Origin of the sequence: Enterococcus sp. DIV1279b, from assembly GCF_050531515.1 — a bacterium.
Classification (GTDB): Bacteria; Bacillota; Bacilli; order Lactobacillales; family Enterococcaceae; genus Enterococcus_D; species Enterococcus_D casseliflavus.
Window position 1 is genome coordinate 2,572,082 of sequence record NZ_CP172891.1, and the last position, 230,686, is coordinate 2,802,767.

Here is a 230,686-nt window from a genome sequence, read left to right on the forward strand (position 1 = left end):
CAGCGCTGCAGGTGTGTTGATTTTCGGTCCTTATCTAGGATTCGTTTATAACTATGTAGGAATCAGTATTGGTTCTGTCATTATTTTCCTGCTAGGCCGACGATACGGTAAACCATTCATTTTAAGTATGATCAGTGACAAAACTTACGATAAATATATTGGCTGGTTAGATAACCAAAGCCGATTTGAAAAACTTTTCGCCCTTGCAATCTTTCTACCAGTCGCCCCAGATGATGCCCTTTGTCTAATGGCTGGCTTGACCAACATGACAGTGAAGAAATTTACGCTGATTATTTTGTTGGCAAAACCTGCTTCAATTTTCTTGTACAGCATGGCTTTGATTTATGGTGGAACATTCTTAACTGGTTTGTTAGGCGGATAAGAAAAATAGGTAAGAAAAACGATCAATTCATTGAGCCGAACATGAAGGAGCTGCTTTTCATACAGGGATCTATACCTGTGGCGAATGTGCTTCTGAAACTGTTCGACTCTTTTTTTCCGCCTTTTTAGAATAAATAGGAACCAAAATACTTACTTTTGTTAGGATGACGACAATGAATTATTTAAAAAACAGCTTAGTCAACACTTGGGATTTTTTGAAAGACAGCAATGCCTACTTCCGTGATGTGTTACTGATGCACGGTGCTTTGTTGTTCTTAGTGATCCCAATCTTATCGGCTTCCACCAAGTTCGTCTTAAAACGTGGGGGCTTGCCTTACCTTTCTTTTGATAATATTGGCAGTATCTTTACCGACCACCCAGTCGTGCTGCTCTCATTAACACTGATTTTACTTTTGATTTTATTAGCCGTCTTTTTTGAGTTTACTTTTTTGCTGCTAAGTGTCTATTTTATTAAAAAGAAACAGCCGATCAGCTTGCGGCAATTGTTACGGATGACTGTTTTGCAGTTGCGTAAATTACGGCCGATGACCTTTTTATTTTTCCTGTTTTACTTCTTACTGATTTTACCGATCGGTGGGTTGAGTTTTAATTCTGATTTACTCGCAAAAATCAAAATTCCCGCATTTATCATGGATTTCATTTTTGCCAACCGTGTCTTGATCATCGGGGCAGTGCTGTTGGTTTATGTTTTGTTGATTTACTTGGGGATTCGCGTGATCTTTGCCTTGCCAGAAATGATATTACGTGATCTGCCCTTTCGAAAAGCGATCAAAGAAAGCCTCCAAGTAACAAAACGCCGTTTTTTTGCCATCGTTGGACAATTTGTCTTTATCGGTGGCAGCATCTTGTTGATTTCGACACTGGGCTTCACTTTGCTGATTACCATTCAGGCGGTGATTGAAGTTATTACACCGAACTATGCGTTGTATAGTGCTGTTTTTATTATGACTTTCTTGCAGTTTATCTTGTTACTGAATGTCATTTTATCGACGGTAGCCATTTTTTACATCATCGTTGATTTCATGGATGATGAAGGCTTTTTACCAGAGATTCCTTCATGGTTCCACCAAGAACCATTGAACCAGCGTCACTTCTTAGGTCTAAAAAGTTCGTTGTTTACCTTGGTAACGGTGCTTTTCGGTGTCGGTGTTAGTCTATATAATATGAACTATCTGACTTCAGCTGCTTCGATCCATCCGGTAACGATCTCCCATCGAGGGGTCAGCGACGGACAAGGGGTCCAAAATTCTCTTGAAGCACTACGCTTTACTAGCGAGAAGTACCAACCGGATTATGTTGAAATGGACGTCCAGCAAACCAGTGATGGTCATTTTATTGTTTATCATGATTTTTCTTACCGTCCGTTGACAGGTGGTCATGGCAAACCAGAGCAATTGCCTTTGAGTTACGCCGAATCACTGACAGTTTCGGAAAACAATCAGACAGCGCGTATTCCAACCTTTGATGAGTACTTGGCACTTGCCAACCAATTGGACCAAAAACTGCTGGTGGAGATCAAAACGCAGCGAAAAGATACCGCGGAACTTGTAAATGCCTTTTTAGCAAGATATCAAGAGGACCTCCTTGCAAATGGTCATATTATGCAAAGTCTCTCCTATACAGTTGTTGAGGAATTAAAGGCTCAGGCGCCTCAATTGATTTCAGGTTACATCATGCCCTTCAATGTCGTGGGGCCACCACTGACCAGTGCTGATTTTCTGACGATGGAATACAGTACGATCAACCGCAACTTCATCGCTTCTGCCCGAACCGATGGCAAGGAAGTGTTCGTTTGGACCCCGAATGATGCGGATACTATCAGCCGGATGCGTTTTTACGGGGTGGACGGGATCATTACTGACCAGATGGAGATCTTAAATGAAGAGTTGAGTGTGACGGAAGAAGATATGACTTATTCAGACAAACTATTGAATTTTGTGATCGGCGTTGGCTGATCTCACACGAAGAAAAATGCTGCTCACGGTGTTCCGTTGAGCAGCATTTTTTGCTAGTTGGTTAGGCAACGTTCGTTTGCGTACAAATTTTATTGAAACTGACGATCATCCGACGATTACAAGCTTCTACTTGTACTTGATCTTCTTCTTCATAACTTGAAACGACGATCAACGCCGTATTTACGTATAGTTTTTCCACCACACCAATCAGAGGCTTGCTGGCCCCGACAGGTTGGCAGACATATTTTTCACCGATCGTAATATTCTCCATATCCTCACCTCAACCGTTTTCTTTCTTAAAGATATAATAACAAAAAAGCATCAAATTGAAAACGTTTTATTTCAATTCATCACGCATTTGTCACCAAGAAATGACAGTTTCGTTCGTTGAAACACACTGGTTTGTTCGTGCCACTTCTTAAAAAGCATTTTATACTAAAGGAAATCAAAAGGAGATGAGCCAAATGCCAATTATTCAAACCTGTATCTTTGGACTATTGTCTGCTGCGTTGCTTTGGGGATTAAAAGAAGACCGCTGATTTATTGGCCCAACGAACTAGTAACACAACAAATACGAAAATAAAACAACGCCTTGAGCCAATCAGACTGGCTCAAGGCGTTTCTTTATCGAATTATAGACGTTCGTTCAATTCTTTTGCAAGATCTTCAAAACCTGGTTTGCCAAGTAAGGCGAACATGTTTTTCTTGTACGCTTCAACCCCTGGTTGGTCAAATGGGTTCACGCCATTTAAGTAGCCAGAGATACCCACAGCGATCTCAAAGAAGTACATGGTGTAACCTAACGTGTATGCATCCATTGTAGGAATTTTTACTAACAGATTTGGTACATCCCCATCTGTATGTGCAAGTAATGTTCCTTCAAAGGCTTTCGTATTAACAAAATCAACTTCTTTTCCTTCTAAGTAGCCAAGACCATCAAGATCTGCTTCTTGTGTAGGGATCGCAATTGATTTGCGTGGTTTTTCAACTTTAACAACTGTTTCAAAGATATTGCGACGGCCTTCTTGGATGTATTGCCCAAGAGAATGCAAATCTGTTGAGAAGTTTGCACTTGAAGGATAGATCCCTTTTTGGTCTTTTCCTTCAGACTCGCCGAATAATTGTTTCCACCATTCTGAGAAGTATTGCATGCCTGGTTCGTAGTTGATCAGCAATTCGGTTACTTTGCCTTTACGATAAAGGATGTTACGCATTGCTGCATATTGATACGCTTCATTTTTTTCAAGGTCGTCACTTGCGTAAGCATCGCTAGCATCTGCAGCCCCTTGCATCAAGGCATCGATATCCGCTCCGCTGGCAGCTATTGGTAATAAACCAACAGCAGTCAATACAGAGAAACGGCCGCCGACGTCATCTGGAATCACAAAGGTTTCCCAGTTTTCAGCATCTGCTTCAACTTTTACTGCACCTTTCGCTTTATCCGTTGTTGCGTAGATCCGTTTGTTGGCTTCTTCTTTGCCGTATTTTTCAATCAAACGTTCTTTGAAAACACGAAAAGCGATCGCTGGCTCAGTAGTTGTTCCTGATTTTGAGATCACATTCACAGAGAAGTCACGGTCACCGATGATTTCGATCAAATCTGCTAAGTATGTTGAAGAAATCGAATTACCTGCAAAAAAGATTTGTGGTGCTTTGCGTTCTTCATTTGGTAGCAAGTTAAAGAAAGAGTGATTTAAGAAATCAATCGCTGCTTTCGCTCCTAAATAAGATCCGCCGATCCCGATCACGACTAATACTTCAGAATCAGATTGAATTTTTTCAGCCGCTTTTTTGATACGCGCAAATTCATCTTTGTCATAGTTTTTAGGAAGGTCGATCCAACCTAAAAAGTCGCTACCAGCACCTGTTCCTTCGCGTAATTGTTTGTCTGCTGCTGTAACTTGACTTTGCATGTAGCTCAATTCGTATTCGTTCACGAATGGTGCTACTTTCGAATAGTCAAACTTGATGTGTGACATGATTTGTCCTCCTTGAAAAAATAGTTTTTCATACACTACCTACTTTACGTTTTTTTTCAACTTTTTTCAAGTAATTCCTGATAGGTAGCCTGTTGGGTGATTTTAGACAAGTCCTTGAGCAAACATTGCTTTAGCAACTTTTTCAAAGCCTGCGACGTTCGCACCTAACATAAAATTATTTTTTTGATCGAAGGTTTCAGCAGTATCACGGCATGCTTCATAGATCGACTTCATGATATCGTCCAATTTGGCATCGACTTCAGCTTTTTCCCATTGCAGTCGTTGGGAGTTTTGACTCATTTCTAACGCAGAAACGGCTACGCCGCCAGCATTGGCTGCTTTTCCTGGGCAGTAGAAAATTCCTTCTTCAATAAAATATTCTGCTGCTTCTAATGAGCTAGGCATATTCGCGCCTTCAGAAACGACCCGGACACCATTGGCTTTTGCACGTTTGGCTTGTGAGAGATCAATCTCGTTTTGGGTCGCGCAAGGAAAGGCTAATTCCGCTGGTGTATCAAAATCCCAGACAGATGCCCCTTCATGATATTCGGCTGATGGACGTTCCTTGGCGTAAGCCGTCAACCGTTCACGCTTCACTTCTTTGATCTCTTTTAACAAGGCCAGATCAATGCCGTCTTTGTCATAGATAAAACCAGAGGAATCAGAACACGTGACAGGGATCGCACCTAATTCTTGCAATTTCTCAATTGCATAGATCGCAACATTGCCGCTTCCAGAAACGATCGCTTTTTTGCCTGCAAAGGTTTCACCTAGGTCTGTCAATAAATGCTTAACGAAATACACGGCGCCATAACCCGTTGCTTCTGTGCGGTTTTTACTGCCCCAGAAGTCTAATGGCTTACCAGTTAAAATACCAGCATCGTATTGTTTCAATCGTTTGTAGGCACCAAACAAATAGCCGATTTCTCGGCCTCCGACACCAATGTCGCCAGCAGGAACATCTAAGTCAGGTCCGATATGTTTTGACAGCTCCGTCATAAAGCTTTGGCAAAAACGCATCACTTCGGCATCGGATTTGCCTTTTGGATCAAAATCACTTCCGCCTTTGCCGCCGCCGATCGGCAGACCTGTCAAGCTGTTTTTGAAGATTTGCTCAAACGCCAAAAACTTCAAGATACTCAAGTTTACACTTGGGTGAAAACGCAAGCCGCCTTTGTAAGGCCCCATTGCCGAGTTGAATTGAATCCGATAGCCACGGTTTACTTGCCAGTTGCCTTGATCATCTTGCCACGGGACTCTGAATTGGATAAAACGTTCTGGTTCAGTTAAGAGTGCAAGGATATTTGATTCAATATATTCTGGATGCTCCTCTAAAAAGGGAACGATCGTAGGCAAAAATTCATCAATTGCTTGAAGAAATTCCGGTTGGTGTTGGTCTTTCTCATGAATCTTCGCTTGAATTTCTTTCACGTAAGCTGAAGCTTTGGTCATAGTGCATTACCTCCTTTAAGATATTTTCTATTTTAAAGAAATTTTCTGAAATTGCACGCTTTTTTTTAGAATTGTCAGAATTTTTTATTATTCGAAAAAAATCGACCAATCCTTTCAGCACTCATAGCCGATGTGTTACAATCCCAAAGAGGTGAAAAGAATGGAAAAAACCTATGATGTCATTGTTGTTGGTGCAGGTACGAGCGGCATGATGGCTGCGATCACTGCTGCCAAACAAGGTGCGCGGGTGTTATTAATCGAAAAAAACAAAAAAATCGGCAAGAAATTATTGATGACTGGCGGCGGACGCTGCAATGTAACCAATAATCGGCCGGTAGATGATTTAGTTGCTCATATTCCAGGAAACGGCAAGTTTTTGTATAGCACGTTTTCTCAATTCAATAATTATGATGTAATGGCGTTTTTCGCAGACTTAGGTGTCGTCTTAAAAGAAGAAGACCACGGACGGATGTTCCCTGTGACGAACAAATCAAAAACCATCGTCGAAGCGTTGCTTCAAGCAATCAACGATCATCACGTCACCCTATTGACGAACACAGTCGTCACAAAGCTGATCCATGACGGCAGTCAAATTCGCGGCGTGCGAACCGAAACCGATGAGTTCTCTGCCCCTAGTGTGATTTTGACGACAGGTGGCCGCACCTATCCTTCCACGGGCGCAACGGGGGACGGCTATAAGATGGCAAAAAAAGTCGGCCATACCATTACGCCACTTTATCCAACCGAATCGCCGCTTGTTTCAGAAGACTCCTTTATTCAAGAGCGGACGTTGCAAGGCATTTCCTTGCAAGACATCACGTTGAGTGTCTTGGATCAAAAAGGAAAGCCCATCGTCGCCCATACCATGGATCTTTTGTTTACCCACTTTGGGTTATCTGGTCCAGCTGCTTTACGCTGTTCCTCTTTTGTGAACCAAGAATTGAAAAAGCAACAACCCGTGACGGTTGTTCTGGATTGTCTGCCAGCAAAATCCCATGAAGCCTTGACCCAGGAATTGATTCAGTCTGCGGCTTCGAAGAAACAATTGCCGAATGCTTTAGCTGGCTTTTTGCCTGAGCGCTTGATGACCTTCTTTTTGCAGCAGCTAGACCTGCATGAGCTGGTTGCTGAAAAAGCCTCACCAGAACAGTTGGCTGCGCTCGATTCCTTGATCAAAGGCTTTTCAGTCACTATCGTTCGCACGTTCCCGTTAGAAAAGTCTTTCGTGACTGGTGGCGGGGTCCATCTGAAAGAAATCAATCCAAAAACCATGGAGAGCAAGAAAATCAACGGCTTGTATTTTGCTGGTGAATTATTGGATATCAATGGGTATACAGGTGGTTTCAACATTACAGCAGCGTTTTGTACTGGACATGTTTCAGGGAAAAACGCAGCAGAAACAGCTAGTTATTTCAGTTATTGATCGATGACCCAGGTGTTGGCAGCAATATCCTTGCCGTTGCTACCAACACCTGGGTCTCCTCTCTTTTTGCTTATTAGTTGGGTTTTTCTCAAAGTAGGCGTAGACTAAAGATAGCAAGATCGAGGGAGGTTTTTTTAATGAAACGAATTTCAAGAGGTAAATTTGAACGAATGCAAAAACTTTCAAATGAGGATGGTGTGATTGCCGCACTAGCGATCGACCAACGTGGTTCCATGAAAAAAATGATGAAGGCGGCAACTGGACCGGATGACTTTACGATGGAACACATTTATGAATTCAAGCAGTTGGTTTCCCAAGAATTGACCAAATATGTCAGCAGTATTTTGTTAGACGAGGAATATGGCTTCTTAGGGATCGAGGCAAAGAATCCCAACGCTGGCTTGATCCTTTCCTATGAAAAAACAGGGTATGATGTCAATACGCAGGGTCGTTTGCCAGAAATTCTACCCAATGAATCGCTGCAGCGCTTAGTGAAAAAAGGGGCAGATGCTGCGAAAGTCTTGGTTTATTATAATCCAGATGAACCGCAAGAGATTTTAGATACCAAACATGCGTTTTTAGAACGTTTAGGTACGGAGGCACAAGCGGCCGATATTCCGTTATTTGTAGAGCCAATCGTTTACGACGATGAGATCACAGATGACAAATCACCTGCTTTTGCCAAGATCAAACCGAGCAAGGTCATCCGAACCATTCAGGAACTGACGAAAGATCACTACCATATCGATATTTTGAAAGTCGAAGTACCGGTTCAGTTCGACTTAGTTGAAGGTTTCCAAAAAGAAGGCTTAGAGGCCGTCTATACGCAAGAAGAAGCCGCCAATTACTTCAAAGAAGCTAGTGACGCTGCGACGCGACCATTTATCTATTTGAGTGCGGGTGTCCCAGCGAATGTCTTTCGCGATGAATTGACCTTTGCTGGTCAACATGGTGCTAAATTCTCAGGAATCTTAGGTGGACGAGCAACTTGGCGCGATAGTGTGGAAATCTATGGGAAGCAAGGCGCCAAAGCATTACTGGAATGGCTGGACACCCAAGGGAAAGAAAATGTTGAAGAATTAAACGCCATTCTAAAACAATATGCCACTCCATGGTTTGACTTTTATGGTGGTTTAGAAAATATTGAGGTTTTCGATATTGAAGTAATGGAATAAAATAGTACAAAATAATCCCCGTGAACGGCATTTCAAGATGGTTCACGGGGATTTTTTATTCGTGTTCAGGTGCCAACAAATCGGCAAAGACCGCCCTAGTCAATTGTTGCAACGCTTGTGGGGCAAGCCCCATCTGCAACCCGCGCTTTCCTGCAGAAACCACGATTTCTTCCAGTGTCTCTGCCTTATGATCAATATAAGTAGGAAAGAGCTTTTTCATCCCGATCGGCGAACAGCCGCCGCGAATATAGCCAGTCGTTTCTTCTAAATCTCTCAGATGCAGCATCTCTACTTTTTTGTTTCCACTGACTTTGGCTAACTTTTTCAGATCCACTTCTCTGTTTCCAGGAATCACAGCCACCAGCGGACCTGTTTTGTTGCCCACTGCCACCAGCGTTTTGTAGATGGCTTGCGGGCGTGCTAGTTGCACAGCGACGGATTGCGCATCGAGATGGTCTTCCGACCACTCATAGGTGTATTCGTTATAAGCGATTTTCTGTTGTTCTACTTGACGGATCGCATTGGTTTTTTGTTTCTTCTTCGCCATTTTATCCCTCTTTTGTTTTGGTTTCTTTTAAGAGAAGGCCTTGGCTGGTCTTACTCATTGAGTGAAAATTCTTGTAAGTAGTTGGTCATTCGTTCGATCGGTATTTGTCCAGGTGCTGAAGCACCTTGCAACGAAGCAAAAGTAAAGACCGAACCAGTCAATGCCCCACTAACCCGGCTGATTTTCCCCAGCTCCCCCATCGACATGATCGCCAACGGCAGTTGGTTGAAGCCACGCGCTTTAGTAATGATCCCCATCAAACGTAAAACATCTTGGACTTGCTTGGGCATCATCGCTAACTTGCCAACATCGGCACCAAATTGATTCATTACGCCGATCTTTAAAATCAACACAGCATCTTCTGGCGTTTTCTCAAAATCATGATTGCTCAATATCAGCTTTACCTGTGCCTTTTTGATTTCTTGAATAAAGGCTCGACCTAAAAATTCAGCTTTCTCTAATTCGACATCGATCCAATCGATCAAGCCTGAATCAGCAGCAGCTAAACACAATTCTTTGTACTGGGTCAATGTGAACGCTCGCTCGCCTCCTTCTTCCAAGGTTCGAAAAGTGAAGAGCAGCTCTTTGTGCTTTAATGTCGTGCGAATATGTGATAACGCATCTAAGACCGCTTGCTGGTCTTCGACATGTTTGTAATGATCAACACGCCATTCGACGATCTGTGCCTCTGATTCCTCAGCAGCAATGGCTTGTTTCAAGATCTCTTCATTGGTTTTCCCAATCAATGGCACACAAATCAACGGTGTTTTCCCGTCTAACGTTACTGGTTTTGATCGGCTCATCTACTTCACTCCTTTTTCATTTGATAAAAGAATACTTTCAGATAGTTCCCTTCGGAAAAATGCTTATCTACCGCAAAATCAGCTGGTAGACGATAACTTTGAATACATTCATAAGCAACGTGTGCTTTCTCTAAGGATGCTTCGATCATTTCTTGAAACTTCCTCGGTGAAAGATTGGCCGCATTCGTTGAGGCGATCAACAAGCCATCAGGCGCTAAAATCGCCAAACTATCAGTGACTAAGTCGCCATAATTTTTCGCAACCGAGAAGACCTTTTTCTTGTTGCGGGCAAAACTCGGCGGATCTAAAACGATCACATCAAAGCGCAAGTCTTTTTTGCTGGCATAATTGAAGTAATTGAAAACATCCATGACATGGATACGCTGGGTATCTGGATCAATGCCGTTGACTGCAAATTGTTCGCGGGTCTTTTCTAGACTGCGTTTTGCCAAATCGACGCTCGTTGTTTGAGCAGCGCCACCGACAGCAGCAGCGACAGAAAACGCCCCCGTATAACTGAACATATTTAAAACCGTCTTGCCAGCTGCCAAGCCATCAACAAGTTGCCCACGAACTTCTTTTTGATCCAAAAAGATGCCCGTCATTAGTCCTTCGTTCAAATACGTCGCATACGTGACGCCATTTTCCTTCACCAGTAAGGGTTCAGGTGCCGTTTTTCCATAGACCCATGCTGATTCAGGCAGTTCAGACGTAAAGCGGATTTTTTCATAAGCCCCTTTGATCTCGGGAAATATTTGACGAAAAGCCGCCACGATCGCTTTTTTATGTTGATAAAGGGTGGCATTGTACCAAGAAAAAACGACATACTCGCCATACAAATCTACGGTAAGTCCCCCCAATTGATCCCCCTCGCCATTAAACAGACGAAAGGCATCTGTCAGGTCATCTTGATAGTAAGCAATGCGTTTGCCTTTTGCTTTCGCAAAGCGTTGCGCAAAGAATGCTTGGTCGATCACTGTTTCTTCAAAGGATACGACCCATCCGATCCCTTTATTTTGTTCCCCAAGATAGCCGACACCTAAGAAATGGTTGGCCTGATCAATAAAGGTGACCCACTCCTTCGTCTCGATTGCTTGTTGAAGATCTTCTCGTTGGATCAACGGATTCTTTTTGCGAAGCTTCGCTGATCCTTGCTTCGTTAGTTTTATTTTCATGTTCATCTGCTCCATTCATTCTCCTTTTTAGTATAGCAAAAAGCGACTGTATTGTCTGTATCCTTGAAAGTAAAGAAATACTTAATTCCGCGTCATGACAAGGAATTCATTTGACACGTCTTTCACAGCCTAGTAAAATGTACTGTGATGTAAAATCGTAATTTACCGGTTATACTGGAAAAAGAGAGGACGATTCCTTTGAAAAAAAATAAAGTATCCACCTTTGTGAATACAAGAATGGGCTTTTTTTTCCTATTAGCCCTATTATTTTGGCTAAAAAATATCTTTGCCTATATGGTGGACTTCCACCTAGGTATTGAAAGCAGCATTCAGTACTTCATCTTATTCATCAATCCGATCGCAACGACTTTGTTGCTGCTGTCGATCGCATTGTACGTAAGAAGAACCAAAGCAGCTTATATCACGATGCTTGTGATCTATTTCTTGATGACTCTGCTGTTGTTCTCTAATGTTTCGTACTATCGAGAATTCACTGACTTTATCACCATCAACACGATGCTCGGTGTAGGAAAAGTAGCAAGTGGTCTAGGAGAAAGCGCAATTCGCTTGTTCCGTCCCTACGATGTGTTGTACTTCATTGACTTTATCGTGCTGATTGCAGCCTTTTCAATGAAAAAAATCAAAATGGACACTCGTCCTGTGCGGGCACGGATGGCTTTTGCGATCTCAACCTTAGCTGTCATGGTCTTTTCTGCCAATCTTTTCTTAGCAGAAGCGGATCGTCCTGAACTGCTTACTCGAACGTTTTCTCGTGACTATTTAGTGAAATACCTTGGGATCAACGCCTTTACGGTTTATGATGGCGTGCAAACCTATCAAGCTTCGCAAGTACGTGCCGAAGCAAGTCCCAACGACATGAACGAAGTAGAAAGCTATGTCAGAGAACATTACGCGGAACCGAATGATGATCTGTTCGGTATCGCAAAAGGCAAGAACGTCATTTATATTCACTTAGAAAGTGTTCAGCAATTCTTGATCGATTATAAATTAAAAGATGAAAATGGTGTTGAACATGAAGTCATGCCATTTATCAATAGTTTGTATCATAGCGATAGTACCTTTAGTTTCGATAACTTCTTCCATCAAGTAAAAGCTGGGAAGACCAGTGATGCGGAAACGTTATTCGAAAATTCCTTGTTCGGATTGAATCAGGGGGCATTATTCACTCAACTGGGTGGGAAAAATACCTTTGAGGCAGCGCCAGATATTTTAGGTCAAACCCAAGGCTATACCAGTGCGGTTTTCCACGGAAATACGGGTACCTTCTGGAACCGAAATGAAACCTACAAACGGTTTGGCTATGATTATTTCTTCGACGCATCGTATTATGATGTCAATGATGAAAATTCATTCCAATACGGTTTACATGACAAACCGTTCTTTGAACAATCGGTACAATACTTAGAACGTCTGCAACAACCGTTCTATTCAAAATTCATTGCAGTTTCTAACCACTACCCATATTCTGAATTTACCAATGAAGAAGGCGGCTTCCCGCTAGCGAACACTTCGGATCAAACGATCAATGGGTATTTCGCAACCGCGAATTATTTAGATAAAGCCGTAGAAGAGTTCTTTAATTACTTGAAAGAAAGCGGCTTGTACGAAAACTCAGTCATCGTTTTATATGGTGACCATTACGGAATTTCCAATTCTCGGAACCGCAACTTAGCAGAATTGCTTGGAAAAACAAGTTCGACTTGGACAAACTTTGACAATGCTTCATTGCAACGTGTCCCTTATATGATCCATATTCCAGGACAATCAAACGGCGGCATCAATCATACGTATGGTGGCCAAGTTGATGCATTGCCAACCCTCTTGCACTTACTCGGTGTAGATACATCGAACTATATTCAATTGGGACAAGATTTATTCTCTGATCAAAATGAACAACTGGTTGCCTTCCGCGATGGCGACTTTGTGACACCAGACTACACTTACTATAGCAGTACATTGTATGACAATCGTACCGGCATGCCGATCAACGATCCATCCGATGAACTGCAAGCGAAAGTCGATGAGTGGAAAGCCAAAGTTGACAAACAGCTGTCGGTTTCTGATCAGATCAACAATGGTGATCTCTTACGTTTCTATGCGAAGAGCGGTTTAGAAGAAGTCGATCCTTCGACCTATAATTACAAAGACGCCCTTCAGCAAATGATGGATATCGAAAAGAATCTAGGCAGTGATTCAACCAGCGCCTTTTCTCAAAACGGCAATCAATCGACCGTCGATCTGTACCAAACAAAAACCTTCCAAGAATACCAGCAGATGACGGAACAAGATAGCGGAGAATAACCTATAAGTACTACAAGATCGATCCAGCAAGGCGGATGCTTTGCTGGATTTTTTTCGGCTGTTTTGTTCGTAAAAACCCGATTTTTTCTATTGCTTTTTTAGCTTCGATATTTTACTACAAGAACTTCATACTTTATTCAAACTCCCCTTTTATACTATGAAATAGGATGAGGTGAACTAGATGAAAACTATACATTTTGCGATTGCCAGCATATTTTATCATAAAAAAGCCATGGTGCTTTATACGCTTGTATCCTTCTTTGCCGTGATTGGCTTGATCGTGACCTTCGCTTTGATCTACTCAATGGATCAAGTAATCGCTCAAACCAGAGATCTCTTAACAACAGAAGATTTGCAAACGAAAGTAGCGGAAGAGATCCAACCAGTCACGACGATCTATCATCAACTGTTCTATTTGATTTTTAGCGCCTTTACACTGGTCTTTATCGGCTTTCAAGTTTATTACCAATTATCGAAACGCTCAGAATACACTGCCTGGTTAGCAAGTGGTGCCACCACCAGACAATGGGTGGCGATGCAGTTGCTTGAAATGCTCTTGCCGCTTTTAGCAGCTGCCGTGATCGCCTTTGTGTTGTTGCTGCTCTTCCAGCCTTATTTCCAGCGAGAATTGCTTAGCGGGCATATCATCGCTCTTGATCGTGAGCGTGCTTCGGATCACTTTTGGGAGGCTGTTCAAAGTCTTCCCGGTCAAGAATTCGCCATTACGATCCCACAAAACAGTCAAATTCTTGTCCAAAATGTTGACTTGAACAGCACCACCTGGCTGGCTATTTTATTTGAAAGTACGCGCCACACACTTATCGTATTGATTGCCGCGGTTACCAGCTTTACTGGTCTGATTGCTAGCGGACATAGTCTGTATTGGAGGAAAAAACAATGGAAAAACCAACTCAGCTAACGAAATCAATTGGTTTCTTTTATGTTGCGAAAGACAATGAAACAAAAACATCTGAATTAAGTTTGCTGCTTTCACAAAAAAAAGCAATCTTGATTCGCGCACAGTGGCCCTCCGTCCCCTTTTTATCGGTCATGGACAATGTATCTCTTGCAAATAAAAAGGGGGGCGATTTAGAGGATGTGCTGCCTTATGTACAGCTTCCCTTATCGGCTTTGAAAAAAAATCGAACAGAGTTAACGCCCTTTGAGGAGCTCAAAATTCAACTGCTCTTAGCTTTACTTTCAGAAAGAGAAACCCTTTTAATCGAAAATGTCTTGAGCACATTAACAACGAACGAGGTTCAAACCCTGCTGCCCTTGTGTCAAGAAATCGCCGAACAATTTGCTGTTGCCATCTATTTGATTCATGAAGACGAATGCTTTGCCCATACCCCTTATACTACTTATCTGTAGTTTACATAGCCCCCGAACAAGAAGGCTTGCTTGCAAAAGCAGGTCTTTTTGTTTGGACTGCTGCCAATGAACCGCAAAAAAATCGACCGGCTAAGCGAATTGCTGCCGGTCGATTGCTATTCTTCATTTAAGTCGATATCAGGAAAAGAGATTTTAAACGTCGTGCCTTTGCCAAGTTCACTTTCTACACTGATCTTTCCTTTGTGCAGGCGTACGAGCTGTTCAACGATCGATAGGCCCAAACCTGATTCACCAAATTGACGGTTTTTACGGGAAGGATCGACTTTGTAATAACGATCCCAAATATTCTTGACTTGTTCTTCAGACATGCCGATTCCCGTATCACTGATTTCGATGATCGTTTCCAAGTAGCCTTTTTCGATTCGAACCCGAATTTCTCCATCTTCCGTAAACTGGATCGCATTTTGTAAAATATTGACTATGATTTGGACGAAACGATCGTAGTCGGCATAGACGTCAATTGGCTCTGTTGTTTCTAAAATCAACACATCTTTGGCGATTTCTGCCTTGCTCTCAAGTTGCGTCAGCAGATTTTTAATGGTTTGCGTTGCATCGAATTTTTTGATGACCATCGAGATTTGATTGGTTCGGATTTTTTCGTAGTCAAGGTTTTCGTTGACTAATCGAATCAAGCGATTGGTTTCATTTTTCATCAAACGGATCGCATTGTCCTTTTGATTTTCAGGAATCGCGTTGTACTCCAACCCTTCCAATAAGCCATTGATGGTCGTCAAAGGCGTACGCATCTCATGCGAAGCGTCTGCCATAAATTGTCGACGACGTTCTTCTTGTCGTTCAATTTCCTCTTGCGACTCTTTTAAGGATTTCGTCATTAAATTAAAATCTTCGGCTAACTCATCAAATTCATCCCGATTATGCACTGGCAAGAAGATATCAAAATTGCCATTGGTGATCTCCTTGGTTGCTCGTTTCATGCGATTGATCCGCCTTACTTGGAACGTAGCAAATAGGTAACTGATCAATAAGGAAACGACGATCGAGATCAAACATACTTTAAACAAGTTTTGGTTAAAAGCACTGACAAGATTCAAGATGCTGCTTGCCGATTGCGAAACCACCATCACCCCGTAAAAATCCGTTCGGTTGACAGAAAAAGGAATCAAAACATAGGAAGTCAGTTCTTTTCCCCCATATAGATTCGTAGGCGACGTCAGTTGCAGACGCGCCCCGTTTTCTAAGGATTGCCAGTCTTTTTCAGAAATTGGAAAATCTACCGCACGAGTCGTATCTAATGGATAAATGATGTCATCGGGGCTTTTAAAGAAAGCAAAAGAAATGTCTTGGTTGCTCAAAATATTTTCAGCCAAATGCAGAGAATATTGCAGATAGCCATCTCGCGTCATATTTTGCTGCAAATATTCTGAATCGCTGATTTGCGAAATCGTCGCGACCGACGAAGCATACCCCATTAACTGCTCATAATTTCGTTCTTGTAATGTTTGGCGCGTCATTTGTGTAAACGCAATACCAATCGTCATCAAAATCACGAAGATCACAACAAAAAACGCAATCAGCTGTTGATACAAGTAGCGCATTAAGCAGCACCTGCATCGTCAAATTTATACCCCACACCCCAGACGGTTTGAATGATCTGAGGTCCCACTTTTTCTATTTTTTGTCTTAGTTTTTTGATGTGCGCATCAACCGTCCGTTCATCACCAAAATATTGGTAATCCCAAACTAGTTCTAACAATTGCTCTCGTGAAAAGACTTGCCGCGGTTTTTTCGCTAACGTATAAAGCAAATCAAATTCCTTCGGCGTCAACCCATCGATGGGTTTGCCATTTAAATAGGCTTCCCGTGTTTTTGTGTTCATTTTGAAATGATCGGTCACAACATCAAAAGTTGCATCGGAAGCTTCAGGCGTTGTTTTTTCAACCAACTCACTGCGGCGGTGTAAGGCTTTGATCCGCGCGATCAAGGTCAGTGGACTAAAAGGTTTCGTCACATAGTCATCTGCCCCCATCTCCAACCCGATGACTTGATCGCTTTCTGAATCACGGGCCGTCAACATAATAATAGGTACTGTACTGGAGATTTTGCGAATTTCGCGCGCCACCATCATGCCATCCATGGAAGGAAGGTTCAAGTCAAGGGTGATCATGTCCCATTTGTCTGGTTCAGCAGCAAAGGCTTCCAGTCCTTCTTTGCCGTCGTACTTAAAAGCCGCTTCCCATCCTTCATTCAAGAAAAACATTTGCATCATTTCAGAAACAGATTCGTTGTCTTCAATCATTAATATATTCATTTTCTTCACCTCTATGTTCTTTATCAAATCGTTGCAGATTCTCTTCGATCAGGCCAAAGATCGGCACGATGAACCAAGGGATCGCGATCATTTCAACTAGGAAAAAATTGGTCCATTCTTGCCATTTCAAGACAAACCCAATGACCGCCATGATTCCGCCAAAAAGCAGAAAATAACGGGCGCATAGTTTCTGAGCATGCCGCCAGTTGCGTTCATTTTGTTTTGCTAAATAGGAACGGTAGCCATAAATAAGGTTCATTTTTTTTGATGGAAAAAGAAAAAAAGTGAGACCAATCAAGAAAAAAATGATGCCAATTACTAAAAAAATCATCGTTTCACTCCATTCTTCCTATAGTATACTCGAATTTCTTTCTTCTACCAACAACTTCACCGATTATTCATAAAGGTTTGCCTTTTTTTCAATCTTTGATAAGATTGTGAGTGGACTATGACTATAAACCTTAGGAGTAAGATACATGACCTATAAAGCATTAACTTTTTTTGATCTTGACGGTACGCTTTTAGATGAACACTCGCAAATCACATCCGAAATCGCTGAAGCGATGGCGATGTTGCGAAAAAACCAAGTACTGCCGATCATTGCAACAGGAAGAACCGAACCTGAAGTTACCGCCATTCGTGAAGCAGCTGGGATCACCTCGAACATCGTCATGAACGGCGCCTTTATCCGTATTGACGGCAAAGAAGTTTTTTCCGATACCCTTGAACCTGAACTTTGCGCACGGATGTTCCAAGCAGTCAAAGACAATGGCGATGAACTGTGCTATTACAATGAGAAAGGCTATTGGGCGACTGGACATACCGCGGAAATGATTGGTGCGTACAACTATGTCCGCAGCCCTTTACCAGAAATCGATCCTCTGCATTATGAAACAGATCGGACCAATATGTTGTTGGTTTTAGGTGTCGGCAACGATGCTTATTATCATGAGCGTTTTCCAGAATTAACTTTTTATCGTAATACCCCCTTTTCCATCGATGTCGTAAAATCTGGCACCTCTAAAGGGACGGGCGTAAAAACCTTGGTAGAATTGTTGGGTCTAGAAGATGTACCTACCTTCGGCTTTGGTGACGGCAGCAACGACTTCGCTCTTTTAGAAGCCTGCGACCACAAAATTGCAATGGGAAATGGAATTCAAGAGTTGAAAGAGTTGGCAGACTTCGTGACCCTGAAAAATACCGAAGGCGGGATCGTGCACGCCCTGAAACACTTTGACTTAATCTGATTCTTTGCATACAGGTAAAACTATGGTATACTAATGAATGGTAGCGATACCCCTTTTATCAAGGGGATGTTACGGATTCGACAGGCATAGTTGAGCCTGAATTGCGCTTCGTAGGTTACGTCTACGTTAAAACGTTACAGTTAAATATAACTGCTAAAAACGAAAACTCTTACGCTTTAGCTGCCTAAAAACAGTTAGCGTAGATCCTCTCGGCATCGCCCATGTGCTCGAGTAAGGGTCCTATTCTAAGTGGGATACGTTTTATCTTTCCGTCTGTAAGATAAAAAAGAGAGCATCAGACTAGCGATACAGACTGCCTGTCACTCGGCAAGCTGTAAAGCGAACCTTCAAATGAGTTGACTATGAGCGTAGATTTTTAGGTAGCAATATGTTTGGACGCGGGTTCGACTCCCGCCATCTCCATAAAGAAAAATCGATTAGATTTTTGTAGTTTTTCCTAAGTGTTCAAAGCCTTGATTTAAAGAGGTTTTGAACACTTTTTTTGTATTTTCAGTTCCACAATGTTTTTCGTAGTTTTCTTGTTTGGTAGTCAAATGGTGGTTAATTATCAGCTTTAAACCGATGTGCTATTCCTCGCTTTTCTTAGATTGTATTTCTTATACCGATTGAACCTACATTAATTGTTCAAGTGAAGTCAGATGCTTTTTTTAAGCAATCAATGCTCTTCAATGGCGTACCTTTTCACCAAATTGTATACGAATCTCTTTTTTGCGAGTTTTTCTTGGGCTGATTTTTTTACTCTATGTTTGATTTAAGGCTTTTTACTCCTTAGTATCTTTAGACACACTTTTTTTCACTCCTGTTTTGCGTTATCAACGGCTTTCTTTGCTTCTACAATAGTTATTTTCCCTGCCTCATCGCATGAAATTTTTTGAAGATGTTTCTTATCATCAAAGCTTGATGTAAGTTTCATAATCTGCTTGATCATCAACAATCTATGATAGTTCGTTGCTGGCTTGATCTGACTCTGCCTCAGCAAAAAAAGTGCTAATTAAAGTGTTTTCGATTTCTCTACAATTTCCTTTACTCGTTCACAAAAACTATCTGGATTCATTCCAGGTTCCATTTTCTCAGCCTCATCAGGAAGTAAATCATTCAGGTACAATGTAGCTTCTTTGTTTTCGGTATACATTTCCTCGTAGTGATCGACTAAATAATGTTCCAAATCTATGGAAAACATAAAAAAATTAATTTCTTCGGAAAGTCCTTTTTCAATAAAGTTGAAAAATTTATCCATTTATCACACCTCCTTGACTAAAGTTTATCAAAATATTACAGAGCGTTCTTTACCTTCTCCTTGAATCTTGTAAGGTCTTCGTAAAATTTAGCATGTTCCTTCTTCTCTTTATGATCCTCAGTATCAATTTTTCTTCCAATCAAACAATTAGTGATTTATATTCCATTCCTCTGTCCACCATAATTTTATGTACAATAATAGTACTCAACCATTGATTTATGATTGAGTGCTATTTATCTTCTATTAACTCGATTGATTTCAAATCTGATTCAGCATAGATTGCGGATCCAATTGATATTTCTTCTTCTCCAGAAACAGAGGTATACCCATCAGTTTTAACCGCTTATTTTCTTCTGTATAGAATCTACCCGTCTGTTACGTCTCGCAGAAAGGACACAACGCTTAGAATCGTACGTGATCAAATGATAATCGCCTTCCCTTCTTTCTTATCCTTTGATATGATGATTGCATCAAACGAAGGACGTGATTAAATGAAACTGACCTTATTGGCACCCTCTTTTTCTGTCATCCAAGTAGAGCGTATTGATCCTTCGATACTGAAGATCGTTCCTCTATTTTTTGCCCATACGTCAGAAGAACTTTCTTTGGTGTTACCAACGGCAAAGGTTCCAGCTGAAACACTAAACAGAGAAGATGGATGGAAAGCGATGAAAATAATTGGTGTGCTGGATTTTAGCTTAATTGGCATTATTGCAAAAATCTCTTCCCTTCTAGCCGAGGAGTCAATCAGTATTTTTGCTGTTTCTACCTTCAATACTGATTATATTTTAATCAAGGAACATCAGGTAGAACAAGCTCGTACTGTTTTAACCGCCAATGATTATTCCTTTGTCAATTGAGAAAAACTTGTTCTTCCTTACGATAAGTTACTCTCGCTCGCTTTATGAAATACAAAAGAACGACTGAACCAAAGAAGTTCAGTCGTTCTTTTGTATTTCACTTGTCGTTTAACAAAGATAAGAGTACTGGGTATCCCAAATAAAAGACTTCCCCAAGCTTTCATTTGCCCCAGTACTCTTCATTGCTCGTTGTTAAGATAATCATAATACAAAAATGATTTTTATTCAATAACTATGCTTTAAAAATAAACAAAATGCTATTTTGTGACAATTTATAGGGGTTTCACTTCGTTTCTAGCTAATATTCCCTATATCTGTTTATATTCTAAATGGTTCCATGAAGCATCAGTTGATGAGATGCGATCCCTTCGATAGCGATCCTCCTTCTTTTAAAGTTTTGAATTTGAGGAAATTCAGCCTTGTCAATCTCGCCTTCCCATGCTACCATGGTTATGCAAACGTTAACATTAAAATGCACACGTGAACATTAATTTGAGGAGGATTTTTAATGGCAAAAATTACAGATGTACAAACAGCGTATTATCGGATACCTCTTCCAGAAATCATGGAAGATGCGAAGCACGGCTTACACACCCACTTTGAAGTGCCTATCGTCAAGATCGTTACTGATGATGGACGCGAAGGGGTCGGCTATACGTATACTGGTGGCTTCGGTGGCGAATCGATCGCCAAACTGATCGATAAAGAACTAAAAGCGATCCTTTCAGGGAAAGATCCAGCATGTGTGGAAGCCTTGTGGGATCAGATGAACTGGGGAATCCACTATGTTGCCAGAGGCGGTTTAGCAAGTTTCGCCATTGCGGCTTGTGATATCGCCTTGTGGGACTTACGTGCGAAAAAAGCACAAGAACCCCTCTACAAACTTTTAGGCGGCGCAAGCAACAAAGTCAAATGCTATGGTGGTGCGATTGATCTAAACTTTCCTCTTGAAAAACTCTTAGCCAATAATCAAAAATATTTAGACATGGGATTAAAAGCGGTCAAAATCAAATTGGGACAAAAAACACTTGCCGAAGATATTGCTCGAATAAAAGCGGTCAGAGAATTGATTGGTCCCGATGTTGTCTTTATGGTGGATGCCAACATGAGCTGGTCTGTTGAAAAAGCGATCAAAGCCGCCAAACTGATGGCGCCTTATGACATTTTGTTCCTTGAAGAACCAACGATCCCCGAAGATTACGAAGGCTACGCTCGTATCGCTAAAGAAGGACAAATTGCGGTTGCAGGCGGAGAAAACTTGCGCACCCCTATCGAATTTGCTCATATGATCAAATATGGCAATGTCGATTTTCCGCAACCCGACGCTTCCAATTGCGGTGGGATCACCGGCTGGTTGAAAATTGCTGCCTTAACACAAACAAGTAACTTATCTGTTTCTACACATGGCATGCAAGAATTGCACGTTAGTCTACTGGCAGCGATGCCTAATGCTGGGTATCTCGAAATGCACAGTTTCCCAATCGATCAATACACCACGAGACCGTTAGTGATCGATCCATCCGATGGCTGTGCGATTGCCCCAGAAGAACCAGGGATTGGCGTCACCTTTGACTGGGAGAAACTTGCTCCTCATAAACAACCCTTTTAACTGAAAACCCACGCTGATTTCCTTTAGGATGAGGAAATCAGCGTGGGTTTTTATTACAGAATCAATGGTTTTTCTTCAAATGGAAGCCACCGTTCATCAATCAGGGAACGATACCAAGCGGCTGATTTTTTTAATGACCGAGTCCGTTCTTCATTTAGCTCGATTCGTACGAGACCATAGCGGTTTTTGAACGCATTCATAGGTGAAACGCAATCGGTAAATGCCCAAAGCATATAGCCTTCGCAGTTGGCGCCTTCCTCGACGGCTTTTAGCAGCCAGTAAAGATGTTCGGTAATAAACTGAATCCGATAATCATCTTGGACTTGACCTGTGGCATCCAAATACTGTTCTTCATTTTCCCGCCCCATACCATTTTCAGTGATCAGCCATGGAATATTGCCATAATTTTCTTTAAGATAATTAGCCATATCGTACATGACCTTCGGATAGATTTCCCAGCCACGGGAGTTATTCATTTGTTTTCCTGGCAAATCAAAGGTCTCATAAAACATTTCTGGATGAAATGGTGTATCCGAATGCCATTGATATCGTGGTGCCCGCACGCGTTTCGGGTAGTACTGATTGACCCCTAAGAAATCCACCGTATGGGTGCGGATCGTTTCCAAATCTTCTTCTGTCGGATCAAAGTAGATGTCATAGGTTTGGCAAAGTGTGATAAGTTCATTTGGATAATGCCCCTTGACCATTGGATCAAAAAAGATTCGGTTGAAAAAAAGATCGTACATTTTTTGTGCGTTTTGATCCTCCGGTGAGGAAGAGCGTGCGTAAACCATTTCTGGATTCAGTACACAACCGATGCGCCCCTCGTAGCCTTTTTCATGATAGACAGCCACCGCTTGGGCGGATGCCAATACTTTGTGATAGTTCCAAAGCATCCATTTTTTTGTGTTTTGCTCATGGGGCCAACGTATCGCATCGAGATAGCAACGAGTCTGAATAACGATCGGCTCATTGAAGGTGAACCACTGTTTGACTCGATCACCGTAACGCTCGAAGGCGATTTCGGCATAACGAGTATATAGATCGACCACTTTACGCGAGCTCCAGCCATCATAGGCATCCATCAAACTAGCTGGCAGTTCATAATGTTCCAAACAAAGCATCGGTTCGACCCCAGCCGCAAGCAATTGGTCGATAAGCTGATCGATATGAGCAGCATAATCCTCATCAACGATCAGCTGTTCATGGTCGGTAAAGAAGCGCGCCCAGTTGATCGATGTTCGGTAATGGGTCAAATGAACCTCCTGCATCAGTTCAACATCCTCTGAAAACTTTTCCATAAAATTCGTTGCAACAGCCGGCCCGTAGCCATTATGCCAGACAAAGCGTTCTTCTTTGTACCAGCGGTCGAGATACGAATCTTGCCCTTCTTTCTTTCCTTGCCAGCCTTCTGTCTGCCAAGCAGACGAAGCAGCCCCTAAAATAAATGTTTCAGGTATTTTTACCATTTTTCAAAACTCCTTTATGCAACTTCATTGGTCGTACGATTCATTACCAAAACAAAAGGTAGATAGATCAAAATCGCCACGACAATACAGATAACTTGCGTGATCACAGCCCCGATATCCCCAGCAGTAGCTAGATAAGCATTGACGATCGGTGGCATCGGCCATGGGACCATTACCACCGCTTTAGCGGCAAAGCCTAGACTTGTCGCCACGTACCCAATCGTTCCTGTTACTAACGGTGTCAGGATAAAGGGAATCGCCAAAATGGGATTCAGCATAATTGGCATGCCGAAGATCACTGGCTCATTGATATTGAAAATCCCAGGTGCTAATGACAATTTAGTGATTTGGCGCATGTCCTCTCGTTTACCGACGATCAAAATCGCAATCAGCAAACCAATCGTCACGCCAGAGCCACCCATACTCATATACATATCCCAAAACGGCATCGTAATGATATTGGGTACTTCTTTTCCAGCTTCAAAAGCTTCCGTGTTGACGGCGATCGCTGCCAGCAACAATGGTTCTCGAATGGGTTTGACCATCTGGTTCCCATGAATCCCGATGACCCAAAAGACTTGTGCGATAAACATCAACAACAAGATGCCTGGTAAGCCTTGGACGATTCCTTCCAGTGGTCGTTGGACGACATTGTAGATGATATCGTAGGCATACATCCCTGTGAGTGCTTTGATAGCAAAACCAGCGGTGGCGATGATGGTCACGGTGAAAATCGTTGGAAACAATGCCGAAAAACTTGCCGAAACATTCCCTGGAACACTATCAGGCATCGTGATCTGCAGCCGTTTTTGTCTTCCTAACCACGCATAAAGCTCGATGGAAACGATCGCAACGAACATGCCTAAAAATAGGCCTTTCGTGTCAGTATATTGCTTAGCCAGCACGTTTTCGGCAACCACCGTCGCATCTTCGTGCAAAAATTCAAAGATCATTGGATTAACAGAAAGATAAGACATCACTGCGATGATTCCTGGAAAGACCCCAGAAATCTTATTTAATTTTGCTAGCTCAATCCCAATCAGAAACACTGCATAGATCGTTAAGAAACTCAACGTCACATAACTGACCGCAGATGAGATCGGTTTTAAACTTTCTAAAAAGCGCAGTGCCTCGATTTGTGCCAATCCATTTTCAGCATCAAAAACCATTGCTGAAAATAATGTACCAAACGCCCCTGTAATGATTACTGGAATCAAAGCAGCAAAAGCATTTTTAATGACCATGATGTAGCGTAAATTGTTGATCCTATTGGCAAACTTTCCTAAAACGTCAGCGAGTCGATCCATAAATCCTTGCATAAAACTCCCTCCTATACCCCTATTCTTCAATTGTTAGAAAACGATTACATTACAAATGTAATTCATTTCCTGAAGAATGTAAACGCAGGAAAAGCCTTCAAAACAGGGTATGTAAAGCTCCAAGTTTACATACTTCGTTTTATCACTTATTATTATTTTGAGGTGAAGCAAATGGCGAACTACCATGACATCGCTGCCGATTTACGGAGCAAAATCAATCACGGGTTTTACGAAGAAGAGAAAAAATTGCCGAAGCAATCCGAACTGGCTGCGGATTATCAAACGAGCCGCGTGACGATTCAAAAAGCATTGAATATTTTACAAATGGAAGGCATTATTTACGGTAAAAAAGGCACGGGTACGTTTATCAGTGATTCCTATTCAACCTTCGATTACAACGCCAAGATCAATCGTGGGCTGACCAAGCGCCTTGGAGAGACAGGAAAAATCACCAGCAAGATCATTTCTTTTGCCATTCTTTTTCCCGATGAGAAAGAACAAGAAAAACTAAAAATTCGCAGTGACCAGCAAATTTATGATATCGTTCGTCTGCGTCTATTTGACGATATACCCGTGGTTTTAGAATATACCATCATGCCGCTTCATGTCATTCCTGGCATTACCGAAGAAGTCTTATCCTCTTCCGTCTATAGCTACATCACGAACCAACTCCACTCCTCGATTGGAACATCTGTCCGTCGTATCAAAGCGGATCGTGCAGACACCTATGACCAGCAATACTTAGCTTGTGCTGCCACCGATCCCATTTTAGAAGTTGAGCAAACGGTTTACCTCGGCGATGGGACGCCTTTTGAATTTTCCCAATCACGGCACCGCTATGATATGGGGGATTTTATTGTTGTAAATAATTAATACGCTGCGGATCGAGTGCCTCTGAGTGAGGATCGATACGCAGCGCATTTTACTTAAAAATATTGCTGATAAACTGTTTGACCAATTTCTCTTAGCCAACTGATCCCTTGACCACTACCGGTTTTATCATAGGAAAACGCCGCAATGATGACCGTCGTTTCATTGGCTTGTAAATACGCTACATCGTGTTCGATGCGGTCAAGACGGCCTGTCTTATTAAAAATGCGGCAAGCAGGCTGCGCAGTTTCCGCAAAATTTCCCGCTAATCCTTCTTGAAATTGCTGCTGATTTAAAGGTGAAAATCCTAGTGCAGCTTCTTCTCGTTTAACACACCTTAGTAGTAGTTTGGCAGCCGCCGAGGGGGTCAAGCGGTTCTCTTTGTCTTTGATCGGTCGCATCATATACCGTTCAAATTGAATCTCTGGCTCCTGAATCCAGGCCTGAAGCGTGGGCAACCCTACTAAGTCCAATAGTACATTGGTCGCAGTATTATCAGATACGGCGATCATCGCCGTGAGAAGCTCACTGATGGTCCAACCTTTCTTCTGAGGAAAAAGACGGATCACCCCAGCACCCCCTGTCAGATCAACGGCGTTCACACCGATCAGCTGTTGCGGATCGATTTTTTCTTCGATAATCTGTTCAAGATAATAGGCATACAAAACAAGCTTACTGATACTCGCTGCCGAAAACGACTTTTGACTCTGATAGTCAATGAGACATTCCGTTGGCGTACCGATCCATAAACCCATTTCCAAGGTTGTCTGATAGTTTTTTAGAATAGGCTTAATTGCTACACGCAAGTCATCTTTTCCCATCAAATGCCCCTTTCCTTACGTTCATGAAAAGAATGTTCATGAGCATTCCTGTGATTCATTCGGCTGGTTTTGCCAATAACGCGCCACAACTGCGAGCTCTGGTTCATAATTAGAGCCAGTGATTTTGGTTTTCATGACCCGCGATCCGGGTGTTCTTGAATGAATCATTTCATCATCTCCCAAGTACAGCCCAACATGATGGACTTCGCCTTTTCCTTCTTCATAAGCAAACAGCAGCAGGTCCCCTGGTTGTGCCTGACTGTAAGGTACGGTGTTTGCTTGTTGTGCTTGCTCGATCGTATCACGGGGGATCAAAATACCATGAAGTCGATGCAGCGAATACATGAATCCAGAACAATCAAAGCCACTGCCGCTAATGCCTGCCCAGACATAGGGCTGGTTTATAAATTGTTCGGCTAAAGCAACCATTTTTTCTGGGAGCTTTGCCCATGTATCCGATAGGTCGTGTGCAAAAGCTTTAGCAATCGTTGCTAGTCCATTAGGCGTAGCCACTTGATAGGAATCTGCGGTTTCCCCAACAAGTGGTAAAACTGTTCCAAAAGAAACGAGTCGTGTGGTCGAGTCAAAAACAAGCACGGCTTCTTTTGCAATCACACCAATCCTTCTTTTAGCTGTTGCATAATCTGGTGGCAATGGCTTCAATACCTCGTTCGGCAGATAACCGGGATACCCGAGTGGGTGTTTATTGCTTATTTGATCCAAGACGATCACATGTGACCAACCATCCGTTTGGGCGATGACTTCTACTATCGTCCCATATAATACTTCGGAGTCCACTAAGCTTTCCTGGTAAAGCCGCATCGTATCTTCATCAGTCAAAAAAGTGTGCAGCGCTTCTAAAGGAAATGCTTTGATTTTTGCTAGTACTTTGTTTTCTTTGGGTTCCTTCCATAAGAAGGAAGAGCCAGCCTGAACAATTTGTTTCATCTTTGCTCCTCTCATAACTGTTTATTCGTTGATTCCTAGCCCGATGCGTTCGGTGACGCTCAAGCTTCCTGGACGCTGAAGAATCCCTTGTGTTTCAGGGGAAGTCGTTTGGGTCTCCCACATAAAAGGAACATCCAGATCATAAAATTGGACATCAGACATCCCCAAAGCAAAATGGGCGGCTGCCGCCATTCCCCCATACCCTTCAATCATCGAACCGACCATCACCGGCACTTGATGCTCTTTTGCCAAGTGATAAATTTTTTGTCCCTCTTTGATCCCGCCGCTTTTCATCAATTTAATGTTCAAATAATTGCAGCAGTTTTCAGCAATCAAACGCTTGGCATCCTCATAGGAAAAAAGACTTTCATCGGCCATGATTGGAATCGTCGTACGAGCAGTCACATAGCTGAGTCCAGCAAAATCATGGGCTTTTACTGGCTGTTCAACAAACTCGATCGGAATGTCTTGCCATTGGTCTAAAATCTGCACCGCTTCTTCTTTGGTCCAGCCTTGATTCGCATCGATTCGAAAGGGGATCTTTCCTGCCAAGCGTTCATTGATGCGGCGAATTTTCGCAACTTCCTCTTCGATCGTTCCTGCCCCTAGTTTGATTTTCAAGGAGCGAAATCCCGCCTGGACTTTCGCTTGGGCATCATGCAGCATCTGCTCCTGTGAGCCAACACTGATCGTATAGTCGGTTGTCAGTGTATTGGCAGAACCACCTAAATAGCGATAAAGAGGCAAGTTTGCCGCTTTTGCCAGTGCATCATGCATCGCGATATCAATCGCCGCTTTTGGGCTCGTATGATGCTGGATCAACGCATGAAGCTCATCCATTACTAGCAATTGGGCATCTACCTTTTTGCCTAACAGGAACGGGGCAAAGACCGTTTCGATATCTTTTAAAATACTTTCTTTTGTATCACCGGTGATCACTTCGGTAGGTGCTGCTTCTCCGATGCCAACGATCCCATTATCAAAAAAAAGCAGCACTCGAATCACTTCGACGGCGTGCACCTCTCTGAGGGCCGTTTTAAACGGTGCATTCAGCTGGATCGGAATTCGTTTGGTTTCAACTGCTGTGATTTTCATTGGTGTTCCTCCCAAAAAGAAAAACAGTTCTTATCTAGCTAAAATGAATACGTCATTGTTCGCTGCTAGAAAAAGAACTGCTTTATTCCTTGTTATCAAGTTGCTAAACATTCTAGTAACGTTTTTCTCGTCTGCTGCCCTCTTTGGCGAAGTCAGACAATGAATAGACAAAAGGAGCTTTTTTCTCCTTATTCTTCGACAAAGACATTTTTATAATCATAGGCCGCGCCAACACTATGAACGATGAGGCCTTTGATTTTTGGCGACCGTAGATGTGCTTCAGCACTTTGGAAGAGTGGAATAACGCCTAAGTCGTCGTTTAAGATTTTTTCTGCTGCTACCATATTTTCCCAACGAGCTTCTGGATTGTTAGCATTTTCATTGGAGGCTTGTTCGATCAATTGATTGTAGTCATCATTTAGCCACTTTCCACGATTATAGGAACTGTCTTTTTTGAACAATTCCAAAAAGTTGATTGGATCTGCATAATCCCCGATCCAGTTGTTCATGACCATCTCAAAATCGCCGCTATTTGAACGATCCAAGCGCACAGAAAATGGAACGTTTGTGACTTCGACAGTCAGCCCATCCAGTGTTTGCTGCAAGGTGCCTTGAATGTATTCCGCCATTTTTTTCGATTGGTCGGTATCTGATGTCAATAGTTCAAAAGACAATGTATCGATACCCAGTTCAGCTTTTGCCTTTTCCCAATATTCTTGGGCTTTTTCTTCGTCAAAGGCTAACCTGGTTGCCGCATCCTCGACAAAATCAGCCTTTGTCTCTGGATTGAACGCTAGGTCAGAAGGAACAAAGCCGACAGCTGGTAAGGAGCCGTTGCCTAAAATATTGTCAACGATTTGTTGTCGATTCATACTATACGAAATTGCTTGGCGCAGATTCGCATTTCGAAAAGGCGAATCTTCTGGTGCTTGATTCATTTCTAAATACTGAGTGGTTGCACTAGGCTGAACAATGTAATCAGGATGATTCACATTCTGCATCGCCAATTCACCGCTTAAAATAATGTCATCGGCTTGTCCGCTTTCGTACAAGTTATAAGCGGTCGATGAGTCTTTCACGACATCAAAGTTAATTGTTTCAAGTTTGACCGAATCGGCATCCCAATAATCGGGATTTTTCGCCAATGTCCATTGGATGTCGGTGCCTGGTCCAGCATAATTGGTCAATAGGAATGGTCCATTGTACGCCGCGTTTTCACTGGTTAAGGCATATTGATCACCAAACTCTTCCACGACACGCTCGTTCTGCGGGAAGAAGGTTGGAAAAGCCAGTAAAGATAAAAAGTAAGGCGTCGGTTTTTCTAACGTGATTTTCAATTGATAATCATTGACTGCTTCGATCCCTAACTCGCTTTTATCTAGCGTCCCATCTGAAATAGCGGCAGCGTTTTTAACGGGTGCCAGCATATAAGCATAATTGGAAGCAGTGGCTGGATCAACGGTTCGCTGCCAGCTAAAAACATAATCAGCTGCAGTAACTGGATCGCCATTGGACCATTTTGCCTCTTCTCGCAGTGAAATGGTGTAAGAAAGCCCATCTTCACTAACTTCAGCGTCTTCACTTGCACCAGCGATCACAGGAACATTGTTTTCATCTAAGCGATAAAGACCTTCATAGGCGTTGTTTAACGTGATAAAGCTGTAAGAGTCGGTTGCTAAAGAAATATCTGCACTGCCCATCTCTGCCGAAAATTGCACATTGATCACTTGCTCTGCAGAAGAAGCTGCTGATGAATCCGTCTCGTTATCTTGATTGCCATTTTGACAAGCTGCTAAAAATAAGCTGCCTAGTAACACAAGCGATACTGCATATTTGCTACGTTTCCCCATTTCTACTCATCCCCTTCTAACATTCAGATAATTCAAAAAATTCTGTTTGTTGTACCGAGTTTACCGCATGTTTATGCAGCCTGTCAATTTAACACGACCAAAAAATGTAAGAGGTTACACGGTTGTGTCAGAAACGCTCTTCTGAATGTAAAAAGTAGAAAAGAGCGACTTTATGCTGAATATCGTTGAAAGGAGTCATGCCAAGAAAGCATACAAAAAAGTCCTGATCTTCTAGTAATCAGAACTTTTGATACTTTCTTATACATCATTTCGCAGGTAAAATGGATAAAAAAACTTTCTTAATTTTCCTTTCCTTTCACACAAAAAAAGAAGACATAAATTTCGTCTTCATAGCGCTTTCTCAGAACCTTCCCACTTTTTTGCCTTTCAACTCAAGGAGTAAAAGAAATCTCCTCAGAAAGTAAAAAAAACGTATCTATTTTAAAATGGGAGTGGTACACTAAACAAACGAAGAGTATTGCACGTGAGAAAAGAAAGACTTCCCCAAGTATCCATTTTCTCCAATACTCTTCGGACTCTTCAGTACGTATATTAATTATACGTACTTTTTTCATTTGTTCAAGGCTTTTGAAAGATTTAATCAAAAAGTGAAAATCGATAAAAAAGTAAAAATCCCCACGCTAATTGACAATGATTCTCAATTAGCGCTATACTAAATGAAATCACTCACAGTCAAAGGAGGAATTTCATGTATATCCGTACCGTCGCATTTGAAGTCATTCCAGAAGGCAAAGACATCTTTCTTGCTAAAATGAAAAAAGATACCGCCTCAATGAAAACATTCGCTGGGTGTCACTCTGCTGAAGCTTGGTTTTCAGAATCAAAAGACAGCCTCGTTTTCCAGTTGGTGTCAAAATGGACTGAGAAAAAAGCATTTCAAGCTTGGTTAAAACGCCCTGAACATCTGCAAAAGCACCGAGAGGCGTATCGAGCAGAAAAGGAAGGAACTGCAAAACCGAGCCTTGTTTTGTCCAAAACAGGTCAAGAATTTGTCTTGATCGATGAAGAGCCTACTCCTAGTTAAACGATACGAGCGATCCACCAAAGCTGATTCCGTTCGCTTTGGTGGATCGCTTTCTTGTTCAGTATCTCTCTTTTCTATTCCACCGTTCGCTCGTTCAGGGTTCTTCCTTGCTGATCTTTTAATTGAAGCCAGCCATTGGTCCCCCCATAGTAAAGAAACATGCCGACCTCATTGACACTTTTTAATACGACGTCTTCAATCGTTCGTCCCTCTTTGATCGCTGATTGATTCTCTTGCCGTATCTTTTCTGCTAATCGAGCTGAAAAGCCCACCGAGCCGTCTTTGTTCAAAGGGACCTCTTGACGCAAGGTAGCGCCTTTTTCAATTCGAACCTCGTTGCGTTTCTGCCAATAGACCGTTGCTGTACTTCCTTGATAATCCACCATAAAGGGTTCATCTTGTAATTCTTTTGACCAATTATGACGAGGCTTGCCCCCTTTTTTCACCGCTTTCGTTTCCTTTTTACTGGTGGATACATACCCCAGAAAATCGATCAAGCAATCAAATGATTCCGCACAAACAGCGACCCCTTGTTGCAGTTCCTGTGGAATCACGATAGGTGCGTTGGAAGCATTGGACAAATGATATTTCTCTTGGTAATAGGCTGCTAAGTATGGCGCCATGATCTCCCAAGGTGGTGTAAGGATCATTAAGCGATCATATTCTTGCTTGTCATCAAATGATTTCTCATCTGCTACTGATAGTAATTGGCCTTCTTTTATGGCTAAGAGGACGGTATTGTCTTTTGTTTCAATAAGTTTTCCTTTAACAATTTGCAGTTGCCCTGCTTCCTTCGGCAATTCAAAAAGCATCTGTTTGTCATCAATGACCGTTTTTTCTAATTCCATTTCGCTCCCTGCTTTCTGCTAGTTTCTCGCCCATTATAGCATGCATTTTTCTACGCAGCGGTGTCCAAGAATCAAAAAAAGAGGCTGCTTCCAAGAAACAGCCCCTTTGTTAAGGGAATTGGTTTACGTGCATGGCTTCGTTTGATTGGGATTAACCCTTAGCTAGAAAAGCATTCAACCAATGCTGGTTGATAGATCTCGTTGTATTTTGCCACAACTCGTCCACAACGTTCTTCAAGCTCGTCATGATCGGTCTCTTCATAACGGATCACATGCAAAACGGCACAACGTTCCATTTTTCTGACCACTTCTCCGATAACGCGGCTTTCTAAGCCAACTGGTTTACATTCATATGCTTTACCTAATACAATTGTTTCTGCTTCCATAATGCGCTCCTTACTACTCATTTCTCTAATTGTATTATCATCTTATCATCTAATTCTAATAAAATAAAGCGATATGCATGTCCATTTAAAACAAAAATGAAAAAAGTGCCCATTATTCAATGAACACTTACTTTTTAAACATTATATTGTTTTTTACTAATTATTAAGAAATAACGATTTACTTACGACTCGCTACTAGGATCGCCGCAAATTCTTCCAGATATTTCTGATCGATCTCATCATAGCTGTTCGTTTTGCCACTATCGATATCCAACACACCAATCAATTGATCATCAGCTATCATGGGAACAACGATTTCAGACATAGCTGCCGAGTCACAAGAGATATAGTTCTCATGTTCTTTGACATTCGGGACGATCAATGTCGTTTGTTTTGCCGCTGACTCTCCACAAACCCCTTTGCCCATAGTGATTCTGGTGCAAGATACTCTTCCTTGGAACGGGCCTAAGATCAGTTCGCCTTCTTCAAACAAATAGTAGCCGGCAAACACCGTATCTTCCAATGTTTCATTTAATAAAGCAGAAGAGTTTGCTAGATTAGCGATCCAATTACTCTCTGCTTCTAATAATCCTTTTAATTGCAGAAGCATCAATTCATACGCTTCGATTTTTTTATTCATTTTCTCACCTCTGTCCTTGATTATAAGCAAAGACAGAGGATTTGTCTTGTCTAAATTACTGAGTATGGGAAACAATAATGTGAAAAAAGAACTGTTGCCTAAAATAGCCTATCCATCCACTCGTACCAATAGTCAACGCTACTCATAGCATTTCCTTCTCAGTCGTCTTTGAAAACTTACTAGGCATCAATCACAGTAAAGCGAGTGTTTTCATGTTGTACTGTTTCGATCTCATCGATAATTGCCTTAGCTAACGTACCGCTAGATGTCACCGATTCCTTTTGTTCGTTGAATAGTAAGTGATCTTTCCCTAAAATCGCTGGTTTAGCTGGTCCTTCTTGAAAGACATTCCCAGGAGAAATCCCCACCCAAGGGACATTTTTGACTGTTTCTAAAAAGAGATATTCGTCTAGCTGATTTTCTGGAATCGCAATCCAACTTTCGCTTCCTGGTGCTTTTTTCAACTCAGAGAGATTACGTTCCCCCGCTTCATTGAATAAACTGCCGGCTCCTAAGATGAAGAACAAACGAGTGTTTTTTTCTCGAAACAGGTGCACTAATTTTGCTGCCATATCCACATGCAAGTAAGCTTTGTCAGGACTTGTCGCAAACGCGTCAACAAGCACATCAAAGTCACTGAGCTCTTCTTCTGTGAGAGAAAAAGCATCCTTTGTAAGTGTTTTGACCGTTTCACCAAGTTGTTCTTTGGCCTTCGCTTCATTTCTCACGATAGCAGTCACTTCGTGTCCTCTCTGTACTGTTTCTTGATAAATTGCTGAACCTGCATTCCCTGTTGCGCCAATAATACCGATTTTCATAATGATCATCCTTCCTACTTTTGTTTTTTTCAAAATAAGTTGTTACTAATCAAGTTACAACTAGAGTATAAAAGAAACTTTCTTCCCTGTCAAGAATTTGCCTAGCAGGTGAAAGTTCTTTTTTACAGCCTTCCATGTGACTCTTTTAATGATTGGCTTCTACTTGAATGCCGTCAATGATGGATTGCAGCGAGATAGCGCTCATTTCCTGCTCAATTTTCTTTTGCAGCACATCGTAAGTTTCCTCTAATACCGTTTGGATATTCCCCCCAATCAAGCAATTGGGATTGGTCTTTTTGTCCGCATGTAAAAGATGCTGATCTTTTTCAACACTCGCATAGATGTCCAACAAAGAAATCTCATATGGTTCCTTCGTTAGTTTAGGGTTTGGTTTTCCTCTTTGGCTTTCGATCAATCCTGAAATACGCAGATCACTCATAATCCGGCGAACATAAGCAGGATTCGTTTCAACACTCTGGGCGATCCGATCACTTGATAGATCAGTTCCTTTAAAGAGGTGGATGTAAGCGAGGATGTGAATGGCGTCGCTGTATTTCGTTGAATATTTCACTTCGTCTCCACTCCTTTTTCTTGTATCATACCTCTTTTTTCAAATTTAGACAAAGGGTACTGACCAATCTTACAAAACTCGAGGATCCCGTCAAGAAAAAGCAGCCCTCAAAAAGTTAGCACAAAAGCCTAACTTCTTGAGGGAACTGCATACTGAACCATTTTTTTCCTTTTATTTAAACGAGCACTTTACTAATAGCCTTTCATCCAAGCAGACTCAATCTGATTGCCGTCAGGATCAACGATTTCATAGCCGACCATCATGTCCTCTGGAATCCCCATATCAACTTGGAACGACTGTCCACCATTTTCTTCAGCAATTTTCGCAAAATTCTTTGCTTCTTCTGGTGTGTCAAAACTAAACGCGATCAATGCGCCACTCGTCTTCTTTGTATCTGCAATACTTCTACCATTTAGAAATTGTTGGTAAAACGCATGTTCTAATAGCATTAACCAAATCGATTCACTCCAAACCATTCCACTGCTGGTCTCGTTTGAGAACTCTTCATTTTTTACAAACCCCAGCGCTTCATAAAAGGATGTTGCACGTTTGATATCAGTGACAGGCAAGTTAATAAACACCATTTTGTTCGCCATTTTCTTGCTTCCTTTCTTTGGTAAGCTGCACTGCTGAATCCGTTCTCATTATAGCACCTATCGGTTCATTCACAAAAACATCAGTCTTTGTCCTCTGCTGCTAGTCTGAAAAACCTGATCCAAAATTTTTTTCAAGTAAAAAAGACCTTGCACGCATAGGCCTTTTAGCTTTTCTCATCTATGAAAAAGTAACTTGATAAGCATTAGCAAAGAATCATGTTTTCGCTAATACAATCAGCCCAAACTACTTTATTTAATACTCAAAGCTCAAGTCTTGAGTCGATCACGGTTACTTTCCCACGATAAATTTTTCGATACTCTTTGGGCGTATAAGAAGTTGCTTTTTTAAATTTCTTACTAAAATAATTTGGATCATTGAATCCTACTCTAACAGAAATTTCACTGATTGATCGATCACTTGTTGAGAGTTCTTTTTTGGCAACTTCAATACGATAAATCATCAAGTATAATGAAAAGGTCATTCCTAATGTATTCTTGATCAAACGGCTGGTGTGATACCGACTTAAATGCAGATGATCTGCTAAAGTGTCTAACGTAATATGTTCTCTATAATTTTCATGAATATAGCGCAATATCTTATGTCTTAAAGAAAGCGAAGGAGAAGCTTCATTGTTTTTCTCGACGTGCAGCAAGGAAATCTGATTGATGGATTGAATCCCTCGGTCCAATGCATAAACAAAATCATTGGTGATCGGTTCGACCAAATAATCGATCAAGTCGTAACGCAACGCTTTTTGAGCGATAGCAAAGCTTTCTACTACAGAATACAAAATTGCTTTTGCATTCGGGTAAAAAGAAAGCAATTCTTTGTATAATTCAAAACAGTCTTCTTCGCCATCCGCATTGATCACTGCAATGTCAACCATCTGCTCAAGACAGGTACGCTGAAGTGCTTTTTTCGAATCAACCATTGGAAGCAAGATGACATTTGGGAAATGACGATCAATCAAACGAATCATCTCGCTAACTGCTCTTCGCTCTTCGCTGTCAATGATCAATAAATTACACACGAAATTTTCTCCTTCGCTAAAAATTCATAGTTGATTTCTCTATTTTCGTTTATTTTTCTTGAAAATCAATGACCATCCGTCCTTTGATTTTTCCAGAAAGCATTTCATCAAAAATATCGTTAATCTCTTCTAACTGACGCATGACAACTTTAGGAACAACTTTTCCTTCCGCTGCAAATTGGAAAGCTTCTGCTAAATCAGTTCGTGTTCCAACAAGGGAACCGACAATCTTAATCCCATCCAATACAAGTCGAGGTATGTTCAAGTCCATGCTTTCTGGTGGGAGACCGACCGCTACAATCGTACCGCCCGCACGAACAGCATCAACAGCAGAATTGAAGGCTGCTTTTGAAACAGCTGTTACTACGGCTGCATGTGCGCCTCCGGTTGCTTCTTGAATGATTTTTGCCGCATCTTCTTTCGCAGGATTGATTACAAGATCAGCGCCATGATCTTTTGCGAAGTCCAACTGTTTGTCGTTGATGTCGATTCCAATCACTTTTGCATTAAAGACATTTTTAGCATATTGTAAGGCTAGGTTTCCTAGTCCCCCTAAACCATAGATGGCGATCCATTGACCTGGTTTAATGTCAGAAACTTTTACCGCTTTATATGTGGTTACACCTGCACAAGTAATGCTGCTGGCTTCAGCAGAACCTAAGTCCTCTGGAACTTTCACTGCATAGTCAGCTACAACGATACATTCTTCAGCCATACCACCATCTACAGAATAGCCGGCATTTCTAACCGAACGGCATAATGATTCATTCCCGTTCACACAGTATTCGCATGATCCACAGCTTTCATACAACCAAGCGACACTTGCACGGTCACCGATCGCTAGAGAAGTAACATCATCACCGATTGCAACCACTTTACCGATTCCCTCGTGTCCGAGTACGATCCCAGATGCATCTCCAAAGTCGCCATCTTTTACATGCAAGTCAGTATGGCAGACACCGCAACACTCCATTTTCAATAATGCTTCATTCGGACGAAGCGCTCTTAATTCTTTTTCCTCGATTTTTACAACCTTATCTTTAGATACTACAGCTGCTTTCACAAAGACACCTCTTTCAATTCGATTAAATAAAGAACTTTCTTTTATTTGTGAAGTAATTAACTAACGCATAGAGGTCAGCAATAGCTAGATAAAAGAAAGTTCTCTATCGAGAAGATTACCATAGAAATCATCAAAAAAAGGGGAATTTATTGCTTTTTTTCTGTAATCATTTATTAGAAAACAATAATGAAATCATTCAAAATTTTTTCTTTATTTCCAGATTACATAAAATTAAAAAGATAGAGATAATTCATCTATATAAATAACAATCGTTTCAATAAAAAACACCAAGACGATCTGATAGAAGACTGTAGGATGATTTGTACTCACTGTTCTTCTATTCTTCTATTTTTATCCCTTCGATGACTTGCGATTTATTTTCTTTCAGGCGCTGAATGTCATATTGGTATTTAGCAAGATGTCCCTCGTCAATGTTTTTCTGAAAATTTCCATTCCCTTCTTCTCCTTTTCTACTCATAAAAGCAACTAGTGCACAAAGGCGGTCGATCAAACAATCGACAATCTGTACTCTGTCATTATTGGACAGCCGATAAGTATCCACAAAAAGTTTCAATCGATGGCATTGTGTTTCACTCAGACGACTGTTCCCATCAAAATACAAGGGTACCCAGCGGTACGCAGCATAAGAAACATCCCATAACCTGCTTCCTGGCCTTACTGTGTCAAAATCAAAAAGCCCAAAAGGCTCCCCATCCACGATCGTCATATTATACGGAGCAAAATCATTGTGGCACATCACCTCTGTCGGACCAGAGTATTCCAGCATCCACTGTTCCTCACCAGTTAGCCTTTCCAGAAAACCAACACTTCGATCATGAAAATCTCTTAATCGTTCAGCTACCAAACAAAGAACCTCATCAGTATAAAGTTCATCCGGCAATGGCTGATCATATACCTCCCCTGGAACAAAAGAAACTAACTCATGTTCTTCCTGATCAAACCCTAATGGTTTCGGCACATAATTTATCTGCTGATCTTGCAAAAAACGTAAAAAGCGTTGGACGTCCTTCGACCATGGAACCTTTGGCCGTCTGACGAACTCCTTTTCGATGATTATTTCTTCTCGTCCAAGATTGTTATTTCTTTCATTCAATAAAACCCCTCCTATTTGTATAGTCGTTTCTTCATTTTATCACAACGAATAGAAAGTTTTTTCCATCTCAGACAAAAGAAAAAAGCCCTTGAAATCAAGGGCTTTTGCTTCATCTGATAATAAATGATTAACGACGAATTTCTTTGATACGAGCTGCTTTTCCGTGTAATGCACGCAAGTAGTACAATTTTGCACGACGTACTTTACCGTAACGAACAACTTCGATTTGTGCAACACGTGGTGTGTGCAATGGGAAGGTACGTTCAACACCTACACCGTTTGATACTTTACGAACTGTATAAGTTTCGCTGATACCAGCACCGCGGCGTTTGATGACAACACCTTCAAATAACTGGATACGTTCGCGAGTTCCTTCGACAACTTTCGCGTGAACGCGAACAGTGTCCCCAGGACGGAAAGCTGGGATGTCAGTACGTAATTGTTCTTGAGTTAGTTCTTGAATCAATGGATTCATGTTTATCATTCTCCTTATTCCCAAACATTCTTAAAGCATGAAAGCTCCAGCGGAACATCGTAATAGTTGAGTTTACACTCACTGAAATATCTTACCACAGTCGACCATAGGCTGTAAAGAGAATTTTCTTGTCATGGCACAGAATATCAAAAAAACTGGCACTATTTTACTTGCCAGTCTTCGCTTCGTCTTCAATTTCTTTTAAAAGCTTCTGCATTTCAGCGGTCAGCGGATAAGTTTCCAGCATATCTGGACGTCGCTGATACGTTCGGCGCAATGATTCTTTTAATTGCCACTGCTCGATCAATTTATGATTGCCATTCATCAAAACTTCCGGCACTTTCATGCCTTTGAACTCTGCCGGGCGTGTATATTGCGGATGCTCTAATAAACCAGTGGAATGAGAATCAGTTTGTGCGGAGGTTTGATTGCCCAAAACTTCTGGTAATAGCCTGACCGTCGCATCGATCATGACCATTGCCCCCAATTCGCCGCCAGTCAAGACGTAATCGCCCAGTGACACTTCATCAGTGACCAATGAACGGATTCGTTCATCATAGCCTTCATAGTGACCGCAAATAAAAACAAGGTGCTCTTCAGTAGAGAATTCTTCCGCCATCTTTTGATCAAAGGGTTTTCCCGCTGGGTCTAATAGGATCACACGCTTTTTCGTTTCTGGTGTCGCTTCTTCGATCGCTTTGATATTGTCATAGACAGGTTGGACTTTTAATAACATTCCTGCTCCGCCACCATAAGGATAGTCATCCACTGTTTGATGCTTGTTGTCGGAATAGTCACGGAAATTAGAGACGTTGATTTCTAACAGTTCCTTTTCCCGTGCTTTACCGATGATCGATTCTCCAAGAGGCCCTTCAAACATTCGTGGAAATAGTGTCAGCACATCAATTCTCATCGTCTAACAACCCTTCTGGGATCTCAACGATGACCTGACCATTTTCAAGATCGATGGTATGAACAACAGATTCGATATAAGGAATCAAGGCATCCTTCTTTCCTTTTCGCTGTACCACCCAAACATCATTGGCGCCTGGTGAAAGGATCTCTTTGACATTACCAATGACTGTGCCATCCTCTTCGACGACTTCCAGACCAATAATTTCATGGTAGTAAAACTCATTTTCTGCTAGATCCACCAAATCATCCTTGGTAACTTTTAAAATGCCGTTACGAAACGGTTCAACGTCGTTGATGTTGGGATAGCCCTCAAACGTTAACAAATCAAAATTTTTATGTTTGCGATGACCTGAAACAATCAATGGTAATGGCTCTTTATTTTCACGAAAAAGTGTCAATTCAGCCCCTTTACGGTAGCGTTCTTCTGGAAAATCCGTTTGTGATATCACTCGTACTTCTCCACGGATCCCATGTGTATTGACGATTTTCCCTACGTTTAAATATTCTGTCACGTTCGTTCCCCATTTCTTCTAACTTCTGTTCTATTTTAGCATAGCAAAGTAGCGAATTCTAGCCGTTTCCTAGCGCCCTCTGTTTTCCTCAAAATCATCGCGCGAAAAACACCCCTTCGACGCTTGATCAAAGGGGCAATGTCCTAATCTGAAACTTATTGATTCATTGAAACGGCCATTTCCAATGCTGAACGTGCATCTTGATGTTGTACCGTTCGAAGGATCGTTTCTTGTTGCCAGACCACGGTAGTTGCTGTATGGTCATTTTTTCCCATATCGATAGTGATTTGACCGACCTCAGGTGCTGGAAGCATGGCTTCTTCTAGATACGCTACCACTTCTTTAGCAACCGGCACAGGATCTTGTTCCTCTTGGTTGACTGCTCGAACAGTCAATGACCAATTTCCTTCTTGCCAACTTAAATAACTGGAGCCAGCAGCTCCTTGCATATGCCCAGTAATGCCATATCCGAGATCAACGGCTTGTCCGCCATCATCCGCTGTTACATTGACCGCTGCAGCAGCTTCATCCGCTGATTGATACTCTTTTGATTGAAAAGCAGCAAGCGGTGTTTCTTCGTTCAAAGCCTTGTCATTGAGAGACAATTGCTGATCAAGTCCATAATAAAGAATCGAGGCATCGGATTGACTGCCAGCTGTGGCAGCATTCAACACTTTACCCGAAGCAAGCGGAACGTCCTTTGGCAAGACAAGATCAGGGAATACCGCTTGTATTTGGCTATAGATGTCTGTGGTGCTACTCGTATTTGAAGAATCCTCAGAAACCGCCTGACTAGTCGATGCAGTTGATTGACTGGTTTCTGATTGACTACTTTTTTGTGTTTGGGTACTTTCCACCATAGTCGTTGCTGTTGTTTCAGCTGTACTGGCTTGACTGGTTTCTTGGTCTTTTTGATTATTACAGCCAGCCAAGGTTCCAATCGTTAGCAGCGTAACAAATAATCCTAGTTCTTTTTTCATGATGTTCCCCTCCTTATACAAAGGATACCCCTCAATAAAAAAAATGACAAACAAGTCAGATTGTCTGTCATTTTTTTGTTGATTTTTTAAAGATTTGTCACCCAATTTTGCAGTGATTGAAAGCCATCCTTGATCCATTGCCAAACTTGATTGGCGATCGTCGATAGGTCGCCCCAACGAAAGTTTTGTGTCCATTGGTTCAATTGCGTCATGATCTCCTCACGATAGACCCAAATCAAAAAAAGTAGTAGCAAGATCCCTAGCGTTCGCCAAAGAAAAGAACCGATTTTATAAATAAAGACGAGAATCAAAAGAACAACGATCCATGCGATTAGTTGAGACATACAAGCACCTCCTCATTTTTGATTATCTCAAAACCACCTTTTTTTGTCCTCCATCTTAAGCATGAATTTTACAAAAAAAGCATTCCTCAAAGAGAAATGCTTTTCATTCTTGCTTATTTACCATCAATGATATTCAAACGAACTTTCTTTGGTCCATTTGTCCGTACACTGTAAACGATCGTTCGAATTGCTTTGGCAACCCGCCCCTGTTTACCGATGATACGACCAATATCTTCTGGTGCCACAGTAAGATTATATTCCAAGAAATCATCTGACTCTACCAGCTCAAGCTTGATATCCTCAGGTTTGGTAACAAGTGGTGAAACGATCGTTAAGACTAATTCTTGCAAATCTTTCATCCAAAGTCACCTTATTTCTTAGTGAATTTTGCTTCGTGGTGTTTTTTCATAACGCCTTCTTTAGAAAGGATGTTACGAACTGTATCTGAAGGTTGCGCACCTTTAGATAACCAATCAAGAACTAGATCTTCTTTGATTGTTACTTCAGCTGGGTCTAGTAAAGGATTGTAAGTACCAACTGTTTCGATGAAACGTCCGTCACGAGGAGAACGTGAATCTGCTACGACGATACGGTAAAAAGGTTTCTTTTTAGAACCCATGCGTTTTAAACGAATTTTTACTGCCATTATTTACACCTCCATTGATTTAATCACAAGAGCTAGTTTAACAGGTTTTTCTGATGGTGTAAAGAGTTTTTTCTTTACAGCTGAAAAAAGTTTTTCTTTCCTGTTTTTTCGGCATGGTTATCTTTTGCCAGAATGAATCTGGACGCGTATCATGAATACTAGAGAAACCTTTTTAAGAACAAATCGTTTTATTTGCACCATTCACTTACTTTTGGTAAGCTAAATGAGTAGAAAACAACAAGGAGGAATTTTACATGACAAAAAAAATTGGTTTTATCGTCGGCAGCTTGCGGGAAGGTTCTTACAATAAACTCGTAGCGAAAAAATTCGCATCATTATTACCAGAAGGTTTTGAAGCATCTTTCATCGAAATCGGCAACTTGCCTTTTTACAATGAAGATTTGGAAGTTGAAGGAAAAGTTCCTGCTGAATGGACAGCATTTCGGGAAGCATTAAGCGCCGTTGATGGTGTCTTCTTCTTTACACCAGAATACAACCGCTCTGTTCCAGCAGCCTTGAAAAATGCTTTAGACGTTGGTTCTCGTCCTTACGGTGCGAGCAGTTGGGGTGGCAAACCAGCATTAGTCGTCAGCGTTTCTCCAGGAGCGATCGCTGGATTTGGTGCGAACCATCACTTGCGTCAATCATTAGTCTTTTTGGATATGCCTACTCTACAACAACCAGAAGCCTACATTGGCGGTATCACAAACTTGATCGATGAAAACAATGAGATCAACCCAGATACAGTAAGCTTCTTCGAAACGATCCTTGCAAAATATATTGAATTCTTTCAACGATTCAACTAATGAAGAATCCATACAAAAAGACCAAGAAACTCGTCACTGTGCTGGGCTCCCCGTCAAGTGGACAATGAAATAGAATAAAATTATTTTGACGACTGTCTACCGAAATTCGGTAGGCAGTTTTTATGTTTTTTACTTTGTTTAACCTCAACTTTGCTCGACTGGCCTCCTTCTTGGTTAAGCGGATTTATTCTATTCGCTTGTCCAAGAGGGGGAGTGATTAAGCTGCCATTAATAATTCTTGATGAACTTGGCTCGGTGTTTTGCTCTTCAAACATCGTTGATAGCGACCATTGTTGTAATAGTTCATGTATTTCTCGATCATTTCAACGAGACTTTCTCTACTGATAAACTTTCGCCGATAATATTTTTCTCGCTTAAGCATTCCCCAGAAGCCTTCCATTGGACCATTATCGGTACAACGGGCGACACGAGACATACTCTGCTTCATTTTCGCTTTCTTTAGCTTTGTGCAAAAAACTTTACTTGTATATTGAAATCCGCGATCGCTATGAAATAGCGGATGAGCGGTTGGTTCGGCGGCGACTGCTTGATCGAAGGTATCAAAGACTAATTTATTATCATTTTTGTCGCTGATGACAAATGAAACAATGCGACGATCGGCGAGATCGAGAATAGCGCTCAAATAGATTTTCTTCACTTCGGCCCCTTCATAATACTTGAATTCACTCACATCTGTTAGCCATTTTTGATTCGGTTGATCCGCATAGAACTTTCGATTCAAATAATTTTTCGCAATATGATACGGAGTCTTGGATGCCTTAGTGATACTATTGCCTGAATGCTTGATGGTTGATTGGATTTGAAGTTTGCGACAGATTCGAAGAATACGCTTGTCATTCACTTGAAAGCCATAATCATTCACGAGATCTTCACAGATTCTGCGATATCCTTTATCGTTGTCTGCTTCATAAATATAACGAACAAGGTCTGCCAACTGTTCATTCAATACCACTTCAGGCAGTTTGGGATTTTTTAACCAACGATAATAGGCCGATCTTGTGACATGGAGCAGGGTACACATGGTGTTAATTGGATAGCTTTTTGTCTCGTGCAGCTCTTTGATCGATTGGTATTCAAACGTATGACGAACTAATTCAAATCCCGCCTCCTTTCTAACTCGCTGACTTTTTTTAACAGGTCATTTTCCATTTCAAGCAACTTGATCCGTCGTTCTTGTTGAGCCAGTTTATCGCGCATTTCTTCTTCGGGTGTTCTGGCTGGTTTACTTCCCGCTCGTTGCCCTCGACGGTCTTCTAAGCCTTTTTCTCCCATCTCGTCGTATTTCAACACCCAGTTCCGAACTTGTTGGTAAGAGACTTGGTACTGAATCGCGGTTTTCCCATAGTCTCGACCGTTGATAATACAGTCATGCACAATTTTAATTCGTTCATTCAATGTTGTTTTTCTGGATTTACTCATTCTACTTCCACCACTTTCTGATTTGAAGTTTCTATGAGTATTATATATCTTTAACCAGTCTTCTAATTGTTTTTTGTTACGAAGCCCGTATTTCTTGGCGACAGCTCTTAAGCTACCATATGTTCCAGCTAAATAATCATGGACCGCATTCAGTTTCAACTCTGTTGAGTATGATTGATTCCTTTTTGTAGGGAGTAAACCTGTGGGTCCTTCATTCTCATAAAGAGTGATCCACCTTTCTATCGTACTGAAACTTACTTGTGCTTCTTTGGCCAGGCTGTTTATGCTAGCTTCATTTTTTAAAGCTCTTTCTACAAAAGCTAGCCGTTCTTCTGAACTTAATTTCATTTTTCCTCTAGACATACAAACTCCCCCTATATAAGCCACTTTATATTTCAGTGTCCTATATAGGGGGAGCATATCAACTGAGCTTCTTGGTCTTTTTTCACTGTAAAGAATAATCGTTTGCGCTTTTTACTCGCTGCCTGACACAGACTTTCGGACAAAATGAAGCTCTGTCAGTTCCCCCATCTGTTTTGTTTCAACAAACGTCAAGCGTCTCGAATATTCCCCCGGTTCAAACAGTCGCTTGCCTTCTCCTAAAAACACCGGCGCGATTTGAATAAACCATTCATCGATCAAATCAGCTTCCAGCAATGGTTTTAATAGGGAACCCCCACCCACTACCCATACGTTTTTCTCTTGTTTCAATGCTGAAACAAATGCAACTGGATCCGATGCCACTAGGATTGCATCCGGCAGCGGTTCTTTTCGGGTATGGGAAAAAACATAATTTGTCGTTTCAGGATACAACGGTCCCTCATCCATCAGTTTTTTCGCTTCTTGATAGGTTTTTCTTCCCATCACGGTCGTGTCGATAGTCGCAAAAAATGCTTCATAGGTCGTGGCGACACCGGTATCGGTTTGAAACAGCCAGTCCAGTTGATCCTTCAGACCTGCTAAATAGCCATCGAGGCTGATCGCACCATAGAATATCACTTTTCCCATTATGCTCGCTCCTTTATTCTTTGTTTGCTGCTGATGTTCGACAAACACAAGTGACTAAATGGTCGTTGACCATGCCGACAGCTTCCATAAAGGCGTAAATAATGGTCGTTCCGACAAATTTAAACCCTCGCTTTTTCAAATCTTTCGCTAGCTGATCAGAGATTTCCGAATGGGTCGGTACATCGGATTGCTGCTCAAATTCATTAATGATCGGCTGATGATCGACATATCGCCACAAGAATGTGGAGAAACTACCATATTCTTGCTGGATTTTTAAAACTTCTTGGGCATTGCTGATCGCCGCTTCAATCTTTCGCCGATTGCGGATGATGCCTGGATTCATCATCAGTTCTTCCACTTTTTCTTCCGTATAGTTCGCTACTTTGGTGATTTCAAACTGATCATACGCCGCATCAAAATTCGCCATTTTATTTAAAATCGTTTGCCAGCTCAACCCTGCTTGATTCATATCTAACACCAATTTTCGAAACAACTGCTGATCCTCATACTCAGGTTTCCCCCAGATTGTATCATGATACTCCTGCATTGCTGGTGTACTGTTGGCCCACTCACATCGTTCCATTGTCCTCATCAGCTCCTTTTTGTTTATTTTATCATAAAAGACTTTACTTCCACTATTGTACTACGTATACTAGTACACATAAATGAAAGGAGCTGATTTTGTGGTTCGCATTAACAAAGCCAGCAGCAAACCTTACTATGAGCAATTGGTTTTAAGTATCAAAGAAGATATTCTGAACGGTGTTCTAACCGCTGGAGACCAAGTACCTTCGGTTCGTGAAATGGCCAAGCACCTGTTGATGAATCCAAATACCGTCAGCAAAGCCTACAAAGTATTGGAAAATGAGCAAGTGCTTGTCACCATCAAAGGAAAAGGCACCTTTGTGAAAGTTACTGAGGATCTGCCACGCGATGAGATTCGGATCTTACAAGTGAAAGAACGTTTGAAAGAATTGGTGATCGAAGCACGCCATTTACAGATCAGCATGCGTGAGCTGAGCGATTGGATGAATGGCTTTGAACAAGAGTTAGGAGGCGATCCACAGTGAAGATCGAACATGTGACCAAGAAAATGGAACAAACAATTATCTTAGAAAACGTGAACTTCTCTTTGGAAAAAGGAGAACTCGTAGGATTGATCGGCCGCAATGGTTCTGGGAAAACCACGTTGTTTCGGACGGTCGCTGGACATTATTTACTAGATGATGGCGAGATTTCGATCGATAACCAACGCCTGGATCAGCACCCGGAATTAAAAGAACAGCTTTTTTATATCGATGAAAAAGAAAACTTTCTGGCTGCCTACTCGTTAAAAAAAATCAATCAATTTTATCGGCTTGCTTATCCAAATTTTGATCAAAATCTTTATTTAGAATTGATGCAAAGCCATGGTCTGCCGCTAACGCTTTCTTACCGGCGAATGTCAAAAGGAATGCAAGGTCTTTATAAGATGATTCTAGCGATCGCTTCAAATGCGACGTTCTTACTGTTAGACGAACCTTTTGATGGGCTTGATGTGATCGTCCGTAAAAAAGTGATCGGACTATTGCTGGAAAGCCTCAGCGAGTCGAATCGTACCGCATTGATCGCTTCCCATAATCTAAATGAATTAGAGCATATTATTGATCGTGCCTTGTTGATCAAAGGGAAAACGATTGAAGGAGACTACCGTTTGGAAACGATTCGCGAACAATCTCGCAAACTTCAACTCGTCTTTCGCAGCAAGCAGATTCCTCCCCTTATCAAGCAGCGCTCCAAGCTGATTCAAAAACAAGGTCGAGTCTTGACCGCTTTGTTTGACAATTACACAAAAGAGCTGGCGGCTGAGATCCAGCAGCTTGACCCTTTGGTTTTCGAAGAATTGCCCTTGACCTTGGAAGATCTGTTTGAAGCAAATTTACGACAAGAGGCATTAGTGGAAGGATAGAGGTGGAAAACGATGTTAAGCAATATATTTAAAGAACGCTACGGCAAGCTGCTGATCGGCTTTTGTTTTGTCTTACTCTTAATGTATCTTGGTGATGGCTGGCAATCACAAAAAGCCTGGCATCAGCAAGAACGCTATTTGACATCTGAAGAATTTATCAAAGATTTCAACGAAAATCGAGAGTACTATGTCAAAAACTACAAGGGTGAAACCCCGGTTTACTTTGATTCGGCAACAGAATACCGCGATGCGGTATTGACGATCAGCAATGAGTCCCCTGATGAGATTTATTACAATCGCCCTTATATGACCACCATGAATCAATTTGTGATTGTCTTCCTGTTTATTTGGGGCTTCTTATCCTTTTTTGTCGATGGCCGCACCAATTTCAATCGCTTTTTATTTGCCTTACCCTTTAGCAGAAAGCACGTCTTTCACAAGAAACTGCTTTTTATCGGCTTACCCTTGACCGCTTGTTTAGTGTTGGGGCTGTTAGGTCATATCCTGATCGAATACACGATGATCCCAGCTCGCTATCTCGCTGTGCCGCTTCAAGACGTGCTGCTTTCTGCCCTTAGTACCTTGTCAACGAATCTGCTAGTATTTGCTGCAGGTCTCTTGTTAGGCGTTTTGCTGGGGAATCTGTTTACTGGCGTGCTCTCGGTCTTCTTCACTATTTCGCTAGGATCAATGGGGTATAGCTTTTTCCAATGTACCCGCGAGTTTTTTAGTTTTGTGTTTCTTGGTCATGGGGATTTTCTGATTCCTTTTCAAACCTGGATCGATTGGCCGCAAGGATATGTCTACCCTTGGTGGCTGCTGCTCCTTTACCTCGGCTTGAGCGGCTTACTGATTCTTGCTGCCGAAAAAGTGTTCTCGAAAATCTCTTTAGAAAATGACGGTGATTATATAACGATCCCTAAATTGCGCGCACCAGTTTATTGGCTGCTTTCTTTGGGAACTTGGTTCTATTTATCCATGATTTCTTATTACCCACTAGAAATTTTTTACCGTAATCTCTATGAGGGGTATGATGTCAGTCTTTGGAACATCGCCCTTCGGCTCGGTTTATTACTGGTTGCCTGCTTATTCATCAGTTTGCTGCTTGTCTATCCTAAAGCGCTGATGAATTGGTGGTACAAACGAAAAAACAAACAAATCAGTGGAATATAAAAAAGCATCCCTGCAACATTTTCTTGTTGCAGGGATGCTTTTAAGTTTAATGTCTAGGTTTGTCGTCGTCTTTTTTGTCAAAGAAGTCATTTACTTTACGAGAAACATCATCCGCAAAATCTTCAACCTTATCTTTGGCTTTCCCATATTTATTTTGGGTTTTGCCTTTTAATTCTTCGGAGTCATCTCCTGTAAGTTTCCCTTTTGTTTCGGTTACTTTTCCTTCAATGCGATCTTTGTTTGTCATCGTAAAAAACTCCTTTCATACTTGCTATAAATTAATAGTAGCACCATTTAACAGAAAGCACGAATGTTCTGCTTCTATCCTATTCTTAGAGTTGTCCGCAACGATAGTTGATCGCTATTTTTGACTCTTGGACGATTTGAGATATTCGGTAGAAAGCTGGCTTTCTCTATAAAAAGGGATGTTCTTTAGATGTTCAATTTGATGTTCTTTGAAGAAGTTCATTTAAAGAGGAAGCTGTGAGCATAAAAAAACCATGACCTGAAGAAGGCAATCTGAGGAGCTGCAACTGCTAGAATCAGCAGGTACAGCTTCTCGATTTGGTGCCTTTTCAGATCATGTTTTTAATTACACGAAGATAAGGTTCAGTTCTCAGTTCCTATCAGTGTGAAACGATTATTTGCGTTTTTTCTTTTTCTTCTTTTGTTTCTTGACCATGCGGTTCATGGCCATTTTTCCAAGTTTCCCTTTGACCCCACCGCCAAACATTTGATCCATGCCAGGAATGTTCATATTCCCTTTACTCATTTGCTGCATCATTTTGCGAGATTCTTTGAATTGTTTGATCATACGGTTGACTTCGACGACGCTGTTTCCAGAACCAGCAGCAATACGGCGGCGACGGCTTGGATTCAACAAATCAGGATTTTCCCGTTCAGCTGGTGTCATAGAATAAACCATGGCTTTTTGACGGGCAATTTGTTTTGGATCAACTTTGACGTTCTCGATGCCAGGCATTTGGCTCATTCCCGGAATCATTTTCAAAAGATCTTCAATTGGGCCCATGCCCATGACTTGATCGATCTGTTCAACAAAGTCATTGAAGTCGAAGGAGTTTTCCTTCATTTTTTGAGCAAGTTCTTCTGCTTTTTTCTCGTCGTAATCTTGCTGTGCTTTTTCGATCAAAGTCAGCATATCACCCATACCGAGAATCCGACTAGACATCCGATCTGGATGGAATACTTCAAGGTCGGTCAATTTTTCACCGGTACCAGTGAACTTGATTGGAGCGCCCGTAACTTGACGAATCGACAATGCCGCCCCGCCACGAGTATCGCCATCTAGCTTGGTGATGACTACCCCTGTGATCCCCAGTTGTTGATTGAAGCTTTCCGCCACGTTGACAGCATCTTGTCCTGTCATCGCATCCACTACCAGTAAAATTTCATTTGGCTGTGCCAAGTCCTTGATTTGTTTTAGCTCTTCCATCAAGTTTTCGTCGATATGCAAACGACCCGCCGTATCGATCAAAACGTAGTCATTTTTCTTTTCCCGAGCCAAAGCCAATCCTTGGCGGACGATTTCAACTGGACTGACATCAGTTCCCATATCAAAAACAGGTACATCCAATTGTTGCCCTAATACTTTCAACTGGTCGATCGCAGCTGGTCGGTACACGTCACCAGCGATCATTAATGGACGTGCGTTTTCGGTTTTGATCAAATGGTTGGCTAATTTCCCAGCAAAGGTGGTTTTCCCTGCCCCTTGCAAACCAGCCATCATGATGATCGTTGGGATCTTCGGTGATTTTTCGATCCCAACTGTTTCTGATCCTAATGTTTTGGTTAATTCTTCATCAACGATCTTAACGATTTGTTGCGCTGGAGATAGGCTTTCTAATACTTCTACCCCCACTGCCCGTTCACGGACATTTTTGGTAAACTCTTTTACAACTTGCAGATTGACGTCGGCTTCTAATAAAGCTAGACGAATCTCACGCATCATTTCTTTTACATCTGCTTCAGATACTTTTCCTTTTCTGCGCAGTTTGCTCATTGCCTGCTGGAGGCGTTCAGTTAAACTTTCAAATGCCATTTTTTTTTCATTCCTTTATTCTTCAATTTCTTGGAGCTGTTGAATAAACCCCTGTAAGGTTTCGTCTTTTGGATAGTGGGTTTTCGTATACTCGCTTAGCTGATCCAGCAAGTCTTCCCGCATGATATAATCCGAAAACATATGTAGTTTTTTTTCATAGTCTTCTAAAATACGTTCGGTGCGTTTGATGTTGTCATAGACTGCTTGACGGCTAACTTGATACTCTTCAGCGATTTCTCCTAGAGAAAAATCATCTGCGTAATACAATTCCATGTAATTCATCTGTTTTTCCGTCAATAACGTGGAATAAAACTCAAACAACGCATTCATGCGATTGGTCTTTTCAATTTCCATTTGCTTCCTCCTGTTTTGCAAGCCATTCGACATCGGACAAAACAGTCATGCCTTTTTGTCGAAAATAGGCACAAGCGACACCGACCCCTGTTTTTTTGATTCCAGAAAAATTGCCATCATAAATCGTCTGACTGCCACAAGAGGGACTTTTCTCTTTTAGGATCAGTTGGGTGATGCCTTGCTCTTGCAATTTTTGATAAGCAATTTTCGCGCCTTTAGTAAATTGTTCCGTCACGTCTTCTCCTGAAATGGTGACGACCTTCGCTCGTTGCGCCCAAACATCCACCCCATCGCCACCGACGATTTCGGCCGGTTCACGTGGAATCGGCAAGCCGCCAAGAACTTCTGGACAGACCATCATGGCTTGACCCGCACGAACAAGTTCGATCAATTGTGGTACTGCTTGATGTTTTCCATCGTAGCGGCAAAGGGCACCGCCTAGACACGCACTGATTCCAATCATTTAGCACCCTCAGCTTTCCTATGAAATCGTCCTTTATTATAGCATTTATTTAGTGGTTGCAATAGTACCAATTGTCTATTCATGCTAAAATAGGACTTGTTCGTTGAAATTTAATCGTTTCTTGAAAAAAAGAAACGAAAGGAGTCTATCATGAAAAAAATACTCGTTGTCGATGATGAACCTTCAATCGTCACACTTTTAACCTTTAATTTAGAAAAAGAGGGCTACCAAGTCGTTTCCGCCTCAGATGGTCAAAAAGCCTTCGACTTGGCGTTGTCAAAACCTTTTGACTTTATCATCTTGGATGTCATGCTGCCGAATTTGGACGGTATCGAAATCACAAAGAAATTACGTCAAGAAAAAATCGAGACACCGATCCTCGTCTTGACCGCAAAAGATGATCCGATCGACCGGATCTTGGGCTTAGAGATCGGGGCTGACGACTACTTGACGAAACCCTTCAGCCCTCGAGAAGTATTGGCTCGAATGAAGGCCATCTTCCGTCGCTTAGAACCTCGTCAACAAGCACGAGAAGAAGATCAACCTGCAGAAATCTTGCAAATCGGCGGAATTCAAGCCGATCTGACCAATTTCCAGGTCAGTGTGGATGGGGAGAAAATCTTCCTGACCCCGAAAGAGTTCGAGCTGCTGGTTTACTTTATGAAACGTAAAGGCCGCGTGATCGATCGCGATACCTTACTCAATCGTATTTGGAATTTTGACTTTGATGGACAAAGTCGCATCGTGGATGTTCACATCAGTCATTTAAGAGAAAAATTGGAAGCTGATCCAAAGCGTCCAGAATACTTGGTGACCGTTCGAGGATTTGGGTATAAATTTCAGGAGCCGCCCCAATGAAAAAACGCTATGGCTATGGTTTATGGTCAATCGGTCTATTGCTGATTTTTTTCCTGTGTTGGCAAGTTCTAAGCAGTTTTTACCGTCAGCAAGTCATCGCCCAGCAAGTGGATTTTCTGCAAGAGAAAGCCGCTGTGTTTTTGAATCTCTCAGATAACCAAACCGCAGCGCTCGAACAATTTGCCGATGCCTATGTTCAAGATAGCAATAGCCGCATCACTTTGTTAGATGATCAAGGCCAAATCATTTTCGATACTTATGATCATACCCTCCATGAAAACCGCTCCGATCGTCCAGAAGTTCAAGCCGTTTTGCGCGGAAGCGCCGTTGGTCAATCGTTGCGGGAAAGCGACACCTTGCATGAAGAATTGCTTTACGTGGCGATTCCTGTCAAAGAAGATGGAAACTTAACTCAAATCTTGCGGATCGCAGAACCGACTGCTGCTTTTTTTGCGAAAAACCAAGGAATCAAGCAATCGATCTTGATTGTCTATCTTGTCTTTTGTTTCTTGATCAGCCTGCTGATTTTTCACACGCTGCGTCAGCGGAATCGTCCAATCCAAACGATTCTGCCCGTCGTAAAAAAAATGATCACCTCGCCCGATCAACAAGCAATCATTATGCAAGAAACCCCTGAACATGACGAGTTGTATCAACTGATCAATCAGCTGAGCGAACAAATGAGCCAGACCTATCGTGCCTATGCGGCATCTGAACAACAGCTGTACGGCTTGCTCAGTGAACTGATGATCGGTGTCTTTATCATTAATGAAGAAAATCAACTGCTGCTGTTGAATCCGACGATGCAAGAACAGTTGGGGATGGAAACTGCGCCAACCTTGCCGCAGCCCTTCACTGAAGTGATTCATGACACACAACTGATCCAATTGATCTATCAATTTAACGACGAGACCCCTATTTTCCATGCGGAAACCACCCTTAGCGGGGAACGCTCAAAAGTCTTGGATGTTACCTTGCGAAGCTTCCAAGAAAACCAGTTGATTGGTATTTCTTATGACTTGACGCGCATCCGACAATTAGAAAAAATGCAAAAAGATTTTGTCGGCAATGTTTCCCATGAATTAAAAACGCCGGTAACTTCCTTGATTGGGTTTACCGAAACACTGCTGGACGGCGCCAAAGAAGACCCAGAAACATTGCAGACCTTTTTAGAGATCATTCAAAAAGATGCTTATCGCTTGAAAAATCTAATACAAGATATCATCCAACTGTCTCAAGACAGTGATTCTTTCCAGTATGTCGACCAACCGATCAACTTTTCTGAGCTGCTGCAACAAGTCGTTCAAACCTATGGTCCCGCAGCTGCTAAGAAGCAATTGACCTTTCAATTTGAAGGACCCGAACCCTTCATTTTATCTACCAAAAAAGAGCTGCTGCAGCCCATCGTAAAAAATCTGGTAGAAAATGCTGTCACCTATTCAAAACCTGGTGGTGTCATCACATTATCCTATTCAGAGCAAGACGACCAGCTGTTATTTCAAGTGCAGGATCAAGGCATCGGCATCGATGAAGAAGATCAGGAACGGATTTTTGAGCGGTTTTATCGGGTGGACAAAGCCCGCGCCCGCAATTCTGGCGGCACTGGACTTGGACTGGCTATCGTTAAAGACTATACCAAATTATTAGGTGGCAGCATCAAGGTTGACAGTTTCCCCAAAATTGGTTCTACCTTTACGGTGACTTTGCCGCTTCATGAAAAAGATGATTATTGATAAAAAACAGCCGATAACAGGTGAATAATTGTTATCGGCTGTTTTTGTAGTTGTTTTTCATTACCAAATGAAGCATCAGTCAATAGCATCTTCTTGATGCTTTAAACACAAAAAAAGAAGGAGCATTCTCCTTCTTCGGTCATTTCACTATTCAACATTCGTTACTTCGCCGTCTACACTGCGTTCTACTTTCATATCAGTGATTGGCAAGTAACCTAATTCGATAACGATTCCTTGTTGGACATCGTCTGTCATGATGTAATCAAGAAAGGCTTTGACGTTTGCATCTGGCTCGCCGTTCGTGTACATATGCTCGTAAGACCAGATTGGCCATTTGTTATCTGCAATATTTTCAGGAGTCGCTTCTACCCCATCAAGAGATAGCGCTTGGATCGAATCGTCCAAATAGGATAAAGCAAGGTAGCTGATTGCTCCTGGTGTTTCAGCAACGATTTTACGGACTGTTCCAGAAGAATCTTGCTCTTGTGTTTGGATCGTCTCTGCACCATCTAAGCCCCATTTTTCAAAGGTCGCTCTCGTACCGCTGCCTGATGCGCGGTTGATTACAGAGATTTCTTGATCTGCTCCGCCTAGTTCAGACCAATTCTTCACTTTGCCTGTAAAGATATCGATCAATTCTTGTTGGCTAAGATCCGTAACGCCTGCGTCTTTATTTACCACTGGTGCCATACCAACTACGGCTACTTTATGGTCAACTAATTTGCTAGCATCCACACCATCTTTTTCATCCGCAAACACATCGGAATTGCCGATCGTCACCGCGCCTGCTTCTACTTGACTTAAGCCAGTTCCGCTGCCGCCACCTTGAACCGTAATTGTATAATTGGGATTGTCTGCTGAGAAGCTTTCACCTGCTGCTTCAACCAAGGGTTGCAATGCCGTTGAGCCCACAGCTAAAATTTCTACATTTTCATTTGATGCGGCACCTGATGAAGATCCGCCTGATGCTTGACTGCTCTCAGTGCTTGCGCCACCGCTCCCACAGCCAGCTAATAATAATCCAGTTGCAAAAAATAAAAGTCCCAATTTTTTCATTTAGTAAATCTCCTTTCGTTATATGCTTAGTTTAGCAAGGCGGTGTAAACCCTTGATGGATTTCATGTAAAGAATCGATAAAGCGATGTAAATATTTTGTAAAGTTCGTCGATTGCCTAAAAAAGCCCCCGCTGCATCCATCAGAGGGGGCTTACTTTATCTAACACTTATGAACTAAAGAAATGTCTGTAGAATCATTTGCTTTGCATATAGCGTGTCAAGCGATCCATCGCTTCCACCAAGTTCTCCATACTTGCCGCATAGCTTAAACGAACATAGCCTTCTGCTTCGGGACCAAAGGCGATCCCTGGAATGATTGCTAATTGATTCTTTTCGGCTAAGTCGACACAAAAAGCCATGGAATCTTGGTTGAAACCTGCTGATATTTTGGCAAAAATGTAGAATGCACCAGATGGCTTCGCCATTTCAAAACCAAGGGCAGTCATCTTTTCAAACAAGTAATCTCGGCGTTCACGGTAATCGGCTTTCATGACTTCTGCATCATTGATGCCTTCGATCAATGCCCGCACTGCGGCTTTTTGAGAAATCGTTGAGGCCGCGGTCACTAAGTATTGGTGGACCTTAATGATCTGAGCAGTCAACGCTGCTGGTGCAAAAATGAAGCCGACGCGCCAACCAGTCATCGCGTGTGATTTCGACAAGCCGTTGATCACGATCGTTTGATCCCGCAAGTATTCAGCAATGGACACATGGGTTTCATCATAAGTCAACTCACTATAAATTTCATCGCTAATAACAAAAACGGGGTATTTTTCTAAAACTTCTGCCAATGCTTTGACTTGTTCTCGGGTATAAACAACCCCTGTTGGATTGCTAGGATAATTTAAAATGACTGCCTTGACTTGCTCCCCATGTTCTTTTAAGGCTGCTTCTAAAACTTCTGGCGCTAAAACAAAGTCATTATCCGTCGTATCAAGATAAATCGGTTTGGCATGAGCTAAATGGATGACTGGTTCATAGCCTGGATAAATTGGTGCTGGTAAAATCACTTTATCACCAGGTTCCAGCGTGGCTAATAAAGAAGCTGAGATTGCTTCCGTTGCACCGATCGTCACTAATACTTCTGATTGAAAGTCGTAATCAAGCTGATATTTATTTTTCAAAAAGAGGCTGGCTGCTTGCCGAACATCTGCTAAGCCTGCCATTCCAGAATAGTGGCTGAAATTTTGTTCGATTGCTTGGACACCCGATTTTTTCACGTGCTCCGGTGTGTTGAAATCCGGCTCGCCTAACGTTAACTTTAAAATATCAGGAATTGAAGAAACCCGTTCATCAAATTTACGAATCAATGAAACAGCTATATTGTACACTTCGTGATTGAAGCGTTGGCTTACGTCTGCCATAGTATCACTCCTTTGAATTAAGCAAATTCATTCGCTATTGTTGTTAATCCTAACACAAAAAGGCGACAATTTTAAGCAACGGATGAAATTAATCTAATAACGATAAATTCGTTTGCTCATTTACAAACGAAATAAATTTATGTTAGTATATATCTAAACAATAAAAGGAGAACCCAAAATGAAACCTTATCAAGAGTTTACCATTTCTGATTATCAGCAAGGATATGTCGCAACACCAACGGAATATTGTTGCGTATTTTGTCAGGAGACCTTCGACAAAGAAGAAATCTATCCCGTTGATGGCGCCTTTTTTACAGCAAAAAAACGAATGATGCAGCATATTACTGACCATCACGGAACCGTTTTGTCCGCATTGTTGGCTTTACCCAAAGAACAAACAGGCTTATCAGAGAGCCAACAGGAGATTTTACAACTGTTTGCCCAAGATGTTAGCGATACTGTGATTGCCCAGCGCTTAGGTATCTCTTCTTCGACTGTCAGGAATCATCGCTTTAAACTAAAAGAAAAACAGCGACAAGCGACTGTTTTTTTAAGTATCATGTCCTTGTTGCAAGATACCCCGTTGCTGCCGCCTCATAAAGGGGCGACGATGCTTGATGATCGCTATGCCATTACGGCTAGTGAAAGAGAAAAGATCATTGCCACTTATTTTGATGAAACGGGGTTTATCAAACAGTTTCCCAGCAAAGAAAAGCGCAAGATTGTTGTCTTGAGTGTACTGGCACAAAAATTTGATCCGAAGAAAAATTATTCAGAAGCTGCTGTCAACGATGTATTAAAACAAGCGATCACCGATTATGTCACTGTCCGACGTTATTTGATCGAATACGGATTTATGCAACGGACGAAAGACGGGAAAACTTACTGGCTGACTTAAAACCTAGTCTGTAACTGGCTGGAACTTTTGTTGGTTGGATGAGCAGTATCTTTCACAGTTAAAAAAAAGTTAATAATCTCCACTTTTTTACAACAAAAAAAGACAAAGTACGAAATCATCCGTACTTTGTCTACCGTCTGAAACGCTGGGACAAGTTCCAGCGTTTATTTTTCTTTTAGAAAGATTTTTTTGATGATCAATTTATCAAATAATTGCGTTTGATTGTCTTGTTCTCCAATGACTTCAGCGGTCACCGATTTACCATCTTGTTTTTTACGTAGCTGGTAAACGATCTTGCCTGTTTCTTTCAATTCGTTCACCATGTCAACGACACCGCCAAAACCAGTTTTACGAGTGATGAACCCTAGCGCCACCATTCGCTCATCTAAATTTTTTGCCGAGATGCTCGCACCGGTGATCAGCGCTTGCCGCATGATTTGTAAGAATTCCTCTAGCCCTGCCACTGGCGGCTGTTCGGGTTCTTCTTCCATCATCGGTCGCTGACGCAAATAATCTAATTCCTGCAATAACGTTTCATACTGCTCTTGTGTCAACATGACCCCCGCCACTTTTTCACGATTGAATACATATACTGCTGTTCCTGCTTCTCGCGCTTGATTAAATACATCCATCGGAGATTTTTTTACTTCAGTAATTGAAGTAGTGGGAACATCCAATTTCTTCAGTTCCATAATCAACGTCCTCCTTGTCTCAACGAACACATTATAGCATAAATCCAGAAGCAGATTATAGAGGTATTTCACTGCTCCTAGGAAAAGAAACAAAAAAGCGGCTAATCGCCGCTTTTTTCGATTGATAAGGTCATTGCATTGATGGCAACGATGATCGTGCTCATAGACATCAAGACAGCTCCGACTGCTGGGTTCAAAATGATCCCGATCGGTGCGAGCACGCCAGCTGCCAAAGGAATGGCAAAAATATTGTATCCTGCGCCCCACCAGAGATTTTGAATCATCTTACGTCTTGTTTTTTTCGCCAACGTCAAGAAGTGCAAGATGTCTTGAGGTTCGCTATTCGTCAAAACGACATCGGCTGAATCGATCGCTACATCGGTACCCGCTCCGATCGCAATCCCGATCGTCGCTCTTGCAAGACTTGGGGCGTCATTGATCCCATCGCCTACCATTACGACGCGCTTGCCCTCTTTGACATAGTCACTGACTAGACGTTCTTTATCGTCTGGCAACATTGCCGCATGGAAGGCTTCGATTCCTAGGTAATCGGCTACGGCTTGCGCCGCTTCTTGGTTGTCTCCAGTAGCCATAACTGGCGTGATGCCTAAGTCTTTCACTTTTTGAATAAATTGACTCGCTTCTGGTTTCACCTTATCCCCTAATGCGACGATACCTTCCACTTTGCCGTCATGAACCAAATAGCTGATGGTATTGCCCTGTTCTTGATAATTTTTCAAGGAGTTCCCTTGATACTGAATGGCTAATTGCTCCAATCCTTTTTGATTGACGATCAACCACTTTTGTCCATCGATCACGCCTTCCAGACCAATCCCTGTCCTTGTTTGAACATCAGTCGCCTTTTTGGCTGTGATGTTTTCCTTTTCAGCTTCGGCTAAAATGCCTTCTGCGATCGGATGATTGGCGGTTTTCTCAAGACCTGCTAGGTAAGCTAGTACTTCTGATGCAGAAAGACTGCCTGTCGCCTCGATGCCAGTTACGGTAAACGTTCCTTCTGTTAACGTACCGGTCTTATCGAGGATCAGATAATCAACATGATGCGCATTCTCCAGTGCGTTGCGATTTTTTAAGAGCAAGCCATTTTTGGCAGCGATCGATGTCGAACGAGCAACTACGAGGGGAATCGCTAGCCCTAACGCATGGGGACAGGCAATGACGAATACCGTGACCATTCGATCAAGAGCAGTCGGTAGATCAGCAACAAACAGCCATACAGCAAATGCCAAGACACCAGCAACTAACGCAATATAAAACAACCATTTTGCCACTTTGTCCGAAAGTGCTTCTAAGCGGGATTTATCAGCTTGGGCTTTTCGCACCATTTCCATGACTTTCGCTAAGTAGCTGTCTTCCCCAGTTCCTGTGACTTCCATCGTGATGGTACCGTTGCCGTTGACAGATCCTCCAATGACAGTACTGCCGATGGTTTTAGGTACCCGTCTGGATTCACCAGTCACTGCCGACTCATCGATCGTTGTTTCTCCTTCAAGGATCGTTCCGTCTGTAGGAATCTTATCTCCTGAGCGAACGATCAACTGTGTTTTGTTGGTCACTTCTTCTAATGGAATCTGTTCTTCTGATCCATCCGCATTTTTCCGAATCACTTCTTTTGGCAATAGTTCTGCTAATTTCTGTAATGCATTGCCAGCATTAGAAACGGCATTCATCTCGATCCAATGCCCCAACAACATGATCACGATCAGAGTCGCTAGTTCCCAGAAGAAGTCCATTACATGAGGAACAGCAAGAAAATGATTGGCGATAAACGCATATAGACTATAAAAATAAGAAACCGTGATCCCCATAGCAATCAACGTCATCATGGCTGGGCTTTTTTGTTTCAATTCCATTTTCGCACCACTTAAAAACGGCTGCCCTCCATAGAAAAACAGGATCGTTCCTAAAATCAATACGACCCAATCTGATCCGGGAAACGTGAACTGAAAGGGCAATTCGATGCCCATCATTGGTGATAAAATGACGATTGGAATCGCCAAAACCAAGGAAAGCCAAAACTTTTGCTTAAAATTTCCCATATGCATACTATGATCCATGCCACCCATTCCATGATCCATACCAGACATCTCATGATTCATGTGACTATGATTCATGCCAGACATCTCATGATTCATGTGACTATGGTTCATGCCAGACATCTCATGGTCCTTGTGGCCGTGATCCATGCCAGACATCTCATGGTCCTTGTGGCCGTGATCCATGCCAGACATCTCATGGTCCTTGTGGCCGTGATCCATGCCAGATATCTCATGGTCCTTATGGCTATAGTTCATGCTGGACACTTCATGATCCATAGGACCATGGTTACTATCGGAGCTTTCATGCTCCTGCTGTTTTGATGTCGCCCTGTGATGATCCATCCCATTCATCTCATGGCTAGGCTCAGGGACTTCTGCCAGCTGTGATTGCGTATGTTGCTCTTGTCCCTGTGTACCATTATCCCGCTCATTCAAAGCAGGTTCATGCCTATGATGGCTTGACGTCTGACTATTACTTGCGGAAGACGTTTTTTTCTGATTCATCCTAGTATTCCCCTTCCTATTTCACTGAATGTGCGTACAGTCTTGCTCCTTCATACAAAAGCTTCAAGCGGCTGGACACTTTTCATTTGTTTTGATTTTTCATTTTCACTTTAGCAATTCCATTGCTTACTCAAATACCCCTTGATAACCCGCTTCGGTGACCGCATTGACTAAGGCTGTTTCTGTCACTTGCGACTCGTCAAACTTGACTGTTCCGCGAGCTTTTTTCAAGTCCACTTTGGCTTTTTTCACACCCGGTACTTCACTAAGCGCTTTTTCAACTTTTGCGGCACAATGGGCACAATTCATTCCGCTGATTTGCATGTTTTTTTTCATTACGATTCCTCATTTCTTTTAACAGTTCGTTGGCTACTTATTTTGTTGCATGGGTTTTGCATTGGCACTGACCAGGAATACAATTACATGAGATCGCTGCTACTGGCACTTTTTGGTCGACTGCTGCTTGGAGCATCGCCAAATCTTCTGCCGTCAATGCTGCTTCTTGGATCATTTCTGCTAATGTCTGCCCAACTTTTTTGGCACAAATATGAGAAAAAAGATTCTCAGCTGCGCTGCGAACGGTTGCTTCTTCGGAAACAAGCGGCGAATAAACAAATTTTTTCCCTTGGCTTTCTGTTTTCAATACGCCTTTTTTGACGAGTCGTCCTAAAAGCGTCTTGACCGTTGCTGCTTTCCAATTTTTATTTTCGCTCAATAAAGCGGTGATCTCTTTCGCGTCGGATTGTCCTAATGTCCAGATCACACGCATGACTTCCCATTCAGAATCGCTGATTTTGATTGGTTCGACCACAGGTTGCATTTGTCCACTTCCTTTCATAAGTGATTCACATTTTTAAGTTTACATCTGTAATCGTATTTTGTCAAAAAAAAGCATCGCCAAACTTTCTGCGTTTTGACAATGCTTTTTTCTATTTCATTAAAAATGATTTGGTTCCTATGCTTAAAAGTGGACCTGATACGTCGTCACAGAGTGGAAGGGTTCTTCTGGACGCAACACGATCTCACCAAAGTGGGTAAATTTCTCAGAACCAGGAACACCTTGTGTTTCGATCGCCATCCCGCCATGATTGGCAAAAGGACCAGTCTTCATTGATGCACCAGCTTCTCCCTCACCCGTTGTGTAAATAACAACGGCAGGACGGTCAGTAGTTACAGTCAGCTGCACTTTTTGATCGGGACTGGTTACTTTTAGATCCCACTCTTGCGTATGGTCTAATAAGAACGGATCATCCAACATCGTCGTTCCCATCGGGCGTTCTTGTCTAAAATCAAACTTTGTGCCTGCGACAGGCGTTTTTTCACCGGTCGTCGTCACATCGTCATTCGTTTCAGCCACATGTTCGGCATTGATTTGAACCAAGTGGTCATCGATCGGCTGTTGGGTATCACCTGTCAAATTGAAATAACCGTGGTTCGTTGGGTTAAATAAAGTCGCTTTGTCAGTGTTGGCATCATAAGCAAGCAATAGTTCATTGTCATTCGTCAACGTATAGGTGACTTGATAACGAACATTCCCAGGAAACCCGCCATCGCCATCTTGCCGTGTGGTAGTAAAAATCACCCCAGCTTTGTCTGCTTCTTCAAAGGTTTCAGTGATCCATGTATCAGTATCCAGCCCCTTTGAACCGCCATGAAGCGTATTGCCGCCATCATTGTCTTCCGTTTGGTATTCTTGTCCGTCGATCTCAAAGCGAGTACCTGCGATCCTTCCCGCCACAGGGCCGATCGTTGCGCCATAATAACGTGCTTGGCGATGTCCTTCGATCGTGTCATAACCGACCACAATGTCGCGACCTTCTTCTACTGGAACGACCCAATCCAATAAGCGTGCGCCTTCAGGACTTAGCCTTACGATGGTACCGCTATCATTGGAAAGCTCATAAATTGTTCCCATTCTTTCTGACGTCAGTTGTTTCACATTTGGCATTCGTTCATATCCTTCTTTCTTTGATTAGTCTGCTGCTCTTTTTAAGTATAGACGTTTAGGGCTAGATCCGTCAATTCAAGACGGAAGAATTCGACAGGAAACGGCTTTGCTTCTGCCACTTCAAAAAAGCGGCAAGAGCACCCCACTGATTTTTAAGAATCATTGATACGCAGCTGCTCGGCAAAAATCAGGATTCCCGGCCTGATTTTTTACCGTTTGGTTTCTATCAATATCCATTTCATCCGTTGGGTTCTTTTGCCGCAACTGTCATCGTTTATTTTTTGTGTTTTGCTTGGTAATGTTTTCTCTTTCGCCGCTTTTCTTTAGTCTGAGAAACATTAGCAGCCAAATCTTTGTTTTCTTTTTCTTGATCAGCATTTCTTCTTTCAGCACGTTCAGTTAGTACACTTTGTCTGAATCGCCGATTTCCCAGAAACTTTAACGCACACATGAGTGGTTGACGATTTTCACCGACTAATCCAATCAGCTCAATAAACAGCTCAATTCCAAATCCTGTGCTAATGATTAATAAAACAATCGCTGTATTGCTCGCGTAATTCATTAGTAAAGCAATAAAAGAAAAGACTAATGCTAAGGCATAGATCGTTAGCACTGTGCCGCGATGAGAAAACCCTAACGACAACAATCGATGATGCAAGTGCATTTTATCGGCAGAGGAAATCTTCTGTTTATTAAACTTTCTTCGGATCATCGCATAAACGGTATCCGTGATCGGTACACCGAGAATAAACATGGGCGTCAGAACAGAAATAAAAGTTGCGTTTTTCAATCCTTGTAGTGAGAGCACAGAGATCATAAATCCTAAAAACAATGCTCCAGTATCTCCTAGAAAAATGGTTGCTGGATAAAAATTATATGGAAAGAAACCGATGATTGCTGCGATCAAAGTAAAAATGACCATTGGTACTTCCACAAAATTCGGCAGAAAGAAATAGCTGATAATCCCTATCGTCGTCAAACTGATAATAGAGACGCCGCTCGCCAACCCATCGAGACCATCGATTAAGTTCACCGCATTGGTAATTGCCAGTATCCAAATCAAAGTCATAGGCAAGGCAAACCATCCCAGATCAATAAAGCCAAAATAAGGAATCGTGACTGTGCTGATTTTTATTCCAGCAACGAAATAAATTTCCAGCGCTGCGAATGTCAGACCTATTAATTTTTGCATTGGCGACAGTTCAAATATATCATCCAACAATCCTGTAATCACCACTATTGTTGCACCTAAAAGAATCGGCCAAACGAAGTCGAAAGGAATCATTGTTCGAAATTCCCAAAGCAGCGCAAAGGAAAAGGCTAAAAAAATACTTAATCCCCCAGCTGAAGGCATGGTCTTCGTATTGATCCGACGCTCTCCTGGGCGATCAACTGCGCCAATCTTGCAAGATATCAATTTGATGACTGGTGTCAATAATAAAGACACGATCATTGTTATAAATAAGCGCATTACAAATTTGAATGCAAAATCCATCGTTTATTCTCGCTTTCCGTTATTTCTCTTTATTGGTAAATGTATCTTCGATTTTCGAAGAAATCCGCTGAACAGGATCTGTTCGTTCTTTGATCTCTTGTCCCGACACATACTCTTCTACCACTGCGTTGATGATTCCACCCAAGATAATAATCGTCGCAGCAAGATTCAACCAGATCATTAAAACAATAAAACTTCCAATAATTTGATAGCCAATGATTTTCGCAGCAAAGTAACGGGCGTATAAGCCAAACACTTGTGACAGCAACATCCAGCCAATCGTTGCAAAGATCGCCCCTGGCAAAGTCGAACGCAACTTGACCTTTGCATTCGGCACTAACCAATAGATCAGCATCATGATAAATAGCAAAGCAACGATCGTGACTGGCCATTTGACTGTTTGGAACGTATCGATCAGATTGTCTTGAAACTTAAAAATCGGCTGCAAAAAATCAAGAATGATTTTTCCAAGCCCAAATACCATCGTAACACCAACGATCGCAATCATAAAGAGCAGGATGATCACAAATGATACTGCGCGCACCACGATAAAATTGGAACGTTGGTCCACACCGAAGGCTTTGTTCATCGCAATTTGCAAGGCATTGATACTTTGACTCGCAGACCACAACGCAGCCAAGGCGGAAATCGATAACAACCCGCCAGAGCTTGTGGTGAGGAGGTTTTCGATCGCTGGTCCGATAAAGTCATAGATTTGACTAGGGATCAATTCTTGTACATAAGATAAAACCGTGTTCGGATCAATCGATAAATAAGGCAACAGATTTCCCAGCGCAATCATTAACGGGAAAAGTGAAAGCAATAAATAGTAGGCGACGACGACCGATGTGGTCCCCATCTCTGAATCCGTTATTCTATTTTGCGTTGTTTCAATGAAACGCATCAGCTTTTGATTGCTTTTTACTTTATCAACGATTTTCATGTTTCTTCCTCCGCCAGCGAATCATCTGCCTTTTTTTCTTTGTCATACGTAACAATCAGAAGTCTCCTACCGCCAAAATTTAGTAGGTTCCTTCTTCTCCTTGAGAAGTCAAAATGCGTGGCCCTTCTTTGGTGATCGCCAAACTATGTTCGTATTGGCAACTTAAGCCACCATCTAGAGTATAGGCGGTCCAGCCGTTAGGATCCATTTTCATTTTCCACGTCCCTGTATTGATCATAGGTTCGATGGTAATAACCATTCCTTCTTTTAAACGTAACCCTTTGCCGGCTTCTCCGTAGTGAGGAATCATCGGACTTTCATGGATCGTTGGACCAATGCCGTGTCCAACGAAATCGCGCACGACACCGTAGCCTTCTTTTTCCGCATAGGTTTGAATGGCATGACCGATGTCACCGATTCGGTTGCCAACTTGGGCTTGTTCGATTCCTAGATACAACGCTTTTTTGGTTACTTCCATTAAACGATCGATCTCAGGCGTCGAGTTTCCTACCACATAACTCCAGCAAGAATCAGAAATGGCGCCTTTTAAATCAATACACATATCAACTTTGATCAGATCGCCATCTTTCAATGGTTTTTTTCGGGGGAACCCGTGACAAATCTCATCGTTGATACTGCAGCAAGTGGCATATTTGTAATCTTCAAAACCAATTTGGGCGGCAATTCCGCCATGGCTTTCAATATAATCTCTGACAAACACTTCGATATCCCAACTGGTGATACCAGGTTTGATGAAGCTGCGTAATTGTTTGTGGACATCTGCTAACAGCGCGCCGGATTCGGCCATGCGGTCTATTTCTCTGGCAGATTTTAATGTAATCATGTTCTCGTCTCCCTTAATTAAATTCCTCTTATTTTACCATAGAAATCCCTTATTTTACAAAATTCACAGACATTGTAAAGAGTTTTTCAAGTTTTGTTTTCAATCTTTCGTGCATTTGCTATAATCTGTAAGAGAGTTTTCCTTGAGAATAGGAATGAGATTGGAGGAAAAAGCCCATGGCTTTAGCAAAAATCGTCTATGCGAGTATGACGGGGAATACGGAAGAAATTGCAGATATCGTTTCTGAAGCCCTTGAAAATCTTGACATGGAAGTTGAAATGAATGAGTGTACCCAAGTGGATGCCGATGAGTTTGAAGACGCCGATATCTGTATCGTCGCAACCTATACATACGGTGACGGTGAATTGCCTGATGAGATCGTCGATTTTTACGAAGATTTGCAAGAACTTGATTTAAGTGGCAAAATCTTTGGGGTCTGCGGCTCTGGCGATACGTTTTATGATGACTTTTGTAAGTCCGTCGATGACTTTGAAGCCGTCTTTAGTAAGACAGGTGCAACAAAAGGGGCAGATAGCGTCAAGGTCGACTTGGCTGCGGAAGAAGACGATATTCAAAACTTAGAAGCCTTTGCCAAAAAGCTAGCGGAAGCATTTGCAGAATAAAACAAGAAAACCTCTGACAAAATCACTTGATTCTGTCGGAGGTTTTCTTGTTTGCTTAATGATAACTGATATCGATGGGTGTTTCTCTTGCTAAAATATTATCGGTGGTTTCCGTCATCAGCTTAGCAATCTGATCTTCTGTGGGATGAATGATCCCCGAAGACATCAATGCCGCTAAGCCAGTAGCGACGATCCAGACACCAGTATGCAAGGACTGTAATTTCACGTCCGATAGATCTTGATACTTTGGTTCTTTTTTCACTGATTTCACAAAAAGGTCAAATGAAAACTGCTGCATGGAATCCCCACCACCATGCTCTTCTAAGTATAGCGCTCGGTATAATCGTTTTTCTTTATTTGCAAAGCCAATATAATTTAACGTTAAGTCAACGATGACATCTCCCCGTCTTTCAACTGGAAAAACTTCTGTCGCTAAGTAGTCGTAAATCTGATTGATCAATGCATTTTTTAAGTCATCCATATTTTTAAATTCTAAGTAGATCGGTTGCGTTGAACATTTCATCTTCGCTGCGATATTGCGTGCGGTAAAACGTGTAAATCCTTCGGTTGCGACAACTTCATAGGCAGCTTTTAAAATCTGGTCTCTAGTAATAGTTTTCTTTCTTGCCATAATTTTTTAATCTCCTTAATTCTGCTATACATCGCTTTCAGAAATACCTTTTACTTATTGTATCATGTTTTTTTAAGTTTGCAAAAAAACTTTTAAAATTATTGCCCCTAGTGTTTCCAGTTTTTCAATTTGAAGACCTCTGTTTTTTTGCTCTCTTTTTCGTTTGTTTTCAAAAATACTTAGTGCTATCATGAAGACAGTTATAATTTTAGAATAAATGGAGGAATTTTAATGGTTTTACCAAACTTTAATCAGAACCTTGAAAAATATGCCCAACTGATCACAGAAGTTGGTGTAAATGTCCAAAAAGGGCACACCATCGTCATCCAAATCGCCGTGGACCAAGCACCGTTAGCTCGACTATTGACAAAAAAAGCGTATGAGCTAGGCGCTGATGAAGTAATCGTTCAATGGACCGACGATGTGGTTCAAAAAGAATTTCTTGCGCATGCAGCTGAGGATCGTTTGTCTACGATCCCTCAACACAAAATTGATCAGACAGAAGATTGGGTCGAAAAAGGTGCGAGCCGCATCAGTGTCGTTTCTGCCAATCCCGATGCGTTAGCGGGCGTTGACTCAGATCGGGTCGCCGCTTTCCAAGCAGCTTCTGGTAAGGCGATGATGAAACTGCGTCAAGCAACACAAGCCAACAAAGTCAGCTGGACCGTTGTTGCTGCTGCAGGTCAAGATTGGGCACAAAAAGTGTTCCCTGATGCTTCCCCAGAAGAAGCACAAGACAAGCTATGGGATCAAATTTTCAAAACGACGCGTATCTACGAAGAAGATCCTGTTGCTGCTTGGAAAAAACATGATGAAACACTGCAAGTCAAGGCAGAAGAATTGAACAAAGAACAATTCAGCGCATTACACTATACAGCACCGGGTACCGATTTGATCATCGGCCTACCAAAAAATCACTTGTGGGAAGGTGCTGGCAGCTACAACACCCGCAATGAAAAATTCATGGCGAACATGCCGACAGAAGAAGTCTTTACTGCCCCAGATAATCGTCGCATCGATGGCTATATTTCAAGTACGAAACCATTGAGCTACGCAGGTACGATTATTTCTGGCATGAAATTCACCTTCAAAGACGGTAAAGTCGTGGACTTTTCTGCAGAACAAGGCGAAGAAGTGTTAGGCAAATTGCTAGCGATCGATGAAGGAGCGAAATCTTTAGGTGAAGTCGCTTTAGTCCCTGACCCTTCCCCTATCTCACAATCTGGCATCATCTTCTTCAATACGTTGTTTGATGAAAATGCCTCAAACCACTTGGCTTTAGGCTCTGCTTATGCCTTCAGCTTACAAGGCGGCACTGAGATGAGTGAAGAAGAACTGGCAGCGGCTGGTTTAAACCGCAGCCAAACCCACGTAGACTTCATGGTCGGCTCTGACCAAATGTCCATCGATGGCATCAAAGAAGATGGCACCACAGTTCCTGTCTTCCGCAATGGTGATTGGGCTTAATAAAAAAAGGCTGAGGTGGAGTAGCTCCCCTCGGTCTTCTTTTTACATAGAATATTGAGAACCGGCGGCTTTTTTCATAGTAATCAGCTGGCTTTTTTGATAAAATCTACTTTGATAGTCTTTGATAAGAGAGGATGGATCCGATGACACCAAATCGTGAAGATTATTTAAAGCTCATCTTAGAGCTTGGTGGTGACCAAAAGAAGATCAATAACAAACAAATCGTGTCAGGTCTGGACGTCTCAGCAGCTTCAGTAAGTGAAATGATTTCAAAATTATTAAAAGAAGGCTTAGTGGAACATTCACCTTATCAAGGGGTACAGTTGACTGAAACTGGTTTAGCTTCTGCAAGTGCCCTCATTCGTAAGCATCGTTTATGGGAAGTCTTTCTTGTGGAGCACCTGCATTATTCATGGAATGAAGTTCATGATGACGCAGAAGTTTTAGAACATGTCACCTCAGAAACGTTGGCGAGCCGCTTAGAAGCCTACCTTGATCATCCTCGGTATTGCCCACATGGGGGAATGATTCCTGAACAAGGAGAACTCATTCACGAAGGCGAAAAAAACACCATGAGTTCTTATCCGGTAGGAACCAAGATTCGTATCGCCCGTGTCCTTGACGAACGAGAACTGCTGGATTATCTCGTTTCGATCAAATTGAATATTCATGAAGAATACGAGATCATCGATGCGGCAGCATACGAGGGTCCGATTACGATCAAAAATGACACAAAAGAAATTGCTGTCAGCTACAAAGCCGCCAGCACGATTTTTGTCGATAAACTGTAAGGAGTGAAGATGATGGAAAAAAAGGTCCTTTTTACGATTTTTGGCGGTACGGGCGACCTTGCCCAACGCAAACTATATCCTTCTTTGTTTCGGTTGTACAAAAAAGGCGATTTGAAAGAAGATTTTGCAGTCATTGGTACTGCACGCCGTCCTTGGTCGGATGAACACTATCGTGAAGTGGTGATAGGTACAATCAAAGAATTGAGTGACTCACAAGAACAAGCAGAGACATTCGCTTCTCATTTCTACTACCAATCACATGATGTAACAGATACGAGCCATTATGATTCATTAAAGGATTTGGCGGAAACCTTAGATCAGAAATACCATTTAGAAGGCAATCAGATTTTTTACTTAGCAATGTCCCCTAATTTCTTTGGGACGATCGTTTCTCACTTGAAATCCCAAGGAATGCTGGATACTGAGGGCTACCATCGGGTGATCATCGAGAAACCGTTTGGAAGCGACTATAATTCAGCAAAAGAATTGAATGAAGAGATCAATCAAGTCTTTACGGAACAAGAAATCTACCGAATCGATCACTATTTAGGAAAAGAAATGATCCAAAATATTTCTGCGATTCGTTTTGCCAATAACATTTTTGAGTCAATGTGGAACAATCGTTACATTGACAATGTTCAGATCAATATCGCAGAAAACTTAGGCGTAGAAGAACGCGGCGGCTATTATGATAAGAGCGGTGCCTTGAAGGATATGGTCCAAAATCATATTCTGCAGATTCTTTCCTTATTAGCCATGGAACCGCCAGTGGCTTTTTCTGAAAAAGAATTACGGACAGAAAAAATCAAAGCCTTAAATGCGATCCGTATCTACTCCGAAGAAGAAGTGAAACAACACTTCGTTCGTGGTCAATACGATAAGGGACAATTAGAAGACAAGAAATTTGTTGGCTACCGTGAAGAAGCCAATGTGGATGAAGAATCGGCAACGGAAACCTTCGTTGCTGGGAAATTTTTGATCGATAACTTCCGCTGGTCCGGCGTACCATTTTATGTACGCACTGGGAAACGGTTGACGGAAAAAGGCACTCGCATCAACATTGTCTTTAAACAAGTCCCAGTCAATGTCTTTAAGCAAGACCTGAATGAACAAAAGCAAATCGAGAGTTTGGCACCGAATGTGCTGACGATTTACATTCAACCGACGGAAGGCTTCTCTCTTTCCTTGAACGGAAAAGAAATTGGCCAAGGGTTTGAGACATTGCCAGTGAAGCTCGATTACCGAAATAGTACTGAAATCGTCGAAAACACCCCTGAAGCTTACGAAAAACTAATTCTAGATGCCTTGAACGGTGATGGCACTAACTTTACCCACTGGGATGAAGTTGCCCAATCTTGGCGCATCGTTGATGTGATCCGTCACGCTTGGGACCAAGAAACACCTGATTTTCCAAATTATGCCGCAGGAACGATGGGCCCCCAAGCAGCCTATGATCTCTTAGCTGCCGATGGCTTTGAATGGATCTGGCGTCCCGATGAATGGTATCGTGAGCGAGATTTACTAAATGAGAAATAAGCAAATGGTCAATTGGATGAGGAAAAAACATCCAATTGGCCGTTTTTCTTTTTTACCGACTGTTTATAATAGAAAGAAATGAGAAATGAAAGGAGCAGCAGACATGAAACAAGTCTTATCGATCGCCGGTCTCGACAGTTTGGCAGGTGGCGGCATGACGGCTGATTTGAAAACATTTGAGGAATTCGGGGTGTTTGGCCATGCCCTATTAACATGTGTGGTCGCCATCAAGGATGATCTTATGTTCCATGATCTCCCTGAGCCTGTGATCCAAGCACAACTGGATTCACTGCGTTCGGTCGTATCCCTAGATGCAATCAAAATCGGGCTGCTTCATCAAACCGCCATCATTGAATTGCTGCGAGATTTTTTACAAACATTTACCGGACCGATCGTGCTCGATCCCGTTCTCGCCTTCAAAGAAGGAGATACTGCCTTTAACCACTCCTATCAAGCAGGATTGATCTCATTGTTTCCTTACACAGCATTAGTGACACCTAATCTACTCGAAGCACAACACTTATCTGGACAAAGCATTACCTCTTTAGCAGAGATGAAAACGGCGGCAAAAAAAATCCATGCGCTGGGTGCCCCAAATGTTCTGATCAAAGGTGGCAGTCGACTAACTGGGGAAACAGCCTATGATGTTTTGTATCAAGAAGGACAATTTACCGTTTTTGAGGCAGAAAAAAGTACGCGAACCACAACCAACGGTGCTGGCTGTACCCTCTCATCAGCGATTGCCGCAATGCTTGCTAAAGGCACTTCGTTGGAAGCAGCTATCCAAACCGCAAAAGCATTTGTTTGGGCAGGGATTGAAGACGGTCTGCCTTTAGGTACCTCTGGCAACGTCAATCAGCTCGCCTATTTTAAAAAGGAGGAACACCTATGAAAGTAAGAAACCTAACGACGATCGCTATGCTGACGGCACTCACGTGTGCACTTTCTTTGACCTTTATCATTCCTGTTCCGCAAACGAAGGGCTTTGTGACCTTATGTGAAGCAGGGATCTATATCTCGGCCCTGTTGTTCGGACCTAGCGCCGGTGCCTTCGTCGGTGGAATGAGCGGCGGCATCATTGATTTTCTATCAGGTTACCCTGAATGGGCCTTCTTTTCCATCGTGATCCATGGTGTGCAAGGCTGGATCGTAGGTAGAATGAGCCATCGGCCACTAGCAGCCGTCATTGTCGGTAGCTTAATCATGATCGCCGGCTATGCAGCAGCAACGGTTTTGCTATTCGGTTTAGGCGCTGGGATCGCCTCGATCCCAAGTAATTTGATCCAAACGGTCTTTGGCAGCATCGTTGCTTTACCCCTGACGCATGCTTTGCGCCGCACGAAAAAGTTTTCTTTAAATGAAAGGTGATTCTTATGACAGATATCAATCAATTAAAAACGGATTTAACTACGATCGTTGAAGAAGTCATTACGACAGCGAACGTTGGTGAAAATGATCTTTTTGTCCTTGGTTGTTCAACAAGTGAAGTCGTGGGCGGCTTGATTGGCAAAAATTCCAGTCAAGAAGTAGGCATGGTTATCGTTGAAACACTACGAGCGATCTTGCGTCCCCAAAATATTCATTTAGCCGTTCAAGGCTGTGAACATCTCAATCGGGCTTTAGCTGTTGAGCGTGAAACGGCTCGACTATATCAATTAGAAGAAGTCGCAGTAGTGCCCCAGTTGCATGCAGGCGGTGCTTGCTCAGTTGCCGCTTTCCAGCTGTTCGATGAACCTATTGAAGTGGAGCACATAGTAGCAAAAGCTGGCATCGATATTGGCGACACAGCAATCGGCATGCATGTCAAACATGTTCAAATCCCGATCCGTCCCTCTATCAAGTCCCTCGGCGCTGCCCATGTCACAGCTCTGGGATCACGGCCCAAATATATTGGTGGTCCTCGTGCGCATTACGCACAATAAGCAAATCGTATAATAATCGAAAAGCCATCATCAAAAAGAAAAAGCATGCTTCGGCATGCTTTTTTTGTGTCAACGTTCCTGCTATTGCCTCCCCCTTTCTTTCAGAGTGCTCTTTTTTCACTATTTTTTCCATTCCATTTTATGGCAGCTTTTTCTACTTCAAAGGCAAGTTTCTTTCTGGTGTAAAAGGAGCGGCAGCTGTCGCTTTCCTTTTGTCATAAATTCGTCAGAATTTCATCACAAAAAGAAAAGAAAGATACCAGTAAGCCCGCAAATTTCTTTTTTCTTTCCTTGATAGACTGAATGTAGTAAGAATCGAAAAGCGGAAGGAAGAAAAACATGAAAAAAATCGCCATTATTTTTGGAGGCAATTCACCGGAATACACCGTTTCTTTAGCCTCAGCAACTAGCGCAATCGAAGCACTCCAATCATCTCCCTATGACTACGACCTCTCTTTGATCGGGATCGCCCCAGATGCTATGGATTGGTACTTGTATACAGGAGAACTGGAAAACATCCGACAAGACACGTGGTTGTTGGATACGAAACATAAACAGAAAATCCAGCCGCTATTCGAAGGAAACGGCTTTTGGCTAAGTGAAGAGCAGCAAACGTTAGTACCTGATATTTTATTTCCCATTATGCATGGCAAATACGGGGAAGATGGCAGTATCCAAGGATTGTTTGAATTGATGAAACTACCTTATGTAGGTTGCGGGGTGGCAGGTTCTGCCTTATGTATGAACAAATGGCTGCTGCATCAAGCTGCAGCAGCCATTGGCGTACAAAGTGCTCCTACGATTCTCTTGACAAATCAAGCCAACCAGCAAGAACAAATCGAAGCTTTTATCCAGACCCATGGCTTCCCAGTTTTCTTTAAGCCTAATGAAGCGGGCTCTTCAAAAGGGATCACTAAAGTCACCTGCGTTGAAGAAATCGCTTCTGCCTTAAAAAAAGCCTTTACTTATTGTTCCGCAGTGCTCCTACAAAAAAATATTGCCGGTGTTGAGATCGGTTGCGGTATTTTGGGCAACGACTCTTTGACTGTCGGTGCTTGTGACGCCATTTCATTAGTAGACGGCTTTTTCGATTTTGAAGAAAAGTACCAGCTGATCAGCGCCAAAATCACCGTCCCTGCGCCATTGCCTGAAACGATTGAAACCAAGGTCAAAGAACAAGCTCAGCTGCTCTATCGTAGTCTTGGTCTTAAAGGTCTTGCTCGCATCGACTTTTTTGTCACGGATCAAGGAGAACTATACTTGAATGAAATCAATACTATGCCGGGCTTTACGAGTCACTCCCGTTATCCTGCCATGATGGCAGCGGTCGGCTTATCCTATCAAGAACTACTACAAAAACTGCTTGTCTTAGCAAAGGAGGAAGTCAAATGAATCCCTATCTACAGTTAGTTAGCAAAGAATTTCCGTTAGAAAAAAACCAAGAGCCGCCTCATTTAGTCCTTGCTGCCTTCAGCGAAGACGAGATTTACTTGCAGCCAGAAGCAGCCAAACAATGGAAACGGCTCGTCAAATCCTTAAAGCTTGAAGACGAGATCTGCTTGTTAGATGGCTACCGAACCGAAAAGCAGCAACGGTATTTATGGGAATATTCCTTGAAAGAAAATGGGCTAGCCTATACGAAACAATTTGTGGCGTTGCCCGGTTGCAGTGAACATCAGTTAGGCTTAGCGATCGATGTTGGTTTAAAGGGCAGCCAGGATGATTTGATCTGCCCACGATTTCGTGACAGCGCAGCCGCTGATTTATTTACCCAGGAAATGATGAACTATGGGTTTATTTTACGCTATCCCGCAGACAAACAGGAAATTACAGGGATTGGCTATGAACCGTGGCATTTTCGTTATGTTGGTCTGCCTCATAGTCAAATCATCGCCAGTCAACAGTGGACCTTGGAAGAATACCATCAATACCTTGAACAAACTGCGAGGCAGTTCGCATGAAGAAGAATCAAGGAATCGAGCAATTCCGGATGATTTTGGCGATGATGGTGGTGGCGATCCACTGTCTGCCTCTTCACCGCTTATGGCCTGACGGTGATATCCTGATCACGTTGACGCTCTTCAGAATTGCCGTCCCCTTCTTTTTTATGATCAGCGGATATTACGTGTTCAGCGACTTAGCCACCCAAAACAGCTATCCTGCCAGACAGCGTGTCTGGCAGTTTATTAAAAAGCAGCTGCAAGTCTACCTCATAGCCACACTGCTCTTTTTGCCGCTTGCTTGGTACAGCGGCATGCTTGGGTTGAACATGCCGCTGGGCACCTTTATCCAAACATTGTTGGTCACTGGCATTCTTTACCATCTTTGGTATTTTCCTGCGATCATTACCGGCAGTCTACTAGTGATGGGCCTCTTGACACGGCTTTCTTTCAAGCAGGTGTTTTTCATTGCTGTCGGTTTGTATGTGGTTGGTTTAGGTGGGGACAGTTGGTCTGGCCTGGCTGCACAAACACCCATTACGCCAGTCTATTCACTGATTTTTCAACTATTGGATGGAACTCGCAACGGCATTTTTTTTGCTCCTTTGTTTTTGATCTTAGGGGTACTAGCCAGAAGATTTTCCAAGAAACCAGTTTCTCCCCATCGCTATAGTTATCTGCTGATCAGTCTGATTTGCTTGCTTTTGGAAAGTTACCTTTTGCATCACTTTACCACGCCGAAACATGACAGCATGTATGTTTTTTTGCCCTTCGTCCTGTTGTTTTTATTTCCGATCATCCAGCAATGGCAAGCACCCATAATCTGGAAACAAGCGGGTCGACTGTCCCTTTGGCTCTATTTGCTCCATCCTTATACCATTGCAGTGACCCATTTTCTTAGTCAAAAGCTGCCCTTGCTGCAAAACAATCTGATCAATTTCTTCGTGGTCTTAGGACTGACCATTGGGGTGGTGCAAGGTCTCTTTGCTTTGCAAAAGCTGTTCCCGTTTTCGAAAAAAACGCCGCCCAAATTGCAGCGAGCAGCCAAAGAATTTTCCGCCCCCGCTTTGTTGCACAACCTGCAGGAAATCAAGCGATTGATCCCAGCAACAACAAAAGTGATGGCGGTGGTTAAAGCGGATGCTTATGGTTGTGATGCGAAGACGGTCGCCAGTACCCTAGAAAGAGCCGGCGTTGATTTCTTTGCCGTTGCTACCCTTGAAGAAGCCATTGAATTACGGCGAGCTGGCATCAAAAGTCGCTTACTGATTTTAGGGTACACTTCTGCCCAACGTGCCAAAGAGCTGAAACATTATTCCTTGATTCAAACCATTGTTAGTGAGGCCCATGGGCATGCTTTAGCCCAAACAAGAATTCCGATCGAATGCCATTTAGCGGTAGATACTGGTATGCACCGCTTAGGCGTTGCACCTGATCTTGAGACAGTTACTGGACTTTACGCCTTGCCATCTCTCAAGATCACGGGCATTTTTTCCCATCTAGGCTCTTCAGATCAGCTGGATACGGCAAGTATCTTGCGGACACAAGCCCAAATCACTTGTTTTGATGATCTGTTGGCTGGCTTATCAGCTAGAAATATCGCCTATGGACTGACACATCTGCAAAGCAGCTACGGAATATTGAATTACCCAGAGAAACACTATGATTATGTACGTCCAGGTATTCTTCTAACTGGTTCATTGAGCGTCCCGAACGAACCAACGAAGCAGAAGATAAACGTACAGCCGATTTTGACACTCAAAGCCTTACTGGTAGACAAAAAACCAGTTGCCGCTGGTGAAGCGATCGGCTATGGATTAGGCTCTGTTTTTGATCGACCAGCCACGATCGGGATCGTTAGCATCGGCTACTGCGACGGGGTTCCACGTGCCCTATCAAACCAAGGGTTCCAGCTTTCTTATCAAGGTGCTTTACTCCCGCAGATTGGGTTGGTTTGTATGGATATGCTCTTGATCGATTTAACGGACTATCCAGAACTGGCGGTCGAAAGTTCGCTCGAAGTAATCAGCGATTGGACGACTACCGCTGATCAAGCACAAACCATTACCAATGAATTGATCAGCCGCCTAGGTTCCCGCATCACCTCTAGTTCAAAGTAGAAAACGAATGCATTCGCTTACCGATTACGGTATGATGGGTGTAGAGTAAATGGTAGTGTAAATGAAAAATGATCGTAGATAGTTGGAGTGAATCAAGGATGGCAGAAAAAATAATTGTTGTTGATGATGAAAAAGAAATCGCGGAGTTAGTCACGACGTTTCTAAGGAATGAAGGCTTCCAAGTAGAACCTTTTTATGATGGAACGAGCGCTTTGGCTTATCTTGAAAAAGAAACGGTCGATGTGGCGGTTTTAGATGTGATGCTGCCGGATATCGACGGCTTTCAGCTGCTGCAGCAAATTCGTAAGACCCACTTTTTCCCAGTATTGATGCTCACGGCAAAAGGGGAAGACTTGGATAAAATCACCGGTCTAAGCCTTGGGGCAGATGATTATGTGACCAAGCCCTTCAATCCTTTAGAAGTCGTTGCTCGGGTCAAAACGCAGCTGCGGCGATACCAGCGTTACAACCAGTCAGCGAATCCCCAAAAGATTGAAGAATACGAAAAGGAAGGCTTACTGTTGAAAATCAACAGCCACCAATGTTTTCTTTATGGCAAAGAGGTTTTCTTGACCCCCATCGAATTTAAAATCTTGCTTTACTTATTTGAACACCAAGGATCGGTCGTTGCCTCGGAAACCCTTTTTGAAGCAGTTTGGAAAGAAAAGTATTTAGACAACAATAACACAGTGATGGCACATATCGCCCGTTTGCGGGAAAAACTGAACGAACAACCCCGCAAACCGAAATTAATCAAAACCGTATGGGGGGTCGGCTATATCATTGAAAAATAGAAATCCATTGATCCGCAAGCTCTTGACCCAATACTTTATCACCACGGGCATCTTGATGGCGATCTTGATCATCATTCCTTTCGCAGTACGCTTCGTTGCTGGAATGAGGGTCTGGTATGGCTATGAACCCATTTATCAAATTTTACGACTTTTTGCTGACTATTGGCTTCTTTGCTTAGCCATCGGGGCCTTACTGATTTGGGTGAGCACAACGATTTATTATATGAGCAAAGCTATCAGTTATTTGAATGAAACGATCCAAGCCACAAACCAACTGATTGCCGAACCCACGAAGCGAATCGTTCTTTCCAGCAATATGATTGATGTGCAAGAAGAAATGAACCAGTTGCGGGAGAAAAACTTACAGGATCAACGAGCCGCCAAAGAAGCGGAACAACGAAAAAATGATTTGATCGTCTATCTCGCACATGATTTACGAACGCCTTTGACCAGTGTGATCGGCTATTTGACGCTTTTAGAAGAGGAACCGCAGCTTTCTACCGAACTACGCGCACGCTATACGAAGATCGCCTTGCAAAAAGCCCAACGGCTGGAACTATTGATCAGCGAATTTTTCGAAATCACCCGCTTTAATCTTACAACGATCGCCTTACAAACTGAAACCACGGATCTGAGCTTGATGCTGGAACAGTTGACGTTTGAATTTTTGCCGCTGTTAGAAGAAAAAAACCTCCATTGGCAACTTCAGCTACAGAAAAAAGTCTTTGCGACCGTTGATACGGAGAAAATGGAACGCGTTTTTGATAACTTGATCCGCAATGCCATCAATTATAGCTATCCTAACTCCCCTTTGCGATTAGCCATCAGCGAGTCTGATGATATCCTGATTCGTTTGACCAATCAAGGAAAAACGATCCCAGCTGAAAAGATCGGCTTGATTTTTGAGCCTTTCTACCGCATGGATGCTTCCCGAGCAACAGCGACGGGTGGGACGGGTCTTGGTTTGCCGATCGCCAAAGAAATCGTTGAAGCATTAGGTGGAAAGATCTGGGCGGAAAGCCGTGATGAAACCATCGTCTTTTCGATTCGCCTACCAAAGGCAGCAATGGAAAAAAATGAACAGCTGTCTAAGCCCCATCCATCTGAACCAATCGCTTAACAGGCAAACAACCTGAGCATTTCGCTGCTCCCCTTCTAATTCTGAAGGAGGAATAGCTGCTCAGGTTGTTTTTTATTGATTGCTTATTGATACACCAATGATCGTAACGCTTGATCGACTTTTTCTGCCGCTAAGCGTCCTTCACGAATCGCCCAGATAACTAAACTCGGTCCTCGTTTGGCATCTCCTGCGACTAACACTCGTTCATTGTTCGTCGTGTAATCATCGTACACTTCTCGCACACCAAAGGCATCGAAGAGTTGGGTCTCTGCACCAACAAAGCCCATTGCTAACAAGACCAAATCCGCTTTGATCACTTGCTCTGTGCCAGGGATCGGCTGAAACTGTTGATCCACTGAGACTGTTTCGATGGCGATCAACTGGCCGCGTTCGGCGCCGATAAAGGCCGTTGTAGACACCCCATGATACGTCACTTGTGTTTGTAGCACTTCAGCCGCTTCTTCTTGCCCATATCCTGTGCGGGCTGTCATTGGGTATTCTGGCCAAGGATTGCTGTCGGTCCGTGTCAATGGCAGTTGGGGCGTGATCTCCAATTGACGCACAGAAGCGGCTCCTTGCCGAATCGCTGAACCAATACAGTCATTTCCAGTGTCGCCGCCACCAATCACGATAACATGCTTGCCAGCAAGTTTTTTACTTGTTGCCGCTTTGCCATGCTTTAACACATCTTTGGTTGCTTCCGTCAGATAATCGACTGCAAATTGCACCCCAGTCAATTCACGACCTGGAATCTTCAAGTCACGAGGAACACTAGCTCCTGTTGCCAAGATGACCCGATCATACTGAGCGGCCAATTCTTCTGCTGACAAGTCACGACCGATCTCCGTATTAGCGACAAAGGTCACGCCTAGCTCTGCCATCAAGTCAATCCGTCGCTGAACGACGTCTTTATCTAATTTCATATTTGGAATACCGTACATCAGTAAACCGCCAAAGCGATCACTGCGTTCATAGACCGTCACTTGATGCCCTAGTTGATTCAAGCGCCATGCAGCGGATAAACCAGCTGGTCCGCTGCCGACGATGGCAACTTTGAACCCAGTCGCTTCTTGAGGCAATCCCGAGGCTTTGACCCAATCATTTTCAAAAGCAGTATCGATAATAAAGCGTTCATTGTCGTGGATCGTGACACCTGAGCCATTCAGTGCTTCGGTACAGCCTTTTTCACAAGGAGCTGGACAAACACGACCAGTCATTTCAGGTAATGGGTTGGTTTTGGCAAGACGCTCAAAAGCGGCTTGGAAACGCCCTTGATAAACCAAGTCATTCCATTCAGGAATCAGGTTGTCATTGGGACAACCTGAAACCGCTCGTTGCCCCCCGTAAAAAGAACCGGTATGACAAAAAGGAATCCCGCAGTTCATACAGCGTGCTGCTTGCTCTTGACGCTCATTTTCAGGCAATGGCGTCTGTAATTCTTGCCAGTCTTCGATTCGTTCTGCCACTGGTCGGGTAGGATTTTCTACTCTTGGGTACTTTAAAAAACCAAATGGATCTGCCATATTAGTCACGCTCCTTTCCTGGGATGGTCAATTGTGGACCGACGACAGCTTCGAAGGCTTTCGTCACAAGTTCATCTCCGACAAACCCTTGGTCCGCCAAGGTCTCCGTCGCTTGGATCATCTGATGGTATTCTGTCGGATAGACTTTGATGAAATGGTGCTGCTGATTTCCCCAATCTTCTAGGATCTCAGCCGCCTTCAATGAATCTGTATAGGCGAAATGCTGCTGGATCATCTCTTTTAGTTGGTGGTCATCGCCGCTTTCGCCAATCCGATATAAATCAACCATTTCCCGATTGCATTTATCGGCAAAGGTTTGATCGGGGTCGTAAACATACGCCACGCCACCGGACATTCCAGCACCGAAGTTGCGGCCGGTTTTTCCTAATATCACCACGACACCGCCAGTCATGTACTCACAGCCATGATCGCCAACACCTTCGACAACGACATTGGCTCCACTGTTACGAACACAAAAGCGTTCGCCAGCAATGCCTCGGAAATAGCCTTCGCCTCGATTTGCCCCGAAGCACGCTACATTACCAACAATTGGTGAATGCTCTGCGTCATAAGCGGCATCTTCAGGTGGCACAATGATCAAGCGGGCACCGCTTAACCCTTTGGCTACATAATCGTTGGCCTCACCGATCAGTTTCAACTGGATGCCCTGGGTGGCAAAAGCCCCAAAGCTTTGTCCAGCAATACCTCGATACGTAAATTGCAACAGACCTGGGGTAACTTCATAATTGCCAAAACGTTCCGCGATCCAGCCTCCTAAACGCGCGCCGACTGAGCGTTGAACATTATTGATCGTATGATTCGTCACGATTTCTTGATTGTTGTCGATAGCAGCTTGTGCAAAAGCATCTAATTCTGGCCATTGACGTTTCTCAAGGAATGGATCGGTCACTTTGCGTTCGATTGGGATCGTCGTCCCAATCATTTTCGAAAAGTCTAATGACTTTGCTTTGCCTTTAGCAACGAAGCGTGGTGTCAACAATTCCGCATGTCCTACCATCTCATCGATGGTACGAAAGCCTAACTCAGCCATCGTTTCCCGTAGATCTTCTGCTAAAAAGTACATCGTGTTGATGATGTGCTCAGGTTTTCCAGCAAAAAATTTTCGCAACGCTGGGTTCTGTGTAGCAATGCCAACAGGACATGTATTGATACTGCATACCCGCATCATGACACAACCAACCGCAACTAGCGCTAAAGAGGCAAAGCTATATTCTTCTGCTCCTAAAAGAGCAGCAATGGCGATGTCCCGACCCGTCATCAATTTTCCATCTGTCTCTAAGGTCATTCGCTGCCGCAAATGATTCATAGCTAACGTTTGATGGGCTTCTGCAAGCCCCATCTCCCAAGGCAAGCCGGCATCACGGATCGAATTTCTCGGAGAAGCACCAGTCCCACCGTCATAGCCTGAGATCACGACTACGTCTGCGCCAGCTTTGACGACACCGGTAGCGATCGTACCCACGCCCGTACTAGAAACCAATTTGACATTGATCCGTGCATACGGATTGATGGCTTTTAAGTCATAGATCAGCTGGGCTAGATCTTCAATCGAATAAATGTCGTGATGTGGTGGCGGTGAAATCAATCGAACACCAGGCGTAGACCCTCGAATCTCGGCGACCCACGGGAAGACTTTATTGCCTGGTAATTGGCCGCCTTCTCCAGGTTTCGCCCCTTGCGCCATTTTGATCTGAAGTTCATCTGCACTCATTAAATATTCGGCGTTGACACCAAAACGGCCTGAAGCTACTTGTTTGATGCGACTATTATAATTAATGCCCTCTACTGGTTTGAAACGATTTCGGTTTTCGCCACCTTCTCCACTGTTGGATTTTGCCCCGATCGCATTCATTCCTTCAGCAATACAGCGATGCGCTTCTTCACTTAGTGAGCCGTAGGACATCGCCCCGACTTTAAATCGTTTGACGATCGTTTCGACAGGCTCCACCTCAGCTAACGGAATACTGCGTCTTGTGTTCGCAAAGGTCCACATAGACCGTAACGTCGTTGGATTGTCCAATGCCTCTTGATTCATTTCCGCCGCATATTCTTTATAAAGCTCATAACTGCCTGTGCGAACGGCTTTTTGGAACCCATAGATCGTTTTTGGATTAAACAAATGATGCTCCCCATCGGCTTTGTACTGGAAACTACCGCCAGAATCAAGATAATCCATTCGTTTTTCACCATATGCTGCCTCATAACGCGTCAGATATTCTTGCTCGATTTGCGCTAATGAGAGTCCACCGATACGGGTAACCGTGCCGGTAAAATATTCAGCGATGACTTTCTCAGAGATGCCAACCGCTTCAAACAATTGTGCCCCGTGGTAACCGGCGATCGTTGAGATTCCCATTCGTGACATGATTTTGACAATGCCCTTTTCACATGCCTTGCGGTAACTTTCGATCTTCTCTGAAAGCTCAAAATGCGCCAATGTCTGGTAAGCCCCATAAGGATGGACCCCACTTGCTCCGTAGCCGACTAACATGGCATAATGATGGACCTCACAGACTTCCGCTGTATCCGCAACGATCGATGCCAAGGAACGTTTGCCTTTTCGCACCAAATAATTGTGCAGGCCTGATACCGCCAAGAGAATCGGAATCGCCACTTTTCCTTCTTGCGCTTGGATGACTTCCCGATCACTTAAAATGACGATTGTTGCCCCAGCATCGATTTTTTGCTCCGTTTCTTTAAAAAGCGCTTCTAACGCTTGTTGCAAAGCTACCCCGTTTTCTGGTACATAATCATAAAGAATCGACTGTAAAACCGCTTTTTGACCATTTTGATTTAACTGTTTGATCTTTTCATATTCACTCGTTTTTAACACAGGACTAGCAATCTTCAGCTTATTACAATTGATTCGGATGTCCTTTGAAACATCCCCATCTCGACCTAAAAACAGCTCGGTACCGATTACTAATTTTTCGCGAATCGCATCAATGGGTGGATTGGTCACTTGGGCGAATTGTTGCTTGAAGTACGTAAACAAGGATTGGGGACGTTCGCTCAAAATAGCTAAGGGTGAATCAAACCCCATGGAGATCACTGGTTCTTCTCCCGTTTGAGCCATTGGTAAAATCAACGTGCGTATGATCTCATCCGTGTAGCCATTTCGTTTCCAAAGGGTCTGAATCGCATCATCTGCTGTTTCTTCCTGCTTCTCAGTCCCAGGAAGCAGCTCTGGTGTCAATAGGTGTTCCGCTAGCCACTCCTGGTAAGGATGGGCATTCGCATAATGCGCTTTGATTTCTTGATTTCGTAAGATCATCCCTTTTTGGGTATCCACCAAAAACATATTTGCTGGTCCAAGCACCCCTTTTTCAATCACTTCCGACGCTGGCAGATCCACCACGCCTGACTCAGAGGCCACGACAACAAAACCAGCTTTCGTGATTGAGTAGCGAGATGGTCGCAATCCATTACGATCAAGGGCAGCTCCCACCATCTCCCCATCGGTAAAGCATAAAGCTGCTGGTCCATCCCAAGGAGCCATAAAGCTTGCATTGTATTCATTAAAAGCCGTCAGTTCTGGCGTCAAGCCAGCTTCTTTAGACCACGCTTCTGGCACCATCATCAACAGTGCTTGGGGAATGTCTCGACCTTGACGATACAAGTATTCCATACAATTTTCCAGCTTCGCAGAATCGGAGTTTTCGTCATCGTAGACTTCGATCTGATGTCCATGCATCCAATTTTCCGCCCCGCGTAACGTGTTGATTTCGCCATTATGGGCTAAGAAACGAAAAGGTTGCGCCCGACTCCAGCTTGGAAAGGTATTCGTTGAAAAACGAGAATGGGTCAAAGCAATACTCGAAGTCATTTCTGGGCTTTGAAGATCTTTGAAAAACAAGCCAACTTGATAGGCATGCAGCATCCCTTTATAAACAACTGTCTTACTGGACAAGCTGCAAATAGACAGCTCATCGGTATGATATGTTTTTTCCAGTTTACGCCGTAGCCGATAAAGCTGATCTTCAAAGGGACGGCCAGCTGCTACATCGACAGGCTTTTCAATAAAGACTTGCACGAAAGATGGCATGACTTTTTGCGCCCCTGGCCCACACTGATAATAATCATATGGAACGTCGCGCTGCCATAAAACCGTAAAACCCATTTGTTGAATGTCTTTAGTTACTTCTTCTTGGACCTGTGCTGCTCGGAGCTTTTCTTTCGGTAAAAAAAACATCCCAACAGCATAGGCGTCTTTTTCAGGTAATGGGATTCCTGCCTCTTTTGCCCGCTGCTGAAAAAAAGGATCTGGCATCGCCATCAAGATTCCTGCTCCGTCCCCCGTGTCAGGTTCAGCGCCAGTTCCCCCTCGATGATTCATCCGTTCTAACATCGTTAAGGCATTTTGGACGAGCTCTCGGGAATAATGACCATTTTTCTGAGCAATGAACCCCATCCCACAAGCATCTTTTTCAAAAGCGGCATCGTACATCGTTTGGTTCGTTGTTTTCATCATCTCTAAATCACTCATGGAATCACACTTTCTTTCAATTTTCTGAATATTCCGATTTTTAACAGTTTACAACCTGATTTTCTATCTGGCAAGTTTTTTTTACTTGATCCGATCTCGTTGCTTTCTTCCTTCAAGGGTTACTTACATCCATTGAACAAGTAGTTACTTGTAAATCACAGGCAGGAGTCTTCGTCTAATAAGGTTTTTTTATTATACAATAAACTATCGTAAAATTATTGCAAACAAATGAGAATCGTTATCAATTAACGCGGATTTTCTCATTTGGATGTCACAAACAGCTGCTTATGTCCCATTTTCAAGGAACAAGCTTGATTGATTTCAAAAAAAAGATGACCCACAATGGGATCATCTTTTTCCGTTTTTTTATTTTTCAAAGCCTTCTGCAACCGCTTCAGGATAGTTTTCTTTGACAATGGCTGCGCAATGGCCGCAAAGTGTTGGTAGCTGCTCTTCTACACCGACATCCACACGGACTTGACGACAACGTTCGCAGACTTCACCTTCGGCTTTTTCCACTAAGATCGCCACGTCTTCGAATTGATAGGCCGCTTCTGGTGCCGCTTCACCTGCTTCTTTGATCGTTAAGAAGTCCGGTGAAATGATCAGCAACTGAGCGATATCTGAATCAATGGCTTTTAGTAATGCCGCAACCGGTTCGGTTGGATAGACAGTCACTTTTGCTTCAAACGATTTCCCGATCAGTTTTGCATTACGCGCTTCTTCCAATGCTTTTAAGACATTGTCACGGAAATCAAGGAAAGCACGCCATAAATCAAGCAGCTCTTCTTGGTTAGCAAATGTATCATAGCCAGGGAACTCCGCTAATTGGACATATTCCTCTTCTTCTTTCAAATGTGACCAGATTTCTTCTGCCGTATGCGGAATGATCGGCGTTAGTAATTTCGTCAACGCAACCGCTGTTTGATAAAAGACGGTTTGCATAGCGCGACGTTGGAAATCATTTTCAGCTTCGATATAAACGACATCTTTCGCAAAATCCAAATAGAAGGATGACATATCGACTGTCAAGAAGTTGATGACTGTTCGGTAAATATGCAAGAAGTTGTATTTTTCATAACCATCTTCTCGGATCGTTTTGATCGTTTGATTCAAACGAACCATCATGTATTTATCAACAGAACGCAAGTTTTCAAATGGTACGCTGTCTTTTGCTGGATCAAAATCATTCGTGTTAGCCAATAAGAAACGCATGGTATTGCGAATTTTCCGATAGACTTCTGATACTTGATTCAAGATATCCATAGACACTCGAACATCCGCTTCGTAGTCAACACTGCTGACCCAAAGGCGCAAAATATCCGCACCCATTTGGTTGATCACTTTTTCTGGTGCAATGGTATTTCCAAGAGATTTACTCATCTTACGGCCTTCGCCATCTAAGGTGAAGCCTTGAGACAAGACGGCTTTGTATGGTGCGACTTCATTGATCGCCACACTAGTTGTGATACTTGAGTTGAACCACCCGCGATATTGATCAGAACCTTCCAAATACATGTCAGCTGGGAACGTCAATTCTGGACGTTGACGTAACACGGCTTCGTGAGAAGAACCTGAATCAAACCAAACATCCATGATGTCAGTTTCTTTCGAGAATTTACCGTTTGGTGAGCCTGGATGCGTAAAGCCAGCCGGCAGCAATTCTTCGGCTTCTTTTTCAAACCAAATCGTTGAACCATGTTCAGCAAACAAGTTTGCCACATGCTCGATCGTTTCAGGCGTGATGATGGCTTCGCCGTTTTCTGCATAAAAGATTGGCAATGGTACACCCCACGCACGTTGACGAGAGATCACCCAGTCGCCGCGATCGCGAATCATATTGTATAAACGGGTTTTGCCCCATGGAATGATCCAATCTACTTTTTCGATCTCATCCAAAATGTTTTGACGGAACTTATCAATTGAAGCAAACCATTGTGGCGTTGCCCGATAGATGACTGGTTTTTTCGTCCGCCAATCATGTGGATAGCTGTGAGTAAAGAAGTTTAGTTTTAATAGCGCCCCTTTTTCTTCTAAAAGCGCAGTGATCATTGGATTGGCTTTGTCATAAAAGACCCCTTCAAATCCTGGTGCTTCTTCTGTGAAGACCCCACGGCTATCGACTGGCGATAAGACATCTAGCCCATATTTTTTGCTGACGATGTAGTCATCTTCCCCGTGTCCTGGTGCAGTGTGGACCAAACCAGTACCGGCATCCAATGTCACATGATCCCCTAACATCAACAGAGACGTACGGTCATAGAAAGGATGTTGCGCCGTCATTTTTTCTAATTGATCGCCTGCCAATTCTTGCAATACTTCGACAGATTCCCAACCAATCTCATTCGTCACGGTTTCTAATAAATCTTTTGCCACGACAAATTTACGACCATCAGCCAAGATTTGAACATAGGCAAAGGTTGGATTCACAGAGATTCCTAGATTCGCTGGCAAGGTCCATGGCGTCGTCGTCCAGATAACAAAAGATGTATCTGAATCAAGCAAATCTTTGCCATCTGCGACTGGGAAAGCAACATAGATGGATGGTGATTTCACATCTTTGTATTCGATCTCGGCTTCTGCTAGTGATGATTCACTAGATGGTGACCAGTAGATTGGTTTTAATCCTTTGTAGATATAGCCTTTTTCTGCCATTTTTCCGAAAACGCGAATTTCTTCAGCTTCATAATCGGGCGTCAGTGTGATGTATGGGTGCTCCCAGTCACCAGAAACCCCTAAACGTTTGAAGTCAGCTCTTTGTGTATCCACTTGGGTCAAAGCATATTCTTCACATTTTTTGCGGTATTCTGCCAAGCTCATTTCTTTGCGCTTGATTCCTTTATTTGTCAACACTTGCTCGATCGGCAAACCATGGGTATCCCAACCAGGTACATAAGGGGAACGGAAACCTGACATTGATTTGGAACGTACGATAATGTCTTTACTGATTTTGTTCAATGAGTGTCCGATATGGATGTTCCCATTTGCATAAGGAGGACCATCGTGTAAGACAAAGGTTGGCTTGCCTTCATTTAATTCTTGACGGCGTTGATACAATCGATTTTCTTCCCATTCTTTTTGCCAATCCACTTCGCGGTTCGGCAAGTTGCCTCGCATTGGAAAAGCGGTTTTTCCAAGATGCAGTGTTTCTTTCATTTTCATTCTTGTTTCGCTCCTTTTCGTCTCACTACGTTTCCGTATAATTTCTAAATCCATTGACTCGACCAATCAATTGCTTCTATTGAACGTATCAAAATGGATTGGTTGCCATGACTTCCTTGTGTTTAGGTCTCACTGATTTTAAAAATCAATCCTAGTGATTCCTCGTTTGGTTACTACGCTCCCTACGGTCGCCTAGTACTGTTCATCATCTGCTCTGTTCCGCATTGCGGACCAGAGCAGATGATGAACAGCAAAAAACACGTCCGTCCCTGGCAAGGGACGAACGTGTTCGTGGTACCACCCAAATTTTTATTGTCGTTAGACAATTCTTTGATGATCGGTAACGGGATCAGGCGTCGTTCTCTACTTGAGTCTTTGGATAATCGGCTCTTTAAAGAACGCAACTCACAGATGATCTGATTTCTTACAGGGTTTTATTTGGCTTCCACTCTCCCAAACTCGCTTGAAAAATATAAGAAATTTTTCTGTTCTGTGTCTTAGTTGTTATCTGTTTTGTTCAATTCGTCTAATAAGTTTCTCGCATCATCTAATGTTTTCACTTCAGGGCTTTCGCTTACATCAACGATTTTTTCATCTGATTCAACAACGTCCACATCAAATGTGTCCACTGCTTCTGAGTTTACTCCAGAACCATTTTCACTGTCAAGTTCTTTTGATAAAACTTCTCTGATTACTTGATGGGAATCTTGTACGTAGCTTGAAAATGGCGCCAAAATCTCTTCCCACTCGGGGCTCTTCACTTGTTCTAATTGGGTTTGTAACATAACCAATAAGTTGTTGTGGAAGACTCTGGTTTTCTTCTTCAAGTCATTTGTTTCTGTTGCCAATTGACGGGCATTGTCTGTTGCATCCGTCAAAATCTCTTTGGCTTTTTCTTCCGCTGAGGTCATCAAGGCATGGGCATGTTTTTCTGCAGTAGCAACCATTTCATCCGCACGGTTTTGGGCAGACGTAACAATCACTTCTGATTCTTTGCTTGCGCTTGTTTTTACTTTATCCGCGGTATCTTGAGCCACGATGATGGATTGGTTCAAGGCGTCTTTCAGTTCATTGAAATACTCTAGTTTTTCTTCGGCGTGTTTCAATGATTTCTCTAACTCGCGATTGCGTTGAACCGCTTCTTCATAATCGCGGACGATCATATCCAAAAAGTCATCGACTTCGTCTTGGTTGTATCCTCTCATTTTTACTGAAAAGTTTTTATTTTGAATGTCTAATGGAGTTAATGCCATATTCTATACACCTCTTTGATTTATTTACGTAATACACCTAATAACAATCTAACTTTTTCTTTTTTCGTGGTTCCTTCTAACCCCTGTATTTGAATCCGACCAAATCCTCTTACTGAAACGATATCCAGTAAATCCAGAACAAAATCTGGTCGTAGTGCTTCTGTCCAGTTTACTTTTACTTTTCCTGATTCGATCAACTGTTTCGAACGCTGACGTGAGATGTTGTATACGGCAGAGATCACTGTATCAAGACGCAATGAACTAACCGTTTCTCTTTCCTCGGTCCAGCCATCTTTAGGAACGATCAACTCGGTGTATTTTGTTTCTTCCAAGCGCACCGAGACGTTTCCGATTTTATCCACTTGGAGTTGGATAAAATGACTGACTTCAGTAGCAACGAATACTTGCCATATTTCACCATCGGAAAGAATGTCTCCAAAGTATTCCCTCTTGACTCCAGTCCCCATTAACGTGCCTAGAACTTTTCCATGACTCAACACCGTAAATTTTTTCGGGTATTGAATCGTAAACAAAGTCATGTCAAACTCATCGGTGGTGGGCTCATAATAATCGGGATAAATCAAACAACGTCGTCTTTCAGCAGCTTCGTAACCACCAAAAAAGCGGAAGCTTAAATCCGTTGATTGACGAATCAAGCTTTCTAAAATATACGCTTGTCTCGGATCTAAAAAATCAGTTAAGTAAGGCGCATACTGCATTTGCACTTGTTCGATCCATCCTTGAGCGGAATCAATAAAAGGGCGTTCATCGTTTCGAAAATGTTGATAGACATTTGCGTTCACCGATAACCACCCCTTACGTTAAAATAAAATTGATTGTAAGATCAATATCAATGCTTGTGATGCTAGCTGTAAGACGATAATTGCAAACGCAATCGTAAAATCAATACCAGCAAAACTTAATTTCAATCGATCAAATAAACTCAAATACGGTTCACACACTTTTGCTAAGAAACGGCCAAAAGCGGATTGATACCCTCCTGGAAACCAAGACAAAAGTGCATAGATCACTAATAAAATGGTATACAGATAAACAGCATCACTTAGTAATTTAACGAATCTCAAAAATAAAATTGGCGTTCCTCCTCACTTTAGATATCAAAAAAATTGGTATCTGCTAATGTTTGGGCAGTGCCTTCAATTTCCATACCCTTAGGCGTGCAAAGAAAAATTTCATCGCCAACACGCTTGATATCACCATCTTCAGCGTACACTGTTCCTGTTAAAAAATCAACTATTCGACGAGCTTGGTACTCTTCAATTAAATGAAAATTAACAAGTACAGCATCCCCATTGATGACCTGCTTGGCAATCCCCATCGCTTCGGAATAGACGCGTGGCTCTACGATCGTTATTTTACCAGCTGCTTGTGCGGGTGTTTCTTTTGCTTTTGTTTCTTTGACTCTCGTATTGCTTCTTTGTTGTGCCATCGGAACGACTTTTTCTTCCGTCTTCGTCACCGGTCTTACCCGTTCAGCCGCAGCTGAGGCTTGTTGATAGACAGCTGCTTGTGGTTGCTGTCTGTATTGATAGGCTTGATTTTGTGGTTGACTTGTTGTACGTGTTGCCGCTTGGCCAGATGCATACGTATTCGTGGTTGCTCTGGGGGCTGTAAAAGCTCCTCCTTGGTTCACAGCTTGTTTAGACGCTGTGCGTGCCGGTTCTTCCGTGGCAAATGTTTCTTCGTAGTAATCTTCTTCGTCAGTCAATCCAAAAAAATTGGTCAGTTTCTCTTTGAGCGACATCGGTCAACCTCCTTTTTTATTGAAATAATGCTGTTCCTACACGAATAAATGTTGCACCTTCTTGAATCGCAATGGGAAAATCATTACTCATTCCCATACTCGTTTCTAAGCAAGGGGCATGTGTAAGATGCAGGTCAGCGATCTGTTGTTGAATCCTTTTTAATTCTTTAAAAATCTGATGCTGCTCGTCTTTGGAAGCAGTGAGCGGGGCCATCGTCATCAATCCAACAACACGAATTTTGTCGAACGAAGCAAGTGCTTCAATAAAAGCCATTACCTCTTCAACAAAAATCCCTTGTTTCGTTGCTTCCTGCGAAACATTCACTTCCACAAAGCAGTTGATCGGATGCTCTGCTCGTTTTTGAATTTCTTGTGCCAGTTTGATTGAATCTAACGCATGGAAAAAATCAATCTCATTTATAATTGATTTTACCTTTCTGCGTTGCAAATTGCCAATAAAATGCCAACGGACATCTGGATAATCCTTTAGTGCTGCCTTCTTTTCAAGTAGTTTTTCTACTCGATTTTCTGCACAATCCCGCACACCATTTTCTAAAAGGACTCTTGTTGTTTCTGTATCGACGGATTTTGTCACAGCTGTCAAACAGACATCATTGGCATTTCTAGAAACAAGAGCACAGGAATCCTGTATCTCTTGCTGAATCTTGTGCAAGTTCTCAGAAATCATGTGCTCTGCCCCCTAGCGTTTACGACGGAAAAATGGTGGTGTGCTTAATTCGTCGTCATCATTCGAACGTACTTCATCACGGCTGAAGGTATCGAATTCTTTCTTTTCTACATTTTCAAATGTGTTTTCTTCTACTTTAGGTCGTACATTTTGTTCTTTGCGGATATCCCAATCACCAAAGCCATTGCTTTCTTCTGCTTGCGCTGGGCGTGCTTGATCCATATCTAATGTTGGTTTTTGAGGGATAGAATGAATTTGACCTTGGCTTTGTCTGCTAGAGCGAGAACCCCGTTCTTTTTTTGAAGGGTCAATGCCGGTTGCAATGACTGTCACACGGATCTCATCGCCTAAGTCTTCATTGATTGATGTACCTAAGATAATGTTTACGTCGCCTGTTGCCGCATGAGCGACGATATCAGAAGCATCTTGTGCTTCAAATAAAGTCATATCCAATCCGCCAGTGATGTTCAATAGCACTTGTTCTGCGCCATCGATCGACGTTTCTAGTAATGGTGAAGAGATCGCTTTTTTCGTTGCTTCGATCACACGTTCTTCCCCGCTAGCAACACCGATTCCCATCAAGGCTGTGCCTTGATTTTCCATTACTGTTTTCACATCAGCGAAGTCTAAGTTGACATAGCCAGGTGCAGTGATCAAGTCTGAGATCCCTTGAACCCCTTGACGCAAGACATTGTCGGCTTCACGGAATGCTTCAAGCATTGGCGTTTTCTTGTCAACAACTTCTAATAAACGGTTGTTTGAGATGATCAATAAGGTATCGACATTCTCTTTTAATTTAGCGATGCCTTCAGCCGCAAAACGGCCACGTTTTGGTCCTTCAAATGTAAACGGACGAGTAACGACACCGACTGTCAACGCGCCGATTTCTTTAGCGATTTTCGCTACGATCGGTGCAGCACCTGTTCCGGTTCCGCCACCCATACCAGCGGTAATGAAAATCATGTCTGCGCCTTCTAATGATTCGCGAATAGAATCTTCACTTTCTTCCGCTGCTTTTTGACCAACTTCTGGTTGAGAGCCAGCACCAAGTCCGCGGGTATATTTAGGGCCTAATTGAATGACTGTTTCTGCTTTTGAGTTTTTTAACGCTTGAACGTCAGTGTTGGCTGCAATAAATTCTACGCCCTTGACATTTTCTTCGATCATACGATTGACTGCGTTGCCGCCACCGCCACCGACTCCGATGACTTTGATCACAGCGCCGTCATTGATGTTATTATCAATTGAAAATTCCATAATTTATCTTCCTCCTGAGAATCGTTTTAGATTATTCAAAGATATTTGAGAAGAAATCTTTTACTCGGTTTGTGATCGACTCACCTTTTTTCTCTTCTTCTGCTTCTTCATAAGTTTCTTCTGGCGCTTCATATTGTTCGTAATGCACTTCTTGTTGTTGAATAGCAACGGGCTGTTGCGCCACTGTTTTTTCACCAGTGATCGCACTTTTGGCAAGCTGGTACACTTCGCTTAAGTTTGCCGAATAGTCAACGATACTGATCACATTCGTGAAAACAGGATTTCTAAGTCCCATATGATTAGGAACGTAAAGCTTGACGTTTGTTTCGAATACTTCTTGAGCAAGATCTACGACACCAGGAAGACTTGCAGCGCCACCAGTCAAGATCACGCCACCCGGTAAATCAAGCCCATCGATTTCGTCTAGGACTTCTTTTGATTTGGTGAAGATTTGTTCCATACGGGCTTCAATGATTTCTGATAAATAGCGTTCATCGATTTTCACTGGTTCTGATTTCCCGATCACATCAACCGGAAATTCTTCACTGGCTGAAGTGCGTTCAGGATACGCATCCCCATAATTGATCTTCAATGCTTCTGCATTGTTGAAAGAGGTATTTAAAACCGTCGAAATGTCTTTTGTGACAAATTCGCCGCCCTCTTGGTTCACATGGGTGAATTTCAATTGCTTGTCGTGCATCGCTGCTGTGGTTGTTTGGCCGCCACCAATGTCAATGACGATCGTACCAAAATCTTTTTCACCGTCTGATAAAATCGATTCTGTTAGTGCTAATGGCGTAATGACTACTTCATTAACAATCAAACCAGATTTTTCAACACATTTGCGAATGTTGTGAATGATGGTTTTTGGTCCTGTATACACAACACCAAACATTTCTAGGCGAACCCCGATCATGCCACGAGGATCTTTGATTCCTTCAAAACCATCAACGGTAAATTCCTGCGGTAAAATAGCAATGATCTGTCTTTCAGGAGGGGTAGAACGAACGAGTGCTGCGGAGGCAACATTACGCACGTCTTCGTCGGTGATCTCTTTTGATTCACTATTGACAGCGATCATTCCTTGACAATTTTCCACTTCAAGAAGATTGGCTGGTACACCAACACTTACACTGCGAATTTGAATTCCTGCTTTTTCTTCTGCTTGTCTTACTGCTCTTTGAATGGCTTGTACCGTTTTATCGATATCTACAATGATCCCACGGTTGATTCCTTCTGATTTTGCATTACCTACACCAATGATATTCATTTGGCTGTCAACGTATTCGGCTACTACAACTTTTACAGATGTCGTACCGATATCAAGGCCAACATACATTCCCGTTTTTGCCATGGATGGGGTTCCCTCCTACTTAAATTGGATATATAGCGAACCATCACAGTCCGTTTTTAGAGTTCATTCGAATAATTTGTTCACTGTTACCAATTCTACCATATAATGGCGCTTTTTAGAAACAAGTTAATGAAAAAAACTCTTGAATTTTTCCTAAGAATCACTATCAGCTGTTTGATTTTCGTCTGCATCGTCTTCTTGTGTATTTGAAATTGGGTAAGTAAAGATTCCAACTTCCATATCCACAATACTGTCCTCGGTCAAATCTTTGGCAATTTGCGGATAATACTGCATTTGACTCACCATATTCGAAATGTTGACGATCACTTGATTGCCATCATTCATAAAGAGAGTCAGCAGCTCATCATTGCTGTCACGGGGGGTATATTTGATTTGAGAAACGCCATCGCGAATTTCTGAACTTAATTCTTGATAGGCACTAAGTGTTGCTTTGATTTTATCTTCAGCCGAAAAATTTTCTAAAACCGGCAATCCTTCCACTGGCTGCTCACTGATTTCATCTAACACAACGCCATTTTCTAAAACCGGCGCATAGCCACCATCTTGGGCTAGTAAAGCAACTTCTTGAAATTCAGTGACAGTGATATCGAAGCGATTGATACCAGATAGAGAAATTGAGGCATTTTTTATACGTGGCAATTCTTTTTTGATGGCAGACACGCTTTGATTACGTTCGAAAAATTGCGGCCACATCTCTTCATTGACGGTTAGGTCCGAATTTTCGAGAATTGCTTCTGCGGATACTTCATGATTGCCTTTGACGACCACATTCGCCAAACGACTAAGGGGCGAAACGAAATACAAAACAATCAATAAAGGAATCATCAACAATCCAATAATCAAGGCTAAACGGCGAATCAACACTTGGTTGCGGTACGCCTTTAGGTTAGGCAGCCGATCAGCAAAGGAGCGGGCCTTATTTTCTGGCTCTGGCAATGCTTCCTTCTCATCAACGGACTCTTCCATTGCTTCATCTGCTTCAAAAAACGCTTCTTCTTGCTCGTCTTCATGGTCTTTGGACGTATCTTCTGTTTCTTCAGGAGCAGGAGAAGACCAAGCTGGCTGATTGCCTTTTTCTTGCAAATACTTTAGATTTTCTTTTTGCCAAGGGGTCAACTCTTCCGTTGACGAGGGGGTTTGATCATCATGAGGTGTTTTGTCTTTACTAATGATAATCGCTCCTTTCTATCCCACACATTGTACTATTTGATTACCTCTTGCACAAGTCGAAATAATCGTTCTGAGGCATCGCTGATCCCTTGTTCTTTTGAGGCTTTTGCCATCTTACTACGAAGGGCTTCATCTTGCATGATACTGTCTACTGCTTCCACGAGGTTTTGACTGTTTAGTTCATGATCGGCAATCATTTTGACTGCTCCTGCATTGGCTAAACTTTGGGCGTTCTTCGTTTGGTGGTCATTGGTCACATAAGGACTAGGAATCAAAATCGCTGGAATCCCTAATGCAGTGAATTCTGCGATCGATGTGGCTCCTGCTCGTCCAATCAACAAATCACTATTTGCCATCACTTCCGCCATCTGATCAATGTAAGGGCGAATACTGATATTAGGAAAGGCATCTTTTGACATGCCGATTTTTTCTTCGATCTCTTTGTAATACCGTTCACCTGACGCATAGAGAAGCTGATACTCTTTTTGAGCAAACAGCGGCAGCGCAGCAATGATCGCTTGATTGATTTTCAGTGCTCCTTGACTCCCACCAAAAACCAAGACCGTCTTTTTCGCCGGATTTAAATCGTAGGAAGACAAGATCGCTGACTTTTGACTGTTGCGTACTTCTTGACCTCTGGGATTCCCCACCAGCACTGTTTTTTTCGCTGGAAAGTACTGGGACGCATCGTGAAATGCAATGGCGATTTTATCCACATATTTGGTTAGAAATTTATTCGTGATCCCGGGAACACTATTTTGTTCATGAATAATTGTAGGAATTTTCAACTTCGCTGCAGCAAAGACCACCGCGCCAGAAACGTAGCCGCCGGTGCCGATCACCACATCCGGTTGAAACTCCTTGATGATTTTTTTGGCTGCGTAATAACTTTTCATGAAAAGTTGGATCGTTTTTACATTATCGAAGGACAACTTACGCTTAAAGCCTTGGATTTCTAATGTTTTAAAAGGAATACCTGTTGGAGGGACGATTTTATTTTCCAAGCCCCTTGTTGCACCAATGTATAAAAATTCGGCTGTCGGGTCAATCTCTTTTACATAATCGACAAAAGACAACGCTGGATAAATATGTCCGCCAGTACCGCCGCCAGTCACAAGTATTTTCATATCCGTCACTCATTTCTATTTAAGTTCTGCTACTGCCGCCATAAATTTGTCGCCGCGAACTTCAAAATTAGGGTATTGATCCCAACTTGCATTCGCAGGTGACAATAAAATCGTATCTCCAGCAGCACTTAAAGAAAAGGCTAATGGGACGGCTGTTTCAACATGGTCTGTCATTTCAATTGTTTTTACCCCTGCTGCTTGAGCAGCAGCGGCTAATTTTTCCTTTGTTTCACCAAACAACACGATGGCTTTTAGCCCTTTTAGTGCGGGAACTAAGTCATCAAAGCTGTTCCCCCGATCCAAACCACCTGCCAATAAAATCAGTTTCTCATTGTCAAAGCCGCCTAATGCCATTTCTGTGGCTAGAATGTTTGTTGCTTTAGAGTCATTGAAAAATTTCACCTGATTGATGGTGGTGACATACTGAGTCCGATGGGGCACGCCTGTAAAGGTTTGTAACGCTTGCTTAATGGCTTCGTTTGGCATATCGCAAAGTTTACCGACAGCAATCGCTGCTAATGCATTTTCAATATTATGATCTCCTGGCACGCCAAGTTCATCAGCTGCCATGATCACTTCTTCTTTATAATAGAGGATACCGTCAAGCATGTACGCGCCTGCTACTTTTTCCTTGGTGGAAAAAGGAATGATTTGCGCGTTTGATTTTGCCGACAGTGCTTCTAGTTCTGGCTGGTTCCAGTTGATCACCAAATAATCATCTGCAGTCATTCGCTGTTGCAACCGCCACTTTGCTAGGACATACTCTGGACGACTGCCATGGTAATCGATATGGGCTTCATAAATATTGGTGATCACGGCGATTTTTGGTCGCAAAGTATCGATCCCCATCAATTGGAAGCTAGACAATTCCATGACTAATCGGTCTTCCGCTTTGGCCGTTTGAGCAACGGAACTTGCAGGAAACCCAATGTTCCCAGAAAGCAGTGCCTGCCCTTTTTGCATCCCGGCGTTTAAGACATTGGCGATCATGGTCGTTGTGGTGGTTTTTCCGTTCGTACCAGTAATGCCGATAATCGGAGCCTCAGAGATTTGATACGCTAGCTCCACTTCCGTGATTACAGGAATTTTTTTCTCTAAAGCTTTTTGAACAAGGGGCTGTGAATAAGGGATTCCGGGATTTTTCACAACTAACGAAAAGCCTTCATCCAATAATTCGATTGGGTGGCTGCCAGTGATCACTTTGACCCCTAACGCCAAAAGATCTTGTGCTTCGGGATTTTCAGCAAATGGCTTGCCGTCATTAACGGTCACAAGTGCGCCCAAATCATGTAACAATTTGGCCGCACTGAATCCACTACGCGCTAATCCTAGCACAAGAACTTTTTTATTTTGATATGTTTTAATTTTTTTCATTTTCTTCATCTCCTACCATACAAGGGCTATTGTGAGCAACGAGCAACCTAACGCAATACACCAAAAAACAGTGTCGATCTTCCACTCAGACCATCCGCTCATTTCAAAATGATGGTGGATGGGTGACATCTTGAAGATTCGTTTGCCCGTTAATTTGAATGAGGCAACTTGCAGCATCACGCTTGCTGTTTCACAAACATAGACCAGTCCGACAAGCAAGAGGGTCCATTCTTGGTGTAAAAGAATCGAAATTGCTGCCAGCAGACCGCCTAAAGCCAGCGAGCCGACATCCCCCATAAAAATTTTAGCCGGTTTGCGATTGTACGGAAAGAAGCCGATCAATCCGCCAATGATTGCTAGACAAACGATCAATACATCAATTTGATCTTGCCGCCAAGCAATCAGTGCGTAAGTTGAAAAAGAAATCGTGCCCAGTCCTGCGACCAGACCATCGATACCGTCGGTCAAGTTGACTGCATTTGAAAAACCGACCAGCCAAAAGATGACGAACACTCCGTAAAAGATCGACAGTGGCACATCGATCCCAAAGAAATTTAACACGTCTGCATTGCCTTCCGCTCGAAAAACAAAGTAAAAGACGAGTCCGCCTAAAATTTGTCCAATCAATTTTTGCAGCGAGTTTAAGCCCATATTTCTTTTGCGGAAAATCTTGATGAAATCGTCAAGAAATCCTAATGCACCATAAACCAAGGTAATGAACAAAAGAATGAACAATGAAGCAGTCAGTTGATTTTGCCATGCCCCTACCCAAATTGCAGTGATCATTGCAGAAATCAAAAATACAAACCCACCCATCGTTGGTGTACCAGCCTTTACGTTATGCCATTTAGGGCCGTCACCACGTATTTCCTGTCCGTATTTCTTCATTTGAAAATAGCCGATAAACAAAGGCATTGCGGCTGTTACGATCGCAAAGCCGCTTGCCAAAGGTAATATCATCTCTGTCCATTCCATATCGTTCTCTCCTATTATTCTATTCGTTTTCGCTTAGTGTAAACTTGATCGATTGTCCCGATAACTCAGTATAAGGCTCCACGCTCTGTTTGGTACAATAGCCGTCCCCTTCAAAACTGACGTCCACATTCAACAGACTGCCAAATTTGATCAAATCTGCTTTGGACCAGGAGGTCGTATCAGGCATGTAATACTTGTCGCTATCCGTAATCAGCAGTACCCGTCCGCCAGGCATGATCGAAGTGCCGCTGTCAACGGACTGTGCGATGACCTTCTCGCCATCACCGATGACAACAGGGGTCAACCCAGCTTTTTGAACATCAGTTGCCGCTGATTCTGTATCAAGATTACGATAATCCCCTACAGTCGTTTCACTACCAGAGGTTGTACTATCTTCTAATGCAGAATTTTTCAGATCCATGACTCGTTTCATCAATGGATTGGCAATTTCACCCAACACGGTGCTTTCGTGCTTCTCTGGCAATTTAATCGTCAAATACAAAATATATTCAGGTTCTTCTGAAGGAAACATCAAAACAACAGAATACAGATAATTGGTACCACCAGACAAATACTTACCGGTCGTTGGATCGGCTACTTGGGCTGTCCCCGTTTTCGCGGAAATATTGTAGCCCGGTAGTTCATAGACACCATAAGCACTTCCGTAATTTTCACTTTCGACAACATCACGCATATATTCCCGTACTTTTGTTGCCGCTTCTGCTGTGATGGGATGGCCAACTTCTTCTGGTTGTGTGACCGTTTCTTCTCCTGTATTGCCATCAACGATTTTACTAATAAATTGTGGTTTTAACATCGTTCCGTTATTTGCCACCGACGTAAAGGCCTGCATCATTTGGAAATTCGTCACACCAATCGCTTGACCAAATGACGTCATCGCTTGGCTGACAGGGTTATCCTCTGGTGTGATCCCAGTATTTTCGTTAGGCAATCCTGAATAGGTACTGCGACCAAAACCAAATTCTTTTAAGTATTGTTGCCAACGATCTGCCATTCGCTGTTCCAAGGTCACCATTCCAATATTACTCGACCATGAAAGTGCTTGGCGCATCGTCAGTGTTCCTTTTTGACCGAAGTCCCAGTCGTTGATGGTTGCATCATAAAGTTTCATTCCATCAGGGCTTGGGGTAAAAGTTTCGTTTTCATTAAAGATCCCTTGATCGATCGCTGCTGCCGTCGTCAAGATCTTCATGGTTGATCCTGGCTCGTAGTTGTCCTCAACTAATAGGTTTTGCCAATCATTGATGGAATCCAAATTTTCTGGATTATAGGTTGGCCGCTGCGCCATCGCCACGATCTCACCCGTTTTTGCATCCATCAAGTTCGCTGTTAAGTTTTCTGGTTTGTTTTCTTTAAAGACACTGTCCATCAGCGTTTCCAAGTAGCTTTGGATTCGACTATCGATGGTCGTATAGACGTCTTTTCCATCCACCGCTGCAACAGTTTCGGCTACGGTTCCTGGCAACGGATTTTGATTGTTATCTTTTTGATAAACGATCTCGCCATCGGTCCCAGAAAGCACGTCATTGTACGCAGCTTCTAGTCCCGTTTTCCCAACTAGACCAGTATCGTCATCATTGGCAACAGCATACCCGATAAAGTGAGAAGAAAAGACACCATTCGGATAAAGACGAGCTGGATGACTGTCAAAATGAAAGCCAGCAATCCCTTCTTTTTCCATTGCATCTTCAATCGCATTCTTTTGTTCTAATGTAATATTGTTCCCTTTGCTTCCAAAAGAAACACGCCATAATTGTTGCTCAAGCCCTTCTTCTAATGTATTGACTGCTGTTTCTTGGTCGATGGACAATACATCCGACAAGATTTTGCCCAATTTATTGAAGTTTGCTTTTTCTGCAAAAAGATTCTTTTTGCCATCTTTGTAATTTTGGTTCAAAACAGCGTAAATTGAATAGGAAGTCACATCTTCAGCAATTGGAATCCCATTGCGGTCATAGATCGTTCCACGTTTCGCTTTGATGACTTCACTGCCTTCATAAAGATTTTTCGTTTTTTCAGCTAAGGAAGTCCCAGCGACATCTCCGACAATGACGATGTAGCTCAAACGCGTGACAAACAAAAAGAACAATCCAATACTCGTAGCAAAGAGAATAATACCTACTTTTTTGCGATTGTTCGTTGTAGTTTGATTGTTCTTTTTTAAGTATTGCTTGAATTTATCTGTTAACTTCATTTAGTCCACTTTCCTTAAATTGCCGTCATCGATCGACAATCCATTATCCTCAGCAATCTTTTGGATGCGCTCGGTTTTAGAAAGTTCATTTTTCTCTTGTTCCAACTGTTCTGCTTGTGTTGTTTTTTCATTGATATCCGATTGGATCAAAGAAATATCGTGTTCGACTTGACTGATATTGGTTCGAATATTGATGGTCAAGATCGCCAACGTCAATACAGAGATGATCACAAAGGCAGCGATCAGTTTTTCCAGAGTAGAAATGCTTTTTAACCGACGAGCCGGAGATGCTGGTACGCGGATGACCTCAGGACGCTGGGGATCAGTAGGCAGTTTTTCAGTTGTCGGTTCAGAGTGTTCCATAGGTTGTGATTCAAGTGGTTCTCTGAATTCATAGTCATGAACTTTTAGTTCTGCCATAGTTGTTACCCTTCGCTTTCCTTGATTTTTTCCGCGATTCGCAGTTTCGCACTGCGAGAACGATTATTTTCAGCTACTTCTTCCTCAGTTGGAAGAAGTGGTTTTCTTGTTATAAGTTTAAGTGTTGGTTGGAATTCTTCTGGTATCATCGGCAAACCTGGCGGCATCTCCTTCGGTGTGCTGTATTCCTTGAACATCGATTTCACGATGCGATCTTCTAAAGAGTGAAACGTGATGACACTCACACGTCCGTTGACTGCTAAAAGATGAATCGCTTGTTCAAGTGATTCTTCAATCACACCTAGCTCATCATTGACTGCAATGCGAATGGCTTGGAAAACCCGTTTTGCAGGGTGTCCGCCTTTTCTTCTTGCTGGCGCCGGAATGGCTGTTTTGATGATATCGACCAACTCACCCGTTGTTTCGATTGGATGATCTTGTCGCACCCGCTCGATTTCACGAGCGATTTGTTTCGAGAATTTTTCTTCTCCATAACGGAAGAAGATTTTGACTAATTGGTGGTAGTCGAATTGATTGACTACTTCATAGGCAGTCAATGTTGCAGTTTGATCCATCCGCATATCCAGCGGTGCATCTTGGTGGTAGCTAAAGCCGCGTTCGGCTTCATCTAATTGGGGTGAGGAAACACCTAAATCGTACAAAATCCCATCGACTCGGCTCACACCGTGTTGATGCAATGCTTCCTTTAAATAGCGGAAATTACTTTTAATGAACGTAACCATTCCTTTAGCAACATATGGTGCTAAACGTTCTTTCGCATGATCGATAGCAGTTTGGTCTTGATCAAAAGCAAAGAGATGTCCCTCTTCAGACAGTTGCGACAATAAATATTCACTATGACCGGCTCCACCTAATGTACAATCGACATAGACGCCTTCTGGACGAATCTTTAACCCATCAACGGTCTCCTGTAGCATAACGGTGTAGTGTTGAAAATCTGCCATGTGTTTTTTCCTCTTCCTATCAAGCCTATAAGCCAAAATCAATCATTGTTTCAGCAATTTCATCAAAGTTTTCTTCTGCTTCTTCAGAGAATGCTTGCCAACGCGTTTCATCCCAAATCTCGATTCGGTTTGAAACGCCGATGATCACACAGCTTTTGGTAAGGTCTGCATGATTTCTCAATGTAACAGGGATATTGATTCGTCCTTGTTTATCGATTTCGCACTCTGTTGCAGCAGAATAAAAGAAGCGGACAAATGTCCGAGCGTCCTTTTTCGCTAAAGGCATTTCGTTTAGTTTTTCTTCAAGTTTTTCCCATTCAGATAAGGGGTAGCCAAATAAACAGCCATCTAATCCACGTGTCACAACAAATTTTTCTCCGAGTTTTTCTCGTAGTTTTGAAGGGACGATTAGTCGGCCTTTTGCATCTATCGAATGTTGAAATTCACCCATAAACATCGATAAATAACCCCCGATCTCCACCTGATATTCACAGTCTACCACAATCCCCCACTTTCTACCACAAATTATATGAAATTTGAAAGGGAAGTTGTTTGACTTTTCTTTACCAAATGAGGAAAAAGAGGAAAACCGACTACTTAAAGTTTTTAAAAAAACTTTAAGTGAAAAAATGGGCGTTTATCAAGAGTCAAAACACTATAAGTAACTAACAATATTTAGAATGATCAAAACGACATGAAAAATGATCGTAAATAGAAAAATACTACGCCAATACATCTTTAAATAGCGACCATATTGGATCTCCTCATAGTAATATGCCTGAAAAACTGCCAGCAGAATCCCTAATAAAAAAATGGAGATCAAATAATACAATGTGATCGCTTGATCAAAAGTATACTTTGATAATTGATGAATCCCGACCATCAAAAACGGTACTGCTAAATCCGGTGCCTTCACGTGGTAACGATCATTCAAGGACAACGCGGAAACAATAAACCGACAGGCGAAATAGACGAGCACAGGGAAGATATACCAAAACAAAACGATTGGATTAAATCCAGACATACAGCAAAATCCTTTCTAACAACTAGTGTCACTATACTTTATTTTCTTTACATCCGTGTTTCAGTTCTTTTAAAAATCTGAGCTGGAATAAGACAGTCATGAAATTTTTTAAGGAGCCTCTTTGTTCACCAACTGACTTTTGAAAGTCTTGAAGAATGCATTTCTTTACCTATTAAAACAGAAGGGCGTATCTTCAACAAGTCTATCTTGCCATTCTAATGATTTTTTTTGTCCTGAAATTGAAAATTTCTTAATTTCTCCTTGGTTCAACTTGAGTTCTTGTGTATTTGAGGGTAAACTGTCACTAGAATAACTCTAAAAGGTGGATTAGAATGAACGAGAAAAAACCAAAAAGTACCTTTGCAAAAATCACGCAAGTCGTGATCTGGACCATGCTTATTCTCACTGTTGGCTCGATTTTCTTAGCAGCATACACAAGTATTATGGGTTAATCCTATTAAAAAAGTGCCCTTTTCCAAAATGATGGCTTCCATCTTTTGGAAAAGGGCACTTTTTTTACAGCAAGGGTGACACAAGGCGTGCCAAGCCTTCTTTGATTTTGATCGTCAGCTTTCTTTGCTGATACGCTTCGATCGTTAAGTGCTTGGAATCGATCGAATCCGCCAGAAACGCTTCCTTCGTTTGCGTTGCGAGTTGTGCATCATAGATGATCGTATTGACCTCAAAGTCTAAACGAAACGAACGAACATCGATATTTGCTGAACCAATCGAAACGAGCCCACTGTCAATGATCATCGTTTTTGCATGCATAAACCCTTTCTCATAAGTTTCGATGACTGCCCCAAAATGCAGCAGCTCAGCCGCAAAGGAATAGGTCGCCCAATATACCAAGGGATGATCCGGTTTGTTAGGGATTTGTATATGAACTTTCACCCCAGAAAGCAGTGCCAACTTCAAGGCATTGTGAATGGCTTCATCCGGAATATAATAAGGTGTTTGGATCAAGATTTCCTTTTTGGCTAAGTTGATCATTTTCAGATAGGTCATTTTGATTTCTTCATGTTCCGTATCAGGACCACTCGTGATGACTTGGGCTGCAATTGTCCCGACTTGTTTGATTTCAGGAAACAAGGAAGGATCATATTTGATCTCCAACGCATGTTGTGAATTCCAATCCATCAAAAACCGATTTTGCAGCGAATAGACAGCGGAACCGGCAATTCGCAAGTGATTGTCTCGCCAATAACCGAATTTTTCCACTTGCCCTAGATATTCATCTCCCACATTAAAACCGCCTGTATAGCCAATTTCTCCATCGATCACCACGATTTTCCGATGATTTCGATAATTGATTCGCGGATTGACATAAGGAACGAATAAAGGAAAGAAGAAGGCAATTTGACCGCCATGTAGACGCAACTCATCAAAAAACTTCAATGATACTTGGGTGCTGCCCCAAGCATCTAATAAGACTCTTACTTTTACGCCCCGCTTCGCCGCGCGCACCAGTGCCTCTTTGACTTCATTTCCCAATGTATCACTGCGATAAATGTAATATTCCATATGAATGTGATTTTTTGCCTGTTCGATATCCGCGATCAAGGCATCAAATTTCTGCCGTCCGTCAGTATAAAGCGTCATACTATTCGCTGTCGTATACAGGGATTGCCCAAAGACTGTCAACAGGTAGACCAGCTTCTGCACTTCTACCTGCGCGGTCGGCGGATGCGGAAACAGCTGACGAGCGAGGGCTTGTTTTTGTTCTTCTAATTCAACATTCAGCCCCACCTTTGCCTGTGAGCGCATATCAAAGATCTTTTCTTTAGAGATCCCTCTACCAAAGAAAAAGTAAAGCACAAAGCCAACGATTGGAATGAACATCAAGACCAAAAGCCAGGCCCACGTTTGAGCAGTCTGCCGCCTTTCTCTGAAAATGATAATGATTGATAACAAAATATTGACTATAAATAAAATGGTTACCAAATTATCCATTACAACCATTTCTCCACCTCTTCCCCGATTTCCCGCTACTAAAGCATATCAAAAAATAGTACCTAAAGTAAAGAAACACTGTGATGAAACAAAAAAAGCCGATCTTGACGATCGACTAAAAAAACATCGGTTTAGAATTTTAAGAAACGGCGCATTGATAAGACGGAACCAAGTGAACCGATCACGATCCCAATCAGCGCCATTACACCGCAAACTTGTAATAGAAACATATTTGGTGCAATTAAACTGTAATTTGAACGCAGTAAGGATGGATTGACCATTGCATAAACTTGGTGGTAGCCGAAGTACATTAATGCAATCGGAACGATCGAACCTAAGAGTCCGATCCAGCCGCCTTCAAGGAAGAATGGCCAACGAATGTATCCGTTTTTCGCCCCCACCAGACGCATGATCTGAATTTCTCTTTGACGAGACAAAATCGTGATCCGAATCGTATTAGAGATCAGGAACATTGCCACAAAAATCAATAAGACAGCAGCAGCTAAGCCCCAAGTCCGCACAGCAGCAGACAATTCAAAGATTCGGTCAGAAGAATCTCCGCCGTAATCGGCTTTGAAAACATTTGGCAATTCGCCAGCTTGCTCAGCGATCTCTGTCGTATACTCTGGATCTGTTGCACTGACGACAAACACGTTATACAGCGGATTGCTGTCGCCTTCGAACAAGTTCCATGAATCCCCCATTGCATCTTGGATCTTCTGCAATTCTTCGTCTCGGCTAGAAAATTTCACTTCTGAAACGTTCGGCAGATCATTTAAGGACTGTTCCAAAGCATCCATGTCTTCTTGTTCCGTACCAATATCAACGAAAACCGAAACGTCCACATTCTCGCGAATGTCTTCGGCTAGTTTTGTTGCATTTAAGATTACACCTAGAAAAATACCGACTAATGTCAGTGTGATCGTAACCGCACTCAATGACGCAATAGTCATCCAGCCGTTACGCTTTAAACTTTTGATACTCTCCAGGAGATGACGGAAAAATGTTCTAATCATCGTAACCATATTCTCCTTCCGCTTGGTCGCGAATAATGCGGCCATTTTCAATCGCGATCACGCGATGACGAATCGTATTTACGATCGTACTATTATGGGTCGCCATAACGACCGTTGTTCCTTGGGCATTGATCCGATCAAGCAGCTTCATGATTTCCCATGAGTTTTCAGGATCTAGATTCCCCGTTGGTTCATCCGCAATCAATACTTTCGGCGTATTTACGATGGCACGAGCAATCGACACCCGCTGTTGTTCCCCACCGGAAAGCTCACTTGGAAATACCCGCACCTTATGTTTCAGGCCGACCAAATCTAACACTTCCATCACCCGTTTTTTGATATCACGAGGTTTGCGGCCGATAACTTGCATTGCATAAGCAACATTTTCAAAGACCGTTTTCCGTGGTAAAAGTTTATAATCCTGAAAGACCACGCCGATTTCCCGACGCATCAATGGGATCTCGCGGTTTTTCATGCCGACCAAATCATATCCTGCGACATTCAAAACGCCTTTGGTTGCTTTTTCTTCCCGATACATCAATTTGATAAAGGTTGATTTACCGGCACCCGATGGGCCCACGACATAAACAAACTCTCCTTGATCAATTGAAATCGAAAGGTTACGGATAGCAGTCGTACCATTAGAGTACTTTTTCATTATATCTTTCATTTCTATCATACAGCTATCTCTCCATCTCAAATTTTCATTCTGGCTTATTATAGCATGAATATATTTCACCTTGCTTGCAACAGATTACAATTATGTTTCAATCTGTTTAAGTCACACAAGGTTATTTTTGATTCAGTTTCAGCTTCAAATACGCGTCGATAAAGCCATCCAAATCGCCATCCATGACTGCCTGTACATTCCCAGTTTCGAAATTCGTTCGGTGATCTTTGACCATCGAATAGGGATGGAAGACATAAGAACGGATTTGCGAGCCCCAACCAATTTCTAACTGCTCGCCTCGCAAGGCTGCTGCCTCTTGCTCTTTCTTTTCCACTTCTAATTGATACAGCTTGGCTTTCAACATCCCCATCGCTTGCTCACGGTTTTTCAATTGTGAGCGCTGGGCTTGGCTAGCAACGACCGTTCCTGTCGGAATATGGGTGATCCGCACAGCAGATTCGGTTTTGTTGATGTGCTGTCCACCCGCACCACTTGCGCGGTACGTATCGATTTTCAAATCATCTGAGTTGATTTCCACATCGATCGCCCCATCTAATTCTGGCATCACATCCACCGAGCAAAATGACGTGTGCCGTCTCTTGGCTGAATCAAAAGGTGAGATCCGAACTAAACGATGAACGCCTTTTTCCGATTTCAAATACCCATAGGCGTTGTGGCCTTTTACAAGTAAAGTGACACTTTTGATCCCCGCTTCATCACCAGCTTGATAGTCGAGGGTCTCTACTTGATACCCGTGTTGTTCGCAAAAACGAGTATACATCCGTAACAGCATGCTGCCCCAGTCTTGTGATTCGGTACCGCCTGCACCAGGATGAAGCTCGATGATGGCGTTATTTCGATCATAGGGTTCATCTAACAGCATCGACAATTCATAAGACGCCATTTTCTCGTTTAGCTTCGTGATCCGTGCTTCAAGTTCTGCTTCCATTTCTGGATCTGCTTCTTCTTGAATCATTTCCAACATCACTTCCAGCTCTTCCAATTCTTCTGCTAACTGATTGAACTGATCGTAGGTCTCTTTGTTGGCATTGTTTGCGTTAATGACTTGTTGAGCTTTTTCTGAGTCATCCCAAAAGGTGGGATCTGCCATTTGGTGTTCCGCTTCCGCAATGTCCTCTTCTAACTGATCTAAGTCAAAGAGACCCCCTAAAACTGATTATTTTTTCATTCATCTGGGTCAATTGATTCCGAATATCTGCGATTTCCATTAAAATTCCTTCTTTCTTTTTTTCTTACAAACGAAAGTAGACTGGACAAAAACGTCTGCCAGCCTACTCTCAACTTTTTCAAAACGTGTTACATATTTTTCCCGTGGCAATTCTTGAATTTTTTCCCGCTGCCGCATGGACAAGGATCGTTACGACCAACGTTTTTGAAACTTGGTGCTTGGGCAGCAGGTGCTTCTTCTACCCCTTGTGCTTCCCCTTGAGCAACTTGTTCCCGTTGAACGTTTTGACGAATCTCTGCCTTCATAAAGAGACGAGTTACTTCATATTCGATCGCTCCAACCATGTTCTCAAACATATTGAATCCTTCTGTTTGGTACTCAACTAATGGATTGTTTTGTCCATAAGCCCGTAACCCAACCGATTGACGCAGCTGATCCATAGCATCGATGTGGTCGGTCCACTTCGTATCGACAACTCGTAAGATGACGACTTTTTCAAATTCCAGTAATTGTTCTGGACTATTAAGTTGTGCTTTCTTTTGTTCAAAGACTTCTTCTGCCCGTTGGTTTAGGTAGTCTTTGATCTCTTGAGCTGATTTGCCCTTGATGTCCTCGATACTGATAGTATCTTCATGAACAAGTGCATTCGCCGCAAAATCAACGATTCCTTCGTAGTTCCAATTGCTTTCTTCTAATTGCGTATGACTGTCGACGACTCGGCTGATGGAACGTTTCACCATATTCATTAATTGTGGTGAAAGATCCGTTTCTTCCATGATCACTTCTTGACGTTGTCCGTAAATAACTTCCCGCTGTTCTCGCATCACGTCATCGTATTGCAAGACGTTTTTCCGAGTATCGTAGTTATTGCCTTCCACTCGTCGTTGGGCAGATTCTACTTGTTTTGAAAGCATCTTGCTTTGGATCACGGCGTCGCCTTCATCGATCTTCATCCGATCCAAGAACACTTTGATTCGTTCAGAACCAAAACGCTTCATTAAATCATCTTCTAACGACAAGTAAAATTGCGACATCCCTGGATCTCCTTGACGTCCCGCACGTCCCCGCAACTGATTATCGATCCGTCGTGATTCATGACGCTCAGTACCGATAACTGCCAAGCCGCCTAGTTCTGCAACACCAAGACCTAACTTGATATCCGTTCCCCGACCAGCCATATTGGTCGCGATCGTTACAGCACCTTTTTGTCCCGCATTCAAAATGATTTCTGCTTCTTTAAAGTGATTCTTGGCATTCAATACTTCATGAGGAACTTTCTCACGATCAAGCATCGATGACAGTAATTCAGAAGTCTCAACAGCGACCGTCCCTACAAGCACGGGTTGTCCTTTGCGGTGACGCTCTTTGATGTCTTGAACGACTGCTTGGAATTTGCTCGTAAGCGTTGGATAAAGCAAGTCCGCACGATCATCCCGTAAGATTGGTTTGTTTGTAGGAATCTGAATGACTTGCATGTTATAGATTTCTCGAAACTCTTCTTCTTCCGTTTTTGCTGTACCGGTCATCCCAGACAGTTTTTTGTACATCCGGAAGTAGTTCTGGAATGTGATCGTCGCCATCGTTTTGGTTTCATCTTCGATTTCGACACTTTCTTTCGCTTCGATCGCTTGATGGAGCCCATCAGAATATCGGCGACCATCCATGATCCGACCTGTAAATTGGTCAACGATCATTACTTTCCCATCTTGCACGACATAATCGATATCGCGAATCATAATGTAATTCGCTCGTAGTGCTTGATCCAAGTGATGGGTCAATGCCGTGTTTTCAATATCATACAAGTTTTCTAAGCCGAAGGTCTCTTCCGCTTTTTCGATCCCACGTTCTGTCAAACCGATCGTTTTTGATTGGATATCGATTTTGTAGTCTTCTTCTTCCGTCAAGCGTTTGACAAAATTGTCGACCCGATTGTAAAGCGCAGTTGATTTTTCTGCTTGTCCTGAAATGATCAACGGTGTTCTCGCTTCATCGATCAAGATCGAATCGACCTCATCGACGATGGCATAGTTTAATGGACGCTGTACCATTTGATGACGGTAAACCACCATGTTGTCCCGCAAATAATCAAACCCTAATTCATTGTTTGTACTATAAGTGATGTCACAAGCATATGCCGCACGTTTTTCTTCTGCTGATTTTGAGTTAATGTTCAAGCCGACCGTCAACCCTAAAAAGTTGTACAGCTCCCCCATCTCAGTCGAGTCACGAGTTGCCAAGTATTCATTGACAGTTACGACGTGGACACCTTGACCGCTCAAAGCATTCAAATAAACAGGTAATGTCGCAGTCAAGGTTTTCCCTTCACCCGTACGCATCTCTGGGATATTCCCATCATGCAAGACGATCCCACCCATTAATTGGACGTGGTAAGGATAAAGGCCCAAAACGCGTTTTGCAGCTTCACGTACTACTGCAAAGGCTTCAGGTAATAATTTATCCAAAGTCTCTCCCTCTTGGAAACGACGACGAAATTCATCGGTTTTCCCGCGTAATTGTTCATCAGATAAAGCGGCCATTTCATCCGCATGTGATTCAACTTGATTCGCAATATGGTCAAGACGTTTTAATTCTTTTTTGTCGTTTTCGATTAATTTTCTAAAAAAATTGGCCATACCTTAATAATTCTCCTTTTACTTCTGCATTATCCTAGCTGGAAACTCTCCTAACTATTTTAGCACTAGTTCACCATAAATGAAATATTTTTCGATAGAACTATCGCATCAATCTTGCGTGATAAACGGATTCTTAACCTTTTTTCACAGATTTTAAAGAAACGCGGGAAAAAAAACACGCAACAAGCCATTGATCGGCGCTGAAAGTCCAGCACACGCCCAAACGTCTTGTTGCGAAGGTTTGCAAATTATGCCGTTTTAAAACGGGTTTTTAAGAAAGCTAAGAAGAGCATCAGTAGCATGCCTAAAGACTGAATCCCGATCATCAAGACGATATCAGCGCCAATAAATCCTGCCAACATCGCAACGAGAGAGCCTGCCCCCAGTGCATTTAAAATCACGTTCGTACTTTCTTTGAAGCTGCCGATTGTCGATAGTCGTGATTTTTTCGTCAACCAAAGGAAAAACGCTGCGCCTATGACTAGAATACTATTCATTGCCACCAATAAAAATGCCACTGTGATCGTCTGACTGAAGAAAATCGCTGTCTCGTTGTTGCGATAGAAGCCGTCTTCGATTGCTTTTTGAAACGAAGCCGCATCATCTACTTGATCAGGTGCCATTTCCGCCGTGTAACGCATTTCATAGTGATAAGTTTGTCCATCGATTTCTTCTTTGATGGTCCAGTCTGTTTCCCGAAAATTGATGGCGTATTTTGCTTTTTCAAGAGCCGCTTCTGAAAGCGCAACGCCTATGATCCCCGCTTCTGTTTGGGAAAAGACTTGTGACTCATCCGCTAAAAGTTTGCCATCTTCCAGCTGCAACTCATTGTATTTTGCTGCCGTTTCTGCCGTCACGAGTGTTTTTGCATGGGGAAAAAATGCCGCAAAGGCTTGATCCGTTTGCTTGCTGATCATTAAGGTCAACGGGATCATCAGCAAGGACATCAAGAAAACATAGACGAACACTTGCTGCCAGCGATTTAATTTTTTACGCCATGCATAGACTTTTGTTGGAGAAAAAATGGCCCCAAAGTACGTTAAGGGAAATCGTTGTTCAGACATCCTATCATTCCTATCCTTTTGTTCCGCCAGAGGTCAAACCTGAAACAAAGTATTTTTGTAAGAAGAAAAACAGTGCAGCGATCGGTACGGCGATCAAAATCGCCCCTGCCGCAAAGAGTGCGACCCGTTGGTTACGGGCATCATTGATAAAGGTTTGTAGCCCGACTGCGACGGTCAAACGCTCTTGTGAGCGAAGCAAGAATCGCGCCAGCAAGAATTCGCCGAATGGTCCCATAAAGGCCCACAATGCTTGGACGGCAACCATTGGTTTTACGAGGGGCAAAACGATTTGCCAAAAGATACGAAAATGCCCTGCACCATCAAGTTTTGCTGATTCATCCAAGTCGATGGGTACCGTATCAAAGTACCCCTTCATCAGCCAAGTATTCATCGGAATCCCACCACCGATATAAATCAGTGTCAAGAACCAGAAGCTATCTAGACCGTTTGCTAATAAGCCCATAACATAAAAAGCGGTCAACGCCGACATTGTCGGTACCATTTGAACGATCAAGAACACCATCAGACTACTTTTACGACCAGCAAAACGGTAACGACTGTAAGTATACCCTGCTAACGTTACGATCATTACTTGAATGATCATCGTCGAAACGGCCACGATCAAGGTGTTTTTATACCATGTCAAATACGGGGTTTCATTGAATAAACGTCGAAAGTTGTTCAATGTCCAATCCGCATCAAAATCTAAGCGAAAAGCGATCATGTTCCCTGCCTTGAAGGCTGAGGTTGCGGTAATCAACAAGGGATAGATGATAATGATCGATAACGCGATCATAAACAAGTAGGTAAATAATTTGCTGAAAGAAAACTTCTTCTTTTTCATCCTCAATCCTCCATATTAAATGCATTCGTCTTTTTAAACACCAGTAATGAAATGGAGATCACCACAAAGGAAATGATCAAGGTCAATGCAGAAGCAATCGAATATTGTGGTGAGCCGCCGGTCGTCAGTTTGTAGATCCATGAAATCAAAATATCTGTCGATCCAGCATTTCCGCCTAAACTCCCTGGTCCACCTTCGTTAAATAGATAGATCATCGAGAAGTTATTAAAGTTCCCTGTATATTGCGTAACGAAGGTTGGGGCTGCTACCAAAAAGATTGCCGGCAGCGTAATGTTCCGAAAACGCTGCAACGCATTGGCTCCATCCATTTTTGCTGCTTCATACAAATCTTCGGAAATGGATTGTAAAATCCCCGAAACCATTACATAGATGTAAGGAAACCCTAACCAACCCTGAATCAAAATAATCGCCGTTTTCGTCCAAAACGGATCAGTCTTCCAAGCAATGTTCCCAATATCCACAAAAGGCAGATTGTTCAATAGCGGGATCACCTGCGTATTGATCGCTCCTGCGGTATCATTAAACATATTTGAAAAACTCATGATTGTGATAAACGCTGGCACCGCCCAAGGAAGCAAGAAAATCACCCCAAAGACGCGACGAAACTTCACAAATTTTTGGTTGGCAACAACTGCTGTCAGTATGCCGAGTGTAATTTGCAAGGTGGTTGCTAAAACGGTCCAAATCACCGTCCAACTGAATACTTTTACAAAGGTGTCGCGGTAAGAACTTAAGGTGAAGATATTCGTGAAATTCGAAAAACCGATCCAGTCGATTAAGTTTGCTGGCGGAATGTGTCGAAAATCATAGTTGGTAAATGCCATAAAGAGCGTCACCATTACTGGAAAAATAATTGCTACGATCATTACCAAGTAGGCAGGGATCGTCAGTAAGTACGCGAACCCATCTTCGTATAATTTTTTGAAAAATTCTTTTCTCGTAACAGCTACCGGGAAGCCTTTTTCAATGCTTTGCCGAACCTGATAAGCATCTTTGATATTTAAAACCCAAAAGATAATGAAAATAACGGTAACGATGACCTGCAGTGTTCCTTCAATCAACAAGAACAAAGAGTTGTCTTCCATCGGTACTGATCCGAGTGTGACAAAGTTATAAAGTGCTTGTCCACCAAACAAAAGCATTTCGACCAGAAAAATCAGAAAGGCTGCAAAAAAGAGACCCGCTTTGAATTTCTGACCATTTTTGAATTGTCCCCCACCAGGGATGATTGAAAGAAGCGCTGTCTGCATGGCTTGTGAATTCGTCCTCATATGTATCCTCCTTAAAATCGAAAGTCTGCCAAGCGGCCGACGATCGATAGAAAACAATCTCGTCAAGCAATTTCTTGCGTGCTACGTTGCAAGGAATCCTTTTGACAAACATCCTCTATAGAATCGTCGACATGAATGACAGACCGTAATCGGCTAATTATTAGTATTTCTGCTCAATCGCTTCTTCGATTGTTTTGGCAGCATTATCCGCTGCTTCTTGAGGAGTCATATTGCCTGAACCTGCATCAAACAGCATGTTTTCAGCCCCTACCCAAACCTCAGACATTTCAGGGATATTTGGCATTGGTTGTGAAACACTGTATTGCTCAATCACTGCTTTTGCTACTGGATCATCAGAAGCAGCGACTGTTTCTTGAGCCATAATGTTCGCTGGAATATCATGACGCATGTCATACAATTTCTCTTGATTGGCTTCGTTGGTCAAATACTCGACAAATTGTTGAGAAACGTCTTTGTTTTGTGAGTAGTTAGATACCACCCACGCTTTTCCGCCGCCAAATGTTTCATAATCATTGCCATTGCTCAGCGTTGGGATTTTCGCTACACCATAGTTGATGCCTGCTTCTTCAAAGCCGTTCACGCCCCATGGTCCATAAATGATAGCTGCTGTTTTGCCTTGATTGAAGTAATCCAACATCAAGTTTTCGTTGGCTGATACATCAAGCATTCCTTGCGGCCAGACATTTTGGAACCAATCAGTTGCATACGTGATTGCTTCAACAGAACCTTCATTGTTCAGCCCTAGATCAGATGGATCTGTTCCTTCATCACCAAAGACATACCCGCCATGCCCCGCTAATAGACCATACGTATAATAAAAGTCCGTCCAACGAGCTAAGAAACCAACATTGTCATCGCCTTCTGCAAAACGATCATCTTTTGCTAGTTCTTCTAAATCAGAAAAAGTTGCTGGTGCTTCATCGATCAAGTCTTTGTTGTAGAACATGACAACCGCTTCGATCATTGCTGGTGCGCCATAGATCTTATCATCGATGGTCACTTGTTGCTTGTCTGTATCGCTGTACCGTCCATCATCTGGCAAAGTCATTTCTGCCAAATGCCCTTGGGAGCCTACTTGACCCACACGGTCATAAGGAGACATCGTAACATCTGGGCCTTTCCCAGCAGGACCGTCTAGTTGAAGCGCATCCATTTGATCGAACATGTCCATTTCCACAACGTTGATGGTGACATCATTTTCAGATTCAAAGTCAGATTTCACTTCATTGATATAATCAATATAGTCTGCGCCTACAGAGACCGTGATCGTTTTTTCATCGCTACCTGAACCTGCATCTGCATTACTACCATCGGTACTACCGCCGTTGCCGCCACATGCTGCAAGCGCTAACAATGCACTTCCTGAAACTAATCCTAGAGCTGCCTTTTTCCAATTCACTTTCATCCTGTTTACCTCCTGCAATTTGTAACTCTATTATGCAACCGGTTTCTTAAAATGGCAAACATTTTCTAAATGTTAGCGATAACAAAAATTGAAAAAGCCTTTAAATTAAGATATTGAGGAATTGAAAAGAAATTACGCAACCATTTGCTTAATTTTTCACCTTGTGGATTCACGAACCATGAGTTGCGGTAAAAAGCGCTGTTGTCGCAGGCTCGTATCGTTCTGTTCAATTTTTTGAATCAGTAATTCACCACAAGCTTCGCCCATCTCAACGATGGCTTGCTTCATAGTCGTCAACTTGGGCGAGCTGACCTGATCCAGGAATACCCCATCGTAGCCGACAATCCCAAAATCCTTTGGTATCTGCGCGCCAATCGACTGCAAGCCTTGATTGATGCCTAGTGCCAAACGATCCGTCGCACAAATAAAACAAGTATTTTCCGCAAATTGCTCCTTCTGTGCTGTGATAAAGGTGCGGGCTGCGGAAGAACGGTTCTCAAAACGATGGATTTTTGGTGCTTGTCCTGTTTTTGTGACTGTATCTATGTACCCTTTTTCTCGGCTTTTCGTAAATGCTTCTTCCAACTCTAAACCAATATAGACCAAGTGTTGATAGCCAGTATCGAGGGCGTGTTTACAAGCAGAAACGATCCCTTGGTAGTTGTCACTATCAACAAAGCTGAATCCAGCTTCATTTTCACCAAATAGAACGACGGGTTTCTTTAAATTTTTTATCCAGTCCATATCCTTTTGGCGAAATCCCGTAATGATACAACCATCTGCTGGGCCACGATCCACCCCATCCGTCGTAACCAGCTGCAACGAATAATGCGCTTTGCCGATGGAACGAGCGATCCCCACTAATAAATTCATATAGTATGGCTCCGTCGTGTCCATCTCCTCTAAGATATACACTTTGATGATATGAGAACGCTTGGAAACTAATGATTTGGCAGCAATATTCGGTTGATAATCCAGTTCTAGCATTGCTTGATGAACGAGCTGCTTTAGCTCTTCGGTCACTTTATCTGGATGGTTGATCACTCGAGAAACGGTCATTGCGGAAACATTTGCTTTTTTGGCGACATCTGCTAACGTAGTCATGATTCACTCTCCCTGTATGATTTCATCTATAGTATAACACAATAAAACAAAAGAGAAACAAAGCCAACTTTTATATAGAAAGATTTCTTGCTTCATTCCAAAAGATAAAAAAACAGAGCAGCTTCTCAGCTACTCTGTCAAAAAAGACTTTTTTTTGGGGTGTCGCCAAAAGGATCCCACACGTGTTAATCCGTTTCGATCAACCCGTATTTACCATCTTTCCGACGATACACAATGCTCGTTCCATTCGTTTCCGCATCTTCAAAGATAAAGAAGTTGTGTCCAAGCATGTTCATTTGTAAAACAGCTTCTTCACTATCCATTGGTTTTAAAGACAAACGTTTTGTACGTACGATGTCTAAATCAGAACCATTGGTTTCTTCATCGTTTGCTTCAGTTGTGAACAAATCACCATCTGTTGGCGGAACCAACGCTGTCTCACGAGATTTGCGATTGATTTTTGTTTTGAATTTGCGGATTTGGCGTTCCAATTTGTCAACAACCAAATCGATACTAGCATATAGATCAGGTGAAGTTTCTTCCGCACGTAGAACTAGGAATGGTAAAGGAATCGTTACTTCTACTTTTGCAGTTTTTTCTGTATAAACTTTCAAATTAACGTGTGCTGTTGCTTCTGGCACATCATTAAAATAACGTTCTAATTTACCTACTTTTTTCTCGACGTAATCACGGATCGCTTCTGTTACCTCGATATTTTCGCCACGCACATTATATCTAAACATAAAAATTACCCCTTTCGTCTACCAGTAAAGAAGGAAAAGGACCACTCTTTTCTTCTTCTTAACTCTATTATATCGAACTCTTGGTCATTTGCCTAGTAAATCGAACAATTTTCTTTAAGCGTTTTCAAAATAACGTTTCAACGAGCAATAGAAAAAGAACGAATCGACTGGGGGCCAAAGGACTGCAGTGCTTCAGCTGCATGATATAACGTTCTACCGGTAGTATACACATCATCGATCAACAATAATTTTTTCCCTTTGATTTCACACGCTACATCTGGCTTCACTGCAAAGGGTTGCGCCTCTACTAATCGTTGCCTGCGAGAACGTTGTGCCTGTGGTGCGGTATCAACAACTTTCTCCAGTAACTCTTGAAATCTGACTCCGGCGGCTTCCAGCACAGCGGTGACTTGATTAAACCCTCGCTGTTGGTAACGCTCTGCCGATAGTGGGATGGGAATCAAACACTCATAGTCAAACCTGTTGAGTTTCTGTTTGATCACAGGCGCAAACGTCCCCCGCAACTGATAGTTTCCCATCAGTTTGTATTCGTGAAGCCAATCCTTCATTCCTTGATCGTAAGCAAATAGCGCTCGGTGCTGCAATTGTATCATGGGACACGTTTCTTCCCAATAGAGACAATCGCTGCAAAACTCAGTTTCTTTTTTTCCACACGAAGGGCAGCAGGTTCGCCAATCGATCACTGAAAACTGTTGGGCACATTGCGGGCACAATTCATTTTCTGGGATACGCCAAGGAGCCAACACCTCAATGATCGTTCGTTCTCTAGGAAAAGTCCTTTTACACCAACTACACACCATCGGTCAGCCAGCTTTTTGCCAATTGGTTCATTTCCTTGATTTCGTTGAGTGCTTTTCGGATCGCTTCCGTCATTTGGTCGTAGAAAAAAATGACCTCCCCTTCCGTATAGGCCCCTTTACGATCGACACGACCAGCAATTTGCACGAGCGCCGATTTTGTAAAGACTGGATGATTAGCACCCAATACGATGACTGAGACGTTTTCAAACGTCACCCCACGCTCTAAAATCATCGTTGTAAACAACACCTTGTAAATCTGTCGACGAGCAGACGCTACTTTTTCGCTCCGTTTTTGATCTTGCGACGAAACGCTAGTCAAAGACCATGACGTGCCTTGTCGGCGGACAGCCGCTTCTACTTCCTTCATCAGCGCAATGCTTGGACAAAACACCAAGACAAAGTTTTTTTGAAGCAGCCGCTGCAACTGCTGCAGCAATGGTCGCAGCCAACGTTTTCTGCGATAAGCCTGCGCCCAGTGACTATAATGAACAGGTTTTGGAACGATCAATGGACGCTGATGAAACCGCAGCGGCATTCTCAAGACAGCGAATTTTCCACGAATTTCTTGCAGCAGTCGTTCTGAAGGCGTCGCACTTAAATAGATCAGACACCCGTTTTTGGCTAAGGCATTGTATAATCCGTAACGCAGCTGCGCATCGCCCTCGTAGGGAAATGCATCTACCTCATCCACCACGATCAGTTGAAAGCTCCGATAAAAATGCAGTAGCTGATGGGTGGTGGCAATAAGGATGTTTGTGTAGCGATAAGGCTCTTCTGATTTTCCATAAAGGAGCAAGCTTTCCTCTTGTGGAAATGCTTGCTGAATCCGCGGAAACAATTCACGACAAACATCGATCCGAGGTGAGACGATCGCCACTCGACCACCTTCTTGCCGAACGTAGCGGATCGTTTCAAAGATCATTTCGGTCTTCCCTGAACCCGTGACCGACCAAACAAGCGAGGATCGCTTTTGTCGACAATTAGACACCAATTGCTGGGAAATTTTTTGCTGGAACTGCGTCAATGCTCCTGGCCAGACGATGTGGTGATCAATGGCTGGACTATCCGTAGGTTGAATCACCAGTCGCCTATTTGATGTGATCCGACCATAGCGAATACAGGTTGGACAGTAATAGCTGCCTATCGGTAATTGCACCGACGGCTTGCGGTGGGAAGAACCGCATCGCTGACAAACGATTCTCTGCCCCTGCTCGAGCATTGCCGGTCGAGAATCAAAGGGTTTTCCTACATTCATTGTTTCATCTAAAACAAAAAATTGTCTTCCTTTTTGATTGGTCATAACATACACCTCAGTTTTAAGTACGCAAAAAAATCGGTTCAACTACTTTTTGAAAAGTACTTGAACCGATTACAGGTTTCTTGTTTGCTTCAACAGCAGGTCTTGCTTATTCGCCGATCAATGTCAAAGCTTGATCTAAGACTTTTTCGCCGTTCATCATGCCGTAATCTGCCATGTTGATTACTTCTAAAGGAATTCCTTTTGGCGCTAGACGTTTCTCAAAATCGCCTTTCATGAAACGAACTTGTGGTCCTAATAATAAAACATTTACGTCTTTGCTTTCTAAATGTTGATCTGCTTCTGAAGCGGAAACTGCAAAAATATCTGCTTCTAATCCTTTTGCTTCAGCTGCTTTTTGCATTTTTGTTACTAATAAGCTTGTACTCATTCCTGCAGAACAAACTAACATAATTGTTTTTTTCGCCATATCGAACACTCCTTGAATTTTAAGAATAAGATAACATTTCCTATCTCTAGTATAGAACAAGTTTGAAATTTGTCAACGCTTTCTATCCAGCAGCCAGTTTGATTTTACTAAACGGTTAAAAACGACATACTCTTTTTTTAAATTGACGAGGACTACCTCATAGCCGGCATTCAGCCACGCATAGGCCCCGTTTTCAGGATGTCGGTAATCATTTGCCCACCAATCCGTACTCTTGCGGGCACTTTTGGGCAAGCCAGATGCTGGGAAAAGAAATTCATCAAACTGTGTAAAGGTTAACGTAATTTGTGAACCGCCGTTGTTTTTTAAATAGTGCGTGATCGTATCGTACTTTTTGCGTCTACCCAAAGCAACTGCCTCCTCTTTTTCAGGTCTGTGTTGGTGCCTTTTTCTTTCTTCTATTTGTAACTTTCCTTCCGATTGCCTATACTAGAAACATAAAGGAGGCGATCGTACGCGTGACTTATCGAACGATCCGACAAGATGGAGAAACGGAAATAGAAATCAAAAAATCGCGTTTCATCTGTTCGTTAAAACGAATCCAATCAGAAGATGAAGCCAAAGCGTTTATACAAGCCCTCAAAAAAGAACATTGGAAGGCGAATCATCATTGCAGCGCCTATGTATTGGGTGAAAACCATGAGATCCAACGCAGCAGTGATGATGGTGAACCTAGCGGCACCGCTGGAGTACCGATTTTAGAAGTATTGAAGAAAAATGACTTGATCAATATGGTCGCTGTCGTTACCCGCTACTTCGGTGGAACGAAACTTGGCGCTGGCGGATTGATCCGCGCTTATTCCAGTTCAGCTTCCGCTGGCATCAAGGCGGTGGGAATTGTCGAAGGCGTTTTGCATCAAGAGCTTGCATTGACCATTGATTATCCCCTTTTAGGTAAGCTGCAAAACTATTTAGAACTGCAGAACATCTACGTAAAAGACATTGCTTATACCGAGAAAATCGTTGTTACCTTAATGATTCCCGAAGCAACGCTTGCCGACCAAGAAGCCGCTTTGATTGATTTGCTGCAAGGGCAAGTGCAGCTAAACAAAGGCAAGACCGAATATGTAGAGCGCCTCATCGAGGAGCCAACCGAGTAACTATGCAGGGCAAGCACCGGTCAGGTTTGCTTTTTTCCTCAAAGCGGGGACCCTTATGCCGCTTGCTGCAGCGAATGCAGGAACGCCCAATCGTTGAAAAACCGAATTGACCGATGCGGAGCAACAGCACGTATGCTCGCAGTGTCCTTTCGGCTTTTTCGCGTCTTTTTTGTTTCCAGCCGTCTCAGGCAGCTTATTTTTCCATATAAAATTCGAAACGATTGCCGACATATTGGGTGCGCACATATTCAAATGGTTGCCCATCTTCAAATGAAGTGATTTGCCGCATACGTAAAATCGCATCGCCGCGTTTGATTTGTAAATAATCAGCAATTTGCTCGGAAGCGACCATAGCTGAGATCGTTTGCGAAGCGCCGCCGATTTTCCGCTGTCCTTTTTCTTCCAACACTTTATAGAGGGAAGAGATGATCTCCTCCTTGCTAAAGTCATGAATAAACTTTTCAGGGATACTCGCTACTTCAAAACAGATCGGCACATCATCCGCATACCGAATCCGCTCCATCCGTAAAATCGTTTCGTGTCCTTCTAATTGCAGCTTTTCCATCTCACTGGAGCTAGGTGCCGTCAAGAAATAAGCGACCGCTTTGCTGGAAGGCTTACGACCAAGAGAATTCATAATTTCGGTAAAACTCGTCGTGCCCGTCATTTTCTCCTGTACTTTTTGGCGAGCCACATAAGTGCCAGAACCGATTTTGCGCTCAAGAATCCCCTCATCCGCTAAGGTTTGGATCGCTTGCCGCAACGTCATGCGACTCACGCCGAATTGTTTTGACAACTCCCGTTCTGAAGGCAGACGATCCCCGATTTTGTATGTATTGTTTTCGATATTGGCTTTGATTTGATCATGAATCTGGATATAAACAGGTAATTTTTCCACCACTACACATTCCTCCGTTCCCCTCCTATTATAACTGGTATATACCTAAATAGCTAATAAAAAAAGCAAAAACTGCTCAGTTTTTCTCAATTTGTGCGAACTCTTTCCCCATTTTATAGGCAGAAAAAGAAGTTATCACAAATTGTCCAAACAAGAGCAGTCTCTTTGCTTTTAAATTGGTTCGGTCGCTGGCTTGAGAATTTATTCAGCCAGCGCTTTATTGGCAGTTGCCATCAGCAAGCGGATACGATTCAATTGATTGACGATCGAGACACCTGGATCGTAATCAATCGCTGCAATGTTCGCCTGCGGGTATTGATGACGTAATTCTTTCATAACACCTTTTCCTACTACATGGTTAGGCAGGCAGCCAAATGGTTGCAGACAAATGATATTGTTGACATCATTTTCCAACAGATCAATCATCTCACCGGTCAAGAACCAGCCTTCTCCCGTATGATTGCCGATGGAAACAATCTCGCTCGCTTGCTCGGCAAGCTGATGGATCGAATGAATGCCCTCAAAGCGCGTTGACGCCCGCAACGCTTTATCCATTGGTTTTTGGAGCCGTTCAATCGCCATGATCGCAAAATCAGCGATCATTTTGCTTTTCTTCGCCATCCCCAAATGCTCGTAGCGCCAAATCTGATTGTAGAGGGAATAATTCATGAAGCCGACAATATCTGGTACGACCGCTTCCGCTCCTTCTGCTTCTAACAGGCGAACGACATCATTATTGGCAGTCGGTGAATACTTCACTAAAATCTCTCCCACGACACCGACACGTGGCTTCTTGATAGCATTTAACGGCACTTGATCAAAGTCTTGAATGATTTTCTTCATATTGCGATTAAAGAGGCTGAAGGAGCCATTGCGGACATTTTTGGCAATTTTTTCCAGCCATTCTTGGTGGAGCCGATCGACAGCCCCTGCTTCTTGCTCATATGGACGGGTGCGATAAACGACCCGTTCAAAGAGATCTCCGTATAAAAATGCCACCGCCAAGCGTTTCATCATCGGCAAGGTAAAGCGAAAGCCAGGATTTGATTCAACACCAGTATTGCCCATCGAAATAGATACCACCGGTACTTGCGGAAATCCTGCATCGTTCAATGCTTTACGTAACAAGGGAATATAGTTCGTTGCGCGACACCCACCGCCCGTCTGGGTCATCAATACGCTGGTGTTTTCGACGTCATATTCCCCGCTTTGTAACGCTTCTACCAGCTGTCCAATGGAAATGATGGCCGGGTAGCAGGCATCGTTATTGACAAAGCGCAAACCGACATTGACTGCTTCTCGATCTTCACTGGACAGACAGACCACTTGATACCCGGAAGCCTGCAAAGCGACATCTACTAATCCGCTTTGGTGGATGGGACTCAACATCGGCAATAAGAGCGTGTGCTGCTTTCGCATTTCTTTGGTAAAAATAATCTTTGCTGGTTCCTCGTATTGCTTTTTAGGAACAAAGTGCTGTTTATCCCGTTCGTTGACTGCTGCTTTCAAGGAACGCAACCGAATCCGAATCGCCCCAAGGTTTGCACCCTCATCGATTTTCAACACCGTATACAGCTTGCCATATTGCGCCATGATCTCTTCGACTTGATCGGTGGTCACTGCATCGATCCCGCAGCCGAAGGAGTTTAATTGAACCAATTCCAACTGCTTGTTTTTCGCCACCACTCGTGCAGCCGCATACAACCGTGAATGATAGACCCATTGATCCACGACCCGCAGATCGCCGACATTTGCTAAATGAGCAATACTGTCCTCGGTCAGTACATGAAAGCCTTCTTGGGTAATGACTTCCGCTATCCCATGGTTGATTTCAGGGTCCAAATGATACGGTCTTCCAGATAAAACGATCCCTTTTTGGTTGGTCGTCATCAGCATTCGCAGCGTTTCTTCTCCCCGTTGCGCAATATCTGCTTTGAACTGATCTAGTTCCTCGAAGCCGCTGCGCAGCGCTTGGGCAATTTCGTCTTCAGAAAAACCAAAATCTTGAAACGTCTCCATTAAGGTTTTGACCATTGAGGCTTCATCTGCCAGATTTAAAAATGGACAGCGGTAGTCAACCGCCCCTTCACGAATCGCATCGACGTTGTTACGAATCACTTCTGGATAGCTTTGTACGATTGGACAGTTAAAATGATTTTCAGCGGCAGTGTTCTCTACTCGCTCAAAAATGACTCCTGGATAAAAGATCAACGGTATGTTTTGATCGATCAGTGCTTGGATGTGTCCATGGGCTAGTTTGGCTGGGTAACAAACGGTATCGCTAGGAATCGTTTCGATCCCTTGCTCATATAGTTCTTTATTAGAACGCGGCGACAAGGTTACTCGAAATCCTAACTGGGTGAAAAAGGTATGCCATAGCGGATAATTTTCATAAAGATTCAACACTCTTGGTAAGCCGATTTCCCCATGGAGGGCATCTTTTTTACGCAAAGAACGGTACTTGAACAAGCGGCGGTATTTTTCATCCACGAGATTGACTTTGCGGTCTTCTTTTTTGATTTTGATCCGCGCACCACGTTCGCAGCGATTCCCCGTAATGAATTTTCGACCATCCGAAAAGAGGGTCACGGTTAATAAACAATTGTTTTCGCAAAGACCGCAATTTGTAAATTCTTTTTCTGCTTGAAAATCGGCCATTTCTGCAGGAGACAACAACGTACTGACATCGTCGATCGCCGCTTCTTCTAACGCGATCAACGCCGCCCCATAAGCGCCCATCAAGCCAGCGATCGATGGTCGTACGACTTCACGGCCGCTGATCAATTCAAAGGCGCGCAGAACCGCTTCATTATAGAAAGTCCCTCCTTGGCAGACGATTTTCTCGCCAAGATCTTCGGGGCGCCGAACCTTGATCACTTTATAGATAGCATTCTTTATGACCGAGTAAGACAAGCCAGCCGAAATGTCGCCAACAGAGGCTCCTTCTTTTTGGACCTGTTTGACTTTTGAGTTCATAAAGACGGTACAACGCGAACCCAGGTCAACCGGCGCTTGGGCTTTTGTCGCTGCCAGCGCAAATTCTTTAACATCCTGATTCATAGATTTGGCAAAGGTCTCAATGAACGAGCCGCATCCTGACGAACAGGCTTCATTTAGCTGAATCGAAGAAAGTGCACCGTCTTTGACTGTCATCGCCTTCATGTCTTGCCCACCAATGTCCAGGATAAAATCAACCCCTGGCTGGAAATGTTCAGCAGCTTTGTAATGGGCCATTGTTTCGACTTCACCGATATCGACCTTCAGTGCATGTTTGATCAGATGCTCACCGTACCCTGTGATCGTTGACTTTGCGATGTAAACGTCAGAAGGCATCTGACGATAAAGCTCTTGTAAAACCGCCATCGTTGTCGCTAACGGCTCGCCTTCATTGTTGCCATAAAAAGAAAACAACAAATCCCCTGCATCATTGATCAAGACAACTTTCGTTGTCGTTGATCCAGCATCGATACCCAAATAAGCAGCACCTTTATGCTCCGACAAAGGTTTTTCTGTAGCAACCGCTTGGGCATGGCGGGCACGAAAAACAGCCAGTTCTGCTTCGTCTTTGAATAAAGGATCTAGCGTATCTGTTGGCGCAAGTGTGCCGTCTTCTTCATTGGCTAAGCGGTCGCATAGTACAGAAAGCTGCTGCGCTTCTTCTGCATACAGTGCAGCCCCCATCGCCACAAATAGTTCTGGATTCTCGGGAAAAATGATATCTGCTTCTTGCAGGTTCAACGTATCGATAAATCGTTGACGCAATTCCGACATAAACGTCAGTGGACCGCCTAAGAAGGCTACCTTGCCTTTGATTTTACGACCAGCTGCTAAGCCAGCAATCGTTTGATTGACCACCGCTTGAAAAATACTCGCAGCAATGTCCGCTTTTGCCGCTCCTTCATTGATCAGCGGCTGCACATCAGTTTTGGCAAAGACCCCGCAGCGTGAGGCAATCGGATAAAGGGTTTGGTATCCCTTGGCTAGCTCATTGACCCCATTGGCATCCGTTTTCAATAAAACCGCCATCTGATCAATAAACGCACCGGTCCCACCGGCACAACTGCCATTCATCCGCTGCTCCAACGCACCTTCAAAAAAGGTGATCTTCGCATCTTCACCACCTAATTCGATCGCCACATCCGTTTCTGGGATCACTGTCTCGACTGTTTTGGTACAAGCGATGACCTCTTGGACAAAAGGGATCCGCAAAACTTCCGCCAGCCCCATTCCGCCTGATCCGGTAATCGCCAGCGCAACTGGCTGATCTTGGATTACTGCTTGCGCTTCTTTAATAATTTTTTCCGCTGCCTTTTGGATGTCTGCATAGTGTCGTTCATACCTTGAAAAACACGTTTGATTGCGTTCATCTAACAGAACCATCTTGACCGTTGTTGAACCGACATCGATGCCCGCCTTATATTTTTTCATTTGTTGCCTCCATCTAAACAACACTTTGTTGATTATCTAACAAGCCGTTTGTTATAATACTTATGTTCATTTTAATTCTTTTAATTGATAATTCAACAAACAATTCCAACGAAGGTGTGGGATAAACAACAATTAGACGTTTTTTGTCGTTTATTTTGAAAGGAAATTCACAATATGAAAAAATTGGATTTACGTGTTAAACGAACCAATAAGTACATTATTGAAGCCTTTATTCGCTTAGTTGAAGAAAAAGGCTTCGAGCAAGTGACTGTCCAAAATATCGCAGACGAAGCCATGATCAACCGCGCGACCTTCTATGCCCATTACAAAGACAAGCAAGACTTGTATGAAAAAATATTTGACTTGGCCGTCGAATCTTTTACCTCGATCCTTGACTTTGAAGATTTCGTTCAAGGCAATCGAATCAAGATCCGTAAAATCGAAGCGGCCATGACCGAACTTTTTATACACATTCAAAAGAATCGCTCTTTTTATTTGACGATCATGGATGCCTCTGCCATTGAGATCATTCGTAAAAAACTGGGGCTGATTTTAACGGAACGGTATCAAGAGATCTTTTCAACCTTGAAGATTACAGAAGGCGATCTTGAAGTGCCCTTAGACTTCATTATTGATTATATGACCTCAATATTTGTTGGCACGCTGCATTGGTGGCTAACGGCAGAAACAACGATGCACGCCGACCATTTAGCAAAACTCGTCATCAAACTAGTGGCAAACGGTCACCTAACTGTCTTGGGGATTGAAATTGAGGAATAAAAAAAGAAACTGCCTATATGCAGTTTCTCTCATGCTAATTGCCCTTCAATCAATGATTTTTTGCGCGCCATTTGATAGTGTCTTTTGTCTTACGCTGTTTTGTTACTTTGATTCCTTTTGGAGCCACACGAATCGCATAGTCTTCCTTTTTGACAACGTCATAGACATGCTCGGCAACTTCCGTTACTTTTTCTTTTAGATTCAGTTTAAATTTCATGTGTTTTCATCTCCCGAATGCTTTACTACTAGCGTATCGCAAATAAAAAAAATCTTCAACTTATAGCCCTTCCTCAAACCAAAAAAAATAATGGTTAAATAACGAAAAAAAACAGCAAGACTACTTGCTGTTTTTTCTGCGTATTCATCTGACTGGGGTAGCTGGATTCGAACCAACGCATGACGGAGTCAAAGTCCGTTGCCTTACCGCTTGGCTATACCCCAATAATGGTGGAGGAGAGTGGATTCGAACCACTGAACCCTAAGGAACGGATTTACAGTCCGTCGCGTTTAGCCACTTCGCTACTCCTCCAAAAGGTTTTTCTCAAACCTGACAATAGTTATAATACCGAAAAAGATAACAAATTGCAAGAGCAAAAAGTAAATTTTTCTAGAAATTATTCATGTAAATTCCATTGGCGAATAATCATCTCGATCGCAGCTTCTAAACTTCTGCTTGAACCTAGATCTTCATCCCCTAAAAAGCTTTGAAATTCTTTCGGTCCAGTCGTTAAAATCTCACCGATACGTTTTTTACCAATAAATAATTCATTGACGGTATAGTCTTTGCCATGAATGGCTTTCGTTGTTTCTTCAATACGGACTTCGATATCTTTATTTTTCTTAGACATGATTGCACCTCTTTCTTTACAGCACCTTCCTATTTTAACAGAAAACCAGCAAAAGAAAAAGAAAATCTCATCTGGAACGAAAAAAAGTAGTCAATCGTTGTGATCGACTACTTTTGCTGCTTTGTCTCATTTCTGGTTCGTCAAGACAGCACTGGTTACGGTATACCCCGCATCGCTTAAGATTTTCTCAATCGCTGCGACTTGGCGCGACTCTACTTGGATCTCAACAATCGTTTTTAGCGCCATCCGATTGACTACGATGGTCAAAATACTCATCTGATGATCGGCAAGCAGCTTGGTCACGTCTGCTAACACGCCTACATGGTCATCCGTGATCTCGATGGACACTCGGGTTCCACCATCATGGTAGCCAGTGATTTTCAAAAAGGCATAGAAAATATCATTGTTGGTAATGATTCCCACTAGGGTATCATCATCCATGACTGGTAAAACCCCCACGTTTTCACTACGCATGACGGAAATGGCGTCCTCTAATAGTGCATCTGGTTCAATCGTGGTCACTTTTTTCAACATGATATCAGCGACAGTCGTTTTATTTAAGAGATAGTTCATTTCATAAACACTTAAGCTTGTCGCTTTTGAGGGAGTTGCTTCAGCGATCGTTCCTTCTGTGATCAACCCTACTAATTTACCATCGTCAACGACGGGCAGACGGTGGATATCGTGCTGCTTCATTAAATCTACTGCATCAAAGATCGGTGTCTGCGAATCGACGGTGACGACCGTCTTCGTCATAAAATCACTTACACTCATTGTTTAGCCTCCTAGATACGCTTTTCTTACTTCATCACTTGCTAGTAATTCTTCTCCAGTACCTTCTAAAACGATTTTCCCCGTTTCTAATACATAGCCGCGATCGGCAATCGATAAAGCCATTTTTGCATTTTGTTCAATCAGCAGCACAGTCGTTCCTTGCTGCTTGATTTCTTGAATGATTGAAAAAATTTCTTTGATAAAAATCGGTGCCAAGCCCATCGAGGGCTCATCCAGCAAAAGCAAGCGCGGTTTTGACATCAATGCCCGCCCCATTGCCAACATCTGCTGCTCACCGCCAGATAATGTCGACGCATCTTGCGAGAGACGTTCTTTCAATACAGGAAACTTGCGGTAAACTTGTTCATAGTCTTCTTTGACACCACTGTCTTTACGCAAGAAGGCGCCCATCTCTAAGTTTTCTTGAACCGTCAATCCTGAAAAGACGTGCCGCCCTTCTGGCACTTGCGACAAGCCGTTTGCGACGATTTTTTGCGGTGCTTCTTTCTCAATTCGTTTTCCTTCAAAAGTGACTGAGCCATTTGAGGGGCGGATCAATCCAGAAATCGTCCGTAAAATCGTGGTTTTCCCTGCACCATTGGCACCAATCAGTGAAACGATCTCCCCTTGATTGACGTGGAAGGAAACATCATGGACCGCTTGGATCATGCCGTAGTGTACACTTAAATTTTGAATTTCCAGCATCAGATTTCCCCTCCTAGATAAGCTTCGATCACCCGCGGATTGTTTTTGATCTCTTCTGGTTCACCGTGGGCGATGACTTGGCCGTATTCCAGCACATAGATCCGTTCGCACACTTCCATGACCAAACTCATATCATGCTCAATCAAGAGGATCGTCAATTGAAAATCTTTTTGGATCTTATAGATCAACTTTGTCAGTTCTGTTGTTTCTTGAGGATTCATCCCCGCAGCCGGCTCGTCAAGAAACAGAATTTTTGGTTCTGTAGCCAATGCGCGTACGATCTCTAACCGACGCTGCTCGCCATAAGGCAAATTTTTCGCTAACGTTTGACTTTTGCCATCCATATCAAAGATCCGTAATAGCTCTAAGGCTTTTTTCTTCATGGACGCTTCGTTTTTGTAGTACTTTGGCAAACGCAGGATGCTAGTCAGCAGTCCTTCTTTATGCTTACTGTTCATAGCGATCAAGACGTTGTCCATCACAGTCAAATTTTTAAACAAGCGAATGTTTTGGAAGGTTCTTGAAAGACCTAAATCCGCAATTTTATAGGGCTTCACGCCATTTAAACGTTTTGGCTTACCTTGGGTCTCAAAAAGCACTTCCCCTTCACTAGGTTCATACACACCTGTCAGGAGATTAAAGAGCGTTGTCTTGCCAGCACCGTTTGGTCCAATCAATCCGACCAGCTCATTGGTATCTAAATGGAGGTCTACATGAGAAACAGCAGCTAAACCGCCAAAGTTTTTCGTTAAGCTTTTAACTTCTAATAGAGGCATCGTTGTCATCCCCCTTTTTTCTAAATTTATCCAGCAGTCCTTTTACGGAGAATTCCCATGTCCCTAAAAGTCCGCTTGGTTTAAAGATCATGATGATGATCAAAGCCAATGCATAAATGATCATGCGCAAATCAGAGAAGCCTTGCAAGTACATATTTAAGATTCCTAGCACTACTGCCGAGACAACTGCTCCTGTGGTACTCCCAAGCCCTCCAAAAACGACGATGATCAATACATCGATCGATTTCATAAAACCGTAATCTCGTGGGAAAACCGACTGCTGATAGCTGGCATAAAGGGTACCAGCAATGCTTGCCATCACTGCCCCCATTACAAACGCAATTACCTTGTATTTCGTTGTGTTGACCCCCATTGATTCTGCAGCGATCTCATCTTCCCGAATCGCTAAAGTCGCCCGACCTGATCCGCTATGGATAAAGTTTGACACGACAAGAATCGATAAAACGGCAAAGAGAAAGACGATCTGCCAATTACTGAATTGGGGCAATCCGAAAATTCCTGCAGGACCATTGGTCAAGCCTCGTAGGTTCACCAACAAGATCCGAATGATCTCTGCCACACCTAGGGTAGCGATCGCTAGATAGTCGCCTTTTAAACGGAGGGTCGGAATCCCAACCACTAATGCGACTGCACCAGAAACCAGCATCCCCACCAGTAAACCAGTTAAAAAGCCACCAAAGGTTGGATTGCTTGCCGACAGGATCGCGCCAGCATAAGCACCGATTGCCATAAATCCAGCATGTCCTAAGGAGAATTGCCCTGAAAAGCCGATGATCAGATTCAAACTGACTGCCAAGATGATATTGATTCCGATATTGACGATGATGGCATCAGAGAACAAATTGATCATTCCGCCATTGTAGGCTGCAAATAATCCAAAATAAAGAATAGCTGCCAGAGCGAGCCAGATTAAGTTGTAACGTAAATTCTTTTTCATTTCTGCCACCTACACTTTCTCTTTGATATTTTTGCCGAGGATCCCAGCTGGACGAACCAACAATATAATTATTAAAATGACATACACTAAAGCATCCTTATAATCAGAAAAACCAAGCGCTGTCGCTGCTGTTTCCACCAAACCGATCACAAAGCCACCTAAGGCTGCTCCAGGAATGATCCCGATCCCGCCGAGAACCGCTGCAACAAAAGATTTCAGACCAGGAACGACGCCCATTGATGGATCAATGGAATTATAATACAAACCGATCAGCATCCCGCCAGCTGCAGCCAAAGCCGAGCCTAAGGCAAAGGTAAAGGAAATCGTTCGATTGACATTGATCCCCATCAAACGCGCTGCATCTGCATCAACACTTACTGCCCGCATCGCTTTTCCCATACGGGTCTTTTTCACGATCAATTGCAAGAGAATCATTAAGGTAACCGAAACAGCCAAGATCAATAACTGGACATTACTTACTTGAACAAACCCGATGGAATAAGTTTGTCGTTCAATCGCTTGCGGAAAGGGGCGCACATTGGCTGAAAAGAAAAAGATCATGACATTTTGCAAAAAATAAGAAACCCCGATTGCCGTGATCAGTGCCGAAATTCGCGTGGAATTGCGTAAGGGACGATACGCTAAAAATTCGATCGTTACCCCAAGAGCTGCACTGGCGATCATTGAAATGAACAACGCGGGGAAAAACCCTAATTGCCATTGATTGATCAAAAAGTAACCGATAAAACTACCGATCATGTAAACTTCTCCGTGGGCGAAGTTGATCAACTTGATGATGCCATACACCATCGTATAACCCAACGCTAACAAGGCATAGATACTGCCTAGAAACAAGCCGTTGATCAATTGTTGGATCATCATTTCCATATACTCACTTCCAATATCATTTATTATGGTCATTCTTTTAGAGAAAAGAAACTGAGACAAACACATCAGGTCTGTCCCAGTTTTCACTGCCAAACAACTGCGGGTTTTTTAAGGTTCCACAGTGTCTGCTGAGGTTTCTTTCCCGTCAGTCAATCCTAAAACAACTGCTGATTTTTCAGGGTTATGATTTTCATCCATCGTGATTTCACCGGTCACACCGACAAAGTCTTTCAGTTCAGACAAACCAGCTGCGATCGCCAATGAATCTGCTGAGTTTTGATCTTCGATCGCTTGTTTGATCATATAAACAGCATCATAGGCTAATGCATTAAAAGCAGAAGGTTCTTTGCCATATTTTTCATTGAAAGCTGCCACAAACGGCTCAACTTTGTCGTTTGCTGGTGCTTTGGTAGAGAAGTGACCTGTATAGTAAACATTGCTGACATTTTCTGCACCAGCTGTTTGAACCATTTTTTCATCACCGAATCCATCCGCACCAATGATTGCTTGATCAATTCCTAATTCTCGCGCTTGCTTGATGATCAAACCAGCTTCTGTGTAGTAGCCTGGAATGAACAAGACATCGAAGTCGACATCTTTGATTCTTGTAAGAACTGCTTGGAAATCTTTGTCGCCTTCGGTAAAGTTATCCTCTAAGACGATTTCGCCTGGGTAGCTTTCTTTAAATGCTTCCGTCAAACCAATTGCGTAGTCACTTGAGTTATCACCCAAGATTACGGCTTTTGAAGCATCCAAATTTTCTGCTGCATATTTTGCCAAGATTGTTCCTTGGAAGCTATCTTGGAAACAAGAACGGAATGCAAATTCTTGGACTTTTCCACTGGTGTAAGTAATCGCATCATCGGTACCTGAAGGAGTGACCATCGGTACTTGGGCTCTCGTCACATTCGGTAAAGCCGCTTTTGTGGCACCTGAAGTTGCTGGTCCAATAATGGCAACGACTTTATCGTTGGTTGCTAAGTTGGCTGCTACTGTCGCAGCTTCATTGTTATCTGATTTGTTATCTTTCGAAATGATTTCAATTTGTTTTCCAAGAACGCCGCCGGCAGCATTGATTTCTTCGACTGCCAAGTCGATCCCCTCTTTTTCAGCCGTCCCATAAGCAGCAACTGCTCCAGACAACTCTAAGTTGGCACCAATCTTAATGGTATCTCCCTCTTGTTTATTGCCACCTTCAGCAGCACCACTGCTATCCGTTGGTCCACCTGTTGGTCCTGCACTACAAGCTGTCAATAAAAACAAACTCGCAAACAAAAATGCAAATTTCTTTTTCATAATTTTCCTCTCCTTTACTTCCCCTGAATATGTTATCCAATATACTGAAAAATCTAGGAAATGTCAACGAATTATCAGAATATTTCACCTATTCAGAATTTATTTTTTTCGCCGATAAAAAATGGTGTTTTTAAAACATTGATCCAGCAACAATGGAATCGCTTTTCTAATTTTCGAATAAAAAGAAAAGCAAGCAAAGTTTTTTCCCCTTTGCTTGCTGCTGGTATGCTTTGATTCGCTACTTTTTTCATCAAACGGACGTTTGAAAACATTACATCCTCATGTTAGCAGCTGTTTCGTGGATACAATGCTTGAAAATTTGCCGCCGCCCCAACTAAATTGGCATCATTGCGATAGTCACATAGCTTGATCAGTGGGACGAAATCATTTAATGCTTGATCCGCCAACATTTTTTTCAAGCGCTGGTCAACTTCTTCTAACAAGCCTTTTTTGGCACTGACACCACCGCCGATAATGATCACTTCAGGATCAAAAGCAAACTGAATACTGAACAGTCCTTGTGCTAAATAGTTGTAAAATTTATTGACTTCCTCGATCGCAATGGCATCGCCATCTTCTGCACGTTGAAAGACCTCTTCACCGGTAATCGTCGTTCGATCCACTCCGATCCGATCACAATACCGCCAGGCCATCTGAACCGCTGTCCCTAGTTGCGAAAATGTTTTGCCTTGATCTAGGATCATCAACCCAAATTCGCCACCGTATAAATGTGCCCCACGGACTAGCTCACCATTTTGAAACAGGGTACCGCCAACGCCTGTTCCGATCACAACGAAGGCTGCTTGCTGATACTCTTTGCCCGCTCCTTGATAAAATTCAGCCATCCCAGCGCAATTGGCATCATTTTCGATGGTTACGGGTACCCCAAACGCTGCTTCGAGTTCTGAGTAAATATCAAACCCATGGATATAAGGGATCGCACTAATGCCGTCGATCCGCCGTTCTTGGGCATTGACCGCACCTGGCGCACTGATTCCAACGCCTTCAATCTCTTCATCTACACTTGCCCTCACTTGCTGCAGCTGTGCTTTCATTTCCTCCCAAGTATTTGGAGTAGTGAACTTCCCTTTACTCACCAAAGAATCTTGTGCCCAGACGCCATATTTTACTGCTGAACCACCCATATCAAAGACTAAAATCACCATTTTTTTCCCTCAATCCTTTATTATTCTGATACTGTCTATTTTACCGCAAGTCGGCGCTTGAAGAAAGCGATTTCCGAGGACAAGAAAAAACAGTCTCATTCACTTAGACTGTCTCTTCATCCATTAGAGTTGTTTTTCCAAAATCACTTGATCGAACAGCTGCTGCCCATTCTCAAAAATCGGTTCGACATAGTGGGTGGTGAAATAATTCTTCACCCGCTCTTTTTCAACATAGCCTTGCTTTTGGTACAAAGTCAAGGCTGCAGAGGGCAGACTACCAGTTTTGATCACTACGATCGGCCGTTTTGCCCCGAGGTGCTGACTGAGGATCGCTTCTTCGGCAGCTTGTAGCAATTGACGACCGATGCCCATTCCTTGCTTTTCTGGAGAAACAGCCACATTCATAATCTCCCAGTTCTTGCCTTGATTTTGATAAACTAACACACCAATCATTTCTCCAGCTTCTTCATAAACAAGTGTTTGGCTATTATATAGATAGCTTTCTACGACTGCTTTTTCAGGATCTGCATCCAGCAGCAACGCCCAAGGATACGCTTCATTAGGGGTGATTGGACGAATCATGGCTTTTTGGCTCCTTTTTTATATTTCTGTTGATTCCTTTTAACTTTTCCGATAACGGTACGTTGGTTTGACTTTGTCTTGCGTATTTCGTTTTAAAGTAAACGTCTGGGGTACGTAATCTATTCCGCCTTTTACAAAGGGATGGCAGCGTAAGATACGAGCTACCCCCATCAAACCTCCTTTGGCTGCTCCATGGACTTGGATGGCTTGGATCATGTATCCTGAGCAAGTCGGATAATAACGACAGCTAGGAGGAAATAATGGGGAAATAAAACGTTGATAGAAACGAACAAAGCCGATCAAAAGTTTACTCATTCCTTGCCAGCCTTTCTTTTTAGCGTACGATTCAGTAAAGATAGATAGAAAAAACTAGGACTCAGCACGTGGCGTAAGTCCTAGTTATCGTTTATTTCATAAACTCAAAGATATGATTCCAAAGACTTGGAGAGAATACTTTAAAAGGACTGCCGTCACCGATCACTCCATAGCCGATCATCGTTCCTGCTAGGAACAATAAAATAGCTAATAAAATGACGATTAGAATTTTTATCAAGCTAGTTAAAATATAACGGTTCAACTTCACTTTTTTTCTCTCCTACTCCTATTAGGCGTTAACTGGTACGACTTCTTCTACTGCGTCAGAAACTCGTTCAACAGATGCCCCTAATTGTTGCAATTTTTCGTGGAATTTGTAGTAGCCGCGATCCAAATATTTTAGATTGCGGACACGCGTCCGTCCCGTTGAACGCAGACCTAATAAAATCAACGCTGCTGCGGCACGTAAATCTGTCGCATAGACCAGCGCGCCTTGTAATTCATGACCGCCTTCGATCACTGCAACGTTGCCGTCAATTTTCACATGGGCATTCATGCGACGCATTTCTTCTAAATGTTGGAAACGATTCTCAAATACCGTTTCATTCACAACACTCGTTCCTTGCGCTAATAATTGAATAGCAGACATTTGCGCTTGCATGTCCGTAGGAAAACCTGGATGAGGCATTGTTTTTACATCTGTTGCCTTCAATTGTTCAGGTCCAACGACACGAATCCCTTCAGCGACTTCAGTCACTTCTGCGCCCATTTCGATCAATTTTGAAATCAATGGACGATTGTGCTCTGAGATCGCATCTTTAATAATAACGTCTCCTTGAGTCATCGCTGCTGCAACCATAAAGGTTCCTGCTTCGATACGGTCTTGCACGATCGAATGATCTACTGCATGCAGGTGTTCGACACCTTCAATACGCATCGTTTCGGTTCCTGCACCAAAGACCTTGGCACCCATTTTATTCAAAATGTTTGCTAAATCAACGATTTCTGGCTCACGAGCGACGTTTTCGATGATGGTGATGCCTTTAGCTTTTACGGCAGCCATCATGATATTTTGCGTTGCGCCGACACTTGGGAAATCCAAGTAAATGCTATTGCCTTTTAACTCATCGGCGATCGCTTCTATGTATCCATCTTTTTGGATGATTTGCGCGCCTAGTGCTTGAAATCCCTTCAAATGTAAATCAATTGGTCGTTTGCCGATTGCACAGCCGCCAGGCATTGCCACTTTGGCATGTCCATTACGGGCTAACAAAGGCCCCATGACTACGATTGAAGCGCGCATTTGGCTCACATATTCATACGGTGCTTCGATTGCTAATTCTTGTGACGCATCGATCGTCATTGTGTTGTTTTCTTCTTCAAAATCGATTGCGACATTTAAATGCCGAATCACTTCTTTCATTGTTAATACATCGGAAAGGATCGGTACATTTGTTAATGTCGTTGTTCCTTCTTCCGCTAATAAGCTTGCCGCTAAGATAGGTAGAACAGCATTTTTTGCCCCTTCGATCTTCACTGTTCCAGTTAATCGATTACCACCTTGAACGATCATCTCTTCCATTTATGTTCCCTCCAAATAATGCAGTGACTCACACAAATCTTGCCAATTATAGCATAATATTCGGTGTTTTTGCATATATTAATGAAATTCTTAAAAACCTGTTAAAAATAAATTACGACATAGCGCAATCAACTCAAGGAAAAAAGTACTGGCGGTGTAGCCTAATGCAATCGCAAGAAACACCATGACCATTCGTATCTGAGTCGTTCGTAAGGCTTTAAAAAAAGCATCGATCCGCACAGATTGCAATGCCCAAAATGCTAAATAGATGAACGCTAAATGACTCACGATTCGAATGATTGCATCAATTCCATACACTTGCATACTTTCTGCTCCTTTTTTCATAATTGAACATTCCTATCATACCACAAAGATGTCAAGATAAAAAATAATCTTTCTTGAAACCTTCATGAAAAGACTTTAAAAAGTTTTTAAAACGTTTTCTTGGAGAAACAAAAAAACAAAGGCAAGATGCCCTTGTTTTTTAGGAATGTTTTGACACGTTGATTCGATTGATGGCGCGGTGCAAAGCAACCGTTGCGCGCCGAAGCTGATCGATATCCTCGACTTGTTTGGCTTCTTCGATTTGGCGTTCTGCACGCTGTTTTGCTCTTTCTGCACGTGAAACGTCGATGTCACGATCACGTTCCGCACTATCGGCTACGATCGAGACAACATTGTCTCGCACTTCTAATATACCGCCGTTGACAGCGACCCAGTCGACATGGGTATCTGAATCGATCCGTTTGACCCGGACTTCATCAATCGTCAATGGAACGATGATTGGGGCATGGTGTGGCAAAATACCGATCTCACCATCTGTCGTACGTGCAACCACGATTTTCGCGTGATGATCGTAAACCAAACCAGCAGGTGTCACCACATTGACTGTTAAAAATTGATCCATGAGGTTCCCCTCTTTCTTCAAGGCTGGTTAATTAATAGCCAATTTTTTTCGCTTTTTCAATGACATCTTCAATTCGTCCAACACTGCGGAAGGCTTCTTCTGGAAGATCATCATATTTTCCTTCAAGAATCTCTGCAAATCCTTTGATGGTTTCTTCAACTGGCACATAAGAACCAGGTTGTCCCGTAAACTGTTCCGCTACGTGGAAGTTTTGTGACAAGAAGAATTGAATGCGGCGTGCGCGGGCAACTAAGGTTTTTTCATCATCAGACAGTTCATCCATCCCTAAGATGGCGATGATGTCTTGTAATTCCCGATAACGTTGCAACGCATGCTGTACTTCAGTCGCTACTTCATAATGTTTTTCACCAACGATTTCAGGTGCTAACGCACTAGAAGAAGACGCCAGTGGATCAACGGCAGGATAGATCCCTTGTTCGGTCAATTTACGTTCCAAGTTGGTTGTTGCATCCAAATGGGCAAAAGCAGTCGCAGGTGCTGGGTCTGTATAGTCATCGGCAGGGACATAGATGGCTTGAATAGACGTAACGGAACCTTTTTTCGTCGATGTGATCCGTTCTTGTAATTGCCCCATCTCAGTTGCTAATGTTGGCTGATACCCAACGGCCGACGGCATCCGACCTAGTAAGGCAGATACTTCAGAACCTGCTTGAGTGAAGCGGAAGATATTATCGATAAACAAAAGCACGTCTTGTCCTTCCACATCACGGAAGTACTCGGCTAATGTCAAACCAGTCAAGGCTACCCGCATCCGGGCACCTGGTGGTTCATTCATTTGTCCAAACACCATGGCTGTTTTTTCGATAACGCCAGATTCTTTCATTTCATTATAAAGGTCATTTCCTTCACGTGTCCGTTCACCAACACCTGTGAAGACAGAGATCCCACCATGCTCTTGGGCGATGTTGTGGATCAATTCTTGGATCAAGACGGTTTTACCAACACCGGCACCACCGAAAAGTCCAACTTTCCCCCCTTTTAAATAAGGAGCTAACAAATCAATGACTTTGATCCCAGTTTCAAGGATCTCCGTACTTGTTGACAATTCATCAAAGTCAGGTGCTTTTTTGTGAATCCCACTGCGGGCTGCCTCTTCAGGAAATGGTGCTTCTAAATCGATGGTATCGCCTAGGACATTAAATACCCGTCCTAATGTTTCTGTCCCAACTGGAACAGAGATGGAGGCGCCTGTATCGATTACTTCCATTCCTCGTTGTAAGCCATCTGTTGATTCCATGGCAATCGTACGGATAACGCCGTCGCCAAGTTCTAGGGCAGCTTCTAACACAACTTTTGTTTTCTGCTCATCTTTTTTGTAAACAATCAACGCATTGTTGATATCTGGTAATGATTGGTCTAGAGAGAATTCCACGTCAACAACGGGACCAATGACTTGAACAATCTTGCCTGAACTCATTCGTATTCCTCCATTCGTTCTTGAAACTATTCTAACGCGGATGCCCCCGCCACAATTTCAGTAATTTCTTGGGTGATCGCTCCTTGGCGCGCTCGGTTGTATGAGATCGTCAAGTCCCCAATAATATTTTTGGCATTATCTGTTGCTGTTTTCATCGCTGTCATTCCGGCAGCATGCTCGGCTGTTTTTGCGTCAACAATCGCACCATAAATCAAGCTTTCAGCGTATTGAGGCAGTAATTGATTCAAAATCGCTTCTCTGGAAGGTTCAAACAAGTATTCTTGTTCATAACTTTCGGCTTCTTCAGGATCTAAATCGGATATCGGCAACATTTTCTCCACACGAAATTGGCTAGTCAATGAATTGATGTGATGGTTATAACACACATATAATTCATCGAAGACTTCGTTTTGGTACATCGTGGTTGCCAATGTTACGATTTTACGTACCTCATCAAAGCTTGGTTGATCCGAAAGGTTTCTTAACTCGTACGCCAAATTGATGCCCCGTGCTTTGAAAAAGTCAGCGCCAGTTGCACCAATGGCAATCATGACATACTCTTCTTCTTTTGCATGGTCTTCATCCAGCATGGCCATCATTTGTTTTAAGATGGAACTATTATAGCCGCCCACTAGACCGCCATCAGAAGTGATGACGATATAGCCTGTGCGTTTGACCGGGCGACTAACCAACATACTGTTATAGTTCACACCATCTTTAGGACCAGAACCTGCAAGATCGGAAAGCTGCTGCGCAGTCAAATGCGTAACGATTTCACGTACTTTGTTGGCATACACTTGAAACTGTTTCGAATGAGCTTCAGATTTTGTTAATTTTGCAGCTGAAACCATTTGCATGGCCTTTGTGATTTGGCTGGTTTTCTTTGTTGAGGCAATTCGTTGCTTGATTTCATTTAATGAAGCAGCCATTTTCTCTCACCTCTTTTATGCGTTTTGCATTGTCGATATTTTATCTTGCGGTGTCACCCGAGAACTGTTGGATGCCATGAAAATATCTTTGAATGCTTTAATGGTGTCATCTAACAAGCTTTCTTCTGGCAAGTCTTTCGTTGTCCGAATGGTTTCAAAAATCGTTGCTGCGTTTGCTTCGATATACTCAAATAATTCTGCTTCAAAGTCCAATAGTTTATTGACAGGTACACTATCAATGAATCCATGCGTCAACGCATAAAGAATCACGACTTGTTTTTCGACTGCCAATGGTTCATGTAGTTTTTGCTTTAAGATTTCAACGGTGCGACGACCGCGGTTTAATTTGGCTTGTGTCGCAGCATCTAGATCAGACCCAAATTGTGTGAAGGCTTCTAGTTCGCGGTAACTTGCCAAGTCCAAACGCAAGGTTCCAGCAACTTTCTTCATCGCTTTGATCTGTGCAGAACCACCAACCCGTGAAACGGACAATCCAGCCGCTACGGCAGGACGCACACCTGAATAGAACAGGTCATTTTCTAAGAAAATTTGTCCATCTGTGATAGAAATCACGTTGGTTGGGATATAGGCTGAGATATCCCCCGCTTGCGTTTCAACGAACGGCAGTGCCGTCATTGATCCGCCACCTAGTTCATCACTTAATTTCGCTGCACGTTCCAATAAACGAGAGTGCAAGTAGAAGACATCCCCTGGGTATGCTTCACGACCTGGCGGACGGCGTAGAAGTAGAGAAAGTTCACGGTAAGCGACTGCTTGTTTTGATAAGTCATCAAAGACGATCAAAACATGTTTGCCGTTATACATGAATTCTTCCCCCATTGCTGCCCCGGCATAAGGCGCGATGTAAAGCAATGGTGCTGGTTGTGAAGCACCTGCTGAAACAACGATCGTGTAATCAAGTGCACCGTAACGGCGTAATGTTTCTACTTGTGCACGAACCGTTGAGTCTTTTTGGCCAATAGCGACATAGATACAGATCATGTCTTGCCCTTTTTGGTTGATGATCGCATCGATCGCAATCGTTGTTTTCCCGGTTTTCCGGTCACCGATGACTAATTCCCGTTGGCCACGTCCGATTGGCACTAAAGCATCAATAGCTTTCAACCCTGTTTGCATTGGTTCCGATACGGATTTCCGTTGCATTACACCTGGTGCGGCTGCTTCAACTGGGCGTGATTTGTCTGTTTCGATCGGACCTAAGCCATCGATCGGTTGCCCTAATGGATTCACTACCCGGCCAATTAATGCATCGCCGACAGGAACTTCCATGATTTTACCGGTTCGTTTTACTTTGTCTCCTTCACGAATGGTTTCAAAATCACCTAGGATGATGATCCCGACGTCGTTTGATTCTAAGTTTTGTGCCATCCCATAAGAACCGTTTGAAAACTCAAGCAATTCTCCACTCATGGCATTTTCTAAACCGTGGGCGCGGGCGATCCCGTCCCCAACATATGTGACAGTACCGATTTCTTCTACAGAAAGTTCGTTCTGATAATTTTTAATTTGCTCTTTGATCAAGGCACTAATTTCTTCTGCTTTGATGGCCATCCGATTCACCTCTTATCTCTTGTTTATCTGCCGATTTTTTGTCGCAGATAATCCAGTTGGCTCTTAATACTACCGTCGATCACTTGATGATTTGCTTCAACGATGACTCCGCCTAAAATCGTTGGATCGACCGTTTCTTTCAATTGTGCCTGCTTGTACCCAAGCTTATCGGCGATTTGCTTTTCGATTTTGCTTTTTTGTTCTGCTGACAAAGCAACAGCCGTTGTGATCGTTCCGAGAACAAGACCTTGATATTCATCGTAACGACGTTCGTATTCATCAATGATCAGCAATAGATCATCCATGCGATCATATTCATAAACGATCTCTAAGAAATTTCTGACCAAGCCTTCAAAGCCCTTCAGCAATTGATCGACTAATTGTCTTTTTTCATGGAGATCCAAGCGGTTATCCGTCACGATCTGACCGAATGTTGGAATCTCCTGATAAATCTGACGCAAGGTCATTAATTCTTGGTAAACTTCTGTCAAGCGCTGTTCTTCCATCGCCAATTCGAACAAGGCTTTTCCATAGCGTTTTCCCACTGTGAATTTATCGAGTTTCATTAACTGAACCCAATCCTTCGATATATTGATTGATTAGGGATTCATGATTTTCGGGAGTCAATTCGCGTCCTAAGATTTTTTCTGCGATTTGAAGCGAAAGTTCTGCAACATCATCTTTCACTTCTTTTAACGCAGTTTCTTTTTCAAGGGTGATATCTGAGTTTGCTTTTTCTTTCAAACGAGCCACTTCTTCTTTGGTCTCGCTCAAAATATTTTGTCGACTCAATTCCCCGCTATCTTTGGCGCTCTTGATGATCTCCGCAGCTTCAGAATGAGAACGTGCCAATTTTTCTTGGCGTTCTTTTTCTAATTTTGCTGCATTCAAGCGTGATTGTTCCGCTGAATCCAAATCATTGGCGATTTTATCTTCCCGTTTTTGCATCATGCTGCTGATGGCATCCCATGCAAAATGTTTCAATAAGAATAGCAAAAGAAGAATTGATCCGCTGACAACGATAATATTGCCAAGCATTGGATTTTGAACTTCCGCTATAACCAACTGATTTAGCATAACGATTCTTCCTTTCTGAAAGTCATTGTTTCATTAGAAAAAAGCAAAAACGAGTGCAATTGTTCGTTTCTGCCTTTTCGTGCTTGTCTTATCGGAAGACTAATAGCAGCGCGATAACTACCCCTAGAATCGGTACAGCTTCGACTAACGCGACCCCGATAAACATTGTTGAACGTAGTTGACCTGACATTTCAGGTTGGCGTGCCATTGATTCGATCGTTTTTGCGATTACTTGTCCGTTACCATACCCTGCACCAATTGCTGCTCCGATAATTGCTAATCCTGCTCCAATAAAGTTCATTCTTTTTTCCTCCTAATTGTATGTCGATTCGATTAATGTTCTGCCACGATTTTGTGGCTCATAAATACCATGGTCAATGTAACAAATACATAAGCTTGGATCGCTCCAATAAAGAGTGAGAAGCCAATCCAGATCATTTCTAGCGGCATCACGATCGGTAATGACCACCAACCAAGACTAATAAACATGTTGGCAATCAATCCTAATAACACTTCCCCCGCGAATATATTTCCATATAAACGCAAGCCTAACGTGATGACATTCGTAAATTCTTCGATGATTTTTAGCGGTAATAAGAACCCCACCGGTTTCAAGTACGAATTGATCAAGTAATTTTTGAAGCCCAACGACTTGATCCCAAAGAAATGTGTCAAGGAAATAACCATAAGTGCGAGTGTCAGTGTAACAAACGGGTCTGCTGTCGGACTTTTCCATAAGGTAATGTCATCTGTCGTCACGATTTTTGTGACTAACCCGATCTCATTTGCCACAAACACAAAAAGAAACATTGTTACACCGAGCAAATGAAAGTTGTTCACTTGAGATCCTGGTAGATTGTCCGCTACGATACCGCGAACAAAGTCAATGACCCATTCAATGAAGTTCTGCTTCCCTTTCGGTTTCATTTGCAGATTACGTGTACAAATAAAGACCACCAAAAAAACAATAATACAAGAAATGATTGTCATCATAGCTACAGTTCCATCAAACCATATAGGACCGATATGAAACATAAGCGATTTATCTTCCAATCTTTCTCACCTCTTTTCCTGTCATCTCCAGAAAAAAATCTGGTGTTACAATGCGTTTCCTCTCATAACAATCGGTATCATACCACCACGAATGGAAAATTTCAAAGCATTTTCAAGAAAATTAGACAAAAAACTCACAATGCCAAAAATCCTAAATTAAATGAAAAATTCCCGTGTCGCTATGTGGAAGAAAAAGCCTGTTATATCAACAGCTTTCCCTTAAATGCTACCAAATTTAGCGCGATTTTCAAAGCAATAACCTCTATCGGATTCTAAAAGAAGTTCTTAGAAAATTAGAAATTTCTAAGAACTCGGTCAATTTGTCTTTCTTGATCTTTGCGTTTCAAGGATTCCCGCTTGTCATATTCGCGTTTTCCTTTCGCTAAACCAATCAAAACTTTGGCATAACCATCCTTGATATACACCTTTAACGGAACGATCGTCATGCCTGTATTTTTTGTTTCGCCAATCAGACGAGCAATCTGCTTTTTATGCAGTAACAGTTTTCTTGTCCGTAGTGGATCATGATTAAAAATGTTTCCTTGCTCGTATGGGCTGATATGCACATTGACTAAGAATGCCTCACCATTGCGAATGCGTACAAAGCCGTCTTTCAAATTGATCCGACTGTTACGGATCGCTTTGATCTCTGTTCCCTGTAAGACGATCCCCGCTTCGATCGTATCGAGGATCGTGTAATCATGGCGGGCCTTTTTGTTTTGGGCGATTAATTTCCCTTCTCCTTTAGGCACGGGCCATCCCTCCAATTATTTTTTCTTGATTCCTTTGTAAAAAGGTTTTTTCTTTTTCACTTTGCCAGCTTTCTTTGACTTGCCTTTACCGGTTTGTTCAAAGCGTTTCCCTTGTTTTTTCTCAGGGTTGTGTTGTTTTTTCCCGCGACGGTTCGCTTCATTTTTTTGATGGTTGTTTCGTTTGTTGGCTTTTGGTGCTTGCAGTTTTTCGACTTCTTCTGCTGCTACCAATTCGAAATCGATCTCTCTTGTTTCAGGATCAGCTTTCACGACTTTGATACGAACTTTTTGACCAATTTTAAAGGTCAAGCCTGTCCGTTCACCTACAAGTGCCAGATGGTTTTCCAAATAATGGAAGTAATCTTGCTTCAGATTATTGATATGGATCAGCCCTTCAATCGTGTTAGGCAATTCAATAAACAAGCCAAACTTAACGACGGAACTGATGATACCGTCAAACTCTTCTCCTACTTTATCGGCCATATACTCAGCTTTTTTAAGCGCATCGACTTCTCTTTCTGCATCGACTGCTCGTCGTTCCATTTGGGAGCTGTGCATTGCGATGTCAGGCAAGATTTCAGCCCATTTGTTTTGGTTGGCTTCAGAGACATCTTCACTGTAAGAACGAATCAAGCGATGCACGATCAAGTCGGGGTACCGACGGATCGGTGACGTGAAGTGGGTATAATCTTCCGCTGCCAAACCATAGTGGCCGACGTTTTCTTCTGAATACTTCGCTTGCTGCATACTTCTGAGCAGCATCGTATTGACAACCATTGCCTCTGGCTTATCTGCGACATCTTCAACCACTTTTTGCAGTTGTTTTGGTGAGATCGAGCCGTTGGTTTGTTTGACTACAATCCCTAAAGCAGAAGCAAAATCAAAGAAGCGACGCATTTTCTCTTCTTTTGGTTCCTCATGGATCCGATAAATAAATGGTAAATGCTTCCGATTGAAATGGCGCGCCACGGTTTCATTGGCTGCCAACATGAAGGACTCGATCAATCGTTCGCCGACGCCACGTTCTCGCAGAACGATTTCTTGCGGGTGTCCTTCTCCATCGACCAAGACTTTCGCTTCGCGGTCTTCAAAAGAAACCGCCCCACGTCTGATCCGCATCGTTTCTAACACGTGGTGCAAGGCGGCCATATCATGGAACATCGGTACTAGTTTCGCATATTCTTTGCTGGTTTCTGGATCATTGTCTTCAATAATTTGATTGACTGCCTGATAAGTCATGCGGGCACTTGTTTGAATAATACTTTGGAAAATATTGTAATCCGTGACGATCCCCTCTTGGTTGATCCACATTTCACAGCTCATGGCCAACCTTGGGACATTCGGATTCAACGAACAGATCCCGTTTGATAAACGTTGTGGGATCATCGGGATCACTCGATCCGTTAGATAGACACTCGTTCCCCGCTCAAAAGCTTCTTTGTCCAACGCACTGTTTTCTGTCACATAATAAGAAACATCTGCGATATGCACGCCCAAATAGAAGCTGCCGTCAGGCAATGCTTTTACCGTCACCGCATCATCCAAATCTTTGGCATCCGCTCCATCGATCGTTACGATCTGTTGATCTCGCAAATCCCGTCGTTCTGGAAAGTCAGCAGGATCGATCGTATCGGGTACTGCATCTGCCGCTGCCAAGGTTTCTTCCTCAAATTTTGTGGGAATCCCATTCGCCACGACGATCGATAAAATATCCATTCCAGGATCGTTTTTATGCCCCACAACTTTTGTGATCAACCCCTCTAAGCTTTTCGAATAGCCTTTTTCTGGATAATGGCTGATCTCAACGATCACGATGCTGCCGTCTACTGGACGAATTCCTTGGGCGCCGATAAACACCTTTAAATCGCTTAGTTTTTTATCTTTAGGTTGAACAACGCCATATAGATCCGATTCTTCGATCTCTTTTTCGTCAAATAATGTAAACTCGCCGACCAACTGACTGATGGCGCGTTGCTTGATTTCTACGACCTTTCCCTCTGCGCCGCGATCTGAAAAAGGATCGGCAACATGCACGATGTCTACAGCAACGGTATCGCCGTCCATGGCATAGCCTGTTGCTTCTTTAGGGATATAAATATCGTCTTCTTCTTCATCCAACGTGACAAAGCCGAAGCCCCGCTCGTTGGCACGGAAGGTTCCTTCCACAAACACTCGTTTCATTGGTAATTTCACTTTGCCTTTTTTGTTAAAAATCACACTGCCTTCTCGTTCCATCGCCGCTACTGTCTGGACAAGATTCTTAAAGTCTGTACTTTTTTGAAGTCCTAGACCTTCAGCAATTTCTTCCATTGAAAAACTTTTTTTACGGCTTTCTTCGAGAAACTGAATAATTTTTGTTTTAATCGTTTCTGTCATAACTCACTCTTTCCAAGCAAGTGTTTCTAAGAAAGCAAACACATCCTGCTCTAATTTTTTCCGTTCTGGTCCAACTGTCACCACATGACCACTTTGAGGATACCATTGAAGCGTATAGGGAACATGGGACAATGCCGCTGCGGTTTTGAAAACCGTCTGTGGATCGATCATTTGGTCCCTTCCTGCTTGCGCCAGGAAGATTGGGCGCTCGATTTTTCCTAAATGCTCGGCTGTGGTTTGTCCGACTGTTTCGATTTCTTGCAGTTGTTCTCTGACCTTGCGAGGGACTTCTGCCAATATTTCTTTTTGGGTCGCCTCATCTAAATCAGCGTAGGGTATGACCATTTCAGCATACTTTTCAAAATTGACTGGTACTTCGTTCTTGGTTTCAAATAACGGTGAGCAAAAAAGACCGCCGCCCATCAATGTTGGGTCTTGCGTCAAACGATCCATCGCTAAAATCCCACCCATCGAAAGTCCAAGAACGGCAACTTCCTCATAGCCTTTTTCTTTCACATAAGCAACTGCATCCGCAGCATCCTGCTGCCAAACAGTCATTCCTTGATTTAAGATATCATCTGGATTCGGTGTACCATGTCCAGTAAACATCGGTGTATAAACCGTGTAGTCTTTTTGTTCTAACGAACGACAAAGCATGCGCACATCGTTAGGACTGCCTGAATAGGCATGGAACAAAATGACCGCTCGTTTGCCGTGTTCAGCAAAAACCGGTTTTGGTTGATTAAATGTTTTCATGTTTCCTTTCACCTCACGTCCAATTCTACCATAGTTAGCAAGAATACTTCGACAAATGCGATCAAAATCTTCCCGTTAAAAAGAAAAAAACCTCTCTTTACGAGAGGTTCGCTAACAAAGTGATTAGTTTGATGAAAGAAAAGCCAAAATAAAGAGCAAGACCATCCAAACAAAACCTAAAATGGCCGTTGAACGCTGCATCACCGCTTCAAATCCACGGGCTTTTTGCTTACCAAACAATTGATCTGCACCGCCAGTAAAGGCACTAGCTGCACTATTTTGCTTGCTAGGCTGCATCATGATCGTAATGACCATTAAAATCGAAATAACGATCACAGCAGTTAATAAGATGTTATACACGTTAGCTCCTCCTTGCTTGCTAAAGTCGTCCTTTCCATTTTAGCATTTTCCGCTGGAAATTACTACTCTCTTTTTGTCATTGACCGTTGCAGGACGGTTTAAAAAAAGACTGTCCTTTCTGACAGCCTTTTTCTCATAAATCACTTTCGTTCAAATCAGCGAACGAGTACGTCATCGTATTCTGGTTTTTCTTTGAACTCTTTGACCGCAAAGGAGCAGACAGGCATAATTTTTTTCTCTTCCCGTCTTGCTTTTTCAACAACCGCTTTGAGTAATTTTTGCGCCAATTGCTGGCCGCGATAATCAGGATTAACGAAGGTGTGGTCTACTTCTAGAACATCATCTGGCGTTTCTTGCCATGTGATTTCTCCCACCTCTTTTTCTCCATCATACAAAGCAAAACGTTTATTTTCTTCTTTGATTTCCATTGCTTTCTTCCTTTCTATCAGACGATGTCTGTATTTTGTTTGATATTCTCAATGAATTGCAAAACGGTTGGCCAATATTCTGGTGCATCTTTAATTGCCTGTAAATGTCCCATATTCGCAAAGAGGACTTTTTGTTTCGGTCCAGCCGTTGCTTCCATTAAGGTATTGATCTCTTTTTCCGAAAGAAACGAATCTTTTTCTCCTTGTAAAAACAGCACAGGTAAATGGTTGCTGCCGACTTGTCGGGTCACCGAGATCTGCAAGAAGGGATAACCGACTAATTGTTTGCTATAGCGATTCGCTAAGCGCAAAAAGCGTTTGATCGGTAACCGAGAAAATTGCGGCAAGCTTGATCGGATCGCACTGTAAACAGACGTATAGCTGCTGTCTGAGATCAACCCAGCCACTTGTACCGGCATGACTTCTCCGCTAGCCAGCAGCAAGGTCGCAGCCCCCATTCCTAAACCATAGAGGAAGATTTGTGTTTGTGGGTCTTTTTCCAAAATCTTATCGATCCACAAAAGCAGATCCATCCGATCTAGCCACCCTAAACCGATCTCTTTGCCTTCACTGCGGCCATGTCCACGCAAATCAGGAACTAAAACATTGTAACCAGCAGACCAGAATTTCTCGGCCGCATCTTGACAATCTGCTTGCCCATCACTGCGATACCCATGCAAGCAGATCACCCACGTTTTTGCACACTGATCAAAGACTTTCGCTGTTAGGATCAGATCATCGGCGGTCGTTACCGTACATTCCGAACCTTGTGCCCAAAAAGCCGAACTCTTTGTTGCGATCCGCTCTTTGTATGGAATCCCCAGTTTCTTTCTGCCTTCTTTTTCATACCATTCATTGTTTCGCATAATGATCGCCGAAACAAAATAGCGTACGCCCTTTTTCAAAACAGACGTGCGATATACATAGTACACCAAAAAACCAAAAATAAGCAGTAGTAGCAATAGCCAAACCATAGGATCCCCCCTTAATTTTAGTTTACCATTTACAATGGATTTCAGCCAAAGTTTTGTCGCATGTCTTAATTAAGTCCTATACTTTTAAAAAAACTTTGCCCTGACTTCTAGCAGAGAAGCAGGACAAAGTTTTGATTGGTTAACTATGTTTTCGTCGATAAAGTATCCCAACGCTTGTAACGAGTAAAATACTTCCAAGGATACTCCACACATAAGAAGAGCGCTCGTTTGTCTTAGGCAATCGTTTTTCAGTAGTCGCATGGTTTGCGTCATTCTTGTTGTCATCTTCCGGTTGTTTAGATGTATCTGGCTTTTTAGGTGATAACGGGACCTGCGGCTTTTTAGGATCACTCGGGGTTTTCGGTGTCTCTGGCCCTGTATAAGTGTTGACTAAGTTATAGCCATTTATTTTGGTGGTGTAATCTGGAACTTTTACTTCTTGGATCGTGTAGGTATAGGCTTTTCCTTCGGCATCGTATTTTGGCAGCTTATCAAAGCGATAGGTCCAGTTGCCTTCTTTATCTGCTTTTACGATTTGATTGTCGATCTCTTTACCGTTTTGCATTAATTCGACAGTAATACTTTCTGGTCGGATATTGAGCTGATTGTTGTTATCATTCCATGTTTTCGTACCTGAAACTGTTGTTGTTTCCGTATTGCGGTACGTATTGACTAGATCATAACCGTTGATTTCACTGGTGTATCCTGGAACATTTTCTTCTTGGATCTTGTAAGTATATGCTTTTCCTTCGGCGTCGTATTTTGGCAGCTTATCAAAGCGATAAGTCCAGTTGCCGTGGTTATCTGATTTTACGACTTGCTTGTCGATTTCCTTATCATTTTGTATCAGTTTGACAGTGATGCTTTCAGGACGGGTATTGAACTTATTGTCATAGTCATTCCATGTCTTTTTTCCCGATACTTCTGTCGTTTCAGTATTGCGGTAGGTGTTGACTAGGTCATAGCCATTTACTTTGGTGGTGTATTCTGGAACATTTTCTTTTTGGATCGTGTAAGTGTAGGCTTCTCCTACGGCATCGTATTTAGGCAGATTGTCAAAGCGATAGGTCCAGTTCCCATCTTTATCTGCTTTTACGACTTGCTTGTCGATTTCCTTATCATTTTGTATCAGTTTGACAGTGATGCTTTCAGGACGGGTATTGTACTTGTTGTCGTAGTCATTCCATGTCTTTGTTCCTGATACTTCTGTCGTTTCGGTATTACGGTAGGTGTTGATTAGGTCATAGCCATTTACTTTGGTGGTGTATCCTTCAACGGGTGTTTCTTGAATTGCGTAGTCATAGGTCTGACCAGATTCGTCGGTTGTTGGTAGATCGGTAAATTCATAATGCCATTCCCCCTCTTTATTTGGGGTAACCATTTTTGTTTGGAACACTTCACCGTTTTGCAGTAATTGAACCGTAATGCTTGTCGGACGGGTATTAAATTTGTTGTCATAATCGTCCCACGTTTTGGTTCCGCTGATTGTCGTTGTATCAAGAGACAGCAGGTGATTCATTGCAGCTAGTTTGATTATCGGTACAACCGTTTCATTGGCTTGAAGATCCCAGCGGTGGGTTTCCGCATTGACCAATACCGTATCAGCAATGATACTACCGTCAACATTTTGATGGACATCAACTGTATCACCAACAGCCAAAATCGTTCCTTGGAAGGGACTATTAATCGAAAGCATTTGATTTTCTGGCTGATTAATAAAATTCCATAGGATAACGGCATCATCAAAATCTTCTGTTTCATGACTATTGCGCGTCGTACCATCTGTATATTCTAGTTTGATTTGCGACTTGATATTAACGGTACTTGCTCCTTCAGTATCCACATTGATGAGTACAGGAGACGTGCCTTTTGTTAGCCCTTTGATGGTAATGGGTGTATCTTTTTCTAACTCTGTTTTTGAAAGAGTAACGACTACCTTTTGATCTTCCTCATCAATAGTGTCTGCCGAAAAGGAAATTGGTTTCTTGTCGATTAGATAACCGTCTGGCGCTTCTGTTTCAACAAAGGAATAGTCCCCTTCTGGAAGATCCGTTTCGATTACTTGTCCATCATCATTTGTGACCTCTTCATCAACCTCTTTATGTGTCTTTTTATTTTGAAGTTCGTAGACACCGTCATCAAGCGGGTTTCCTTGTTCATCCGTTAAGGTCAACACCACCTCTTGCGTATCATTTTCAGCACGGGCGGTATTAATGACCCGCTGATTATTATCAGTAAAATCTTTGGTTACACCGGGTGTTTGCGGATAGGCTCCTAGCCTTTCTGACGTCGCCTGTAACGTTGAAAATACCTTTTTAAAATCTATATACGGTTCACTTGCAGATTGATCTTGGAAAACTTCGGAAGTTTTCAAGTGATCCATTCTCTGTCCATTTACAAAAACGGCAGGTTGTTGATTTTGATCTGCTAAATCTACTGTGACTGATGGGCCAAAGACAACTTTGTTTTTTCTGCTATCAGTTCCTGACACAAAAGAAGAATTTGCGATCGTATTGACCTTTTGAATATAATTGATTTCTGTTGCCAACGAACCATCCTGAATACTGGTTCCAAAATTGACATTTCCATTTAGTTCTCCCACTGCTAAGTTTCCGTTCGTGTGGGTATTTAGCGTCGCATGGTTAGCAAAAATATGAAAATATTGGGCTTCTCCTAGAAGTGCGTCATCAACTTCTGGCACATCATTTTTAAAGCTGCCGCCACTTGATAGTTGTACAGCTGATGGCGCACTTACTTGTGTATCAGTCGTTGATTCTATTGCTGTTGATGCGGTAGTTGACTCTGCTTGTGGTTGTGGTTCGCTGCTTTTTGTTGCAGGCTGTTTTTCGGAAGCTTCTGTTTGTTCCTGACTGTCAGCAAGCACTGCTTCGGCACTCGTTGCTTCTGTGGATTGATTGTCAGGTAGAACAACTGCTACATCTGTTGTGTTGATAATGTCTTCTTTCACTTGTCCATTTTCTTCCTCTGCTTGAAGAAATGCGGATTTGATTGTCAATGTTTCAAGAGCTTTTGTTTGAAACGTTAGCGTCATTTGGCTAAAGGAGCTGCTAGTACTTTCTTCCATCAGCTGCTGTCTTTGCGGATCATATGTAAATGGCGTGCCGTTGCTTTGGATTGATTCTGGCAGAACCGTTCGTTCTCCTTCACTCAAGCTGAATGCCAGTTGATTAGCAGCAGATTGCTGATTCTTTTCTACCTCGATCGTCCAAGTGATTTCTCCTGTCGTAGGATTTGGTGATGAGGTCACTTGCGCTGTTCCTTTTTCATTTTGAAATAGGATTGTTTTAGGATTCTCCTCGGTGTCTGCATTGGCTGTGATGACTGATAATAAAGGCGCCAAATAGGATAACATAAGTAAGGACAGCATGAACATTGGGTAAGCTATTTTTTTCACATAAGTACACATTTCTCTTCCTCCAAACAACAAATTTTACTCAGGTGATTATCCTAATCGGAAAAAAGAGAAAATGCAAAATGACCCAAATTTTGATTCTGTGAGAAAAATGAGAGCAAAAACCGAAAAATGGGTCCTGCTCTCAAGGAAATTTGTGAAAATGAAATAGGATTTCTTTTGTTTGAAAAACAATAGAATATTTTTTTCATGATAAATACTCAAAATCCAGAAAGAATCTTTTGTTTGTGATAAAAGTTCTTTCATTGAAAACTCTTAAACACCAAGAGTGATTGGCTACTCGCTAAAATTTCACTTGTCAAAAAAAAATAATTGTAAACTGAAAATGAAAATTTTCATAAATAATCATATTATTTTCATTTTTGGTTACAAAAATTTTAGCAGATTCTTTAAAATCTTATTGTTATTTCCCCTCTATTAATAAGTTCTCTTAACTTTTCAACTTACATTCTATAGAAAAAAACTGTTCCTTGTTCATCTACTAGAAACAGATTTTTTCTATATAGCTTTCATTCACTTTTAATTACTAAAAGTTTGAACAATCTCCTCTTGATCAAAGTCACAAGCCACATCCAAGGACAAAGAATCTGCAGTAGCCAATGCACCCCATGACAAACAAAATCTTAAATCAGCTGGACTTTGATTCCCCTCAATATAATAAGCTGGGAATCCCGAGTCAGATCTGTCAAGTTGATATACACCCCCGGATTTTTTCAGGAAACACTCATCGTCATAATATTGAGTTACAGCAAAATTAAGGTTATTGGCAGATTTTTTTAACAAATATTGCGCGCCATAGTATCTTTGCCCACTAACGATTTCAAAATCACGGAAAGAGTGTCGAGGAAGATTCGTTTTTATCTCAAGTTTTCCCTTCCTTTTGATCATTTTTAAATTAGGCAATAAGATAAAGCGACCGATTATTTCGTTGACCCAATCTGGATGACTTTCACCGTAGTCACTCGAAAAATTGCTATGACCATCGATTACTTTAAAAGAAATCGGCTCCCCGTTAAAGGTTAACCACCAGTTGCCAACAGTTGTGGGTAGCAACTGTTGACTATAAAGATCGCCAAACGATCTGTCTGGTCTTTCATCACATGAATCAGACACAGCTATATCCTTACAATGCTTTTCTATATATACCAATAGATCTGTATCGTCTGTAACGACAGAATATGAGCTACCATCATCAATGATTAATTCTAAGCTGCCTAATGTATGCTGAATGTACGGAAGATCTACATCACGATTCCAGCCTTCCCACTCAGGATAAGAATCAAAGATCAAAAGATCATCCAAAGAAATGCTGGGTAAAAAACCAGTTAGCACCCCTTCATAAAGATAAGTATCTTTGATTGCATCCAATAAATTATGGCCGCTCAGCCAAATAAGCGACTTTCCATTTTTCTTCTTTTCAATCGAATGCAAAATACTTATGTCACCTGAATAATCGGTAATCAGCCAATTATACTGGAGGATCACTTCTTTTGGAAATAGGTCAATAATTCCTGCAGCCGAAACAATATGTTCTACTTCCTTTGATACTACATTATTTATGTACAATTTTTTCATCAGCGTTCTCTCCTAAAATACTAAGTTTTCCTATAGTCTATCATACAATTAGCATACCGATAAAACTCGTAAAAAAGTCCCCCCATGTCAATTACACATGGGGGGACTCTACCATAATTTCAGTACAGTCAAACGAAAATGTTTGATCAAACTAAAATTATTTATTTTTTAAGTTGTAGAAAGCTTGCAAGCCTTTGTATTCAGCAACTTCACCAAGTTGGTCTTCGATACGTAGTAATTGGTTGTATTTTGCAATACGGTCAGTACGTGAAAGAGAACCAGTTTTGATTTGGCCAGCGTTTGTTGCAACTGCGATATCAGAGATTGTTGAATCTTCTGTTTCACCTGAACGGTGAGAAACGACTGCAGTGTAACCAGCTTCTTTCGCCATTTCGATAGCATTGAATGTTTCCGTCAATGTACCGATTTGGTTAACTTTGATCAGGATTGAGTTACCGATACCGTTTTTGATTCCTTTTTCAAGGATTTCAGTATTTGTAACGAACAAGTCATCCCCTACTAATTGAACTTTGTCGCCTAAGCGTTCAGTTAATAGTTTCCAACCATCCCAGTCGTTTTCATCCATACCGTCTTCGATAGTGATGATTGGGTATTTGTTAACTAATTCTTCTAAGTAGTCAACTTGTTCAGCAGCAGTACGTTTTACGCCGTTTTCGCCTTCAAATTTAGAGTAGTCGTAAACACCGTTTTCGTAGAATTCTGATGATGCACAGTCAAATCCTAGGTATACATCTTTACCTGGTTCTAAACCAGCAGCTTTGATTGCTTCTAAGATTGTTTCAACACCGTCTTCAGTTCCTTCAAAACGAGGAGCGAAACCACCTTCGTCACCTACTGAAGTTTCTAAACCACGTTTAGACAAGATTGATTTCAAAGCGTGGAATACTTCAGTACCCCAACGTAAGCCTTCTTTGAATGTAGGTGCGCCTACAGGCAAGATCATGAATTCTTGGAAAGCGATTGGTGCGTCAGAGTGAGAACCACCGTTGACGATGTTCATCATAGGAGTTGGCAATACTTTTGTATTGAATCCGCCTAAGTAGTGGTATAAAGGTACTTCTAGGTAATCAGCAGCTGCACGAGCAACAGCGATAGAAACACCAAGAATCGCGTTTGCGCCTAATTTGCCTTTGTTAGGAGTTCCGTCTAAAGCGATCATTGCTTTATCGATAGCCATTTGGTCACGTACATCGTAGCCGATGATAGCTTCTGCAATGATGTTATTTACATTGTCAACTGCTTTCGTTACACCTTTACCGCCATAACGAGCTTTGTCGCCATCACGTAATTCAACTGCTTCGTGTTCACCTGTTGAAGCTCCTGAAGGAACCATTCCGCGGCCGAAAGCACCTGATTCTGTGTAGACTTCTACTTCGATAGTTGGGTTACCACGTGAGTCTAAGACTTCGCGTGCGTAAACATCAGTAATAATTGACATGTTTTGTCTCTCCTTTGAGTTTGTTTTATCTTAAGGGGAAAGCCCCTTGCGAACAACTTAATTGTAGTGAAAAAATCACGATTCTGCAAATGTTATTTTCATGAAAATGAAATTATTTTACAGCATCTAATAATGCTAGGAATGAATCAGCTTGCAAGCTTGCGCCGCCAACTAATGCTCCGTCAACATTTTCTTTTGCCATGTATTCAGCAATGTTTTCAGGTTTTACAGAACCGCCGTATTGGATACGCACGCTATCTGAAACTTCTTTGCCGTATAATTTTTCAACGGTTTTGCGGACAACGCCACAAATTTCGTCTGCGATGTTTGCATCCGCTGATTTACCAGTACCGATCGCCCAGATTGGTTCGTACGCAATCACAAGATTACTTACTTGACCGTCTGTTAAACCGTCTAAGCCAGCAGTAATTTGTCCTTCGATCCACTCCGCTGTTTTGCCAGCTTCATAGGTTTCTAAAGATTCACCACAGCATAGGATTGGAATCATGCCGTTTGAAAAGATTGCTTTGGCTTTTTTGTTGATGTCTTCATCTGTCTCATGGAAGTATTCACGACGTTCTGAATGACCAATGATGACATAGTCAACACCTAGATCTGCTAAAGCTGCTGGTGAAGTTTCACCAGTAAAGGCACCTTCATTTTCCCAGTAGCTGTTTTGAGCAGCAATTTTTAATTCTGTTCCTTCAGCAGCATTCACTAATGTTTCTAAGAATAGAGCTGGCGAACCGATCACAGAGTCAACTGTATCGTTGCTAGGAATTTTTGTTTTGACTGCTTCAGCAAATTCTTTTGCTTCTTTCGCAGTTTTGTTCATTTTCCAGTTTCCGGCAATAATTGGTTTGCGCATGTTCTGGCACTCCTTTTCGTTATCAAGCGTGCAAAGGAGATCCTTTGCACGGCTTGTCATTGATTATTTATCGTTGATCGCAGCTAGGCCAGGAAGTGTTTTTCCTTCTAGCAATTCAAGGCTGGCACCGCCACCCGTTGAGATGTGGGTAAATTTGTCAGCAAAACCTAATTGTTCTGCTGCAGCTGCAGAGTCACCGCCACCGATGATCGTTGTTGCATCTTCAAGGTTGGCAATTGCTTCACAAACACCGATCGTACCGTTTGCGAAGTTAGACATTTCAAACACACCCATAGGTCCGTTCCAAACGACTGTTTTTGCGCCTTTTAATGTTTCAGCAAACAAAGCGATGGTTTCAGGTCCAATATCTAAGCCCATTTGTCCTTCAGGAACATCACCAGTATGTTCTTCTGTTGGAACATCATTTGAAAATTCAGCAGCAGTGATTGAATCAACTGGTAATACTAATTTATCGCCAGCTTTTTCGATCAATTCTTTTGCTAATTCTACTTTGTCTGCTTCCACAAGAGAATTACCGATTTCCATACCTTTTGCTTTGTAGAACGTATACGTCATTCCGCCGCCGATCAAGATTTTGTCTGCTTTAGGAATCAAGTTTTCGATTACGCCGATTTTGTCAGATACTTTTGCTCCACCAAGAATCGCGATCATTGGACGTTTTGGTTCTTCGACTGCTTCACCGATGAATTTGATTTCTTTTTCCATTAAGAAACCAGCAACTGTTGGGATACCTGTTGAAGCGATCCCTACGTTTGAAGCGTGTGCGCGGTGTGCGGTACCAAAGGCATCATTTACAAAAACATCGCCTAAAGAAGCCCAGTATTTACCTAGTTCAGGATCGTTTTTGCTTTCTTTTTTGCCATCGATGTCTTCGAAACGAGTGTTTTCAAAAACAACGACATCGCCATCTTGCATGTTGTTGATCGCTGCTTCTAATTTTTCGCCACGGGTTTCATCCACGAAAGTTACTTCTTTGCCTAACAATTCGCCTAGACGTTTCGCAACTGGCGCTAAAGATTTTCCAGCTTTATCTGCTTCTTCTTTCACACGACCTAAGTGTGAGAAAAGAATTGCTTTTCCGCCGTTTTCGATCACGTAATTGATTGTTGGTAATGCTGCTTTGATCCGTGTATCATCTCCGATCACTCCATCTTTCAATGGAACGTTGAAGTCCACACGTACAAGAACTTTTTTATCTTTTAAATCGATATCTTGAACTGTCATTTTCGCCATGAACAGATTCCTCCTAGCATAATTGTTAAAAAAAGCGGAGAAGCGCGATGCTTCCCCGCTTTCTCTTGCGATGGTTTAAATTAAAGTCGTTCGCAACTCTTATAGGTTAGCGAAGTATTCTAAAGTACGTACTAATTGTGCAGTGTATGACATTTCATTGTCGTACCAAGCAACAGTTTTAACTAATTGTTTGTCGCCAACAGTCATAACTTTTGTTTGAGTTGCATCAAATAATGAACCGTAAGTCATACCAACGATATCAGAAGAAACGATTTCGTCTGTGTTGTAACCGTAAGATTCGTTTGAAGCTTCTTTCATTGCTGCATTGATTTCATCAACAGTTACTTCTTTGTCAAGAACAGTAACTAATTCAGTTAATGAACCAGTTGCAACAGGAACACGTTGAGCAGCACCATCTAATTTGCCGTTCAATTCTGGGATTACTAAGCCGATCGCTTTAGCAGCACCAGTTGAGTTAGGCACGATGTTTGCAGCAGCAGCACGGGCACGGCGGAAGTCACCTTTAGGGTGTGGTCCGTCTAGAGTCATTTGGTCACCTGTGTAAGCGTGGATTGTAGTCATTAATCCTTCAATCACACCAAATTTGTCGTTCAATGTTTTCGCCATAGGAGCTAAACAGTTTGTTGTACATGAAGCACCAGAGATAACTGTTTCTTCACCTGTTAAAGTTTCATGGTTTGTGTTGTAAACGATTGTTGGAACATCGTTTCCACCAGGAGCTGAGATAACTACACGTTTTGCACCAGCTGTTAAATGTTTTTCAGCAGCTGCTTTAGAAGTGAAGAATCCAGTACATTCTAACACGATTTCAACACCTAGTTCGCCCCAAGGCAATTCTTCAGGGTTGCGGTTAGCTAAAACTTTGATTTCGTTTCCGTTCACATTGAATGAACCTTCGTGAACTTCAACTGTACCGTTGAAACGTCCTTGTGTTGTATCATATTTTAACAAGTGAGCTAACATTTTAGCATCTGTTAAGTCATTGATAGCCACAACTTCGATTCCTTCTACTTCTTGGATACGACGAAATGCTAAGCGTCCGATACGTCCAAATCCATTAATACCTACTTTAACTGTCATTTAAGATTTCCTCCTTATGAAAATCATAAAAATATTTATTTTAAAGGGTTGCCCCTTTTAAAATCTCATTTGCGCAAGCTTCATCGGTGATGAGCCAGGTTTGTTTTGGTGCATTTTTCATGTATGCATTGACCGCTTTGGCTTTTGATTGTCCGCCAGCGACCGCAAAAATGATTGGGACTTTTTGCAAATCTTTTAATTGAAGTCCGATGCGAGGAACTTTGTAGACGACCTCGCCAGCTTCGTTAAAGAAATACCCAAAGGATTCTGCAACTGCATTTTTTTGTTTTAACATCAGAATTTCTTGTTCTGACATTTTTCGTCGAGCCGCCATATGCAACGCCCGTCCAATACTATGAATAACACAATTCGCTTGACTTATCAAGTTTAAGACATCAACGATGGCGGGTTCTTTCAAGAGAAACTCGTAGGTGTTCATGCTTAATTGTTCTGGTACAAACAAGGAGCGATAATCGCCGTTTGTCTGCATCGCCATTACTGAGCTGACTGAGTTTGCTTGCACGTTGACTGATTCTCCGATACCGCCACGGGCTGGAACAAACAAGTTATGACGTTTGGCGGTTTCCAAATTGCCCAATTCCTCGGCAACTTTCGCCATTGTCGTCCCTCCCATCACTGCGATGGTGTTTTTGCCTTCTGGCAATAAGAGATCCAACGATTCATTCAGCAACTGGCCAAATTCAGCAATCACTTTCGGTTGTCGATCACCATCGCCGCTCGCAATCAAACAACGTTCGATGCCAAAGGTCTCTGATAATCGTTTTTCGATTTGGTGCATTCCGAACAGCTGATCCATCAGTGCACCGATCTTCGTGTACACTTCTTCTCCATAGGCGGTCAATTGCATGCCGCTTTTTGAAGAGTCGATCAGTTTTAGCTTTTTAAGGATATCTGTTTCCGTCCTCAACACGCGTTCCGTCATTGATAAACTTTCCGAAAGTGTCCGGCGGCCAACGGGCTGCATCCAATAAATATTTCTTAAGATACGGTAACGTTCCTGGAGTACAGCGAGAATATCCGGGGTGATTGCCTCAATCAATTTTAATTCATCGAGCATTTTATATCCTCCCGTTGGACAATTTTCGTCCTACAATGACTTAAAATGACCCATCGATTGCAAAAAAAATTTAAATCTGTTTCCTACACCAATAATAGTAGCACTTATCGCCTTGATACGCAACTATTTCAGTCACAAAATCTTGCTTTTCATAAAATCGTCATAATTTGAAAAAGAGGAAAGGATCGATAAAAAAGGAAAGGCTTTGCTGCCTTTCCTACTCGTTAATAGTACGTTTTGCTTTACTCGAATCGTTTCCGCTTGGAAGAACCAGGGATATTCATGGCTTCACGATACTTTGCCACCGTTCGTCTGGAAATATCGATACCCTGGGCTTTGAGAGCATCTGTCAACTTTTGGTCTGACAATGGTTTGTTTTTGTTTTCTTCATCGATCAGTGCTTTTAGCAGCTGTTTGATCGATGCCGTCGTCAGGTCATCACCGCTTTCTTGTGTCGAAACTTTCTGTCCAAAAAATAGTTTTAATTCAAACACCCCAAAGGAGGTTTCCAAGTATTTCCCCTTGACTGCCCGGCTGACCGTTGATTCATGAATGCCTAACTCTTCGGCAACTTCTCTTAAAACCAATGGCTTTAATGGGCGATCTGGTTGAGTGAAAAACTCCTTTTGCCGCGCAACGATCTGCACGCCGACACGATAGATGGTATCTCCTCGTTGTTGCAAGGTCTTCTTTAGCCACTCGAACTCTTGGGCTTTATTGTCTAAATAACTTAAAACCTCTGGATCACCGCTTTGCTTCAATTGGTCAAAGTACTGCTGCTGAAAGCGAACTTCTGGTAAGGCGCGCTTGTTTGATTTCACGATTGGTTGTCCTTTTTCAACCGTCACTCGCAGGTCAGGGACGATGTAAAGCCCATCCGTTGAACCGAACGCCGCCCCTGGTGTGGGAGTCAATGTTTGAACATAATCAAAGACCTTTTGGATCTCAGTTAAGGGAATCTGCAGTGCTTTGCTGATTTTATCCCACTTGCGCTCTGCCATTTCCGTGAAGAATTCTTCTAAAATGAGATAGGCCATTGGCGGCGCATAATCATCTCTTTCCGTTTGTAGCATCAAACACTCTCTTAGATCACGAGCACCGACGCCTGCTGGATCTAGCTGCTGGATCAAGGTCAAGGCATCAAGCATTTGGATTGGGGTCCCACCAACAAGTTTTCCAGCTTCTTCCAGATCAATCGTCAAAAAGCCGTTTAAATCAATGTACTCGACTAAAAATAAAACGATCGTCCGCAAGAAGGTATCTCGGTAGTTTAAATGCACTTGATCGATGAGGTATTCGAATAAAGACGTATGCTGGTCAGGGATCTGGCTTAAATAATCCATCAATTGTTCTGATGAGCCATTGCTTTTGCTTGGTGTGATGGGCGAATCATATTCCCCCAGATCAATCAATGGATTTTCTAATGCTTGGTTATCTATGAAGGACAATAATTCGTCTGCAGAAAATTGCAGCACTTGGATTGATTGCTGTAATTTCTGCGTCATAGCAAGCTTTTGCGTCTGTTTTTGTTGTTGTGAAAATTGCTGTTGAAATTTCATCATTCTACCTCTTGTTTTTTTCACTGAAATTGGTTAAACTAATATTTGTGCTTCGCGCCTTTAGTGTAGTGGATATCACGTAAGATTCCGGTTCTTGAGACGGGGGTTCGATTCCCTCAAGGCGCGTTTTTTCTTTTCGTTACAAGTATACTCGATTCAAATCAATAATTCAAAAGCACTTAGGGACCGCTGATGCGGTTCCTTTTTTTATTTGTATCTATGTAAGAAGACGAAATCGTCCTTCAGCGATTAAAAGCTGCTTGCAGCCCAAAGGCGAAAAAAAGAAGAGGATTACTCCTCTTCTTCCTCTTCATCCGCAAAATCATCTTCATCATCGTCATCGATAATGGTTAGATCTTCCTCAATGCTGTCAGGTAATTCTTCTTCATCATCGGTGCTATTGTCGGCGCCGATTTCTTGCAAGTCTGAATTGTATGCCGAGATTTCTTCATCCTCGTCATCATCATCATCAAAGAGATCATCTTCTTCGTCATCTGACAAATCAGTATCCTCAGGATCATCATCGTTATAATCGATTGCGTCTTCATCATCGTTGATAAAGGCATTGACTTTTTTACGTTTGCGACGACGTGGTGTATCTTCATCCTCGTCTTCGATGCCATGGTTGACTTCTTCATCGATCGAATCAATGGCGTACCATGAACGTAAGCCCCAACGATTGTCGCCTAAAGAAATAAAACTACCGTCGATATTCAAGTCTGTATAAAACTGCGCCAATGAATCACGAATCTCGCTGTCTGAAGTTTCAAGATAGTTTTGAATTTGGTTGACCAAATCAGAAAAATCCATCACGTCACCGCGCTGCTCTAAAATCGCATGGGCAACTTCAATCATCGACAATTCGTTTTTATTTACACCTTCAAATACATTAATTTCCAAACGGGACACGTCCTTTCACAGTCTACTCCTAATCATACAAAATTACGTCTCAAATTGCAATTTTTTCTTTCAATTTCCCTTTGATCAAGCGGTAAATTCTAAAGATAGTTTGTATTCGCCGACTTTGTCAGCAGCCATGAACAAGTCATAATCGATATCGATCTTTCCCGAATATGGACGGTCTTTCAAGCTAACGTGCAAATGATTGGTGAAGGTGTGGAACATCATCAAGCCATACGGGGTTTGGTAGCTCGTCTCTAAACGTTCCTTATAAGAAAATTTCAAGCGCATGCGCATTTCCCCTGAGCGAATCAATTGAATCAATCCGTCTGGCATGATTTTCATCGTGACGGGAACGTCGGTACCGTCTGGCTGGATCTCTTTGTAACGGATATATAAGGTATCACCGATCTTGACTGCTTGTCCTTGCAGATCAAACAGAAAGTTCTCTGTTTCCCCTGCTTGTCGTACATTGGTTGTTAAATGAATCGAGATTGGGATTCCTTTTGATAATTCTTGCATGTACGTGTGCCTCCTTTGAAGATTTCAGTTTCATTCTTGCTTTTTTTCATTCGTTTGTCAATCATTTCAGTTGATTCTCCTTGGTCTATTTCTTCATTGAAAATAAAAAAGCGAAAACAAAAGCAAGTTTTCATTCTTTTCTCCAAGTAATTTTCCAAGAATCGTATATAATAAGGATAACAGTTACTTTTAAAGGAGTTTAACCGATTTGACTATCTATATAATGGATCAAACCTTACCACGTATCCACAATCCTTATGAGCCATTTGCCTTCACCGATGTTGCCACCGAAGCTGCTGGCAAACAGGAACAAGTTTATTGTCATTTTTGGCAGTTGTCCGATACGATGATTTTAGGAATGAAAGATACCAGGTTGCCTTTTTTGACAGCTGGTCTGCAGGTTTTGAAAGAAGCTGGCTATGCCTCGATCATCCGCAACTCAGGCGGGCTTGGGGTCATCAATGATGCCGGTATTTTGAATGTCTCCCTCATTTTCCCTAAACATTTGGCTGCCACTACGGATGCAGCCTATGAAATGATGGCGACATTGTTGCAAACAGCCTTTCCTGAGCGGACAATTTTGGCTTATGAAATTGCTGACTCGTATTGCCCAGGCACCTATGACCTGAGTATTGATGGGAAAAAAATTGCTGGTACAGCACAACGACGGATCAAAGACGGCGTGGCTGTCATGATGTATCTGAGTATCAATGGCGACCAACCAGCCCGCGGCTCTCTCGTTCGTCGTTTTTACCAAGCAGGTTTAAAAGAGCGCTTTGGTACGGATGGCTATCCAGCCGTCAATCCTGCGAGCATGACCACTTTAGAAGCGGCTCTCGGCCGTAAGTTTACCACACAAGAGGTGATTGACCGCTTGCAAAAAGCCCTGCTTTTCTTGATCACAGACCAATCCCTATATCCGCTTGAGTCACTGGATCAATGGCTTTCAGAAAATGACCTTAGCGAACAAATGCAGCAACGCTTAGCTGGCATGGAAAAGCGAAATCACCCAATAAAGGAGTTTAGCGATGAGCCTACCATATAAATATCAAACCTTAGCGATAGAAAAAGTGTTTCGTGACCCTGTTCATAACTATGTCCATGTGCAGCACCAAGTGATTTTAGACTTGATCAATTCCAAAGAAGTGCAGCGTTTGCGACGAATCAAACAACTAGGGACTGCTTCTTTCACCTTTCACGGAGCAGAACACAGCCGCTTTTCTCACTCCTTGGGGGTTTATGAAATCAGCCGCCGCATTTGCGATATTTTCCAACGCAATTATTCGATTGAAAAAGTTGGACCGAACGGCTGGGATGATAAGGAGCGTTTAGTGACCTTGTGTGCAGCATTGCTTCATGATGTGGGCCATGGTCCATACTCCCACACCTTTGAGCATATTTTCCATACAGACCATGAAGCCATCACAGTGGCGATCATCACTTCTCCTGAAACGGAAGTTCATCAGATATTGAACCGAGTGGAGGCTGGATTTCCTGAGAAAGTGGCAAGTGTCATCACTAAAACCTATCCAAATCCCCAAGTCGTTCAAATGATTTCCAGTCAAATCGATGCTGATCGGATGGACTACTTGCTGCGCGATGCTTATTTTACCGGCACTGAATACGGCACGTTTGATCTGACCAGAATTTTACGAGTGATTCGTCCGTACGAAGGCGGTATTGCTTTTTCTATGAATGGCATGCACGCTGTGGAGGACTACATCGTCAGTCGTTACCAAATGTATGTGCAAGTTTATTTCCATGCGAGTTCTCGAGGGATGGAAGTGATCTTAGCCCACTTGCTGGATCGTGCTGCAGAACTTTATCAAGTGGATCAGGAAATGTTTCAAAGCCATTCGCAACTGCTTCTCCCATTTTTAAAACAAGAATTCACTTTAGATGAATACTTGAAACTCGACGATGGCGTGTTGAATACCTACTTTACCCAATGGACGGAAGAGAATGATCCGATCCTCAGCGATTTAGCCAAGCGGTTCTTAAATCGTAAACCGCTAAAATCCGCTCGCTTTGACGATGAGACACAGTTGCCGATGATTGAAGAAATGCAGGGACTGGTGGAAAAAGTCGGCTTCAATCCCCGCTACTATACTGCCATCAATTCAAGCTTCGATCTGCCTTATGATTTTTATCGACCAACTTCTGGTAAGCATCGGACACAGATCGAATTACAGGAAAAAGATGGTTCCCTTGTAGAATTATCCCAAGCCAGTCAACTTGTTGCAGCCTTAGCGGGACAAACCCAAGGTGACCAACGCTTTTATTTTCCAAAAGAAATGATTGACCCCAACATCCAAAATCACTATGATTTATTTGGAGAGACGTATCAAGAGTTTGCCAAGCACATTCGCAATGGTGCTTTGATCAAACCAAGCCACTAGGAGGAACTTATGAGTATCAAACTGATCGCCATCGATATCGATGGTACCCTGCTGAACAACGACCGCAAGATCACTCCAGCAGTTTACAAAGCATTAAAAGACGCAGAAGCACAAGGCGTGCGCATCGTTTTGTGTACGGGACGCCCCTTAACTGGTGTCCAAGATTTATTGAAGGAACTAGACTTATTTACGGACAATGATTTCGTGATTACCTACAATGGCTCTTTGGTTCAAAAAACCAAAAATCAAGAGATCATCTCTGAATTCGGCTTGTCCCAAGATGACTATCTCTTTGTTGAGATGACTGCGAGAAAATTAGGGGTTCACCTTCATGTAGAAACTGAGGATACCATGTATACCGCTAACCGCGATATCAGTCCTTACACGATTTATGAAGCCTTCTTAGTCAACATGCCATTGAAATATCGGACACCAGAAGAAATGACTGCTGACTTGAATATCATCAAAATGATGATGATCGATGATCCCGCAATACTGGATCAGATCATCCCACAATTGCCGAGCAGTTTGACCGACAACTACAATGTGGTTAAAAGTGCTCCATACTTCTTGGAAGTCCTAAATAAACAAGCCCATAAAGGAGCTGCTGTCAAAAAATTGGCGGAGCACTTAGGCATCAAACAAGAAGAAGTCATGGCGATCGGCGATAATGAAAATGATTTAACCATGGTGGAATATGCTGGTATCGGTGTGGCGATGGCCAATGCTACTGAAAACGTGAAAAATGCCGCAGATGTCCTAACCGCTTCAAATGAAGAAGACGGTGTAGCAGAAGTAATCAACAAGTATGTTTTAACAAATAACTAAGTGCAAAAAAGTCAGGTTTCCTTTTTATCGGAAACCTGACTTTTTTATTTTGCCAACCACTGTTCAACTGCCCATTTATGGCTGCCGCGTTTCAATCGTTGGATCGCTTCTTCTGGCGTGTGCCAAGACAATTGATTGGTTTCTTCTGTCGGTTCGCAAACTTTTTTCCACTGTGTCATTAAATAGAAATAGCCCGGGTGATGGTAAAATGTATCGCGATGGCGCGAATAGAAGTATTCAACTGCCTCCCCTAGATACTCAGCAATCTCCCCTTCAAATCCAAGTTCTTCAATCAATTCTCGTTGGATCGCTTCTTCTTTGCTCTCATTTGGCTCAATTTCACCACCGGGCAAAAAGTATGCGCCGTTGGGTGCTTGCACCAAGATCACTTCATTTTTTTCGTTTGGAAGAACGACATACGCCCCATATCTTGATTTGTATGGTTTCCCCGCTTCTTTTTCCCCGAACACAATTTCCTTTTCTGGCATGATTCCCTCCACCAACACTTTCTTTCCATTTTACCCTATGCCAATAGTCTGGACAAGCTGGAAATAACGCTCGGTTGTCTTTTATTCGTTACAAAAAGAGAAAATATGTTATCATACAACTATCAAGATCGAAAGGATGATTTACCCATGAAAATGGCTCACACATGTGTCCGCGTCAAAGACTTAACGGCTTCTCTATATTTTTATCAAACTGCCTTTGGTTTTGAAGAATCTCGCCGTCGTGATTTTCCTGAACATAAATTTACTTTGGTTTACTTAACTTTGCCTGGTGATGATTACGAGCTAGAGTTGACGTATAACTATGACCATCCTGGCTATGAGTTAGGCGACGGCTATGGCCATATCGCCATCAGTACCGATGATCTAGAAGCGCTTCATGAGAAGCACCAAGCGGCTGGATTTGATGTCACTGACCTGAAAGGACTCCCAGGAACTTCTCCTTCTTACTATTTTGTGAAAGATCCTGATGGCTACAAAATCGAAGTTATTCGCGAAAAATAAAGCGAAGGTGATCGAAAAAAGGACCCCGTGTCCTTTTTTCTTTTTCGATTCATTTCGATTCATTTACTAGTAGAAAGGTTTGATCAAATGAAACCCATTATCGGCATCGCTGCTAATGAACGACCAATGATTGAAGAAGCAGAACATTGGTTGTCATATACACCCAAAAATTTTGTGACCCATATCCAACAAGCCCAAGGCATTCCCCTATTATTACCAATGGGTGTCGTGGAAGATGCTGCAACTTACATCAGCAAAATCGATAAACTATTATTAGCCGGTGGTCACGATGTCTCCCCTGTTCACTATGGCGAAGATCCTCATCCCTTGATTCAAGGCATTCATCCTGATCGTGATGTCTTTGAATTGGCATTGATCAAAGAAGCAGTGGCTCAAAACAAACCGATCTTTGGAATCTGCCGCGGCATGCAGTTACTCAATGTCGCATTTGGTGGGAGTTTGTACCAAGATCTCTCTTTGATCGATCACCCAACGATCAAACACGTGCAATTGCCGACGTTCTTTCAATTCCCTACACATCGGGTAAAAATCAAGGCAGACAGTCGTTTGGCTGCTCTTTTAGGCACAACCTATCACGTCAATTCTTTTCATCACCAAGCGGTCAAAACAGTTGCGGATGATTTCAACGTGATTGCCACCGCTCCTGATGGTGTCGTTGAAGCCATTGAATCCACTGCCTATGGCGCACCGATCTTAGGCATTCAGTGGCATCCTGAGCTAGCCGCTCACAAGCTGCCTTCTGAGCAATCGATCTTCAACTTTTTTGTGCAGGAATTCTAAAGTCTTGCCCCTTGTTTTCTAGATTTTAGCGAATAAAAAACGCCCGATCACGAAAAGGATCGGGCGTTTTGCTTATTTCTCGTTTTTCATTAACACTAGTGATTGTTTCAACGTTGCTAAAATGCCATTGTCGTTATAGATCAAGACATTTGATTTGTACATTTTTGCAGAAACCAGCATCAGGACAATTGTGGTAACAGCAAGAATCCCTACTGAAATCAATGCACCGCCGATACCCACTGTATCATTAGCAAGCCGTACTGGCATAATGAAGGAAGATAAAAATGGTACATAGGAAGTTACTCGCAAGACCACGTTATGAGGATCCATACCGCCTAGCACGATTCCAAGCATATACCCGCCTAATGAAAGATACGTTACTGGAATGATGGCTTTCGCCGTATCTTCTGCTTTGTTCACTAACGACCCGCAAAGGGCTGACAAGACCGAGTAGATCAAAATTCCTAAGAAGACGAAAACGATCGCAAACACCAGGAAGGGACCAAAAATGCCATCTGTCGAAAAGTTTGCCAACAAGTCTTTTACCATTGGGTTATCCTTGATCCAGAAATAGCTCCCGCCAAAAATCGCAACATAAGCAACTAGCTGGGTCGCTGCAACCATGATTACACCAGTCAATTTGGCATAGTAATGGATTTGCGCCCGTGTACTAGACAAAATGACTTCCATGATGCGTGTTCCTTTTTCAGAAGCGATCTCTTGTGCAATGATCTGTGCGTAAGTAATGATAAAGAAAAAGAGGATGATTGTTGCGATCATACTTACTAGTGATTGCATCGCGGTATTGTCTTCCCCATAAGTCATTTCGCCATCTTCACCGAAGGAAACTTTTTGACGATCAAGCGGTGCGACTTCACTAAGGACTGCCACTTGCTCAGCAGTCAAGCCAAGCTCACTAGCTCTATAGGAAGACTGCAAACCCGTCAATAACTGTTGGATCGTCAGCTCTAAAGCTTGCCCCATCGAGGACTCGCTTAATAATTCCCCTTGCAGCGTATCCCCAGAAGCAGTAATAAGTAACAAAGCATCAGCATCTTTGTCTGCCATCTGTTGCTGCCCTTGTTCTTCGCTGTCAACAATTTCAAATTCAAAATCATCGCCGCTTTGGTCCACAAAGGTCTGCGCAATGGCTGGTTCATTCGCATAAACGGCAATTTTGTCGACACTGTTCATACCATCAGCAAAATAACCAATGAGATAAAATGCCCCCGTTGCAATAAATGGCACGAGAATCATAATCAAAAACGAAATTGATTTGATATTTTTTTTATAAACATCTAATGCGATTACCCAAAACTTACTCATTTATTTTTCCCGCCTTCCGCTTAAAGATTTCTTCTAACGTTGGCGGTTGTTGATTGAACATAGGGATATAACCATCCGCCGTTGCTAAATCAAATAAGGTTTTTCCTACTGCAGGATCAGCGATCGTAATATCATAGCTGCCATCTTCTCTGGCAAGAACTTCCTCGACACCTGCCACTGCCAAGAGCTGTTCTTTCGTCAAGTTGGATTCTAAATAGACTTTCGTCCGCCCAAAGGATTCACGAATTTCATGAACTTTTCCGTTTAAGACAGTTTGACCATCCCGCAGCATAATCAAGTGATCGCAGATTTTTTCCACATTATCCATATTATGACTGGAGAAAATGACACATGAGCCATTTTTTTTCAGTTCAATGATCCCATTTTTCAACAGTTCTGCATTGACGGGGTCTAACCCACTAAATGGTTCATCTAAAATCACCAATTTTGGTTCATGGATCAACGTTGAGATCAGCTGAACTTTTTGCTGATTTCCTTTTGATAGCGATTTGACTTTATCGGTTTTCTTGCCCTTGACTTTAAATTTGTCCATCCAATAGTCGATTTTTGGTACGATGTCTTCTTTCTTCTTGCCTCGTAACCGCGCGAAATAGATCAATTGATCTTCAATCGTTACTTTTGGAAACAAGCCGCGTTCTTCTGGCAGATAGCCGATAATATTGTATTCTTTTTCACTAATTTTATGGCCATCCCACAATACTTCCCCTTGATCGGCTTTCAAGAAATCCAAGATCAATCGGAATGTCGTCGTTTTACCAGCACCATTTTGACCAATCAAGCCCATGATCTGTCCATCATTGATGGTAAAGGACAATTGATCGACTGCTGTATAATCGCCAAATGTTTTTACTAATTGTTTTGCTTCTAACACATGCTCACCTTCCCTATCTAATAAAATATATCACTAAAGAAAAAGCCGATAACGGCGCCAATGAGCGCTCCGACAAACATCAAGATGACGGTATCGCGGATCACTCGTTGACGCTTCGCCAGTTTCTCTGGTTCATTGTAATAACTTGCTCGATTTTTATATAAGAATTTCATCAGGATCGTGGTCAATCCTACCCCAATCGGGATAAACACCAGCCCCGTAATCAATCCTAGTCCAAAGGACCAAAATGGATTTGTGCGAATATTGAAATAACGGATCAGAAAATAAATTGCTGCTAATATCACTAAACTGATCACCGAAAGTAGAATCGATTTTTTCATTAAATACCGTGTTTCATTATCGATCCGTTCTTGATAGCTTTCTTGGTCACTGAAAATCGCTGGTGTGTCAGGAGACGCTTTAAAATAAAAATAGCGATCTTTATAATTGCTGATATAAGTCCAGCCTCCTGCTTGATACATCGCTAAGTAATCAACGATCTCAGAGGGCTCTCCTTCGAAAAAGTCTACTGCATATTTGGTCGTTTCTGGGTCTCCTTTGATAAACTTCAAAAACCCTAACCGATTCATCTTCACAAAGTGCCACCCTAACGACGCTTGTTTTTGCAGACGAACCATTTCCTTTTCTGGGTAATAGGCTACACCAAGTGAAAGAAGGTATTTCTTATTGATGCCCATCTTGCTCTCCCCCTAACGCTTCGAAAACCTGTTCTCCGATTTGATAAAATAATTTGCGCCGTTGAATATCTCTCTCCAGAACTTGTCTTCCTTCTGGTGTAATCTGATAGATTTTTTTTCGGTCAACGCTCTCCTCTAAATCGATCCACCCCTTTTTCGTCAGCTTCTTTAAAATCGTATACATCGTTGCGGGACCAATCTCAAACGTCCCTTGGCTTAGCTCATGGATCTGTTTCATGATGAGATACCCATGTTTCGGCTTTAAAAGCGCTAATAAAATCAAATAGGTTGAATCTGTCAATGCCTCATCCATTTGATTCCTCCGTCCCACTAGCTATATCACTTAATGATATATTATCGAATGATATAACCAGCGTCAATCTTTTTTTTCTGATCTGCTAACATTGCTGGAGAATGACTGCTTTCTTAATGTTCATTCTCACTTTTCTCGTTAGCAATTGAGTGAACCCCAGCAACAGTGCATGGAACAAAGAGTAGAAGTTAGAAACGTCAAAGGCATTCTTCAAAGACTTTGTCCCCAAAATAAAAAAAGCAATAGCCACTTTCGGCTATTGCTTCAAAAACGTTTCTTCTATTACATATGTTCCGCAACTAAAGCTTTCAATTGATCTTTTGTATGCACCCCAATTGCTTTATCAACGACTTGGCCGTCTTTTTTCAACAACAAAGTTGGAATAGACATGATCCCGAATGAAGCTGGTGTTTCAGGATTTTCATCCACATCCATTTTCACGATCTTCAATTCGTCTTCTTCATATTCGTTCGCTAATTGTTCCAAGATCGGCGCTTGCATCCGACATGGACCACACCAAGTTGCCCAAAAATCAATAAGGACTAAGCCTTTATCGGTTTCTTCTGAAAAAGTTTTATCAGTAATTTCTTTTGCCATCGTACTTCCCCTCCATTTTTAAAACTAAAAAAAGTATACCACGTATCGGAAGTTTTTTAAAATCGTCTGCTTACAAAAGGTAAGGGTTCTTAAAGGTTAGTTAAACTTCACAATGGTCGCCCCATTGCCCCCTTGATTTGCTGGCGCAAATTCAAAACTTTTCACCGAGCGATGATTTTTCAAATAATCGGTAATCCCTTGACGCAGCGCACCGGTTCCTTTTCCGTGGACGATCGTCACTTGCGGATAGCCTGCCAAAATCGCTGCATCTAAATACTGATCCACTTCATTGAGGGCTTCTTCGTACCGCTTACCGCGTAAATCCAACTGATTGACCACTGGACTGCTGTCAGCAGAACGAATCGTATTGACGATACGCTGTGTAGGCTCCTTCACTGGCGCTGCTGGTTGGAGATCTGTTTCTGGCAAATTCATTTTCAAAATACCGATTTGGACTTGCCATTGATTTTTGCCTGCTTTTTTCAATAAGACCCCGCGCTGACCATAAGATGTTACAAGCACTTCGTCTCCTTCTTTCAGCGTCTTGGCTGCTTTGGCTTTTTGCAGAACCTTGTTTTTTTGCAGATGTTCTTCTTGTTGCAGTCCTGATAACTTGGTGCGCGCGTCGATCAGCTCGTGTTCTTTGACCTTCGTTTGACCGCCGGCTAACTGCATTTTACGAATATCGGCAATGATTTTTTCAGATTCTTCTTTGGCTTCTTCAACGATCTGATTGGCTTTTTGCCGAGCTTTCGCCAATTCTTTTTCACGTTCTTCAAAGAAATAACTATAGGCTGCTTCTAGCTCTTGGTGCAAGCGGGCCGCTTCTTTTACATGATGACGGACTTCAAGATACTCGGTTTCCGTCATTTTTCTTCGATTTTCTAAATCAGCGATCATTTCATTCAGGTCTTGGCTTTCTCCATCCATGATCTCTTTGGCTTGATCAATGATCGTATCTGGCAAGCCAAGTCTTTTCGAAATCTCAAACGCATTGCTTCGTCCTGGAACCCCGATCAACAAGCGATAGGTCGGACTTAAGGTATCAACATCAAATTCCATAGAGGCATTGATCGTATTGGATCGGTTATAGCCATAAACCTTCAATTCAGGATAATGGGTCGTCGCCATGACATAAGCCGACTTAGCCCCAAGTTCGTCCAAAATCGCAATCGCTAGTGCCGCCCCTTCTTGAGGATCGGTTCCTGCGCCTAATTCATCAAAGAGAACTAAGCTTGTCTCGTCGACTTTTTTCAACACTTCAACGATCGTTGTCATATGAGAAGAAAAGGTCGATAGACTTTGCTCAATGGATTGTTCATCCCCAATGTCCGCAAAAATCTCATTGAAGACACCCATTTGGCTTTCTTCTTCTGCCAGAATTGGTAAACCAGCTTGGCCCATGATCTGCAATAGCCCTAATGTTTTTAAGGTGATGGTTTTCCCACCGGTATTCGGCCCAGTAATGACAACGGCTTGATAGTCTTTTCCAATCGTAATATCGTTAGGAACGACTTTTTCTTGATCGATCAATGGATGACGTGCTTGCTTAAAAAAGACATGGTTGTCTTGATTGATCGCTGGTACGATTGCCTTCATCTCTTTTCCAAAACGAGCCTTGGCATTCATGAAATCCATGATCCCGATCACATACGCATTATGGAGAATCTCTCTTTGATATGGGGCTAACTCTGCTGACAATTCTGCTAGAATACGTGTAATTTCATCCCGTTCCGCAATTTGATGCTGGCGCAAACGGTTATTTTGTTCCACTACTTGTTTCGGTTCGATAAACAAGGTTTGACCAGAGGAACTTTGGTCGTGGACTACCCCGCCGAAAACACCTCGGTACTCTTGTTTGACTGGAATCACATAACGCTCATTTCGCATGGTTACGATCGTATCACTTAGATACTTTGCATTGCCACCTCGGACGATGCCATCCAATGTCTCGCGAATCGTCCGTTCTGCTCGTCGGATCGATTGGCGAATTCCACGTAGTGCTGGAGAGGCATCATCTGTGACTCGGCCATCCTCATCGATAGCTTCTTTCAAGCGTCGATTCAAGGTTGGCAAAGACACCAACTGTTCTTCCCAGTGATACAAGCGGGAAAATTCAATCTCGCTTTCAGACAAATCAGCAAAAAAGCGTTTCAATTCCTGCGTAGTTGATAAGACACGGGCAACTTGTGCCAACTCAATGCCATTTAAATCGGCGCCAATTTCGATCCGTTTCATTTGGGGACGAATATTCTCAATCTTTGGTACAGGGATTCCGCCTCTTAAACGTTGGATCTTGATCGCGTCTTCTGTTTCTGCTAGCCAAGAGGAAATGACTTGCATATCACTTGATGGCGCAAGCTTTGCTAAGGCTTCTTTTCCTTGGGCTGTTACAATATACTGACCGATTTGACTCTTTACTTGTTCAAATCCTAAAACATCAAGGATCTTAGTATTCATTCTTTTCTCACCTGCTTTGTTTTAACTTTTTGTTCCTAAGAAAAAGGCAGAATGGCTCTGCAACCATCTGCCTGCTTTTTACCCAATCACATCTGTGATCCACAATCGATAGAAGTAACCTGAGAGAATCGGCGACCGATCAACGATGAAATTCGCAGTTCCGCTCGTTTCAAACAGATTTTGAATCGTGGCAAACGGGATCATTGAGAGAATCATGAAAAACATGTACAAATTGATATACATCAAGATAACATTCAAAACACCCGCAACTGCCCAGTCATAACCACCTAAAAAACGTAGGCGTTTGTAACGCAAACTGTCTGCAAAAATCACCACTAGTTTTGTGATCAGCCATCCAGCAAAGAGCACCATCACAAAAGCGATGGCTGCATAATAGGCTTTGTCTAAATCTAAAGCCAGTTCCATATCGTAGTATTTTAACTTTGAATCCGCCGTTACTGACATATAAGGAACATAGAGCTCAATTTTTTTCGCAATTTCTTGGTAATTCGCAACTGCAAAGAAAAAAGAGATCAAATAGCCCAAAACTGAGACCAATTGTAAACTGGTTCCGCGCCGCGCGCCGCCATAAAAGGCTGCCAACAACAAAACCAAGACAAATAATCCAATCATTTAGGAATCCTTTCTACGCCGCACTACCCATGGGCTGTCTTTTCTTGAATTTTTCGTTTCCTTTGTTCATTTAAGATCTGTTGTGCTTCCACATGATTATGGATCTCCACATCACTGCGACCTGTCTCATCGAGAACTTTCCGTGCTTCGGATTCGATCGCTTCGATCCGCTTGATGCGATTCTCAAGCTCCGTTGCTTTAATGGCTTGTCCCCGCAACTCGTCCACTTTTTTTTGTAGGACCAACAGCTGTTCTTGTTTTTTCAGCTGGTCGGAAACAGCGTTGATCGCTAATAAGATCGACGCTTGTTCTTGATCGGTTTGTGGCGATAATTGCATGATCTCAAGCAGTTGGTCATTGACCAATCTTGTCACCATATCCATGTGTTCTTTGCTTTCGCGTCCAATAATCGTGTAACTTTGATTCGCGATAACTGCTTTATAGCGTTTCTTTTGCTCCGTCATAGGAATATTTCCTCCCATTGCTTACATTCTGCTCTATTCTATCACTTATTGAACATGTGTCGCAAACTCTTAACTATTATACGTGATTTTCTTATGAATTTCCATGCCAATCGTTTGTTTGCTGATCGTCTTAGTAAAAAAGAATAAGAAGTATGGTAAAATCTTAAAGTATCCTTTTGTCTACCTAAAAAAAGACAAAAAATCAGGAGGAATCAAATGAGTACGATCGTTATCAAAGTACCAACTTCAACTATCCAAAAAATGCAGCAATTTTATCAACGAGAATTGCTGGCGAAGAAAGTTCCTTATACAGTGTTTGTCGCCAAAAAAGGGCCAACGACGATCACTGCTTATACGTCTGGAAAAGTCATGTTTCAAGGAGCGACTGCTGAAAAAGAAGCTTCCTTATGGGGCGATACGGCTAGTGCTGTACCGGATAAGAAAAAAGCGACTGTTTCAACCACTGCGTTGCCAGCAGGATTTAGCGAAAAAAGCGTCGTCGGCAGTGACGAGGTCGGCAACGGCAGTTATTTCGGTCCTTTGGTGGTCTGTGCCGTCTATGCCAAAAAAGAGCAATTGCCACAGCTGAAAGTCTTAGGTGTCAAGGACTCAAAAATGCTGACAGATCCAGAGATCCGTAAGATGGCGCCGAAAATCAAAGAATTGGTTCCTTACCAATTGCTCACTGTCACGCCCAGAAAATACAACGAGATCCAACCAAAATACAACACGGTCCGAATGAAAGTTGCTTTGCATAATCAAGCCATTCGTTTGCTTTTGCAAAAAATTGCTCCTGAGACACCAGATGCCATTTTGATCGATCAGTTCACGAGCGAAAAAAATTATCGCACCTATTTAAAGTCGGAACAAGCAGCGGTCACTGAAAAGCTCTATTTTGCGACGAAAGGGGAACAATATCATCTAGCAGTAGCGGCAGCCTCTATTTTATGCCGTACAGTCTTTTTGGATGAATTAGATGCAGCCTCCAAAGAAGTCGGTATGCGTTTGCCTTCTGGCGCCCACGCAGCTGCTGACCAAGTTGCAGCAAAATTACTGCAGCAAGGTGGCATAGCACTATTAGGCCAATATGCCAAACTGCATTTTGCGAATACCGAAAAAGCACAGAAACTCGCCAAGCTGTGAGTTATCGTATTTTCAAAAAAACTGCCGCTACTTCTGAATAAAGGAAGCAGCGGCAGTTTTTGTCCTCAGTACCAGTTGAATGCTGGGAATCAAAGCCCTAAGCCCGCTGCTTCGATTCCCATCGTGATCAACCCAGCCAAATAATTTTCTGAAAACCGATCGGAAAAGTGTAATTTTGGCAAGACGCCATATTGAAACACTGCTGCCAGCTGCTTTTCCAAAAAGGAGCGCGACACGAGCGCCTGCCATTCAGAGGGCAAAAACAAAATGACTTGATGCGGGTCCGTCACTGCCACGATCGCTTGAAGAGTGGCAGTCACTTGTTCTGGGATCGCCTCTGTTGCCAAAGGGTAAGAAGCCGTGTAGAGATGCGGCAAATGCTTGATTTCGCCACTTAAATGGTTGGCTCCTTTAAAGAGCTGTTGGTCGATGACCAGTCCCGCACCTGGCGGATAATTTTTCGGAAAATAAATGCCAGCCACGATTTTTTTCTCTTCTTTGAAATGGAATACCGCTGCATTCACGTCATTCTCAATAAGCGTTTTTACCGCGATCTCCTTTTCAATCAATTCCCCTAGCGCCATGTCCTTAAATGCTGGAGCATCCATGATCTTCAGTCTTCCAGCAATTTCCACACCAGGAATTCCCACGACTGCCAAGCTGATTTTCGGGTATTCCTGTTTTATCTGACGAATCACTTGCAAGAACTGCGGCAATCGGCCCTCTGCTGACTGCTCATGATGCAAAATGTTCCCGATGAGATCGACGACTGAAAAACGAATCACGATCTGCTGGTCTTCTTCGATAAACTGAATGATCAACAACAGTGTCCGTTGCGCATTGTACTGGTAAGCCGCAGCTTGACGTCCTCCCGTTCGTTGCGGTTGATCCGTCGTCAAAAGCAACTGCTTTTCAATCAATTCAGGAAGCAGCTTGTTGATCGTTACCACGCTTAATTGAGAGGCATCTGCCAGTTGGCGCTTGGTCATAGGCGCTTGCTGCTGTTTTAGCAAATCCAGCAATACTGCCTGATTATGTAATTTAATGGTCGTTGGCTGATAAGCTTTCATTTTTCTCCCCCTCAACGCTCCTATTTTAACAGATAAAAAGCTGGGAATATACCTTTATTAATTTTGTTAACAAAGGTATAATAGAAGCAACTTATTAAACAAAGTTTACTAAGTTCAAAAAAAAACGATTTATGTTGCTTATTAAAGGAGTTGTCGATAATGAAAATTGAACACATCGCACTATATGTCAATGATTTGGAAAAAATGAGGACATTTTATGAAACCTACTTTCAGGCGGTCAGCAACCCAAAATACCATAATCCGAAAACAGGCTTTCAATCCTATTTTTTGACTTTTGATTCTGGAAGTCGGTTAGAATTAACGACCAAGAAATTTTTAAGCCCTCGTGTCAGCGAGAGCTTAGGCTACACTCACCTTGCGATTGCAGTTGGTGATCAAGCTGACGTCGATCGATATGCTCAACGGTTTGTTGAAGATGGCTACCCTCTTTTAAATGGTCCTCGTACAACAGGCGATGGCTATTATGAAGCAGTTGTCCAAGACCCCGAAGGCAATTTGATTGAATTAACCACCGACGATTTACCGTCTTAGAAAGGATTTTGCAATGAAAGAAGACTTTGATTATCAAGCGATGTTGGCTGGTCAATTGTATCAAGCTGCTGGCATTCTCCCTGAGAATGGCTCAGCAGAGGGAAAAAAACGTGCCCAGGAAATCAACCATTTACCAGTCGATGACCGAGAAGGAATCATCGCCAAAGAAAAAGCACTCTTTGGCAAATTTGGGCAGCATTGCTTTGTCCAACCACCCCTTTTTGTTGATTATGGTCGCCATGTTGAGATTGGTGATCACTTTTATGCCAATATGGATTGCATTTTTTTAGATGTCAATAAGATTCTGATTGGTGATCATGTGATGGTGGGACCACGGGTCAGCTTCTATACCGCCGGTCATCCGATCGATTCTGTGGTCCGCAGTCAAGATTTGGAATTTGGTCTCCCGATCACCGTCGAAGATTACGTTTGGATCGGGGGCAATAGTACGATTTTACCAGGTGTAACGATCGGCAAACATGCCATCGTCGCTGCTGGTTCCCTCGTCACAAAAGATGTGTCGCCGAATACGATCGTCGGCGGCAATCCAGCCCGTGTGATCCGTGAGATTCAGCCGGCTGACAAAGAACATTGGGAAACTGCCGCCCAGCTCTATCATCAAAAACGAGCAGACTGGCAGAAGCAGCAAAAATAACGAAACAAAAGGAGACGCCATGATTTTTACAGACTATCACGTCCATAGTGATTACAGCGATGATTCTTGGTATTTGATGGAAGATGTAGTCAAAGACGCCATTAAACTAGGCTTAGCAGAAATCTGCTTTACCGATCATGTGGATTATGGAGTCAAAGAAGACTGGCAAGCGACGGATACGTACCTCGTCGGGGCCAATAAAGTTGTAAAAAATGTCTACTACGACTTGTATTTTAACGAACTGTCACGCTTAAAGGAAACATACAGTGACCAAATCAAGCTAAAAACTGGGCTGGAATTTGGGATACAAATGCACACGATCCCACAATTTACCCGTCTTTATCATTCGCATCCCTTTGACTTCATTTTACTTTCCGTTCATCAGGTAGACGATCAAGAATTTTGGACTGGAGAATTTCAAAAAGGACGCAGCCAACAGGAATGCTACGAGCGCTATTATGATGAAATGTATCAGCTAGTCACGACATATAAAGAGTATTCCGTCTTAGCCCATATGGATTTGATTCGTCGTTATTTAGATAAAGAGAAGGACGCTTTTGAACAAACGAAAGAACAAATCGCAGAGATCTTGAAAGTCGTGATCAAAAATGGCAAAGGCATTGAACTGAATACCTCTTCCCACCGTTACGGAATCAACGGGTATACGCCATCGATCGAGATCCTCAAGCTTTATCGTGACTTGGGGGGAAGCGTGATAACCATCGGCAGCGACAGTCATAAACCAGAACACCTCGGGTTTCAAATCAAAGAGGGACAAGATCTTTTACGGTCATTAGGATTTACTAAGCTCTGTACGTTTGAACAGATGCAGCCGATTTTTCATCGTTTTGCTTAACCTGCACAAAAGCTCGATCTTTTGCAAAAATCATCCCCTCGTCTTTCGTTATGAACCTAAGTATTTTAAACAATAAAAAGAACGACCGCTTCAATCTGCGGTCGTTCTTTTTTAGAAATCAGTTCGTCCAAGCAGCAACTTCTTCTGGGTGATTGGCTACCCAATCTTTGGCTGCATCTTCGGCTGACGTTCCGTCATTGATTGCTAACATGACTTCTTCCATGTCTTCTTGTGTCCAGTTGAAACGATCAAGTACTTCGTAGACTTCTGGCATGTCATCTGCTAATCCTTGGCGTACAACAGTGTTGATGCTTTCTGCTTCACCCATTGTTCCTTCTGGATCATCCAGATATTTCAGATCATATTTCGCAAACATCCAATGTGGAGACCAGCCAGTAATAACGATCTCATCTTGGTTCTTGATGGCTTGGCCTAATGCCACTGTCATCGCTCCTGAAGAAGAGGTAGCGACATTCCAATCGGAAAGGTTGTCATACGTTGCAACCGTATTTTCCGCTGCATTTACGACACCAGCGCCTGGTTCGATACCAGTGATGGTTTTTCCAGCTTCGTCAGAAAGGTCTGCGATGGAATCTACATCCATATAACTTGGTACAACGATCCCCAGTTTTGCCCCCTCTAAGTTAGGACCTAAGTTTTCAACTTGGTCTTGGTACTGTTCATACTGGGATTGATGCGTAGATGGCAGCCAAGCAGCAACCATCCCGTCAACTTCCCCTTTTGCCACCGATTCCCACATGATGGCATTATCCAAAGGCGTCGTGTTGACTTCGTAGCCCATTTGCGACAAGACTTCTGCCACCACATGGGTAGATGCAACTTCCGTATCCCATTCGACATACGCCAAGTTCACCGTGCCTTTGCTGTCAGAAACATTTCCAAAGGCAAACGATGCTCCAATCAAAGCAACGACTGCCGCTGCAGCAATCCCGCCAAAAAGACGTTTTTGTTTGCGACTTGTCTTGCTGGCTGCTTTTTGATGTGCCGAACGATTCAAATTCTGGGTAAAGCGATCCATGATAATCGCCAAAATAACTAAGGATACCCCACTGACAAATCCGTTACCGACTTGTGCTCGTTGCAAGGCGGACAAGACGCCGCGCCCTAACCCAGGAGCACCGATCATTGACGCGATCACGACCATTGATAATGCCAGCATCGTGGTTTGGTTGACCCCAGCCAAAATAGTGCTTTTGGCTAGTGGCAATTCTAATTTGATCAGTTTTTGCCAGCCAGTCCCACCGAAGGAATCAGAGGCTTCCACCAATTCACGAGAAATTTGGCGAATCCCTAAGTTCGTCATCCGAACGGTTGGTGGTAGAGCAAAGATCACTGAGGCGAAGACCCCTGGAACCATCCCGATCCCAAAGAAAGCAACCGCAGGAATCAAATAAACGAAACCAGGCATCGTTTGCATAAAGTCTAAGATCGGCGTCACGATACTTTGCGCTTTTTCGCTTTTCGCCATTAAGATCCCTAGTGGAATCCCAATGATGATCGAAACCAAACTCGACAATAAGACCAACGTCACGGTGTTCATCAAGTCTGTCCATAACCCTTGGTTATAGATGAACAGCAACCCGACAAAAGTAAAGGCTGGCAAGCCGAATTTTTTGCGTGAAACGAAAAAGGCAGCAGCCGTCAATAAGACGATCATTAATAACGGTGGTACAAACAGTAATACATTTGTAATAGCGTCCATGATAAATTGTCCGAAAGACTGTAAGGCTGAAAACAATCCACTGAAAGTTCCTGTTAGCCAATCAGTAAAGTTTTCGACCCAATCAGCCACCGGAATCGTATGTTGTAAGAAATTATCCATTTGTCACTACCCCTTCCTCTGCTTGAGCGGCTGAATCAGTCTCAGCCAATGCTTCAATCACACTTCCGCGGATCACGACTCCGATCAAACGATCGTTTTCTACCACAGCTAAAGGTGTAGGCGAATCATAGATCAAATTGAAGATATCCGTTACCAGCATATCTTTATCGATCTTTTTAACATTTTTATCAATAACTTCCTTCAAGGTCAGATTGTTTTTCCGTGCCTCACGAGCAGACTCGGCTGTCAGGCTTCCTTTTAGGTGACGACGTTTGTCGACGGCTAACAGCATGCTGACTTCTTCTTTCCGCATCCGGTTCAATGCTACGCTTGGTCCATCGATCTCGATGTTCGTCGTCAATGCTGGGACCATGATGTTTTGCGCAGTCAAGACTTTGGAACGATCGACATCTTCCACGAAATCACGCACGTATTGGTTGGCAGGATTCGTCAAAATATCTTCTCCTGTACCGATCTGCATGATCTGACCATCTTTCATTAAAGCGATCCGGTCACCGATCCGCAAGGCCTCGTTCAAATCATGGGTGATAAAGATAATCGTTTTTTGAACATTGGCTTGCAATTCTAAAAGTTCATCTTGCATTTCACGGCGAATCAGCGGATCTAATGCTGAAAAGGCCTCATCCATCAAGAGGATCTCTGGATCATTGGCTAACGCACGGGCAAGTCCTACACGCTGTTGCATCCCTCCAGACAGCTGGTCAGGGTATTGGTCTTTAAAAGAAAGCAATCCTGAGTTTTCTAACGCTTTTTCCGCTTTCGCTGTTCGTTCTTCTTTCGAGACCCCACGGACTTCTAGTCCGTATTCTGTGTTCTCTAAAATTGTCCGATGAGGGAAAAGGCCAAAGCTTTGGAAAACCATGTTGATTTTGTGACGGCGAACTTCTCGTAGTTCCTCTTTACTCATTTTGGCAACATCCACGCCATCTATGTAAATATCTCCGCCAGACGGCTCGATCAATCGATTCAATAGTCGAATCAATGTTGACTTCCCGCTTCCAGAAAGGCCCATGATGACGAAAATCTCGCCTTCGTTGACTTCAAAGTTCACATCATAGACCCCAACGGTGGCACCCGTTTTTTCTAAAATCTCGTTTTTGCTGCGTTGTTCTTTGACCATGGCAAGAGCTTGCTGCTTTTTCTTACCGAAGATTTTGGTTAAGTGTTCCACTTTAACTTTACTCAAATGATTAATACTCCTTTTTCTGAAAAATTTCACGAAAGTGACCATACTATCTTAACAAGATGTGGTCACTTTGTCAAAAAAAATTTCCCCATGCTTTTTCTTTTGCAAAAAAAGCATGGGAATCAGGAAAAAGAATTACGCTGAATGGTCCGTTGGATAGAAGAAATTGGTCATGCGCTGCAACGCCAATTCATTCCCGACAAAATAAATCGTATTGCCTGCACTGAATTTCGCATAAGGTCCTGGTGACAACAACAATTCTTCGGTTGTTTGGATCGCGATGACCGTCGCCCCTGTGGCCTGCCAAACATTCAATTCATTGATACTTTTTTCCAAATGCTGCGCCTGTTCCGTCAGCTGAAGCTCAAAGGGCACAAACGGACTCATGTGGTGTACCTTTTTGGTTTGCTGCACTAGCGTGTTCAACAAGTCAGAAAAATTATCCAGCTCTTGCTGCTGCCGCTCCACACTGTCTAAAATATCTTGTCTAATTTCTTGGATCGACTGCACATCTTGGTATTGTTCCACAAAGGCCTGTGCTTTTTCCTTTGAAGCAATATAGGCGCCGCTGCCATGACGGACGTCCATGATTTCTAAATCAACTAATACATTGATCGCTTTGCGGGCTGTTTCAGGAGAGACATTGAAATTGCTGGCTAACGTTGAGCGTGCATGGATCTTTTGCCCAACTTGGTAGCGATTTTCAACGATTCGTTCCGCGATCGCTACGGCAATCTGCTGATAACGAGGCAAAGCGACCTTCTTTTTATCTTGAAACTTATTCATCATGATGAACTTCCTTTACTTTTTTTTCATCATAACAAGAAACATTGTTGGTGGCAACTATTCACTGGTTCGCGGATTTTTGATCAAGCGCACACGAATGATTGCCCCTGCCTGCTGCATCTGTTTTTGCAGATCTTGAAGCAGCGTTTCATTTGTCTCATCAAGATCGATCAAGGTATAGGCGACTCCGGCTTTTCTTTCACTTGTCAAATTATCGATATCCACGCCTGCTTCAGAAATGATCCGCAATAATGGGGCAAAAGCACCAGGCTTGTCGTGATAAAACAGCGCTAAGCGATACGGTGCCAAAAAAGGCAACTCTGCATGGGGGAAATTGACCGATTCTTGAATCGTCCCAGCGCGTAAATAGGCATGCATGCGATCAAAAACTACGTGATCCCCCTTTTCCAAGGCATTGGTAGTACTGCCGCCGATATGCGGATAACACAACACTTTCGGTTGTCCGATCAAGCCCGCACTAGGAAAATCAGTGATGTATTGTTTGAGCTGATTTTTGGCTAATGCTTCTAAGACGGCTGCTTCTTCCACGATTTCCCCGCGACCAAAATTCATCAACACTGCATTTTTTTTCATCTGCTGAATCGTTTGTCGATTCAGCATGCCTTTGGTCTCTTGACTTAAAGGGAGCAAGACCACCACAAAATCTGATTCGGTCAACAGCATTTGCAGGTCACTGACTTGCTCGTAATCGTGTGCTGCTTTCTTCGTTCGGGCATAGCCCAAAACCTCCATCCCTAGCTGATGACAGGCTTTTGCCACCCGTTCACCGATCTCTCCTAACCCTAGAATACCGATGGTTTTTCCAGCTAATTCTTCGCCAATCACTTCTTTTCGCCGTTCTTCAGCTACCTTCAACACCTCTTCTGCTTCAATTTGACCGGACGCTAGTTCTTCTTGTAAATCGGCTACCGTCTGGATCGCTTTGAATAAGGGGCGAACGCTGAGAAATAAATTGGATAGCACCAACTCTTTGACTGCATTGGCATTGACACCAGGACTATTGAAAACTACTGTGCCATTTTGAGTACACCGTGCCAAATCGATCGTATTGGTGCCTGTTCCTGAGCGAGCGATCACAGCTAATTCTGGAGTGATCAATTCGTTAGGAACCGTTGAACTGCGCACAAACAGCGCCTCTGGGGCCGCTTGATTTTTTAACGAGTATCCTTTTTTGATTGCTCGCTTAGCTATCGTTTCGGTCATCTTATCTAACTGATAAATCGACTCCATAAAGCAGACCTCCTTTTGTCTTTAGTGCGTATTAGTCAAATAGTACAAAAAAGTGCGGTAAAATGATAGCAATACGCAAGAGAGGATGATTTCTATGCACCTATCGATCACAAATTTTCCAGATGAACAGCCGATCGTTGGTAAAGACTCGCAGCTTCAAGACACAACTTTAGGAGACTATGTCGAAATTGGCGAAGCCAATCACATTGATCATTCTTCCATCGGCAATTATACCTATACGGGGCAATATTGCTTCATTCAGAACAGTCAATTAGGACGTTTTATCAGTATCGCAGCGATGGTCCGCATCGGCCCCACCAATCATCCCTATGAACGCCCTAGTCAGCATCTTTTTGCCTATAATGGCGAAGGCTATGGATTTGCGCCAAAGGACGAGTCCTTCTTAGAAAAACGCAAAGCAAAAACGACCGTCATTGGCAATGATGTCTGGATCGGCCACGGTGCCGTGATCCAATCTGGTTTGACCGTCGGTGATGGTGCCGTGATCGCCTCAAACGCAGTCGTAACCAAAGATGTGCCGCCTTATGCGATCGTCGGCGGGGTTCCAGCAAAAGTGATCAAATACCGCTTTGATCCAGAAACGATCACTGCTTTGCAAGAAATCGCTTGGTGGAATTGGAATCGTGCAGAATTAGAAGCACGCTATTTAGACTTTCGCCTCCCAATCGAAGATTTTGTAGCAAAATACACCCGTTGATTATGCACTTTTTCCGCTTACTACGAGGAATGAATGATAACACATCACAGTCATTCATTCTTCGAAAGTCTTTACCCGGATGATTTTTTAGAAATAAATAAAAAACACAAAATATCTATTGTATCGAGGAATTCCTGTGCTAAAATGGAGAAATCAAATGAAGTTTTTCACGAACTTTTAAAGGAGTGTTCTATTTGTCCATTTTAGACTATCGTCCATTGAATCTATACACCAATTATCGCGAAGCTGCTGAGACGTTTCCTGACACCCCCATCATCCATGATGAAGTGTTGCCAGCATTTCCTGAGCTTGGCTATCGTAGTACCTACCGTTCGAGCCATGAAATGATTTTAAAGCGTGCTTATCAACTTGCCTCACTTGGCGTGCAAGCAGGAGATAAAATCATTCTGTATAAATCTTCAAAATTCGATACGTATTTGTTAGCAACGGCTGCTTCTTACCTTGGTGCCGTTCCTGCTATGATCTCCTATCATTTTCCTGCTGAAACCATCGAAGTGTTTGTGGATCGCTTAGAAGATCCTTACATCTTATTTGATGAAGAAACCGAAGGCCGCGTCGCACAAGTGAAAAATAGCAGTACTGACAAACAGATCGCTGTTCGCCATTTGCTACAACAAACAGAGGAACCAGTGGAACAAACTGAATTACCGGTGGATCAAATTTCCTATATGACCCATACTTCTGGAACGACGGGTATTCCAAAATTGATTTGTCATTCAGCAAACTCCATGGGCTGGCGGACAAAATGGCAAAAAACGATCTTCACCAAGATCGATCGCACCAAAGCTGACTCTGATTTAATTGCGTTCCATATTTCACCGGTGCACTCCCGCTTCAATATCGGTATCTCCTCCTTGATGGCGATGGGCTTCCCGATGATGCCATTAACCAATGCCAACGGTGCTCATGTCGTAGGCATGTTAAAAGAATACCCACCGATCGCTTTGGAAACTCATCCAAACAATTTTGTCCAATGGAGCTTTGTGGCAAAAGAACAACCAGATGCTTTTGCTAATATTCGTTACTATCACTCAACCTTTGATGCTATCAACAATCAAACAATGGCGACTTTTTTAAATACTTCAGCAACAAAAGAAGCACTCTTTTTACAAGTCTATGGCCAAAGTGAGTGCGGGCCAATGATTCTAAAAGCACATACCTTAGAAAGCATCACTACCAACGATGCCCGTGATATGGGTGTCGGTCTGGAGGACTTAACGAGAGCGCGGATCACCGATGCCGAGGGCAACGAGCTGCCAGCCAATACCGATGGGCACATCCATTTCCTTTCAAAAGGACGCGCGTTGACCTATTATAAAGAAGATCAGCGTTTTGCTGACAATGTCTATGGCGCTTGGTGGGACAGTGGTGATTACGGCAAGATGGATGATCAGGGACATCTTTACTTAAAAGACCGTCAAGTGGACTTGATCAAAAATATTGAAAGCAATCTTGCCTTGGAAGACCTTTTGCTGGATCATTTAGACTTCCTTGCCGAAGTCGTGATCGTTCGCGACAAAGAAAACTCACCGCAACCAATCATTGCTTTAGCACCAAATCGTCAAATGGATTGGGATGCTTGGTGGAAAATGGTGGAAGATCTCCCTCACCTCAATCAGCCAATTTTACGCGACTACGAAGATATCCCACGAACAGCAACCATGAAAGTCCAACGACTACAAATTGAAAAAGAATTCAAAAACGCAGAATAAAGCAAAAGAAATGGCCAGCAGATTTCCCTGCTGGCCATTTCTTTTATTTTTACTGTTTTTTCTTTGATGATGTTATTCTTTCGCTGATCGTTTTCTTGAGTAGATGCATTCTTTAGGTTGCCCATACTGACTTAGCTTTGTTTCTGCTAACGTGATGCCAAAGCCCTTTCCATCAGGTACCAGCAGCTTGCCTTCATGCAAAGTTGCAGGCTGTGTAATGACATCATCATAAAAGTAACGATCAGAAGCGGAAAGATCCCCAGGAAAATGGAAAATATCTTGACTCGCAAATTGCAAATTCATGGCTCGCCCCACACCAGACTCAAACATGCCGCCTAACCAAACGAGTAGTCCATGGGTTTGACATCGATCAAGGATTCGCAAGGCTTCGGTGATCCCACCGACACGGGGGATTTTCAGGTTGATCGCACGGCAGCTGTCCAGGGCTGCGACGGTATCGACGTCTTCTGCCGTTCGAATATCTTCATCCAAACATAGAGGCGTCTTCATCTGACGCTGCAGCTGACTGTGCCCCACCAGATCTCGTACCTTAAGGGGTTGCTCGATCATCACCAAGCCAAAGTCATCAAGTGCCAAAATGCGTTCTGGCTCACTCTGATAGGCTCCGTTTGCATCTGCCATCAAAAGCAATTCTGGAAAGGCTTGTCGAATCGCTCGCAAGGGTACCAGATCTTGCCCAGGCTTGATTTTTAATTTGATTCGTTGATACCCTTGGGCGACATAATCGGCAACAAGAGCCACTAGTTTTTCGACAGAGTCTTGTATGCCAAGACTAACGCCAACAGCGACACTCGGTCGGGTTGCGGTATAAAGCTCTTTCACACTTTGATGCGTTTGCTTGCCATATAGATCCCAAATCGCTGTTTCCAAAGCCGATTTTGCCATGTAGTTTCCTTGGACCGTTTGAAACAGCTGACAAACTTCTTGCGGATGCTCGATCTCTTGGTCAATCAATAATGGGATCAGTGCTGTTTCAATCACTTGTCGAGCAGAAAAGAGGGTTTCTTCAATGTAATCTGGCTGCTCAAAAGCGACCAATTCACCGATGCCCATCGTTTTATCCTCTGTTGTCACCAAATAAAGATCAAAAGCTTTTTCTGTTAATTGTCCATAACTTGTCACAAAGGGTTGTTTGAGGGGCAAGCGACAGGCGATGCGTTCAATTTTTTCAATCTTCATTGCGTTCTCTCCTTGTCAATCAGCTGACTGTGGCCCCGATCCTTTTACAAACCATTGATCGATTTCATGACGAACCTGTGTCGGCTGTTCTAAATGGATACAATGTCCAGCATTAGCAACGACTTTGATGGTCATCTCTGGTTGCAGCTGCTTCATTTGGTGGGCGATTTTACGAAACTTTACATCTTTTTCCCCCGCTAAATAAAGAATTTCACAAGCTAGCTGCGGAAGTGCCGACCAACAGCTTGGCTGTTTGCCAGTACCACCGTAAATCAAGCTTACTGCCAAGCCAAATTTGTTTTGCTGCAAGCGTCCTTGCCGTACAGCAACCTGCTGCGCTAAAGGTAGCTCCTTTTGACTAGCAAACAACGGCAGTTCTTGCCAGTAATCGACAAAATCGACCAAAGGCTCCCTTAGTAAGCGCAACGCTAAGCGACGATCGTGCCGCTGACGAGCGAGTCGTTCCGCTGGATCAGCTAACCCAGGTGAACCACTCTCAAGCAAAAGATGGGTCACTGCCGTTGGTTTCATGACCGCCCAGACAAGTGCGATTCGCGCCCCCATCGAGTAGCCATACAGGCCATAACGTTCAATCCCTAACTTCGCTAAAAGGTGTGCGAGATCCTCCACCAGTAAAGGAAGTTCATAACGCATGGGATGGACATAAATCGATGAGCGTCCATGTCCAATCAAATCGATTGCCAATACATTGTAAGAACCTACCTCTGCAAAAACCGGTCGAAAGCTTTCCGAAGAACCCGTGAAGCCATGCAATGCCACAAGGGTTGGTAAGGATGGTCGATACGGCTGCAGCCACTGATAAAAATAACTGACGCCATTTATCGTGTCCTTCATTGCTGCGCTCCCGCCTCGCTAAACTGCTGTTGGAGTGCTTGCCAAGTATTGACCGGATCTTTTTGCTCACCCTTCACTTCGATTATTTGAAAGCGCGGCTGTTGACTTGTTTCCGCTAAAATCGTTTGAAACTCTAGCAAAGAGGTCGGTGTGTGCCAATCTGCCTCATATAAGGCCGCCACTTTTTGAAACTCAAGATCTAACGGAGTACCAAAGAGCGGGACAAAGTCGTTTGGTTCTAAGGTGTTTTGTGACAGAAAGGAAAAGATCCCACCACCGTTATTATTCAGTAAAATGATCGTTACTGGCAATTGATACTGGCGCAGTAGTTGTAGGCCGTTCATATCATGGTACAACGCTAAATCACCAATCAACAAGTAGGTAGGCTTTTGACTGGCGGAAGCAATCCCAGCCACGGTCGAGACAAGGCCGTCGATCCCATTGACGCCTCGGTTTCCATACACTCGATAAGTGGAGGTAGTTTTGCTGCCGTAGCGATCAAAAAAACGGATCGCATTGCTGTTTGCCAAAAGAATTTGCGCTTCTTCAGGCAAACATTGTTGGAGCATGCGCACAGCGCTGCTCTCATCCCATTGTTGCAACTGGGGACTTGCAGCAATCACCTGATCTGCCCGCGCTTGAAGTGCTTGCCATTGTTGTTGCCACGCCGTATGTTTGACGATCGGCAACTGGGTGATGGCCGCCACGAAGGCGCTGATCGCTGCTTCGATCAAATAGTTTGCCCGATGCAGCTGATCTTGCCACTGCCCTGATGGATCAACAAAGAGCCACGTCGTCGTATCCGCTGCTTTGTTCAACCATAATAGGACATTTTTAGTGACTGGTAAGCGACCAAAACGCACGACCACTTCTGGTTGGAAGGCAGAAGTCAATTGCGGGAAAACAAGATCGGCTTGACTGATAAATGTTCCTACTTTGGTACCGGCTGTCGCCAGATTGGTCAATGGATCACCGACGATCGGCCAGCCTAATTTCTCCGAAAAAGCCAGCAACTGCTGCGCTTCTTCGATCGTAAGGCTTTCTCCAGCAATCAGGATACCTTTCTTATCAAAGTAAGGGGCTAGCTGGGTGATCATCTCTGCTGACAGCTCTTGTTGTGGTGCCAGATAGCTCACGTCTTGCTGCATACTGCATTGGCGACTAAAGTCAGGCAACAGCGGCTCCCGTAATGGAAAGTTGATTTGGACAGGGCCTTTCGGCTGTTTTTGCGCTTCGATCGTGCAAGTTGCAGCTTGCCAAAAACTATAACGCAACAAAGCAGGATCGTTTTCTGGCACCGTCATCTCTACCATCTTTTTGACATGAGAGGCATACAAATTCTGTTGATCCATTGCCTGTGGCGCCCCAACGCCCCGCAGTTCTGGTGGGCGATCAGCCGTTAAGACGATCAGTGGCAAGTTGGTAGCTTCTGCTTCACAAACAGCTGGATAATAATTGGCTGCTGCAGTTCCAGAAGTACACAGTAAGATCGTTGGCTGGAGATCAACTTTGGACATCCCTAAAGCAAAAAAAGCAGCCGAACGTTCATCGACAGCCACCGTACAGGTGATCTCAGGATCACGATGCAATAGTAGCGCCAATGGCGTGGAGCGTGAACCGGGACTAATGACTGCTCGCTTCGCACCCGCTGCTTTTAGTCCTTGGATCGCCGCTAATAAATAGTCTGTCATGACTGTCTGATTATTCATCTCCTAAGATCCCTCTCCTCATCGGTTGAAATTTTAACCGTGTTTCTTGACGTTCGGATTCCGCATCTGAATCGGCAACGATCCCACAGCCCGCATACAGCGTTGCTTGATTGCCGCTAAAGAATCCTGAGCGGATCGCCACAGCAAACTCGCCAATATCTTCTTGAATACCCAACCAACCGATCGGTCCACCGTACATCCCTCTGCTGGCTGGTTCATGGGTACGAATCCATGAGACGGCTGCTTCTTTCGGTTCTCCCCCCAATGCTGGGGTCGGGTGTAGTTTTTGCACGGCGGTCAGAAAGTTGACCCCTGCCTTTCTTTGCCCTGCTAAAGGAACAAACAAATGCTGAATGTCACGATTTTTGATCACGGAACGGGCTTCTGATTGAAAGCCGTCAGCTAACAAAGTGGCCAATGCCGTTTCTAAGCGATCGACAACTACTTGATGTTCATGGGTATTTTTTGCGTCCGCTAAGAGGGCTTGTGCCAGTGCCTCATCTTCTTCTTTGGTTTTGCCTCTTGGTGCGGAACCTGCGATACTTACCGTTTCAAATTGATCGACAGTCGCTTTTAGCAAGCGTTCTGGCGTCGCACCAGCAAAAACATGGCCCCCATGTTCGATGGCAAAAAGATAGGTATTCGGCTGCTGTTGCGCCAACCGTTGCAACACCGCAGTACTAATGATCGACTGCTTCGTTTCTACCTTCATTCGTCTTGCCAGAACCACTTTTTTCAACGGTGTTTCAGTTGAGCGAATGGCTGCCACTGTCTCTTCGACCGCTTGCAGCCATTGGGGCACATCTAGTTCCTCTTGTGCCTGAAAAGCAGGCGTTTCTGCTACAAGACTCTTGTCCGGGTTGGCATGCAACCAGCTTGCGACTTTTTCCTGTAAGGCAGCGACTTTTTGTTGTCGTTGTTCCTCGGAAGAAGCGGCTACTGTATAAACGACGCCACACTGATCGCCAATTTTGCGAACCAGTATTTCTGGCAACGCAAAGAGACCAGCACCTAGCTCAGCCCAATCCTGACTGACTTCTGCCTGTTCATCAAAAGCAAAGCCGCCAACTAACTGCGCCTGAAAAGGTGCCTCTGGTTGATAGTGGGCTTGCTTTAAGAGAGAGCGGACTTCTGAAAAGTCTGCAAGTTTGGGTTGCGAAAAAGTGGCTAACCAACCCAACCCTACTATACTGGTCGTTTCATCAGGGGTACGCCAGAAGTAGCGTTCCCCTCGATATTCTTGTGCCGCTGCATAAAGAGCCAGTAAGTCACACCTTTCTATAGGTTGATACTCACTCAAATAGGTTTTCCCGGCAGCGATCGCTGCCTCATAATTACTTGTTGATTTGCTGTTCAATGTAGTTCACTCTTTCTTCACTCAGCAATAGCCTTTTTAAAACTTTACCGCTTGCTGTGCGCGGCATTTCTCGCACGTGATAAAAGCGGCGCGGAAATTTATAATGGGCGATCTGCCCTTCTAACGTATCCAATAAAGCTTGGAAGTGGATCGGTTGATTTAACGTTAAATAAGCCGCGACAGATTGTCCCCACTCCTCGTCTGGTTCCCCCACCACAGCTGCCTCTTTGACCGCTGGATGCTGCAACAAGGCTTGCTCCACTTCTGCGGGATAGATGTTTTCTCCACCAGATATGATCAGTTCGCTTGCACGACTGACTACATACAAAAAGCCCTCTTGATCAAGATACCCTAGATCTCCTGTGGCAAACCAGCCCTCTTGGTCCCACTGCTGTGGACTGCGATCGTTTAAGTAACGGGTCGTGATCGCCGGTCCTTGCAGTTGGATCTCTCCGATCGACTGGGTACTTTCAGCAGTCTGATGATCTGCCATTTTCGCATCAACCGCAATTCGTAAATGGACACCTTGCAGGGGAACCCCTGAGGAGCCGATTTTTTCTGAAGCTTTTTCTGGCGGCAATGCCACCACTTGTGAACAGGTTTCTGTCATCCCATAGGATTGGATCACAGAAAGCTGTTTTTGCTGGCATTTTTCCAATACACTTTTAGCAATCGGACCGCCGCCTAACAGTACATAACGCAACGAATCAAAGCCTTGTTTGGGCACCAAGGGCAGCAAATCTGTCAACATTTTTGCCACCAAAGAAACGATCGTCCCTTTCCCTGCTTCAAGGTCTTTTGCCATTTCTCCAGCATCAAAGCGCTCATATAAACGAACACTCATCCCAAGTCGCAAGGACCGTAAGAGAATTGATAACCCACTGATATGATACAGCGGAACTGCACAAAGCCAACAATCCTCGCTAGTGATGGCTAAGTTTTTTTGCGTCGCTTCGGCACTTGCTAGATGATTCCCAAAGGTTTGAGGCACACCCTTGGGATTGCCAGTCGTACCAGATGTATACATAATTGAAGCCACTTGCTCTGCTTGATAGATTGCTTCATTAGGAACAAACGAAGGAACAACAGAACCGATAAAAGCCTCCGCCTGTTTGATCGCTTGTCCAAAGGTCAAGTTGCGAACACCCGAAACCGCAGCCTGATCCGCCGTGATCACCCAGTCGCAGTGGGCATCTTGCAATTGGAAGGAGATTTCAGCGGCTGTCAATCGCGTATTCAGCAGCTGGACTTCGATCCCCAACTCCCATAACGCAAGGATCGTAAAGACCATTTCAGGGGAGTTATTGCTAAAAAGAGCTACCCGGTTTGGCTGATCAACGAATTGGGCTTGATAATAAGCAGCGTAAGCATAAACCTCTTTTTGCAAGGCAGCAAACGACCAGCTTTTTTCATGCCAATAAAAAGCTGGTCGTTCTGGATGAAGTTGTGCTTGCCTTTGCAGCCAACTCCCAGTCATTATGGGAATTTAGGGAATTGGTCGAAGTCTGGTTGACGTTTTTCTTTAAACGCGTCACGACCTTCTTTGGCTTCATCCATCGTGTAATACAATAAGGTCGCATCGCCGGCCAATTGCTGAATGCCAGCTAATCCGTCCGTATCGGCGTTCATTGATGCTTTGATCATGCGTAACGCCAACGGGCTCTTTTGCAGCATCGTTTCGGCCCATTCCATCGTTTCATCTTCTACTCGATCAAGAGGAACGACTGTATTGATCCAGTTCATCGCCAATGCTTCTTCGGCAGTATATTGTTTTGTCATGAACCAAACTTCCTTGGCTTTTTTATGTCCGATTGTCCGTGCAAGATAGCCCGAACCATAGCCACCATCAAAACTACCGACATTTGGTCCTGTTTGACCAAATTTAGCGTTATCAGCGGCGATCGTTAAATCACAAACCAATTGTAAAACATTTCCGCCGCCGATCGACCAGCCTTTGACCATGGCGATCACCGGTTTTGGTAACGTGCGAATCAAGCGTTGCAGATCCAATACGTTTAAGCGAGGAACCTGATCTTCCCCAACATAGCCACCGTGACCACGGACTTTTTGGTCTCCGCCTGAACAAAAGGCTTTATCGCCAGCGCCTGTCAAAATAATCACGCCGATGCCTGGTTCATCGCGACTGATCGAAAATGCATCAATCATTTCAAACACCGTTTTTGGTGTAAACGCATTGTGGACTTCTGGGCGGTTGATCGTGATCTTCGCCACTTTTCCATGTTGTTCAAACAAAATTTCATCGTACTCTTTTAAGGTTTTCCATTCTCTCATTACTTGTTCCTCCTCAATTCACATAGCTCTATTATACACATATCTAGTCGCTTTTCGTTAGAAATTGCTTTGGTTAAGGGAATTTCTTAAGACTTCTCCCCCTGTTGCCGACTTTCTGAGATCTTCGGCTATTTCTACCAAAACTCGTGCTATAATCATGGTAACTTTCTTAGAAAAAGGAGTAAAAAATGAATTTACTGGAAGCCTTAGAAATCGAAGTAGAAGCAGCAACAGCCGATTTTGTTCGTTTACGGATGCCGATCAAAGCGCAGCACAAACAGCCTTTTGGTCTCGTTCACGGTGGTATTAACGGTGTTTTGATCGAGACCGCCTGCAGCATCGGTGCCAATCAAGCCTTGGCTCAAGAAGAGGCCTTTGCCGCCGGCGTTGACCTGCAAGTCAACCATCTAGCCGCCGCCCAAGAAGGAACTCTGATCGTAGAAGCTAGTCCTGATCGCATCGGCGCTCGTATCCAAACTTGGCAAGCCACTATTTGGTTAGCTAGCGGGTTAAAAACTGCCGTTGGGCGTTGCACCTTAACGACTGTACGCAAATAATCCTTTACGCTCCTGCATTGTGCTCACGGGAGCGTTTTTTGGTCTGTTTTGAAGAAAGAGGTCACCAGTCAACGCCTTATTAAAGATATTCTTTCATTATAAAGCTATTGAGAATGTGAGCGTGGTTTTTTCGAAAGGTACGTTGTTTTTTTACAGAATGGGGGTCTTTCGTTATAATGTAGCTAAGAAAGCGAGGCTTATTATGAAAAATAACCGATTGATCCACTTTTTAGGCAGCAAAACAAGCTATTATGTCTTAGGACTGATTATCTTGTCGGCAGTTGCTGTCTTTTTGCTAAATCAGATTTCTTTTTTATTTACACCCTTTTCAGCCATACTTACAGCTATTATCCCACCCTTTTTATTTGGGCTGATCCTTTACTATCTGTTTAACCCGGTGGTCGATAAATTGGAATCGAAAAAAATTCCCCGCAGTGTTTCGATTGCTGGGATCTATCTGTTGATTCTTTTGTTGATCGTCTTTGCTGGTTTCCAGCTTTATCCGATTTTGGAGCAGCAAACCACCGATCTGATCAATAGCTTACCAAGTTTGGTCAGTGACTTTGAGAAAAACGCGACCGCCTTTTTAGAAAATACCCCATTTCAAGATGAGATGGTACAAATTACAGACACACTACAAAATATCACCAGTAATATCATGAGTTTTATTGGAGACTATTGGCAAACTGGTGCCGCTGGGCTCAGCAGTTTGTTTTCAACCATTTCGACCTTGTTCATTGCTTTGTTTACTGGACCGATCATTGCCTTTTTTTTATTGCGCAACCCCAACAAGTTTTATTTTTCGGTCCTCTCATTAGTACCACCTCGTTTTCGCAAAGACTTTAATGAAATCGTCAAGATCTCTGACTTACAAGTCGGTGCCTTTTTGAAAGGACAAATCATTTCATCCTTGATTTTAGGGGCGATCTATTGGGTCGTTTTCCTATTGATTGGCTTAGAGTATGCCAGTATTCTGGCGATCGCCGCTGGTCTGCTTTGTATCATCCCCTATATTGGACCTTTTATCGTCTTTTTCCCGGGGCTTTTCATTGCCGCACAAGATTCCACCGGGATGTTGGTTAAGTTTTTGATTGCTTGGTTTGCTGTACAGCTGCTTCATGGCGATTTAGTCGTGCCCCGTGTGATGGGTGACCGATTGAAAATCCATCCTATTACGATTCTGGTTGTTTTATTAGTAATGGGTGATTTGATGGGGATCGTTGGGGTGATTTTCGGAATCCCGATTTATTGTCTGCTAAAAGTTCTTGTCGTTTACGTGTTCCGCAAATTCAAGCAGCGCTACAACCGCTATTACGGTCAAGAGGGCAAATACTTCCACAGTGCCTTCACTAGCAAAGATTACCTAGGTGACGAAGACAAAGACACCAAGAAAAAAGCCTAAAAAACTGCCGCGAATCGTTGGTTCGCGGCAGTTTTTGTCTATTTTATTTCATCTCATGTTCCAAAAAGAAATGATAGAGCGCCCCTAATAAATTGGCGTCATTTTGAAATTTGCAGGCTTGGATTTCCGGCTTCGTCAAGGTCTGCTGCAAAATCGGTAAACTAGCCAGCAGTTGTTGATACTGACGGTCGATTTCTTCCACCACGATCGCTTGGGCACTGATGCCACCGCCAATCACGAAGCGCTCTAAGTCGATCACGGCTTGAACATTGAGTATGACACACGCGATTTCTCGGCAATACGCTGTAAACAGCGCCCAGACCTGGGGCTCTTTTTGATTGATAGCGTCAAAAACTGCTTCACCATCCGCAAGATCAGCTAAGCCTAGCAGTTGGGCGCTGCGGCGAATCATGGCGACCGCTGAACCGCTAAAACCTGCCAATTGCTGCAGGGTCAATCCCTGATTATTTGGTTGCTCAGCGTTTTCTTGAGCATCGCTTCTCTTAGTGGCATTTAGTAGAAAACTTAATTCCCCTGCTTGAAAATGTGCACCTTGGATCAGTCTTCCTTCAACGATCACACCACCACCCAAACCAGTACCTAATGTTATGGCAGCCCCATTTTGAATCCCTTTAAGGTTTCCTAGCCACCATTCAGCTAATGCGGCTGCCTTGCCATCGTTGGTCACAGCCAGCGGCACTTGGTACTTTGCCAGCAGTTGTTTTAAGGAGACTCCATCTAAAAAAGGCAATGCCCCGCCAAACGAGATCGTCCCTGTCTCTGGGTTGACTTTTCCTGGGGTACTAACAGCAATGCCCCGAATGCTTCCATGAACGTCCTCAACGATCGTTTCAATCCCTGTCAGAAATTCCGTAAGATTTTTCGGCGTATCCATCCGTCCTCGCGTCAGAATATTCCCCGAGCGATCAATGACAGCCGATTTGATTTTCGTGCCGCCGATGTCGATGCTTAAATAGTTTTTATTCACTGAATCCCACCCTCTGCTTCTACTGCCCATCGCAGGACGGTTTTGGCTTTATCTGGTGAGACTTTTCGCGGATCAGACAAATAGATTTCTCGATGCTGGAACGTGTCCATCGTTGGACGGATCACTAACTGTTCTTGTTTTAACAGCTCCTTCATTTTCGCAAATGTTTCCGCTTCAGTGTCAAAAGAACCTGTATGCATCGCTTGCAGACACAATCCTTCTTCATAGCGCTCAAAGATAAGCTTTTCTAGATTTGGATTGTCTTTCTTCTCTTTGACTGCCAAGAGCTGTTCTTGAAACAGTGTTTCCGTGACTGGTTCTGGTTGGCGAATCATGATTTTGTAGATCAATTCTTCTTTGTTGACGGCACCGTCTGGCTTTGTCAGAGAGGTCCATACGCCTTCTAAAGGAAAGACCGTGTATTCAAAGGGTTCATTGCCAAAAGCCCCTTTTTTCAATCCCATCCTGAGTGAATAAGAAATCGTATATAAAGCGGCGATCTCTTCGCTGAATTCAGGACGATTCGGATTGCCGCTGCCGCTCAAACTGATAAATTGATACGTTGGCACCTCGATCACTGTTGGTTTTTTGGGAAGATAGAGCTCTTTTTCTAGTTTGCGCCATTCATACTTCATAAGGACCCTCCTCGATTTGCTTTTCTTTATTTTACCATGAATCACTTGAACCAAACGAATGAAATATAGGCTGTTTAAGTGAAGGAAAATAATTTGGGCAGCACCATTTTCATACTAACAACTAGTTTGACATTACAGAAATTCCTCTATCTTCCTTGCCTTCGCTCATTGTTTTACTATGAAAATCTCCTTTCTTCTATCTTCTCAAAAACAAAAACTGCAGAAATCAATTCAAGAAGAAAGTGATTTCTGCAGTGATCGAGCCTCGGCTCTTTTTTTATTGTCTTACAGCCTCATTAGCGGCAAAGCGTTTTGAAAAATGTTGTTCTAATCGCTTTTGCCCGGCTTCAATCAAAATGCACAACAGCCAATAGATGATGGCAACTAGCACATACATGGACATGTAATCAAAGGTTCGTCCGCCAACGATCTTAGCTTTTTGAAAAATATCAGGAATCGTGATCATTGCTGCCAAGGAGGTTCCTTTCAGCAAATCCATTGCCACATTACTCAATGCCGGTACAGAAATACGAAAGGCTTGTGGCAAAATAATCAGACGCATCGTTTTCGTAAAGGATAACCCTAACGCATAGGCAGCATCAAATTGCCCACGATCCACACCAGCAATTGATCCTCGGTAGATTTCCCCGATAAATGCGCTGCTGGTCAATGTAAAACAGATGATCGCAGCACTGAGCGCCGACAATTGATAAGGCAAGCCAAAATACAGTAGGAACAACAAGACCAACGCTGGGACGCCTCTTAGAAATGAGAGGTAGCCCCGCACGAACCCTCTAATGAATGGATTTTCCAACATCCCTAAGAAGGTGAGTGTGATCCCTAATACGTTGCCTCCTAGAAACGAAACGACAGCAATGCCGACCGTATAGGACAAGCCCGACAGCAAATAGGGCAATGACTCCCACATCAACGGCAAATCAAGGGTTGGAATATACATTAGTCTGTTTCAACCGTTTGGATCGCTTGATCAGATTTTACTGAAATATCGGTTTGAAAATACGTTTCCGCAAGTTCTTTTAAACGGCCGTCTTCTTTCATTTCTGCTAAAACAGCATCCACTTTTTCCTGTAATGCTTGATGATCTTTCACGAATAAGAAGCCCGTTTCATTCGGATTAAAGTAGACATCTTCCAAAATTTTTACAGGGATATCTGGCAAAGCAGCGACTGCCATTTTTTGCAAATAGTAATCATTCAAGATCACATCCGTTCGACCATTCGCAACATCTGTCAAATACTGATCATTCGTTGCGTTGTCGTAAGTCACTAATTCTGCCCCATAGGATTCCGCTAAGCGCATGTAGCTGGTATTCGGTTCACCAGCAGCTTTTTTGCCATCCAAATCTTCTAAAGAAGCAATCCCAGAGTCATCACTTTTTCGCACGATCATACTATCGAACGAGTATTTGATAGGCGTTGAGAGACTGAATTTTTCCGCCCGTTCATCCGTCAAACCAAAATCGTTGGCAGCAAAATCAGTTTCTCCACGTGTTAAAGAAGAAACTTGTCCATCGACATTGTACTCTTTAAATGTGATCTCTACGCCTAATCGCTTGGCGACTTCTTTTGCCACATCGACATCATAGCCCACTAATTCATTTTCATCGTTATAGTAAGACGATGGATACAAGGTTCCCGAAGTAGCAACAACCAATGTTTTGGCTTCTTCCACCTTGCTTAGACTGGTGTCTTCTTCCGTTGGTTTGCTGCAGGCACTTAACAAGACTCCCGCAAATAAACCTAAAAAGCCAACCATTGCAACGATTTTCCCTTTTCTAACTTGTTTCATAATATCCTCCTCTTAGTCTCCTTGTTTTGGCAACAGAAATCGTTGCTGTGTTTCAAATAAATAGCCGACTTGGAAAAGTAGATCTTCTCTGCCTTTAGACGCCATAAATTGGATCCCTAGCGGCAACCCTTCCTCGCTAAGAGCAGTTGGCAAGCTGATGGCTGGCTGCCCCGTTAAATTGGCTAATTGAGTGTAAGGTGTCAGAGCATAGCTCTTGGCAAACATTTCTTCGATCAACTCACCCGCAGCACTTTTTCCAAGCGATTCGATCTCATGCAGTCTTTGGCGAATGCTATCGCTTTGTAAGGCTTCCTCAATCAAAGGGGCTGGATAAGCCGTCGTCGGGGTCAAAAAGAGATCATAGGTTGAAAAGACTTCTTCCATTTTTTCTGCCAATTGATCCCACCACTGCAAGGCAAGAACGTAATCGGCGGCAGGCAGTTTTTTGCCATATTGGTAAAGTGCCCAGGTCATCAATTCCATCTCTTCCCGTCTGACCGGTACTTGACGAGCAGCATTGATCTCAGCAAACATCGCAGCTGTTTCGCCGCCATTCATGGCGTAATAGGTGGTCATCATTTGCTGACCAGCCACTGGATAGCCCACTTCAACGACTTCATGCCCCTGCTTTTCTAAAAATGCGGCTGCACTTCGGACTGCTTGGATGGCGGTTTCAGACACTTGGCCACCGGTCGGCGATGCGGTAGTAAAAGCAACCTTCAACCGCGTTTTTTGACTCGCTTGCTGATGATGCCATTCTACTTGCGGTGCCTGATAAGGGGCAGTCGGCTGTGACGTCCGCAACGCATAAAACAACTGTTCCGTATCACGCATGGAAAGCGTCAACGCAAAGTTGATAGAAGCGCCTTGCCAGCTGCGCCATTCACTAGGACCCACTGGCATCGTGCCACGGGTTGGCTTCAAACCGATCAATCCGCTAAAGGATGCTGGAATGCGGATCGATCCGCCGCCATCACTGGCACCCGCAATCGGAAACATCCCCGAAGCCACTGCCGCTGCCGCACCACCACTGGAACCACCAGCTGAATAGGCAGGATTCCACGGATTACGTGTAGGCCCATACAATGTTGGATCAGTGATATTTTTGAATCCAAATTCTGGTGCATTGGTTTGCCCTAACGGCACAAAGCCTGCCTCTTCTAAACGAGAGACAAAATGTGCCGTGCGGCTGGCTCGTGCTTTAGCAAACAGTTTGGCTCCTGACGTTGCTGGCCACCCTGCTTTGGTTTGGCCGAGTATTTTTAACGGCATGGGTTGTCCCCCAAAAACCGTTTTTTGAAGATGCTGCTCGTAATGCTGGATCGCTGCTTGCGGATCAAATGTTACAAGCGCATTCAAAAGCGGATTTTGTTGATTGACTTTTTCTTCGATCATCGCCACCCGCTCTGCAAAACTGATTTTTCCTTGCCGCAATTGTTCCGCCCAATAGGTCGCATCTTGCATGCTTGCCCCTCCTTTTCCTCAAACCCTCAAACAATTATCTAAACTGTAACACATGAAAAATTCTTCTTTATATAGACTACAATATACCAAACACTAGGAAATCTTTCAACAAAAATAGAACAGTTTTTAAACCTGTATCATATCGTTATCAAACGTTCCCATCTTTTTACTACCAGTTGTCGACCAACGCTTCTTCTTAGCTGTCCCCATCATTACCTAACAAAAACGGCACATCGCCAAACGATGTGCCGTTTTGATTTACTTATATTTTTCTTCCAGCTTGCTCATCCAAAGACCTAACCAAGCCCCCAAGACAAACAAAATAATTCCGATGACAGCCGTTACCCAAGTAAAGCCGCTATAGTTTGCCACCGGAGGAATCACGATCAATATCGTTGAGGCAATAACGATCCCTAAAATGAAGTGATAGACTTTTGAATGATAATGGGTCAATAGCCACTCCATCAATTTCGAAAACAGCAGCATCACTGCCAAGCCGCCAATGGCGATCGGTAGAAAGACCCCCATGATGTCAAAGCTCTTAAAGCCTTTCAACATCGGATCATAAAGTCCCAAAACGAGCAAAAGGTTTGAAGGACTCAAGCCAGGAACCAAAACACCTAACGCGATCAGACCGCCGGCGATCACAAAACCTATGAAATTGGCAGGGATCGTTCCTAAGATATCACCCATAAAATAGAGGAACAAGAAGCCGATGACCATACTGCCGAAGAACCAAAGCAGGTCGCCGGTTGTCCGTTTGCTTTTCAAGGTCGATTCTTTAGCAAGTGCTGGTAACGTCCCAATAATTGCCCCCGCAAAGCCCCACAAAACGATGATTTGATAGTTTTGCAGCAGCCACTCTAATGGCTTTGATAAAAGCCCGATCCCTACGATTCCCCCGATCCCTACTGGCAGGAAAAAGAGGAGATTCTCTTTAAAATTCTTCGTCAGATGTGCCATAAAGCGCAGCATCCGCTCATAAATGCCTAAGATGGCTGCCAATACGCCACCTGAAACACCAGGCAAGATAAAGCCCAAGGCAATCACCACGCCTTTAAGAAAACGTGACAAAATACTTTCGTTTCTCTGTTTTTCCATTTACAATTGCTCTCCTTAGCGATGGTTTTCACCAATCGTTCTTTTTTCATCAATCCCTTTAACTATACTTGATTGCCAAAAAAATGGAAAGTAATTTCTAATTCCTCATACAAAGGCAGAATTCAAAGTTCTTTCAGCATCAAGAAATCCGTCTGCTCATCATCCCCCATAAAAAAGGAGTGACTGCCAACTCTTTCAAAGCCCATCGTATGATAAAAAGCCAACGCATTGTCGTTAAATTCCCAAACGCCTAACCAGATCGACTTTTTCTGCAGCTCTTTAGCGGTCTCTTGGGCAAACAGCAGCAGTGTTTTGCCATAGCCTCTGCGCTTATGTTCTTTTTTAATATAGATTCGTTCAATTTCCAACCCCTCTGGGGCGATTGCTTCCGTTTGCGCCTCACCCCAGTTAAGTTTGATATATCCTACGGTTTGATCATTATCTTGTAAAAAATAAAACGCCGACTGCGGATTTTCTAACTCTCGGGTCAGTTTCGGCAGATTGTAGGCTTCTTCTAGATAGATACGAGTATTTTCCTCCGTATTGAAAGGAGCAAATGTATCGTAATAGGTGGATACGCTGATTTCTCCCAATTCTTCTAAATCTGCCAAAGTACATCGTTTGATAGCCATCAAAACGCCTCCTCATTTTTTCAAGCTATTCTATCACATCTCCATCATCCCTTGCAAAAGCAAAAAGGACAGACAGCTTTCCCCACTGTCCGTCCTTTCATAGACTTACTCTTTTATAACCAAGAGCCAGAAAACTGATGGATCACCATCGTACTCGGATCTTCCTCGACCTCACCAGTGATATAGCTTTTTGGTGAAAACGTCATTTGCGGGAAGATTTCTACACCCTTAACGGTTTGTCGTTGATTATTCAATTCTAATCCGTGGTTTTGCAACAGTTCCGTCACTCGGATCACATTGGTGACGACATCTTCCGTTTTTTCTGCCCGGACAAATTTTCGGTCATCGTAATCGTGGTACCATTCTTCCATAAAGGGATGATGCGGCACCGCTCCAATGATCCCAGTAGAAATCTTGGTTTCGATCTCAAAGCCCATAAATGCCTCCAGTGTCAAGAGCTCATCTAAAGGTTTGACCACCTCGATATCGGTATCCATATAAATACCGCCTTCTGTCACTAACGCATACAAACGAACCACATCTGACACAAAGGCCCATTCTTCTTGGTCATAGGCCTCTTTTAGATAAGGACCGAATTTTGAAAGGTCGATCGTTGATTCATCCCAACGTTTGATCTCATAATCCGGACAATATTTTTTCCAGGTATCCATGTATTTCTTTTCTTGTTCACCTAATGGATTGCCGCCAAACCAGCAATAATGAATAATTTTTGGAATCATCAATCTCTCTCCTTTAGTTTATTGGTCTCTTTTAAGTGTAGCTGATTTTGCAATTGTTTCAAAATCATATACACTTTTTTCAGCGAAAGCAGTTGCTCCTGCTCCTGGGCATGATCAGAAAAATCCATTAAAAAAAGCACCAGAATCAGCGATTCTAGCGCCTTTTTGAGGGATTACTTATAAATAGCGATTGTCCCGTAAAACGGCTTTTTTAATATCTGCCACCGTTTGCGTCCCCGCAAGCTGCATGACCATCTCCAATTCTTTTTTGAAGAAATCAAAGACTTGTTGAACACCGGTAGCACCACCTAGAGCCAACCCATAGATCACTGGGCGGCCGATCGCCACTAGATCTGCTCCGCAAGCAATCGCTTTAAAGACATGCTGTCCTCGCCGTACCCCGCTATCAAAGACGATCGGCGCCCGACCTGCCACTGCTTCAGCCACGATCTGTAAGGAATCAAAGGAAGCTGGACCACCATCCAATTGGCGTCCCCCGTGATTTGAGACCCAAATCCCTTGTGCACCTGCCCCTAAAGCTCGTTCCACATCTTCTTCTGATTGCACCCCTTTGACATAAACTGGCAAGTCAGATTCTTTGGCGATAAAAGCGACATCCTGGGGACTTAATTTTTGTTTTGAGGAGCCGTAAACGGCATCCATCGTTTGTCCGATCCCTGATTGATAGGCCTGAACGATCGGCATTGCCAACGGAAAGGTGAAGCCATTGCGGCGATCCGTTTCTCGATTGCCCCCAACAGTTGCATCTGCGGTCAAAACGATCGCTTTGGCGCCATTGCGTTTTGCCATCGCCAAGATGTCTTTATTGATGCCATCGTCTTTACTCATATAAAATTGGAACCACTGCGGCGCTTCTTGACCACCAGCTGCTCGGATTTCTTCCAACGTACAAGAGGCATACGAACTCGCCGTATAGATCGTGCCAAAACGTGAAACACCTTTGGCTGACGCTTGTTCTGCCGCAACATTTGCTAAGCCGTGGGCGGCAACAGGCGCCATAATGATTGGCGCTGACAACGTATCGCCGCCAAAGGACAACGTTGTGTCCGGTAATTCAATGTCCTTTAAGACATGAGGAATGATCAATTTGTGATTGAAGGCGCGTTCATTTTCTTGATAGGTAAAAATATCCCCCGCACCACTGCTGATATAGCCATACCCACCTTTAGGAATCACTTCCTCTGCCGCGATCTCCAAATCGCGCATATTGATAAAATCGATTGCTCCTTCTGCGGTACTTGCTTGATAAATTTTTTCCATGCCTTTCCCTACTCTCCAATAAGATAACGTTTACATTTTCATCCTACCCCTGATTGCAGGATCACGCAACTCATTCGCTCACTCCTGTCAAATAGGCTTCTTTTACTTTCCCACTCAAGACAGCCCTCCATTTGAGTGGGCTGAATTATTTTTTTGTTCGTACGAAATATTCTGCCAATAACAACGGCTGAATCGTTGGATATGTCCAGTTGGCAGGCGGCTCTGCCATTACATAGATTGCTTCGATCTCTGAGGTCAATTCATCCTGCAAGTCCGTGATCTGGGCTTCAAACACCAAGCCGTAATCGGCCTCCCCGTTTTTTTCTAAACCATAGATAAATAACGGTTCTAGGGTAAAGTGCTTGGCGCCTGTTTCTTCTTTTAATTCACGGGCAGCACACTCTGTGATGCTTTCTCCTAGTTCTCGCTTGCCTCCAGGAATCTCCAAGGTGTCTCGTTCTTTGTGTTTGACATAGACGAACTTTTCTTGGTACTTGCTGATGATCACGGCAAAAACTAGCTGCTCTTCTGCGATCTTTTCAAGCTCGAATATCGTTACGTTACTCATTTTTCTCATTCCTTTCAAAAAAGCAGACATGCTTCTAAAATAAACAGTCGTTAAATCAAAAAAAGTGCTGATCCCTTATGGAAAGGGTCAGCACTTGCAACTTATTACTCTTCTTCTTCCGCCATGAATGTGTTGAAGACTTCTTCAATCATATCCCATTCTGCTTCTGTTTCGATCTGTTCTAATTCACCTTCAGAACCGTCTTCGTTTTCAATATAAGCGTACGCTTGTAATTCAACGTCTTCTTCTTCTGGTACGCCTGCTGGATAAAGCAAGACGTAGTTGCGGCCGAATTCTTCCGTACCGTCAACCGTTAATAGAATTTCGTATAAGGTTTCATTTCCTTGATCATCGATTAAAGTAATGTGTTCATGTCCTTCATGATCGTGATCGTGGTTATGATCGTGTGTATGTTCTGACATTTATTTTCCTCTTTTCTGTAAATTAAAACAGCTGTTTCCCAGCACCATCTAAATAATTCTGCAAAATCATGACTGCTGCTAATTTATCAATCACTTTTTTTCGTTTGGCACGCGATGTATTCGCCTGTTCTACCAGCATTCGTTCTGCTTGAACGGTCGTCAGACGTTCGTCTTGGTAAACGACCGGCAAACCGAATTGCTGTTCGATCGCTGCGCCGTAAGCCATAGAAGCTTCCGCTCTAGGTCCGATCGTATTATTCATATTTTTAGGTAGTCCTACCACAAAACGTGAGACTTCATATTCTTTCACCAATTCAGCAAGTCGATCATAACCGAAATTGCCTTCATCTTCATTGATGCGAATGATCTCGATCCCTTGTGCTGTCCAGCCCATTGGGTCACTGACCGCCACGCCGACTGTCCGCGAACCAACATCCAATCCCATGATTCTCATTATAGGTTGATCCCGTGATTGCCTAAATAATAACGGATCAGAACTTCCATGATCTCATCCCGTTCGTGACGACGAATCAAATTCCGGGCATCCCGATAACGAGGAATGTAAGCCGGGTCGCCAGAAAGGAGATAACCGACGATTTGATTGATCGGATTGTATCCTTTTTCCTCTAATGCTCGGTAGACGATAGCTAATGTTTCGCTGACTTCTTTTTTACGGCTATCATCAAAATCAAAGCGAACTGTTTCATCTGTAAAACCCATTTCACGACACCTCTCTTTTGTATAGATTTTAGCATATGTTCCTACTATATTGTACTAAACGTTTGATAAAACTACAAACATATGCTTAGATTTTCTCCATTATAACAAAGGTTTATGATGTTTTTATGAACTTTCTTAAAAAAAGCTAGAAAGCGCGGTAGACATACTGGTTTTCTGGTGCTTCAATCGTCTTCTCTTGGTCTGCTACCACCATCGGTAAGTCTCGTTTAAAGGGTTGATAGTACTTCGATTGGATCGTCCCTTCTACATGGAGCCACTGGTTATTTTCTGCCGTTTTTTGTTGCGGTAATTCCACTCGCAAGCCAAAAACGCCTGAATCAGCCACACAATGGATAATGCCAAAACGAAACAAAAAGATTTCATTGGCATCATCTTGATCTGCATGGTACACAAATCCATCATAGGTGATTTTCTTGCCAATAAATTCGCTCGGGTACGTATAGATCAACTCCATGACTTCCAAGTAATTTTCTTCCGTTACCGCAATCGTCTCATCTTTGGCGTAACGTGCCAACGCTGCATCCATCTGAGTGTCATAATCTTCTTTGTTAAAATAAAGACTTGTATCGGGTTTCAGATATTGGGTCGTCATTTCTGGATCCCCCACAGATTCTTCACTTAGGGGGAAATTAAACCCTTTTGCTTCAACGATCGTCGTATCCAAGCTAACGGTGGGGAAAAAGAGACCCACGATGATCGGTAAGGCTAATAGAAAATACGCAATCACTCGTTGGTGTTTTTTCTCCAATCCATGCTGATGCTCATCGTCATGATGATGCTCAGGCTCTTGTTTGACCCAAAAATACAGCTGGACCAAAGCCAATAATAAAGAAATGATCATGGATAAAATAGCGAGATAGCGATAATGAATGTTGATAAACTGATTGAGTTTGCCCGTCACTTGCAAGTACATCATCAATTCAAAATAGCCTGATAAGATCAAAAAACGAACCATTCTTTACACCACCCATGCATAAATTGAAACGACGATTGCGACTAATCCAACTAAAGAAGCGATAAAACGCCCCGAAAAGTACCGCTTCATCATCAACAGGTTTTTAATATCTACCATTGGACCAAAAACCAGGAAACCGACGACTGGTCCAGTGCCGAATAAACTCAACAACGAAGAGCCGATAAAGGCATCTGCTTCGGAACATAGGGATAACGTTAATGCTAACAGCAGCATGACGAAGACCGCTAACAGCTTCGTGGAGCCTAATGTCAGCATCAAACCAGTTGGCAGATAGGTCTGCATCGCTGAGGCGATCAACGCACCAATGATCAAATAACGCCCAGTATCGAAAAACTCATCCAAACTATGCTGCAGCAAATGACGAATCTGCCGAAGGAGCGGATGACTGCTCTTTTCCGTTTGATGGTGGGCGTGATCATGCCCCTGATGGTGTGGGTGAGCTGCCTGCTCATTCCCGCCACTTAATTGATTGGCAAGCCGTGTTTTTAAGACCTCTTGTTTGTTAAAATACGCCAGCCAGATCCCCACGACCATTGCGACCAATAAGCTGCCCAGTACACGCAAAAAGGCGAACTTCGCGGAATTTCCAAAGGCAATGAATGTAGAAAAAATCACGATTGGATTGATGATCGGTGCAGTCAGCATAAAGGCAAACGCCGTATACACTGGCACCTCTTTTTTTACGAACTGATTAACGATCGGTACGATCCCACATTCGCAGGAAGGAAAAAAGACCCCCAGACCACAACCAACTGTGATCGATGCCAATTTGTTTTTTGGTAAGAGTCTCGTGACTCTTTCTGGTGTCAAGAAGACTTGTAAGGCACCTGAGATCAAGCAGCCCAATAGGACAAACGGCAAGGCTTCAATGACGATAGATAAAAAAATAACACTCATTTGCAGGACAGAATTCGGTAATGCCTGAAACATAACTTTAACCTTCTTTATCAATAAATTCGAAACGCTGGAATTACTATACGTTTTTTCCTTTTTTTATACAACGTTTTTTTTAAAGCAGCCTATTTTTTTAATCGTTGCTTTAGATTTCCCTTATCTTTGAATCCTTCTTACTCACCTAAGCGATCAGCTGCTAGCAGATATTTTGACTTTTCCTCAAGAACAGCGTACATTTTCCATGGAGGAATGACTTATGCAAAAAAATCAACCGATCCAAGAGCAGCTCGCCCAACAACCGTTGGCACTACTCTATCTCTCTCAACCGAATTGCAGTATTTGTGTTGCAGACAAACCACGCATCCAAAAACTGGCACAATCCCAGCAACTCCCCCTATTTACCATCAACACGCTGGCAGAGCCAGAAGCAGCCACTTTATTTTCGGTCTTGACGGTTCCTGTCGTCCTCTTGTTCGCGAATGGGAAAGAAGTGCATCGTGAAGCCCGCATCATCGATTTCACACGTTTGACTCAACAAATCTTGCGATATCAAGAAGCGCTCACAAGCGTTGAAGAGCAAGATTCCTACGAATCACTTTTTGACCAGTTAGACGAGTAAGATCAGTGGTGAAAAAGCAAAAAACAGCTGTCAGATCGTTGTATATACTACGATCTGGCAGCTGTTTTGTTGGTTCCTATTTATGTGATGCGATTATTCGCTTAGTGATGGTTCTTCTACTGGTTCTTCATGGGACAAGACGTTGCCTGAATGCAAGAAATAAATCAACGTTTGCAATTCATTGGTTAAGTCAACGTTTTGAATCAGCACGCCTTTTGGTGCAGTGATCCGTGCAGGTGTAAAGTTCAAGATTCCTTTAATGCCAGCTTTCACAAGCTCGTTCACTAAATCTTGTGAATGTTGTGCGGGAACCGTCAAAATAGCCACATCGATCTGCTGGATCTTCACTTGTTCCTTCATGTCATCCATTGGATAGACCGGCACACCATCTACGATTCGACCAACTAGATCTTCGTTGACATCAAATGCGGCACTGATCCGAATGCTGTTGCTTTGGTGAAATTTGTATTTCAACAAGGCGCTCCCCAAGTTTCCGACACCGACTAAAGCTACATTCGTCATGTGGTCTTCGTTCAATGTCTTCGCAAAGAACTGCATCAAGCTTTCAACATCATAGCCATAGCCGCGTTTTCCTAATTCACCAAAGTAGGAAAAGTCGCGGCGGATCGTCGCACTATCAACTTGAACAGCTTCACTTAGTTCGGTCGAAGAAACTTTTAATTTGCCAGCTTGGTGCAAAATACGCAAGTAACGATAATATAAAGGCAATCGCTTCGCTGTTGCCTTTGGAATTTGATGATCTTTCAAAGAATACTCCCCCATTGTGAAAAATTCACTTGTGATGAAGCTATCATAACAAATACATTGTTCAAAAATCAATTTGAATGCTCATAATTTGAAATATAAATTTTATAATGGTAAAATCAAACTTTTTCCCAATCGCCGTTTCCCTTAAAATATGATAGACTTGTAGTATTGCAACCTTGATACAGACAAGTTTCTTAAAGATAGGAATGACATATACATGATTTTATTACAAGCCAACCAAATCGCCCGTCTTTTCGGAGCCGAGGTTTTATTTGAAAATATCCAATTAGAGATTGCCAGCAATTCCCGAATCGCGCTTGTTGGGCGCAACGGTGCTGGTAAATCAACGCTACTGAAAATTATTGCTGGACTCGAAAGTCCTGATAAAGGAACGATCGCTAAAAACAAGACCGCTACGATGGGCTACTTAGCTCAAGATACCGGACTTGCTAGTGAGGCCACCGTTTGGGAAGAAATGCTAGGAGCTTTTGCAACGGTTCGGCAGATGGAGCAGCGCATGCGTACCTTAGAGATCGCCATCTCCGAAGCAGATCCTGCTGCTGACTCTGGCAATCTCCTGAAAGAATACGACCAGTTGCAACATGAATTTGCAGAAAAAAACGGTTATGGCTATGAAAATGAGATTCGCTCCGTCTTGCACGGTTTTCAGTTTGATCCTTCTTTTTACACGCAAGCTATCAACACCCTTTCTGGTGGTCAAAAAACCCGCTTGGCATTAGCAAAAATGCTGCTGCAAAAACCTGATATCTTGATCCTCGATGAACCGACCAACCATTTAGACATCGAAACGTTATCTTGGTTGGAAAACTATCTGCAAGGATATGCCGGTGCGTTGCTGATCGTTTCCCATGACCGTTACTTCCTAGACAAAGTCGTCAACGAAGTCTACGAACTGAGTCGTCAAAAAATGCGCCATTACAAAGGCAATTACAGCCGCTATTTGACCCTGAAAGCGGAGCAGTTGCAAAGTGAATGGAAAGCCTTTGAAAAACAGCAAGAAGAAATCAATAAACTGGAAGACTTTGTTGCCCGCAACCTTGTCCGTGCGTCTACCACCAAACGCGCGCAAAGCCGCCGTAAGCAATTAGAGAAAATGGACCGGCTGGATCGCCCGCAAGGAGATGAAAAATCCGCCCACTTCCTTTTTTCTATTGAAAAGCCTTCAGGAAATGTTGTGATGCAAGTAGAAAATGCCGCTATCGGTTATTCTGAAGAAGAAGTTTTATCGGCGCCCATCGACTTAGATGTTCGGCGCAAAGATGCGATCGCTTTAGTGGGACCGAATGGGATCGGCAAATCAACCTTATTGAAATCGCTGATTCATAAAATCCCCTTTATTCAAGGAAAGGTGCATTTTGGCGCCAATGTCTCAATCGGGTACTATGACCAAACCCAATCCGATCTGCACTCAACCAAAACGATCCTCCATGAGCTTTGGGATGACCACAGTACCACACCTGAAGTCGAGATTCGCAATATATTAGGCAGCTTCTTATTTTCGGGAGAAGATGTTGAAAAGCCGATCACGCTGTTAAGCGGCGGCGAAAAAGCCCGTGTCGCTTTGGCAAAATTAGCCATGGACCATGACAATTTCTTGATTTTGGATGAGCCAACCAACCATTTAGACATCGACAGCAAAGAAGTCTTAGAAAATGCCCTGATCGATTATGAAGGCACTTTGTTCTTCGTATCTCATGACCGCTACTTTATCAATCGAATCGCCACCAAGGTCGTGGAACTGTCTGAAAACGGCAGCAAGCTCTATCTCGGCGATTACGATTATTATTTAGAAAAGAAACAAGAAGAAGCTGAGATCGCAGCGATGTTGGAAGCAAAAACAACCGAAACCACCCTCTCAGCGGGCAAGCAAAACTTTGTCCAAAGCAAGGAACAGCAAAAAGCCGTTAGAACCTTACAGCGAAAAGTCACCCAAATCGAAGAAGAACTTGCCGCAATAGAAGAAACGATCCAACAACTGGAACAAGACATGACCGCACCAGATGCGTTGAATGATCATGTCAAATTGACCGCGTTGAATCAAGCGTTAGAACAAGCCCGCACTGAACAAGAAGCTCTACTAGAAGCATGGGAAAATACTAGCTTAGAACTAGAAGCATTTGACAGTTGATCGAGGAATCGGTCTGTAGGCCGATGACAAGCGCCCCCTCCTTTGTTTTACTTAAAAGAACAGGATGAATACGTACGATTCGTAAAACAAGGAGGGAAAAATGCAAAAACAGACAGATGTTTATCGAAAGCGTCGGCCAATGGTTGTTTTGGCAGGATTGGTGTTGATTTGGATAGGGTTCAATCGAATCTCTCATCACGTGTTGTACGGAGAGTTGTCTGAACACGTGCATACCGTCGTTGCCTATGATGAGAGTTATGACGACGAATATATTTATTCTCAGGCTATCTTTAGTGATGACATCAATGCTTATTTATGGGAAATGGACATCACGACACCGATTTTCTTGCAGACGAACGAAGATTGGGCCGATAGATCCTATGGCAATGACGGCAGCCAAACCTTAGCAGAAAACGGCTGTGCGATTGCTTCTCTTGCGATGGTTCAATCCTATCTTGAAGGCTATCCCATTTCGCCACTGGAAGTCCTCAATTGGGCAGGAGATCATTATTACGTTGACGGCCAAGGAACGGACTGGCGGATTTTTTCTGATTTTGCCGATGCAAACGGCTACAACTACTATGATCTTGGCACAGATCTAGCCAGTGTTGAAGCTTACTTGCAACAAAATCATCCGGTCATCGTTTCTGTGACTCCAGGGGAATTTACAGATGGCGGCCATATTATGGTCTTAGGTGGAATGATGGACGATCAAGTGTTTGTCTTAGATCCAAATGATGATCCAGAAAAATCCCATTACGCTATCTATTACACACTAGATGAAATCGCTGATCAAAGCTTACGCTTTTGGACCTTCAGCTGATTGATCGAAAAAAGTCCCCTTTCGGGGCTTTTTTCTTTGTCGTGGCGTAGGCAGCAACTGGATCTTACTTTTTTAATAAAAAAACCATTCTTTCTCCCCTTAGGAATCCGCTTTCTATTATAATGGAAGAAAGAAAGGTGTGAAGTCTATGAAAATCGGTATCCCAAAAGAAATCAAGAACAATGAAAATCGTGTGGCATTGCCGCCCTCGGGAGTCTATGAGTTAGTCCAAGACGGACACGAAGTCTTCGTTGAACAAGGCGCTGGTGCAGGATCAACCTTTTCTGATCAAGCGTATCAGGAAGTCGGTGCTACGATTGCTACCGTTGAAGAGGTTTGGGCCTCTGAATTGGTTATGAAAGTCAAAGAACCTTTACCAGAAGAATACCCCTTTTTGCATGAGGGACTGGTTTTATTCACCTATTTCCACGTAGCCGCCAATCAACAGCTTGCTCAAGCATTGATCGACAGCAAAGTGATCGCTGTTGCTTATGAAAACGTCCAGCTGGCGAACGGCACCCTGCCTCTGCTATCGCCTATGAGTGAGATCGCTGGAAGAATGTCTGTTCAAATCGGCGCACAATTTCTCGAAAAAATATATGGCGGAAAAGGGATCCTGCTTTCAGGTGTTCCCGGCGTCCGTCAAGGTCGGGTAACGATCATTGGTGGTGGCGTTGCCGGTGAGAATGCCGCGAGAGTCGCTGTAGGTTTAGGCGCACAAGTGACGATTTTAGACGTTTCGATCCCACGCTTACAAGAGCTGGATCGACAGTTTTCTGGTCAAGTTCAAACCTTGTATTCCAATCGCTTGAATATCGAACGAACGATCCAATCCGCAGACTTGGTGGTAGGAGCCGTCTTATTGCCAGGACAAAAAGCCCCGTGCTTAGTGACCCGCGACATGGTGAAACAGATGCCTGAAAAATCCGTGATCGTCGATATTGCCATTGACCAAGGCGGAATTTTTGAGACCGAAGACAAAGTCACTACCCACGACGAGCCAACCTATATCCGGGAAGAAGTTATTCACTATGCAGTCGCGAATATGCCAGGTGCTGTGCCGCAAACGGCAACCATCGCATTGAGCATTGCCACCTTGCCGTATGCCCAGCAGCTAGCGAACGATCCTTTAGCAGCGTTGCGAGAAAATCAGGCACTTGCCAAAGGGGTCATCGCCTATGAGGGCGCATTTACTTCAAAAGAAGCCGCTCACGATCTGTCATTGCCTTTTACCGATCTATCGGAATTGATTTGAGCCACTCTCCCACAATAAAACCAGCAGCCGCACAAGTAATTCGCGGCTGCTGTTTTGCTTTCTATGAGAATTTCCTTTTTTGGGTAGCATGGGCTTTGGAAGTATGCTATATTCATACTTAAAAAAATTCGACCTAGACAGGAGGAACACTGTGCTTACTCAACAACAAATCCAAGCATTTCCCAAAGTAGAACTTCACTGCCACCTCGACGGTTCCATTCGTCCAGAAACATTGATCGCCATCGCCAATCAGCAAGAACTACCGATCGAGCAAGACATAGAAGCTGTGAAAGCACAGATGCAAGCCCCCAAAGATTGTCATGACCTGAGGGATTATCTTCGCTGCTTTGATTTCGTTCGGCCGTATTTGCAAACACAAGAAGCGTTAGCAGCTGCCGCCTATGACGTGATGGAACAAGCCGCTCAAGATGGGGTCGCTTATATTGAGATCCGCTTTGCTCCCAGCTTATCGATGGACAAAGGACTCACTTGCAGCCAGACCATCCAAGCCGTGATCGAAGGCATCGCACGAGCAGAAGAACGCTACCCAATCAAAGGCAATGTTTTGGTCATTGGGATGCGTCAAGAAGACCTACCAGCTATTACGGCGATTTTTGATGAAGCGATCGCTCTTACCGATGAAAAAGTCGTCGGCATTGATCTGGCAGGTCCAGAAGAAGACGGGTACGTCCCTGATTTAGCTGCCAGCTATCAAGTGTTCCTCAAGGACCAAAGTGTCCAGCTGACCTTACACGCAGGCGAATGCGGCTGTGTGCAAAACATTTATCAAGCCATCGAAAGCGGTGCGCAGCGGATTGGCCACGGCATCGCCTTAAAAGGAGATCCTACTGCTCAAGCGTTTGTTCGAGAACAAAATCGCTGTATCGAAGGCTGCCCTACCAGCAATGTTCATACGCGTGCGATTCCCACATACTCGGCATACCCATTAAGAGAATGGCTGAAAGCCAAGGTCCCTTTTTGTTTGAACACCGATAACCGAACGGTCTCAAACACGACATTGACCAATGAATACCTGCAAATGGCTCATCATTGCGACATGTCCGAATCAGAGATGCGCTTCTTAAACGAAACTGCCGTTCAGCATTCCTTTGCGGAAGCTTCCGACAAAGCGGTACTCTTGAAAAAAATTCAAGAATGGCAATTCTAATAAACATGGACGCTAGTGATCCCCACTGGCGTCCATGTTTTATTTCCAAAACGATCAACTTTCTTTCCTTCACGCAAAGAAGAGCCGATCGATCCGTGTTAACCCCAAGGCATCGATTTCTAAAAGAGCTCTTTCGTAAATTTCTGTATTCGTTAAAGCAGCACTCTCGTGGGCATCGATCCCAATAATACAAGAGCAGCCGACTTCCTTGGCGATCTTCCAAAATTCAGGATGCGGATAGCCACCGTTCGTATAGCCTGCCAAATTATACTCCAACGGCAGCTGATACTCTTTGGCTTTTTCACATAGGCGGTAGGCAACTTCTTCACAATGAGAATCGAAGGTTTTATAGCCCCGCATGAACACATCTGGGTGTGCCATATAAGCAAAAATTTCTGATTCAATTCCCTGTAAAGAAACACGGAGATAATCTTTGATCGCTTTTACCGAATCCCCGGGTGTATGGTCGTAATAGTGATTGCTTTCGATTTCAGGAAAGTGATTGCCAAAAATCAAATAGTCGATCGACAGCCTTTCTTTCTCTGCAACTAGCCAAGGGATCATTGTTTCAAAATATTCACACTCTAATCCTAATTTCACATCGATTTGTCCTTGGTACTTTTCCTGTAAGCTTCTCACCGATGAAACGTAATCTTCCAATTGCGCAACATCCATCCGCATGAGGGAGACATACCCAGCCTCAAAGGGCCAGGGACAATGATCAGCGAAGCCAATTTCCTTAAAGCCAGCTTGGATGGCTTTGATTACATAGTCTTCATCAGAATCCCGTGCATGTTTGCATCGAGTTGTGTGGGTATGATAGTTTGCTTTCCACATGGTTAATCACTCCTTCATATTACATTTAGGTTAATTTGTTCTTGTGATCGCATTTTAGGTACGCTCTTCTTGAGGCGTTATCCTTCAAGCCGTTCGCTATTTTACAGAACATTTTGTAAGCGGAACCATTTTTTTAAAAATATTCCTAGCTATCAACACCTATCACTTAGCAACTTCATCAATCTGGATTTATTCCAGTCCATTTCATTATAGAATTGCGGCTATCCCAAGACAATCAAAAGAAAGCTGCAAACGGTTGCTTCTTTTCCCATCACTTCCATTGAGTCGTTTCTCTTGGGACAAATGAATTTTTCAAGAGGACGTGTCTTGGTGCGGTTTTGTCTCCTTGTACCTCTTGAAAAAGTAGCTGGGTCGTCCAATCCACCATCTCCTCTAAAGGTCGTGCGATGGACGAAAGCAAAGGGCTAGTACAAAGACAAACATTGGTGTTTTCATAACCAATCACTTGAATCGCTTCACCAACCTTTTTATCCACTGAATGAAGGGAACTTAAAGCGCAGGCTGCCAAAAAATCGCTTGCCTCAAAAATGCCATCGATAGAAGGCCATTGACGAAAAAGTTGATCAAAGGATGTTTGCGTGACATTTACAAAATCGAGTATGACCTCGTGAACATGGATCTCTGGGTATTGGTCCATCACTTGATAAAAACCAGCTGATTTTTCTTGAACGGAATGTAATGTCTTTGGTCCATTAACGAAGAGGATCTCGCGACAACGATTTTGGATTAAGATCTGTGCTGCCAACTGTCCACCTGAGGTATTATCCGCAGAAACGGAGGATACTTCATCGCTAAGGACTCTACCCACACTCACTAGAGGTAATTTGAGAACCTTTTGCAACAACGGACCTTGCGTACAAAGGTTGGTACATAAAATTACCCCATCAATATTATTTGCGAGAAACAAGTTCAAAAAATAGGCTTCTCTTTCAGGATTTCCTTGTGTGGTACCAATCATCAAACTATAGCCTTTCTCAATCAGTTGCGACTCGATTCGGGTAATAAATTGATTATAAAAATCATTTTTCAAATCATAGATCAGCAAGCCGATCATCTTTGAAGAATTGTAATAAAAGGATCGTGCTAATTCATTTGGTACATAATCAAGTGCTTGAATTGCTTCTAGCACAACCCGCTTTGTTTCTTCATTCACGTATTTTTTATTGTTGATCACTCGTGAGACGGTAGTCACGGATACATTGGCAAGTTTTGCCACATCTTGCATGTTTGCCATTGGTCCCTCCTTTCTCTCTTTTTCATGTCTCGTAATTGTTAAATCCTTTTCCATTTGATCTATTATCCGAATGCAACACTCTAAAATGCTTTCTTTTTATTCTATAATAACAAACCTTGCATCATATTTTCTGTTTTTATGAAAATAAAAAAGCTGTTTAGATGAAATCTCACCATAAACAACTTTTCTATGCTCGATAAAAGTTTGCATTAATGTCAGCGTCTTTGAAGAAAACAAGAAAATCACTCCCGTGTTCTCTTAAACAATCATTTACAAAAGCACCCAGCTAATTTTTTAAATCTAAGCCTTCAATCAACGCCACCGCACGATCGATCCCAGCGTCTTTTGTTTCTTCTAACACCACGTAACAGTATGGCTTGTGTTTGATCAGAAGCTGTAAAATTTCTGGATACCGTATTTGTCCTTCACCTAACGGGACAGGGATCACTTCTTCTCTCGAGAGTTGAAAATCCTTTAGGTGCAAGCAGACGATTTTCTCGCCAAAAAGAGTAAACGCTTCTTCTACCAATGCAACTTGATCAGCAGCCGTTTTTGCGGTGATCAAATTCGTTGGATCGTAAATGATCCCTAGATAATCAGAAGGAACACGTTCAATCAGCTCGGCGATGCGCTGATTCGAATACAACGGATGATTCATTCCTGCTTCGATCCCTACCATGGTTTTATGTTTTTCTCCTACTCGAACGAGTCGCTGGATCACATGGATCAAGTCTTCAAAAACCTCATCCGAAAAATTCTCTTCGCTATATCCCAGCGCGGCAATGACTGAGCCTGTTTCTGAAGCCACCATGCTGGCACCAAAATAACGGGCATGGAATAAGTAGCGCTCAAATTTCTGTAAGATTTTCTCTCGTTCCTCTGGTTCGGGATGAATCAAGTTACTATAACAACTTAACAAAGCGATTTGAACGCCTTGTTCTTGGAATTCATTCTTGAAGAAGGTCCCCATACCTGGACTCATTTTTTCAGGAGCACTTAGGTCTGGAAAAGACGCATTCAAGGCAAACTGAACGTTTCTTATTTTCTTTGCTCCTACCGCTTGTGCTAGCTGCTTGGGTGTATATTCTCCTGAGAGGTCATGCCCTCGGATGGCTAAATGAATCATCTGACTCCTCGCTTTCTACTGTTTTTTCCCATTCAATAATCAAATTTTCATAAGGTTCTAACCTATGGTTACCCCGCGCCAGCGCTTCACCTGATAAGCGTTCGAAACCGGGGAGATGTAAGGTAAAGTCAGCTGTCGTCATCCCTAAGTTACTGATCCAGAGTTGGACATGGGTCGCTGACTCTCGGCGATACTTCATCACACCTTCCGAACATTTGATCAACAGGCGCTCTGATTCATAAGGGAAAAGTTCTTTGTGACAAAACGACTGCCATATCAAACTGTCTGTTAAATTGCTAGGTAGCGCACCTAAATAGATGATCTCTCCTTGAGCCAGTTGTTTCTTAGCTAGTAGCGTTTGGTCATTCCCTCGTCCGATCGTTTCCCAATCTTCTGGGCAATGAAAAACTGTGACCAAATGATCCAAAGGTTCTTTTAGGCCGTCATAGGTTAGCTGATAAGTCAGTCCTTTCACCGTAAATTGCTGGATTTCGTCAAACCCGAGCCATTCTCCTAAACGATCTAAGCCATTTGTCGCTGGCCACGCCAGCTCTTTGGTCCGATCCCCCGTCATCGGGCCTAAAATCAGCTTACCTCCTGCTTCAGTAAAGGCGGCAAATTTTTTCAACAAGGTAGGACTGATCCAACGAACAAATGGGGCAAGAACAACATCATACTCTTCTAACGGACTATTTTCTTGAATGATTTCTACACGAATCCCTTGGCGAATCAGACTGCCGTAAAATTCGGTAAACAGGCTGCGATAATCATAAACACCCCCATGATCGATCGTGTAAAAACGTTTCGAGTAATCCGAGTAGATAATGGCTATTTTTGCCGATACATACTTCGTTTCCGCTAAAAGTGGTGCGATCTGTTGTCTTAGTTCGCCAATCCGAACTACCTCTTCATACCCACAATCTGGCTCTCCCCAAGCAGTTAACACGGCACTATGGGGTTGCTCCACACCATAGCGATGTCCACGAAAATGCCAAAAGCAGAAGGATTTCAAATGACCAGCATAGCCAATGAACGCTTCACTTGTGACAAACCCATGAGGACGAGGAGTCGCATAATTTTCAATATGACCAGCATTGGCAGTACAAGTTTCTAACAATAACATTTCTTTGTTGCGCGGTTTGACATTCCGCCAACGATCCAAGTTCATCGTATACGCTGGGTAGTTGTCTGCCGGTGCATACGTATCAAAACCGGCAATATCTAAATCAGCAAATAGCTCATCATTTTGCAAGTTAAAACCAAAAGCGGAGTTATGGGTAATGGGTAACGCGGTCTCCATTCGGATAAAATGACAAAGATCATGCGCAAACTCATTCAACGTATCGGTGGTAAAGCGGCGAAAGGCATTCATCAGGGAAGAATTATGCAAAAACGGGGTCGTTAGTGGCAAGACGACATCCTCAAATGCGTCATACCACTCACTCCACACCTTCGTGCCCCAACACTCGTTGAGGTTGGTCACGGATTGATAGTTGTCTTTTAAATACGTATGCCAACGCGTTTGGCACGTCGTACAGTAACATAGATCGACATGACATTTAAACTCATTGTCCAATTGCAACATAACGACATTTTCATGTTTTTCGGCAATCTCAGCGATTTTTCTCGTCAAACGATAGGCATAGCGGCGAAAGTCCTCGTTGTTGGTACAGACATGCTGTCTTGAGCCATGATGCATCTTCGTCCCATCTTGATTAGTGATTAAAGCTTCTGGGTACTGTTTTGTAAACCAGCGGGGCGGAGTTGGCGTTGGAATACATAAGCAAACATCGATGCCATTTGCTTGGTACTGTTCTAGCGCACGTTCCAACAACGCAAAATCATATTCTCCAGGTTGAGGCTCCAAGTCACGCCACATGAATTCCCCAATTCTAGCAAAATTCATGCCCAACGTTTTCATCGTTTGACTATCACTTTGCATGATTTCTTCCGACCAGACTTCTGGATACATGCAGGCGCCGTAATAAATATCAGGAAACAGTGGTTGCTCATGGAAAAACGCCTGTAAACGAATCGCTACATAGCGAGCGATCATATGCGCCCCGACCTTTGAAAAGTGAGTATCATCTGCGAGACCTGCAGGATAATTGGGGTGCTCATCCGGTGCTAACCAAACAAAGAGCGCTTTGGAAGCTTCTAGTCCTAATGTGTCATAATAATGATAGGTATAGCGATTTAAATCAAACAAATCCACTTCTTCCGTTCGACTAAGTTCTCTTAAGACCGATAAAAACGCTGACAACGTATGCGCCAGTCGTCCCTCTTCCCCTACACGTCGTTCAACAGGTGTACACAGGATCGGGATTCCTGCTTTTTCTTTGATTTGACGGATCATGTCTGTCAAATGAGCAATGTACGCCTCCATCGTGACATGATTTTTCTCTTTTTGGTCATTATGTCCAAATTGCAGTAGGACGACTGTATTCGGTTCGACTTCTTGCAGGAGCTGCTTAAACAACCCTTCTTCGATAAACGAACGAGTCGTACTGCCGTTTTTCGCAAAATTGTGTACGTCTACTTCTGGGGACAGATAGCTTGGTAAAGCTTGTCCCCAGCCCATCATTGGCTGTTGATCAAGGGGATAATCCGCCACGGTTGAATCTCCGCCTAGAACGATTTTCATTTCTTTTCTTCCTCCATCTATTTACTATCAGATTTCCAACAGCTTTGACAAGTCCGCTGGTTTTCTTGCTGAACTTAAGCTGCATCAGAAATCGCTTTCTTTTCTATTATACAAAACATTGGCTGACGAAAACATGGAAAAATCAGAGCAAAAGCTGCGAAAATACGAGCTTTTCCGCAGCAACCAACAGTGATCAGCTCTGACCTTTTCGATATTGTCCTGGGGTCATTCCCGTGCACTTTTTAAATAAACGATTGAAGTAACTGGGATTATACCCAAGGTTTTCTGCGATTTCATTGATTTGATGATCGGTTTCTAGCAACTGCCGTTTTGCTTCTACGATGCGAACATTGGTTAAATAATCAATAAAGTTGACCTGCTTGGCACGCTTGAACTCCTTACTCAAAAAGATTGGGTCTACTTCGAAACGATCCGCAACATATTCTAAGGAAATTTGTTCATTGCGAAAATCAGATTGGATGTACTCCGCTACTTTTTGGATCATTTCACTATAAGAATTAGCGACATTTTCTTGCCAGAGGATGGAGACGGGCTTTAAGAAATGATGGTACAAAAAGGCTTGGATCTGATTGATGGCTAAAAGTCGTTCGATTCGCTCTAACACAACCGTTTTCGATACATAATCCGTTCGTGAGACCCCATTTTCATTTAAAAGGTAATCGACTTGATCATACAGTCGATTGACCACATAGATCACCGCAGCCTGTTGATTGTTTTCTGCCACGACCTGTTCCAAAAATCGCTGGACACTTCGTTGCAATTCTTCATGATAGCCACTTTTCAGCGCTGTTAAAATCAAATTTTCTTGCGAAAGAGAATACTTCGGCAGCGGGCGCATGTTCTCTCCTTGAAGCACTTGATTTTCGGGAATCAACCGTTGCAGATGGATTTGCTTTTTGAGACGTTGGGCAACTTCAGGCAACTTGCGAATCTCAGTTTCTTGTTGCGAACTAACGATGGTGACATAACGGCAGACGATCAAATTGATTTGCTTGGTGACCATCGTGAAGTAATCTGTCAGTTGCTGCTCTTGATTGACCACAAAAACCAAAATCCGTCCTTCATTTGACGAAACGATGGTTGATTCTGGGAAAAACATAGCTGTGACATCCGCTATAATGTTTTCTAACGCAAACAAAATGTGGGTTTCATCTTGGGAATTTGCTTGATTGCTTAATAGATCATTGAGTTGGAAATAAAACAAGCGATACCCTTGGTAACTTAAGCGCCAGTTTTTTTGCTGCAGTAATTGTTGCGATTCTTCCTCTGACAAATAGCCATAATACCCTTCCATCAAATGTTGGATCACTTGTCGCTTCAGCGAATCTTGAAAGCGTTCCGCCTGATTTTGTAACAATCCTTTTTCACGACTTAATTGTTGCCAACGGTCCACCAAAAACTCCAGATCGTTTTCTTTTTTCCATTGGGTATTACCAAAGAGCTGATCCATTGTTTTTTCAAAAGGTTGGTATTGTTTTTTGGCTAAAAAGAGACTCATGACTGCCACACAAGCAATAAAAAGAATACTTACGACGATCAGCACTCTAGCCAAATGAGTGACTGGCTCGGTAATCAATGCTAAGGGAACAACGGTATAAAAGGTCCATATTTGGTTGAGCCGCGTACTGTTTACGGCGATCATGCTATAATCATTGCCATTGATCGATTCGACCCAGGTTCCTTGATGCTCTTCACTCAGTGGTTGGATAACATTTGCTAAGTTCTGATCGCCAATAAAACGAAAACTCTCATGATTAAAGGAAATCGCTGCGAGTCCATTTTCAATTTGGGTATCATAAAAATACTTTAATAATGATTGCTCGTCGATCGTTGCAACTAAAAAAATTTTAGGCTGATCTTCGCCTTGGCTATCAATGTTTTGTACAAAAATCAATTCATCCTCTTCTTCAATGATCTTCCACTGGTACTGCCTACCATTATCGATCCGATAGCGTTCAAATGCTGTTTTGGTTTGCTCGAGCGTTAATTCATACGTGCCGCCACTTTCAATCCCAAAAGGCGTCTCGCCTAGTGAATAAATACCGATTCGATTGACATAATTGGAGCTATTTGTTAAATAAAACAATTCTTCCGACAGCTGGATCAGCGTCTGATAATTTGTCGTTTCCAATAAATCTTCTTGGTAGCGCCTTTGAAACGATTGCCCCCAAACGCTTAAAGTCACTTCCAGCTGCGAGAACTGTTGGTTGATGTTACTAACGATTCCTTCGACTTGGCGATTATTTAGTTCTTGATACGATCGTTGTAATGGTCCGATCAAATAGGCATGCAAAAAGATTGCAACGGCTAATAGCGGCACGACGATCCATAGACTGGCTAGCTGCAGTTTTCGATGAAAACCGCCTGTTTTAAAGTACTTCATTCCCAAACACCCTTGTAATAGATTTTATGTAACAAATTGTCATGCGAAAAAACGCATGACAACCTATCCACAACTATTGAAGTGTATCATCCTTTGACGGATCCAATCAGCATTCCTTTGGCAAAATGTTTTTGCAAAAACGGATAGAAGATCAAAATTGGCAAAGTCGCCACAATGATGACTGCAAATTTGATTCCTTGTTCAGGCGGCACATAGTTTGGGTCCATACTTGCTAACGCATTGGCACCACTGGAGGCCATCGTGATCTGTCTTAACAATAACTGAATCGGCCATTTTGCTGAATCGTTGATATAGAGCAATCCACTCATGAAGTCGTTCCAGATACCAACGGCGTAAAAAAGGGTGAAGGTCGCGATCACTGGTTTTGATAAAGGCAAAATGATTTTCCATAAGATCCCTAGTTCCGTACAGCCGTCCATCTTGGCGGATTCTTCCAACTCGATCGGCATTTCTTGGAAAAAGTTTTTGATGATCATTAAGTTGAACGGATTGATCGCGATTGGCAAAATCAATGCCCAATAAGAATTGATCAGTCCTAAATTTTTCACCACGATAAACGTTGGGATCATCCCACCTGAAAAGAGCATTGCAAAAATCACGAGATTCAACAAGGTGTTCCGTCCTTTTAGGTGCTTGCGTGATAAAGGATAGGCAAAGGTGAAGGTACAGAAAAGCTGCACCAGCGTGCCAACGATGGTAACGCCGACCGTTACAAGCAAACTACGGATAAAGGTGTTGGTTGAAAAAATAAAGCGATAGGAGTCGAGACTGATCTCATTTGGCCATAAGAAAAACGAACGTGTGGTCAATTCTAACTCCGTAGCAAATGAACCGGCGATCACATAAATAAAAGGAATCACCATGAATAACCCAATCAATGCCAAAAATAGCGCATTAAAAATGTCAAATATTTTCCCTGCCTTCGTATTGTGTAAAGTATCCATCTTTTTCCTCCTTAGTATAAGCCGCTTTCGCCAAAGCGTTTCGCTAATTTATTGGTACAAAGTACGAGGATGATCCCAACGATCGATTTAAATAATCCGACGGCTGTTGAGTAACTGTAAGCGCCATTGGTGATCCCCATCATATACACATACGTATCAAAAACATCTGCTACTGTTCGGTTCAACTGATTGGTCATCAAGAAAATCTGATCAAACCCAGTAGACAAAATCGACCCGATCCGCATGATCAGCATAATGATGATCGTCGAACGAATCGCAGGCAAAGTGATGTGCCACACACGACGAAAACGTCCTGCACCATCCATGATCGCGGCTTCGTATTGTTCCTGATCCACACCTGATAAGGCAGCTAAATAAATAATGGTCCCCCAACCGATCTCTTTCCAAATCGATTGCATTACGATCATGGGGCGGAACCATTGCGGGTCTGAGAGAAAGTCGATTTCAACGCCTGTCAACGAAGCGATAAATTGAGTGATCGCTCCATGATCGATGTTGAATAAGATATGCCAAAGGCTAACGACGATCGTCCATGAAAGAAAATGTGGTACATAGACGAAGGTTTGAATGGTCCGCTGAAACAGCTTGTTGCGCAATTCATTCAGTAACAGTGCCAAAAAGATGGGTGCTGGAAACGAAAAGAAGATGTTTAAAAAGGCAATCATCAACGTGTTCCACAAGATCCGAAAGAAATCAGGATTATTGAAGAAATCCATAAAATTTTGTGTTCCGACCCATGGACTATCTGCGATTCCTAAAAAAGGCACATAATCTTTGAAAGCAATGATCAACCCATACATCGGTGCATAACGAAATACTGCAAAATAGATGATCCCGGGAATCGTCAAAATATAGAGCCATTTATTTTGTTTAAAATGGTTGAGAAAACTCCCCCATTGCTCTTTCGTTTTCGGCACTTTTTTTATTGTTGTTTCCATTCATTCTCCTCCTCTAACTCCGCTCCGATCAGTGCTAAACAACAAATCGTATTTAGACCCCACTGTGACAACACATTGGTCGATACCCACGGCATTTCTTTTATTTTTTTCCACGTTGTCGCTGCTTCAATGGTCGCTTCGATCGGCAATGGAACACCCGATTTGTCATTATCAAGCAATAACTGCCAAGCCCTTTGACTGATTGCTTGATCGTTACGCACTCGCCCAGCAAAGGCCATCATCGTCGACGCAAACATTGGCCAGGCAAAATGAGGTTCCGTCAGTCCCCCGTTTGATTCTTCTGCTTTTCTCTCAGGACTCAAGCTATAAAACCAGCCAAACTCCCCTAACATCTCTGTCCACTCGGGGTCTTCCAGCACTTGAGCAAGTTCTAACCAAACTTGCGGCGCCCCAAAGGAGATGACCATGTGATAGCCGCCAAAATTCCCAGTTCCCATATAAGATAAGGTTTTGTCTTGTGGATCAAATAACACTGTGGGACCAGACAATAGGCGCTGGGGCATGGCTTTGATGCAGGTGATGCCCGTGCGAATTTTTTCAAGGTAAACAGGATCATTCGTCCGTTCCCACTGGGTAAACCAGTTCGAGACTAGCGCAGCCCAATCTGGTCCGATGCGAATCGGTATCCGCTTCGTTTCTCGTTCATAAAACTCGCGCATCGGTGGTAACGCATCAAAAGCATAGGTTTCATTGTCTTTGACTTGTTCCATAATCTCCCCAATGCGTTCATCCGCTGTCAAATAGTAGTAGTAGCGATGGAGACCCGCCATTGAAATTCGAACTTCTTTTGCTTGGCAGCCCCAATGAACGACATTATGCCGTGACCCTAATCCTTTGTATTCACCAGCATGATACTGATCGACTTCTGAAGTATGTCTCGTCATGCTTTCAGCCAGATAGTAGACGCTTGGATCACCAGTCCGTAAGAAATCTAGCCAAAGCCACATGTTAGGGACCAATTCAGTGTTTTGCCAAGCGTACCCACCAAGATCGTAGCGCCATTGGTGTCGAAACTGATCATAGGTATGCATGACATCACCATAGTTCCAATAGCCATACCAACTTCTTTGTTGGACTTCTGCTAAATAGAATTGACGCATCTCAGCCAATTGTTGCTCCAGCAACTGTTTCGTTTTCGTTGATTCATCTGGTAAACTGATCCTGCCAAAAACCTTCGTCTCTTGATAACGCTCTGGCAATGAAACGATCTGGGCAGGTTCTTGGTTTTCTTGAGCTAAGCCCAGCAACACTTCTTCTGACGGGGCTTCTTCATATAGATCCAACCAACAACGCGTCGTATTTGCTACACCAACTGCGGTCGAACGAATCTCTTCCATTCCTTCGTATCCGCTAAGCATATGATCCCGTTTGGAATAGTGCTGAAAATCCATTGGCTTGGCATTCGGTGACCACTGCCACATCGTGATTTGGGTTTCTTTTTGGGTGATGCCTGTCACCTCGATCGCAGATGGTGCTTTTTCCCAAAATTTCTCCATGCTGCAAGCAACGCCGCCGGTTTCTCCCCCAGCGTAAAAGGTACCTGAATAATGCTCGCCATCCCCAATGGGCAACCAACAGTACCCAGCTTCGGTCTGTTTTTCTAATTCAAATGACCGATGATTGATTTGATTGACCCGAAAATTGTCCCAAATAGCATTTTCCACCGCATGAGACAGCATCGGCTCGTCCGCTGGGGTCAATGAAACGAGCTGGCCACTGGCTTGTTCTTGATAGGGAATGTTTTGCTGATAGTGTCGCCGTGAAAGTAACAATTGCGCCGCTTCATGATACACAGCATCTGCAATAAATTTGACTTGTCGATTCCAATTTTCACCTGTGAACGCATAATCAAATGCTATCCCCATGCCTTCATAAACAAGTGGTTTGATGATAATGACCGTATGAATGATTTCCAATTTGCTGATTTCGCGAAAGATACGGAACCGTAAAATAAACTCTTGCACCACTTCTTGATTGATCTCAATGACGCCCGATACTTTGATAACGGCTTTCTCGGAACCATTTTCTTCCAACATCAAGTCCGTTACTTTGGACTGCACCTTTTTGTTTTGGTATTGCAGGATTGCGTGAAGATCTTGCAATTTTTTCTGCCCATTGACCGCTACCCAGTCCAATACATTTTTCCCTTCCCCATGTTTCGGGAAGAAGCCTTTGATCGTACCGTTGTCAAAATAAATACCGTTGTAAGCTTCCCTAGCAATCGCCTGTTTCTTCTGGACACGCTGTTTTCTTTGAAAAAGTAACTGCGTCGTTTCTGCCACCAGACCACTGTGTCCTGTCCATTTCACACTGCCATCTGGCCAGTAAGCCAGTACTTTCGTTTGCAGCGGCTCCTCCCCCAGCAAAAACAGTTCCTCCCTTAGAACCTCAGGTTGTAAAGCCCCTTTTTCCCATGGATACCCAAAACTCAGCCCACGTTTTCCCTTAGGTTTATTTTTGAGCCATTTCAATGCCATGTTCGATCTCCTCCTCTTCCCTCTCTGCAGGTTGAACTGCATCGTTTTGTTGCTTTAGCTTTTGTTCATTTTCATCAAATAATTTCAAGTAAATCCCCATTGTGCCAATGATCCACATCCCAATACTTAAAAAAGGAAGGAGACCGGGGAGAAAAAAGCTGATCGTACTACAAATCCCAAACCAAAGGACGCCTAAAAAGGTGCCAATAGGTTGAAAAAAAAGAAAGCGTAGCGAAGCGCCTAGGTACTTCTTCGTTGGGAGCACATAATATTCGTACATGCTATGCAATGTATTGATCACAGCGATCGCGACGCATTGGCTAACGATCAATAGGATCAAGCCTGTTTGAGTCAATGCCGCTAAAAATCCTTGCTGGATCACCACCATGGGGCACAAATAAAAGAGAATGATCGGTAAGCCCAAGCGATTCGATCGCCAAAAGTTCCTGCGGTAATACCCAAAGAACGTTTGAAAAAAAGGCGGCGATTCCTGTTTAAGGGTTTTCTTTGCTACGTGGAATCCTGCTTGTACGCTAGGCGCCAGTCCAAAGATGATCCCACCTACTAGTGCACCTATAATAACGGTTACATTTATCAGCAAACAATAAAAGACAAAATCTGCTGCTTGATATGCTTTCTGCCAATTCATCACCGTTCCTCCTCTAAGGAATATACCTTTAAGTCTTTATAGCGGGCCTTCATTGGCGCCATTTGCCGAAATCCGATCGCTCCTTTGGTTAATACGGGACCAAACTGTTCCTCATCAAGGTACCTTAACACCAATAAGTCGTTGATCCAAAAGGAAATCGTTGCACCTACCTTATCGATTTTTAGGTGATAAAACCCTCGGGCATTTGCTACACTCGGAAGTGGATCTGCGCCTTGGGCGACCAGATGAAACCCATGGCTTTTGCGCAAATTACACGTTTCAAACGCCCGTTCCTCCTCATACTTTCTTCGAAAATAAGAAAGGTGGTAAGCATTGATCCCTCCAGAATGATACTCGGGATATGCCCCGGTTCGTTTGGGTACTCCAGAATCGAAGATCGAGCCACCCTTGCGATTGGCTGCTGCAAAAAAGAGCATACATAAGCCTGGTTCAGCCAGTGGTTGAAACTGCCAGGTGATTCGTAGGTCCGCTGGAAATTGTTGAGGCAGCCATAAAACAAAATGTGGTTGTTTGTTTGATTCTTCAGAATACGTATTCGCCAGAATCATCCCGTCTTGGAAAGTAATCTTGGGCTCTCCTTCAGCAATAAAGTGTTGAATATCTGCTGCTTGATTCAGCGGATTTTCATAGATCAATTTCGCTAACATTTCTTCTTCTCCTTTTATGCGTATATGAGCTACTTTTCTCTTTTCATAGTAAACTTGACCTACATTTCTAACAATTGACTTTTTTTGAATTCCTTGATATCAAGCGTTAGATCAGGGTTTCCACTTGTTTTTTTCCATTTTTTCTTTTCTGATTTCTTACTACCTGTCTCGTCTCACCTGACTATTACTCCATTTTATTAGCTGAAAAAAATCATTGAAAAAGAAAAAGGTTGAGAGCAAGATCCACTCAACCTTCTTCGACTGTCGTTATTGTGCTTGATGAAGGGCATTCGTTTCTTCCATCAGCTGCGTGCCTCCTTGATTCTTCCAAAGTTCGATCGCAGCTTCCCAACCCGCTTCATCGATTTGTCCTGCAATAAATTGAACCCGCGCATCACTAATGATCTGATCAAGCTGTGCCCCTTTTGTTACATACGTATCTGTATTATAGGAGGCTGCTGGG

The 230,686-nt window shown here is 43.0% G+C and carries 223 protein-coding genes, 3 tRNA genes, 1 other RNA gene and 2 pseudogenes (2 of these 229 cut by a window edge); 54 read left to right on the forward strand and 175 right to left on the reverse strand.

Annotated features, from left to right (window positions below; translation table 11 throughout):
• Together IGI71_RS12175 and IGI71_RS12180 are read left to right on the forward strand one after the other, a co-directional pair.
• Positions 1–382, forward strand: partial view of a TVP38/TMEM64 family protein gene (locus IGI71_RS12175; protein WP_005229140.1) — the 3' portion only. Its footprint begins 218 nt before the window's first position; the window shows 382 of its 600 coding nt (coding positions 219–600); its start codon lies beyond the left edge, outside the window; it ends in the stop codon at positions 380–382.
• 172 nt (positions 383–554) lie between these two features.
• Positions 555–2,357, forward strand: a complete 1,803-nt coding sequence (locus IGI71_RS12180; protein ID WP_231435077.1) for a glycerophosphoryl diester phosphodiesterase membrane domain-containing protein — start codon at positions 555–557, stop codon at positions 2,355–2,357.
• A gap of 61 nt (positions 2,358–2,418) precedes the next feature.
• Here the strand turns inward: IGI71_RS12180 and IGI71_RS12185 are convergent, their stop codons facing one another.
• From IGI71_RS12185 to gdhA, 3 genes are all read right to left on the reverse strand, one after another.
• Positions 2,419–2,628 carry a hypothetical protein gene (locus IGI71_RS12185; protein WP_231435078.1) on the reverse strand — a complete coding sequence of 70 codons (210 nt, stop codon included), beginning with the start codon at positions 2,626–2,628 and terminating at the stop codon, positions 2,419–2,421.
• 361 nt (positions 2,629–2,989) lie between these two features.
• Positions 2,990–4,336 carry a glucose-6-phosphate isomerase gene (locus tag IGI71_RS12190; protein WP_005229134.1) on the reverse strand — a complete coding sequence of 449 codons (1,347 nt, stop codon included), beginning with the start codon at positions 4,334–4,336 and terminating at the stop codon, positions 2,990–2,992.
• 102 nt (positions 4,337–4,438) lie between these two features.
• On the reverse strand, positions 4,439–5,788 hold the full coding sequence (gene gdhA, locus IGI71_RS12195; protein ID WP_010749697.1) for an NADP-specific glutamate dehydrogenase: 1,350 nt from the start codon (positions 5,786–5,788) through the stop codon (positions 4,439–4,441).
• Positions 5,789–5,948: 160 nt separating this feature from the next.
• Here gdhA and IGI71_RS12200 point away from each other — a divergent pair, with 160 nt between their 5' ends.
• Together IGI71_RS12200 and IGI71_RS12205 are read left to right on the forward strand one after the other, a co-directional pair.
• Entirely contained in the window at positions 5,949–7,211 is a 1,263-nt protein-coding gene (locus IGI71_RS12200) for an NAD(P)/FAD-dependent oxidoreductase (protein ID WP_231435079.1), read from the forward strand.
• A gap of 137 nt (positions 7,212–7,348) precedes the next feature.
• A complete protein-coding gene (locus IGI71_RS12205; protein WP_231435080.1) occupies positions 7,349–8,386 on the forward strand; it encodes a tagatose 1,6-diphosphate aldolase in 1,038 nt (345 codons plus the stop codon).
• Between the two features lie 55 nt (positions 8,387–8,441).
• Here IGI71_RS12205 and ybaK read toward each other — a convergent pair whose 3' ends face one another.
• Genes ybaK through IGI71_RS12220 form a run of 3 tightly spaced genes read right to left on the reverse strand, consistent with a single transcriptional unit; the run spans position 8,442 to position 10,911 of the window.
• A complete protein-coding gene (gene ybaK / locus IGI71_RS12210; protein ID WP_010749699.1) occupies positions 8,442–8,933 on the reverse strand; it encodes a Cys-tRNA(Pro) deacylase in 492 nt (163 codons plus the stop codon).
• Positions 8,934–8,983: 50 nt separating this feature from the next.
• Positions 8,984–9,736, reverse strand: coding sequence for a type I 3-dehydroquinate dehydratase (gene aroD / locus IGI71_RS12215; protein WP_005229128.1), 753 nt, complete (start codon positions 9,734–9,736; stop codon positions 8,984–8,986).
• A 5-nt stretch (positions 9,737–9,741) separates the two neighbouring features.
• Complete coding sequence (locus IGI71_RS12220) at positions 9,742–10,911, reverse strand: class I SAM-dependent rRNA methyltransferase (RefSeq protein WP_010749701.1); 1,170 nt, start codon at positions 10,909–10,911, stop codon at positions 9,742–9,744.
• A 237-nt stretch (positions 10,912–11,148) separates the two neighbouring features.
• Between IGI71_RS12220 and IGI71_RS12225 the strand changes: the two genes are divergently transcribed.
• The 3 genes from IGI71_RS12225 (at position 11,149) to IGI71_RS12235 (ending at position 14,604) form a co-directional block, all read left to right on the forward strand.
• A complete protein-coding gene (locus tag IGI71_RS12225; RefSeq protein ID WP_050979041.1) occupies positions 11,149–13,233 on the forward strand; it encodes an LTA synthase family protein in 2,085 nt (694 codons plus the stop codon).
• A gap of 181 nt (positions 13,234–13,414) precedes the next feature.
• The gene (locus IGI71_RS12230) at positions 13,415–14,152 is read left to right on the forward strand and encodes a hypothetical protein (protein ID WP_128489347.1); all 738 of its coding nucleotides are present in this window, start codon (positions 13,415–13,417) and stop codon (positions 14,150–14,152) included.
• Positions 14,131–14,604 (forward strand): hypothetical protein, encoded by a 474-nt coding sequence (locus IGI71_RS12235; protein WP_231435081.1) that lies wholly within the window; start codon positions 14,131–14,133, stop codon positions 14,602–14,604. Before IGI71_RS12230 ends, IGI71_RS12235 begins: the two co-directional genes overlap by 22 nt.
• Before the next feature lie 116 nt (positions 14,605–14,720).
• On the opposite strand, the gene IGI71_RS12240 is transcribed toward IGI71_RS12235, so the two are convergent.
• From IGI71_RS12240 to IGI71_RS12250, 3 genes are read right to left on the reverse strand one after another with little or no spacing between them, the layout of a single operon-like run.
• The gene (locus IGI71_RS12240; protein ID WP_231435082.1) at positions 14,721–16,181 is read right to left on the reverse strand and encodes a sensor histidine kinase; all 1,461 of its coding nucleotides are present in this window, start codon (positions 16,179–16,181) and stop codon (positions 14,721–14,723) included.
• Complete coding sequence (locus IGI71_RS12245) at positions 16,181–16,894, reverse strand: response regulator transcription factor (RefSeq protein ID WP_010749704.1); 714 nt, start codon at positions 16,892–16,894, stop codon at positions 16,181–16,183. Before IGI71_RS12245 ends, IGI71_RS12240 begins: the two co-directional genes overlap by 1 nt.
• Positions 16,875–17,225 carry an SdpI family protein gene (locus IGI71_RS12250; protein WP_015510109.1) on the reverse strand — a complete coding sequence of 117 codons (351 nt, stop codon included), beginning with the start codon at positions 17,223–17,225 and terminating at the stop codon, positions 16,875–16,877. The genes IGI71_RS12245 and IGI71_RS12250 overlap by 20 nt, the downstream gene beginning before the upstream one ends.
• A gap of 145 nt (positions 17,226–17,370) precedes the next feature.
• On the opposite strand from IGI71_RS12250, the gene IGI71_RS12255 reads away from it, so the two are divergent.
• Together IGI71_RS12255 and ssrA are read left to right on the forward strand one after the other, a co-directional pair.
• Entirely contained in the window at positions 17,371–18,141 is a 771-nt protein-coding gene (locus IGI71_RS12255; RefSeq protein WP_081116485.1) for a Cof-type HAD-IIB family hydrolase, read from the forward strand.
• A 62-nt stretch (positions 18,142–18,203) separates the two neighbouring features.
• Positions 18,204–18,567: a transfer-messenger RNA gene (gene ssrA, locus IGI71_RS12260) on the forward strand.
• Positions 18,568–19,153: 586 nt separating this feature from the next.
• On the opposite strand, the gene IGI71_RS12265 is transcribed toward ssrA, so the two are convergent.
• Complete coding sequence (locus IGI71_RS12265) at positions 19,154–19,399, reverse strand: hypothetical protein (RefSeq protein ID WP_010749707.1); 246 nt, start codon at positions 19,397–19,399, stop codon at positions 19,154–19,156.
• A 491-nt stretch (positions 19,400–19,890) separates the two neighbouring features.
• Here IGI71_RS12265 and IGI71_RS12270 point away from each other — a divergent pair, with 491 nt between their 5' ends.
• Complete coding sequence (locus IGI71_RS12270) at positions 19,891–20,259, forward strand: ACT domain-containing protein (protein ID WP_010749708.1); 369 nt, start codon at positions 19,891–19,893, stop codon at positions 20,257–20,259.
• A 508-nt stretch (positions 20,260–20,767) separates the two neighbouring features.
• Positions 20,768–21,868 (forward strand): mandelate racemase/muconate lactonizing enzyme family protein, encoded by a 1,101-nt coding sequence (locus tag IGI71_RS12275; RefSeq protein ID WP_231435083.1) that lies wholly within the window; start codon positions 20,768–20,770, stop codon positions 21,866–21,868.
• Between the two features lie 53 nt (positions 21,869–21,921).
• Here IGI71_RS12275 and IGI71_RS12280 read toward each other — a convergent pair whose 3' ends face one another.
• Positions 21,922–23,337: a glycoside hydrolase family 1 protein gene (locus IGI71_RS12280; RefSeq protein ID WP_231435084.1), complete on the reverse strand. Its 1,416-nt coding sequence runs from the start codon at positions 23,335–23,337 to the stop codon at positions 21,922–21,924.
• 14 nt (positions 23,338–23,351) lie between these two features.
• Positions 23,352–24,656 (reverse strand): PTS sugar transporter subunit IIC, encoded by a 1,305-nt coding sequence (locus tag IGI71_RS12285; protein ID WP_015510115.1) that lies wholly within the window; start codon positions 24,654–24,656, stop codon positions 23,352–23,354.
• A gap of 171 nt (positions 24,657–24,827) precedes the next feature.
• Here IGI71_RS12285 and IGI71_RS12290 point away from each other — a divergent pair, with 171 nt between their 5' ends.
• Positions 24,828–25,529 (forward strand): GntR family transcriptional regulator, encoded by a 702-nt coding sequence (locus IGI71_RS12290; protein WP_074536019.1) that lies wholly within the window; start codon positions 24,828–24,830, stop codon positions 25,527–25,529.
• A 53-nt stretch (positions 25,530–25,582) separates the two neighbouring features.
• On the opposite strand, the gene IGI71_RS12295 is transcribed toward IGI71_RS12290, so the two are convergent.
• The 4 genes from IGI71_RS12295 to IGI71_RS12310 form a co-directional block, all read right to left on the reverse strand.
• Entirely contained in the window at positions 25,583–26,347 is a 765-nt protein-coding gene (locus tag IGI71_RS12295; RefSeq protein ID WP_231435085.1) for a serine hydrolase, read from the reverse strand.
• Positions 26,348–26,383: 36 nt separating this feature from the next.
• Complete coding sequence (locus tag IGI71_RS12300) at positions 26,384–27,295, reverse strand: C40 family peptidase (protein WP_231435086.1); 912 nt, start codon at positions 27,293–27,295, stop codon at positions 26,384–26,386.
• Positions 27,296–27,316: 21 nt separating this feature from the next.
• Positions 27,317–28,390 carry a dipeptide epimerase gene (locus IGI71_RS12305; protein WP_231435087.1) on the reverse strand — a complete coding sequence of 358 codons (1,074 nt, stop codon included), beginning with the start codon at positions 28,388–28,390 and terminating at the stop codon, positions 27,317–27,319.
• A 188-nt stretch (positions 28,391–28,578) separates the two neighbouring features.
• A complete protein-coding gene (locus IGI71_RS12310) occupies positions 28,579–30,240 on the reverse strand; it encodes a peptide ABC transporter substrate-binding protein (protein ID WP_231435088.1) in 1,662 nt (553 codons plus the stop codon).
• A 709-nt stretch (positions 30,241–30,949) separates the two neighbouring features.
• Between IGI71_RS12310 and IGI71_RS12315 the strand changes: the two genes are divergently transcribed.
• Entirely contained in the window at positions 30,950–31,285 is a 336-nt protein-coding gene (locus IGI71_RS12315) for an antibiotic biosynthesis monooxygenase family protein (RefSeq protein ID WP_074536028.1), read from the forward strand.
• 74 nt (positions 31,286–31,359) lie between these two features.
• Here IGI71_RS12315 and IGI71_RS12320 read toward each other — a convergent pair whose 3' ends face one another.
• From IGI71_RS12320 to rpsP, 16 genes are all read right to left on the reverse strand, one after another.
• Positions 31,360–32,133, reverse strand: a complete 774-nt coding sequence (locus tag IGI71_RS12320) for a hypothetical protein (RefSeq protein ID WP_231435089.1) — start codon at positions 32,131–32,133, stop codon at positions 31,360–31,362.
• Positions 32,134–32,291: 158 nt separating this feature from the next.
• The gene (locus IGI71_RS12325) at positions 32,292–32,519 is read right to left on the reverse strand and encodes a hypothetical protein (RefSeq protein ID WP_005229082.1); all 228 of its coding nucleotides are present in this window, start codon (positions 32,517–32,519) and stop codon (positions 32,292–32,294) included.
• 178 nt (positions 32,520–32,697) lie between these two features.
• Positions 32,698–33,159, reverse strand: coding sequence for a GAF domain-containing protein (locus IGI71_RS12330; protein ID WP_015510123.1), 462 nt, complete (start codon positions 33,157–33,159; stop codon positions 32,698–32,700).
• 179 nt (positions 33,160–33,338) lie between these two features.
• Positions 33,339–33,986: an NAD(P)H-binding protein gene (locus IGI71_RS12335; protein WP_231435091.1), complete on the reverse strand. Its 648-nt coding sequence runs from the start codon at positions 33,984–33,986 to the stop codon at positions 33,339–33,341.
• A 136-nt stretch (positions 33,987–34,122) separates the two neighbouring features.
• A complete protein-coding gene (locus IGI71_RS12340) occupies positions 34,123–34,548 on the reverse strand; it encodes an Rrf2 family transcriptional regulator (RefSeq protein ID WP_231435092.1) in 426 nt (141 codons plus the stop codon).
• Between the two features lie 191 nt (positions 34,549–34,739).
• Complete coding sequence (locus IGI71_RS12345; RefSeq protein ID WP_005229066.1) at positions 34,740–35,144, reverse strand: VOC family protein; 405 nt, start codon at positions 35,142–35,144, stop codon at positions 34,740–34,742.
• Positions 35,145–35,404: 260 nt separating this feature from the next.
• A complete protein-coding gene (locus tag IGI71_RS12350; protein ID WP_174273013.1) occupies positions 35,405–36,124 on the reverse strand; it encodes a response regulator transcription factor in 720 nt (239 codons plus the stop codon).
• Between the two features lie 100 nt (positions 36,125–36,224).
• Positions 36,225–37,238 carry an alcohol dehydrogenase AdhP gene (gene adhP, locus IGI71_RS12355; protein ID WP_005229064.1) on the reverse strand — a complete coding sequence of 338 codons (1,014 nt, stop codon included), beginning with the start codon at positions 37,236–37,238 and terminating at the stop codon, positions 36,225–36,227.
• 337 nt (positions 37,239–37,575) lie between these two features.
• On the reverse strand, positions 37,576–38,352 hold the full coding sequence (locus IGI71_RS12360) for an aminoglycoside phosphotransferase family protein (RefSeq protein WP_142968782.1): 777 nt from the start codon (positions 38,350–38,352) through the stop codon (positions 37,576–37,578).
• A 127-nt stretch (positions 38,353–38,479) separates the two neighbouring features.
• The gene (gene rplS, locus IGI71_RS12365; RefSeq protein WP_002357176.1) at positions 38,480–38,827 is read right to left on the reverse strand and encodes a 50S ribosomal protein L19; all 348 of its coding nucleotides are present in this window, start codon (positions 38,825–38,827) and stop codon (positions 38,480–38,482) included.
• 166 nt (positions 38,828–38,993) lie between these two features.
• Positions 38,994–39,740: a tRNA (guanosine(37)-N1)-methyltransferase TrmD gene (trmD, locus tag IGI71_RS12370; RefSeq protein WP_231434844.1), complete on the reverse strand. Its 747-nt coding sequence runs from the start codon at positions 39,738–39,740 to the stop codon at positions 38,994–38,996.
• Positions 39,730–40,254 (reverse strand): ribosome maturation factor RimM, encoded by a 525-nt coding sequence (gene rimM / locus IGI71_RS12375; protein ID WP_231434845.1) that lies wholly within the window; start codon positions 40,252–40,254, stop codon positions 39,730–39,732. Before rimM ends, trmD begins: the two co-directional genes overlap by 11 nt.
• A gap of 155 nt (positions 40,255–40,409) precedes the next feature.
• A complete protein-coding gene (locus tag IGI71_RS12380) occupies positions 40,410–41,234 on the reverse strand; it encodes a hypothetical protein (protein WP_142968781.1) in 825 nt (274 codons plus the stop codon).
• An 86-nt stretch (positions 41,235–41,320) separates the two neighbouring features.
• Entirely contained in the window at positions 41,321–41,578 is a 258-nt protein-coding gene (locus IGI71_RS12385; RefSeq protein WP_005228919.1) for a hypothetical protein, read from the reverse strand.
• Positions 41,579–41,691: 113 nt separating this feature from the next.
• A complete protein-coding gene (locus IGI71_RS12390; RefSeq protein WP_005228918.1) occupies positions 41,692–41,937 on the reverse strand; it encodes a KH domain-containing protein in 246 nt (81 codons plus the stop codon).
• A gap of 11 nt (positions 41,938–41,948) precedes the next feature.
• A complete protein-coding gene (gene rpsP, locus IGI71_RS12395) occupies positions 41,949–42,224 on the reverse strand; it encodes a 30S ribosomal protein S16 (RefSeq protein ID WP_005228917.1) in 276 nt (91 codons plus the stop codon).
• Positions 42,225–42,478: 254 nt separating this feature from the next.
• Between rpsP and IGI71_RS12400 the strand changes: the two genes are divergently transcribed.
• Positions 42,479–43,030: an NADPH-dependent FMN reductase gene (locus tag IGI71_RS12400; RefSeq protein ID WP_005228916.1), complete on the forward strand. Its 552-nt coding sequence runs from the start codon at positions 42,479–42,481 to the stop codon at positions 43,028–43,030.
• Positions 43,031–43,247: 217 nt separating this feature from the next.
• Here the strand turns inward: IGI71_RS12400 and IGI71_RS12405 are convergent, their stop codons facing one another.
• The 4 genes from IGI71_RS12405 to IGI71_RS12420 form a co-directional block, all read right to left on the reverse strand.
• Entirely contained in the window at positions 43,248–44,114 is an 867-nt protein-coding gene (locus IGI71_RS12405) for an IS3 family transposase (RefSeq protein WP_306453152.1), read from the reverse strand.
• Between the two features lie 26 nt (positions 44,115–44,140).
• A complete protein-coding gene (locus tag IGI71_RS12410; RefSeq protein WP_010748054.1) occupies positions 44,141–44,833 on the reverse strand; it encodes a helix-turn-helix domain-containing protein in 693 nt (230 codons plus the stop codon).
• A 111-nt stretch (positions 44,834–44,944) separates the two neighbouring features.
• Positions 44,945–45,478 (reverse strand): dihydrofolate reductase family protein, encoded by a 534-nt coding sequence (locus IGI71_RS12415; RefSeq protein ID WP_231434846.1) that lies wholly within the window; start codon positions 45,476–45,478, stop codon positions 44,945–44,947.
• 13 nt (positions 45,479–45,491) lie between these two features.
• Complete coding sequence (locus IGI71_RS12420) at positions 45,492–46,061, reverse strand: DNA-3-methyladenine glycosylase I (RefSeq protein ID WP_231434847.1); 570 nt, start codon at positions 46,059–46,061, stop codon at positions 45,492–45,494.
• Between the two features lie 100 nt (positions 46,062–46,161).
• On the opposite strand from IGI71_RS12420, the gene IGI71_RS12425 reads away from it, so the two are divergent.
• The 3 genes from IGI71_RS12425 to IGI71_RS12435 are packed head-to-tail and all read left to right on the forward strand — an operon-like array spanning position 46,162 to position 48,599.
• Entirely contained in the window at positions 46,162–46,548 is a 387-nt protein-coding gene (locus IGI71_RS12425) for a GntR family transcriptional regulator (protein ID WP_005228910.1), read from the forward strand.
• Positions 46,545–47,426: an ABC transporter ATP-binding protein gene (locus IGI71_RS12430; RefSeq protein ID WP_015510136.1), complete on the forward strand. Its 882-nt coding sequence runs from the start codon at positions 46,545–46,547 to the stop codon at positions 47,424–47,426. Before IGI71_RS12425 ends, IGI71_RS12430 begins: the two co-directional genes overlap by 4 nt.
• A gap of 12 nt (positions 47,427–47,438) precedes the next feature.
• Entirely contained in the window at positions 47,439–48,599 is a 1,161-nt protein-coding gene (locus IGI71_RS12435; protein WP_231434848.1) for an ABC transporter permease, read from the forward strand.
• A gap of 46 nt (positions 48,600–48,645) precedes the next feature.
• Here IGI71_RS12435 and IGI71_RS12440 read toward each other — a convergent pair whose 3' ends face one another.
• From IGI71_RS12440 to IGI71_RS12455, 4 genes are all read right to left on the reverse strand, one after another.
• Positions 48,646–48,846, reverse strand: a complete 201-nt coding sequence (locus tag IGI71_RS12440; protein WP_005228904.1) for a CsbD family protein — start codon at positions 48,844–48,846, stop codon at positions 48,646–48,648.
• 393 nt (positions 48,847–49,239) lie between these two features.
• Positions 49,240–50,658 carry a signal recognition particle protein gene (gene ffh / locus IGI71_RS12445; protein ID WP_005228902.1) on the reverse strand — a complete coding sequence of 473 codons (1,419 nt, stop codon included), beginning with the start codon at positions 50,656–50,658 and terminating at the stop codon, positions 49,240–49,242.
• Between the two features lie 15 nt (positions 50,659–50,673).
• Positions 50,674–51,012 carry a putative DNA-binding protein gene (locus IGI71_RS12450; protein ID WP_005228897.1) on the reverse strand — a complete coding sequence of 113 codons (339 nt, stop codon included), beginning with the start codon at positions 51,010–51,012 and terminating at the stop codon, positions 50,674–50,676.
• Entirely contained in the window at positions 51,002–51,475 is a 474-nt protein-coding gene (locus IGI71_RS12455) for a DUF523 domain-containing protein (protein ID WP_010749736.1), read from the reverse strand. Before IGI71_RS12455 ends, IGI71_RS12450 begins: the two co-directional genes overlap by 11 nt.
• A gap of 150 nt (positions 51,476–51,625) precedes the next feature.
• Here IGI71_RS12455 and IGI71_RS12460 point away from each other — a divergent pair, with 150 nt between their 5' ends.
• Both IGI71_RS12460 and pnpS read left to right on the forward strand, forming a co-directional pair.
• The gene (locus IGI71_RS12460) at positions 51,626–52,333 is read left to right on the forward strand and encodes a response regulator transcription factor (protein WP_231434849.1); all 708 of its coding nucleotides are present in this window, start codon (positions 51,626–51,628) and stop codon (positions 52,331–52,333) included.
• Positions 52,330–54,066, forward strand: coding sequence for a two-component system histidine kinase PnpS (gene pnpS, locus IGI71_RS12465; RefSeq protein ID WP_087627809.1), 1,737 nt, complete (start codon positions 52,330–52,332; stop codon positions 54,064–54,066). Before IGI71_RS12460 ends, pnpS begins: the two co-directional genes overlap by 4 nt.
• A 147-nt stretch (positions 54,067–54,213) precedes the next feature.
• On the opposite strand, the gene IGI71_RS12470 is transcribed toward pnpS, so the two are convergent.
• Together IGI71_RS12470 and IGI71_RS12475 are read right to left on the reverse strand one after the other, a co-directional pair.
• Positions 54,214–55,122 carry a phosphate ABC transporter substrate-binding protein PstS family protein gene (locus tag IGI71_RS12470; protein ID WP_060792538.1) on the reverse strand — a complete coding sequence of 303 codons (909 nt, stop codon included), beginning with the start codon at positions 55,120–55,122 and terminating at the stop codon, positions 54,214–54,216.
• Between the two features lie 194 nt (positions 55,123–55,316).
• Complete coding sequence (locus tag IGI71_RS12475; protein ID WP_430615769.1) at positions 55,317–56,486, reverse strand: pyridoxal phosphate-dependent aminotransferase; 1,170 nt, start codon at positions 56,484–56,486, stop codon at positions 55,317–55,319.
• A 178-nt stretch (positions 56,487–56,664) separates the two neighbouring features.
• Here IGI71_RS12475 and IGI71_RS12480 point away from each other — a divergent pair, with 178 nt between their 5' ends.
• Positions 56,665–57,384 (forward strand): DUF2087 domain-containing protein, encoded by a 720-nt coding sequence (locus tag IGI71_RS12480; protein ID WP_074536053.1) that lies wholly within the window; start codon positions 56,665–56,667, stop codon positions 57,382–57,384.
• Positions 57,385–57,548: 164 nt separating this feature from the next.
• On the opposite strand, the gene IGI71_RS12485 is transcribed toward IGI71_RS12480, so the two are convergent.
• The 8 genes from IGI71_RS12485 to map all read right to left on the reverse strand — a co-directional run bounded on the left by IGI71_RS12485 (position 57,549) and on the right by map (position 65,867).
• Entirely contained in the window at positions 57,549–58,076 is a 528-nt protein-coding gene (locus IGI71_RS12485; RefSeq protein WP_010749742.1) for a hypothetical protein, read from the reverse strand.
• A 101-nt stretch (positions 58,077–58,177) separates the two neighbouring features.
• Positions 58,178–60,637, reverse strand: coding sequence for a copper-translocating P-type ATPase (locus IGI71_RS12490; RefSeq protein WP_430615770.1), 2,460 nt, complete (start codon positions 60,635–60,637; stop codon positions 58,178–58,180).
• 126 nt (positions 60,638–60,763) lie between these two features.
• The gene (copZ, locus tag IGI71_RS12495; protein ID WP_005228873.1) at positions 60,764–60,973 is read right to left on the reverse strand and encodes a copper chaperone CopZ; all 210 of its coding nucleotides are present in this window, start codon (positions 60,971–60,973) and stop codon (positions 60,764–60,766) included.
• A 37-nt stretch (positions 60,974–61,010) separates the two neighbouring features.
• Positions 61,011–61,457 carry a CopY/TcrY family copper transport repressor gene (locus IGI71_RS12500; protein ID WP_060792542.1) on the reverse strand — a complete coding sequence of 149 codons (447 nt, stop codon included), beginning with the start codon at positions 61,455–61,457 and terminating at the stop codon, positions 61,011–61,013.
• A gap of 141 nt (positions 61,458–61,598) precedes the next feature.
• Positions 61,599–62,585, reverse strand: coding sequence for an aldose epimerase family protein (locus tag IGI71_RS12505; protein ID WP_015510146.1), 987 nt, complete (start codon positions 62,583–62,585; stop codon positions 61,599–61,601).
• 274 nt (positions 62,586–62,859) lie between these two features.
• Entirely contained in the window at positions 62,860–64,080 is a 1,221-nt protein-coding gene (locus IGI71_RS12510; RefSeq protein WP_010749745.1) for a glycosyltransferase family 4 protein, read from the reverse strand.
• A 19-nt stretch (positions 64,081–64,099) separates the two neighbouring features.
• Complete coding sequence (locus tag IGI71_RS12515) at positions 64,100–65,023, reverse strand: YihY/virulence factor BrkB family protein (RefSeq protein ID WP_005228865.1); 924 nt, start codon at positions 65,021–65,023, stop codon at positions 64,100–64,102.
• A 79-nt stretch (positions 65,024–65,102) separates the two neighbouring features.
• Complete coding sequence (gene map / locus IGI71_RS12520; protein WP_005228863.1) at positions 65,103–65,867, reverse strand: type I methionyl aminopeptidase; 765 nt, start codon at positions 65,865–65,867, stop codon at positions 65,103–65,105.
• Positions 65,868–66,043: 176 nt separating this feature from the next.
• Between map and IGI71_RS12525 the strand changes: the two genes are divergently transcribed.
• Positions 66,044–66,490 carry a flavodoxin gene (locus IGI71_RS12525; RefSeq protein ID WP_015510148.1) on the forward strand — a complete coding sequence of 149 codons (447 nt, stop codon included), beginning with the start codon at positions 66,044–66,046 and terminating at the stop codon, positions 66,488–66,490.
• Between the two features lie 55 nt (positions 66,491–66,545).
• On the opposite strand, the gene IGI71_RS12530 is transcribed toward IGI71_RS12525, so the two are convergent.
• Positions 66,546–67,121, reverse strand: coding sequence for a TetR/AcrR family transcriptional regulator (locus tag IGI71_RS12530; protein WP_005228861.1), 576 nt, complete (start codon positions 67,119–67,121; stop codon positions 66,546–66,548).
• A 231-nt stretch (positions 67,122–67,352) separates the two neighbouring features.
• Here IGI71_RS12530 and IGI71_RS12535 point away from each other — a divergent pair, with 231 nt between their 5' ends.
• From IGI71_RS12535 to vanS, 11 genes are all read left to right on the forward strand, one after another.
• Positions 67,353–68,588: an aminopeptidase gene (locus IGI71_RS12535; RefSeq protein ID WP_015510149.1), complete on the forward strand. Its 1,236-nt coding sequence runs from the start codon at positions 67,353–67,355 to the stop codon at positions 68,586–68,588.
• Between the two features lie 143 nt (positions 68,589–68,731).
• Positions 68,732–69,379, forward strand: coding sequence for a metal-dependent transcriptional regulator (locus IGI71_RS12540; RefSeq protein ID WP_015510150.1), 648 nt, complete (start codon positions 68,732–68,734; stop codon positions 69,377–69,379).
• Positions 69,380–69,388: 9 nt separating this feature from the next.
• Positions 69,389–70,915 (forward strand): glucose-6-phosphate dehydrogenase, encoded by a 1,527-nt coding sequence (gene zwf / locus IGI71_RS12545; protein ID WP_333718658.1) that lies wholly within the window; start codon positions 69,389–69,391, stop codon positions 70,913–70,915.
• Positions 70,916–71,018: 103 nt separating this feature from the next.
• Positions 71,019–71,807, forward strand: coding sequence for a bifunctional hydroxymethylpyrimidine kinase/phosphomethylpyrimidine kinase (locus IGI71_RS12550; RefSeq protein ID WP_005237263.1), 789 nt, complete (start codon positions 71,019–71,021; stop codon positions 71,805–71,807).
• The gene (locus IGI71_RS12555) at positions 71,804–72,283 is read left to right on the forward strand and encodes an ECF transporter S component (RefSeq protein WP_015510153.1); all 480 of its coding nucleotides are present in this window, start codon (positions 71,804–71,806) and stop codon (positions 72,281–72,283) included. Before IGI71_RS12550 ends, IGI71_RS12555 begins: the two co-directional genes overlap by 4 nt.
• A 5-nt stretch (positions 72,284–72,288) precedes the next feature.
• Positions 72,289–72,837: a TIGR01440 family protein gene (locus tag IGI71_RS12560; protein ID WP_430615772.1), complete on the forward strand. Its 549-nt coding sequence runs from the start codon at positions 72,289–72,291 to the stop codon at positions 72,835–72,837.
• Between the two features lie 339 nt (positions 72,838–73,176).
• Positions 73,177–74,229, forward strand: coding sequence for a D-alanine--D-serine ligase VanC (vanC, locus tag IGI71_RS12565; protein WP_074933485.1), 1,053 nt, complete (start codon positions 73,177–73,179; stop codon positions 74,227–74,229).
• Positions 74,226–74,798 (forward strand): D,D-carboxypeptidase/D,D-dipeptidase VanXY, encoded by a 573-nt coding sequence (vanXY, locus tag IGI71_RS12570; protein WP_087627814.1) that lies wholly within the window; start codon positions 74,226–74,228, stop codon positions 74,796–74,798. The genes vanC and vanXY overlap by 4 nt, the downstream gene beginning before the upstream one ends.
• Complete coding sequence (gene vanT, locus IGI71_RS12575; RefSeq protein WP_430615773.1) at positions 74,795–76,897, forward strand: membrane-bound serine racemase VanT; 2,103 nt, start codon at positions 74,795–74,797, stop codon at positions 76,895–76,897. The genes vanXY and vanT overlap by 4 nt, the downstream gene beginning before the upstream one ends.
• Positions 76,898–76,995: 98 nt before the next feature.
• Entirely contained in the window at positions 76,996–77,691 is a 696-nt protein-coding gene (vanR-C, locus tag IGI71_RS12580; RefSeq protein ID WP_005228837.1) for a vancomycin resistance response regulator transcription factor VanR-C, read from the forward strand.
• Positions 77,681–78,811 carry a vancomycin resistance histidine kinase VanS gene (gene vanS / locus IGI71_RS12585; RefSeq protein WP_311902450.1) on the forward strand — a complete coding sequence of 377 codons (1,131 nt, stop codon included), beginning with the start codon at positions 77,681–77,683 and terminating at the stop codon, positions 78,809–78,811. Before vanR-C ends, vanS begins: the two co-directional genes overlap by 11 nt.
• 83 nt (positions 78,812–78,894) lie before the next feature.
• On the opposite strand, the gene IGI71_RS12590 is transcribed toward vanS, so the two are convergent.
• The 19 genes from IGI71_RS12590 to IGI71_RS12680 form a co-directional block, all read right to left on the reverse strand.
• Positions 78,895–80,334 (reverse strand): glutamate synthase subunit beta, encoded by a 1,440-nt coding sequence (locus IGI71_RS12590; protein WP_005228830.1) that lies wholly within the window; start codon positions 80,332–80,334, stop codon positions 78,895–78,897.
• Between the two features lies 1 nt (position 80,335).
• Positions 80,336–84,841: a glutamate synthase large subunit gene (gltB, locus tag IGI71_RS12595; RefSeq protein WP_231434748.1), complete on the reverse strand. Its 4,506-nt coding sequence runs from the start codon at positions 84,839–84,841 to the stop codon at positions 80,336–80,338.
• Between the two features lie 366 nt (positions 84,842–85,207).
• Positions 85,208–88,003 carry an isoleucine--tRNA ligase gene (gene ileS, locus IGI71_RS12600; protein WP_231434749.1) on the reverse strand — a complete coding sequence of 932 codons (2,796 nt, stop codon included), beginning with the start codon at positions 88,001–88,003 and terminating at the stop codon, positions 85,208–85,210.
• Between the two features lie 497 nt (positions 88,004–88,500).
• Positions 88,501–89,256, reverse strand: a complete 756-nt coding sequence (locus IGI71_RS12605; RefSeq protein WP_005228824.1) for a DivIVA domain-containing protein — start codon at positions 89,254–89,256, stop codon at positions 88,501–88,503.
• Between the two features lie 20 nt (positions 89,257–89,276).
• Positions 89,277–90,059: an RNA-binding protein gene (locus tag IGI71_RS12610; RefSeq protein WP_005228823.1), complete on the reverse strand. Its 783-nt coding sequence runs from the start codon at positions 90,057–90,059 to the stop codon at positions 89,277–89,279.
• Between the two features lie 18 nt (positions 90,060–90,077).
• The gene (locus tag IGI71_RS12615; protein WP_005228822.1) at positions 90,078–90,341 is read right to left on the reverse strand and encodes a YggT family protein; all 264 of its coding nucleotides are present in this window, start codon (positions 90,339–90,341) and stop codon (positions 90,078–90,080) included.
• 26 nt (positions 90,342–90,367) lie between these two features.
• Positions 90,368–91,021, reverse strand: a complete 654-nt coding sequence (locus tag IGI71_RS12620; RefSeq protein ID WP_010749764.1) for a cell division protein SepF — start codon at positions 91,019–91,021, stop codon at positions 90,368–90,370.
• Between the two features lie 16 nt (positions 91,022–91,037).
• Complete coding sequence (locus IGI71_RS12625) at positions 91,038–91,709, reverse strand: YggS family pyridoxal phosphate-dependent enzyme (protein ID WP_074536072.1); 672 nt, start codon at positions 91,707–91,709, stop codon at positions 91,038–91,040.
• Between the two features lie 12 nt (positions 91,710–91,721).
• Complete coding sequence (ftsZ, locus tag IGI71_RS12630) at positions 91,722–92,966, reverse strand: cell division protein FtsZ (RefSeq protein ID WP_005228816.1); 1,245 nt, start codon at positions 92,964–92,966, stop codon at positions 91,722–91,724.
• Between the two features lie 31 nt (positions 92,967–92,997).
• Entirely contained in the window at positions 92,998–94,320 is a 1,323-nt protein-coding gene (gene ftsA / locus IGI71_RS12635; protein ID WP_005228814.1) for a cell division protein FtsA, read from the reverse strand.
• Positions 94,321–94,473: 153 nt separating this feature from the next.
• Complete coding sequence (locus IGI71_RS12640; RefSeq protein WP_128487821.1) at positions 94,474–95,457, reverse strand: cell division protein FtsQ/DivIB; 984 nt, start codon at positions 95,455–95,457, stop codon at positions 94,474–94,476.
• Positions 95,458–95,543: 86 nt separating this feature from the next.
• Complete coding sequence (murG, locus tag IGI71_RS12645; protein ID WP_144808923.1) at positions 95,544–96,638, reverse strand: undecaprenyldiphospho-muramoylpentapeptide beta-N-acetylglucosaminyltransferase; 1,095 nt, start codon at positions 96,636–96,638, stop codon at positions 95,544–95,546.
• Between the two features lie 15 nt (positions 96,639–96,653).
• Complete coding sequence (gene murD / locus IGI71_RS12650; protein WP_231434751.1) at positions 96,654–98,012, reverse strand: UDP-N-acetylmuramoyl-L-alanine--D-glutamate ligase; 1,359 nt, start codon at positions 98,010–98,012, stop codon at positions 96,654–96,656.
• Positions 98,013–98,024: 12 nt separating this feature from the next.
• Positions 98,025–98,987: a phospho-N-acetylmuramoyl-pentapeptide-transferase gene (mraY, locus tag IGI71_RS12655; protein WP_010749769.1), complete on the reverse strand. Its 963-nt coding sequence runs from the start codon at positions 98,985–98,987 to the stop codon at positions 98,025–98,027.
• Between the two features lie 19 nt (positions 98,988–99,006).
• Positions 99,007–101,202: a penicillin-binding transpeptidase domain-containing protein gene (locus IGI71_RS12660; RefSeq protein ID WP_087627818.1), complete on the reverse strand. Its 2,196-nt coding sequence runs from the start codon at positions 101,200–101,202 to the stop codon at positions 99,007–99,009.
• On the reverse strand, positions 101,203–101,622 hold the full coding sequence (gene ftsL / locus IGI71_RS12665; RefSeq protein WP_005228796.1) for a cell division protein FtsL: 420 nt from the start codon (positions 101,620–101,622) through the stop codon (positions 101,203–101,205). It abuts the gene before it with no gap.
• A 5-nt stretch (positions 101,623–101,627) separates the two neighbouring features.
• Entirely contained in the window at positions 101,628–102,587 is a 960-nt protein-coding gene (rsmH, locus tag IGI71_RS12670) for a 16S rRNA (cytosine(1402)-N(4))-methyltransferase RsmH (RefSeq protein ID WP_430615775.1), read from the reverse strand.
• Between the two features lie 25 nt (positions 102,588–102,612).
• Positions 102,613–103,044, reverse strand: a complete 432-nt coding sequence (gene mraZ, locus IGI71_RS12675; RefSeq protein ID WP_005228792.1) for a division/cell wall cluster transcriptional repressor MraZ — start codon at positions 103,042–103,044, stop codon at positions 102,613–102,615.
• A 198-nt stretch (positions 103,045–103,242) separates the two neighbouring features.
• Positions 103,243–103,611 carry a DUF3397 domain-containing protein gene (locus IGI71_RS12680; protein WP_005228786.1) on the reverse strand — a complete coding sequence of 123 codons (369 nt, stop codon included), beginning with the start codon at positions 103,609–103,611 and terminating at the stop codon, positions 103,243–103,245.
• Positions 103,612–103,943: 332 nt separating this feature from the next.
• Between IGI71_RS12680 and IGI71_RS12685 the strand changes: the two genes are divergently transcribed.
• Positions 103,944–104,063, forward strand: a complete 120-nt coding sequence (locus tag IGI71_RS12685; RefSeq protein ID WP_005237290.1) for a DUF4044 domain-containing protein — start codon at positions 103,944–103,946, stop codon at positions 104,061–104,063.
• Between the two features lie 64 nt (positions 104,064–104,127).
• Here IGI71_RS12685 and cls read toward each other — a convergent pair whose 3' ends face one another.
• From cls to IGI71_RS12765, 16 genes and pseudogenes are all read right to left on the reverse strand, one after another.
• A complete protein-coding gene (gene cls / locus IGI71_RS12690; protein ID WP_231434752.1) occupies positions 104,128–105,573 on the reverse strand; it encodes a cardiolipin synthase in 1,446 nt (481 codons plus the stop codon).
• 122 nt (positions 105,574–105,695) lie between these two features.
• Positions 105,696–106,580 (reverse strand): permease-like cell division protein FtsX, encoded by an 885-nt coding sequence (gene ftsX, locus IGI71_RS12695; protein WP_010749773.1) that lies wholly within the window; start codon positions 106,578–106,580, stop codon positions 105,696–105,698.
• The gene (gene ftsE / locus IGI71_RS12700; protein WP_005228783.1) at positions 106,573–107,259 is read right to left on the reverse strand and encodes a cell division ATP-binding protein FtsE; all 687 of its coding nucleotides are present in this window, start codon (positions 107,257–107,259) and stop codon (positions 106,573–106,575) included. Before ftsE ends, ftsX begins: the two co-directional genes overlap by 8 nt.
• Before the next feature lie 112 nt (positions 107,260–107,371).
• Positions 107,372–108,479, reverse strand: a protein-coding gene (prfB, locus tag IGI71_RS12705) for a peptide chain release factor 2 (protein WP_100214389.1) whose coding sequence is annotated in 2 segments (ribosomal slippage) — positions 107,372–108,406 and positions 108,408–108,479 — 1,107 coding nt in all. Because the reading frame shifts where the segments join, the coding sequence is not laid out codon by codon here.
• 88 nt (positions 108,480–108,567) lie between these two features.
• Positions 108,568–108,642, reverse strand: a pseudogene (locus IGI71_RS12710) (SEC-C metal-binding domain-containing protein); the annotation flags it as partial.
• A 45-nt stretch (positions 108,643–108,687) separates the two neighbouring features.
• Positions 108,688–111,072: pseudogene (gene secA, locus IGI71_RS12715) on the reverse strand (preprotein translocase subunit SecA); the annotation flags it as partial.
• Between the two features lie 248 nt (positions 111,073–111,320).
• Positions 111,321–112,136: a DUF1189 family protein gene (locus tag IGI71_RS12720; RefSeq protein WP_010749776.1), complete on the reverse strand. Its 816-nt coding sequence runs from the start codon at positions 112,134–112,136 to the stop codon at positions 111,321–111,323.
• A gap of 10 nt (positions 112,137–112,146) precedes the next feature.
• Positions 112,147–112,980, reverse strand: a complete 834-nt coding sequence (locus IGI71_RS12725) for a sugar ABC transporter permease (protein ID WP_016608756.1) — start codon at positions 112,978–112,980, stop codon at positions 112,147–112,149.
• A gap of 2 nt (positions 112,981–112,982) precedes the next feature.
• Positions 112,983–114,272, reverse strand: a complete 1,290-nt coding sequence (locus IGI71_RS12730; RefSeq protein WP_010749778.1) for a carbohydrate ABC transporter permease — start codon at positions 114,270–114,272, stop codon at positions 112,983–112,985.
• A 160-nt stretch (positions 114,273–114,432) separates the two neighbouring features.
• On the reverse strand, positions 114,433–115,698 hold the full coding sequence (locus IGI71_RS12735; protein ID WP_086337986.1) for an extracellular solute-binding protein: 1,266 nt from the start codon (positions 115,696–115,698) through the stop codon (positions 114,433–114,435).
• Positions 115,699–115,854: 156 nt separating this feature from the next.
• Complete coding sequence (locus IGI71_RS12740) at positions 115,855–116,802, reverse strand: LacI family DNA-binding transcriptional regulator (RefSeq protein ID WP_231434753.1); 948 nt, start codon at positions 116,800–116,802, stop codon at positions 115,855–115,857.
• 185 nt (positions 116,803–116,987) lie between these two features.
• The gene (hpf, locus tag IGI71_RS12745) at positions 116,988–117,545 is read right to left on the reverse strand and encodes a ribosome hibernation-promoting factor, HPF/YfiA family (protein WP_005231866.1); all 558 of its coding nucleotides are present in this window, start codon (positions 117,543–117,545) and stop codon (positions 116,988–116,990) included.
• Between the two features lie 137 nt (positions 117,546–117,682).
• The gene (locus tag IGI71_RS12750) at positions 117,683–118,159 is read right to left on the reverse strand and encodes a ComF family protein (protein WP_016608760.1); all 477 of its coding nucleotides are present in this window, start codon (positions 118,157–118,159) and stop codon (positions 117,683–117,685) included.
• Between the two features lie 196 nt (positions 118,160–118,355).
• Positions 118,356–119,666, reverse strand: coding sequence for a DEAD/DEAH box helicase (locus tag IGI71_RS12755; RefSeq protein WP_231434754.1), 1,311 nt, complete (start codon positions 119,664–119,666; stop codon positions 118,356–118,358).
• Between the two features lie 106 nt (positions 119,667–119,772).
• Positions 119,773–120,093: a PTS sugar transporter subunit IIB gene (locus IGI71_RS12760; RefSeq protein ID WP_005228768.1), complete on the reverse strand. Its 321-nt coding sequence runs from the start codon at positions 120,091–120,093 to the stop codon at positions 119,773–119,775.
• A gap of 72 nt (positions 120,094–120,165) precedes the next feature.
• On the reverse strand, positions 120,166–120,459 hold the full coding sequence (locus IGI71_RS12765) for a DUF7662 domain-containing protein (RefSeq protein ID WP_231434755.1): 294 nt from the start codon (positions 120,457–120,459) through the stop codon (positions 120,166–120,168).
• Between the two features lie 110 nt (positions 120,460–120,569).
• Here IGI71_RS12765 and IGI71_RS12770 point away from each other — a divergent pair, with 110 nt between their 5' ends.
• Positions 120,570–121,211, forward strand: a complete 642-nt coding sequence (locus IGI71_RS12770; protein WP_086337984.1) for a YigZ family protein — start codon at positions 120,570–120,572, stop codon at positions 121,209–121,211.
• 193 nt (positions 121,212–121,404) lie between these two features.
• Here the strand turns inward: IGI71_RS12770 and IGI71_RS12775 are convergent, their stop codons facing one another.
• Positions 121,405–122,112, reverse strand: a complete 708-nt coding sequence (locus IGI71_RS12775; RefSeq protein WP_005228765.1) for a GntR family transcriptional regulator — start codon at positions 122,110–122,112, stop codon at positions 121,405–121,407.
• 198 nt (positions 122,113–122,310) lie between these two features.
• Positions 122,311–126,537: a 2-hydroxyacyl-CoA dehydratase gene (locus IGI71_RS12780; RefSeq protein WP_231434756.1), complete on the reverse strand. Its 4,227-nt coding sequence runs from the start codon at positions 126,535–126,537 to the stop codon at positions 122,311–122,313.
• A 174-nt stretch (positions 126,538–126,711) separates the two neighbouring features.
• Between IGI71_RS12780 and IGI71_RS12785 the strand changes: the two genes are divergently transcribed.
• Entirely contained in the window at positions 126,712–127,317 is a 606-nt protein-coding gene (locus IGI71_RS12785; protein WP_086337982.1) for a TetR/AcrR family transcriptional regulator, read from the forward strand.
• Between the two features lie 49 nt (positions 127,318–127,366).
• On the opposite strand, the gene IGI71_RS12790 is transcribed toward IGI71_RS12785, so the two are convergent.
• The 38 genes from IGI71_RS12790 to rpoN form a co-directional block, all read right to left on the reverse strand.
• Entirely contained in the window at positions 127,367–127,534 is a 168-nt protein-coding gene (locus IGI71_RS12790; protein ID WP_005228760.1) for a hypothetical protein, read from the reverse strand.
• A gap of 152 nt (positions 127,535–127,686) precedes the next feature.
• A tRNA-Gln gene (locus IGI71_RS12795) sits at positions 127,687–127,758 on the reverse strand.
• Positions 127,759–127,762: 4 nt separating this feature from the next.
• Positions 127,763–127,846: transfer RNA gene (locus IGI71_RS12800), tRNA-Tyr, on the reverse strand.
• An 85-nt stretch (positions 127,847–127,931) separates the two neighbouring features.
• Positions 127,932–128,165, reverse strand: coding sequence for a DUF2969 domain-containing protein (locus IGI71_RS12805; RefSeq protein WP_005228752.1), 234 nt, complete (start codon positions 128,163–128,165; stop codon positions 127,932–127,934).
• A 126-nt stretch (positions 128,166–128,291) separates the two neighbouring features.
• The gene (locus IGI71_RS12810; protein ID WP_231434757.1) at positions 128,292–128,939 is read right to left on the reverse strand and encodes a CBS and ACT domain-containing protein; all 648 of its coding nucleotides are present in this window, start codon (positions 128,937–128,939) and stop codon (positions 128,292–128,294) included.
• A 3-nt stretch (positions 128,940–128,942) separates the two neighbouring features.
• Positions 128,943–129,644, reverse strand: coding sequence for an ABC transporter ATP-binding protein (locus IGI71_RS12815; protein ID WP_015510178.1), 702 nt, complete (start codon positions 129,642–129,644; stop codon positions 128,943–128,945).
• Positions 129,644–130,420: an ABC transporter ATP-binding protein gene (locus IGI71_RS12820; RefSeq protein WP_015510179.1), complete on the reverse strand. Its 777-nt coding sequence runs from the start codon at positions 130,418–130,420 to the stop codon at positions 129,644–129,646. Before IGI71_RS12820 ends, IGI71_RS12815 begins: the two co-directional genes overlap by 1 nt.
• Complete coding sequence (locus IGI71_RS12825; RefSeq protein ID WP_231434758.1) at positions 130,401–131,378, reverse strand: branched-chain amino acid ABC transporter permease; 978 nt, start codon at positions 131,376–131,378, stop codon at positions 130,401–130,403. Before IGI71_RS12825 ends, IGI71_RS12820 begins: the two co-directional genes overlap by 20 nt.
• Positions 131,379–131,387: 9 nt before the next feature.
• Positions 131,388–132,266, reverse strand: a complete 879-nt coding sequence (locus IGI71_RS12830; RefSeq protein WP_005228742.1) for a branched-chain amino acid ABC transporter permease — start codon at positions 132,264–132,266, stop codon at positions 131,388–131,390.
• Positions 132,267–132,374: 108 nt separating this feature from the next.
• Positions 132,375–133,562, reverse strand: coding sequence for an ABC transporter substrate-binding protein (locus IGI71_RS12835; RefSeq protein WP_010749790.1), 1,188 nt, complete (start codon positions 133,560–133,562; stop codon positions 132,375–132,377).
• A 284-nt stretch (positions 133,563–133,846) separates the two neighbouring features.
• Positions 133,847–134,728 carry an ROK family protein gene (locus IGI71_RS12840; protein WP_231434759.1) on the reverse strand — a complete coding sequence of 294 codons (882 nt, stop codon included), beginning with the start codon at positions 134,726–134,728 and terminating at the stop codon, positions 133,847–133,849.
• Between the two features lie 123 nt (positions 134,729–134,851).
• Positions 134,852–135,310 (reverse strand): GNAT family N-acetyltransferase, encoded by a 459-nt coding sequence (locus IGI71_RS12845; protein WP_061053131.1) that lies wholly within the window; start codon positions 135,308–135,310, stop codon positions 134,852–134,854.
• A gap of 39 nt (positions 135,311–135,349) precedes the next feature.
• Positions 135,350–135,625, reverse strand: coding sequence for a membrane protein insertion efficiency factor YidD (yidD, locus tag IGI71_RS12850; protein ID WP_008380886.1), 276 nt, complete (start codon positions 135,623–135,625; stop codon positions 135,350–135,352).
• Positions 135,626–135,716: 91 nt separating this feature from the next.
• Positions 135,717–135,893 carry a DNA-directed RNA polymerase subunit beta gene (locus tag IGI71_RS12855; protein ID WP_005228723.1) on the reverse strand — a complete coding sequence of 59 codons (177 nt, stop codon included), beginning with the start codon at positions 135,891–135,893 and terminating at the stop codon, positions 135,717–135,719.
• A gap of 21 nt (positions 135,894–135,914) precedes the next feature.
• On the reverse strand, positions 135,915–137,207 hold the full coding sequence (gene murA / locus IGI71_RS12860; RefSeq protein WP_005228721.1) for a UDP-N-acetylglucosamine 1-carboxyvinyltransferase: 1,293 nt from the start codon (positions 137,205–137,207) through the stop codon (positions 135,915–135,917).
• 90 nt (positions 137,208–137,297) lie between these two features.
• Positions 137,298–137,531: a DUF1146 family protein gene (locus IGI71_RS12865; protein WP_008380880.1), complete on the reverse strand. Its 234-nt coding sequence runs from the start codon at positions 137,529–137,531 to the stop codon at positions 137,298–137,300.
• 160 nt (positions 137,532–137,691) lie between these two features.
• A complete protein-coding gene (locus tag IGI71_RS12870; protein WP_005228716.1) occupies positions 137,692–138,114 on the reverse strand; it encodes a F0F1 ATP synthase subunit epsilon in 423 nt (140 codons plus the stop codon).
• Positions 138,115–138,145: 31 nt separating this feature from the next.
• The gene (gene atpD, locus IGI71_RS12875; RefSeq protein WP_231434760.1) at positions 138,146–139,552 is read right to left on the reverse strand and encodes a F0F1 ATP synthase subunit beta; all 1,407 of its coding nucleotides are present in this window, start codon (positions 139,550–139,552) and stop codon (positions 138,146–138,148) included.
• A gap of 26 nt (positions 139,553–139,578) precedes the next feature.
• Positions 139,579–140,481: a F0F1 ATP synthase subunit gamma gene (locus IGI71_RS12880; protein ID WP_010749796.1), complete on the reverse strand. Its 903-nt coding sequence runs from the start codon at positions 140,479–140,481 to the stop codon at positions 139,579–139,581.
• 15 nt (positions 140,482–140,496) lie between these two features.
• A complete protein-coding gene (gene atpA / locus IGI71_RS12885) occupies positions 140,497–142,053 on the reverse strand; it encodes a F0F1 ATP synthase subunit alpha (protein WP_005228708.1) in 1,557 nt (518 codons plus the stop codon).
• A gap of 23 nt (positions 142,054–142,076) precedes the next feature.
• Complete coding sequence (locus IGI71_RS12890) at positions 142,077–142,619, reverse strand: F0F1 ATP synthase subunit delta (protein ID WP_010749797.1); 543 nt, start codon at positions 142,617–142,619, stop codon at positions 142,077–142,079.
• Positions 142,606–143,130 carry a F0F1 ATP synthase subunit B gene (atpF, locus tag IGI71_RS12895; protein ID WP_005228706.1) on the reverse strand — a complete coding sequence of 175 codons (525 nt, stop codon included), beginning with the start codon at positions 143,128–143,130 and terminating at the stop codon, positions 142,606–142,608. Before atpF ends, IGI71_RS12890 begins: the two co-directional genes overlap by 14 nt.
• An 88-nt stretch (positions 143,131–143,218) precedes the next feature.
• The gene (gene atpE, locus IGI71_RS12900) at positions 143,219–143,431 is read right to left on the reverse strand and encodes an ATP synthase F0 subunit C (protein ID WP_005228705.1); all 213 of its coding nucleotides are present in this window, start codon (positions 143,429–143,431) and stop codon (positions 143,219–143,221) included.
• Between the two features lie 32 nt (positions 143,432–143,463).
• On the reverse strand, positions 143,464–144,183 hold the full coding sequence (gene atpB / locus IGI71_RS12905) for a F0F1 ATP synthase subunit A (protein WP_008380872.1): 720 nt from the start codon (positions 144,181–144,183) through the stop codon (positions 143,464–143,466).
• A 293-nt stretch (positions 144,184–144,476) separates the two neighbouring features.
• Positions 144,477–144,935: an SsrA-binding protein SmpB gene (gene smpB / locus IGI71_RS12910; protein WP_008380870.1), complete on the reverse strand. Its 459-nt coding sequence runs from the start codon at positions 144,933–144,935 to the stop codon at positions 144,477–144,479.
• A 15-nt stretch (positions 144,936–144,950) separates the two neighbouring features.
• Positions 144,951–147,311 (reverse strand): ribonuclease R, encoded by a 2,361-nt coding sequence (rnr, locus tag IGI71_RS12915; protein WP_231434761.1) that lies wholly within the window; start codon positions 147,309–147,311, stop codon positions 144,951–144,953.
• Between the two features lie 3 nt (positions 147,312–147,314).
• A complete protein-coding gene (locus IGI71_RS12920) occupies positions 147,315–148,067 on the reverse strand; it encodes an alpha/beta hydrolase (RefSeq protein WP_231434762.1) in 753 nt (250 codons plus the stop codon).
• A 123-nt stretch (positions 148,068–148,190) separates the two neighbouring features.
• Entirely contained in the window at positions 148,191–148,427 is a 237-nt protein-coding gene (secG, locus tag IGI71_RS12925) for a preprotein translocase subunit SecG (protein WP_005228700.1), read from the reverse strand.
• A gap of 155 nt (positions 148,428–148,582) precedes the next feature.
• Positions 148,583–148,855 carry a GNAT family N-acetyltransferase gene (locus IGI71_RS12930; RefSeq protein WP_015510184.1) on the reverse strand — a complete coding sequence of 91 codons (273 nt, stop codon included), beginning with the start codon at positions 148,853–148,855 and terminating at the stop codon, positions 148,583–148,585.
• A gap of 17 nt (positions 148,856–148,872) precedes the next feature.
• On the reverse strand, positions 148,873–149,829 hold the full coding sequence (locus IGI71_RS12935; protein ID WP_430615778.1) for an alpha/beta hydrolase: 957 nt from the start codon (positions 149,827–149,829) through the stop codon (positions 148,873–148,875).
• A 139-nt stretch (positions 149,830–149,968) separates the two neighbouring features.
• Positions 149,969–153,256 (reverse strand): Cna B-type domain-containing protein, encoded by a 3,288-nt coding sequence (locus IGI71_RS12940; RefSeq protein ID WP_311902455.1) that lies wholly within the window; start codon positions 153,254–153,256, stop codon positions 149,969–149,971.
• A 525-nt stretch (positions 153,257–153,781) separates the two neighbouring features.
• Complete coding sequence (locus IGI71_RS12945; protein ID WP_231434765.1) at positions 153,782–154,837, reverse strand: hypothetical protein; 1,056 nt, start codon at positions 154,835–154,837, stop codon at positions 153,782–153,784.
• 157 nt (positions 154,838–154,994) lie between these two features.
• Positions 154,995–156,296, reverse strand: coding sequence for a surface-displayed alpha-enolase (eno, locus tag IGI71_RS12950; protein ID WP_005228686.1), 1,302 nt, complete (start codon positions 156,294–156,296; stop codon positions 154,995–154,997).
• Between the two features lie 112 nt (positions 156,297–156,408).
• Positions 156,409–157,164, reverse strand: a complete 756-nt coding sequence (tpiA, locus tag IGI71_RS12955) for a triose-phosphate isomerase (protein WP_010749804.1) — start codon at positions 157,162–157,164, stop codon at positions 156,409–156,411.
• A 63-nt stretch (positions 157,165–157,227) separates the two neighbouring features.
• Positions 157,228–158,418 (reverse strand): phosphoglycerate kinase, encoded by a 1,191-nt coding sequence (locus IGI71_RS12960; protein ID WP_005234355.1) that lies wholly within the window; start codon positions 158,416–158,418, stop codon positions 157,228–157,230.
• A 99-nt stretch (positions 158,419–158,517) separates the two neighbouring features.
• On the reverse strand, positions 158,518–159,519 hold the full coding sequence (gene gap, locus IGI71_RS12965; RefSeq protein WP_008380858.1) for a type I glyceraldehyde-3-phosphate dehydrogenase: 1,002 nt from the start codon (positions 159,517–159,519) through the stop codon (positions 158,518–158,520).
• Positions 159,520–159,559: 40 nt separating this feature from the next.
• Positions 159,560–160,597, reverse strand: coding sequence for a sugar-binding transcriptional regulator (locus tag IGI71_RS12970; protein WP_005228675.1), 1,038 nt, complete (start codon positions 160,595–160,597; stop codon positions 159,560–159,562).
• Positions 160,598–160,839: 242 nt separating this feature from the next.
• The gene (rpoN, locus tag IGI71_RS12975; protein ID WP_231434766.1) at positions 160,840–162,159 is read right to left on the reverse strand and encodes an RNA polymerase factor sigma-54; all 1,320 of its coding nucleotides are present in this window, start codon (positions 162,157–162,159) and stop codon (positions 160,840–160,842) included.
• Between the two features lie 51 nt (positions 162,160–162,210).
• Between rpoN and IGI71_RS12980 the strand changes: the two genes are divergently transcribed.
• Positions 162,211–162,282 (forward strand) — tRNA-Arg (locus IGI71_RS12980).
• Between the two features lie 165 nt (positions 162,283–162,447).
• Here the strand turns inward: IGI71_RS12980 and rpoE are convergent.
• Both rpoE and IGI71_RS12990 read right to left on the reverse strand, forming a co-directional pair.
• Positions 162,448–163,056, reverse strand: a complete 609-nt coding sequence (gene rpoE / locus IGI71_RS12985) for a DNA-directed RNA polymerase subunit delta (RefSeq protein WP_005234347.1) — start codon at positions 163,054–163,056, stop codon at positions 162,448–162,450.
• Positions 163,057–163,140: 84 nt separating this feature from the next.
• Positions 163,141–163,578 (reverse strand): DUF1934 domain-containing protein, encoded by a 438-nt coding sequence (locus IGI71_RS12990; RefSeq protein WP_005228669.1) that lies wholly within the window; start codon positions 163,576–163,578, stop codon positions 163,141–163,143.
• Between the two features lie 223 nt (positions 163,579–163,801).
• Here IGI71_RS12990 and IGI71_RS12995 point away from each other — a divergent pair, with 223 nt between their 5' ends.
• The 3 genes from IGI71_RS12995 to yidA are packed head-to-tail and all read left to right on the forward strand — an operon-like array spanning position 163,802 to position 166,805.
• A complete protein-coding gene (locus IGI71_RS12995; protein WP_074535534.1) occupies positions 163,802–164,623 on the forward strand; it encodes a lipoate--protein ligase family protein in 822 nt (273 codons plus the stop codon).
• A complete protein-coding gene (locus IGI71_RS13000) occupies positions 164,607–165,977 on the forward strand; it encodes an HD domain-containing protein (protein ID WP_010749809.1) in 1,371 nt (456 codons plus the stop codon). Before IGI71_RS12995 ends, IGI71_RS13000 begins: the two co-directional genes overlap by 17 nt.
• Positions 165,978–165,986: 9 nt before the next feature.
• Positions 165,987–166,805 (forward strand): sugar-phosphatase, encoded by an 819-nt coding sequence (gene yidA, locus IGI71_RS13005; protein ID WP_005228663.1) that lies wholly within the window; start codon positions 165,987–165,989, stop codon positions 166,803–166,805.
• A 44-nt stretch (positions 166,806–166,849) separates the two neighbouring features.
• Here the strand turns inward: yidA and IGI71_RS13010 are convergent, their stop codons facing one another.
• Positions 166,850–167,293, reverse strand: coding sequence for an NUDIX hydrolase (locus IGI71_RS13010; RefSeq protein WP_005228661.1), 444 nt, complete (start codon positions 167,291–167,293; stop codon positions 166,850–166,852).
• Between the two features lie 147 nt (positions 167,294–167,440).
• On the opposite strand from IGI71_RS13010, the gene gloA reads away from it, so the two are divergent.
• Together gloA and IGI71_RS13020 are read left to right on the forward strand one after the other, a co-directional pair.
• Entirely contained in the window at positions 167,441–167,815 is a 375-nt protein-coding gene (gloA, locus tag IGI71_RS13015) for a lactoylglutathione lyase (protein ID WP_201688537.1), read from the forward strand.
• An 87-nt stretch (positions 167,816–167,902) separates the two neighbouring features.
• On the forward strand, positions 167,903–168,616 hold the full coding sequence (locus tag IGI71_RS13020; protein WP_015510190.1) for a gamma-glutamyl-gamma-aminobutyrate hydrolase family protein: 714 nt from the start codon (positions 167,903–167,905) through the stop codon (positions 168,614–168,616).
• Positions 168,617–168,688: 72 nt separating this feature from the next.
• Here IGI71_RS13020 and IGI71_RS13025 read toward each other — a convergent pair whose 3' ends face one another.
• The 8 genes from IGI71_RS13025 to zapA all read right to left on the reverse strand — a co-directional run bounded on the left by IGI71_RS13025 (position 168,689) and on the right by zapA (position 175,999).
• The gene (locus IGI71_RS13025) at positions 168,689–169,942 is read right to left on the reverse strand and encodes an ABC transporter permease (RefSeq protein ID WP_005228656.1); all 1,254 of its coding nucleotides are present in this window, start codon (positions 169,940–169,942) and stop codon (positions 168,689–168,691) included.
• Positions 169,935–170,834, reverse strand: a complete 900-nt coding sequence (locus IGI71_RS13030; RefSeq protein WP_005228654.1) for an ABC transporter ATP-binding protein — start codon at positions 170,832–170,834, stop codon at positions 169,935–169,937. The genes IGI71_RS13025 and IGI71_RS13030 overlap by 8 nt, the downstream gene beginning before the upstream one ends.
• A 17-nt stretch (positions 170,835–170,851) precedes the next feature.
• Positions 170,852–171,532, reverse strand: a complete 681-nt coding sequence (locus tag IGI71_RS13035; RefSeq protein ID WP_231434767.1) for a DUF2812 domain-containing protein — start codon at positions 171,530–171,532, stop codon at positions 170,852–170,854.
• Positions 171,519–171,845, reverse strand: coding sequence for a PadR family transcriptional regulator (locus IGI71_RS13040; protein WP_010749815.1), 327 nt, complete (start codon positions 171,843–171,845; stop codon positions 171,519–171,521). Before IGI71_RS13040 ends, IGI71_RS13035 begins: the two co-directional genes overlap by 14 nt.
• Before the next feature lie 282 nt (positions 171,846–172,127).
• On the reverse strand, positions 172,128–172,442 hold the full coding sequence (trxA, locus tag IGI71_RS13045) for a thioredoxin (RefSeq protein WP_005228645.1): 315 nt from the start codon (positions 172,440–172,442) through the stop codon (positions 172,128–172,130).
• A 96-nt stretch (positions 172,443–172,538) separates the two neighbouring features.
• A complete protein-coding gene (locus IGI71_RS13050; protein WP_128488384.1) occupies positions 172,539–174,902 on the reverse strand; it encodes an endonuclease MutS2 in 2,364 nt (787 codons plus the stop codon).
• 78 nt (positions 174,903–174,980) lie between these two features.
• Positions 174,981–175,535, reverse strand: coding sequence for a CvpA family protein (locus IGI71_RS13055; protein WP_430615781.1), 555 nt, complete (start codon positions 175,533–175,535; stop codon positions 174,981–174,983).
• Positions 175,536–175,558: 23 nt separating this feature from the next.
• Positions 175,559–175,999, reverse strand: coding sequence for a cell division protein ZapA (gene zapA, locus IGI71_RS13060; protein WP_005228634.1), 441 nt, complete (start codon positions 175,997–175,999; stop codon positions 175,559–175,561).
• Positions 176,000–176,215: 216 nt separating this feature from the next.
• Here zapA and rnhC point away from each other — a divergent pair, with 216 nt between their 5' ends.
• Complete coding sequence (gene rnhC, locus IGI71_RS13065; protein WP_167826954.1) at positions 176,216–177,142, forward strand: ribonuclease HIII; 927 nt, start codon at positions 176,216–176,218, stop codon at positions 177,140–177,142.
• An 89-nt stretch (positions 177,143–177,231) separates the two neighbouring features.
• Here the strand turns inward: rnhC and IGI71_RS13070 are convergent, their stop codons facing one another.
• Positions 177,232–178,212 carry an ROK family protein gene (locus IGI71_RS13070; protein WP_060792827.1) on the reverse strand — a complete coding sequence of 327 codons (981 nt, stop codon included), beginning with the start codon at positions 178,210–178,212 and terminating at the stop codon, positions 177,232–177,234.
• A 159-nt stretch (positions 178,213–178,371) separates the two neighbouring features.
• Here IGI71_RS13070 and IGI71_RS13075 point away from each other — a divergent pair, with 159 nt between their 5' ends.
• From IGI71_RS13075 to IGI71_RS13085, 3 genes are read left to right on the forward strand one after another with little or no spacing between them, the layout of a single operon-like run.
• Positions 178,372–178,764 (forward strand): VOC family protein, encoded by a 393-nt coding sequence (locus IGI71_RS13075; protein ID WP_016619764.1) that lies wholly within the window; start codon positions 178,372–178,374, stop codon positions 178,762–178,764.
• 13 nt (positions 178,765–178,777) lie between these two features.
• Positions 178,778–179,419 carry a sugar O-acetyltransferase gene (locus IGI71_RS13080; protein WP_231434768.1) on the forward strand — a complete coding sequence of 214 codons (642 nt, stop codon included), beginning with the start codon at positions 178,778–178,780 and terminating at the stop codon, positions 179,417–179,419.
• Between the two features lie 19 nt (positions 179,420–179,438).
• The gene (locus tag IGI71_RS13085; RefSeq protein ID WP_231434769.1) at positions 179,439–180,275 is read left to right on the forward strand and encodes a histidinol-phosphatase HisJ family protein; all 837 of its coding nucleotides are present in this window, start codon (positions 179,439–179,441) and stop codon (positions 180,273–180,275) included.
• 118 nt (positions 180,276–180,393) lie between these two features.
• Here the strand turns inward: IGI71_RS13085 and IGI71_RS13090 are convergent, their stop codons facing one another.
• From IGI71_RS13090 to IGI71_RS13105, 4 genes are all read right to left on the reverse strand, one after another.
• Entirely contained in the window at positions 180,394–182,118 is a 1,725-nt protein-coding gene (locus IGI71_RS13090; protein WP_005228611.1) for an ABC transporter permease/substrate binding protein, read from the reverse strand.
• The gene (locus tag IGI71_RS13095; protein WP_005228609.1) at positions 182,111–183,325 is read right to left on the reverse strand and encodes a quaternary amine ABC transporter ATP-binding protein; all 1,215 of its coding nucleotides are present in this window, start codon (positions 183,323–183,325) and stop codon (positions 182,111–182,113) included. The genes IGI71_RS13090 and IGI71_RS13095 overlap by 8 nt, the downstream gene beginning before the upstream one ends.
• 135 nt (positions 183,326–183,460) lie before the next feature.
• Entirely contained in the window at positions 183,461–184,114 is a 654-nt protein-coding gene (locus IGI71_RS13100) for a GntR family transcriptional regulator (RefSeq protein ID WP_231434770.1), read from the reverse strand.
• Between the two features lie 54 nt (positions 184,115–184,168).
• Positions 184,169–185,362, reverse strand: coding sequence for an NAD(P)-dependent oxidoreductase (locus IGI71_RS13105; RefSeq protein WP_231434771.1), 1,194 nt, complete (start codon positions 185,360–185,362; stop codon positions 184,169–184,171).
• A 94-nt stretch (positions 185,363–185,456) separates the two neighbouring features.
• Here IGI71_RS13105 and IGI71_RS13110 point away from each other — a divergent pair, with 94 nt between their 5' ends.
• Together IGI71_RS13110 and IGI71_RS13115 are read left to right on the forward strand one after the other, a co-directional pair.
• Positions 185,457–186,080, forward strand: a complete 624-nt coding sequence (locus IGI71_RS13110; RefSeq protein WP_231434772.1) for a DapH/DapD/GlmU-related protein — start codon at positions 185,457–185,459, stop codon at positions 186,078–186,080.
• 194 nt (positions 186,081–186,274) lie between these two features.
• A complete protein-coding gene (locus IGI71_RS13115; protein WP_430615784.1) occupies positions 186,275–187,813 on the forward strand; it encodes an AMP-binding protein in 1,539 nt (512 codons plus the stop codon).
• Between the two features lie 72 nt (positions 187,814–187,885).
• On the opposite strand, the gene menC is transcribed toward IGI71_RS13115, so the two are convergent.
• The 6 genes from menC to menB are packed head-to-tail and all read right to left on the reverse strand — an operon-like array spanning position 187,886 to position 195,226.
• Entirely contained in the window at positions 187,886–189,013 is a 1,128-nt protein-coding gene (gene menC / locus IGI71_RS13120; protein WP_231434774.1) for an o-succinylbenzoate synthase, read from the reverse strand.
• A gap of 15 nt (positions 189,014–189,028) precedes the next feature.
• Positions 189,029–189,868: a 2-succinyl-6-hydroxy-2,4-cyclohexadiene-1-carboxylate synthase gene (gene menH, locus IGI71_RS13125; protein WP_231434775.1), complete on the reverse strand. Its 840-nt coding sequence runs from the start codon at positions 189,866–189,868 to the stop codon at positions 189,029–189,031.
• A complete protein-coding gene (menD, locus tag IGI71_RS13130) occupies positions 189,865–191,577 on the reverse strand; it encodes a 2-succinyl-5-enolpyruvyl-6-hydroxy-3-cyclohexene-1-carboxylic-acid synthase (protein WP_218213204.1) in 1,713 nt (570 codons plus the stop codon). The genes menH and menD overlap by 4 nt, the downstream gene beginning before the upstream one ends.
• Positions 191,570–192,934, reverse strand: coding sequence for an isochorismate synthase (locus tag IGI71_RS13135; protein WP_231434776.1), 1,365 nt, complete (start codon positions 192,932–192,934; stop codon positions 191,570–191,572). Before IGI71_RS13135 ends, menD begins: the two co-directional genes overlap by 8 nt.
• Entirely contained in the window at positions 192,912–194,411 is a 1,500-nt protein-coding gene (menE, locus tag IGI71_RS13140; RefSeq protein ID WP_231434777.1) for an o-succinylbenzoate--CoA ligase, read from the reverse strand. The genes IGI71_RS13135 and menE overlap by 23 nt, the downstream gene beginning before the upstream one ends.
• Positions 194,411–195,226 (reverse strand): 1,4-dihydroxy-2-naphthoyl-CoA synthase, encoded by an 816-nt coding sequence (gene menB, locus IGI71_RS13145; RefSeq protein WP_005228595.1) that lies wholly within the window; start codon positions 195,224–195,226, stop codon positions 194,411–194,413. The genes menE and menB overlap by 1 nt, the downstream gene beginning before the upstream one ends.
• Before the next feature lie 188 nt (positions 195,227–195,414).
• Here menB and IGI71_RS13150 point away from each other — a divergent pair, with 188 nt between their 5' ends.
• Entirely contained in the window at positions 195,415–195,783 is a 369-nt protein-coding gene (locus IGI71_RS13150) for a PaaI family thioesterase (RefSeq protein ID WP_005228593.1), read from the forward strand.
• 202 nt (positions 195,784–195,985) lie between these two features.
• Positions 195,986–197,185, forward strand: coding sequence for an AI-2E family transporter (locus IGI71_RS13155; protein ID WP_231434778.1), 1,200 nt, complete (start codon positions 195,986–195,988; stop codon positions 197,183–197,185).
• Between the two features lie 43 nt (positions 197,186–197,228).
• On the opposite strand, the gene IGI71_RS13160 is transcribed toward IGI71_RS13155, so the two are convergent.
• From IGI71_RS13160 to IGI71_RS13230, 15 genes are all read right to left on the reverse strand, one after another.
• On the reverse strand, positions 197,229–198,173 hold the full coding sequence (locus IGI71_RS13160) for an ROK family protein (RefSeq protein WP_231434779.1): 945 nt from the start codon (positions 198,171–198,173) through the stop codon (positions 197,229–197,231).
• Positions 198,170–198,808 carry a GyrI-like domain-containing protein gene (locus tag IGI71_RS13165; protein WP_005228587.1) on the reverse strand — a complete coding sequence of 213 codons (639 nt, stop codon included), beginning with the start codon at positions 198,806–198,808 and terminating at the stop codon, positions 198,170–198,172. Before IGI71_RS13165 ends, IGI71_RS13160 begins: the two co-directional genes overlap by 4 nt.
• Positions 198,809–199,085: 277 nt before the next feature.
• Positions 199,086–199,766: an amino acid ABC transporter permease gene (locus IGI71_RS13170; protein WP_060792812.1), complete on the reverse strand. Its 681-nt coding sequence runs from the start codon at positions 199,764–199,766 to the stop codon at positions 199,086–199,088.
• The gene (locus IGI71_RS13175; RefSeq protein ID WP_060792811.1) at positions 199,766–200,617 is read right to left on the reverse strand and encodes a transporter substrate-binding domain-containing protein; all 852 of its coding nucleotides are present in this window, start codon (positions 200,615–200,617) and stop codon (positions 199,766–199,768) included. Before IGI71_RS13175 ends, IGI71_RS13170 begins: the two co-directional genes overlap by 1 nt.
• Positions 200,618–200,629: 12 nt before the next feature.
• On the reverse strand, positions 200,630–202,081 hold the full coding sequence (locus tag IGI71_RS13180; RefSeq protein WP_231434780.1) for an amidase: 1,452 nt from the start codon (positions 202,079–202,081) through the stop codon (positions 200,630–200,632).
• A gap of 258 nt (positions 202,082–202,339) precedes the next feature.
• Complete coding sequence (locus IGI71_RS13185) at positions 202,340–203,182, reverse strand: DUF368 domain-containing protein (RefSeq protein WP_015510213.1); 843 nt, start codon at positions 203,180–203,182, stop codon at positions 202,340–202,342.
• Between the two features lie 122 nt (positions 203,183–203,304).
• The gene (locus tag IGI71_RS13190) at positions 203,305–203,814 is read right to left on the reverse strand and encodes a GNAT family N-acetyltransferase (RefSeq protein WP_010749840.1); all 510 of its coding nucleotides are present in this window, start codon (positions 203,812–203,814) and stop codon (positions 203,305–203,307) included.
• A gap of 113 nt (positions 203,815–203,927) precedes the next feature.
• Positions 203,928–204,554 (reverse strand): glycosyltransferase family 32 protein, encoded by a 627-nt coding sequence (locus tag IGI71_RS13195; RefSeq protein WP_010749841.1) that lies wholly within the window; start codon positions 204,552–204,554, stop codon positions 203,928–203,930.
• A 177-nt stretch (positions 204,555–204,731) separates the two neighbouring features.
• Complete coding sequence (locus IGI71_RS13200) at positions 204,732–205,835, reverse strand: alpha-hydroxy-acid oxidizing protein (RefSeq protein WP_010749842.1); 1,104 nt, start codon at positions 205,833–205,835, stop codon at positions 204,732–204,734.
• A gap of 145 nt (positions 205,836–205,980) precedes the next feature.
• On the reverse strand, positions 205,981–206,403 hold the full coding sequence (locus IGI71_RS13205) for an NUDIX hydrolase (protein ID WP_060791370.1): 423 nt from the start codon (positions 206,401–206,403) through the stop codon (positions 205,981–205,983).
• A gap of 104 nt (positions 206,404–206,507) precedes the next feature.
• The gene (locus IGI71_RS13210; RefSeq protein WP_005228559.1) at positions 206,508–206,825 is read right to left on the reverse strand and encodes a DUF1292 domain-containing protein; all 318 of its coding nucleotides are present in this window, start codon (positions 206,823–206,825) and stop codon (positions 206,508–206,510) included.
• 22 nt (positions 206,826–206,847) lie between these two features.
• Entirely contained in the window at positions 206,848–207,279 is a 432-nt protein-coding gene (ruvX, locus tag IGI71_RS13215; protein ID WP_005234242.1) for a Holliday junction resolvase RuvX, read from the reverse strand.
• On the reverse strand, positions 207,279–207,545 hold the full coding sequence (locus tag IGI71_RS13220) for an IreB family regulatory phosphoprotein (RefSeq protein WP_005228556.1): 267 nt from the start codon (positions 207,543–207,545) through the stop codon (positions 207,279–207,281). Before IGI71_RS13220 ends, ruvX begins: the two co-directional genes overlap by 1 nt.
• A 145-nt stretch (positions 207,546–207,690) precedes the next feature.
• The gene (locus tag IGI71_RS13225) at positions 207,691–208,521 is read right to left on the reverse strand and encodes a TIGR03943 family putative permease subunit (protein ID WP_231434781.1); all 831 of its coding nucleotides are present in this window, start codon (positions 208,519–208,521) and stop codon (positions 207,691–207,693) included.
• Positions 208,522–208,524: 3 nt separating this feature from the next.
• The gene (locus tag IGI71_RS13230; protein ID WP_086295667.1) at positions 208,525–209,472 is read right to left on the reverse strand and encodes a permease; all 948 of its coding nucleotides are present in this window, start codon (positions 209,470–209,472) and stop codon (positions 208,525–208,527) included.
• Between the two features lie 220 nt (positions 209,473–209,692).
• On the opposite strand from IGI71_RS13230, the gene IGI71_RS13235 reads away from it, so the two are divergent.
• Positions 209,693–210,055, forward strand: coding sequence for a thioredoxin family protein (locus IGI71_RS13235; protein ID WP_231434782.1), 363 nt, complete (start codon positions 209,693–209,695; stop codon positions 210,053–210,055).
• 93 nt (positions 210,056–210,148) lie between these two features.
• Here IGI71_RS13235 and IGI71_RS13240 read toward each other — a convergent pair whose 3' ends face one another.
• On the reverse strand, positions 210,149–210,823 hold the full coding sequence (locus IGI71_RS13240; protein WP_005228549.1) for a redox-sensing transcriptional repressor Rex: 675 nt from the start codon (positions 210,821–210,823) through the stop codon (positions 210,149–210,151).
• A gap of 217 nt (positions 210,824–211,040) precedes the next feature.
• On the opposite strand from IGI71_RS13240, the gene IGI71_RS13245 reads away from it, so the two are divergent.
• The 4 genes from IGI71_RS13245 to add all read left to right on the forward strand — a co-directional run bounded on the left by IGI71_RS13245 (position 211,041) and on the right by add (position 216,218).
• Positions 211,041–212,972 (forward strand): ABC-F family ATP-binding cassette domain-containing protein, encoded by a 1,932-nt coding sequence (locus IGI71_RS13245; RefSeq protein WP_086295669.1) that lies wholly within the window; start codon positions 211,041–211,043, stop codon positions 212,970–212,972.
• Positions 212,973–213,072: 100 nt separating this feature from the next.
• A complete protein-coding gene (locus IGI71_RS13250) occupies positions 213,073–213,795 on the forward strand; it encodes a C39 family peptidase (protein WP_086295670.1) in 723 nt (240 codons plus the stop codon).
• Between the two features lie 148 nt (positions 213,796–213,943).
• Entirely contained in the window at positions 213,944–215,050 is a 1,107-nt protein-coding gene (gene ald / locus IGI71_RS13255; protein WP_086295671.1) for an alanine dehydrogenase, read from the forward strand.
• 151 nt (positions 215,051–215,201) lie between these two features.
• Positions 215,202–216,218, forward strand: coding sequence for an adenosine deaminase (gene add / locus IGI71_RS13260; RefSeq protein WP_231434783.1), 1,017 nt, complete (start codon positions 215,202–215,204; stop codon positions 216,216–216,218).
• A 69-nt stretch (positions 216,219–216,287) separates the two neighbouring features.
• On the opposite strand, the gene IGI71_RS13265 is transcribed toward add, so the two are convergent.
• The 11 genes from IGI71_RS13265 to IGI71_RS13315 all read right to left on the reverse strand — a co-directional run.
• A complete protein-coding gene (locus IGI71_RS13265) occupies positions 216,288–217,055 on the reverse strand; it encodes a histidinol-phosphatase (RefSeq protein WP_060791376.1) in 768 nt (255 codons plus the stop codon).
• A gap of 271 nt (positions 217,056–217,326) precedes the next feature.
• The gene (locus IGI71_RS13270; protein WP_071859228.1) at positions 217,327–218,310 is read right to left on the reverse strand and encodes a LacI family DNA-binding transcriptional regulator; all 984 of its coding nucleotides are present in this window, start codon (positions 218,308–218,310) and stop codon (positions 217,327–217,329) included.
• Between the two features lie 286 nt (positions 218,311–218,596).
• Positions 218,597–219,436, reverse strand: a complete 840-nt coding sequence (locus tag IGI71_RS13275) for a sugar phosphate isomerase/epimerase family protein (RefSeq protein ID WP_008380772.1) — start codon at positions 219,434–219,436, stop codon at positions 218,597–218,599.
• Entirely contained in the window at positions 219,408–222,080 is a 2,673-nt protein-coding gene (locus IGI71_RS13280) for a beta-galactosidase (RefSeq protein ID WP_060791378.1), read from the reverse strand. Before IGI71_RS13280 ends, IGI71_RS13275 begins: the two co-directional genes overlap by 29 nt.
• A 193-nt stretch (positions 222,081–222,273) precedes the next feature.
• Positions 222,274–224,484 (reverse strand): helix-turn-helix transcriptional regulator, encoded by a 2,211-nt coding sequence (locus IGI71_RS13285; RefSeq protein ID WP_231434784.1) that lies wholly within the window; start codon positions 224,482–224,484, stop codon positions 222,274–222,276.
• Between the two features lie 86 nt (positions 224,485–224,570).
• On the reverse strand, positions 224,571–225,449 hold the full coding sequence (locus IGI71_RS13290) for a carbohydrate ABC transporter permease (RefSeq protein WP_005234200.1): 879 nt from the start codon (positions 225,447–225,449) through the stop codon (positions 224,571–224,573).
• Positions 225,450–225,460: 11 nt separating this feature from the next.
• Positions 225,461–226,408, reverse strand: a complete 948-nt coding sequence (locus IGI71_RS13295) for an ABC transporter permease (RefSeq protein ID WP_005234199.1) — start codon at positions 226,406–226,408, stop codon at positions 225,461–225,463.
• Positions 226,393–228,906 (reverse strand): hypothetical protein, encoded by a 2,514-nt coding sequence (locus tag IGI71_RS13300; protein WP_060791380.1) that lies wholly within the window; start codon positions 228,904–228,906, stop codon positions 226,393–226,395. The genes IGI71_RS13295 and IGI71_RS13300 overlap by 16 nt, the downstream gene beginning before the upstream one ends.
• Positions 228,881–229,555, reverse strand: coding sequence for a YesL family protein (locus IGI71_RS13305; RefSeq protein ID WP_060791381.1), 675 nt, complete (start codon positions 229,553–229,555; stop codon positions 228,881–228,883). Before IGI71_RS13305 ends, IGI71_RS13300 begins: the two co-directional genes overlap by 26 nt.
• Positions 229,555–230,223 (reverse strand): DUF1961 family protein, encoded by a 669-nt coding sequence (locus tag IGI71_RS13310; RefSeq protein WP_231434786.1) that lies wholly within the window; start codon positions 230,221–230,223, stop codon positions 229,555–229,557. Before IGI71_RS13310 ends, IGI71_RS13305 begins: the two co-directional genes overlap by 1 nt.
• Positions 230,224–230,490: 267 nt before the next feature.
• Positions 230,491–230,686, reverse strand: the end of a protein-coding gene (locus tag IGI71_RS13315; protein WP_010749864.1) for an extracellular solute-binding protein. Its footprint extends 1,319 nt past the window's final position; only the last 196 of its 1,515 coding nucleotides appear in the window; its start codon lies off the right edge, out of view — the gene reads right to left on this strand; the stop codon is at positions 230,491–230,493.

What these genes read in the sequence shown, in the direction of transcription:
- IGI71_RS12225 (WP_050979041.1), top strand. Translation starts at nt 11,149, where the DNA reads ATGGGCTTTTTTTTCCTATTAGCCCTATTATTTTGGCTAAAAAATATC.
- IGI71_RS13105 (WP_231434771.1), bottom strand. Translation starts at nt 185,362, where the DNA reads ATGGAGTCGATTTATCAGTTAGATAAGATGACCGAAACGATAGCTAAG.
- yidD (WP_008380886.1), bottom strand. Translation starts at nt 135,625, where the DNA reads ATGAGTAAACTTTTGATCGGCTTTGTTCGTTTCTATCAACGTTTTATT.
- IGI71_RS12255 (WP_081116485.1), top strand. Translation starts at nt 17,371, where the DNA reads ATGACCTATAAAGCATTAACTTTTTTTGATCTTGACGGTACGCTTTTA.
- IGI71_RS12535 (WP_015510149.1), top strand. Translation starts at nt 67,353, where the DNA reads ATGGTTTTACCAAACTTTAATCAGAACCTTGAAAAATATGCCCAACTG.
- menH (WP_231434775.1), bottom strand. Translation starts at nt 189,868, where the DNA reads ATGAAGGACACGATAAATGGCGTCAGTTATTTTTATCAGTGGCTGCAG.
- IGI71_RS12510 (WP_010749745.1), bottom strand. Translation starts at nt 64,080, where the DNA reads ATGGATTTTGCATTCAAATTTGTAATGCGCTTATTTATAACAATGATC.
- IGI71_RS12240 (WP_231435082.1), bottom strand. Translation starts at nt 16,181, where the DNA reads ATGCGCTACTTGTATCAACAGCTGATTGCGTTTTTTGTTGTGATCTTC.
- IGI71_RS12865 (WP_008380880.1), bottom strand. Translation starts at nt 137,531, where the DNA reads ATGCAAGTGTATGGAATTGATGCAATCATTCGAATCGTGAGTCATTTA.
- vanC (WP_074933485.1), top strand. Translation starts at nt 73,177, where the DNA reads ATGAAAAAAATCGCCATTATTTTTGGAGGCAATTCACCGGAATACACC.
- IGI71_RS12325 (WP_005229082.1), bottom strand. Translation starts at nt 32,519, where the DNA reads ATGGAAGCAGAAACAATTGTATTAGGTAAAGCATATGAATGTAAACCA.
- IGI71_RS13300 (WP_060791380.1), bottom strand. Translation starts at nt 228,906, where the DNA reads ATGGCATTGAAATGGCTCAAAAATAAACCTAAGGGAAAACGTGGGCTG.
- IGI71_RS12525 (WP_015510148.1), top strand. Translation starts at nt 66,044, where the DNA reads ATGGCTTTAGCAAAAATCGTCTATGCGAGTATGACGGGGAATACGGAA.
- IGI71_RS12250 (WP_015510109.1), bottom strand. Translation starts at nt 17,225, where the DNA reads ATGATTTTTTTAGTAATTGGCATCATTTTTTTCTTGATTGGTCTCACT.
- IGI71_RS12380 (WP_142968781.1), bottom strand. Translation starts at nt 41,234, where the DNA reads ATGAAAAAAGAACTAGGATTATTTGTTACGCTGCTAACGATTGGAACC.
- IGI71_RS12350 (WP_174273013.1), bottom strand. Translation starts at nt 36,124, where the DNA reads ATGATTCGTTTGATTGATCGTCATTTCCCAAATGTCATCTTGCTTCCA.
- IGI71_RS12335 (WP_231435091.1), bottom strand. Translation starts at nt 33,986, where the DNA reads ATGATCATTATGAAAATCGGTATTATTGGCGCAACAGGGAATGCAGGT.
- IGI71_RS12410 (WP_010748054.1), bottom strand. Translation starts at nt 44,833, where the DNA reads ATGTCTAGAGGAAAAATGAAATTAAGTTCAGAAGAACGGCTAGCTTTT.
- IGI71_RS12450 (WP_005228897.1), bottom strand. Translation starts at nt 51,012, where the DNA reads ATGGAAATTGAAAAGACCAATCGCATGAATGCGTTGTTTGAGTTTTAT.
- IGI71_RS13210 (WP_005228559.1), bottom strand. Translation starts at nt 206,825, where the DNA reads ATGTCAGAACATACACACGATCATAACCACGATCACGATCATGAAGGA.
- IGI71_RS12305 (WP_231435087.1), bottom strand. Translation starts at nt 28,390, where the DNA reads ATGAAAATCACAGCAGTTGAAACCAAACGAATTCCGATCCAGCTGAAT.
- IGI71_RS12725 (WP_016608756.1), bottom strand. Translation starts at nt 112,980, where the DNA reads ATGAAAAAGAAGAAGTTTTCTTTCAGCAAATTATTTACCTACTTGTTT.
- IGI71_RS12930 (WP_015510184.1), bottom strand. Translation starts at nt 148,855, where the DNA reads ATGGAAATCAAAGAAGAAAATAAACGTTTTGCTTTGTATGATGGAGAA.
- IGI71_RS12995 (WP_074535534.1), top strand. Translation starts at nt 163,802, where the DNA reads ATGGATCAAACCTTACCACGTATCCACAATCCTTATGAGCCATTTGCC.
- IGI71_RS12890 (WP_010749797.1), bottom strand. Translation starts at nt 142,619, where the DNA reads ATGAAACTCGATAAATTCACAGTGGGAAAACGCTATGGAAAAGCCTTG.
- IGI71_RS12840 (WP_231434759.1), bottom strand. Translation starts at nt 134,728, where the DNA reads ATGGTGATTTTAGTCTTTGATATGGGTGGTTCAGCAGTAAAATATGGC.
- IGI71_RS13285 (WP_231434784.1), bottom strand. Translation starts at nt 224,484, where the DNA reads ATGAAGTACTTTAAAACAGGCGGTTTTCATCGAAAACTGCAGCTAGCC.
- ald (WP_086295671.1), top strand. Translation starts at nt 213,944, where the DNA reads ATGAAAATCGGTATCCCAAAAGAAATCAAGAACAATGAAAATCGTGTG.
- IGI71_RS12625 (WP_074536072.1), bottom strand. Translation starts at nt 91,709, where the DNA reads ATGATTTCTGAGAACTTGCACAAGATTCAGCAAGAGATACAGGATTCC.
- hpf (WP_005231866.1), bottom strand. Translation starts at nt 117,545, where the DNA reads ATGTTTAGATATAATGTGCGTGGCGAAAATATCGAGGTAACAGAAGCG.
- IGI71_RS12460 (WP_231434849.1), top strand. Translation starts at nt 51,626, where the DNA reads ATGAAAAAAATACTCGTTGTCGATGATGAACCTTCAATCGTCACACTT.
- IGI71_RS12295 (WP_231435085.1), bottom strand. Translation starts at nt 26,347, where the DNA reads ATGGGAAAAGATGACTTGCGTGTAGCAATTAAGCCTATTCTAAAAAAC.
- IGI71_RS12755 (WP_231434754.1), bottom strand. Translation starts at nt 119,666, where the DNA reads ATGACCAATCAAAAAGGAAGACAATTTTTTGTTTTAGATGAAACAATG.
- IGI71_RS13170 (WP_060792812.1), bottom strand. Translation starts at nt 199,766, where the DNA reads ATGTATATTCCAACCCTTGATTTGCCGTTGATGTGGGAGTCATTGCCC.
- IGI71_RS12830 (WP_005228742.1), bottom strand. Translation starts at nt 132,266, where the DNA reads ATGGAAATGATGATCCAACAATTGATCAACGGCTTGTTTCTAGGCAGT.
- gltB (WP_231434748.1), bottom strand. Translation starts at nt 84,841, where the DNA reads ATGAGTGATTTAGAGATGATGAAAACAACGAACCAAACGATGTACGAT.
- IGI71_RS12290 (WP_074536019.1), top strand. Translation starts at nt 24,828, where the DNA reads ATGGCGAACTACCATGACATCGCTGCCGATTTACGGAGCAAAATCAAT.
- IGI71_RS12300 (WP_231435086.1), bottom strand. Translation starts at nt 27,295, where the DNA reads ATGAAACAAATTGTTCAGGCTGGCTCTTCCTTCTTATGGAAGGAACCC.
- gap (WP_008380858.1), bottom strand. Translation starts at nt 159,519, where the DNA reads ATGACAGTTAAAGTAGGTATTAATGGATTTGGACGTATCGGACGCTTA.
- IGI71_RS13270 (WP_071859228.1), bottom strand. Translation starts at nt 218,310, where the DNA reads ATGGCAAACATGCAAGATGTGGCAAAACTTGCCAATGTATCCGTGACT.
- IGI71_RS12730 (WP_010749778.1), bottom strand. Translation starts at nt 114,272, where the DNA reads ATGAGGACGAATTCACAAGCCATGCAGACAGCGCTTCTTTCAATCATC.
- IGI71_RS12750 (WP_016608760.1), bottom strand. Translation starts at nt 118,159, where the DNA reads ATGATACAATTGCAGCACCGAGCGCTATTTGCTTACGATCAAGGAATG.
- vanR-C (WP_005228837.1), top strand. Translation starts at nt 76,996, where the DNA reads ATGGCAGAAAAAATAATTGTTGTTGATGATGAAAAAGAAATCGCGGAG.
- rpsP (WP_005228917.1), bottom strand. Translation starts at nt 42,224, where the DNA reads ATGGCAGTAAAAATTCGTTTAAAACGCATGGGTTCTAAAAAGAAACCT.
- vanT (WP_430615773.1), top strand. Translation starts at nt 74,795, where the DNA reads ATGAAGAAGAATCAAGGAATCGAGCAATTCCGGATGATTTTGGCGATG.
- atpA (WP_005228708.1), bottom strand. Translation starts at nt 142,053, where the DNA reads ATGGCCATCAAAGCAGAAGAAATTAGTGCCTTGATCAAAGAGCAAATT.
- ftsL (WP_005228796.1), bottom strand. Translation starts at nt 101,622, where the DNA reads ATGGCAGAACTAAAAGTTCATGACTATGAATTCAGAGAACCACTTGAA.
- ftsZ (WP_005228816.1), bottom strand. Translation starts at nt 92,966, where the DNA reads ATGGAATTTTCAATTGATAATAACATCAATGACGGCGCTGTGATCAAA.
- IGI71_RS12740 (WP_231434753.1), bottom strand. Translation starts at nt 116,802, where the DNA reads ATGACTACGTTAGCAGATGTCGCCAAAAAAGCAAATGTTTCCGCAATG.
- IGI71_RS12180 (WP_231435077.1), top strand. Translation starts at nt 555, where the DNA reads ATGAATTATTTAAAAAACAGCTTAGTCAACACTTGGGATTTTTTGAAA.
- IGI71_RS12205 (WP_231435080.1), top strand. Translation starts at nt 7,349, where the DNA reads ATGAAACGAATTTCAAGAGGTAAATTTGAACGAATGCAAAAACTTTCA.
- trxA (WP_005228645.1), bottom strand. Translation starts at nt 172,442, where the DNA reads ATGGCAAAAGAAATTACTGATAAAACTTTTTCAGAAGAAACCGATAAA.
- IGI71_RS13070 (WP_060792827.1), bottom strand. Translation starts at nt 178,212, where the DNA reads ATGAAAGCTTATCAGCCAACGACCATTAAATTACATAATCAGGCAGTA.
- IGI71_RS12605 (WP_005228824.1), bottom strand. Translation starts at nt 89,256, where the DNA reads ATGGCATTAACTCCATTAGACATTCAAAATAAAAACTTTTCAGTAAAA.
- aroD (WP_005229128.1), bottom strand. Translation starts at nt 9,736, where the DNA reads ATGAGCCGATCAAAACCAGTAACGTTAGACGGGAAAACACCGTTGATT.
- IGI71_RS13075 (WP_016619764.1), top strand. Translation starts at nt 178,372, where the DNA reads ATGAAAATTGAACACATCGCACTATATGTCAATGATTTGGAAAAAATG.
- IGI71_RS12735 (WP_086337986.1), bottom strand. Translation starts at nt 115,698, where the DNA reads ATGAAAGTGAATTGGAAAAAGGCAGCTCTAGGATTAGTTTCAGGAAGT.
- IGI71_RS12680 (WP_005228786.1), bottom strand. Translation starts at nt 103,611, where the DNA reads ATGTCTGGATTTAATCCAATCGTTTTGTTTTGGTATATCTTCCCTGTG.
- IGI71_RS12415 (WP_231434846.1), bottom strand. Translation starts at nt 45,478, where the DNA reads ATGGGAAAAGTGATATTCTATGGTGCGATCAGCCTCGATGGCTATTTA.
- IGI71_RS13080 (WP_231434768.1), top strand. Translation starts at nt 178,778, where the DNA reads ATGAAAGAAGACTTTGATTATCAAGCGATGTTGGCTGGTCAATTGTAT.
- IGI71_RS13010 (WP_005228661.1), bottom strand. Translation starts at nt 167,293, where the DNA reads ATGCCAGAAAAGGAAATTGTGTTCGGGGAAAAAGAAGCGGGGAAACCA.
- menE (WP_231434777.1), bottom strand. Translation starts at nt 194,411, where the DNA reads ATGACTGGGAGTTGGCTGCAAAGGCAAGCACAACTTCATCCAGAACGA.
- IGI71_RS12970 (WP_005228675.1), bottom strand. Translation starts at nt 160,597, where the DNA reads ATGCTCGATGAATTAAAATTGATTGAGGCAATCACCCCGGATATTCTC.
- IGI71_RS13245 (WP_086295669.1), top strand. Translation starts at nt 211,041, where the DNA reads ATGATTTTATTACAAGCCAACCAAATCGCCCGTCTTTTCGGAGCCGAG.
- murA (WP_005228721.1), bottom strand. Translation starts at nt 137,207, where the DNA reads ATGGAAGAGATGATCGTTCAAGGTGGTAATCGATTAACTGGAACAGTG.
- IGI71_RS13280 (WP_060791378.1), bottom strand. Translation starts at nt 222,080, where the DNA reads ATGAAAATCGTTCTAGGCGGAGATTCAACCGTGGCGGATTATCCCCTT.
- IGI71_RS12440 (WP_005228904.1), bottom strand. Translation starts at nt 48,846, where the DNA reads ATGACAAACAAAGATCGCATTGAAGGAAAAGTAACCGAAACAAAAGGG.
- IGI71_RS13000 (WP_010749809.1), top strand. Translation starts at nt 164,607, where the DNA reads ATGAGCCTACCATATAAATATCAAACCTTAGCGATAGAAAAAGTGTTT.
- pnpS (WP_087627809.1), top strand. Translation starts at nt 52,330, where the DNA reads ATGAAAAAACGCTATGGCTATGGTTTATGGTCAATCGGTCTATTGCTG.
- IGI71_RS12960 (WP_005234355.1), bottom strand. Translation starts at nt 158,418, where the DNA reads ATGGCGAAAATGACAGTTCAAGATATCGATTTAAAAGATAAAAAAGTT.
- IGI71_RS12390 (WP_005228918.1), bottom strand. Translation starts at nt 41,937, where the DNA reads ATGAAAGATTTGCAAGAATTAGTCTTAACGATCGTTTCACCACTTGTT.
- IGI71_RS12265 (WP_010749707.1), bottom strand. Translation starts at nt 19,399, where the DNA reads ATGGATAAATTTTTCAACTTTATTGAAAAAGGACTTTCCGAAGAAATT.
- IGI71_RS13265 (WP_060791376.1), bottom strand. Translation starts at nt 217,055, where the DNA reads ATGTGGAAAGCAAACTATCATACCCACACAACTCGATGCAAACATGCA.
- IGI71_RS13050 (WP_128488384.1), bottom strand. Translation starts at nt 174,902, where the DNA reads ATGAATACTAAGATCCTTGATGTTTTAGGATTTGAACAAGTAAAGAGT.
- IGI71_RS13220 (WP_005228556.1), bottom strand. Translation starts at nt 207,545, where the DNA reads ATGGGTTTTACAGATGAAACAGTTCGCTTTGATTTTGATGATAGCCGT.
- ruvX (WP_005234242.1), bottom strand. Translation starts at nt 207,279, where the DNA reads ATGAGAATCATGGGATTGGATGTTGGTTCGCGGACAGTCGGCGTGGCG.
- IGI71_RS12330 (WP_015510123.1), bottom strand. Translation starts at nt 33,159, where the DNA reads ATGAATAAAAAAATCGAAGCGTATGAATTGATGCTTCTGCAATTAAAA.
- IGI71_RS12620 (WP_010749764.1), bottom strand. Translation starts at nt 91,021, where the DNA reads ATGTCGCTCAAAGAGAAACTGACCAATTTTTTTGGATTGACTGACGAA.
- IGI71_RS13190 (WP_010749840.1), bottom strand. Translation starts at nt 203,814, where the DNA reads ATGGCTATCAAACGATGTACTTTGGCAGATTTAGAAGAATTGGGAGAA.
- rnr (WP_231434761.1), bottom strand. Translation starts at nt 147,311, where the DNA reads ATGACAGAAACGATTAAAACAAAAATTATTCAGTTTCTCGAAGAAAGC.
- IGI71_RS13290 (WP_005234200.1), bottom strand. Translation starts at nt 225,449, where the DNA reads ATGGATACTTTACACAATACGAAGGCAGGGAAAATATTTGACATTTTT.
- IGI71_RS12720 (WP_010749776.1), bottom strand. Translation starts at nt 112,136, where the DNA reads ATGTCTGAACAACGATTTCCCTTAACGTACTTTGGGGCCATTTTTTCT.
- IGI71_RS12420 (WP_231434847.1), bottom strand. Translation starts at nt 46,061, where the DNA reads ATGGAACGATGTGAGTGGGCCAACAGTACACCAGCAATGCAGGAGTAT.
- IGI71_RS13205 (WP_060791370.1), bottom strand. Translation starts at nt 206,403, where the DNA reads ATGAGTAACGTAACGATATTCGAGCTTGAAAAGATCGCAGAAGAGCAG.
- IGI71_RS12230 (WP_128489347.1), top strand. Translation starts at nt 13,415, where the DNA reads ATGAAAACTATACATTTTGCGATTGCCAGCATATTTTATCATAAAAAA.
- IGI71_RS12200 (WP_231435079.1), top strand. Translation starts at nt 5,949, where the DNA reads ATGGAAAAAACCTATGATGTCATTGTTGTTGGTGCAGGTACGAGCGGC.
- IGI71_RS12940 (WP_311902455.1), bottom strand. Translation starts at nt 153,256, where the DNA reads ATGTGTACTTATGTGAAAAAAATAGCTTACCCAATGTTCATGCTGTCC.
- zwf (WP_333718658.1), top strand. Translation starts at nt 69,389, where the DNA reads ATGATGGAAAAAAAGGTCCTTTTTACGATTTTTGGCGGTACGGGCGAC.
- IGI71_RS12235 (WP_231435081.1), top strand. Translation starts at nt 14,131, where the DNA reads ATGGAAAAACCAACTCAGCTAACGAAATCAATTGGTTTCTTTTATGTT.
- ybaK (WP_010749699.1), bottom strand. Translation starts at nt 8,933, where the DNA reads ATGGCGAAGAAGAAACAAAAAACCAATGCGATCCGTCAAGTAGAACAA.
- IGI71_RS13100 (WP_231434770.1), bottom strand. Translation starts at nt 184,114, where the DNA reads ATGATGAATAAGTTTCAAGATAAAAAGAAGGTCGCTTTGCCTCGTTAT.
- ftsX (WP_010749773.1), bottom strand. Translation starts at nt 106,580, where the DNA reads ATGATTAGAACATTTTTCCGTCATCTCCTGGAGAGTATCAAAAGTTTA.
- IGI71_RS12400 (WP_005228916.1), top strand. Translation starts at nt 42,479, where the DNA reads ATGACAAAAAAAATTGGTTTTATCGTCGGCAGCTTGCGGGAAGGTTCT.
- IGI71_RS13150 (WP_005228593.1), top strand. Translation starts at nt 195,415, where the DNA reads ATGAATTTACTGGAAGCCTTAGAAATCGAAGTAGAAGCAGCAACAGCC.
- eno (WP_005228686.1), bottom strand. Translation starts at nt 156,296, where the DNA reads ATGTCAATTATTACTGATGTTTACGCACGCGAAGTCTTAGACTCACGT.
- gdhA (WP_010749697.1), bottom strand. Translation starts at nt 5,788, where the DNA reads ATGACCAAAGCTTCAGCTTACGTGAAAGAAATTCAAGCGAAGATTCAT.
- IGI71_RS12190 (WP_005229134.1), bottom strand. Translation starts at nt 4,336, where the DNA reads ATGTCACACATCAAGTTTGACTATTCGAAAGTAGCACCATTCGTGAAC.
- IGI71_RS12435 (WP_231434848.1), top strand. Translation starts at nt 47,439, where the DNA reads ATGTTAAGCAATATATTTAAAGAACGCTACGGCAAGCTGCTGATCGGC.
- IGI71_RS12320 (WP_231435089.1), bottom strand. Translation starts at nt 32,133, where the DNA reads ATGGAATTAGAAAAAACGGTCATTGATGACAAACAGATGCTTTTTGAA.
- IGI71_RS13155 (WP_231434778.1), top strand. Translation starts at nt 195,986, where the DNA reads ATGAAAAATAACCGATTGATCCACTTTTTAGGCAGCAAAACAAGCTAT.
- IGI71_RS12945 (WP_231434765.1), bottom strand. Translation starts at nt 154,837, where the DNA reads ATGAAAAAATTGTACATAAATAATGTAGTATCAAAGGAAGTAGAACAT.
- ftsA (WP_005228814.1), bottom strand. Translation starts at nt 94,320, where the DNA reads ATGGCAAAAACGGGAATGTATGTTGGCCTTGATATCGGTACGACATCT.
- IGI71_RS13230 (WP_086295667.1), bottom strand. Translation starts at nt 209,472, where the DNA reads ATGTTTCAGGCATTACCGAATTCTGTCCTGCAAATGAGTGTTATTTTT.
- IGI71_RS12685 (WP_005237290.1), top strand. Translation starts at nt 103,944, where the DNA reads ATGAACGAGAAAAAACCAAAAAGTACCTTTGCAAAAATCACGCAAGTC.
- menC (WP_231434774.1), bottom strand. Translation starts at nt 189,013, where the DNA reads ATGAAGATTGAAAAAATTGAACGCATCGCCTGTCGCTTGCCCCTCAAA.
- IGI71_RS12990 (WP_005228669.1), bottom strand. Translation starts at nt 163,578, where the DNA reads ATGCAAGAATTATCAAAAGGAATCCCAATCTCGATTCATTTAACAACC.
- IGI71_RS12790 (WP_005228760.1), bottom strand. Translation starts at nt 127,534, where the DNA reads ATGAAATTTAAACTGAATCTAAAAGAAAAAGTAACGGAAGTTGCCGAG.
- gloA (WP_201688537.1), top strand. Translation starts at nt 167,441, where the DNA reads ATGAAAATGGCTCACACATGTGTCCGCGTCAAAGACTTAACGGCTTCT.
- IGI71_RS13090 (WP_005228611.1), bottom strand. Translation starts at nt 182,118, where the DNA reads ATGGATAATTTCTTACAACATACGATTCCGGTGGCTGATTGGGTCGAA.
- rpoN (WP_231434766.1), bottom strand. Translation starts at nt 162,159, where the DNA reads ATGATGAAATTTCAACAGCAATTTTCACAACAACAAAAACAGACGCAA.
- IGI71_RS12245 (WP_010749704.1), bottom strand. Translation starts at nt 16,894, where the DNA reads ATGAATATATTAATGATTGAAGACAACGAATCTGTTTCTGAAATGATG.
- menD (WP_218213204.1), bottom strand. Translation starts at nt 191,577, where the DNA reads ATGAATAATCAGACAGTCATGACAGACTATTTATTAGCGGCGATCCAA.
- IGI71_RS12485 (WP_010749742.1), bottom strand. Translation starts at nt 58,076, where the DNA reads ATGGAACTGAAGAAATTGGATGTTCCCACTACTTCAATTACTGAAGTA.
- IGI71_RS12310 (WP_231435088.1), bottom strand. Translation starts at nt 30,240, where the DNA reads ATGGGGAAACGTAGCAAATATGCAGTATCGCTTGTGTTACTAGGCAGC.
- IGI71_RS12385 (WP_005228919.1), bottom strand. Translation starts at nt 41,578, where the DNA reads ATGTCTCAACTAATCGCATGGATCGTTGTTCTTTTGATTCTCGTCTTT.
- IGI71_RS13275 (WP_008380772.1), bottom strand. Translation starts at nt 219,436, where the DNA reads ATGATTCATTTAGCCATCCGAGGGCATGACCTCTCAGGAGAATATACA.
- IGI71_RS12555 (WP_015510153.1), top strand. Translation starts at nt 71,804, where the DNA reads ATGAAAGTAAGAAACCTAACGACGATCGCTATGCTGACGGCACTCACG.
- IGI71_RS12920 (WP_231434762.1), bottom strand. Translation starts at nt 148,067, where the DNA reads ATGAAAACATTTAATCAACCAAAACCGGTTTTTGCTGAACACGGCAAA.
- ftsE (WP_005228783.1), bottom strand. Translation starts at nt 107,259, where the DNA reads ATGATAGAAATGAAAGATATAATGAAAAAGTACTCTAATGGTACGACT.
- IGI71_RS12530 (WP_005228861.1), bottom strand. Translation starts at nt 67,121, where the DNA reads ATGGCAAGAAAGAAAACTATTACTAGAGACCAGATTTTAAAAGCTGCC.
- IGI71_RS12500 (WP_060792542.1), bottom strand. Translation starts at nt 61,457, where the DNA reads ATGCAACCTGTGGTCGAACCAATCAAAATCAGCGATTCTGAATGGGAA.
- IGI71_RS12475 (WP_430615769.1), bottom strand. Translation starts at nt 56,486, where the DNA reads ATGGCAGACGTAAGCCAACGCTTCAATCACGAAGTGTACAATATAGCT.
- IGI71_RS12185 (WP_231435078.1), bottom strand. Translation starts at nt 2,628, where the DNA reads ATGGAGAATATTACGATCGGTGAAAAATATGTCTGCCAACCTGTCGGG.
- IGI71_RS12315 (WP_074536028.1), top strand. Translation starts at nt 30,950, where the DNA reads ATGTATATCCGTACCGTCGCATTTGAAGTCATTCCAGAAGGCAAAGAC.
- atpD (WP_231434760.1), bottom strand. Translation starts at nt 139,552, where the DNA reads ATGAGTTCAGGCAAGATTGTTCAAGTCATTGGTCCCGTTGTTGACGTG.
- IGI71_RS12880 (WP_010749796.1), bottom strand. Translation starts at nt 140,481, where the DNA reads ATGGCTGCTTCATTAAATGAAATCAAGCAACGAATTGCCTCAACAAAG.
- IGI71_RS12810 (WP_231434757.1), bottom strand. Translation starts at nt 128,939, where the DNA reads ATGAGTGTAAGTGATTTTATGACGAAGACGGTCGTCACCGTCGATTCG.
- IGI71_RS13040 (WP_010749815.1), bottom strand. Translation starts at nt 171,845, where the DNA reads ATGGATGAGGCATTGACAGATTCAACCTATTTGATTTTATTAGCGCTT.
- IGI71_RS12815 (WP_015510178.1), bottom strand. Translation starts at nt 129,644, where the DNA reads ATGCTGGAAATTCAAAATTTAAGTGTACACTACGGCATGATCCAAGCG.
- murD (WP_231434751.1), bottom strand. Translation starts at nt 98,012, where the DNA reads ATGAAAAAAATTAAAACATATCAAAATAAAAAAGTTCTTGTGCTAGGA.
- IGI71_RS12780 (WP_231434756.1), bottom strand. Translation starts at nt 126,537, where the DNA reads ATGAAAAAATATAAGGCGGGCATCGATGTCGGTTCAACAACGGTCAAG.
- map (WP_005228863.1), bottom strand. Translation starts at nt 65,867, where the DNA reads ATGATTACATTAAAATCTGCCAGAGAAATAGACCGCATGGCCGAATCC.
- IGI71_RS12480 (WP_074536053.1), top strand. Translation starts at nt 56,665, where the DNA reads ATGAAACCTTATCAAGAGTTTACCATTTCTGATTATCAGCAAGGATAT.
- atpF (WP_005228706.1), bottom strand. Translation starts at nt 143,130, where the DNA reads ATGCTAAATCAGTTGGTTATAGCGGAAGTTCAAAATCCAATGCTTGGC.
- tpiA (WP_010749804.1), bottom strand. Translation starts at nt 157,164, where the DNA reads ATGCGCAAACCAATTATTGCCGGAAACTGGAAAATGAACAAAACTGCG.
- IGI71_RS12845 (WP_061053131.1), bottom strand. Translation starts at nt 135,310, where the DNA reads ATGATTCGTCCAATCACCCCTAATGAAGCGTATCCTTGGGCGTTGCTG.
- IGI71_RS12870 (WP_005228716.1), bottom strand. Translation starts at nt 138,114, where the DNA reads ATGGATCAATTTTTAACAGTCAATGTGGTGACACCTGCTGGTTTGGTT.
- atpE (WP_005228705.1), bottom strand. Translation starts at nt 143,431, where the DNA reads ATGAACTTTATTGGAGCAGGATTAGCAATTATCGGAGCAGCAATTGGT.
- IGI71_RS13200 (WP_010749842.1), bottom strand. Translation starts at nt 205,835, where the DNA reads ATGGAAAAAATTTATCAAGCAAGTACCGCAGAAGGAGCAATCGATTTT.
- IGI71_RS12835 (WP_010749790.1), bottom strand. Translation starts at nt 133,562, where the DNA reads ATGAAAAAGAAATTTGCATTTTTGTTTGCGAGTTTGTTTTTATTGACA.
- IGI71_RS13310 (WP_231434786.1), bottom strand. Translation starts at nt 230,223, where the DNA reads ATGTTAGCGAAATTGATCTATGAAAATCCGCTGAATCAAGCAGCAGAT.
- IGI71_RS12760 (WP_005228768.1), bottom strand. Translation starts at nt 120,093, where the DNA reads ATGGCGAAAAAAACAATTATGTTAGTTTGTTCTGCAGGAATGAGTACA.
- IGI71_RS12515 (WP_005228865.1), bottom strand. Translation starts at nt 65,023, where the DNA reads ATGAAAATCGTTGATAAAGTAAAAAGCAATCAAAAGCTGATGCGTTTC.
- IGI71_RS13185 (WP_015510213.1), bottom strand. Translation starts at nt 203,182, where the DNA reads ATGGAAAAACAGAGAAACGAAAGTATTTTGTCACGTTTTCTTAAAGGC.
- IGI71_RS12660 (WP_087627818.1), bottom strand. Translation starts at nt 101,202, where the DNA reads ATGAAGTTAACAGATAAATTCAAGCAATACTTAAAAAAGAACAATCAA.
- cls (WP_231434752.1), bottom strand. Translation starts at nt 105,573, where the DNA reads ATGGTTGTAATGGATAATTTGGTAACCATTTTATTTATAGTCAATATT.
- IGI71_RS12540 (WP_015510150.1), top strand. Translation starts at nt 68,732, where the DNA reads ATGACACCAAATCGTGAAGATTATTTAAAGCTCATCTTAGAGCTTGGT.
- IGI71_RS13235 (WP_231434782.1), top strand. Translation starts at nt 209,693, where the DNA reads ATGCAAAAAAATCAACCGATCCAAGAGCAGCTCGCCCAACAACCGTTG.
- murG (WP_144808923.1), bottom strand. Translation starts at nt 96,638, where the DNA reads ATGAAAATACTTGTGACTGGCGGCGGTACTGGCGGACATATTTATCCA.
- IGI71_RS13225 (WP_231434781.1), bottom strand. Translation starts at nt 208,521, where the DNA reads ATGGTTCGTTTTTTGATCTTATCAGGCTATTTTGAATTGATGATGTAC.
- IGI71_RS13025 (WP_005228656.1), bottom strand. Translation starts at nt 169,942, where the DNA reads ATGAGTAAGTTTTGGGTAATCGCATTAGATGTTTATAAAAAAAATATC.
- IGI71_RS13165 (WP_005228587.1), bottom strand. Translation starts at nt 198,808, where the DNA reads ATGAAGTATGAATGGCGCAAACTAGAAAAAGAGCTCTATCTTCCCAAA.
- IGI71_RS12470 (WP_060792538.1), bottom strand. Translation starts at nt 55,122, where the DNA reads ATGAAAAAATTGGGACTTTTATTTTTTGCAACTGGATTATTATTAGCT.
- IGI71_RS13250 (WP_086295670.1), top strand. Translation starts at nt 213,073, where the DNA reads ATGCAAAAACAGACAGATGTTTATCGAAAGCGTCGGCCAATGGTTGTT.
- IGI71_RS13110 (WP_231434772.1), top strand. Translation starts at nt 185,457, where the DNA reads ATGCACCTATCGATCACAAATTTTCCAGATGAACAGCCGATCGTTGGT.
- IGI71_RS12490 (WP_430615770.1), bottom strand. Translation starts at nt 60,637, where the DNA reads ATGAATCAGAAAAAAACGTCTTCCGCAAGTAATAGTCAGACGTCAAGC.
- IGI71_RS12550 (WP_005237263.1), top strand. Translation starts at nt 71,019, where the DNA reads ATGAAACAAGTCTTATCGATCGCCGGTCTCGACAGTTTGGCAGGTGGC.
- rplS (WP_002357176.1), bottom strand. Translation starts at nt 38,827, where the DNA reads ATGAATCCATTGATTCAAGAACTAACTCAAGAACAATTACGTACTGAC.
- IGI71_RS12455 (WP_010749736.1), bottom strand. Translation starts at nt 51,475, where the DNA reads ATGATTGGAATCAGTGCGTGTCTAGGCGGTGCCCTTTGCCGCTACGAT.
- IGI71_RS13085 (WP_231434769.1), top strand. Translation starts at nt 179,439, where the DNA reads ATGATTTTTACAGACTATCACGTCCATAGTGATTACAGCGATGATTCT.
- IGI71_RS12280 (WP_231435084.1), bottom strand. Translation starts at nt 23,337, where the DNA reads ATGGTAAAAATACCTGAAACATTTATTTTAGGGGCTGCTTCGTCTGCT.
- IGI71_RS12345 (WP_005229066.1), bottom strand. Translation starts at nt 35,144, where the DNA reads ATGGCGAACAAAATGGTGTTTATTAACTTGCCTGTCACTGATATCAAA.
- yidA (WP_005228663.1), top strand. Translation starts at nt 165,987, where the DNA reads ATGAGTATCAAACTGATCGCCATCGATATCGATGGTACCCTGCTGAAC.
- IGI71_RS13055 (WP_430615781.1), bottom strand. Translation starts at nt 175,535, where the DNA reads ATGATTGGATTATTTGTCTTGGTTTTGTTGTTGGCAGCCTTTTATGGC.
- IGI71_RS12590 (WP_005228830.1), bottom strand. Translation starts at nt 80,334, where the DNA reads ATGGCAGATCCATTTGGTTTTTTAAAGTACCCAAGAGTAGAAAATCCT.
- mraY (WP_010749769.1), bottom strand. Translation starts at nt 98,987, where the DNA reads ATGGAATGGACAGAGATGATATTACCTTTGGCAAGCGGCTTTGCGATC.
- IGI71_RS12820 (WP_015510179.1), bottom strand. Translation starts at nt 130,420, where the DNA reads ATGCCTCTATTAGAAGTTAAAAGCTTAACGAAAAACTTTGGCGGTTTA.
- ileS (WP_231434749.1), bottom strand. Translation starts at nt 88,003, where the DNA reads ATGAAAATGAAAGAAACACTGCATCTTGGAAAAACCGCTTTTCCAATG.
- IGI71_RS12220 (WP_010749701.1), bottom strand. Translation starts at nt 10,911, where the DNA reads ATGAAAATAAAACTAACGAAGCAAGGATCAGCGAAGCTTCGCAAAAAG.
- IGI71_RS12285 (WP_015510115.1), bottom strand. Translation starts at nt 24,656, where the DNA reads ATGCAAGGATTTATGGATCGACTCGCTGACGTTTTAGGAAAGTTTGCC.
- IGI71_RS12805 (WP_005228752.1), bottom strand. Translation starts at nt 128,165, where the DNA reads ATGTCTAAGAAAAATAAAGATATCGAAGTCCGTATTGAAGAAACAACG.
- IGI71_RS12275 (WP_231435083.1), top strand. Translation starts at nt 20,768, where the DNA reads ATGGCAAAAATTACAGATGTACAAACAGCGTATTATCGGATACCTCTT.
- ffh (WP_005228902.1), bottom strand. Translation starts at nt 50,658, where the DNA reads ATGGCATTTGAAAGTTTAACTGAACGCCTCCAGCAGGCAATGAGCAAA.
- IGI71_RS13195 (WP_010749841.1), bottom strand. Translation starts at nt 204,554, where the DNA reads ATGATTCCAAAAATTATTCATTATTGCTGGTTTGGCGGCAATCCATTA.
- IGI71_RS13305 (WP_060791381.1), bottom strand. Translation starts at nt 229,555, where the DNA reads ATGAATTGGCAGAAAGCATATCAAGCAGCAGATTTTGTCTTTTATTGT.
- IGI71_RS13295 (WP_005234199.1), bottom strand. Translation starts at nt 226,408, where the DNA reads ATGGAAACAACAATAAAAAAAGTGCCGAAAACGAAAGAGCAATGGGGG.
- IGI71_RS12560 (WP_430615772.1), top strand. Translation starts at nt 72,289, where the DNA reads ATGACAGATATCAATCAATTAAAAACGGATTTAACTACGATCGTTGAA.
- rnhC (WP_167826954.1), top strand. Translation starts at nt 176,216, where the DNA reads ATGAGTACGATCGTTATCAAAGTACCAACTTCAACTATCCAAAAAATG.
- IGI71_RS12505 (WP_015510146.1), bottom strand. Translation starts at nt 62,585, where the DNA reads ATGCCAAATGTGAAACAACTGACGTCAGAAAGAATGGGAACAATTTAT.
- zapA (WP_005228634.1), bottom strand. Translation starts at nt 175,999, where the DNA reads ATGACGGAGCAAAAGAAACGCTATAAAGCAGTTATCGCGAATCAAAGT.
- menB (WP_005228595.1), bottom strand. Translation starts at nt 195,226, where the DNA reads ATGAGAGAATGGAAAACCTTAAAAGAGTACGATGAAATTTTGTTTGAA.
- IGI71_RS12935 (WP_430615778.1), bottom strand. Translation starts at nt 149,829, where the DNA reads ATGGTTTGGCTATTGCTACTACTGCTTATTTTTGGTTTTTTGGTGTAC.
- trmD (WP_231434844.1), bottom strand. Translation starts at nt 39,740, where the DNA reads ATGAGAATTGATGTGCTGACACTATTTCCACGAATGTTTGAAGGGCCT.
- IGI71_RS12785 (WP_086337982.1), top strand. Translation starts at nt 126,712, where the DNA reads ATGAAAAAATTGGATTTACGTGTTAAACGAACCAATAAGTACATTATT.
- copZ (WP_005228873.1), bottom strand. Translation starts at nt 60,973, where the DNA reads ATGAAAAAAAACATGCAAATCAGCGGAATGAATTGTGCCCATTGTGCC.
- vanXY (WP_087627814.1), top strand. Translation starts at nt 74,226, where the DNA reads ATGAATCCCTATCTACAGTTAGTTAGCAAAGAATTTCCGTTAGAAAAA.
- IGI71_RS12825 (WP_231434758.1), bottom strand. Translation starts at nt 131,378, where the DNA reads ATGAAAAAGAATTTACGTTACAACTTAATCTGGCTCGCTCTGGCAGCT.
- IGI71_RS13180 (WP_231434780.1), bottom strand. Translation starts at nt 202,081, where the DNA reads ATGCAAGATGCGACCTATTGGGCGGAACAATTGCGGCAAGGAAAAATC.
- IGI71_RS13020 (WP_015510190.1), top strand. Translation starts at nt 167,903, where the DNA reads ATGAAACCCATTATCGGCATCGCTGCTAATGAACGACCAATGATTGAA.
- IGI71_RS12270 (WP_010749708.1), top strand. Translation starts at nt 19,891, where the DNA reads ATGAAACTGACCTTATTGGCACCCTCTTTTTCTGTCATCCAAGTAGAG.
- IGI71_RS13035 (WP_231434767.1), bottom strand. Translation starts at nt 171,532, where the DNA reads ATGGGCATCAATAAGAAATACCTTCTTTCACTTGGTGTAGCCTATTAC.
- mraZ (WP_005228792.1), bottom strand. Translation starts at nt 103,044, where the DNA reads ATGTTTATGGGTGAATTTCAACATTCGATAGATGCAAAAGGCCGACTA.
- rsmH (WP_430615775.1), bottom strand. Translation starts at nt 102,587, where the DNA reads ATGGCAGATTTTCAACACTACACCGTTATGCTACAGGAGACCGTTGAT.
- IGI71_RS13175 (WP_060792811.1), bottom strand. Translation starts at nt 200,617, where the DNA reads ATGAAACAAGTTAGAAAAGGGAAAATCGTTGCAATGGTTGGCTTTTTA.